This window comes from Curtobacterium sp. MCSS17_007 (assembly GCF_003234175.2).
In the GTDB taxonomy this organism is placed as follows: Bacteria; Actinomycetota; Actinomycetes; order Actinomycetales; family Microbacteriaceae; genus Curtobacterium.
Genome location: NZ_CP126257.1, coordinates 111,799 through 334,120, shown reverse-complemented (window position 1 = coordinate 334,120; position 222,322 = coordinate 111,799). Strand labels below are relative to the sequence as shown.

The 222,322-nt window shown below is 72.2% G+C and carries 225 protein-coding genes, 4 tRNA genes and 1 pseudogene (2 of these 230 running past the window's edge); 101 read left to right on the top strand and 129 right to left on the bottom strand.

What is annotated here, in order from left to right; genetic code table 11:
- The 11 genes from DEJ22_RS01710 to DEJ22_RS01660 form a co-directional block, all read right to left on the bottom strand.
- On the bottom strand, window positions 1-317 hold the beginning of the coding sequence (locus DEJ22_RS01710; protein WP_111226855.1) for a bifunctional copper resistance protein CopD/cytochrome c oxidase assembly protein. It extends 1,648 nt beyond the left edge of the window; only the first 317 of its 1,965 coding nucleotides appear in the window; its start codon is at window positions 315-317; the stop codon falls past the left edge of the window.
- A 191-nt stretch (window positions 318-508) separates the two neighbouring features.
- Window positions 509-796, bottom strand: coding sequence for an HU family DNA-binding protein (locus DEJ22_RS01705; protein WP_111226856.1), 288 nt, complete (start codon window positions 794-796; stop codon window positions 509-511).
- A gap of 293 nt (window positions 797-1,089) precedes the next feature.
- Window positions 1,090-1,395 carry a 30S ribosomal protein S14 gene (rpsN, locus tag DEJ22_RS01700; RefSeq protein WP_022903745.1) on the bottom strand — a complete coding sequence of 102 codons (306 nt, stop codon included), beginning with the start codon at window positions 1,393-1,395 and terminating at the stop codon, window positions 1,090-1,092.
- Window positions 1,396-1,397: 2 nt separating this feature from the next.
- Entirely contained in the window at window positions 1,398-1,568 is a 171-nt protein-coding gene (gene rpmG, locus DEJ22_RS01695; protein WP_022908193.1) for a 50S ribosomal protein L33, read from the bottom strand.
- Entirely contained in the window at window positions 1,568-1,804 is a 237-nt protein-coding gene (rpmB, locus tag DEJ22_RS01690) for a 50S ribosomal protein L28 (RefSeq protein WP_022903747.1), read from the bottom strand. The genes rpmG and rpmB overlap by 1 nt, the downstream gene beginning before the upstream one ends.
- A gap of 459 nt (window positions 1,805-2,263) precedes the next feature.
- The gene (locus DEJ22_RS01685) at window positions 2,264-2,959 is read right to left on the bottom strand and encodes an alpha/beta fold hydrolase (protein ID WP_111226857.1); all 696 of its coding nucleotides are present in this window, start codon (window positions 2,957-2,959) and stop codon (window positions 2,264-2,266) included.
- A gap of 10 nt (window positions 2,960-2,969) precedes the next feature.
- Window positions 2,970-3,383 carry a Fur family transcriptional regulator gene (locus tag DEJ22_RS01680; RefSeq protein ID WP_111226858.1) on the bottom strand — a complete coding sequence of 138 codons (414 nt, stop codon included), beginning with the start codon at window positions 3,381-3,383 and terminating at the stop codon, window positions 2,970-2,972.
- The gene (locus DEJ22_RS01675) at window positions 3,380-4,324 is read right to left on the bottom strand and encodes a metal ABC transporter permease (RefSeq protein ID WP_111226859.1); all 945 of its coding nucleotides are present in this window, start codon (window positions 4,322-4,324) and stop codon (window positions 3,380-3,382) included. The genes DEJ22_RS01680 and DEJ22_RS01675 overlap by 4 nt, the downstream gene beginning before the upstream one ends.
- Window positions 4,324-5,214, bottom strand: a complete 891-nt coding sequence (locus DEJ22_RS01670) for a metal ABC transporter ATP-binding protein (protein WP_111226860.1) — start codon at window positions 5,212-5,214, stop codon at window positions 4,324-4,326. Before DEJ22_RS01670 ends, DEJ22_RS01675 begins: the two co-directional genes overlap by 1 nt.
- A complete protein-coding gene (locus tag DEJ22_RS01665; protein WP_111226861.1) occupies window positions 5,211-6,128 on the bottom strand; it encodes a metal ABC transporter solute-binding protein, Zn/Mn family in 918 nt (305 codons plus the stop codon). Before DEJ22_RS01665 ends, DEJ22_RS01670 begins: the two co-directional genes overlap by 4 nt.
- Before the next feature lie 102 nt (window positions 6,129-6,230).
- Window positions 6,231-7,499, bottom strand: coding sequence for a PTS transporter subunit EIIC (locus tag DEJ22_RS01660; RefSeq protein WP_111226862.1), 1,269 nt, complete (start codon window positions 7,497-7,499; stop codon window positions 6,231-6,233).
- Between the two features lie 123 nt (window positions 7,500-7,622).
- Here DEJ22_RS01660 and DEJ22_RS01655 point away from each other — a divergent pair, with 123 nt between their 5' ends.
- A complete protein-coding gene (locus DEJ22_RS01655; protein ID WP_258379608.1) occupies window positions 7,623-7,913 on the top strand; it encodes a PTS sugar transporter subunit IIB in 291 nt (96 codons plus the stop codon).
- Window positions 7,910-8,362, top strand: a complete 453-nt coding sequence (locus DEJ22_RS01650; protein WP_111226863.1) for a PTS sugar transporter subunit IIA — start codon at window positions 7,910-7,912, stop codon at window positions 8,360-8,362. Before DEJ22_RS01655 ends, DEJ22_RS01650 begins: the two co-directional genes overlap by 4 nt.
- A 120-nt stretch (window positions 8,363-8,482) precedes the next feature.
- Here the strand turns inward: DEJ22_RS01650 and DEJ22_RS01645 are convergent, their stop codons facing one another.
- Window positions 8,483-9,217, bottom strand: a complete 735-nt coding sequence (locus tag DEJ22_RS01645; protein ID WP_111226864.1) for a GntR family transcriptional regulator — start codon at window positions 9,215-9,217, stop codon at window positions 8,483-8,485.
- Between the two features lie 117 nt (window positions 9,218-9,334).
- Here DEJ22_RS01645 and DEJ22_RS01640 point away from each other — a divergent pair, with 117 nt between their 5' ends.
- From DEJ22_RS01640 to DEJ22_RS01625, 4 genes are all read left to right on the top strand, one after another.
- A complete protein-coding gene (locus DEJ22_RS01640; RefSeq protein WP_111226865.1) occupies window positions 9,335-9,970 on the top strand; it encodes a response regulator in 636 nt (211 codons plus the stop codon).
- A complete protein-coding gene (locus tag DEJ22_RS01635) occupies window positions 9,963-11,168 on the top strand; it encodes a sensor histidine kinase (RefSeq protein ID WP_111226866.1) in 1,206 nt (401 codons plus the stop codon). The genes DEJ22_RS01640 and DEJ22_RS01635 overlap by 8 nt, the downstream gene beginning before the upstream one ends.
- Window positions 11,169-11,258: 90 nt before the next feature.
- Window positions 11,259-13,295: a bifunctional lysylphosphatidylglycerol flippase/synthetase MprF gene (locus DEJ22_RS01630; protein WP_111226867.1), complete on the top strand. Its 2,037-nt coding sequence runs from the start codon at window positions 11,259-11,261 to the stop codon at window positions 13,293-13,295.
- Window positions 13,292-14,572 carry an alpha/beta hydrolase gene (locus tag DEJ22_RS01625; RefSeq protein ID WP_146241737.1) on the top strand — a complete coding sequence of 427 codons (1,281 nt, stop codon included), beginning with the start codon at window positions 13,292-13,294 and terminating at the stop codon, window positions 14,570-14,572. The genes DEJ22_RS01630 and DEJ22_RS01625 overlap by 4 nt, the downstream gene beginning before the upstream one ends.
- Before the next feature lie 11 nt (window positions 14,573-14,583).
- Here DEJ22_RS01625 and DEJ22_RS01620 read toward each other — a convergent pair whose 3' ends face one another.
- The 5 genes from DEJ22_RS01620 to DEJ22_RS01600 all read right to left on the bottom strand — a co-directional run bounded on the left by DEJ22_RS01620 (window position 14,584) and on the right by DEJ22_RS01600 (window position 20,197).
- The gene (locus tag DEJ22_RS01620; RefSeq protein WP_111226869.1) at window positions 14,584-15,156 is read right to left on the bottom strand and encodes a GNAT family N-acetyltransferase; all 573 of its coding nucleotides are present in this window, start codon (window positions 15,154-15,156) and stop codon (window positions 14,584-14,586) included.
- 119 nt (window positions 15,157-15,275) lie between these two features.
- Window positions 15,276-16,880, bottom strand: a complete 1,605-nt coding sequence (locus DEJ22_RS01615) for a dihydrolipoamide acetyltransferase family protein (RefSeq protein ID WP_181430744.1) — start codon at window positions 16,878-16,880, stop codon at window positions 15,276-15,278.
- 31 nt (window positions 16,881-16,911) lie between these two features.
- On the bottom strand, window positions 16,912-17,871 hold the full coding sequence (locus DEJ22_RS01610; protein WP_111226966.1) for an alpha-ketoacid dehydrogenase subunit beta: 960 nt from the start codon (window positions 17,869-17,871) through the stop codon (window positions 16,912-16,914).
- Between the two features lie 89 nt (window positions 17,872-17,960).
- Complete coding sequence (locus DEJ22_RS01605; protein ID WP_111226871.1) at window positions 17,961-19,094, bottom strand: thiamine pyrophosphate-dependent enzyme; 1,134 nt, start codon at window positions 19,092-19,094, stop codon at window positions 17,961-17,963.
- 23 nt (window positions 19,095-19,117) lie between these two features.
- Complete coding sequence (locus DEJ22_RS01600) at window positions 19,118-20,197, bottom strand: histidinol-phosphate transaminase (RefSeq protein WP_111226967.1); 1,080 nt, start codon at window positions 20,195-20,197, stop codon at window positions 19,118-19,120.
- 50 nt (window positions 20,198-20,247) lie between these two features.
- Between DEJ22_RS01600 and DEJ22_RS01595 the strand changes: the two genes are divergently transcribed.
- The 3 genes from DEJ22_RS01595 to purB all read left to right on the top strand — a co-directional run bounded on the left by DEJ22_RS01595 (window position 20,248) and on the right by purB (window position 22,657).
- Window positions 20,248-20,646 (top strand): phage holin family protein, encoded by a 399-nt coding sequence (locus DEJ22_RS01595; protein ID WP_111226872.1) that lies wholly within the window; start codon window positions 20,248-20,250, stop codon window positions 20,644-20,646.
- A 116-nt stretch (window positions 20,647-20,762) separates the two neighbouring features.
- On the top strand, window positions 20,763-21,275 hold the full coding sequence (locus tag DEJ22_RS01590; RefSeq protein ID WP_111226873.1) for a low molecular weight protein-tyrosine-phosphatase: 513 nt from the start codon (window positions 20,763-20,765) through the stop codon (window positions 21,273-21,275).
- Entirely contained in the window at window positions 21,272-22,657 is a 1,386-nt protein-coding gene (purB, locus tag DEJ22_RS01585) for an adenylosuccinate lyase (protein ID WP_111226874.1), read from the top strand. The genes DEJ22_RS01590 and purB overlap by 4 nt, the downstream gene beginning before the upstream one ends.
- A 139-nt stretch (window positions 22,658-22,796) precedes the next feature.
- Here purB and DEJ22_RS01580 read toward each other — a convergent pair whose 3' ends face one another.
- Window positions 22,797-23,711, bottom strand: coding sequence for a LysR family transcriptional regulator (locus DEJ22_RS01580; RefSeq protein WP_111226875.1), 915 nt, complete (start codon window positions 23,709-23,711; stop codon window positions 22,797-22,799).
- A 71-nt stretch (window positions 23,712-23,782) separates the two neighbouring features.
- Here DEJ22_RS01580 and DEJ22_RS01575 point away from each other — a divergent pair, with 71 nt between their 5' ends.
- On the top strand, window positions 23,783-24,769 hold the full coding sequence (locus tag DEJ22_RS01575; protein ID WP_111226968.1) for an EamA family transporter: 987 nt from the start codon (window positions 23,783-23,785) through the stop codon (window positions 24,767-24,769).
- A gap of 94 nt (window positions 24,770-24,863) precedes the next feature.
- On the opposite strand, the pseudogene DEJ22_RS01570 reads toward DEJ22_RS01575, so the two are convergent.
- Window positions 24,864-26,126 (bottom strand): annotated as a pseudogene (locus tag DEJ22_RS01570) (DUF1731 domain-containing protein); the annotation flags it as partial.
- Between the two features lie 130 nt (window positions 26,127-26,256).
- Here DEJ22_RS01570 and DEJ22_RS01565 point away from each other — a divergent pair.
- Window positions 26,257-27,183 carry a cation diffusion facilitator family transporter gene (locus tag DEJ22_RS01565; RefSeq protein ID WP_111226877.1) on the top strand — a complete coding sequence of 309 codons (927 nt, stop codon included), beginning with the start codon at window positions 26,257-26,259 and terminating at the stop codon, window positions 27,181-27,183.
- 35 nt (window positions 27,184-27,218) lie between these two features.
- Here DEJ22_RS01565 and DEJ22_RS01560 read toward each other — a convergent pair whose 3' ends face one another.
- A complete protein-coding gene (locus tag DEJ22_RS01560; RefSeq protein WP_111226878.1) occupies window positions 27,219-27,890 on the bottom strand; it encodes a hypothetical protein in 672 nt (223 codons plus the stop codon).
- Between the two features lie 117 nt (window positions 27,891-28,007).
- Complete coding sequence (locus DEJ22_RS01555) at window positions 28,008-29,294, bottom strand: MFS transporter (RefSeq protein WP_111226969.1); 1,287 nt, start codon at window positions 29,292-29,294, stop codon at window positions 28,008-28,010.
- A gap of 81 nt (window positions 29,295-29,375) precedes the next feature.
- On the opposite strand from DEJ22_RS01555, the gene DEJ22_RS01550 reads away from it, so the two are divergent.
- Complete coding sequence (locus DEJ22_RS01550; protein WP_111226879.1) at window positions 29,376-30,254, top strand: LysR family transcriptional regulator; 879 nt, start codon at window positions 29,376-29,378, stop codon at window positions 30,252-30,254.
- 399 nt (window positions 30,255-30,653) lie between these two features.
- Here the strand turns inward: DEJ22_RS01550 and DEJ22_RS01545 are convergent, their stop codons facing one another.
- The 4 genes from DEJ22_RS01545 to DEJ22_RS01530 form a co-directional block, all read right to left on the bottom strand.
- On the bottom strand, window positions 30,654-30,920 hold the full coding sequence (locus tag DEJ22_RS01545; RefSeq protein ID WP_111226880.1) for a hypothetical protein: 267 nt from the start codon (window positions 30,918-30,920) through the stop codon (window positions 30,654-30,656).
- Complete coding sequence (locus DEJ22_RS01540) at window positions 30,917-31,558, bottom strand: DUF308 domain-containing protein (protein WP_284174758.1); 642 nt, start codon at window positions 31,556-31,558, stop codon at window positions 30,917-30,919. Before DEJ22_RS01540 ends, DEJ22_RS01545 begins: the two co-directional genes overlap by 4 nt.
- 138 nt (window positions 31,559-31,696) lie before the next feature.
- Window positions 31,697-33,640 carry a lectin-like domain-containing protein gene (locus tag DEJ22_RS01535; RefSeq protein WP_111226882.1) on the bottom strand — a complete coding sequence of 648 codons (1,944 nt, stop codon included), beginning with the start codon at window positions 33,638-33,640 and terminating at the stop codon, window positions 31,697-31,699.
- Between the two features lie 98 nt (window positions 33,641-33,738).
- Window positions 33,739-35,382: a glycoside hydrolase family 13 protein gene (locus tag DEJ22_RS01530; RefSeq protein ID WP_111226883.1), complete on the bottom strand. Its 1,644-nt coding sequence runs from the start codon at window positions 35,380-35,382 to the stop codon at window positions 33,739-33,741.
- Between the two features lie 134 nt (window positions 35,383-35,516).
- Here DEJ22_RS01530 and DEJ22_RS01525 point away from each other — a divergent pair, with 134 nt between their 5' ends.
- From DEJ22_RS01525 to DEJ22_RS01505, 5 genes are all read left to right on the top strand, one after another.
- The gene (locus DEJ22_RS01525; RefSeq protein ID WP_111226884.1) at window positions 35,517-36,074 is read left to right on the top strand and encodes an NADPH-dependent FMN reductase; all 558 of its coding nucleotides are present in this window, start codon (window positions 35,517-35,519) and stop codon (window positions 36,072-36,074) included.
- 156 nt (window positions 36,075-36,230) lie between these two features.
- A complete protein-coding gene (locus tag DEJ22_RS01520) occupies window positions 36,231-36,743 on the top strand; it encodes a MarR family winged helix-turn-helix transcriptional regulator (protein ID WP_111226885.1) in 513 nt (170 codons plus the stop codon).
- Window positions 36,744-36,864: 121 nt separating this feature from the next.
- Window positions 36,865-37,371 carry a Dps family protein gene (locus tag DEJ22_RS01515; protein WP_111226886.1) on the top strand — a complete coding sequence of 169 codons (507 nt, stop codon included), beginning with the start codon at window positions 36,865-36,867 and terminating at the stop codon, window positions 37,369-37,371.
- Window positions 37,372-37,380: 9 nt separating this feature from the next.
- Window positions 37,381-38,181, top strand: a complete 801-nt coding sequence (locus DEJ22_RS01510) for an SDR family NAD(P)-dependent oxidoreductase (protein ID WP_111226887.1) — start codon at window positions 37,381-37,383, stop codon at window positions 38,179-38,181.
- A 7-nt stretch (window positions 38,182-38,188) separates the two neighbouring features.
- Complete coding sequence (locus DEJ22_RS01505) at window positions 38,189-39,382, top strand: NAD(P)/FAD-dependent oxidoreductase (protein WP_111226888.1); 1,194 nt, start codon at window positions 38,189-38,191, stop codon at window positions 39,380-39,382.
- A 100-nt stretch (window positions 39,383-39,482) separates the two neighbouring features.
- On the opposite strand, the gene DEJ22_RS01500 is transcribed toward DEJ22_RS01505, so the two are convergent.
- From DEJ22_RS01500 to DEJ22_RS01485, 4 genes are all read right to left on the bottom strand, one after another.
- The gene (locus DEJ22_RS01500) at window positions 39,483-40,571 is read right to left on the bottom strand and encodes an alpha/beta fold hydrolase (RefSeq protein WP_111226889.1); all 1,089 of its coding nucleotides are present in this window, start codon (window positions 40,569-40,571) and stop codon (window positions 39,483-39,485) included.
- Between the two features lie 43 nt (window positions 40,572-40,614).
- Complete coding sequence (locus DEJ22_RS01495; protein WP_111226890.1) at window positions 40,615-41,490, bottom strand: SMP-30/gluconolactonase/LRE family protein; 876 nt, start codon at window positions 41,488-41,490, stop codon at window positions 40,615-40,617.
- 265 nt (window positions 41,491-41,755) lie between these two features.
- Window positions 41,756-42,589, bottom strand: a complete 834-nt coding sequence (locus DEJ22_RS01490; protein WP_181430746.1) for a DUF1206 domain-containing protein — start codon at window positions 42,587-42,589, stop codon at window positions 41,756-41,758.
- A gap of 115 nt (window positions 42,590-42,704) precedes the next feature.
- The gene (locus DEJ22_RS01485) at window positions 42,705-43,871 is read right to left on the bottom strand and encodes an RtcB family protein (RefSeq protein ID WP_111226892.1); all 1,167 of its coding nucleotides are present in this window, start codon (window positions 43,869-43,871) and stop codon (window positions 42,705-42,707) included.
- 542 nt (window positions 43,872-44,413) lie between these two features.
- Here DEJ22_RS01485 and DEJ22_RS01480 point away from each other — a divergent pair.
- The gene (locus DEJ22_RS01480; RefSeq protein WP_111226893.1) at window positions 44,414-46,231 is read left to right on the top strand and encodes a glycoside hydrolase family 15 protein; all 1,818 of its coding nucleotides are present in this window, start codon (window positions 44,414-44,416) and stop codon (window positions 46,229-46,231) included.
- Between the two features lie 199 nt (window positions 46,232-46,430).
- Here DEJ22_RS01480 and DEJ22_RS01475 read toward each other — a convergent pair whose 3' ends face one another.
- The 3 genes from DEJ22_RS01475 to DEJ22_RS01465 form a co-directional block, all read right to left on the bottom strand.
- The gene (locus tag DEJ22_RS01475) at window positions 46,431-46,643 is read right to left on the bottom strand and encodes a hypothetical protein (RefSeq protein WP_146241739.1); all 213 of its coding nucleotides are present in this window, start codon (window positions 46,641-46,643) and stop codon (window positions 46,431-46,433) included.
- 65 nt (window positions 46,644-46,708) lie between these two features.
- A complete protein-coding gene (locus DEJ22_RS01470) occupies window positions 46,709-47,164 on the bottom strand; it encodes a hypothetical protein (protein ID WP_111226895.1) in 456 nt (151 codons plus the stop codon).
- 248 nt (window positions 47,165-47,412) lie between these two features.
- The gene (locus tag DEJ22_RS01465) at window positions 47,413-48,474 is read right to left on the bottom strand and encodes a sodium:calcium antiporter (protein WP_111226896.1); all 1,062 of its coding nucleotides are present in this window, start codon (window positions 48,472-48,474) and stop codon (window positions 47,413-47,415) included.
- Window positions 48,475-48,611: 137 nt separating this feature from the next.
- Between DEJ22_RS01465 and DEJ22_RS01460 the strand changes: the two genes are divergently transcribed.
- Window positions 48,612-49,214, top strand: coding sequence for a DnaJ family domain-containing protein (locus DEJ22_RS01460; protein ID WP_111226897.1), 603 nt, complete (start codon window positions 48,612-48,614; stop codon window positions 49,212-49,214).
- Between the two features lie 139 nt (window positions 49,215-49,353).
- Here DEJ22_RS01460 and DEJ22_RS01455 read toward each other — a convergent pair whose 3' ends face one another.
- Window positions 49,354-50,037, bottom strand: a complete 684-nt coding sequence (locus DEJ22_RS01455) for an ABC transporter substrate-binding protein (RefSeq protein ID WP_111228560.1) — start codon at window positions 50,035-50,037, stop codon at window positions 49,354-49,356.
- 205 nt (window positions 50,038-50,242) lie between these two features.
- Between DEJ22_RS01455 and DEJ22_RS01450 the strand changes: the two genes are divergently transcribed.
- From DEJ22_RS01450 to DEJ22_RS01425, 6 genes are all read left to right on the top strand, one after another.
- Complete coding sequence (locus DEJ22_RS01450; protein ID WP_111228509.1) at window positions 50,243-52,714, top strand: phosphoketolase family protein; 2,472 nt, start codon at window positions 50,243-50,245, stop codon at window positions 52,712-52,714.
- Window positions 52,715-52,816: 102 nt separating this feature from the next.
- Window positions 52,817-53,161, top strand: coding sequence for a hypothetical protein (locus tag DEJ22_RS01445; RefSeq protein WP_111228508.1), 345 nt, complete (start codon window positions 52,817-52,819; stop codon window positions 53,159-53,161).
- A complete protein-coding gene (locus tag DEJ22_RS01440) occupies window positions 53,148-53,363 on the top strand; it encodes a hypothetical protein (RefSeq protein WP_111228507.1) in 216 nt (71 codons plus the stop codon). The genes DEJ22_RS01445 and DEJ22_RS01440 overlap by 14 nt, the downstream gene beginning before the upstream one ends.
- Window positions 53,364-53,380: 17 nt before the next feature.
- Window positions 53,381-54,064 (top strand): fumarylacetoacetate hydrolase family protein, encoded by a 684-nt coding sequence (locus tag DEJ22_RS01435; RefSeq protein WP_111228506.1) that lies wholly within the window; start codon window positions 53,381-53,383, stop codon window positions 54,062-54,064.
- Between the two features lie 240 nt (window positions 54,065-54,304).
- Window positions 54,305-55,288, top strand: coding sequence for a sugar phosphate isomerase/epimerase family protein (locus DEJ22_RS01430; RefSeq protein ID WP_181430995.1), 984 nt, complete (start codon window positions 54,305-54,307; stop codon window positions 55,286-55,288).
- 10 nt (window positions 55,289-55,298) lie between these two features.
- Complete coding sequence (locus DEJ22_RS01425) at window positions 55,299-55,472, top strand: hypothetical protein (RefSeq protein ID WP_181430994.1); 174 nt, start codon at window positions 55,299-55,301, stop codon at window positions 55,470-55,472.
- A 156-nt stretch (window positions 55,473-55,628) separates the two neighbouring features.
- On the opposite strand, the gene DEJ22_RS01420 is transcribed toward DEJ22_RS01425, so the two are convergent.
- The 4 genes from DEJ22_RS01420 to DEJ22_RS01405 form a co-directional block, all read right to left on the bottom strand.
- Window positions 55,629-55,823, bottom strand: a complete 195-nt coding sequence (locus DEJ22_RS01420) for a hypothetical protein (RefSeq protein ID WP_111228504.1) — start codon at window positions 55,821-55,823, stop codon at window positions 55,629-55,631.
- A gap of 136 nt (window positions 55,824-55,959) precedes the next feature.
- Window positions 55,960-58,506 carry an ATP-dependent DNA ligase gene (locus DEJ22_RS01415; protein ID WP_111228503.1) on the bottom strand — a complete coding sequence of 849 codons (2,547 nt, stop codon included), beginning with the start codon at window positions 58,504-58,506 and terminating at the stop codon, window positions 55,960-55,962.
- Window positions 58,503-59,393, bottom strand: coding sequence for an SDR family oxidoreductase (locus tag DEJ22_RS01410; RefSeq protein ID WP_111228502.1), 891 nt, complete (start codon window positions 59,391-59,393; stop codon window positions 58,503-58,505). Before DEJ22_RS01410 ends, DEJ22_RS01415 begins: the two co-directional genes overlap by 4 nt.
- A gap of 130 nt (window positions 59,394-59,523) precedes the next feature.
- Window positions 59,524-60,075, bottom strand: a complete 552-nt coding sequence (locus tag DEJ22_RS01405; RefSeq protein WP_111228501.1) for a hypothetical protein — start codon at window positions 60,073-60,075, stop codon at window positions 59,524-59,526.
- A gap of 105 nt (window positions 60,076-60,180) precedes the next feature.
- On the opposite strand from DEJ22_RS01405, the gene ku reads away from it, so the two are divergent.
- Complete coding sequence (gene ku, locus DEJ22_RS01400) at window positions 60,181-61,191, top strand: non-homologous end joining protein Ku (protein WP_111228500.1); 1,011 nt, start codon at window positions 60,181-60,183, stop codon at window positions 61,189-61,191.
- Between the two features lie 15 nt (window positions 61,192-61,206).
- Here ku and DEJ22_RS01395 read toward each other — a convergent pair whose 3' ends face one another.
- Window positions 61,207-61,689 (bottom strand): MarR family winged helix-turn-helix transcriptional regulator, encoded by a 483-nt coding sequence (locus tag DEJ22_RS01395; RefSeq protein ID WP_111228499.1) that lies wholly within the window; start codon window positions 61,687-61,689, stop codon window positions 61,207-61,209.
- A 113-nt stretch (window positions 61,690-61,802) separates the two neighbouring features.
- Here DEJ22_RS01395 and DEJ22_RS01390 point away from each other — a divergent pair, with 113 nt between their 5' ends.
- A complete protein-coding gene (locus DEJ22_RS01390; protein WP_111228498.1) occupies window positions 61,803-62,405 on the top strand; it encodes a hypothetical protein in 603 nt (200 codons plus the stop codon).
- A 22-nt stretch (window positions 62,406-62,427) separates the two neighbouring features.
- A complete protein-coding gene (locus DEJ22_RS01385) occupies window positions 62,428-63,417 on the top strand; it encodes a signal peptidase I (protein ID WP_111228497.1) in 990 nt (329 codons plus the stop codon).
- A gap of 55 nt (window positions 63,418-63,472) precedes the next feature.
- Here DEJ22_RS01385 and DEJ22_RS01380 read toward each other — a convergent pair whose 3' ends face one another.
- Window positions 63,473-63,958, bottom strand: a complete 486-nt coding sequence (locus DEJ22_RS01380; protein WP_111228496.1) for a hypothetical protein — start codon at window positions 63,956-63,958, stop codon at window positions 63,473-63,475.
- An 83-nt stretch (window positions 63,959-64,041) separates the two neighbouring features.
- Window positions 64,042-64,560, bottom strand: coding sequence for a DUF6328 family protein (locus tag DEJ22_RS01375; RefSeq protein WP_111228495.1), 519 nt, complete (start codon window positions 64,558-64,560; stop codon window positions 64,042-64,044).
- A 57-nt stretch (window positions 64,561-64,617) separates the two neighbouring features.
- Between DEJ22_RS01375 and DEJ22_RS01370 the strand changes: the two genes are divergently transcribed.
- Window positions 64,618-65,232: a putative antibiotic biosynthesis monooxygenase gene (locus DEJ22_RS01370; protein ID WP_111228494.1), complete on the top strand. Its 615-nt coding sequence runs from the start codon at window positions 64,618-64,620 to the stop codon at window positions 65,230-65,232.
- Here the strand turns inward: DEJ22_RS01370 and DEJ22_RS01365 are convergent.
- The 4 genes from DEJ22_RS01365 to uriH are packed head-to-tail and all read right to left on the bottom strand — an operon-like array spanning window position 65,229 to window position 69,499.
- Window positions 65,229-66,170: a Ppx/GppA family phosphatase gene (locus DEJ22_RS01365; protein WP_111228493.1), complete on the bottom strand. Its 942-nt coding sequence runs from the start codon at window positions 66,168-66,170 to the stop codon at window positions 65,229-65,231. The genes DEJ22_RS01370 and DEJ22_RS01365 overlap by 4 nt on opposite strands.
- Before the next feature lie 31 nt (window positions 66,171-66,201).
- Window positions 66,202-67,059 (bottom strand): ribokinase, encoded by an 858-nt coding sequence (locus tag DEJ22_RS01360; protein WP_111228492.1) that lies wholly within the window; start codon window positions 67,057-67,059, stop codon window positions 66,202-66,204.
- Entirely contained in the window at window positions 67,056-68,465 is a 1,410-nt protein-coding gene (uriT, locus tag DEJ22_RS01355; protein ID WP_111228491.1) for a uridine transporter UriT, read from the bottom strand. Before uriT ends, DEJ22_RS01360 begins: the two co-directional genes overlap by 4 nt.
- Window positions 68,466-68,470: 5 nt before the next feature.
- A complete protein-coding gene (gene uriH, locus DEJ22_RS01350; RefSeq protein ID WP_111228490.1) occupies window positions 68,471-69,499 on the bottom strand; it encodes a uridine-preferring nucleoside hydrolase UriH in 1,029 nt (342 codons plus the stop codon).
- A gap of 231 nt (window positions 69,500-69,730) precedes the next feature.
- On the opposite strand from uriH, the gene DEJ22_RS01345 reads away from it, so the two are divergent.
- Window positions 69,731-70,738: a LacI family DNA-binding transcriptional regulator gene (locus DEJ22_RS01345; RefSeq protein ID WP_258379749.1), complete on the top strand. Its 1,008-nt coding sequence runs from the start codon at window positions 69,731-69,733 to the stop codon at window positions 70,736-70,738.
- 296 nt (window positions 70,739-71,034) lie between these two features.
- On the opposite strand, the gene DEJ22_RS01340 is transcribed toward DEJ22_RS01345, so the two are convergent.
- From DEJ22_RS01340 to DEJ22_RS01300, 9 genes are all read right to left on the bottom strand, one after another.
- Window positions 71,035-72,750 (bottom strand): MDR family MFS transporter, encoded by a 1,716-nt coding sequence (locus tag DEJ22_RS01340; RefSeq protein WP_111228489.1) that lies wholly within the window; start codon window positions 72,748-72,750, stop codon window positions 71,035-71,037.
- The gene (locus DEJ22_RS01335; RefSeq protein WP_258379748.1) at window positions 72,747-73,370 is read right to left on the bottom strand and encodes a TetR/AcrR family transcriptional regulator; all 624 of its coding nucleotides are present in this window, start codon (window positions 73,368-73,370) and stop codon (window positions 72,747-72,749) included. Before DEJ22_RS01335 ends, DEJ22_RS01340 begins: the two co-directional genes overlap by 4 nt.
- Window positions 73,371-73,417: 47 nt before the next feature.
- The gene (locus tag DEJ22_RS01330) at window positions 73,418-73,900 is read right to left on the bottom strand and encodes a GNAT family N-acetyltransferase (RefSeq protein ID WP_258379747.1); all 483 of its coding nucleotides are present in this window, start codon (window positions 73,898-73,900) and stop codon (window positions 73,418-73,420) included.
- A gap of 89 nt (window positions 73,901-73,989) precedes the next feature.
- Window positions 73,990-74,670, bottom strand: coding sequence for an HAD family hydrolase (locus tag DEJ22_RS01325; protein ID WP_111228487.1), 681 nt, complete (start codon window positions 74,668-74,670; stop codon window positions 73,990-73,992).
- Window positions 74,671-74,705: 35 nt separating this feature from the next.
- Window positions 74,706-75,347: an MBL fold metallo-hydrolase gene (locus DEJ22_RS01320; protein ID WP_111228486.1), complete on the bottom strand. Its 642-nt coding sequence runs from the start codon at window positions 75,345-75,347 to the stop codon at window positions 74,706-74,708.
- Between the two features lie 28 nt (window positions 75,348-75,375).
- Entirely contained in the window at window positions 75,376-75,801 is a 426-nt protein-coding gene (locus DEJ22_RS01315; RefSeq protein WP_111228485.1) for a MarR family winged helix-turn-helix transcriptional regulator, read from the bottom strand.
- Between the two features lie 83 nt (window positions 75,802-75,884).
- Window positions 75,885-76,490: a DUF3618 domain-containing protein gene (locus DEJ22_RS01310; RefSeq protein WP_111228484.1), complete on the bottom strand. Its 606-nt coding sequence runs from the start codon at window positions 76,488-76,490 to the stop codon at window positions 75,885-75,887.
- Window positions 76,487-76,930, bottom strand: coding sequence for a phage holin family protein (locus DEJ22_RS01305; RefSeq protein WP_111228483.1), 444 nt, complete (start codon window positions 76,928-76,930; stop codon window positions 76,487-76,489). The genes DEJ22_RS01310 and DEJ22_RS01305 overlap by 4 nt, the downstream gene beginning before the upstream one ends.
- On the bottom strand, window positions 76,927-77,787 hold the full coding sequence (locus DEJ22_RS01300; protein ID WP_111228482.1) for a hypothetical protein: 861 nt from the start codon (window positions 77,785-77,787) through the stop codon (window positions 76,927-76,929). Before DEJ22_RS01300 ends, DEJ22_RS01305 begins: the two co-directional genes overlap by 4 nt.
- Window positions 77,788-77,955: 168 nt before the next feature.
- Between DEJ22_RS01300 and DEJ22_RS01295 the strand changes: the two genes are divergently transcribed.
- Window positions 77,956-78,756, top strand: a complete 801-nt coding sequence (locus DEJ22_RS01295) for a glycosyltransferase family 2 protein (protein WP_111228510.1) — start codon at window positions 77,956-77,958, stop codon at window positions 78,754-78,756.
- Window positions 78,757-78,835: 79 nt separating this feature from the next.
- Window positions 78,836-79,510 (top strand): hypothetical protein, encoded by a 675-nt coding sequence (locus DEJ22_RS01290; protein ID WP_111228481.1) that lies wholly within the window; start codon window positions 78,836-78,838, stop codon window positions 79,508-79,510.
- An 18-nt stretch (window positions 79,511-79,528) separates the two neighbouring features.
- Here the strand turns inward: DEJ22_RS01290 and DEJ22_RS01285 are convergent, their stop codons facing one another.
- A complete protein-coding gene (locus DEJ22_RS01285) occupies window positions 79,529-80,137 on the bottom strand; it encodes a helix-turn-helix domain-containing protein (protein ID WP_111228480.1) in 609 nt (202 codons plus the stop codon).
- A gap of 66 nt (window positions 80,138-80,203) precedes the next feature.
- On the opposite strand from DEJ22_RS01285, the gene DEJ22_RS01280 reads away from it, so the two are divergent.
- Window positions 80,204-81,193 (top strand): NAD(P)/FAD-dependent oxidoreductase, encoded by a 990-nt coding sequence (locus DEJ22_RS01280; protein ID WP_111228479.1) that lies wholly within the window; start codon window positions 80,204-80,206, stop codon window positions 81,191-81,193.
- Here the strand turns inward: DEJ22_RS01280 and DEJ22_RS01275 are convergent.
- The 4 genes from DEJ22_RS01275 to DEJ22_RS01260 all read right to left on the bottom strand — a co-directional run bounded on the left by DEJ22_RS01275 (window position 81,178) and on the right by DEJ22_RS01260 (window position 84,823).
- Complete coding sequence (locus DEJ22_RS01275; RefSeq protein ID WP_111228478.1) at window positions 81,178-81,846, bottom strand: pentapeptide repeat-containing protein; 669 nt, start codon at window positions 81,844-81,846, stop codon at window positions 81,178-81,180. The genes DEJ22_RS01280 and DEJ22_RS01275 overlap by 16 nt on opposite strands.
- 4 nt (window positions 81,847-81,850) lie before the next feature.
- Window positions 81,851-82,300, bottom strand: a complete 450-nt coding sequence (locus DEJ22_RS01270; protein WP_111228477.1) for a DUF6314 family protein — start codon at window positions 82,298-82,300, stop codon at window positions 81,851-81,853.
- A gap of 224 nt (window positions 82,301-82,524) precedes the next feature.
- On the bottom strand, window positions 82,525-83,583 hold the full coding sequence (locus DEJ22_RS01265) for an NAD-dependent epimerase/dehydratase family protein (RefSeq protein WP_111228476.1): 1,059 nt from the start codon (window positions 83,581-83,583) through the stop codon (window positions 82,525-82,527).
- 49 nt (window positions 83,584-83,632) lie between these two features.
- Window positions 83,633-84,823 (bottom strand): zinc-dependent alcohol dehydrogenase, encoded by a 1,191-nt coding sequence (locus DEJ22_RS01260; protein ID WP_111228475.1) that lies wholly within the window; start codon window positions 84,821-84,823, stop codon window positions 83,633-83,635.
- Between the two features lie 551 nt (window positions 84,824-85,374).
- On the opposite strand from DEJ22_RS01260, the gene DEJ22_RS01255 reads away from it, so the two are divergent.
- A complete protein-coding gene (locus DEJ22_RS01255; protein WP_181430993.1) occupies window positions 85,375-85,989 on the top strand; it encodes a polysaccharide deacetylase family protein in 615 nt (204 codons plus the stop codon).
- A 149-nt stretch (window positions 85,990-86,138) separates the two neighbouring features.
- On the opposite strand, the gene DEJ22_RS01250 is transcribed toward DEJ22_RS01255, so the two are convergent.
- The 3 genes from DEJ22_RS01250 to DEJ22_RS01240 all read right to left on the bottom strand — a co-directional run bounded on the left by DEJ22_RS01250 (window position 86,139) and on the right by DEJ22_RS01240 (window position 88,885).
- Window positions 86,139-86,696, bottom strand: a complete 558-nt coding sequence (locus DEJ22_RS01250) for a TetR/AcrR family transcriptional regulator (protein WP_258379707.1) — start codon at window positions 86,694-86,696, stop codon at window positions 86,139-86,141.
- Window positions 86,686-88,185: an MFS transporter gene (locus tag DEJ22_RS01245; protein WP_111228034.1), complete on the bottom strand. Its 1,500-nt coding sequence runs from the start codon at window positions 88,183-88,185 to the stop codon at window positions 86,686-86,688. Before DEJ22_RS01245 ends, DEJ22_RS01250 begins: the two co-directional genes overlap by 11 nt.
- A gap of 76 nt (window positions 88,186-88,261) precedes the next feature.
- Window positions 88,262-88,885, bottom strand: a complete 624-nt coding sequence (locus DEJ22_RS01240) for a DNA alkylation repair protein (RefSeq protein WP_111228033.1) — start codon at window positions 88,883-88,885, stop codon at window positions 88,262-88,264.
- A gap of 230 nt (window positions 88,886-89,115) precedes the next feature.
- On the opposite strand from DEJ22_RS01240, the gene DEJ22_RS01235 reads away from it, so the two are divergent.
- Genes DEJ22_RS01235 through DEJ22_RS01210 form a run of 6 tightly spaced genes read left to right on the top strand, consistent with a single transcriptional unit; the run spans window position 89,116 to window position 96,893 of the window.
- Complete coding sequence (locus DEJ22_RS01235) at window positions 89,116-90,774, top strand: ABC transporter substrate-binding protein (protein ID WP_111228032.1); 1,659 nt, start codon at window positions 89,116-89,118, stop codon at window positions 90,772-90,774.
- Window positions 90,771-91,724: an ABC transporter permease gene (locus DEJ22_RS01230; RefSeq protein WP_111228031.1), complete on the top strand. Its 954-nt coding sequence runs from the start codon at window positions 90,771-90,773 to the stop codon at window positions 91,722-91,724. The genes DEJ22_RS01235 and DEJ22_RS01230 overlap by 4 nt, the downstream gene beginning before the upstream one ends.
- On the top strand, window positions 91,721-92,596 hold the full coding sequence (locus DEJ22_RS01225; RefSeq protein WP_058727517.1) for an ABC transporter permease: 876 nt from the start codon (window positions 91,721-91,723) through the stop codon (window positions 92,594-92,596). Before DEJ22_RS01230 ends, DEJ22_RS01225 begins: the two co-directional genes overlap by 4 nt.
- A gap of 2 nt (window positions 92,597-92,598) precedes the next feature.
- Window positions 92,599-94,503, top strand: a complete 1,905-nt coding sequence (locus DEJ22_RS01220; RefSeq protein ID WP_111228030.1) for a gamma-glutamyltransferase family protein — start codon at window positions 92,599-92,601, stop codon at window positions 94,501-94,503.
- Window positions 94,487-96,145, top strand: coding sequence for an ABC transporter ATP-binding protein (locus tag DEJ22_RS01215; protein ID WP_111228029.1), 1,659 nt, complete (start codon window positions 94,487-94,489; stop codon window positions 96,143-96,145). Before DEJ22_RS01220 ends, DEJ22_RS01215 begins: the two co-directional genes overlap by 17 nt.
- A gap of 46 nt (window positions 96,146-96,191) precedes the next feature.
- Window positions 96,192-96,893, top strand: coding sequence for a GntR family transcriptional regulator (locus tag DEJ22_RS01210; protein WP_258379706.1), 702 nt, complete (start codon window positions 96,192-96,194; stop codon window positions 96,891-96,893).
- A 116-nt stretch (window positions 96,894-97,009) separates the two neighbouring features.
- Here the strand turns inward: DEJ22_RS01210 and DEJ22_RS01205 are convergent, their stop codons facing one another.
- The gene (locus DEJ22_RS01205; RefSeq protein WP_111228028.1) at window positions 97,010-98,053 is read right to left on the bottom strand and encodes an NAD(P)-dependent alcohol dehydrogenase; all 1,044 of its coding nucleotides are present in this window, start codon (window positions 98,051-98,053) and stop codon (window positions 97,010-97,012) included.
- Between the two features lie 197 nt (window positions 98,054-98,250).
- On the opposite strand from DEJ22_RS01205, the gene DEJ22_RS01200 reads away from it, so the two are divergent.
- From DEJ22_RS01200 to DEJ22_RS01190, 3 genes are all read left to right on the top strand, one after another.
- A complete protein-coding gene (locus DEJ22_RS01200; protein ID WP_111228027.1) occupies window positions 98,251-98,691 on the top strand; it encodes an OsmC family peroxiredoxin in 441 nt (146 codons plus the stop codon).
- Window positions 98,692-98,769: 78 nt separating this feature from the next.
- Window positions 98,770-99,024, top strand: a complete 255-nt coding sequence (locus DEJ22_RS01195; protein WP_111228026.1) for a hypothetical protein — start codon at window positions 98,770-98,772, stop codon at window positions 99,022-99,024.
- Between the two features lie 53 nt (window positions 99,025-99,077).
- Window positions 99,078-100,586 carry a threonine/serine exporter family protein gene (locus DEJ22_RS01190; RefSeq protein WP_111228025.1) on the top strand — a complete coding sequence of 503 codons (1,509 nt, stop codon included), beginning with the start codon at window positions 99,078-99,080 and terminating at the stop codon, window positions 100,584-100,586.
- 168 nt (window positions 100,587-100,754) lie between these two features.
- Here the strand turns inward: DEJ22_RS01190 and DEJ22_RS01185 are convergent, their stop codons facing one another.
- Together DEJ22_RS01185 and DEJ22_RS01180 are read right to left on the bottom strand one after the other, a co-directional pair.
- Entirely contained in the window at window positions 100,755-100,949 is a 195-nt protein-coding gene (locus tag DEJ22_RS01185; protein ID WP_111228024.1) for a DUF2795 domain-containing protein, read from the bottom strand.
- Window positions 100,950-101,025: 76 nt separating this feature from the next.
- Complete coding sequence (locus DEJ22_RS01180; protein WP_111228023.1) at window positions 101,026-101,706, bottom strand: TetR/AcrR family transcriptional regulator; 681 nt, start codon at window positions 101,704-101,706, stop codon at window positions 101,026-101,028.
- A gap of 149 nt (window positions 101,707-101,855) precedes the next feature.
- Here DEJ22_RS01180 and DEJ22_RS01175 point away from each other — a divergent pair, with 149 nt between their 5' ends.
- Window positions 101,856-102,173 carry a hypothetical protein gene (locus tag DEJ22_RS01175; protein ID WP_146241798.1) on the top strand — a complete coding sequence of 106 codons (318 nt, stop codon included), beginning with the start codon at window positions 101,856-101,858 and terminating at the stop codon, window positions 102,171-102,173.
- A 68-nt stretch (window positions 102,174-102,241) separates the two neighbouring features.
- Here DEJ22_RS01175 and DEJ22_RS01170 read toward each other — a convergent pair whose 3' ends face one another.
- The gene (locus DEJ22_RS01170) at window positions 102,242-103,183 is read right to left on the bottom strand and encodes an SDR family oxidoreductase (protein ID WP_111228057.1); all 942 of its coding nucleotides are present in this window, start codon (window positions 103,181-103,183) and stop codon (window positions 102,242-102,244) included.
- 158 nt (window positions 103,184-103,341) lie between these two features.
- Between DEJ22_RS01170 and DEJ22_RS01165 the strand changes: the two genes are divergently transcribed.
- Complete coding sequence (locus DEJ22_RS01165; RefSeq protein ID WP_111228021.1) at window positions 103,342-104,172, top strand: hypothetical protein; 831 nt, start codon at window positions 103,342-103,344, stop codon at window positions 104,170-104,172.
- 28 nt (window positions 104,173-104,200) lie between these two features.
- Here the strand turns inward: DEJ22_RS01165 and DEJ22_RS01160 are convergent, their stop codons facing one another.
- The 4 genes from DEJ22_RS01160 to DEJ22_RS01145 form a co-directional block, all read right to left on the bottom strand.
- Window positions 104,201-104,983: an endonuclease/exonuclease/phosphatase family protein gene (locus tag DEJ22_RS01160; protein WP_111228020.1), complete on the bottom strand. Its 783-nt coding sequence runs from the start codon at window positions 104,981-104,983 to the stop codon at window positions 104,201-104,203.
- Between the two features lie 101 nt (window positions 104,984-105,084).
- Window positions 105,085-106,581, bottom strand: a complete 1,497-nt coding sequence (locus DEJ22_RS01155; RefSeq protein WP_111228019.1) for an LCP family protein — start codon at window positions 106,579-106,581, stop codon at window positions 105,085-105,087.
- Window positions 106,582-106,742: 161 nt separating this feature from the next.
- Complete coding sequence (locus tag DEJ22_RS01150) at window positions 106,743-107,393, bottom strand: GntR family transcriptional regulator (RefSeq protein WP_111228018.1); 651 nt, start codon at window positions 107,391-107,393, stop codon at window positions 106,743-106,745.
- A gap of 12 nt (window positions 107,394-107,405) precedes the next feature.
- Window positions 107,406-109,586 carry an MMPL family transporter gene (locus DEJ22_RS01145; RefSeq protein WP_111228017.1) on the bottom strand — a complete coding sequence of 727 codons (2,181 nt, stop codon included), beginning with the start codon at window positions 109,584-109,586 and terminating at the stop codon, window positions 107,406-107,408.
- Between the two features lie 83 nt (window positions 109,587-109,669).
- Here DEJ22_RS01145 and DEJ22_RS01140 point away from each other — a divergent pair, with 83 nt between their 5' ends.
- Window positions 109,670-110,068, top strand: coding sequence for a MarR family winged helix-turn-helix transcriptional regulator (locus tag DEJ22_RS01140; protein ID WP_111228016.1), 399 nt, complete (start codon window positions 109,670-109,672; stop codon window positions 110,066-110,068).
- A gap of 68 nt (window positions 110,069-110,136) precedes the next feature.
- The gene (locus DEJ22_RS01135) at window positions 110,137-111,195 is read left to right on the top strand and encodes an LCP family protein (protein WP_111228015.1); all 1,059 of its coding nucleotides are present in this window, start codon (window positions 110,137-110,139) and stop codon (window positions 111,193-111,195) included.
- 107 nt (window positions 111,196-111,302) lie between these two features.
- Here DEJ22_RS01135 and DEJ22_RS01130 read toward each other — a convergent pair whose 3' ends face one another.
- The 4 genes from DEJ22_RS01130 to DEJ22_RS01115 form a co-directional block, all read right to left on the bottom strand.
- Entirely contained in the window at window positions 111,303-111,980 is a 678-nt protein-coding gene (locus tag DEJ22_RS01130; RefSeq protein ID WP_111228056.1) for a LysM peptidoglycan-binding domain-containing protein, read from the bottom strand.
- A 347-nt stretch (window positions 111,981-112,327) separates the two neighbouring features.
- The gene (rlmC, locus tag DEJ22_RS01125) at window positions 112,328-113,479 is read right to left on the bottom strand and encodes a 23S rRNA (uracil(747)-C(5))-methyltransferase RlmC (RefSeq protein ID WP_111228014.1); all 1,152 of its coding nucleotides are present in this window, start codon (window positions 113,477-113,479) and stop codon (window positions 112,328-112,330) included.
- Window positions 113,480-113,486: 7 nt separating this feature from the next.
- Entirely contained in the window at window positions 113,487-114,362 is an 876-nt protein-coding gene (locus DEJ22_RS01120) for an SMP-30/gluconolactonase/LRE family protein (protein ID WP_349775153.1), read from the bottom strand.
- 36 nt (window positions 114,363-114,398) lie between these two features.
- Window positions 114,399-115,019, bottom strand: a complete 621-nt coding sequence (locus tag DEJ22_RS01115) for a DedA family protein (RefSeq protein ID WP_111228013.1) — start codon at window positions 115,017-115,019, stop codon at window positions 114,399-114,401.
- A 224-nt stretch (window positions 115,020-115,243) separates the two neighbouring features.
- Here DEJ22_RS01115 and DEJ22_RS01110 point away from each other — a divergent pair, with 224 nt between their 5' ends.
- Genes DEJ22_RS01110 through mnhG form a run of 6 tightly spaced genes read left to right on the top strand, consistent with a single transcriptional unit; the run spans window position 115,244 to window position 121,582 of the window.
- Window positions 115,244-118,171 (top strand): Na+/H+ antiporter subunit A, encoded by a 2,928-nt coding sequence (locus tag DEJ22_RS01110; protein WP_111228012.1) that lies wholly within the window; start codon window positions 115,244-115,246, stop codon window positions 118,169-118,171.
- Window positions 118,168-118,626, top strand: coding sequence for a Na(+)/H(+) antiporter subunit C (locus tag DEJ22_RS01105; RefSeq protein WP_111228011.1), 459 nt, complete (start codon window positions 118,168-118,170; stop codon window positions 118,624-118,626). Before DEJ22_RS01110 ends, DEJ22_RS01105 begins: the two co-directional genes overlap by 4 nt.
- Window positions 118,623-120,317, top strand: coding sequence for a Na+/H+ antiporter subunit D (locus DEJ22_RS01100; protein ID WP_111228010.1), 1,695 nt, complete (start codon window positions 118,623-118,625; stop codon window positions 120,315-120,317). The genes DEJ22_RS01105 and DEJ22_RS01100 overlap by 4 nt, the downstream gene beginning before the upstream one ends.
- Window positions 120,310-120,891, top strand: a complete 582-nt coding sequence (locus DEJ22_RS01095; RefSeq protein WP_111228009.1) for a Na+/H+ antiporter subunit E — start codon at window positions 120,310-120,312, stop codon at window positions 120,889-120,891. The genes DEJ22_RS01100 and DEJ22_RS01095 overlap by 8 nt, the downstream gene beginning before the upstream one ends.
- Window positions 120,888-121,229 (top strand): MrpF/PhaF family protein, encoded by a 342-nt coding sequence (locus DEJ22_RS01090; RefSeq protein ID WP_258379705.1) that lies wholly within the window; start codon window positions 120,888-120,890, stop codon window positions 121,227-121,229. Before DEJ22_RS01095 ends, DEJ22_RS01090 begins: the two co-directional genes overlap by 4 nt.
- A complete protein-coding gene (gene mnhG, locus DEJ22_RS01085) occupies window positions 121,226-121,582 on the top strand; it encodes a monovalent cation/H(+) antiporter subunit G (RefSeq protein ID WP_111228008.1) in 357 nt (118 codons plus the stop codon). The genes DEJ22_RS01090 and mnhG overlap by 4 nt, the downstream gene beginning before the upstream one ends.
- Before the next feature lie 30 nt (window positions 121,583-121,612).
- Here the strand turns inward: mnhG and DEJ22_RS01080 are convergent, their stop codons facing one another.
- Window positions 121,613-122,650: an NAD-dependent epimerase/dehydratase family protein gene (locus tag DEJ22_RS01080; RefSeq protein ID WP_111228007.1), complete on the bottom strand. Its 1,038-nt coding sequence runs from the start codon at window positions 122,648-122,650 to the stop codon at window positions 121,613-121,615.
- 43 nt (window positions 122,651-122,693) lie between these two features.
- Window positions 122,694-123,932, bottom strand: a complete 1,239-nt coding sequence (locus DEJ22_RS01075; protein WP_111228006.1) for an MFS transporter — start codon at window positions 123,930-123,932, stop codon at window positions 122,694-122,696.
- Window positions 123,933-124,108: 176 nt separating this feature from the next.
- Between DEJ22_RS01075 and soxR the strand changes: the two genes are divergently transcribed.
- Window positions 124,109-124,660, top strand: a complete 552-nt coding sequence (gene soxR, locus DEJ22_RS01070; protein WP_258379704.1) for a redox-sensitive transcriptional activator SoxR — start codon at window positions 124,109-124,111, stop codon at window positions 124,658-124,660.
- Between the two features lie 3 nt (window positions 124,661-124,663).
- On the opposite strand, the gene DEJ22_RS01065 is transcribed toward soxR, so the two are convergent.
- Complete coding sequence (locus DEJ22_RS01065) at window positions 124,664-125,380, bottom strand: phosphatase PAP2 family protein (protein WP_181430957.1); 717 nt, start codon at window positions 125,378-125,380, stop codon at window positions 124,664-124,666.
- Window positions 125,381-125,496: 116 nt separating this feature from the next.
- Here DEJ22_RS01065 and DEJ22_RS01060 point away from each other — a divergent pair, with 116 nt between their 5' ends.
- A complete protein-coding gene (locus DEJ22_RS01060; protein ID WP_111228052.1) occupies window positions 125,497-125,994 on the top strand; it encodes a MarR family winged helix-turn-helix transcriptional regulator in 498 nt (165 codons plus the stop codon).
- A gap of 4 nt (window positions 125,995-125,998) precedes the next feature.
- Here the strand turns inward: DEJ22_RS01060 and DEJ22_RS01055 are convergent, their stop codons facing one another.
- Entirely contained in the window at window positions 125,999-126,307 is a 309-nt protein-coding gene (locus DEJ22_RS01055) for a Dabb family protein (protein ID WP_146241796.1), read from the bottom strand.
- Window positions 126,308-126,428: 121 nt separating this feature from the next.
- Here DEJ22_RS01055 and DEJ22_RS01050 point away from each other — a divergent pair, with 121 nt between their 5' ends.
- The gene (locus DEJ22_RS01050) at window positions 126,429-126,785 is read left to right on the top strand and encodes a VOC family protein (protein WP_111228003.1); all 357 of its coding nucleotides are present in this window, start codon (window positions 126,429-126,431) and stop codon (window positions 126,783-126,785) included.
- Between the two features lie 126 nt (window positions 126,786-126,911).
- On the opposite strand, the gene DEJ22_RS01045 is transcribed toward DEJ22_RS01050, so the two are convergent.
- Both DEJ22_RS01045 and DEJ22_RS01040 read right to left on the bottom strand, forming a co-directional pair.
- The gene (locus tag DEJ22_RS01045; RefSeq protein WP_111228002.1) at window positions 126,912-127,799 is read right to left on the bottom strand and encodes an SDR family oxidoreductase; all 888 of its coding nucleotides are present in this window, start codon (window positions 127,797-127,799) and stop codon (window positions 126,912-126,914) included.
- Window positions 127,800-127,991: 192 nt separating this feature from the next.
- Entirely contained in the window at window positions 127,992-128,723 is a 732-nt protein-coding gene (locus DEJ22_RS01040) for a S1 family peptidase (RefSeq protein WP_111228001.1), read from the bottom strand.
- A gap of 234 nt (window positions 128,724-128,957) precedes the next feature.
- Here DEJ22_RS01040 and DEJ22_RS01035 point away from each other — a divergent pair, with 234 nt between their 5' ends.
- A complete protein-coding gene (locus tag DEJ22_RS01035; RefSeq protein WP_111228000.1) occupies window positions 128,958-129,713 on the top strand; it encodes a copper homeostasis protein CutC in 756 nt (251 codons plus the stop codon).
- A gap of 30 nt (window positions 129,714-129,743) precedes the next feature.
- Here the strand turns inward: DEJ22_RS01035 and DEJ22_RS01030 are convergent, their stop codons facing one another.
- Window positions 129,744-130,403, bottom strand: coding sequence for a metal ABC transporter ATP-binding protein (locus tag DEJ22_RS01030; protein ID WP_258379703.1), 660 nt, complete (start codon window positions 130,401-130,403; stop codon window positions 129,744-129,746).
- Between the two features lie 50 nt (window positions 130,404-130,453).
- On the opposite strand from DEJ22_RS01030, the gene aztB reads away from it, so the two are divergent.
- The 5 genes from aztB to DEJ22_RS01005 all read left to right on the top strand — a co-directional run bounded on the left by aztB (window position 130,454) and on the right by DEJ22_RS01005 (window position 135,816).
- Complete coding sequence (gene aztB, locus DEJ22_RS01025) at window positions 130,454-131,368, top strand: zinc ABC transporter permease AztB (protein WP_111227999.1); 915 nt, start codon at window positions 130,454-130,456, stop codon at window positions 131,366-131,368.
- Window positions 131,365-132,555: an ABC transporter gene (locus DEJ22_RS01020; protein WP_111227998.1), complete on the top strand. Its 1,191-nt coding sequence runs from the start codon at window positions 131,365-131,367 to the stop codon at window positions 132,553-132,555. The genes aztB and DEJ22_RS01020 overlap by 4 nt, the downstream gene beginning before the upstream one ends.
- Window positions 132,555-133,454, top strand: a complete 900-nt coding sequence (locus DEJ22_RS01015; protein ID WP_111227997.1) for a metal ABC transporter substrate-binding protein — start codon at window positions 132,555-132,557, stop codon at window positions 133,452-133,454. The genes DEJ22_RS01020 and DEJ22_RS01015 overlap by 1 nt, the downstream gene beginning before the upstream one ends.
- Before the next feature lie 29 nt (window positions 133,455-133,483).
- Window positions 133,484-134,668 (top strand): hypothetical protein, encoded by a 1,185-nt coding sequence (locus tag DEJ22_RS01010; protein ID WP_111228050.1) that lies wholly within the window; start codon window positions 133,484-133,486, stop codon window positions 134,666-134,668.
- A 131-nt stretch (window positions 134,669-134,799) separates the two neighbouring features.
- The gene (locus DEJ22_RS01005) at window positions 134,800-135,816 is read left to right on the top strand and encodes an alpha/beta fold hydrolase (RefSeq protein WP_220033797.1); all 1,017 of its coding nucleotides are present in this window, start codon (window positions 134,800-134,802) and stop codon (window positions 135,814-135,816) included.
- Window positions 135,817-135,847: 31 nt separating this feature from the next.
- On the opposite strand, the gene DEJ22_RS01000 is transcribed toward DEJ22_RS01005, so the two are convergent.
- Complete coding sequence (locus DEJ22_RS01000) at window positions 135,848-136,462, bottom strand: GNAT family N-acetyltransferase (protein WP_111227995.1); 615 nt, start codon at window positions 136,460-136,462, stop codon at window positions 135,848-135,850.
- Between the two features lie 79 nt (window positions 136,463-136,541).
- Here DEJ22_RS01000 and DEJ22_RS00995 point away from each other — a divergent pair, with 79 nt between their 5' ends.
- A complete protein-coding gene (locus tag DEJ22_RS00995; protein WP_181430956.1) occupies window positions 136,542-137,150 on the top strand; it encodes a TetR/AcrR family transcriptional regulator in 609 nt (202 codons plus the stop codon).
- 67 nt (window positions 137,151-137,217) lie between these two features.
- Here the strand turns inward: DEJ22_RS00995 and DEJ22_RS00990 are convergent, their stop codons facing one another.
- Window positions 137,218-137,478, bottom strand: coding sequence for a hypothetical protein (locus tag DEJ22_RS00990; RefSeq protein ID WP_111227993.1), 261 nt, complete (start codon window positions 137,476-137,478; stop codon window positions 137,218-137,220).
- 231 nt (window positions 137,479-137,709) lie between these two features.
- Here DEJ22_RS00990 and msrA point away from each other — a divergent pair, with 231 nt between their 5' ends.
- From msrA to DEJ22_RS00955, 7 genes are all read left to right on the top strand, one after another.
- Complete coding sequence (gene msrA, locus DEJ22_RS00985; RefSeq protein ID WP_111227992.1) at window positions 137,710-138,231, top strand: peptide-methionine (S)-S-oxide reductase MsrA; 522 nt, start codon at window positions 137,710-137,712, stop codon at window positions 138,229-138,231.
- A gap of 146 nt (window positions 138,232-138,377) precedes the next feature.
- Window positions 138,378-139,109: an OBAP family protein gene (locus DEJ22_RS00980; protein WP_258379702.1), complete on the top strand. Its 732-nt coding sequence runs from the start codon at window positions 138,378-138,380 to the stop codon at window positions 139,107-139,109.
- A gap of 56 nt (window positions 139,110-139,165) precedes the next feature.
- A complete protein-coding gene (glgX, locus tag DEJ22_RS00975; protein ID WP_111227991.1) occupies window positions 139,166-141,184 on the top strand; it encodes a glycogen debranching protein GlgX in 2,019 nt (672 codons plus the stop codon).
- 120 nt (window positions 141,185-141,304) lie between these two features.
- Window positions 141,305-142,015: a GntR family transcriptional regulator gene (locus DEJ22_RS00970; protein WP_220033795.1), complete on the top strand. Its 711-nt coding sequence runs from the start codon at window positions 141,305-141,307 to the stop codon at window positions 142,013-142,015.
- Complete coding sequence (locus DEJ22_RS00965; RefSeq protein WP_111227989.1) at window positions 142,012-143,028, top strand: ADP-ribosylglycohydrolase family protein; 1,017 nt, start codon at window positions 142,012-142,014, stop codon at window positions 143,026-143,028. The genes DEJ22_RS00970 and DEJ22_RS00965 overlap by 4 nt, the downstream gene beginning before the upstream one ends.
- Before the next feature lie 90 nt (window positions 143,029-143,118).
- Window positions 143,119-144,603 (top strand): purine-cytosine permease family protein, encoded by a 1,485-nt coding sequence (locus DEJ22_RS00960; protein ID WP_111227988.1) that lies wholly within the window; start codon window positions 143,119-143,121, stop codon window positions 144,601-144,603.
- Window positions 144,600-145,523 (top strand): PfkB family carbohydrate kinase, encoded by a 924-nt coding sequence (locus DEJ22_RS00955; RefSeq protein WP_111227987.1) that lies wholly within the window; start codon window positions 144,600-144,602, stop codon window positions 145,521-145,523. Before DEJ22_RS00960 ends, DEJ22_RS00955 begins: the two co-directional genes overlap by 4 nt.
- A 26-nt stretch (window positions 145,524-145,549) precedes the next feature.
- Here the strand turns inward: DEJ22_RS00955 and DEJ22_RS00950 are convergent, their stop codons facing one another.
- The gene (locus tag DEJ22_RS00950) at window positions 145,550-146,455 is read right to left on the bottom strand and encodes a carbohydrate kinase family protein (protein ID WP_111227986.1); all 906 of its coding nucleotides are present in this window, start codon (window positions 146,453-146,455) and stop codon (window positions 145,550-145,552) included.
- Between the two features lie 129 nt (window positions 146,456-146,584).
- On the opposite strand from DEJ22_RS00950, the gene DEJ22_RS00945 reads away from it, so the two are divergent.
- Window positions 146,585-147,094, top strand: a complete 510-nt coding sequence (locus DEJ22_RS00945) for a BLUF domain-containing protein (RefSeq protein WP_258379701.1) — start codon at window positions 146,585-146,587, stop codon at window positions 147,092-147,094.
- On the opposite strand, the gene DEJ22_RS00940 is transcribed toward DEJ22_RS00945, so the two are convergent.
- Together DEJ22_RS00940 and DEJ22_RS00935 are read right to left on the bottom strand one after the other, a co-directional pair.
- Complete coding sequence (locus DEJ22_RS00940) at window positions 147,013-149,745, bottom strand: helix-turn-helix transcriptional regulator (protein WP_181430955.1); 2,733 nt, start codon at window positions 149,743-149,745, stop codon at window positions 147,013-147,015. The genes DEJ22_RS00945 and DEJ22_RS00940 overlap by 82 nt on opposite strands.
- On the bottom strand, window positions 149,685-150,665 hold the full coding sequence (locus tag DEJ22_RS00935) for a helix-turn-helix transcriptional regulator (RefSeq protein ID WP_111227984.1): 981 nt from the start codon (window positions 150,663-150,665) through the stop codon (window positions 149,685-149,687). The genes DEJ22_RS00940 and DEJ22_RS00935 overlap by 61 nt, the downstream gene beginning before the upstream one ends.
- A 346-nt stretch (window positions 150,666-151,011) precedes the next feature.
- On the opposite strand from DEJ22_RS00935, the gene DEJ22_RS00930 reads away from it, so the two are divergent.
- The 4 genes from DEJ22_RS00930 (at window position 151,012) to DEJ22_RS00915 (ending at window position 154,188) form a co-directional block, all read left to right on the top strand.
- Window positions 151,012-151,740, top strand: coding sequence for an alpha/beta hydrolase (locus tag DEJ22_RS00930; RefSeq protein WP_111227983.1), 729 nt, complete (start codon window positions 151,012-151,014; stop codon window positions 151,738-151,740).
- On the top strand, window positions 151,737-152,702 hold the full coding sequence (locus tag DEJ22_RS00925; RefSeq protein ID WP_111227982.1) for an alpha/beta hydrolase: 966 nt from the start codon (window positions 151,737-151,739) through the stop codon (window positions 152,700-152,702). Before DEJ22_RS00930 ends, DEJ22_RS00925 begins: the two co-directional genes overlap by 4 nt.
- Before the next feature lie 68 nt (window positions 152,703-152,770).
- Window positions 152,771-153,490 carry an alpha/beta fold hydrolase gene (locus DEJ22_RS00920; RefSeq protein ID WP_111227981.1) on the top strand — a complete coding sequence of 240 codons (720 nt, stop codon included), beginning with the start codon at window positions 152,771-152,773 and terminating at the stop codon, window positions 153,488-153,490.
- Window positions 153,491-153,492: 2 nt separating this feature from the next.
- Window positions 153,493-154,188: a hypothetical protein gene (locus DEJ22_RS00915; RefSeq protein ID WP_111227980.1), complete on the top strand. Its 696-nt coding sequence runs from the start codon at window positions 153,493-153,495 to the stop codon at window positions 154,186-154,188.
- Window positions 154,189-154,225: 37 nt separating this feature from the next.
- On the opposite strand, the gene DEJ22_RS00910 is transcribed toward DEJ22_RS00915, so the two are convergent.
- The 6 genes from DEJ22_RS00910 to DEJ22_RS00885 form a co-directional block, all read right to left on the bottom strand.
- Window positions 154,226-154,447 (bottom strand): LacI family DNA-binding transcriptional regulator, encoded by a 222-nt coding sequence (locus DEJ22_RS00910; protein WP_111227979.1) that lies wholly within the window; start codon window positions 154,445-154,447, stop codon window positions 154,226-154,228.
- A gap of 72 nt (window positions 154,448-154,519) precedes the next feature.
- Window positions 154,520-156,250: a carbohydrate-binding protein gene (locus tag DEJ22_RS00905; RefSeq protein ID WP_111228048.1), complete on the bottom strand. Its 1,731-nt coding sequence runs from the start codon at window positions 156,248-156,250 to the stop codon at window positions 154,520-154,522.
- Window positions 156,251-156,394: 144 nt separating this feature from the next.
- Complete coding sequence (locus DEJ22_RS00900) at window positions 156,395-158,320, bottom strand: glycoside hydrolase family 127 protein (RefSeq protein WP_111227978.1); 1,926 nt, start codon at window positions 158,318-158,320, stop codon at window positions 156,395-156,397.
- 33 nt (window positions 158,321-158,353) lie between these two features.
- Window positions 158,354-159,115, bottom strand: coding sequence for a carbohydrate ABC transporter permease (locus DEJ22_RS00895; RefSeq protein WP_111228047.1), 762 nt, complete (start codon window positions 159,113-159,115; stop codon window positions 158,354-158,356).
- 133 nt (window positions 159,116-159,248) lie between these two features.
- Window positions 159,249-160,220 carry a carbohydrate ABC transporter permease gene (locus tag DEJ22_RS00890; RefSeq protein ID WP_111227977.1) on the bottom strand — a complete coding sequence of 324 codons (972 nt, stop codon included), beginning with the start codon at window positions 160,218-160,220 and terminating at the stop codon, window positions 159,249-159,251.
- A gap of 62 nt (window positions 160,221-160,282) precedes the next feature.
- Window positions 160,283-161,533, bottom strand: a complete 1,251-nt coding sequence (locus tag DEJ22_RS00885) for a sugar ABC transporter substrate-binding protein (protein ID WP_111228046.1) — start codon at window positions 161,531-161,533, stop codon at window positions 160,283-160,285.
- A gap of 184 nt (window positions 161,534-161,717) precedes the next feature.
- On the opposite strand from DEJ22_RS00885, the gene DEJ22_RS00880 reads away from it, so the two are divergent.
- A complete protein-coding gene (locus DEJ22_RS00880; protein WP_111227976.1) occupies window positions 161,718-162,767 on the top strand; it encodes a LacI family DNA-binding transcriptional regulator in 1,050 nt (349 codons plus the stop codon).
- 83 nt (window positions 162,768-162,850) lie between these two features.
- Window positions 162,851-163,894, top strand: a complete 1,044-nt coding sequence (locus tag DEJ22_RS00875; RefSeq protein ID WP_111227975.1) for a hypothetical protein — start codon at window positions 162,851-162,853, stop codon at window positions 163,892-163,894.
- A 102-nt stretch (window positions 163,895-163,996) separates the two neighbouring features.
- Here the strand turns inward: DEJ22_RS00875 and DEJ22_RS00870 are convergent, their stop codons facing one another.
- Window positions 163,997-165,112, bottom strand: coding sequence for an N-acetylglucosamine-6-phosphate deacetylase (locus DEJ22_RS00870; protein ID WP_111227974.1), 1,116 nt, complete (start codon window positions 165,110-165,112; stop codon window positions 163,997-163,999).
- Window positions 165,109-166,065 carry an ROK family protein gene (locus tag DEJ22_RS00865; protein ID WP_181430954.1) on the bottom strand — a complete coding sequence of 319 codons (957 nt, stop codon included), beginning with the start codon at window positions 166,063-166,065 and terminating at the stop codon, window positions 165,109-165,111. Before DEJ22_RS00865 ends, DEJ22_RS00870 begins: the two co-directional genes overlap by 4 nt.
- A 131-nt stretch (window positions 166,066-166,196) precedes the next feature.
- On the opposite strand from DEJ22_RS00865, the gene DEJ22_RS00860 reads away from it, so the two are divergent.
- The 5 genes from DEJ22_RS00860 (at window position 166,197) to DEJ22_RS00840 (ending at window position 171,705) form a co-directional block, all read left to right on the top strand.
- Window positions 166,197-166,985, top strand: coding sequence for a DeoR/GlpR family DNA-binding transcription regulator (locus DEJ22_RS00860; RefSeq protein WP_111227972.1), 789 nt, complete (start codon window positions 166,197-166,199; stop codon window positions 166,983-166,985).
- A gap of 195 nt (window positions 166,986-167,180) precedes the next feature.
- A complete protein-coding gene (locus DEJ22_RS00855; RefSeq protein WP_111227971.1) occupies window positions 167,181-168,422 on the top strand; it encodes a Gfo/Idh/MocA family protein in 1,242 nt (413 codons plus the stop codon).
- Window positions 168,419-169,732: an ABC transporter substrate-binding protein gene (locus DEJ22_RS00850; protein WP_111227970.1), complete on the top strand. Its 1,314-nt coding sequence runs from the start codon at window positions 168,419-168,421 to the stop codon at window positions 169,730-169,732. The genes DEJ22_RS00855 and DEJ22_RS00850 overlap by 4 nt, the downstream gene beginning before the upstream one ends.
- A gap of 114 nt (window positions 169,733-169,846) precedes the next feature.
- Complete coding sequence (locus DEJ22_RS00845; protein WP_258379700.1) at window positions 169,847-170,800, top strand: carbohydrate ABC transporter permease; 954 nt, start codon at window positions 169,847-169,849, stop codon at window positions 170,798-170,800.
- Window positions 170,797-171,705 carry a carbohydrate ABC transporter permease gene (locus DEJ22_RS00840; protein ID WP_258379699.1) on the top strand — a complete coding sequence of 303 codons (909 nt, stop codon included), beginning with the start codon at window positions 170,797-170,799 and terminating at the stop codon, window positions 171,703-171,705. The genes DEJ22_RS00845 and DEJ22_RS00840 overlap by 4 nt, the downstream gene beginning before the upstream one ends.
- Window positions 171,706-171,889: 184 nt before the next feature.
- On the opposite strand, the gene DEJ22_RS00835 is transcribed toward DEJ22_RS00840, so the two are convergent.
- The 5 genes from DEJ22_RS00835 to DEJ22_RS00815 form a co-directional block, all read right to left on the bottom strand.
- Window positions 171,890-172,792 (bottom strand): carbohydrate ABC transporter permease, encoded by a 903-nt coding sequence (locus DEJ22_RS00835; RefSeq protein WP_111227969.1) that lies wholly within the window; start codon window positions 172,790-172,792, stop codon window positions 171,890-171,892.
- Window positions 172,789-173,739, bottom strand: coding sequence for a carbohydrate ABC transporter permease (locus tag DEJ22_RS00830; protein WP_258379698.1), 951 nt, complete (start codon window positions 173,737-173,739; stop codon window positions 172,789-172,791). Before DEJ22_RS00830 ends, DEJ22_RS00835 begins: the two co-directional genes overlap by 4 nt.
- A gap of 9 nt (window positions 173,740-173,748) precedes the next feature.
- Window positions 173,749-175,092: an extracellular solute-binding protein gene (locus tag DEJ22_RS00825; RefSeq protein WP_258379697.1), complete on the bottom strand. Its 1,344-nt coding sequence runs from the start codon at window positions 175,090-175,092 to the stop codon at window positions 173,749-173,751.
- Between the two features lie 47 nt (window positions 175,093-175,139).
- Window positions 175,140-176,501, bottom strand: coding sequence for an alpha-galactosidase (melA, locus tag DEJ22_RS00820; protein ID WP_111227968.1), 1,362 nt, complete (start codon window positions 176,499-176,501; stop codon window positions 175,140-175,142).
- A 180-nt stretch (window positions 176,502-176,681) separates the two neighbouring features.
- Window positions 176,682-177,470 carry a DeoR/GlpR family DNA-binding transcription regulator gene (locus DEJ22_RS00815; RefSeq protein WP_111227967.1) on the bottom strand — a complete coding sequence of 263 codons (789 nt, stop codon included), beginning with the start codon at window positions 177,468-177,470 and terminating at the stop codon, window positions 176,682-176,684.
- Between the two features lie 158 nt (window positions 177,471-177,628).
- On the opposite strand from DEJ22_RS00815, the gene DEJ22_RS00810 reads away from it, so the two are divergent.
- From DEJ22_RS00810 to DEJ22_RS00790, 5 genes are read left to right on the top strand one after another with little or no spacing between them, the layout of a single operon-like run.
- Window positions 177,629-178,960, top strand: coding sequence for a D-tagatose-bisphosphate aldolase, class II, non-catalytic subunit (locus tag DEJ22_RS00810; protein WP_111227966.1), 1,332 nt, complete (start codon window positions 177,629-177,631; stop codon window positions 178,958-178,960).
- Window positions 178,957-180,090 carry an SIS domain-containing protein gene (locus DEJ22_RS00805; RefSeq protein WP_111227965.1) on the top strand — a complete coding sequence of 378 codons (1,134 nt, stop codon included), beginning with the start codon at window positions 178,957-178,959 and terminating at the stop codon, window positions 180,088-180,090. The genes DEJ22_RS00810 and DEJ22_RS00805 overlap by 4 nt, the downstream gene beginning before the upstream one ends.
- On the top strand, window positions 180,087-181,070 hold the full coding sequence (locus tag DEJ22_RS00800) for an N-acetylglucosamine kinase (RefSeq protein ID WP_111227964.1): 984 nt from the start codon (window positions 180,087-180,089) through the stop codon (window positions 181,068-181,070). Before DEJ22_RS00805 ends, DEJ22_RS00800 begins: the two co-directional genes overlap by 4 nt.
- Window positions 181,067-182,017 (top strand): DMT family transporter, encoded by a 951-nt coding sequence (locus DEJ22_RS00795; RefSeq protein ID WP_111227963.1) that lies wholly within the window; start codon window positions 181,067-181,069, stop codon window positions 182,015-182,017. The genes DEJ22_RS00800 and DEJ22_RS00795 overlap by 4 nt, the downstream gene beginning before the upstream one ends.
- A gap of 13 nt (window positions 182,018-182,030) precedes the next feature.
- Entirely contained in the window at window positions 182,031-183,536 is a 1,506-nt protein-coding gene (locus tag DEJ22_RS00790) for a glycoside hydrolase family 36 protein (RefSeq protein WP_111228041.1), read from the top strand.
- Window positions 183,537-183,650: 114 nt separating this feature from the next.
- Here DEJ22_RS00790 and DEJ22_RS00785 read toward each other — a convergent pair whose 3' ends face one another.
- On the bottom strand, window positions 183,651-184,592 hold the full coding sequence (locus tag DEJ22_RS00785) for an NADP-dependent oxidoreductase (RefSeq protein WP_111228040.1): 942 nt from the start codon (window positions 184,590-184,592) through the stop codon (window positions 183,651-183,653).
- A 169-nt stretch (window positions 184,593-184,761) separates the two neighbouring features.
- Between DEJ22_RS00785 and DEJ22_RS00780 the strand changes: the two genes are divergently transcribed.
- Window positions 184,762-185,094 (top strand): MarR family transcriptional regulator, encoded by a 333-nt coding sequence (locus tag DEJ22_RS00780; protein WP_258379696.1) that lies wholly within the window; start codon window positions 184,762-184,764, stop codon window positions 185,092-185,094.
- A gap of 84 nt (window positions 185,095-185,178) precedes the next feature.
- Here the strand turns inward: DEJ22_RS00780 and DEJ22_RS00775 are convergent, their stop codons facing one another.
- Window positions 185,179-185,484 (bottom strand): hypothetical protein, encoded by a 306-nt coding sequence (locus tag DEJ22_RS00775; protein ID WP_111227961.1) that lies wholly within the window; start codon window positions 185,482-185,484, stop codon window positions 185,179-185,181.
- A gap of 402 nt (window positions 185,485-185,886) precedes the next feature.
- Here DEJ22_RS00775 and DEJ22_RS00770 point away from each other — a divergent pair, with 402 nt between their 5' ends.
- Window positions 185,887-186,627: an MmyB family transcriptional regulator gene (locus DEJ22_RS00770; protein WP_258379695.1), complete on the top strand. Its 741-nt coding sequence runs from the start codon at window positions 185,887-185,889 to the stop codon at window positions 186,625-186,627.
- A 54-nt stretch (window positions 186,628-186,681) separates the two neighbouring features.
- On the opposite strand, the gene DEJ22_RS00765 is transcribed toward DEJ22_RS00770, so the two are convergent.
- Window positions 186,682-187,008 (bottom strand): acyltransferase family protein, encoded by a 327-nt coding sequence (locus DEJ22_RS00765; protein ID WP_258379694.1) that lies wholly within the window; start codon window positions 187,006-187,008, stop codon window positions 186,682-186,684.
- Here DEJ22_RS00765 and DEJ22_RS15805 point away from each other — a divergent pair.
- Window positions 187,001-187,408 (top strand): alpha-amylase family glycosyl hydrolase, encoded by a 408-nt coding sequence (locus tag DEJ22_RS15805; RefSeq protein ID WP_111228039.1) that lies wholly within the window; start codon window positions 187,001-187,003, stop codon window positions 187,406-187,408. The two genes, DEJ22_RS00765 and DEJ22_RS15805, sit on opposite strands and share 8 nt — an antisense overlap.
- Before the next feature lie 142 nt (window positions 187,409-187,550).
- On the opposite strand, the gene DEJ22_RS00760 is transcribed toward DEJ22_RS15805, so the two are convergent.
- Together DEJ22_RS00760 and DEJ22_RS00755 are read right to left on the bottom strand one after the other, a co-directional pair.
- Window positions 187,551-188,402: a M15 family metallopeptidase gene (locus tag DEJ22_RS00760; protein ID WP_284174743.1), complete on the bottom strand. Its 852-nt coding sequence runs from the start codon at window positions 188,400-188,402 to the stop codon at window positions 187,551-187,553.
- Window positions 188,403-188,908: 506 nt separating this feature from the next.
- A tRNA-Ser gene (locus tag DEJ22_RS00755) sits at window positions 188,909-188,998 on the bottom strand.
- Window positions 188,999-189,138: 140 nt separating this feature from the next.
- On the opposite strand from DEJ22_RS00755, the gene DEJ22_RS00750 reads away from it, so the two are divergent.
- Window positions 189,139-190,158, top strand: a complete 1,020-nt coding sequence (locus DEJ22_RS00750) for an SGNH/GDSL hydrolase family protein (protein ID WP_111227959.1) — start codon at window positions 189,139-189,141, stop codon at window positions 190,156-190,158.
- 9 nt (window positions 190,159-190,167) lie between these two features.
- Window positions 190,168-191,529 carry a DNA repair protein RadA gene (gene radA, locus DEJ22_RS00745; RefSeq protein WP_111227958.1) on the top strand — a complete coding sequence of 454 codons (1,362 nt, stop codon included), beginning with the start codon at window positions 190,168-190,170 and terminating at the stop codon, window positions 191,527-191,529.
- Between the two features lie 152 nt (window positions 191,530-191,681).
- On the opposite strand, the gene DEJ22_RS00740 is transcribed toward radA, so the two are convergent.
- Window positions 191,682-192,065: an SseB family protein gene (locus DEJ22_RS00740; protein WP_146241793.1), complete on the bottom strand. Its 384-nt coding sequence runs from the start codon at window positions 192,063-192,065 to the stop codon at window positions 191,682-191,684.
- Window positions 192,066-192,070: 5 nt separating this feature from the next.
- Complete coding sequence (locus DEJ22_RS00735; protein WP_111227956.1) at window positions 192,071-193,180, bottom strand: VanZ family protein; 1,110 nt, start codon at window positions 193,178-193,180, stop codon at window positions 192,071-192,073.
- A gap of 310 nt (window positions 193,181-193,490) precedes the next feature.
- On the opposite strand from DEJ22_RS00735, the gene cspE reads away from it, so the two are divergent.
- Window positions 193,491-193,697 carry a transcription antiterminator/RNA stability regulator CspE gene (gene cspE, locus DEJ22_RS00730; protein ID WP_022904520.1) on the top strand — a complete coding sequence of 69 codons (207 nt, stop codon included), beginning with the start codon at window positions 193,491-193,493 and terminating at the stop codon, window positions 193,695-193,697.
- A gap of 267 nt (window positions 193,698-193,964) precedes the next feature.
- On the opposite strand, the gene DEJ22_RS00725 is transcribed toward cspE, so the two are convergent.
- The 3 genes from DEJ22_RS00725 to DEJ22_RS00715 all read right to left on the bottom strand — a co-directional run bounded on the left by DEJ22_RS00725 (window position 193,965) and on the right by DEJ22_RS00715 (window position 195,501).
- The gene (locus DEJ22_RS00725) at window positions 193,965-194,129 is read right to left on the bottom strand and encodes a hypothetical protein (protein ID WP_181430952.1); all 165 of its coding nucleotides are present in this window, start codon (window positions 194,127-194,129) and stop codon (window positions 193,965-193,967) included.
- A gap of 75 nt (window positions 194,130-194,204) precedes the next feature.
- The gene (locus tag DEJ22_RS00720) at window positions 194,205-194,894 is read right to left on the bottom strand and encodes a hypothetical protein (RefSeq protein ID WP_146241792.1); all 690 of its coding nucleotides are present in this window, start codon (window positions 194,892-194,894) and stop codon (window positions 194,205-194,207) included.
- Between the two features lie 64 nt (window positions 194,895-194,958).
- Entirely contained in the window at window positions 194,959-195,501 is a 543-nt protein-coding gene (locus DEJ22_RS00715) for an amino-acid N-acetyltransferase (RefSeq protein ID WP_111227953.1), read from the bottom strand.
- A gap of 133 nt (window positions 195,502-195,634) precedes the next feature.
- On the opposite strand from DEJ22_RS00715, the gene DEJ22_RS00710 reads away from it, so the two are divergent.
- Entirely contained in the window at window positions 195,635-196,087 is a 453-nt protein-coding gene (locus DEJ22_RS00710; RefSeq protein ID WP_111227952.1) for an SRPBCC family protein, read from the top strand.
- Between the two features lie 104 nt (window positions 196,088-196,191).
- Window positions 196,192-196,998, top strand: a complete 807-nt coding sequence (locus tag DEJ22_RS00705; protein ID WP_146241791.1) for a hypothetical protein — start codon at window positions 196,192-196,194, stop codon at window positions 196,996-196,998.
- Window positions 196,999-197,257: 259 nt separating this feature from the next.
- Here DEJ22_RS00705 and DEJ22_RS00700 read toward each other — a convergent pair whose 3' ends face one another.
- Complete coding sequence (locus DEJ22_RS00700; RefSeq protein WP_111227950.1) at window positions 197,258-199,774, bottom strand: ATP-dependent Clp protease ATP-binding subunit; 2,517 nt, start codon at window positions 199,772-199,774, stop codon at window positions 197,258-197,260.
- A gap of 177 nt (window positions 199,775-199,951) precedes the next feature.
- On the opposite strand from DEJ22_RS00700, the gene DEJ22_RS00695 reads away from it, so the two are divergent.
- Complete coding sequence (locus DEJ22_RS00695) at window positions 199,952-200,884, top strand: NAD(+)/NADH kinase (protein WP_111227949.1); 933 nt, start codon at window positions 199,952-199,954, stop codon at window positions 200,882-200,884.
- Here the strand turns inward: DEJ22_RS00695 and DEJ22_RS00690 are convergent.
- The 16 genes from DEJ22_RS00690 to tilS form a co-directional block, all read right to left on the bottom strand.
- A complete protein-coding gene (locus DEJ22_RS00690; protein ID WP_111227948.1) occupies window positions 200,835-201,662 on the bottom strand; it encodes a tyrosine-protein phosphatase in 828 nt (275 codons plus the stop codon). The genes DEJ22_RS00695 and DEJ22_RS00690 overlap by 50 nt on opposite strands.
- Window positions 201,663-201,824: 162 nt before the next feature.
- Window positions 201,825-202,895: a sigma-70 family RNA polymerase sigma factor gene (locus DEJ22_RS00685; protein WP_111227947.1), complete on the bottom strand. Its 1,071-nt coding sequence runs from the start codon at window positions 202,893-202,895 to the stop codon at window positions 201,825-201,827.
- 347 nt (window positions 202,896-203,242) lie between these two features.
- Complete coding sequence (locus tag DEJ22_RS00680; RefSeq protein WP_258375509.1) at window positions 203,243-203,374, bottom strand: hypothetical protein; 132 nt, start codon at window positions 203,372-203,374, stop codon at window positions 203,243-203,245.
- Window positions 203,375-203,463: 89 nt separating this feature from the next.
- Window positions 203,464-203,607: a hypothetical protein gene (locus DEJ22_RS00675; RefSeq protein WP_181430951.1), complete on the bottom strand. Its 144-nt coding sequence runs from the start codon at window positions 203,605-203,607 to the stop codon at window positions 203,464-203,466.
- A 54-nt stretch (window positions 203,608-203,661) separates the two neighbouring features.
- Window positions 203,662-203,865 (bottom strand): hypothetical protein, encoded by a 204-nt coding sequence (locus DEJ22_RS00670; protein ID WP_258379693.1) that lies wholly within the window; start codon window positions 203,863-203,865, stop codon window positions 203,662-203,664.
- A 116-nt stretch (window positions 203,866-203,981) separates the two neighbouring features.
- A complete protein-coding gene (gene lysS / locus DEJ22_RS00665; protein WP_111227945.1) occupies window positions 203,982-205,517 on the bottom strand; it encodes a lysine--tRNA ligase in 1,536 nt (511 codons plus the stop codon).
- Window positions 205,518-205,598: 81 nt separating this feature from the next.
- A complete protein-coding gene (locus DEJ22_RS00660; protein WP_258379692.1) occupies window positions 205,599-206,291 on the bottom strand; it encodes a Rossmann-like and DUF2520 domain-containing protein in 693 nt (230 codons plus the stop codon).
- On the bottom strand, window positions 206,288-208,051 hold the full coding sequence (locus DEJ22_RS00655; RefSeq protein ID WP_111227944.1) for a PH domain-containing protein: 1,764 nt from the start codon (window positions 208,049-208,051) through the stop codon (window positions 206,288-206,290). The genes DEJ22_RS00660 and DEJ22_RS00655 overlap by 4 nt, the downstream gene beginning before the upstream one ends.
- Before the next feature lie 8 nt (window positions 208,052-208,059).
- Complete coding sequence (locus tag DEJ22_RS00650; protein ID WP_111227943.1) at window positions 208,060-208,581, bottom strand: PH domain-containing protein; 522 nt, start codon at window positions 208,579-208,581, stop codon at window positions 208,060-208,062.
- Window positions 208,582-208,603: 22 nt separating this feature from the next.
- On the bottom strand, window positions 208,604-209,092 hold the full coding sequence (locus tag DEJ22_RS00645; RefSeq protein WP_111227942.1) for a DUF3180 domain-containing protein: 489 nt from the start codon (window positions 209,090-209,092) through the stop codon (window positions 208,604-208,606).
- Window positions 209,089-209,712 carry a 2-amino-4-hydroxy-6-hydroxymethyldihydropteridine diphosphokinase gene (gene folK / locus DEJ22_RS00640; protein ID WP_111227941.1) on the bottom strand — a complete coding sequence of 208 codons (624 nt, stop codon included), beginning with the start codon at window positions 209,710-209,712 and terminating at the stop codon, window positions 209,089-209,091. The genes DEJ22_RS00645 and folK overlap by 4 nt, the downstream gene beginning before the upstream one ends.
- Window positions 209,709-210,098, bottom strand: coding sequence for a dihydroneopterin aldolase (gene folB / locus DEJ22_RS00635; protein WP_111227940.1), 390 nt, complete (start codon window positions 210,096-210,098; stop codon window positions 209,709-209,711). Before folB ends, folK begins: the two co-directional genes overlap by 4 nt.
- Entirely contained in the window at window positions 210,095-211,111 is a 1,017-nt protein-coding gene (folP, locus tag DEJ22_RS00630; protein ID WP_220033793.1) for a dihydropteroate synthase, read from the bottom strand. The genes folB and folP overlap by 4 nt, the downstream gene beginning before the upstream one ends.
- A 6-nt stretch (window positions 211,112-211,117) precedes the next feature.
- The gene (ftsH, locus tag DEJ22_RS00625) at window positions 211,118-213,106 is read right to left on the bottom strand and encodes an ATP-dependent zinc metalloprotease FtsH (RefSeq protein ID WP_111227939.1); all 1,989 of its coding nucleotides are present in this window, start codon (window positions 213,104-213,106) and stop codon (window positions 211,118-211,120) included.
- A 165-nt stretch (window positions 213,107-213,271) separates the two neighbouring features.
- Window positions 213,272-213,823: a hypoxanthine phosphoribosyltransferase gene (hpt, locus tag DEJ22_RS00620; protein ID WP_031272831.1), complete on the bottom strand. Its 552-nt coding sequence runs from the start codon at window positions 213,821-213,823 to the stop codon at window positions 213,272-213,274.
- Window positions 213,824-213,832: 9 nt separating this feature from the next.
- On the bottom strand, window positions 213,833-214,852 hold the full coding sequence (gene tilS / locus DEJ22_RS00615) for a tRNA lysidine(34) synthetase TilS (protein WP_111227938.1): 1,020 nt from the start codon (window positions 214,850-214,852) through the stop codon (window positions 213,833-213,835).
- Window positions 214,853-214,903: 51 nt separating this feature from the next.
- Here tilS and DEJ22_RS00610 point away from each other — a divergent pair, with 51 nt between their 5' ends.
- Window positions 214,904-215,395 (top strand): inorganic diphosphatase, encoded by a 492-nt coding sequence (locus DEJ22_RS00610; RefSeq protein WP_111227937.1) that lies wholly within the window; start codon window positions 214,904-214,906, stop codon window positions 215,393-215,395.
- Window positions 215,396-215,523: 128 nt separating this feature from the next.
- On the opposite strand, the gene DEJ22_RS00605 is transcribed toward DEJ22_RS00610, so the two are convergent.
- On the bottom strand, window positions 215,524-216,999 hold the full coding sequence (locus DEJ22_RS00605) for a C40 family peptidase (protein ID WP_111227936.1): 1,476 nt from the start codon (window positions 216,997-216,999) through the stop codon (window positions 215,524-215,526).
- 33 nt (window positions 217,000-217,032) lie between these two features.
- Window positions 217,033-218,295: a M23 family metallopeptidase gene (locus DEJ22_RS00600; RefSeq protein ID WP_146241790.1), complete on the bottom strand. Its 1,263-nt coding sequence runs from the start codon at window positions 218,293-218,295 to the stop codon at window positions 217,033-217,035.
- Window positions 218,296-218,550: 255 nt separating this feature from the next.
- On the opposite strand from DEJ22_RS00600, the gene DEJ22_RS00595 reads away from it, so the two are divergent.
- From DEJ22_RS00595 to DEJ22_RS00585, 3 genes are all read left to right on the top strand, one after another.
- Window positions 218,551-218,623: transfer RNA gene (locus tag DEJ22_RS00595), tRNA-Glu, on the top strand.
- A gap of 50 nt (window positions 218,624-218,673) precedes the next feature.
- Window positions 218,674-218,750: transfer RNA gene (locus DEJ22_RS00590), tRNA-Asp, on the top strand.
- 1 nt (window position 218,751) lies between these two features.
- Window positions 218,752-218,824, top strand: a tRNA-Phe gene (locus tag DEJ22_RS00585).
- A gap of 164 nt (window positions 218,825-218,988) precedes the next feature.
- Here DEJ22_RS00585 and DEJ22_RS00580 read toward each other — a convergent pair.
- The gene (locus tag DEJ22_RS00580; RefSeq protein ID WP_111227934.1) at window positions 218,989-219,999 is read right to left on the bottom strand and encodes an aldo/keto reductase family protein; all 1,011 of its coding nucleotides are present in this window, start codon (window positions 219,997-219,999) and stop codon (window positions 218,989-218,991) included.
- Between the two features lie 124 nt (window positions 220,000-220,123).
- On the opposite strand from DEJ22_RS00580, the gene DEJ22_RS00575 reads away from it, so the two are divergent.
- A complete protein-coding gene (locus DEJ22_RS00575) occupies window positions 220,124-221,119 on the top strand; it encodes an SDR family oxidoreductase (RefSeq protein ID WP_111228036.1) in 996 nt (331 codons plus the stop codon).
- 164 nt (window positions 221,120-221,283) lie between these two features.
- Here the strand turns inward: DEJ22_RS00575 and rocD are convergent, their stop codons facing one another.
- Window positions 221,284-222,322 carry the 3' portion of an ornithine--oxo-acid transaminase gene (gene rocD / locus DEJ22_RS00570; protein ID WP_111227933.1) on the bottom strand. The gene runs 215 nt beyond the window's last position, so 1,039 of the gene's 1,254 nt are visible here — the last part of the coding sequence; the start codon falls outside the window, past its right edge — the gene reads right to left on this strand; the stop codon is at window positions 221,284-221,286.

The following is a 222,322-nucleotide window of genomic DNA, read 5'->3' as shown; positions in this document are numbered from 1 at the left end:
AGGAACGTGCAGAACGTGGTGACCGCGGCCGCGACGGTCCAGACACCGGCGGCGCCCGCGGCGACGTCGATCGCGCGGTTCCACTCGGGGCGGCTGCGGGACAGCCCGACGACGGTGAGCGCCAGGCCCCCGATGGTGGCGGCCGCCGACAGGTCGACGACGAGCCGTGCGATCGGCAGGCCGAACCGCACGACGGCACCCGGGTCCGCGATGAGCGCACGCTCCGCCCCGCCGCCGATCACGAGGGCGACGAGGAGGGAGACGAACCCGACGAGCAGCAGCACGGCGGGGCCGGCGATGCGCGCGATCCGGTCCACCCGACAAGCCTAGGCGCTGCCCGCGGCGGCAGGGCACGCGGGTGGGGTGCCTGTGGGCGGCGAGCCGCGCCTCCCGGCTGTGCAGGACGACCCGACCCGCGGAGCCGACGGCGACGACGACGGCGGCGACGACGCCCGGGAACGACGGAAGGGACGGCAGGAGCCGTCCCTTCCGGTGGTGCTGAGCGGTCCTACTTGACGGCAGCCTTGAGCTTCGAGCCGGCGCTGACCTTGACCGAGTCGCTCGCGGCGATCTCGATGGCGTCACCCGTCTGCGGGTTGCGGCCGGTGCGCGCGGCGCGGTGGGTCTTCTCGAAGGCGATCCAGCCCGGGATCGTGACCTTGGTGCCCTCGGCGACCGACGACGAGACGACGCTGAACAGCGCGTCGACGACGCCGTTGACGGTGGCCTGGCTCTGGCCGGACTCCTGCGCGACGGCAGCGACGAGCTCGGTGCGGTTCAGTGACTTGTCAGCCATGGATGTCCTCCTCGGACTTCTTGCAGTGTCGGTGGGACGTCCGGGACGCCCGCCCGCCCGGAGCGGGGTGCCCTGGACGTGGTGGCCCCACGGACGAGCACGCCCGGCGGAACCGTCAGCGAACCTACCAGCCGGACGGGGTGTCGAGGACCGACTCGCCCGGATTTCCGGGGTTGTGGAGGGTCCAGAGGGGCCGGAGTGACCCGTGTGACGAGCGTGTACCCCGCACGAGCCGGGAAACGACGGACGCCCCGTCCCTCGGCAGGGAACGGGGCGTCCGGTGGTGCTGGTGCCTACCAGGAGCTCTTCGTGATGCCCGGCAGCTCGCCACGGTGGGCCATGTCGCGGAAGCGGACACGGCTGATGCCGTACTCACCGAGGTGGCCACGGGGGCGACCGTCGATGGCGTCGCGGTTGCGGTAGCGGACCGGCGACGCGTCGCGCGGCAGCTTCTGCAGGCCGACGCGGGCGGCCTCACGCGACTCGTCGGTGCCGTTCGGGTCCACGAGGGCCTTCTTCAGCTCGAGGCGACGCTCGGCGTAGCGCGCGATGACCTCGGCGCGCTGGTTGTTCTTCGCGATCTTGCTCTTCTTCGCCATGCTTAGCGCTCCTCACGGAAGTCGACGTGCTTGCGGATCACCGGGTCGTACTTCTTGAGCACGAGGCGGTCCGGGTTGTTGCGACGGTTCTTCTTGGTCACGTAGGTGAACCCGGTGCCCGCCGTGGAGCGGAGCTTGATGATCGGACGGACGTCCTGACCCTTCTTGGCCATCAGATCTTCTCCCCACGGGCGAGGAGATCCTTGACGACGGACTCGATGCCGCGTGCGTCGATCACCTTGATGCCCTTAGCGCTGAGCGTGAGCGTGACGTTACGACGAAGCGAGGGCACGTAGTACGTCTTCTTCTGCACGTTCGGGTCGAAGCGGCGCTTCGTCCGGCGGTGCGAGTGCGAGATGTTGTGTCCGAAGCCGGGGGTGGCTCCGGTCACCTGGCACACTGCTGCCATGGTTTCCTCCTGAGGTACCGTGCGACCGGACGGCCGCACCCAAGGTCACTTGCCTGGCACGCACGCGCTGTGCCACCGGGGTGACCGAGCGAGGGGGTTGTGCGCGCCGCCCAGGCCCGCTGACCCTGTCGAAGGACCGTCGGACACCGCGCGACCGCGGCGTTCGCGACGGTCGGAGGGCTTGGAACAACTGGGTCTGCCACGCGGACGCGGCGGACCAGGGGTCAACGTTACGGGACGGCCGCGCGTGTCGCAAGCCGGGCCTCCCGTCCGGGCGGCCCGGAGGCGGCGCGACGCGGCGAGCGGGCACGATCTGTCTCGCTCGAGACCCCCGCCCGACGCATCGCACCCACGCCACGAAGAGCAGGCGGCGTGCCCTGCCCGCTCGACGACGCGCGCCGGAGACGACCGCCGGGGCCGACCAGGCCCGGGGCCCGTGCGCCGCTGGCGCCCCGCGCCCTACGGCCCCTCGGTCGGCTTCGGCGCGAGCGCCTGCACCACGAGCGCACCGAGCTCACGCGGCGCGGTGAACATCGGCCAGTGCCCGGTCTCGAGTCCGACGATCGTCAGGTCCTCCACCGCGACGAGCTCGGTCGTCCACGCGTGGTGCTCCGCGACCATCGCCGCGAGTTCCTCGGCGGGGATCTCGCACGACACCACGGTCGCGGGGATCGCGTGTCGAGCGGGGTCGGCGTAGTGGAACGGATCGGTCGGCACGGCAGCGGGCTCCGGGACCGCCCGCTCCTCGAACGCCCGCCGCGGCTCCGGGGTCATGCCGCGCACGGTCGCCGGCTCCCAGACGTCCCACGACGGCAGCGGTACGACACCGTCGACGACGGGCAGCTCGTCGTTGACGACGGCGCCCTCCGGACCCGGGAATGTGTCCACGTACAGCAGGTGCGCGACGAGCGCGGGCCGCTGGTCCGCGGCCATGAGCACCATCGGTCCGGCGCCGGAGTGCCCCGCGAGGGCCACGGGTTCGGCGTCCGACGCGACCTCGTCGAGGACCGCCACGATGCCGGCGACCTGCTCGTCGAGCGTGTCACCGGTCCGCGTGATCGCCTGGACGGAGTGCCCCGCCTCCTGCAGCACGGGCGTCACCTCGTCCCACGCGCTCGCGTCGAGCCAGAAGCCGGGCACCAGGATGACGTGCATGCGCGGCAGGTTACTCGCCGGAGCGCGCCGCAGTGCAGACCGCGCACTCGCCGAAGATGTCGACGACGTGGCTGGCGTTCGTGAAGCCGTTCGCGGCGGCGACCTCCTGCGCCCACCGTTCGACGGGGTCCGCCTCGATCTCGACCGTGCGGCCGCAGTTGCGGCAGATCAGGTGGTGGTGGTGCGCGTCGGTCGTGCACGCGCGGTACAGAGACTCGCCGTCCTGCTGCAGGGAGTCCGCGTCACCCTCGGTCGCCAGGTCGGCGAGCGCCCGGTACACCGTGGCCAGCCCGATCGTCGAGCCCCCGTCGCGCAGGTGCTGGTGGAGCGCCTGCGCGCTGACGAACCCCTCGGTGCCGGAGAGCGCGCTGCGCACGGCCTCACGCTGCCAGGTGTTCCGCTTCGGCTTCTGCACGGCGTTCATGCGGTGACTCCCTCCTTGCGGGCCGCGTCCGTCGACGCGTCCGTCCCGGTCTGGAGGCGCGGCTCGCCCCCGCCGGTCTGCTCGCGGTCCGCGATCCGGTCGCGTCCGCGCCTGTCCCTGCGCCCGCCGACGATCCGGCAGGCGACCCAGATCACGAACGAGATCGTCGTGACGTAGGGGCTGATCGGCAGACCGCCGCCGATGGCGAGCAGGATGCCACCGACGACCGACACGACCGCGAACACGGTCGACAGCACCGGCACGACGACCGGGTGCGACGTCAGCCGGAGTGCGGCGGCCGCGGGGGTGACGAGCAGCGAGAGCACCAGCAGCGCGCCGACGATCTGCACGGACACCGCGGTGGCGAGCCCGAGTGCGAGCATGAACACGATGGCGAGCGTCCGCACCGGGACCCCGGCAGCGGCGGCGACGTCGGGGTCGACGGACGAGAACATCAGCGGGCGCCAGATCACCAGGAGCGTCACGACGACGATCGCGGAGACGACGACGAGCGACGTCAGCTGCGGGTTGTCGACCGAGACGATCTGCCCGGTGAGCAGCCCGAACTTGTTCGCCGCCCGGCCCTTGTACAGCGCCAGGCACAGGATGCCGAGCCCGAGACCGAACGGCATGAGCACGGCGATGATCGAGTTGCGGTCGCGGGCACGGGAGCCGAGCAGCCCGATGAGCAGCGCCGCGACGATCGACCCGACGAGCGACCCGGTGACGACGTTCACGCCGAACAGCAGGGCGGCACTGGCCCCGGCGAACGAGAGTTCCGAGATGCCGTGCACCGCGAAGGGCATGTTCCGAGCGACGACGAACGGGCCGACGAGCCCGCCGACGATGCCGAGCACGGCGCCGGCCCAGATCGAGTTCTGCACGAGCACGAGGAGCTCGCCGTAGTCCTGGAACGAGAAGACGGTCGACAGGAGGTCCATCAGATCCGTCCTTCGTCCGGTGTGGTGGCGTGCGGGTCCGGGTCGCAGTGGTGGTGCGCACCGGTCTGGTCGTGGGCCTCGTTCGCACCGACGATGACGATCCGGCCCATGGTGCGGACGACGTCGACGGGCGTGCCGTACAGGTCGGTCAGCACGTCGGCGCGCAGGACATCGTCGGGGGCGCCGATGCGGAACCGGCCGCCGGCGATGTAGAGGACCCGGTCGACGACGTCGAGGATCGGGTTCACGTCGTGGGTGACGAACAGCACGGCGGCGTCCTGCTGCCGACGCTGCCGGTCGATGAGCTCGGTGACGCCGCGCTGGTGGCGGAGGTCGAGCGAGATGAGGGGCTCGTCGCACAGCAGCAGTGCCGGGTCGGCGGCGATGGCCTGCCCGACGCGGGTGCGCTGTTGCTCGCCGCCGGACAGCTCGGCGACGGGTGCGTCGGCGAAGGCGGTCGCACCGACCTCGTCGAGGATCCGGTCGATCCGCGCACGCTCGGCCCGACTCGCGGGCACGATCCCCCAGCGCGACCCGGTGACACCCTGCGCGATCATGTCCCGCGCGCGGAGGGGCGTGCCGGACTCCACCAGGCGCTGCTGCGGGATGTACCCGATCCTCCGGTGGCCACGGCGGACGGGCTGGCCGAGGAACGACATCGTGCCGCTCGTCAGGCGCTGCTGCCCGAGCACGGTGCGCAGGAGCGAGGTCTTGCCGGCGCCGTTCGGTCCGAGCACGGCGACGAACTCGCCCGGTGCCAGGTCGAGGTCGAGGTGCGACCAGAGCGACCGGGCGCCGTAGGACAGCGCGGCGTCGCGGAGTGCGAGCACGGCGGAACCGCCACGGCCGGTGGCCGCAGCGGTTCGCGAGTGGGTCTGGACCGCGGTCACTTCGTGAGCGCCTCCTGGATCGCGTCGATGTTCGCCTGCTGCCACGAGACGTAATCCTCCCCCTTCGGGAGCGTCTCCGTGACACCGACCACCGGGATGCCGGCCTGGTCAGCGGCCTTCTCGACCTGCTCGGTCTCCGGGCTGGACGTCTGCTCGTTCACCGCGAGCAGCTTCACCTGCTTCTCGCTGAAGAGCTTGAGGGTGTCGTTGAGCGCGGCCGGCGGGACGTCGTCGCCCTCCTCGATGGCCTCGGCGAAGGCCTCGGGCGTGACGTTGTCGAGCCCCATCGCGTCGAACAGGTACCCGGGCACCGGCTCGGTGTACGAGACCTTCTCGCCGTCGACCTCCGCCTTGGCCGCGGCGGTCTGCGACTCGAGGTCGTCGAGCTTCGCCGTGAGGGCCTTCGCGTTGCGTTCGAAGGTGTCGGCCTGCGACGAGTCGAGCTCCGTCAGGCGCTGCTCGACGTCGGCCACGAGCTTCACCATGGTCGGGTAGTCGTAGAACACGTGCTCGTTGAACTCCGGGTCACCGCCCTCGTCGAGGCCGGAGAGCTCCACCACGTTGATCGTGTCGGCCTTCGTGTCCGACGCCTTCGCCAGCGTGGTCATGAAGTCGTCGTACCCGCCGCCGTTCTCGATGAGCAGGTCGGCCCTCGACACCGCGAGCTGGGTCTTCGCGCTCGACTCGAACGAGTGCGGGTCCTGCGACGGGTCCTCGAGGATGCTCGTGACCTCGACGTCGTCGCCACCGACGGTCTTCGCGATCGAGCCGTAGACGTTCGTCGAGGCGACCACCCGCACCGTGCCGTCGTCGCTCCCCCCGGCTCCGGGCGACGAGGACGTGGCGCACCCGCTCAGCACGAGGGCGGCGGCGCCGGCGACGAGCGGCAGGGCGAGGAGGCGTCGGTTCTGCATGGAGAGGACGCTATGCCTAAGTGATAACGATTGTCAAAACCGTCGCGAGGCGGACGGGAGGCGCGGGACCCGCTGGCACCGCGCCTCCCGTCCACAGGACCGTCAGGGCTTCGTGGCCGCGGCGATCGTGTTCTCGGCGATCGTGTCGTCCTCGCGACCCGGTGTGCGCAGGTTCCACTTCTTGATCACGAACGAGAACAGGAAGTAGTAGACGACCGCGTACCCCAGACCGATGGGGATGAGCCAGAGCCCGCCCTCGGACTTGCCGAGGTTGAGCACGAAGTCGATCGCACCGGCCGAGAACGAGAAACCGTCCCGGATGCCGAGCGCGTTCACCAGTGCGAGCGACGTACCCGTGAGCACCGCGTGGATGACGTAGAGCGGGAACGCCACGAACATGAACGAGTACTCGAGCGGTTCGGTGATGCCCGTGACGAACGAGGTGAGCGCGGCGGAGAGCATGATGCCACCGACGAGCTTGCGGTTCTGCGGCTTGGCGTTGCGCCAGATCGCGAGCGCGCCGGCGGGCAGCGCGAACATCATGATCGGGAAGAAGCCGGTCTGGAAGATGCCCGCCGTCGGGTCGCCGGCGAGGAAGCGCGGGATGTCGCCGTGCACCGCCTCACCCGCCGCGTTCGTGAAGCTGCCGAGCTGGAACCACGGGAAGAAGTTGAGCAGCTGGTGCAGGCCGACCGGGATGAGCATGCGGTTCGCGAACCCGAAGATGCCACCACCGATGACGGCGTTGTCCGACACGGCCTGCCCGGCGGCGGTCAGCGCGATGTCGAAGTAGCGGTACACGAAGGACATGAGCACGGCGATGACGAGGCCTGCGGCCGCCGTGATGATCGGGACGAGGCGACGACCCGAGAAGAAGCCGAGGAAGTCGGGCATCTTCGTGCGGTGGAACCGCTGCCAGAGGTTCGCCGCGACGAGACCCATCACGATGCCGCCGAGGACGCCGTAGTTGATCATCTTCTGCTCGCCGTTCGCGTCCTCGACGCCCGCCAGGACGATCGGCGACATGACCTTCCAGACCTCGTACATGACCATGTAGCCGACGACCGCGGCGAGCGCCGTCGTGCCGTCCGACTTCTTCGCCCAGCCGATCGCGATGCCGACCGCGAAGAGCAGCGGCAGCCACGAGAAGATCGCGTTGCCCGCGGCGCCGATGACCGAGGCGCCCTGCTCGAACCCGGGGATCGCGCCGAGCATGTCGGTCTGGCCGAGACGGTTCAGGATGCCCGCGGCCGGCATGACGGCGATGGGCAGTAGCAGACTGCGACCGAGCCGCTGCGCGTTGGCGAAGAGCTTCGACTGCTTCTTCGGGGTCTTCTTCTCCGGCACGTCCGTTGCAGCAGCGGTGCTCATCGGCGTTCCTCTCGTCGTCGGGTGGAGCTCGGGGGGGAGTTGAGTCGTGCGTGCGGCGCAGGTAACCTCGGCGGTACCGCCGGTCCGGTCCTGTCCGGTCATGACCAGTTCCGTAGTCTGAACCTGCGACCTGATGCGTGTCAACCCGGTGCGAAAACCCGTAACGAGGAGGAAACGATGGCCGACATCAAGGCAGCCGACATCATCGCCGCGCTGGGTGGCGCCGACAACATCGACGAGGTCGAGGGCTGCATCACGCGCCTCCGCGTCGAGGTGGAGGACGGCGACCTCGTGGACAAGGCCGCGCTGCAGGCCGCGGGTGCACAGGCCGTCGTCGGGGGCGGTACCGGGTGGCAGGTCATCGTCGGGCCGATCGCCGACAACCTCGCGCAGGACATCCAGGACGAACTGTGACCGCGGTCCGGACCCCGTTCGCGGGCCCGGTCGTCGGACTCGCCGACGTGCCGGACCCGGTGTTCGCCGGGCAGCTCGTCGGCGCCGGGGTCGCGGTCGACCCCACCGGTGTCGAGGGGCCGGTCACCGCGGTGGCCCCGGTCGACGGCACCATCGTGAAGCTGCACCCGCACGCGTTCGCGCTCCAGGGCTCGGCGGGGACGGACGTCCTGGTGCACGTCGGCATCGACACCGTGAAGCTGCAGGGCGAGGGCTTCGAGCTGCTCGCGGCCGAGGGCGACACCGTGCACGCGGGCGACCCCGTCGTGCGGTTCACCCCGTCGGTGATCCAGGCAGCCGGCTACTCGCCCGTGTGCCCGGTGGTCGTGCTCGGCTCGGCGCCGGACTCGGTCGAGCAGGGCACCGTCGGCTCCACCGTGCGCGAGGGCGGGACCCTCTTCACCGTGTGACCCCGGCAGGGACCACCTGCCGGGGTCCGGTGCCCGGAGTGCTCGACGAGAGCGACAGGGCTCCCCGGAGATCCCGGCGGGCGCTGTCGCTCTCGCGCACCGCTCCGCCGGCCTCGCGCGCTACGCCACGACGCGGTTCGCCGTGACCTCCATCTGCACCCGGTAGCGGTCCGACCGGTACCACGAGCGGGCGTGCTCGACCGGCCGGTCCCCCGAGTACGACACCCGGTCGAACTCGAGCAGCGGCGCCCCGGTCCGTGTCCCGAGCAGGGTCGCCACGTCGTCGGCAGCGGGCGTGGCCGCGACGGTCTGCTGTGCGCGGTCGATGGGCGTGCCGTACTCGTTCGCCGCCAGGGAGTACACCGAGCCCGACAGGTCCCGCTCCAGCAGTCCGGGGAACGCCGACGCCGACAGCCAGGCGTCGTCGATCGACACCGGCGCCCCGTCGGCCATCCGCAGCCGCTTGAGGTGGTGCGCCGTGTCACCGTCACCGAGCCGCAGGGCCGCGACGGTGTCGGCCGGCGGGACCCGCTCCTCGCGCACCAGGACCACCGTCGTCGGGACGTGCCCGAGCGCCCGCATCTCCTCGGTGAACGAGGCCAGGTGCAGCGTGGACTGCACGGGCCGGTGCGCCACGAAGGTGCCCTTGCCGCGGACGCGCTCCAGGTACCCCTCGTTCACCAGCTGACCCAGTGCCTCGCGCACCGTGATCCGCGAGACGCCGTACTCGGCGATGAGCTGCCGCTCCGAGGGGATCGCCGCACCGGGCGCGAGCCGCGTGGTCGCGAGCTCGAGCAGGATCCGCCGCAACTGCTGGTGCTTCGGTTCGGCACCCTCGGTGATGCGGCTCGTCATGCGTCCTCGTGCTCCGTTGCTTCCCTGTCGTGCTGGTCCGCCTGCTGGTACTGGGCGGACATGACCAGTCGTCCTCACAGTAGCCAAGCCGATGCGAGAAGCCAATGCCGTGACAAGATGACGCCCGTGACCTCGGTGGTGATCGTGGACGACGAGACGCTCGTCCGGTACGGGTTCGAACTCATCCTCGGCGCAGCGGCGGACATCGACGTCGTCGCAACGAGCGGTGACGTCGACGCCGTCGAGACCGTGCGCCGACACGCCCCCGACGTGGTCCTGCTCGACGTGCGCATGCCGCGGGTGAACGGGCTCGAGGTGCTCGCCGCACTCCGCGAGCTGCCGGAGCCGCCCGCCGTGGCGATGCTCACCACGTTCGACACCGACACCCAGGTCGTCGCGCGTGCGATGGAGTCCGGTGCGTCCGGGTTCCTCCTCAAGGACACCGACCCCGAGTCGCTCGCCGAGTACGTGCGTGCCCTCGCCCGCGGCGGGATCGTCCTGGCACCGGGCCTCGACCGCACCCGTCTGTTCGCCCGCCGTTGCCCGACGCCTGCACCGAGCCTGTCCGACCGGGAGCACGCCGTCGTGCGACTCGTCGCCGAGGGCGCGAGCAACCCCGAGATCGGCCAACGCCTCGGGGTCAGCACGGGCACCGTCAAGGAGGACGTCCGGGCCCTGCTCTCCACCTTCGGCGTCACCACCCGCGTCCAGCTCGCGCTGCGCGCGGCGGAGGCCGGGCTGCTCGATGGCTGACCGCGTCGCCGTCGGTCGCGTCCGTGACCGGCTCGCGCGGACGGACGGGAGGCTCGACGCACTCGTCCACGCCGGCCTGCGCTGGGCACGGGCCCACCCCGCACCGCGATGGCTGGTCGACGTGCTCTTCCTCGCGGCCGCGGTGGTCGACGCGGTGCTCGACATCGCGGGGGCGACCACCACCGAGATCACGGTCTCGGTCATCGCCGCACTCGCGCTCGTGCTCCGGCGCCGCCTGCCCGTGCTCACCTTCGCGCTCACCATGCCCGGCCTGTTCATCGGCTCCGGTGTGGTGGCGGCGAGCATCGCCCTCTTCACCCTCGGCGAGCGCACCGACCGGCGTTGGCTCATGCTCCTCGCCGCGGTCGTCCAGTTCGTGGGCTTCAGCGGCTTCGTCGTCGGGCCACCGCAGCAGCTCGACGAGATCGTCGTGTCGATCGTCTACGCGGCGATCTTCGCGCTCGGGCCGCTCGCGATGGGGCTGCTCGTCCGGACCCGGGCGGACCTGGTCGACCGGATCGCCGAGCTCGGGGCGTCACGGGCCGAGGAACGCCGGCGCGCAGCCGAGGTCGCGCTCTCCCGCGAGCGCGCACTGCTCGCCCGTGAGATGCACGACGTCGTGTCGCACCAGGTGACCCTCATCGCGGTGCAGGCCGGCGGCGTGCAGATGGCCGGTCGGGACGAGCGCGAGCGGGCGTTCGCCCGGACCATCCGGCAGCTGTGCGTGGTGACCCTGCAGGAGCTGCGCGAGATGGTGCAGGTGCTCCGGGCGTCCGGCGGCACCGACCGCGAGATGGCCCCGCAGCCCGTGCTCGCCGACCTGCCCCGGCTCGTCGCGGCGAGCGGTCTCGAGACCGCGGTCGCCGTCGACCTGCCGGACACCCTGCCCCTCCCCGTGCAGCGCGCGGTCTACCGGTTCGTGCAGGAGGGCCTGACGAACGTCCGCAAGCACGCACCGGGGGCGGCCGTCCGGGTGAGCGGTCGGCTGCACGGCGACCAGGTGCTCGTCGACCTGGTGAACGGGCCGGCTCGGGCGGACCGGCTCGAGCTGCCGGGCTCGGGGCTCGGGCTGATCGGCCTCGGGGAGCGGGCGTCGCTCCTCGGCGGCCGGTTGGAGTCGGGTCCGCAGCCCGGCGACGGGTTCGCACTGCACCTCCGCCTGCCGGTCGAGCACGTGCCCGCTCCGACCGGGGGCTGACGATCGGAGGAGACCGGGTGGCCGATCGGCCACCCGGATCCACCCCGCAGCCCGATGCGGCGGCACGCCCGTCTGCGCTGTGATGACACCGTGGCACCCGCATCCCTCCTCGCACACCTCCGTCGCGCACCGGTCTCCGTGGCCACCGCCGTCGCCGCCGTCGTGCTCGTGATCACCGCCCGCATCGCCCACGCCGAACCGGACTTCCCGCACCACCCACCGGTCGCCCTGCTCGCCACGGGCGCCGTGGTGCTCGCGGTCGTGCTCGCCGAGCGGGCCCTCGGGTCGCTCCGCACGCTGGTCGTCGGCATCGGCGCACCGGTGCTCGCCGTGCTCGTCACCCTGCTCACGGTGACGGTCGGCCAGGCGGCCGGAGAGGCCCATGCCGAGGCGGCCGCCGGCGAACCGCTCTTCGCGCCGTCGATCGTCGCGACGGCGCTGCTGGGAGCCGCGTCCGCCGCGATGCCCGCCCAGCGACGACACCGGGTCCGTGCCGTGCTCTGGACGGTCGTGCTCACGCTCGTGCTCTTCGCGGGCCACGGCTCCGACCTCGCCCGCGCCCTGGCGACCCTGTTCGGGACCGCCGCCGGCGCGTTCGTCGTGCACCGTGCCTCCCGTCCGGCGGCCACGACGACGGAGGCGACGCCGACCCCGACACGCAACCCGCGCACCCTCGTCGTCGGCGTGCTCGCGGCGCTCGGCGCCGGCACCCTCGTCACGCTCGTCGTCCCGGAGCCGGACGGGGTGCTGTCCCCGTTCGCCGACGCGATGAGCGACCGCGCGACGTTCGTCGTCGGCGTGCTCCTGCTCGGTTCGGCCTGGCTCGTGCACCGGGGCCGTCGCGCCGGGGTCCTGCTCGCGGCCGGGGTCCTCGTGACCCTCACGGCCGTGCTGTCCGACGTCTTCCTCATCGAGCCGCTGTCCGACGGGGCGGTGCAGTGGCACGGCCTCGGCGTGGACGCCGTCGAGTGGCAGGTCACCCTGCTCGGCGCGTGGCTCGTGCCCGCGGCCGTGCTGCTCGCGGTCGTCCTCCTGCGCGACCGCCTGGTGCGCGGCCGGTTCCGGGCGGCGCCGTCGTGCAGCGAGGACTACCGCGGCATGCTCCGCCGTGGTGACGCCGGCTCGCTCGGCCACATGGGCACGTGGCAGGGCAACGCGACCTGGACCGACCCGGAGGGCCGTGGCGCCGTGGCGTACCGCGTGTGCGCTGACGTGGCCCTGACCGTCTCCGACCCGGCCTGTGCCGCCGCGGACCGGGCCGCCGTCCTCGCCGCCTTCACGACGTTCTGCGAGCGCAACGGCTGGGTACCGGCGTTCACGAGCGTCCACGAGCCGGTGCGCGAGATCCTCGTGGCGCAGGGCTGGACGGCGCTGCCCGTCGGCGTCGAGTCGGTGCTCGACGTGACGACCTTCGACCTGCGCGGGAAGAAGCGCCAGGACCTCCGGACGGCCTCGAACCGGGCCGACCGTGAGGGGGTCCGTGACGAGTGGACGACCTTCGACGCCCTCGACCCCGCCCAGCGCGCGCAGGTCGAGACCGTGTGCGCACGCTGGGCCGCCGACCGTCGACTGCCGGAGATGGGCTTCACGCTCGGCGGCCTGCGCGAGCTGGACGACCCGTCCGTGCGGTTGATGCTCGCGGTCACCGCCGACGGGCACGTCGACGCCGTCACGAGCTGGCTGCCCGTGTACGAGCACGGGGCACTCGTCGGGTACACGCTCGACGTGATGCGACGCGCGGACGACGGCATGCCCGGAGTGATGGAGTTCCTCATCGCCCGGACCGCCCTGCGCGCCCGCGAGGCCGGGCTCACCACGATCAGCCTGTCGGGCACCCCGCTCGCCGTGCACGACGACGCCGGGCCCCTGGTCGCCCGGGGATCGCGCCTGCTCGCGCGGGTCCTCGAGCCGGCGTACGGCTTCCGGTCGCTGCAGCGGTTCAAGGAGAAGTTCGGCGCCCGTCACGAGCCCCTCTGGCTCCTCGTGCCGAGCGCCCTGCTGGCGCCCCGCGTGGGGCGGGCCCTGGCCGGGGCCTACGTGCCGGGCCTGCGTCCGCGGCACCTGTGGGCCCTGCGGCAGGCGCACACCTCGGCGGCGGCCCGGGCCGACGCCGGTGCGCGCGCGTGAGTCCGACGGAGTGGTTGCTGGCGACCCAGCTGCAGGCACCGTCGAAGCTCGTCCCCGCCGACACGGCGTTCGTCGTGCTCGCGCTCGTCGTCCTGCTGCCGGCGGTCCGGCAGTGGCGCTCCCCCACCGCCTGGCGACGGGTCGTCACGCGCGCCGCCATCGCCGGCGCTGCCGCGCTCGTCCTCCTGGCCGTGTGCTGGTTCCTGACGCACGTCGTCGACCTGTTCGGTGTCGCCCTGAGCCCCGTCACGCAGATGTGGACCGCGTTCGCCGCGGCCGGTCTCGCCCTCGCCGTCACGGGGCTGGTGCAGGGCGGGCGCTGGCGGCGGACGGTCGCCGTCCTGCTCGTCCCCGCGACCCTGGTGGTGCCCGCGCTCGGCGTCAACGTCGAGTTCGGCAAGTACCCGACCCTCGGCACGGTCGTGCAGTCGGACCCGTTCCCCGCGCTCGACCTCGACGCCGTCCCGTCGGCCACGATGCCGTCCGCGGGGGTCGTCCGCACGGTCGAGATCCCCGGACGCCGCTCGCACTTCGACGCCCGGCCGGCCGTGGTCTGGCTCCCGCCCGCCGCCCTGGTGCGGGACCCGCGGCCGCTGCCCGTCGTCATCGCGTTCTCCGGGCAGCCTGGCGCTCCCGGCGACCTGTTCACCGCCGGACGCCTGGCGGAGCCGTTGGACGCCTACGCCGCCGCACACGAGGGGCGGGCGCCGATCGTCGTCTCGGTGGACCAGCTCTCGGCCCCCGGGCGCAACCCCATGTGCGTCGACTCGGCACTCGGCAACGTCGCCACCTACGTCACGCGCGACGTCCCGGACTGGCTCACCACGCACCTGCCCGTCACGACCGACCACCGGGCGTGGGGCCTGACCGGCTTCTCGCAGGGGGCGACCTGCGCGATGCAGTTCGTGACCGGTCACCCCGACGAGTTCGGGGCGGCACTGGCGGTGTCGAGCGAGCTGCAGCCGATCGACCAGGGGCCACAGCACAGCGCCGACCAGGCGTTCGGTGGCTCGACCGCACGGTGGCGGGCCGCGGCGCCGATCGCGCAGATGCGGGCGAACGGGCTCGGCGGACACGCGCTGTGGCTGACGGCTGGGTCGGCCGACCGGGAGTTCAGCGAGAACGCACGGAAGCTCGGTGCGGCCGCGCGGAAGGCCGGGGCCCGGGTCGAGGTCGGGTCCGCACCGGGGAGCGGTCACGACTGGAACACGGTGCAGTGGTCGTTCCGGTCGTACGTCGGGCCGCTCGCGGACGCGCTGTCCGCGGCTGATCGCTGACGGCCGCCGGCTCAGGCGTTGCGGACGAGCCAGGCGAACTGGTCGTCCGTGAGCTCCCGGTCCGTCCAGACCTGCCCGAGCACGCCCTGCGGCGCAGCGACGGATGCCGGCCCCTGCCAGACGAGTGAGAGCCCGGCCTTCCGCAGCACCGCAGCCGAAGCCGGGTTGTTCGTCACCACCCGACCGGTGACCGGAGCGCAGGGGTCCGTGCGACGGGCCTCGGCCACGGCCACGGCGGCGAGCTCGCTCGCGTACCCCTGACCCCATGCCGCCGGATCGAGCCGGTACCCGAGGTTCCAGACCCCCACTGCGGTCATGTCGACACCGCCGACGCCGACGAACGAGCCGTCGGTCGTGCGGAGCGTCCACGACCCGAGACCGTACCGGGCGCGGCCGCCGATCTTCCGCTGCACCAGGTCGACCGTCGTCGCGCGGTCCGTGTGGCGACCGGAGGGCAGGTGCCCCCACGTCCGCGCGTCCGAGAACACCGCGTGCACGTCGTCGATGTCGGCGGGAGTGAGCGGTGTCAGCACCAGGCGATCCGTCCGGATCTCCTGCTGTGGGGTCAGGAGCTGGTGGGCCATGGTCCGATCATCACCCGGACCCCCGACAAGTGGGTGAACACCACGCGACGTCCGCGTGATCCGGCCCCGGACTGCGGCTTCCCGCAGCCCGGGGCCGGACCAGGACGGACGCCAGCGGGTCAGTCGAGCAGGAGCGCCGGCTCCTCGAGCACCGAGGCGATGTCGTGCACGAAGCGCGACGCGACGTCGCCGTCGACAACCCGGTGGTCGAAGGACGCGCCGATCGTGGTCACCATGCGCGAGCGGACCTCGCCGTCGACGACCCACGGCTTCGGCTTGATGGTGCCCATCGCGACGATCGCGACCTCGCCCGGGTTGAGGATCGGGGTCCCGGTGTCCATACCGAACACACCGATGTTCGTGATCGTCACGGTGCCGTCGGCCATCTGCTGCGGCGTGGTCTTGCCGTCACGGGCCGTCAGGGTCAGGTCCTCGAGCGCCTTGGCGAGCTCGAACAGCGACATGTCCTGGGCGTCCTTGATGTTCGGCACGATGAGCCCGCGCGGGGTCGCCGCGGCGATGCCGAGGTTCACGAAGTGGTGGACGATGATCTCCTGGTCGGTCCAGGTCGAGTTCACCGACCGGTTCCGACGGACGGCCCAGATGACGGCCTTCGCGAAGACGAGCAGCGGCGAGACCTTGACGCCGGCGAACGTCGGCGACGACTTCAGGCGCTTGACGAACTCCATCGTGCGGGTCGCGTCGACGTCGACGAACAGGGACACGTGCGGCGCCGTGAACTTCGAGGTGGTCATCGCCTTCGCGATGGCCTTCCGCACGCCCTTGACCGGGATGGTCTCGCGGCGGACGTCGCCCCACTCGGGCGTCTCGATGTTGCGGAAGACGCTGGCCTGCTTCGCGTGCCGGATCACGTCGTCGCGGGTGACCTCGCCCGCGAGGCCCGTCGGCACGACCTCGGTCAGGTCAACGTCGAGGTCCTTCGCGAGCTTGCGGATCGGCGGCTTCGCCAGGACCGTGCCCGTCGAGACGACCTTGCGCGGGCGGGTGCCCTGCGCTGCGACGGCCTGCGAGATGCTGTCCTCGCCCGGGTCGGCTGCGGCCTCGGCGGCGGCGACGGCGTCCGCACTGGAGGCACGGCTCGCCTCGGCCGCGAGCGCTGCGGCCCGGCGGGCGCCCGGCTTCCGGCGGGACGGCGATGTCGTTGCCGAACCGTACCCGACCAGGACGGCGCCGGACGACTCGTCGGAGCCGACGACCGTCGCGTGGTCGGCGACCGGCTGCGCCGGTGCCGCGTGCCGCGGCTGTGCCGCGGGCGCTGCTGCTGCGGGAGCCGCGGCGGCTGCCGGGGCCGGCGGGGTCTGCTGCGTCGGGGTCTGCTGCACAGGTGCCGGAGGGGTCTGCGCGACGGGAGCCGGGGCGGCGGCCGCGGCAGGCGGGGTGACGGCGGCGTCGGGCGAGGCCGGGGCGCTGTCGGCGACGGCGGACGGGCCTCCCGGCTGGGCGGACGTCGACGCGACCTGCACGTCGGAGTCGACCCGGATGATCGGCTTGCCGACCTCGACGGTGTCGCCCTCGGAGACGAGCAGCCCCGTGACGGTGCCGGCGAACGGCGACGGCAACTCGACGAGCGACTTCGCGGTCTCGATCTCGACCAGGACCTGGTCGACGGTGACCTCGTCCCCGATCGCGACGCGCCACTGCACGATCTCGGCCTCGGTCAGGCCTTCGCCCACGTCGGGCAGGGGGAATTCGGCGGCGGGCACTGCGGCTCCTTCGAACGTTCGGTCGGCTCGGTCAGTATGCGAGGGCGCGGTCGACGGCCTCGAGGACACGGTCCGCATCCGGCAGGTGGAGGTGTTCGAGCTTCGACACCGGGAACGGGACGTCGAACCCGGAGACCCTGATGGGCGGTGCCTGCATCGTGTAGAAGCACTGCTCGGCGACGGTCGCGGCGATCTCGCTGCCGACGCTGACGAAGCCGGACGCCTCCTGTGCGATGACGACGCGGCCGGTCTTCCGCACCGAGGCCAGGAGTGGCTCCCAGTCGATCGGGGAGATCGAGCGGAGGTCGATGACCTCGCAGCTGGTGCCCTCGGCCTCGGCGATGTCCGCCGCCTGCATGAGGGTGGCGACCATCGCACCGTGACCGACGAGGGTGACCTCGGTGCCGGTGCGGGCGACGCGCGTGGTGTGCATCGGCACGTGGCCGCCGACGAAGTCGACCTCGCCCTTCGGCCAGTAGCGCGACTTCGGCTCGAGGAACACGACCGGGTCCTTCGACGCGATCGCCTCCTGGATCATCCAGTACGCGTCGTTCGGGGTGCTCGGGCTGACCACGCGCAGGCCCGGGGTGTGCGCGAAGTACGCCTCCGGGGACTCCTGGTGGTGCTCCACGGCGCCGATGTGACCGCCGTAGGGGATGCGGATGACGACCGGCAGCGACATGTGCGCCGGCAGACGGTTCTGCATCTTCGCGAGCTGCGAGGTGATCTGGTCGAAGCCCGGCCAGACGAAGCCGTCGAACTGGATCTCGACGACCGGACGGTAGCCACGCAGGGCGAGGCCGATCGCGGTGCCGATGATGCCGGACTCCGCGAGGGGGGTGTCGCGGACGCGCTCGGCGCCGAAGCGCTCCTGCAGCCCCTCGGTGATGCGGAAGACACCGCCGAGGCGGCCGATGTCCTCGCCCATCAGCAGGACCTTGTCGTCCGCGGCCATGGCGGCGGCGAGACCGGCGTTGAGCGCCTTGGCCATCGGCAGGGTCTGCACGGGCTCGCTGGGGACCTCGCCCGCACCGGGGTGGGCGCGGAGCGTGTAGTCGAAGAGCTGCTCGGTCGTGCTCATCAGTGGGAGCCCCCTTCGTACCCGGCCTCGTACTGCTCGAGCCAGGCCTTCTGCGCGGTGGTGACCGGGTGCGGCTCGCGGTACACGTTGTCGAACATGACGTCGACCGACGGCGGGGTCAGGGCGACCGTGCGGCGACGGACGTCGGCGGCGATGTCCTCGCCCTCCTCGTCGAAGCGCGCGAGCTGCTCGTCGGAGACGCCACGGCTGCGCAGGTACGCGGCCGAGCGGGAGATCGGGTCGCGCTCGACCCACGAGGCGAGCTCGTCGTCGAGGCGGTAGCGGGTCGGGTCGTCGGAGCTCGTGTGCGCGCCGATGCGGTAGGTCTCCGCCTCCACGAAGGCCGGCCCCTGACCGGAGCGGGCGTGGTCGGTCGCCACGAGGGACGCCGTGTACGACGCCAGCACGTCGTTGCCGTCGATGCGGACGCTCGGGATGCCGAAGCCACGCGGGCGGTCGACGAGCGGGGTCGGCGACTGCGTGGCCACGGGGACCGAGATCGCCCAGTGGTTGTTCTGCAGGAAGAAGACGACGGGAGCCTTCGTCGACGCGGCGAACACGTACGCCTCGTTCACGTCGCCCTGGCTCGTCGCGCCGTCGCCGAAGTAGACGATGGTGCAGGCGTCACGGTCGGGATCGCCGGTGCCGACGTCGCCGTCGAGCTGCTGACCGAGCGCGTAGCCCGTCGCGTGCAGCGTCTGCGAACCGATCACGAGGGTCGAGATGTGCGTGTTGCCGCGCTCGTCCGGGTCCCAGCCGCCGTGCGTCTGGCCGCGGTACATCGCGATGATCTCCATCGGCTCGACACCGCGGTGCATCGTGACGGCGTGCTCGCGGTACGACGGGAAGACGTGGTCCTGTGCACGGAGGGCGAAGACGGAACCGACCTGCGCTGCCTCCTGCCCGTGGCTCGGGACCCAGAGGCCGAGCTGACCGGTGCGCTGGAGGTTGTGGCCCGCGTGGTCGAACCGACGCGTGAGCACCATGCGGCGGTGCATCGCCAGCAGGGTCTCGTCCGGGATCGCCCGCGCGACGGCGGCGTACTCGGCGTTCTCGTCGGTCTCCACGAACCGGCCCTCGGGGTCGAGGATCCGGACGGTGGCCGTCGCGGGGGCCGCGGCGTGGAATGACATGTCGGTCAGCGTAACGCCAGGGCCTACCGGGCCGCCTGGAGGTCCCCCACAAGCGACCCCGCCGTTTCGAGGAGCGTTTCCACAGCCTCGTGCTCCCCGATCGACACCCGGATGCCCTCGTTCCCGAAGGCCCGGACGATGATGCCGGCGGCCTCGAACCGCTCGGCGGCGTGCGCCGTCAGCTCCCGCGTCGGCAGCCACACGAAGTTGCCCTGGGCGTCCGGGACGTCCCAGCCCTGGCCACGCAGCGCGGTGACGATGCGGTCACGGCTGGCCGCGAGCTCGGCGACGCGTTCGAGCAGCTCGGTCTCGCGCTCGAGGCTCGCGAGCGCCGCGGCCTGACCCTGTGCGGTCACGGACAGGGGGATCGCGCAGGCACGGACGGCGTCGAGCACGTACGCCGGACCGAACGCGTAGCCGACGCGCAGGCCCGCGAGTCCGTACGCCTTGGAGAACGTGCGGAGGACGACGAGGTTCGGGTACCGCTCGAGCAGCGGGGTGCCCCGGACCGCGGTGGGCTCGGTGACGAACTCGGCGTAGGCCTCGTCGAGCACCACGAGCACGGTCGACGGCACCCGGGCCATGAACGCCTCGAACTCGGCGCCCGTGACGACGGGACCCGTGGGGTTGTTCGGCGTGCAGACGATCACCATGCGGGTGCGCTCGGTGACCGCGTCGGCCATTGCGTCGAGGTCGTGCCCGCCGTCGGGACGGTTCGGCACCTGCACGCTGGCGGCACCCGCGACCGTGACGACGCCCGGGTAGGCCTCGAACGAGCGCCACGCGTAGACGATCTCGTCACCGGGACCGCTCGTCGCCTTCGCCAGCTCGTGCAGGATCGCGACGCTGCCCGGTGCGACGTGGACCTCGTCCACCGTCAGACCCGCGCGGTCCGCGAGCACGGCGCGGACGGCCAGGGCGGTGGCGTCCGGGTAGCGGTTGTAGGCGGTCTGCGCCTGCACGGCCTCGACCACGCCGGGCAGCGGCGGGAAGGGGTTCTCGTTGCTCGACAGCTTGAACGCGTCGGGTGCGGCCTGACGACCCTGCTTGTACGCGGGGAGGACGGCCACCTCGGGCCGGATGTGCACGCGCTCGTCAGTCACCCGCACAGGCTACCGGGACCCGTCCGGGGTGCGACGGGCATCATGAGGACATGCGATTCCTCGTCCGCCTCGTCGTCAACGCCGTCGCGCTCTGGCTCACCACGCTCATCGTGAGCGGCGTCACCGTCACCCCGTTCGGTGACGGCGACACCACCGCCGTCGTGCTCACGTTCCTGCTCGTGGCGTTCGTGTTCGGGCTCGTGAACGCGGTCATCGGCACGATCATCCGGATCGTCGCGTTCCCGCTCTACGTCCTGACGCTCGGTCTCATCTCGCTGATCGTCAACGCCGTGCTGCTGCTCATCGTCGCCGGCATCTCGGACACGATCGGCTTCGGGCTGCAGGTCGAGTCCTTCGGCTGGGGCATCGTCGGAGCGTTCGTGCTCGCCGTGTTCTCGTGGCTGATCGGGCTGTTCGTGCGCCCGGTGCTGAACCGCCAGCGTCCGTGAGCGCGGGCGGCACCGGGCCGACCGCATGCGCGACGCGCGCCGACGACGGTGGCCGTGCCGTGCCTCCTGGACGGACCGCCGTCGCGGACGTCACGTCCGTGCGCCATGATGTGCACATGAGCCCGGACGCCGACGCCCCGTTCCGCGTCTCGTTCGTCTGCAGCGGCAACATCTGCCGCTCCCCCATGGCCGGCATCGTCTTCGCACAGATCGCCGCCGACGCCGGGATGTCCGACCGCTTCGTCGTCGAGTCCGCCGGCACCGGCGACTGGCACGTGGGCGAGCCAGCGGACGAGCGCACGATCGCGGCGCTGGCGGCGCGCGGATACGATGGCAGCAGGCATCGCGCCCGTCAGTTCGACCCGGACCGGTTCCCGGACCTCGACCTGGTGGTCGCACTCGACCGCTCCCACGAACGCGTCCTGCGGTCGTGGGCACCGACGATGGACGACGCCGCCAAGGTGACGCTCCTGCTGCGGTACGACGACGCCTGGCCCCAGCAGACCGACGTACCGGACCCGTACTACGCGGACCGGCACGAGTTCGACCGAGTGCTCTCGACCGTCGAGCGGGCCTGCCGGGCGCTCTTCCGCCAACTCGAACCGGCAGTCCGTCAGGGAGCCCCATGACCCCCCTTCCCCCGCAGCCGATCAGCCCGCTCGACGGGCGCTACTACCCGATCGTGCACACGGTGGGCGAGCACCTCTCCGAGGCCGGCCTCAACCGCGCGCGCATCGTGGTCGAGGTCGAGTGGCTCATCTTCCTGACCGACCGCGCCATGTTCACCACGTCGCCGCTCAGCGTCGACGACAAGGCCGCGCTCCGCCGGGTCGTCGAGACCTTCGGCCAGGAGCAGATCGCCGAGCTCGCCGAGATCGAGGCGACGACGCGGCACGACGTCAAGGCCGTCGAGTACTTCGTCCGTCGGCGGCTCTCCGAGCTCGGGCTCGACGCGATCGCCGAGCTGACGCACTTCGCGTGCACGAGCGAGGACGTCAACAACCTGTCGTACGCGCTCACCGTCCGCGACACGGTCGACCGCGTGTGGCTGCCCGCCTACCGTGCCGTCCTCGCGACGCTGCGCACCATGGCCGAGGAGCTCCGCGCCGTGCCGATGCTGTCGCACACGCACGGCCAGCCCGCGACGCCGACCACGCTCGGCAAGGAGCTCGCGGTCGTCGTCTACCGCCTCGAGCGGGTCCTGGCGCAGATCGAGCACGGTGAGTACCTCGGCAAGTTCTCGGGTGCGACCGGCACCTTCTCGGCACACCTCGCCGCCGACCCCGAGGCCGACTGGCCCGCGCTGTCCAAGGAGTTCGTGGAGGGCCTCGGCCTGACCTGGAACCCCCTCACGACGCAGATCGAGTCGCACGACTGGCAGGCCGAGCTGTACGACCGCGTGCGCCACGCGAACCGGATCCTGCACAACCTGGCGACGGACGTGTGGACCTACATCTCCATGGGGTACTTCACGCAGATCCCGGTGGCGGGCGCCACGGGGTCGTCGACGATGCCGCACAAGATCAACCCCATCCGGTTCGAGAACGCCGAGGCGAACCTCGAGATCTCGTCGGCGTTGTTCTCGACGCTGTCCGAGACCCTCGTCACGAGCCGCCTGCAGCGCGACCTGACGGACTCGACCACGCAGCGGAACATCGGTGTCGCGTTCGGGCACTCGCTGCTCGCGCTCGACAACCTGCGGCGCGGGCTCGGCGAGATCGCCGTGAACGAGGCCCGTCTCGCCGAGGACCTCGACCACAACTGGGAGGTGCTCGGCGAAGCGGTCCAGACCGTGATCCGCGCGGAGGTCACCGCCGGCCAGTCCGACATCGAGGACCCCTACGCGATGCTCAAGGAGCTCACGCGCGGCAAGCGCATCGGCCAGGACGAGCTCGTCGCGTTCGTGAACGGCCTCGACATCTCGTCGGGCGCCAAGGCGCGCCTGACGAACCTGACGCCGGCCACCTACACGGGCCTGGCGGACGAGCTGGTCGACCACCTGGACGTCTAGCGCTCCGCAGGACGCAACGGAGGCGGTTCCCCGCAGCGGTACGACGCTGCGGGGAACCGCCTCCGTCGCGTTCCGAGATCGCGCGCGCGGGCAGGCCGGACGGGAGGCACGGTGCGGCCCCGCCGCGCGCCGTACCGCCTCAGGTGGTGACGGCCGTCGCCTCGGCGACCAGTGCCTCCAGGACGGTGCGGACCGCGGGGCGGACGGCCCGGTCGGGACGCGTCAGCGCCTCGATCCGGCGGCCGGCCCGCACGTCGGCCAGGGTCGCCAGCCGGTAGCGACCGGGCGCGCGTGTGCCCGAGGTGTACCGGGGCACGAGGGCGATGCCGTGCCCGGCGGCGACCAGGTTCTCGATCACCGGCAGGTGGATCGTGCGGAACGCGACCGACGGCGGGGTGTCCGACGCGGCCGCCATGGCGGTGAGCACGCGGTCGATCGGGTAGTCCTCGGGCACGCCGATCCAGGTCTCGTCGACGACGTCCTCGATGCGGACGCGGTCGAGGCCGGCGAGCGGGTGGTCGAGCGGCAGCGCGACGTCGAGCGGTTCGCGGAGCAGCGGGACGCTCTCGACCGCGGCGCGGTCCGCGCGCCGCGAGCCGTCCGGGCGGTGGCCGATGACGACGTCGTGGTCGGCGGTCAACGGGGCGAACTCGCCCTCGCTGACGTCGACGTCGGAGAGCTCGAGCACGATGCCCGGGTGCGCGCGCATACGGGTGAGGAGGCCCGGCAACAGCAGCTCGGCCGCCGACGGGAACACCGCGAGGTCGACCGTGCCGCTGACCCCCGCGAGGTGTTCGGCCCACGCCGACTCGACGGTCGCCAGCGCGGTCGCCACACCGGTCGCCATGTCGGCGAGCGCGCGACCGTGCGGAGTGAGGCGGACGCCGCGCCCCACCCGTTCGACCAGCGGGACGCCTGCCTGACGCTGCAGCGTGCGGAGCTGCTGCGAGACCGCGCTCGGCGTCCGGCGGGTGGCGGCGGCGACCGCGGTGACGCTCCCCCGTTCCGCGAGCTCGCGGAGGACCGGGAGCAGGGCGATGTCGAAGCCGACCATGCAGGGACCCTACAACGTCGCTGTCAGATCGTTCGCTGGTGCTACTGCTTCGTGTGCGGGACGATCGGGAGGTGCTCTTCCGCGACCGCATCCTCGCCCTCGTGGTCGCCGTGGCGTGGGGGCTGAACTTCCCCGCCACCGCGATCGCGCTCGACCACTGGCCGCCGTTCCTGCTGGCGGCGGTGCGGTTCACGCTCCTCGCGGTCCCGACGGTCCTGTTCGTCCCGCGACCGAAGGTCCGCTTCGGCTGGATCCTGCTCGTCGGCGCGACGCTCGGCGTGCTGCAGTTCGCGTTCCTCTACCTCGGCATGGCCGCCGGGATGCCCACGGGCCTGGCATCGCTGGTGATCCAGGCGTCGGCGCCGTTCACGGTCGTCCTGGCCGGGGTGCTCCTGCGGGAGAAGCTCACCGCCCGGCAGGTCGTCGGGGTCTCCGTCGCCGTCGCCGCCCTCGGCGTCATCGCGGTGCACCGCGCGCAGACAGCGGCGCTGCTGCCGGTCGTGCTCGTGCTGTGCGGCGCCCTGGGCTGGGCGCTCGGCAACGTGGCGACGCGCCGGACCGGTCCGGTCAACCCGCTGCACCTGACGCTGTGGTGGGCGGTCGTGCCGCCCGTCCCGATGTTCGCGCTGTCGCTGCTCGTCGAGGGGCCGGCGCGGGTCGGCCAGGCGTTCGGCACGGCGTTCACGGCGTCGGCGCTGCCCGCCGACCTCGGGCTGCTGTACATCGTGGTCGCGGGGAGCCTGGTCGGGTACGGCATCTGGTCCCGGCTCCTGGGGAAGTACCCGTCGAGCACGGTCGCACCGTTCTCGATGCTCGTCCCGGTGATCGGGGTGCTCGCGTCGTGGGCGGCGTTCGGCGAGGTCCCGGACCTGGTCGAGGTCGTGGCCGGCGCCGTGGTCGTGGCCGCCGTCCTGTGGTCGTCGCGGACGGGCAGGACCGCGCCCTCACTCCCGGTGGCGCCGGTGACGCCGGTGACGCTCGCGCCCGAGGACACCGAGGACACCGAGGCGCCGCCGGTCCGTCGGGACGCCGCCGGTTCCGGGGCCGTCTCGGTGTGACCGGGCCGTCTCGCGTGGACGCCGGCGTCTCGGCCCGCACCCCACGAGCCGGAGCGGGATCCGGAGCCGGAGCGGGAGCCGGAGACGGGGCCGATCAGCCCCGGTGCTGCCGACGGTCCGCGATGATGTCGGCGAGCGCGCCGCGCAGGTCGCGGTACCGGAACTCGTAGCCCGCCTCGACCAGCCGGGTCGGCACGACCCAGCGGCTCTTCAGCACGAGCTCGGTCTCGGTGCGGATCACGAACGCGCCGATCTCGAGCATCCACCGCCAGGTCGGCAGGCCGAAGCGCCGCCCGACGGCGTCGCGGATGGTCGCCATCACCGTGCGGTTGTCCGAGGGCGTCGGGCTCGACACGTTCACCGGACCGTCGATGTCCTCGTGGTCGCGCACGAAGCGGATCACCCCGAGGACGTCGGCGATGTGCACCCAGCTGAACCGCTGCCGCCCGCGGGTGTGCCGGTCGTGGTGGTACGTCCCCGCGCGGAGCCGCGCACGCGTCGGGAACCACGGCCCGTCGTACTGCGGTCCGCCGAGCCCGGCCCGCGCGAGCCGGAGGAGCGGGACGAGGGCGCTGCCGTCGCCGAACACGATGGCCATGCGGAGCGCCACACGGCGGGTCTGCGGCAGGTCCGCCGCGAACAGGGCGTGCTCCCATGCCTTCGCGACCGAGACGGAGAAGCCCTCGCCGAGCTCGCCCGTCGCCTCGTCCTGCGGGCGGTCGTCGGCGTGCCGGTAGATCGTCGCCGTCGAGGCGTTCACCCACAGCGGCGGCGGGTGTTCCGCGGTCCGGATCGCCTCCGCGAGTTCGAGCGTCGTGTCCACGCGCGAGCGCATGATCTCCGCCCGGTTCCGGCGGCCGTACCGGCAGTTCACGCTCTTGCCCGCCATGTTCACGACGAGCGCGGCACCGTCGACGAGTTCGCGGATGCGCAGGGTGTTCCCCCACACCGCGTCGCCGGTCCGACCGACCGTGACGACCTCGTACCCCTCGTCGCGGAACGCGTCCTGCAGGTACCGCCCCACGAATCCGCTCGCCCCCGCGAGCACGACACGACCCAGCGGCGCGCCCGTGGTCGCGCCGGTGGTCTGGTCCACGGTCTCGTCGCTCATCGTCTCCCCCGTCGCGGTGTCGGGCTCGATCCGGTAGCGGAAGGAGCCCTCGTACCGGTACAGCGTGCCGAGCACCGGTGCCGAGCGCCGCAGGGACACGCGCTGCACGCCGGCATCGTCATCGAATCGTTCCACGAGCGTCACGCGCGGGGCGACCACGGCCGGGAGGCTCCACGCCCGTCCCAGCACGCGGACCGTGACGCGGGTGGAGACCAGGCGCAGGGCGCCCGCGTCCGGTCCGTGCGCGTCGACCTCCGTCCGGGACCGGGCGCTGACGGCCGCGCGAGCACGTCCGTCGGCGTCGTCAGCTCGGACGGCGACCGGGTGACGCTGCCGATCCTGGCACGTCGTCGGTGCCGTTCCCTACCATCGAGGCATGGGACACGACCACGGCGCAGGGCACGGGCACTCGCACGCCGGCGCCTCCGAGCGCGCGCTGCTCGTCGCGTTCTGCATCTCGGCGGGCATCCTGCTGGCCGAGGTGGTCGGGGCGGTCGTCACGGGGTCGCTCGCGCTGCTCGTCGACGCCGGGCACATGGTGGTCGACACCGGGGGGCTCGGCATCGGGCTGGTCGCCACCCGGCTGGCTCGGCGGACGCCGACGGCACAGCGGACGTGGGGCTACCAGCGCGCCGAGGTGCTCGGCGCCACGGCGCAGGCGGCGATCCTGCTCGCCGTGGGCGTCTTCGTCGTCGTCTCGGCGGTGCAGCGCCTGTTCGTGCCCGCAGAGGTCCACGCCGGCCCGCTGCTCGTCTTCGGCGTCGTCGGACTCGTCGGCAACCTGGTCGCGTACGCGGTGCTCGCCCGGGCCTCCGGAGAGGGCTTCACGTCGCGGGCGGCACGGCTCGAGGTGCTCAACGACACCCTCGGTTCCGTCGCGGTCATCGCCGCGGCCGTCGTGCTCGCGCTGACCGGGTGGGAGCGGGCCGACTCGATCGCCGCGATCCTCATCGGGCTGCTCATCCTGCCGCGGGCCGTCCGGCTGCTCCGCGAGACCGCGAACGTGCTGCTCGAGTCCACGCCGCCCGGGCTCGACCTCGACGACGTGCGCGCGCACATCCTCGAGCTCGACCACGTGATCGAGGTGCACGACCTGCACGCGACGCTCGTCGCCACCGGGGTGCCGAACCTGACGGCGCACGTCGTCGTCGACGACCACTGCTTCTCGACCGCGCACGCTCCACGGATCCTCGACGCGCTGCAGCAGTGCGTCGCGGAGCACTTCGACGTGCCCGTCGAGCACTCGACCTTCCAGCTCGAACCGGTCTCGCACCGGCGGCACGAGCACGAGGTGCACGCGTAGGAGCGCGCCGGGCTGCCCGTGGCCGGGCGAGTGGCTCAGCAGCCGCCGTCGTCGGTGGGGAACGCCGTGATGACGCGGTCGGTGGTCGCCGAGACGATGACGCGCACGAACGGCTCGGCGTCCGGCCGGGACCCGTCGTCGAACCGCACCGGCGCCGCGAAGCAGACCTTGCCGTCCCCGGCGTCCTCCGGGTAGCCGTCGGCGGGGTGCTCGAGCACGGTCCGCACGGCGGTGAGCATGGCGTCGTCCCAGTCGCGGGAGCCGTGGCCCGACACGACGTCGCGCCAGTCGGCGGTGTGCCGGACGCGGATGTGCTCGTAGCCCTGCCCCGAGGTGCCGCACTGCAGGACGACCCGACCGAGCGCCGCGGTGTCGTAGCTCGCGATCACGGACCGGCTGTCACGGCCGCAACGATCGAGCACGTCGGAGCCGGGCAGGTCCGGGCCCGTCCGGGTGATCGTCACCGTGGGGCCGGGCGCGGAACCGTCGGTGGCGGTCCCGTCGGCGCTTGACCCGTCGGCAGCTGACCCGTCGGCAGCTGGCCCGTCGGCGGCGGTCGCGCTCGGCGCGACGGAGACGGAGCCACCGCCGATGACCGGGTCCTCACCGCTGCGCTGGGCCGTGAGCGCGAAGCCGCCGGCAACGAGTCCGGCGGCGATCACGGCGGCGACGGCGGTGACGACCGGACGTCGGCGCTGCTGGGGCATCGTCCCAGTATGCCGGTCCGCCCGGGGCCAGCCGGACGCCCGCGGCCGGCCGCCCACCCCGGGGCCGGTGGCGCCGGGGTGCGGGGCGGGGGTCCGGTCCGCCGCGAAGCTCCGGGGCTACTCCGCGCGAGCCGCCAACCGCGTGCCCGCGACGAGCGCCAGCACGACCACGAAGACCACGTAGCCGAGCAACACCGGGAGCGTCGGGACGACCAGCAGCGCGGCCCCGACCGCCACGACGGGCACGGTCAGCCCGGCGTAGGCGATGAGGAAGGTCGCCGCGAGGACCCCGCCACGGCGCTCGGGTCCGACGAGGGAGCCGGCACGGGCGATCGACGCCCGGAACAGCAGCCCGACGCCGGCGCCCGCGACGACCCCGCCGCCGATGAAGCCCGCGACCTGCAGGAACACGGCCGCGACCGCGAGCACGACCAGGCCACCCACGAGCAGGACCAGCCCGAGCCGGATCTGGCGCCGCTGCGAGAGCCGCGCGAACACGATCTGCGAGAGGGCGCTCGCGGCGAAGACCCCGAACGTCGTCGCTCCCGCGGCGAGGCGGTCGGTGACGTGGAAGGTCGTGCCGAGGAAGCTGGGGGCCACCGAGGTGAAGAGCCCCTGCACCGCCAGGGCCGCGAACGCCGCGGTGCCCGCCGCCCAGAAGACGCCGGCCTGCCCCTCGGGCGCCGCCATCCGCTGCGGCCGGTAGGGCACCGGCTCCTCGGGACGGTCGACCGTCTCGGGCGCGGCGAGGACGACCACGAACGCGACCGCCAGGGCGACGACGAAGACGACGTAGGGCACGACGAGCGGCTGCCCGACGTACTCCGCGAGCGCGCCCCCGACCAGGGCGCCGAGCGACAGACCGCCGAGGTTCACCGCTCCCGCCGCGACACTCGCTCCCTGGGCAGACGCGGACGAGCCGGTCGCCCGGACGCGGAGCTCGCCGAGGTGGGCGGTCGCGGTCGCGGTGAGCAGACCGACACCGAGCCCCGTCACCAGACGGGCCACGACGAGTCCGGCGACGTCGTTCCACAGCAGGAAGAGCACCGCCGCGAGGAGCTCGAGGGCGATCGACACCAGGATCAGCGGGCGTCGGCCGTGCACGTCGCTGAGGTGACCGGCCAGGAACAGCGCGGCGACGACACCCACGCCGTACGCGGCGAAGACGACCGTGGTGGTGAAGGTCGGGAAGCCGTCGCGGGCCTGGTAGACGACGTAGAGGGGCGCCGGGACGGTCGCGAAGGCCATCACCGCCAGGAACGCGAACGCCACGGCCCAGAAGCCGAACCCGTGCCGGCGGCGGGAGTGGACGCGGCGGCCGCGCGGGGCCGGGACCTGGTCGGAGGACGCTGCACGTGCAGGGGCGACACCCACGGTGGGGGTGGAGGTGGTGGTCGAGGACATGCTCCGATGGTGCTCGCCGGAGCGCATCGAGTCCAACGGATGCTCTTGATGTGCGTCATCGATCGGACCGATACTCAGGGGGTGGAGACCCGCCTGCTCGAACAGTTCGTCGCCGTCGCGTCCGAGGGCAGCGTCACCCGTGCCGCAGAACGCCTCTGGGCCGCGCAGTCGACGGTCTCCGCCGGGATCGCGTCACTCGAACGTTCGCTCGGCGTCCGCCTCTTCGACCGCACCGGGCGGCGCCTCGTGCTGACCACCGCCGGCGAGGACCTGCTCCCCCACGCTCGCACCGTGCTCGACGCCCTCGACCGCATGCGTGACCTGGCGACGGTGGACGACGCCGACCTGCGCGGTCGGGTGCGCCTCGGCATCTTCACGAGCATGGACATCGTGGACCTGACCGGAGTCCTCCGGCGCTTCCGGCACCGCCACCCGCTCGTGGCGGTGGAGCTCATGACCTCGCCGACCGGCACCACGGGACTCGTGCAGGACCTCGTCGCGGGACGGCTGGACCTCGCGTACACGGGCCTGCCGTCGGTGCCCTCCGGCATCGTGGTCGAACCACTGCGCGAGATGCCCTTCCGGGTCTTCACCGCGGCGGACCACCCGCTGGCGGGACGCCGTTCGGTGTCACTGGCCGAGCTCGCTGCGGAACCCTTCGTCGACACCGCGCACGGGTTCGGCAACCGCCTGATCCTCGACGCCGCGTTCGAGCGACGCGGTCTCCGTCGCCGTGTCGTCGCGGAGATGAACGACATGCCCGCGGTGATCCGGTTCGCCTCGGCCGGACTCGGCGTCGGTGTCGTCCCGGACTCGGGCGTCCGGTACGACGGAGCCGTGCTGGAGCTCGAGGACGAGGTCGAGCCGCTGCGCATCGGACTCGCGATGCGGTCGGACACCGAGCCGAACCGTGCGACGCGCACGCTGGCCCGGGACGTCGTGGCTGCTCGGGTGGGATGAGGCCTGCGGGCGGCCGCGTGGGAGGCATCCCACCGGCGGACGGGAGGCGCGGGTCCGGTCCGCCCCACGCCTCCCGGCCGTCAGTCCCCCCCAGATCTCCCCGACGACGGCGTCGAGCAGGCCGTTGGTCGGGAAGTCACCCTGGCTGATCTCGACCCAGGTGCCACCACGGACGTACCGGGTCCGCGCCTGCGCGGCACCGGTCTCGGCGTCGGTCGACGTCGCTCGACACACACGGGCCGGACCCTCGACCGAGCACTCGGGGTCCCAGCCGGTGAAGAAGCTCGTCGCTCCTGCGGTGAGCTGCTCGTCGTCCGCGGTACCGACGGTGAGCGCCAGGCCGGGTACCGGCCCGTCGCTGCCGCCCCAGAGGCAGTACAGCTCGGTGACCCCGAGGCGTCAGTGGAAGTCGTCGCCGTCCGTCTGCTCGCCGGGAGCCTTGTGCCCGCCGAGCATGTCGTTGTCGTCCTGGTCGCTCGACGCGGCCAGCTGGAGCATGGCGAGGACCACCACGACCACGATGAACGCGACGCCGAGGAAGACCAGCGCGAGCTCGAACTCGCGTGTCGAGAAGAGCACGACCGCTCCGGTGAACACCGCGATGACCGCCGAGATCACGAGGAGTTCGGCGGGGCGCAGGCGGTCGCGACGGCTGGGGGAGGTCATGCGTGTGGTGCTCCGTCCGGGGCAGCGGCCGGTGCAGCCGTGCCCCACTTGTGCGAGAGTCCGGCGATCACGTGGAAGACCGCCGCGATGGCGAGGTAGGCGCCGAGCAGGCCGACGAGGACGACTGCGGCGTCCAGGGTGCCGGTCACCTGCTCGACACCGCCGAGCTGCTGGGAGTAGTCGGGCGGTGTCAGCAGGAAGGCGACCGCGAGCAGCAGGGTGAGCCCGCCGATCGTCGTCCAGTCGCGGGCGAAGGGCGATCGCCCTCGTGCCCTGAGCCCCTGTGCGAGTTCGAGGGCTCCGGTCAGCACCGCCCAACCGACGACCACCGTGATGAACGCCGCGAGCCCGACGCTGTTCGTCGCGAGCGCTGCGACACCGGCGACGAGGGAGACGACCGCCTGTACGAGTGTCGTCGGACGCGACCGCTCGTCGAACGGCATCCGACGGAGCGCGGCCCAGCCGAGCACGACGGCGTCGACGATCACGAACCCGCCGAAGAGCAGCAGGCCGTAGCCAGCGGCGTGGTTGGACGAGAAGGTGATGACGAGGGCCACGACCGCGGCTGGGACGGCCCGGAGGACGGGGATCGACCAGTACCGCGCGCGCTGGCCGGCGTCGTCCACGGAGTCGGACACGAGACCTCTTTCGGGCATGCGGATCGTGGTCCGAGTCTACCGCCGGCACCCCGGGCATCGGACCGGAGACGGTGCCGGCGGCGACCACGCCGTCGCCGGTCGGGGCTCGGGTGGCCCACGACCGGCGGCGCGTCGCCGTCAGCCGGCGTCGTCGGGCGTCCGGCGGCGCCGTGTCACCCACCACCCGCCGACCCCGAGTCCGACCGCGGCACCCGCGACGGCGGTGAGCAGCCCCAGCCCCTCGGCGCCGGTGTAGGCGAGGGCTCCGCGCCGGATCCCCCCGCTGCCCGTCCGTCCGCCACCGGCAGTCGTCGGAGCGGCCGGCGACGGTGAGGTGCTCGCGGAGGCGGCCGGTGTCGGAGCGCTCCCGCCGCCGTCTCCGTCGCTGTCGTCGTCGCCGTTCCCGTCACCGGGCACGGTGACACCGATCGACACCTCCGGTGACGGGTCACCACCGTCGGGGTCGGTGGGGGACGTCGCGGTCGCCACGTTGACGACGTCGGAGCCGTCGCCCGTGTAGTCGGGGTCGAGCACCGCGCGGATGCGGAAGGAGCGTGTCTGACCCACGGCCAGGTCGCCGTCGGACCGGCACGTGACGTGCTGCCCGTCGGCCGTGCAGTCGTCCTCCGACCCAGCGAAGCGCATCGCCGACGGCAGGTCGTCGACCACGCCCACCTCGTGCGCGGTGTCCGGTCCCCGGTTCTCCGCCGTCACCCGGTACTCGACCTCGTCACCTGGTGCCACGTCGACGGACGGGGAGACCGACTTCTCGGTCACCAGCTGTGCCTCGGGGGCGGGCACCGCCTCGATCGGTCTGGTCACGACGGACCGGTTGTCGGACTCGTCGACGTCGGCCAGGGACGCCGGAGGGGCGATGCTCGCGGTGCTCTCGAGCGATCCCGAGGCGTCGTCCGCGACGGTGCCCGTCACGGCGACCGTCGCCGAGCCACCCCACACCAGGTCGAGCGCGTCGTCCACGTCGCCCGTGCCGGTGGTCGCGCCACAGGCGGATCCGGCGGTCGCGGTGCAGGTCCACGTCACGTCACGCAGGCCGTCCGGCACGTCGACGTGCAGCGCACTGGGGTCCGAACGGTTCGGCCCGGCATCGGAGGCGGTCACGGTGTAGGTGAAGGGCTGTCCTGGCCGGCCGGACGCCGGGAGGTCCTGCGAGACACCGAGGTCGACCGGCTCGGAGACGCGGAGGTCGTCGACCTCGTGGACGTCGGCGAAGCTGCCGGTCGCGGCGGAGAACCCCAGCCGGAGCGTGTCCGGCAACGGTGCCTGCGACGGGTGGTGGAGCGGTACCCGGTCGAAGACGGTCCGCTGCGCGCCGTCGGACTCGAGCCGGACCGTCATGAACAGCTCGCCGCTCGCCCCGGGCACGAGGCTGACCCGGACCCGCCGCGTCTCGGGGCCCTGCGTGAGGGTACCGCCCGGCGCGGGGACACCGTCGACGTACCGGTAGCCCGTCGTCCCGTCGCCCGATCCGCGGACCACGATCGAGTCCGGCCGGCGCCCGACCCCCGACCCGTTGATGTCCTGCGAGAAGTTGCCGTAGTGGTCGACCGCCACGGCCGCGAAGCCGCCCGGCACGCCCGGGAGGTCGCACGGCTCCCCACCGCCCTGGGTCACGCTCGACCGACAGGCGTACCCGAGCGCCGCGCCGTAGGCACCGACACCCTGTGGTGCGCGGCCGTCCGCCAGGAAGAGGAGCAGCCCGTCAGCACCCTGGTCCTCGCTGGTGTTGTACATGGCGTAGGAGAACTCGATGTCGAGCCCGAGGTCCGACCGGAACGTGTCGTCCGTCGACCACGCACCGGCCTGGTCGGCGGTCTCGTCGGTCAGTCGCAGTCGCCCGTCGACGACCTGCGCGTCACCGCTCAGGGTGCCGCCGGCCGCGGAGTCGAACCGGTTGACGTACGGGAAGGCGAGGTCGTCCGCCGAGGAGCTCGACGGCAGGAGCGCAGGCGCTGCGAGGACGGCCAGCGCCACGAGTCCGCTCGTGATCGCACCGCGTGAGGGTCGGCGTCGTCGGGGGCGTCCGTCGCGGTGGACGGCTGTCGGGATCGAGGTGTCTGTCATGCCCCGATCGTCGCGAGCGGGACCACCTCGTCAGCGGGTCCTCGATCCTTCTGGGGAGGAGCTTGCCGAGTAGAGGGGTTGTGCAGGAACGGCCGCGGTCACGCGAGCCAGACGGTGGTCTCCCCGGGCAGCGTGCCGCCCTCGGCGTCGAGCGGCCCCGAAGCCAGCACCACCGTCCCCTCGGGCATCGGTACCGGCGTCGTGCCGAAGTTCATGACCGCACGCCATCCGTCGTGCCGCGCGAACGCCACGACGTCGTCGCCCGCGTCGAGCCACGTCAGCTCCTCACCGCGCTGGAGTCGCCGACGCGCGGCCGTCGCCTGCCGGTACAGCGCGAGGGTCGAGTCCGGGTCGTCCTGCTCGGCCTCGACGGACGAGACGCCGAAGTCGTCGGGCTGCGGCAGGAACGGGGCCACGTCCCCGAAACCGAACGACGGTCCGGTCCGGGTCCACGGGATCGGCACGCGGCACCCGTCGCGACCCTTGACGGTGTGCCCCGTGCGGGTCCACTTCGGGTCCTGCAGCAGGTCGTGCGGGATCGCCGGCGCCTCGTGCAGGCCGAGCTCCTCCCCCTGGTAGAGGTACGACGACCCCGGCAGCGCGAGGACCAGCATGGTGGCCGCCCGCGCGCGCCGCTCGCCACGCGCGCGGTCGAGCGCGGGCTCGGTGCCGTCGGTCATCAGCCAGGCGTCCGTGTCGGTGCCGCCCGGCAGGCCGTACCGGGTGGCGTGGCGGACGACGTCGTGGTTCGACAGGACCCAGGTGGACGACGCACCGGACTCCTCGGACATCGCGAGGTTCCGCTCGATGATCGTCCGGAAGGAGCCGGCGTCGAACGGCGACTCGAGCAGGTCGAAGTTGAACGCCTGTCCGAGCTCGGTGGGCCGTGCGTAGAGCACCCGCCGCGGTGCCGGTGCCCAGGCCTCGGCGATCGCGGCGCGAGGCGGGTCGTACTCGTCGAGCACGGTCCGCCACGAGGCGAAGACCTCGTGCACCTCGTCGCGGTCGTACAGCGGGTCGGAGCCGTCGAGCGGCAGTGCCTTCTCGTTCGAGGGACGGTACGGCGTCGACAGGTCCTTGGCGAGCCCGTGCGCCACGTCCACCCGGAACCCGTCCACACCGCGGTCCGACCAGAACCGCAGGATGTCCTCGAAGTCCGCACGGACCTCGGGGTTCGACCAGTCCAGGTCGGGCTGCTCGGGCGCGAACAGGTGCAGGTACCACTGCCCGTCCGGCACCCGTGTCCAGGCGCTCCCGCCGAAGTTCGACACCCAGTCGCTCGGGGGCAGCTCGCCGGACTCCCCTGCCCCGTCACGGAAGACGTACCGGGCGCGCTCGGGCGAACCGGGGGCTGCGGCGAGCGCCTGCCGGAACCACTCGTGCTGGTCCGAGGTGTGGTTCGGCACCACGTCGACGATGACCTTCACGTCGTGCTCGTGGGCGGTGCGGACGAACGCGTCGAGGTCGTCGAGCGAGCCGAGACGGGGGTCGACGTCCCGGTAGTCGGCCACGTCGTACCCGCCGTCGGCCAACGGGGACGGGTAGAAGGGCGACAGCCAGACGGCGTCGACACCGAGCGCCGCCAGGTACGGCACGCGACTGGTGATGCCGGCGACGTCGCCGAGGCCGTCCGCGTCGGTGTCCGCGAAGCTCCGTGGGTACACCTGGTAGACGACGGCCTGGCGCCACCAGTCCGGGTCGGTCGTGCGCGGGCTGCTGGCGGGCGTCCGAGGGGTGCTCACCCCGTCAACCTACCCACGCCCTCCGGCGACGGGAACAGGTCGGGTCCACCCCGGGAATAGCGTGTCCAGGTCGCGCCTTGGTTGTCGCTGACACCATTCCGTGACCGCACGGTCACCGAACGAAGGGATCCACCATGACGAACGTCCTCGTGCTCGTCGGCAGCCTGCGCGCCGGCTCGATCAACCGGAAGCTCGCGGAGGCCGCCGAGCAGCACGCCCCGGAGGGCATCTCCCTCACGACCTTCGACGGGATCGTCGACCTGCCCTTCTACAACGAGGACATCGACGGCGACACCCCGCCTGCCGCCGCCGTCGCCTTCCGTGACGCCGTCGCCGCCGCGGACGCCGTGCTCCTCGTCACGCCCGAGTACAACGGCACGATCCCGGCCGTGCTGAAGAACGCGCTCGACTGGGGCTCCCGTCCGTTCGGCGCCTCGCCGCTGTCCGGCAAGCCGCTCGCGGTGATCGGTTCGGCGTTCGGCCAGTACGGCGGCGTCTGGGCGCACGACGACGCCCGCAAGGCCGCCGGCATCGCCGGCGCGAAGGTGCTCGAGGACGTCAAGGTCGCCATCCCGCAGTCGGTCGTCCGGTTCGCCGAGACCCACCCGCGCGAGGACGCCGAGGTCGTCGAGCTCGTGCAGGGCGCGCTCGGCGCCCTGGCCGACGCGGCGGACGAGCGCGTCGCGGCGTGAGCCGACCGGTCACCGTCAAGTGACCAGGAGACGGTGTGGAGGCGCGGTGCCGGTCGGTTCCGCGCCTCCCGTCTGTCCGATGCGCACGCATCGACTTGTCCACAGCGCGCGGATCCGCTAGATGAGCGAGTTACCAGACGGGTTACCCTGAACGGCATGTCGACGCAGGAGATCACGGAGGCGTCGGGGTACTGGTTCCCCGACGACGACGCCACCCAGCGCGGTGTCGCCGTGCTGAACGCCCTGCGCCGCTACCGGGCCGCCGAGACGGCGATGCGCCGGCGTACCCGCGACTCCATGGGGATGGGAGAGACCGACCTGCTCGCGGTCCGCTACCTCCTGCAGGCCCAACGCGCCGGACGGATCGTGAAGCCGAAGGACCTGTCCGCGTACCTCAAGATCTCGTCGGCGTCGACGACGATCCTCATCGATCGACTCGTGCGCTCGAACCACGTCCGGCGTGACCCGCACCCGACCGACCGGCGGGCGCTCGTGATCACGCCCACCACCGAGACCGACGACGAGGTCCGTGCCACGCTCGGCGTGATGCACCGGCGGATGATGGCGATCGCCGAAGGACTGTCCGCGTCCGATGCCCGCGTCGTGGCGTCGTTCCTCGAGCGGATGCGTGACGCCGTCGACCAGGTGGACCCTGCGCCCGAGCACTGAGGGACGGCGCCGTGCCGGCGTCCGACAGCCCACGGGGGACGCCCGGGTGCACGTGCTCTGGGAACGAGCGCCGCGCGACCGCGTAGACCAGAAGGGTCACCGACCGCGAAAGGAGCCGATCATGCACGCATCGGACAAGCTCGCCGCCAACCTCCAGGCCGTCCTGGTGGACCTCATCGACCTGCACCTGCAGGGCAAGCAGGCGCACTGGAACATCCTCGGCCACAACTTCCGCGACCTGCACCTGCAGCTCGACGAGATCGTCGACGCGGCGCGTGAGTTCGCCGACGACATGGCGGAGCGCATGCGCGCCCTCTACGCGATCCCGGACGGCCGCTCCGCCACGGTCGCTGCCGGCACGCACCTCGACGCCTTCCCCGACGGCGAGATCGACACGCACGACGCGATCGACCTGATCACGCTGCGCCTCTACCAGACCACCGGCACGATGCGCGACGTGCACGACGAGGTCGACGACGAGGACCCGACGACCGCCGACCTGCTCCACGGCTTCATCGAGCGCCTCGAGCAGCTCGCCTGGATGGTCTCGGCCGAGAACCGCGAGCCGCGGACGCCGCTCGCCGCTGCCACGACCCCGGCCGTCGCCGAGGCGTCCGAGCACGAGTAGGGACGACACGTGGACCTCGGCATCACCGGCAAGGTCGCGCTCGTCTTCGGTGGCGACTCCGGCATCGGCTGGAACACGGCGCGCATCCTCCTGGCGGAGGGTGCGACCGTGGTCGTCACCGACATCGACCAGGGACGGCTCGACACCAGCGCCGACCAGCTCGAGGCACCGCACGGCAAGCTGTTCGCCTTCGCCGCCGACGTGACGAAGGCGGACAGCCTCGCCGCGCTGCACGAACGCGTGCGCGACGCGGTCGGCGAGATCGACATCCTGGTGCAGTCCTCGGGCGTGACCGGCGCCCAGGGCATGTTCCACGAGATCGACGAGCAGGGCTGGCTCGACACCATCGACGTCGACCTGATGGGCCCGGTGCGCATCACGCGCGAGTTCATCGGCGACCTGCGGAAGGGCGGCTGGGGCCGCATCGTGTACCTCGTCTCCGAGGACGCGTCGCAGCCGTACGACGACGAACTCCCCTACTGCGCCGCGAAGGCCGGGGTGCTCTCGTTCGCCAAGGGGCTGTCGCGCTCCTACGCGTCCGAGGGCCTGCTCGTCAACACCGTCAGCCCCGCGTTCATCCACACGCCCATGACCGACGCGATGATGGACAAGCGCGCGAAGCAGCTCGGCACCTCGTTCGACGAGGCCGTCTCGAGCTTCCTCGACGAGGAGCGTCCGTACATGGAGCTCGGCCGCCGCGGTGAGCCCGAGGAGGTCGCGAACGTCGTGGCCTTCCTCTGCTCCGACCTGGCGAGCTTCGTCAACGGTTCGAACTACCGGGTCGACTCCGGCTCGGTCGCCACGATCTAGGAGGACCATGACCGACTTCCGCTACCTGATCGTCGGCGGCGGGATGGTCGCCGACGCCGCCGCCCGCGGGATCCGCGAGATCGACGCCGACGGCTCCATCGGCATCATCAGCGACGACGTCGACCGGCCGTACGCACGGCCCGCCCTGTCGAAGAAGCTCTGGACCGACCCGGAGTTCAGCTGGGACGACAAGGTCGACCTGCACACCGAAGAGACCGGTGCGACCTTCGTGCTCGGGACCGCGGTGACGTCGATCGACCGCGGAGCGAAGACCGTCACGACCGCGGACGGGCAGAGCCACGGCTACGAGCGCCTGCTCCTGGCCACCGGCGGCAAGCCGCGCAGCCTGCCCGGGCTGGCACCCTCGGCGCGCGTGCTCGACTACCGCAGCGCGGACGACTACCGGCGCCTGCGGGAGCTCACGGACGCCGGGGCACACGTCGCCGTCGTCGGCGGCAGCTACATCGGCACCGAGATCGCCGCGGGCGTGGTGCAGAACGGCGCGCGCGTCACGCTGATCACCCCGGACGAGGTCCTCGGCGGCCACATGTTCCCGGACGACCTCGCCCGGGCGTTCCAGCAGCGGTTCGTCGACCACGGCGTCGAGGTGCTCGCCGGACGCCGTGTGGAGCAGGGCACGGAGACCGACGACGGTGTCTCCCTGACGCTGGACGACGGCTCGGTGGTCGAGGCCGACGCGGTCGTCGCCGGACTCGGCATCGAACCGCAGACGCAGCTCGCCGCGGACGCCGGCCTCACCGTGCACGACGGGATCGTGGTGTCGTCGACGCTCCTCACGGACGACGACTCGGTGTTCGCCGCGGGCGACGTCGCGGAGTACCCCGACCGGATCCTCGGCACGCGCCGCGTCGAGCACGTCGACAACGCGCAGCAGCAGGGGCGGCAGGCCGGACGCAACCTCGCGGACGCGGACGAGACCTACGACCACACGCCGATGTTCTACTCCAACGTCTTCGACACGGGGTACGAGGCGGTCGGGCAGGTCTCGACCGAGCTGCACACCGTCGAGGACTGGCAGGAGCCGCTGACGACCGGCGTCGTGTACCACCTGGACGACGACGACACCGTGCGCGGCGTGCTGCTCTGGAACGTGTCGGGGAAGACCGACGAGGCGCGGAAGGTCCTCGCCGAGGCGCACGCCCTGACACGCGACATGCTGCCGGGCCGCATCACGCCGTGACGCGCGGTTCCTGACGCCGACGGCCTGGAGGCGCGGCCCGACCTGACGGGGTCGGGTCGCGCCTCCAGCCCGTTGCGTCGGGCCGGAGCCTGCCCTGTCGTCAGCGCTGGTCGCGGACCTCCGGCGCGACCTCGTCGACCACCTCGGCGCGATCGGTCGGGTCCACCGGGATCCCGTCGCCGTCGGCCATCGCGACCGCGTGCGCCGACTTCGCCCGCTCCAGCTGGTCGTCGTCGCCCTTCGCCATGCCGGAGAGCTCGATGAAGCGCGACTTCAGGACCAGCCAGGCGTCCGCCGGACCGAGCCGGGCCAGGTCGGACGAGGTCGTGTCGTCGCGCACCCGCTGCAGCGAGCCGACGCCGCGGTCGGTGATGCGCCCGTCGACGTGCGCCACCGCGAGCCGGGCGACCGCATCCGCTTGGGCGTGCATCACCGAGTGCGCGCCGTCGACGACCTCGCGGAGCACCGCGTGCGGGAAGACCCGCGCCAGCGAACGCACCCAGTCGCGGGGCACCATCGCGTCGTGCTCGCCGCGGACGATGAGGGTGCGCGCCTGCACCTCGGCGGCACGGTCCTCGATCGGGAACGCGATCATGCGCGGCAGCACCTTGCGGAACCAGTGCCAACCGCACAGGGCGTACGCGGTGACGGCGTGCCAGCGCACCGCGGCGGGCTCGTGCAGGGCCGACCGCAGGAAGCGCAGGGCCGAGGTGCGGATGTTCCTGGCGCGACTGTCGACGACCGGGCTGATGAGCACGAGGTGGCGGATGTGCGGGTTCCTCGCGGCGACCTCCGTGACGACCTGGGTGCCCATCGAGTGCCCGACGAGCACCGGGTCCTCGAGCCGGAGCTCGCGGATGACCTGCTCGACCGCGTCGGCGTACCGCTCGATCGACACCGCCCCGCGGAAGCGCGGGACCCCGGCGAAGCCCGGCAGGTCGAGGGCGTGCACGGGCCCGTTCTCGTTGAGGTGGGGGGCGAGCCGCTCGTAGTAGGTGGCGGCGATGCCGAGCCCGGCGACGAGCACGAACGCACGGTCGCCGGGGTGACCGATCGAACTCACCCGGACGTAGGTGCCGTCGACCGCGATCCGGTCGACCTCGACCTGGACGTCGGCGTCCTCGGCCTCCGCGAGCTCGGCGGCGGGGTCCGGGGCGTCCTGCGGTGTCCGGTCGTCCTGTTCGTGCACGGGGCCTCCTGGGGTCGGCGACCGCCCCACGATACCCGCCCGGTCAGCCGCCGAAGGTCGAGGCGGGGACGCCGTGCACGCGGGTCTGCACAGCGAGGACCGCGCCGGAGTGCGGGTACTGCTCGAGCTGCTCCTCGGTGCTGTTCTCGCGCGCCGTGCCGATGAACAGGGTCGACATGTCGGGTCCGCCGAACGCCACCGAGGTCACGTTCGGCGCCGGCACCTCGACGGTCTCGAGGTGTGCTCCCGATGCGTCCCACCGCTCGACGCGCCCGCTGCCGTAGACCGCCGTCCAGAAGCAGCCCTCGTCGTCGCAGACCAGCCCGTCGTGCGCGGCCCCGCTGACGAACGGTTCGAGGTCGCCGAGCTCCCCGTCCGGCCCGTAGGACCCGCGGTAGATCGTCGACGTGCTCGTGTCCGTGACGTACATGACGCTGCCGTCGGCGGACCACTCGATGCCGTTCGTCACGCCGAAACCGCCACGGAGCACCCGGACCGATCCGTCGGGCTCGACGGAGTACAGCGCTCCCGCCGGGTCCTGGTCGGACAGGTCCATGCTGCCGACGAGGAACCGGCCGAACGGGTCGCACTTGCCCTCGTTGAAGCGCATCTCGGCGGTCGCGTGGTGCACCCGCACCAGCTCGCGCTCGACCACGCCGAGCTCGTCGGTCAGCACGACGGAGTCACCGAGGGCCGCGACGAAGCCGCCGGTCGCGCGCGGCTGGAAGCTCGCGAGGGGCGGGGGCAGCGCGACGCTCGACTCGACCGTCCCGTCGGCGCGCGCGGTGGTGAGCAGCCCGAGGGTGATGTCGGTCCAGCGGAGACGCTCGGTGGTCGGGTCCCAGACGATGCTCTCGACGAGCACCGCCTGCTCGTCGCAGAAGACGGTCACGGGCCCGGTCACGGCGTCGGTGGTCATGCGTCCCCGTCTACCGGGGGCGGCGTGCACGACCTGCCAGCGACCCGGTGTGCCTGTACGCCGAACGCGGGGGCCGGCGTCCGGTCGCGACGCTGGCGTGTCGTCGAGACACCGCGGTCGCGTCGAGACACCGCGGTCGCGTCGAGACACCGCTGTCTCGTCGAGACACCGTCGGACCCGGCGGTGTCTCGACGGCCGCGGGGCGTCCGGCGCTGACGCCGGCGTCTGGCGGCCGTCCGCACCGACCGACGCCGGCGTCGAGGTGTCAGAGGCGCGCGAACCGGGCGCGGAAGAAGCTCCACACGCCGTAGGCCAGGAAGGCGACCCCGATGGCGACGAGCAGCACCGACCCGGCCGGGAGCTCCCGCACCGCGTCGAACGCCCCGTCCAGCCCGGTCGCCTGGTCCGGGTCGCTCCGGAAGCCCGCGACCGCGATGAGCACGCCGACGACGACCACCGACAGGCCCTTGCCGACGTACCCGACGACGGCGAGCGCCGTCACCGGACGGTCGAGGGACCGGGGCGGTCGGACGATGTGCTTCCGGAAGGACCGACGGCACCCGATCACGACGAGCCCGACACCGACCGCGATCGCGACCGCCGCCGCGGCGAGCAGCAGGAACACGCCACCGGGTGTCGCGAGGGCCTGCGCCGCGGCGCTCCGGGTGGACCCGCTCGAGCTCTTCCCCGCTCCGAGCGCGAACGATCCCGCCGAGTACGACACGACGCCGTAGACGATCGCCTTGCCGACGTCCTTCGCCCGGGCGCCCCACCCCCGGGCGTCGTCCGAGCGACCGCCGACGACGGCCTCGACGACGAGGCGCAGAGCCAACGCCGCGGTGCCGACCGCGACGACCCAGAGCAGGGCGATCCCACCGGGGACCGCGGCGAGCTGCTGCAGGGCGCCGGACTGGTCGGTCTCCCGACCTCCGGACGCGTTGCCGAGACCGAGGAGCACGACGAGGTACCCGATCAGCAGGTGCACGATGCCGCTGCCGACGTACCCGGCCCTGGCGGTCAGCTCGAACCACCTGCTGTCGGCGACCCGCTTCGCCTGTCGGCCGGTCTCGCGTGCTGCTCGTTCCGCATGGTCGCTCACCCCTTCGAGCGTGCCCGACGCACCGACCGCTGTCCGCAGCGGTGCGCACCGCGTGTCGGGACGAGCGCCGGACGGGAGGCGCATGGCGGCGTCGCCACGTGCCTCCCGTCCGGTTTCAGTCGCCCTTGACGTTGACGACTTGGCGGAGCGTGTGCCGGATCGTCACCAGGTCGGCGGCGTCCGCCATCACCTGATCGATCGGCTTGTACGCTCCGGGGATCTCGTCGAGGAACGCGTCGGTGTCGCGGTACTCGATCCCCGCCATCGCCTCGCGCAGCTGCTCGTGCGTGAAGGTCCGGCGCGCCGCCGACCGCGAGAAGAGCCGGCCGGCTCCGTGCGGCGACGACTCGAGCGACGGCTTGTTGCCGAGCCCCTCGACGACGTACGACGCTGTGCCCATCGAACCCGGAACGAGACCGAGCTGCCCCGCCTTCGCCTGGATCGCGCCCTTGCGGGACACCCACACGCTCTTCCCCCAGTGCGTCTCGCGCTGCGTGAAGTTGTGGTGGCAGTTGATCCGCTCCTGCTCGTCCACCGGCCGGCCGAGCACCTCGGACAGCTGCCGGACGACCCGGTCCATCATCTCCTCGCGGTTGAGGAGCGCGAAGTGCTGCGCCCACCGCAGCTCGGCGATGTACCGGTCGAACTCCGGCGTGCCCTCGACGAGGTAGGCCAGGTCGGGATCCGGCAGCTCGATCCACCAGCGCTGCATCATCCGCTTGGCGACCCTGATGTGCCGCTGGGCGATCTTGTTGCCGACGCCCCGCGAGCCGGAGTGCAGGAACAGCCAGACCCGGTCCTGCTCGTCGAGCGAGACCTCGATGAAGTGGTTGCCCGAACCGAGCGTGCCGAGCTGGTTCCGCCAGCCGCCGTGGGCTCCGGCGGGGTCGAAGCCGGCCGCCTCAGCCATCGCCTCGAGCTCGGCGATCCGCGGCTCGGCGGTGGCGACGATCTTGCGGTTCGACGCCCCCGCGGACAGCGGGATCGCCCGCTCGATCTGCTCGCGCAGCGGCTGCAGGTCGGCGGGCAGGTCCGAGGCCGTGAACTGCGTGCGGACCGCGATCATGCCGCAGCCGATGTCCACACCGACGGCCGCAGGCATGATCGCGCCGAGGGTCGGGATCACGGAGCCGACGGTGGCCCCGAGACCGAGGTGTGCGTCGGGCATCAGCGCGAGGTGCGGGAACACGAAGGGCATGCGCGCCGTCGTGCGGGCCTGCTGCTCGGTGTTCTCCTCGAGCATCGAGGCCCAGCTGAGCAATCGGTCGTTGATCTTCTTCATGGTGTTCGTCCTTCGTCGAGACGGTCGTCGGCGGCCGGGCGGCCGTCGTGGTGACGGCCGGGCGGCCGTCGTGGTGACGGTCCGGGGCGGACGGGTCCTGCGCCTCCGGCTCGGTGCAGTGCACCTGTGGAGGAACGACGGGAGGGACGCCCCGGGCCGGGTGGGCACGGGACGTCGGGGGACGGCGCGTGCCTACGCGGGTTCGCGGAGGGAGTCGTTCGCGTACTGCACGGCGGGCAGCACGACGAGCTGCTCGAGCTGGTGCTCGAGACGGCTGCTGTGCTGCTGGGCGCGCATCGCGGTCCTTCCGTGATCGCCCGGGGCGGGCGGCCCTGCCGGGTCGGCAGGAGGACCGACAGTAGTGCGACACGCCCGGACGGCACAAGTCACCCGGGCGTGTCGCGGCCCTGCGCAGGTTCCTCGGTGCGGCTCCGCGGGTGTCGGCGGGCTCGGTCCTGCACCGACAGGAGGCTCGGCACACGTCTCCACAGCGGGGTACGCCCGGCTGATGGCAGCACCCGCCGACCGGGCAGTGTGGAGGCATGACCGAACGGACCCGCGACACCCCCGACGCGAACGACAACGAGGAACGCACCGACGGCTACGTGCCCCTCCGTTCCTACGGAGCGATCGGCGACGGTCGGACGGTCGCGCTCATCGCGCGGGACGGCCGGATCGACTGGCTGCCGATCCCCTCGATGGACTCCCCGCCGGTCTTCGCGAGCATCCTCGATGCCGAGCACGGTGGACACATCGCCCTCCGCCCCACGGGGGACGCGACCGTCGAACGCGAGTACCTGCCGGGCACGAACGTGCTCGTCACGACGTGGACGACCGACAGCGGGTCCTGCACCGTCACCGACGCGATGGTCACGGGCGTCGCGGGCCGGCTCCCCTGGGCCGAGATCGGCCGTTGCGTGCAGGGCGTGCGCGGCACCGTCGAGATGGAGTGGGCGGTCGTCCCGGGCACCCTGCTGAACACGGCCGAGCCGAAGCGGCTGGACACCGGCAACGGCACGGTGATCGGCATCGACGGCGTCACCATCGGGATCGTCCAGCACGGCTTCGAGCCGGTGCACGACGACGGCCCGCGCTTCTCGGGGCGGTTCTCGACGAGCGAGGGATCCAAGTCGATCCTGACGATCGTCGGCACCGAGAACGAGCCGATCTTCCTGCCCGAGCCCGAGTTGACACTCGACGCGGTGGACCGGACGATCGCGAACTGGTCGACCTGGTCCGAGGAGTTCTCCTACGACGGCCCGTGGGCCGAGGCGGTCCAGCGGAGCGCCCTCGCACTGAAACTGCTCATCTACGCTCCCACCGGCGCGATCGCGGCGGCTCCGACGACGAGCCTGCCGGAGGACCGCACGGGCGGCAAGAACTGGGACTACCGGTTCGCCTGGGTCCGCGACCTGGCGTACACGGTGCACGCGCTCACCCGGTTCGGCCTGCGCGAGGAGACGCACGCCGCGGTCTCGTGGGTCATGCGCACGATCGCCGAGCACGACGAGACCATGCCGATCTTCTACGAGCTCGACGGCTCGAAGACCGACGGGGTGGAGGAGCGGGACGTGCCGGGCTGGCGCGGCATCGGGCCGGTGACGATCGGCAACCGCGCGGGCGACCAACTGCAGCTCGGGGTCTGGGGCGACGTCTTCGAGATCCTCCGCCAGTACGTGAAGGCGGGCAACGTGCTCGACCGCCAGACCGCGAGCGTGCTCGAACGTCTGGCCGACGACGCCTGCCACCGGTGGGAAGAAGCTGACTCGGGGATGTGGGAGCTGCAGGAGACGCAGCACTACGTGACGAGCAAGATCGGCTGTTGGCAGGCGCTCGATGCGGCAGTCGAGCTGCACGACGCCGGGATGATCGACGGGCCGCGCGAGAAGTGGATCGAGAACCGCGAGCTCATCGAGCAGTGGGTCTCCGAGCACGGCTGGGACGAGGAACGCGGGCACTACGTCATGTACCCGGGGTCGGACGCGCTGGACACCTCGATCCTCATCCACGCGATGTCGTCGTTCGACCGCGGGCCGCGCATGGCGTCGACGATCCGCGCGATCGAGGAGCAGCTGCAGCGCGGCCCCCTCGTCTACCGGTACTCCGGCATGGAGCAGGAGGAGTCACCGTTCGTCGCGTGCTCGTTCTGGCTCGCGGCGGCGATGGCGTGCACCGGGCGCGTGGACGACGCCCGCACCCTGATGGACGAGATGGTCGCCCAGGCGAACGACGTGGGCCTGTTCAGCGAGATGCTGAGTGCTGACGACGGCGCCTTCATGGGCAACATCCCGCAGGGGCTGTCGCACCTGGCGCTCATCCAGGCGGCGCTGACGATCGAGGAGGTCGCCGCGGAGGCGTGACCCGTGGGCTCCGTGCACCTGCGAGGGCGCGGTCGTGCGCGCATCGCGGGAGTGGGGCTCCACCCACACGGGGTGGTTCTCCGCCACCTTCCGTGCCCGGTACGGCGGGCACCCCGAGCAGACGCTCCGTCGAGGACGAGACCGCTCGGGGCGTCGGCTGTGAGCACGGCGGTCGCCGTCCACACAGCCGGACGCGGGATCAGACGCTGTGCACGTACTGGTAGCCGTTCCGGGCCATGGGACGGTGCAGCCGGACGCGGGTCGCCGTCCAGATCTCCCCGCGGTACTGCAACGAAGCAGGTGCGGTGCCCCGGACGGTGAGGCTGACGTCCTCGTGGCCGGGGTCCTGCAGCACGAGGGTGCGCAGCACCCCTGCTGGGTCCGGTGTGACGTGGGTGGCGGGATCGGTCACGGTGTTCCGCTCACCCTGCAGCGGGCTGGTGTGCAGGCCGGGCCGGTCCGACGTGCGGTGCCGGTTCACACCGCACGGAGTTGCTCGTCGGGGACGAACCGGATGCGCTCTGCGGCGCGGGTGACGTCCCGCGCCCGAGCGAGCTGCGCATCCTGAGCCAGCTGCGCGTCGTCGCGGGAACGCTGCGCCTTCAGGAGGGCGTCGCTGCTGATCTGGTGCACGAGGTTCGCGAGAGCGGTCGCGAGCCCGCGCTCCAGCTGGTCGAGGTTGGTGTGTCCGATGACGAGGCGACGGTCGTGGACGGTCAGCGTGACCTCGGGGTACCCGGAGCGTTCCAGCGCCCTGTGGCTCGTCGATGCCTCCAGTGCAGCGACCTCGTGGGGGTCCGGTCGCCGGTTGAAGACGGCCGGGACGTCGTAGAAGTGCTCCGCGTGCTGCGTGCCGAGGGCGGTCGGGAGACCCGATGCGACCACACTCGTGAGCGCGAGGTGCTGGTCGGCGGTGGTGGGTTGGCCGGTCATGGTTGGCTGCTTCCGTCGGCGGTGATGACCGCCGTGCCGCCTGCAGCGCTGCCGACGTCACGGTCGGGACCGCCTGCTCGCAGCATGACCCCCTCGGTTGCGGATCGGCTGCATGCTGTCCACATCCGCACGACCAGCACCGCACGCGGGACGACGAGCAGTCGGCGGAGCGACGAGCAGTCGGCGGAGCGACCCACGGCGATGCTGCAGTACCCACCGGATTGCTCCCGGTGGGCCGCCGCTGCAGCTCAGCCGAGGGTGATCGCGACGAGTCCGGCGACGCCGACCAGGTAGAGCACGACCACGACGAACGAGTCGACGCCCATCCCGACGATCCGCCGCTTCGGCCGGAACACCAGGCCGACCGCGTAGACCAACGTCAGCAGCGCGGCCAACGCCGTCAGGTAGACATCGCTCGCGTTCGCCTGCGGCAGCACCGCCTTGCCCGACAGCACCGTCGCGACCAGGAACAGCACCGGCAGGAAGGCGTTGCCGCCGAAGATGTCCGACACCGCCAGGTTGTCGTCGCCCTGGCGGACCGCCTGGATTCCGGTGGAGATCTCCGGCAGGCTCGTGGCGAGGGCCAGCACCGTCGCACCGAAGAGCACCCCCGACAGCCCGATCTGCTCCGACGCCGCATCGCCCGCTCGCTCCAGCACCACGCCGGCCACGAGTGTCGCCAGGGCCGACACCGTGAATACGACGGCCGCCTTCCTCGTGCTCATCCGGGGCGGGTCCTGCTTGCGGGTCCGGTGACCCGAGGTGTGCGGCGACGCGTCCGGCGCGCGCCCGTCCTCGTGCCAGGGCAGGCCCTTGCCGGCACGCTGCACGAGCAGGAGTCCGACGACCCAGATGACCGCGATGAGCACCACGTCGGGCGTGAGCCGCGCGACCACGAGGTCCGGCGGCAGCTGGCTCCCCGCGACGACGACGGCGAGCACCGCGACGACGACGATCGCCTCGAGCACCAGGGCGAGCGACGCCGCTCGGAAGGTGAGCGGCCGAACCCCCTTGCCCCGCTTGCCGAAGGCGTCGAGGATCGCGATCACGACCGTCTGCAGGGCGATGCCGCCGAGGATGTTGCCCGCGGCGACCTCGATGTTGCCGGACAGACCAGCACTCACGGTGATGGCGATCTCGGGCAGGTTCGTCGCGACGGCGAGCACGATGAGGCCCCCGAGGGCGCTGCCGAGGTGCAGACGGTCGTCGAGGACGTCGGTGGTCTTGGAGAGCTGGATGCCCGCGACCCAGATCACCGCGGCGCCGGCCACGAAGATCAGGACGAGCGCCCACAGCGGTAGCGATGCCATGCACTCGACCGTGGCCCGAGGAGCCCGGGGACGCTCCGAGGCGTGCGTCGAACGGCTCGGACGACCTCGCCGGCACGCGCCTCGCACCCCTGGTGGCTGAGCACGTCGTCGGCGGTCAGGCGCATGATGGACGGGCGATGAACGACGTCGACGCACGTATGGACCGGCTGCGACGAGCTGCCCGGTACCGGTACCAGCAGCTGGTGGACAGCGAGGTCGAGCGCGGCTCCCTCGACCCGGACGAGGTCCGCGAGGAACGACGCCTGCTCCGATTGCAGGACGTCGAGCGCCACGCACGTGCCCGGATCGAGGAGGCCGAGCGCTGCGGGGTGTTCGAGGGCAACCCGTACCACGGCAAGCCGCTGCCGGGGAACGACGGTCGACACGACCCGGACTGGTGGATCAAGGCGAAGATCGAGCGCGAGGACATCCGCGGCATCGCCCCGCCCGCCCTGGCGCTCCGGACAGAGGACGCCGAGCTCGACGACCACCTCGACGCGCTCACCACCGAGGACGACGTCCGCGCGGTCCTCGTCGACTTCAACGCCCGGGTGAAGGAGGCCCGGCGGCAGTTGCTCGGCGGACCACCGGTCGTCACGCCGATGCGCGACGTCGACGCCGAGGTCGGTCGGTGGCACGACCGGCGCGGTGCCCGACGCGCGGCGGACGAGCGTGCCGCGGCCGAGCGTGCCGCTGCGGAACGGGCGGAGCGGCCTCGTCGGTGGTGGCGTCGACGCTGACCCGGCGCTCGGTCGTCGGCGGTGCGGACGACCGCGCAGGGGCGTGCCTGCAGGCTGTCCGGACACGGCGGAAGGCGCCGTCCCCGTGGTGAGGGGGCGGCGCCTTCGCGTCGTGGTGCGGTGGAGTGCCGCGGGGGTGTTACTTGATCTGGGCGGTGATGGTGGCGGTGCCGACGAGCATGCCGCGCTTGACGGCGTCCGTGCTGAAGGTCTTGTTCAGCAGGTCGGCTGCGTCCTGGCTGATGTGGACGGTGGTGCCGGTCAGGACCGCGTTGTCACCCTCGAGCTGGAGCGGCTTGAGCGTGCCACCCCAGAGCTCGAACAGGTACGCGTTCGACGCGGCGACCTCACCGTTGACCAGGACGTCACCGTAGAGCTTGGACGAGCCCGGGTTCACGACGAAGTTCTCCAGCGTCACCGTGGTGTCACCGGCCTTCAGGGTCAGACCCGAGTCGTCGTGGTTCAGCAGGCCCTGCACGTAGGGGCGGTAGTCGCCGTCCGGGCTCCAGTACGTCACCGAGCCAGCGGTGATCGGGAACGACACCGAACCGTCCTCGAGCTTGGCGTTGCCGGACACACCCGGGGTCAGACCCAGGGAGGTCAGGGCGTCGGTGAAGCCCTTGTCGAGCGCGACGGCGGTGTTGCCACCCTTGACCTCGGGGACCGAAGCGACCGGGGCGGGGATCTTCGACTCCGACGACGACGACACCGTCTGCACGTTCGGGGTCGCAGCGTTCGCGGAGCTGATGCCGAACGCGGCGCCACCCAGGACGAGGGCGCCGGTGGTGGCGAGGGTGATCGAGGTCTTCATGGACTTGCGCATGATGGGTTCCTTCCGTTGTCGCGCTCGGCGCGATTCCCTGTGTGCGCGCCGAACACACCCCGTACAGGGGTGGAGAACCAGCTACCTGCGGCTGGTGAGCGCTCCGGGTGTTTCCCGGTTGATGCAAGGGATTCGACACCCTCGCCCGATCGGTTTGGAAGATGTTCCTGGGGAACTGCTGGCCCCTCCTCCGTAGCGTGGGGGCATGGCCCCCGCACACATCCCGAGCACCGACCGGATCCGGGCGATCGACGCCTGGTGGCGCGCCGCGAACTACCTGACGGTCGGGCAGATCTACCTCCTCGACAACCCGCTGCTCACCCGCCCCATCGACCCGGACGACGTCAAGCCGCGCCTGCTCGGGCACTGGGGCACCTCCCCGGCGCTCAACCTCGTCTACGCGCACTGCAACGCGCTCATCGCCGAGACCGACCGCGACCTCCTCTACGTCTGCGGCCCCGGCCACGGTGGGCCCGCGATGAACGCGAACGCCTGGCTCGAGGGGACCTGGGGCGAGCTGTACCCGGAGATCACGCCGGACCCCGAGGGCCTGCGGAAGTTCTTCCGGCAGTTCTCGTTCCCCGGCGGCATCCCGTCGCACGCGGCCCCGGAGACACCCGGCTCGATCAACGAGGGCGGCGAACTCGGATACTCCCTGGCGCACGCGTACGGCGCGGCGCTCGACAACCCGGACCTGGTCGTGGCGTGCGTGGTCGGTGACGGCGAGGCCGAGACCGGCCCCCTGTCCGGCTCCTGGCAGGCGCACACCTTCCTCGACCCGGTGTCCGACGGTGCCGTGCTGCCGATCCTCAACCTGAACGGGTGGAAGATCGCGAACCCGACCGTCCTCGCGCGCATCCCCGACGAGGACCTCACCGCGTACTTCCGCGGCCTCGGCTACGACCCGATCGTCGTCGACTCCGCACGCGTCGACCACGATCCCTTCGCGGTGCACGCGTTGTTCGACGGCGCACTCCGCCGCGCACTCGCCGCGATCGACGACATCCAGGCCGCTGCACGTGCGCAGGCACAGCGAGCCGCAGCGGGACAGCCGGCAGGCGCAGCCGACCTGCGTCCTCGCTGGCCCATGATCGTGCTCCGTACCCCGAAGGGCTGGACCGGCCCGCAGGAGGTCGACGGCGAGCGCGTCGAGGGCACCTTCCGCGCCCACCAGGTCCCGCTGCCGGCCGTGCGCGAGGACGCCGGACACCGTGAGCAGCTCGAGGAGTGGATGCGCTCCTACCGTCCGGACGAGCTCTTCGACGCCGACGGGCAGCCGACCGGGATCCTCACGACGATCCGTCCGCAGGGCGAGCACCGCATGAGCGCGACGCCCCACGCCAACGGTGGACGGATCCGGACCGCGCTCGACCGGCCCCCGCTCGAGCCGTACGCCGTGCCCGTCGGCGAGGACGCCAGCGCGACCGCGACGCTCGGCCCCTGGCTCGCCGAGCTGACCTCGCGGAACGCCGAGAGCTTCCGCCTGTTCGGCCCCGACGAGACGATCTCGAACAAGCTCGACGCCGTCTTCGACGTCACCTCGCGCGTGTGGCGTGCCCGCCGCGGCCCCGGCGACGAGCACCTCGGTGCCCGCGGGCGGGTGATCGAGGTGCTGTCCGAGCACCTGCTCGAGGGTCTGCTCGAGGGCTACGTGCTGACCGGCCGCCACGGCCTCCTCAACACGTACGAGGCGTTCGCCCACATCATCGACTCGATGGTCGGCCAGTACGCCAAGTGGCTGGAGTCCTCCACCGACATCGACTGGCGGGCCCCGGTGTCGAACCTGTCGATCCTGCTGTCGTCGCACGTGTGGCGGCAGGACCACAACGGGTTCTCGCACCAGGACCCCGGGTTCCTCGACGTCGTCGCGTCGAAGCAGCAGGACCTCGTCCGCATCAAGCTCCCGGCCGACGCGAACACCCTGCTCGCCGTCGCCGCCCACGCGTTCGAGACGACCGACCGCATCGAGGTCATCGTCGCGGGCAAGCACCCCGAACCCGTGTTCCTGTCGATCGAGGACGCCGTCGCACACGCCGCAGCGGGCCTCGGCGTGTGGGACTGGGCCGGTACCGAGCAGACGGTGGGCCGCGCCGACGTCCTGCTCGCGAGCGCCGGCGACGTGCCGACGGTCGAGGCGATCGCGGCGGCGGACATCATCCGGAAGCACGCGCCCGAGGTCGGCGTCCGCTTCGTCAACGTGGTCGACCTGCTGTCGCTCGGCGACCCACGCAAGCACGAGCACCCCGTCAGCGACGAACGCTACGACGAGGTCTTCCTGCCCGGGACGCCGACCGTCTTCGCGTTCCACGGGTACCCGTCGCTCGTGCACCAGCTGACGTACCGGCGCCACGGGCACGACGACCTGCACGTGCACGGCTTCCTCGAGCAGGGCACCACCACCTCGCCGTTCGACATGCTCATGCGGAACGACATGGACCGCTTCGCGCTGGCGCACGACGCGCTGTCGCGGGTCGACGCCTCGGCACACGCAGACCTGCTCACCAAGCTCACCGAGGCGCGGGAAGCCGCGCGGACGTTCGCCTACACCCGGGGCGAGGACCACCCGTCGCTGTCCGGGTGGGAGTTCCAGGGCTGGCCGCAGGACGAGCCGACCGACGGCGGCACCGGGGGCGACCCGGGTGCCGGTGAGACCGAAGGGGCGGCACCCGGGAACTGACGCCCGCCCCGTCCCTCCTGCACAGCCGGGAGGCACGGCTCCCCCTCCACAGGACCGGTCACGCCCGCCGCGTGGCCGGTCCTGTGCTGTCACGCTCGGGGCATGGACGTCGGGTTGGTGAGCGCGGTGGTCGCGCTGGTCGGGGCCGCGGTGGCGGCCGCGAGCGTCGTCGTGACCCTGATCGAGGGGCGGAGGACGCGGCGAAACACAGAGTTCTCGGTGCACCGGGACCTCTGGTGGCAGCGTTGGACGTGGGTGGTGGAGCGGGCGCTCTCACGAGACCCGGACGACCACGATGCGGCGGCGCTCATGACGTACGCGCTGACGACCCGCTCGTGGGTCACCCCGGACGACGAATGGGTCCTGACGGAACTCGAGCAGGCGGAACGACGGCGCCTCAGAGAACGCGGACCGACGAAGGAGGACGAACCAGATGATCACCGATGAGCCCGACGACCTGTTCAAGCGGCGGCTCGCCAGGGTCGAGCGCGCTGTCGAGAACCTGCTCGCGGACCCGCACTACGGCCCGCTCGTGGAGCCGGAGGGGCGGCTGGAGTTGCTCGAGGACCTCCGCCAGGAGTGGCGGGAGCGTCAGGAGCGCGCCCGTCGCCGAGCCTCGGAGCACGAGACGGCGAGCACCGAGGGCTGACGTGCCAGGCTGGGCACGTGCAGGACCTCGTCATCCCCGCCCCGGACCGACCGACCCTCCCGACGTCGGTCGGCGGCCGGTTCCCCGTGCGGCGCGTCTACTGCGTCGGCCGGAACTACGCCGCGCACGCCCGCGAGATGGGCCACGATCCGGACCGCGAGCCGCCGTTCTTCTTCACGAAGCCGTCGAGTGCGCTGGTCACCGATGCCGCCGACACCGCGTACCCGCCCGGCACCGACCAGCTCGAGCACGAGGTCGAACTCGTCGTCGCGCTCGGACGGAGCGGGCACGACCTGTCGGTGACGGATGCCCTCGGCCTGGTCTGGGGGTACGGGGTCGGGCTCGACCTCACCCGGCGCGACCTGCAGGCCGAGGCCAAGCGGCTGGGCCGACCGTGGGACCTGGCGAAGGGGTTCGACGCGTCGGCGCCGATCGGGACGCTGGTGCCGGCAGCAGGGGTCGACCCGACGTCCGGCGCCGTGGAGCTCCGGGTGGACGGCGACCTGCGGCAGTCCGGTGACCTCGCGGACCAGATCTGGTCGGTCGCGGAGACGATCGCCGAGCTCTCCCGGTGGGTCGCCCTCGCCCCGGGCGACCTGCTGCTCACGGGGACGCCGGACGGCGTCGGTCCCCTGCAGCGCGGCGACGTGCTCGACGGGTCGATCGCCGGCGTCGGGACGGTGCACACCCGCATCGTCTGACGTGCCACGCGCACCCGCGCGGTCCACGACGACCACGCGCGCAGCGCGGTCCACGGCGACCACGCGCGCCGGAGCACACACCCCGGGGAGCACGCGCCCGCTGGGAGCACGCGCAGACCGCAGGCGTAGACCCGTCGGTGACGTCGGGGGAGCATCGACGCCAGATCACCGCGACACGACGGAGCCGCTCGACGACGAGTGCGCCGGGGGCCACTCGTGTCGGGACCGAGGAGGTGCGCCGTGCAGGAACACGACCTGCTCGCGACGTCCTGGACCTGGGCGGGCGACGAGCCGATCGCGGAACGGGTCGGGGCCGTCGCGGACGCCGGGTTCGCCGGGCTGTCGTTGTCGCTCGACGACCTCCACGAGGTGCGGGCGACCTCCGGCTTCGCGGCGCTGCGTCGCGCGCTCGACCGCGCGGGGATCGTCTGGGTCCAGCTCGGGCCGCTCGACCGCTGGTGGTCGCACGACGGCCGCTCGACGGATGACGAGGCCGACCGCGGCGTGGTGCTCGAGGCCGCCGCGACCCTCGGTGCATGGCAGGTCGTCGTCCGCGCCGACGCACGGGTGTTCCCCGTCTCAGCGGCGGCGTTGACCACCGACTGGGTGGACCTCGCGACGCGGGCGGAGCAGGTCGGTGCACAGCTCGTGCTCGAACCCGAACCCTGGTCGAACCTGCCGACGGTCGAGCGCGCGTCGCGGTTCGTCAGCGCTGCGGGCCACCCGAACGGCGGGCTCCTGCTCGACGCGATGCACGCTCTCCGCGGCGGCTCGACCCTCGCCTCGATCGCCCACGGTGTCGCCCCCGGTGTCCTCGCCGCGGTCGAGCTCAGCGACGGCCTGCTCCACACGCCGTCGGGGCTCACCCTCGCCGAGGAGTCCCGCACCGCACGGCACCTGCCGGGCTCCGGCGCGTGGGACCTGCCCGGTCTCGTCGGCGTGCTCCGGGGACTGGGCTTCGACGAGCCGTGGGGCGTCGAGGTCCGCACGGCGGCGCACCGGGCGATGCCCCTCGCCGACGCGCTCCGCACCGCCGCGGCCGCCACCCGGGCGGTGCTCGACGCAGCGGACGCCGTCGACGAGCCGGCTGCCCCCGCCATGCCGACCACGCCTGCCCCGGCGTCCGCGGTCGACTTCGAGCCCGGTGACACCGCACACCGACCACCGACGACACCGCCGGCACGGGACCGGCGCCGCGACGCGGGCACAGGCGCACCGGCGTAGCGTCGGTCGCATGACGGATCACGCAGCTGACGACGACCTCCTCCGGCGTTCGCAGGAGTCCATCGACGAGGCCAAGGCCGCCGCGGCCGAGGTCGACCTGCCCGAGCAGGAGGAGCTCATCGACGAGGACCTGCCGGCCGCCGACCACGGGGCACCCGCGGACGGACCCGCTCCGGCTGCCTGACGACCGACCCGGACCCCCGTGGACGGGGACCGACAGACGTGGCGGACCGCCCGGGAGCAGCGCTCCCGGGCGGTCTGTCACGTCACGCGGGATCCGTCGTCGCGGGACGCAGTCGCCGCGGGGCTCAGTCGTCGAGGGAAGCAGTCGCCGCGGGGCTCAGTCGTCGAGGTCGTCCGGCACCTGGTCGCCGAGGAAGTCCGCGTACGTCACCTCGTCCTGGCCAGCGACGACGCCCACGCCGCTGGGCGCGCTGCTCTCCGTGCCGGTGCCCGCACCGGCAACGACGTCGTCCCCTGCGATCGACGCCCGCTCGTCCGCCGTGTAGGGCGGCAGGTAGTTCCCTGGGACCATGTCGGACCCCTTCCCGTCGCGGCGACCGTAACAGCGCAGCGACCCTGGCGACACCGCTCGCACCCGATCGTCCCCCGCGGCGCCGGGGAACGGGGGACGGAAGTTCGCGACCGGCGGACACCATGCGCGTGCATCGTCAGGATTCGCGGACGACGTCCTCCGGGTCCTTGTCAGGCCGCCAGCCCCGCCACGAGGGCTGCCGGAGCCGCCCGTCGGTGGTCCACTCGGCGAACTCGACCTCGCCGACCCGTTCCGGTGCGACCCAGTGCGCGTCGCGGGCATCCGGGCGCGGCACGTCGACGAACGGTGTGGTCTCCTGTTCCAGCGCGCCGAGCACGCTGGCGATCTCGTCGAGGTCACGGTCGCGGAACCCGGTCCCGACCTTGCCGACGTACTCGAGCCCGTCGGGCCCGGGCACCCCGAGGAGCAGGGACCCGATGCCCCCGGCCCTCCGACCGTTGCCCGGCTTCCACCCGCCGACCACGACCTCCTGTGCCGCGTGGTGCTTGATCTTCAGCCATGCCTCGGAACGCCGTCCCTCGGCGTAGCGCGACGACCGCTTCTTCGCGACGACCCCCTCGAGCCGCCGCGCCTTCGACTCCGCCACCGCGCGGTCGAGGTCGCCGTCGACGGCCGGTGGCACGTCCACGGCACCACCGGGATCGACGACTGTCGTGAGCGCCTGACGCCTCGCCGTGTACCCGAGCCGCGTGAGGTCGTGTCCGTCGGCCTCGAGCACGTCGAAGAGGAGCAACCGCACCGGGGTCCGTGCTCGTGCGGCCTCGACCTCGCGCGACTTCGTCAGGCCCATCCGGTCCTGGAGCAGCTGGAACGACGGTCGTCCCCGGTCGTCCAGTGCCACGATCTCGCCGTCGTACACGCCGTCGACCCCGGCCCGCTCGCCGAGCTCCTGGAGCTCCGGGTACTGCGCCGTCAGGTCGTTGTCGTTCCGGCTCCGCAGTGTCACCCGTCCGTCGCGGACTGCCGCCAGGGCCCGGATGCCGTCCCACTTCATCTCGAACGCCCAGTCCGCCGGGTCGAGCCGCTGGGTGCCGGTCGCGAGCGTCGCCTGCATCGTGCGGCGATCGACGGGAGCTGTGTCCGACGTGGCCGCGGCTTCGATCCGCCGCTTCGAGTCGCGGTCTCCGGAGGACGGCCCGGCGGACGGCCCTGCGGACGACCGGGAGGCGCGACCCGCCCCGGTCCCGTCACCCCCGTCCGCCAGCCGGTCTGGCTGCTCCTTGGTGCGGTGGATCAGCCAGTTCTTCTCGTCGCCCTCGCGCCCCTTCCCGCGCCCACGCGTGTGCAGCAGCGCGAGTCGACGGACACCGTTGGCCCGACCGTGCAGCGTGACGATGACCTCTTCGCCGTCCCGCCACTTCTCGAGCTCGTACGTGCCGTCGTCCCAGATCGTCACGGTGCCGCCGCCGTACTCGGCCTTGGGGATCGTCCCCTCGAACGACCCGTACTCGAGCGGGTGGTCCTCGGTCTGCACCGCGAGGTGGTTCTTCCCCGGATCCGTCGGTTCGCCCTTCGGCAGCGCCCAGCTGACGAGCACACCCTCGTGCTCCAAACGGAAGTCGTAGTGGTCGCGGGTGGCGTGGTGCTCCTGGATCACGAAGGTCGGCGTGCCGTCACGCCGCACCGTCGGGGCGTCCGCGGGGACGGGCTCCGGCGTCCGCGACGCGTCGCGCTTCGCACGGTAGGCCGCGAGGCGGTCGCGGCCCGGTTGCTCCGCCGCGTTCACGCGCTGGGTCCGGTCGCTGTCCCAGTGACCGTGGTCGCCCCGGCCCACGGCCAACGAGGCGGAGGCGACCGGGTGCAGGAGGTCGCCGTGCGCCTCCAGGCGGTCCAGCACCTCGTCCAGGGTGAGCTGCGCGAGGCCGCGGTCCCCGAGCTCGTCCCACGTGCGGGGTGCGGCGACCGTCGGCCGGTCACGGCCGCGGAGCGAGTACGGCGCGATCGTCGTCTTGTTGCCGTTGTTCTGCGACCAGTCGACGAACACCTTGCCCCGACGCTCGGCCCGGCTCATCGACGACAGGACCAGGTCCGGCAGGTCCTGCTCCAGCGCCTTCGCGAGCTCGTGCGCGACGTCGCTGACCTGCGCCGTCGTGGCGCGGCCGTCGAGGGCTGCGTACAGGTGGATGCCCTTCGACCCGGAGGTCACCGGGTACGGGTCGAGCCCCATGCCGTGCAGGAGCTCCCTGGCGGCGAGCGCCACCTCGACGCACTCCGGCAGCCCGACGCCCTCGCCCGGGTCGAGGTCGAGCACGAGCCGGTCGGGGTGCTGCTGCGCCCCGCGCGGGCCGAAGCGCCACTGCGGCACGTGCAGCTCGAGCGCCGCCTGCTGCGCCATCCACACCAGGGTGGGCACGTCGTCGACGATGGGGTACTCGGTGTCGTGCTCCTTGTGCGCGATCGTGTGGTGGCGGACCCATTCGGGCGCCGAATCGGGCAGGTTCTTCTCGAAGAAGACCTTGCCCTCGACGCCGTTCGCCCAGCGCTTCCGGGTCACCGGTCGGTCCTTGACGTGCGGGATCATCCACGGCGCGACCCGCTCGTAGTAGGCGATGACCTGACCCTTGGTCGTCCCGGTGGCGGGGTAGAGCACCTTGTCGGTGTTCGTCAGGGCGATCCGATGGTCACCGACCGTGACGGTCGTCTTCCGGGCGACGGGGCTCACAGCGCGACCCCGGTCGCTCCCGCCACGGTCAGGGTGCTGCCGGACGTGTAGGACGACTCCGGGCCGGCCAGGTACACGTACGCGCTGCCGAGCTCGACCGGTTGCGCCGGTCTGCCGAACGGGGTGTCCTGCCCGTAGGCGGCGATCTCGTCCCCGGGGTAGCTGATCGGCTGCAACGGCGTCCAGACCGGCCCCGGCACCACGGTGTTCGCACGGATGCCCTTCGCCGCGAGCTGCCGGGCGAGCCCGTTCGTGTAGGTGATGATGGCGGACTTCGTCGCCGCGTAGTCGATCATCCGGTCCTGTGGCTGGTACGCGGACACCGAGCTGGTGGTGACGATCGCGCTGCCCGGAGCCATGTGCGGAACGGCGGCGCGGACGAGCCAGAACAACGAGTACAGGTTGACCTTCAGGGTGCGGTCGAAGTCCTCGGTCGACTGCTGGGTGACGTCCTCGTGCACCTGCTGGTGTCCGGCGACCAGGACGAGGGCGTCGAGTCCGCCGAGTTCGCTGACCGCGTCACGCACGAGCGTCTCGCAGAAGCGTTCGTCGGTCAGGTCGCCCGGCAGCAGGACGGCTCTGCGCCCGAGGTCACCGACGACGTCGCGGACGTGCTCGAGGTCCTCGCGTTCCTCGGGCAGGGCGTTCAGTGCGACGTCTGCGCCCTCCTTCGCCATCGCGACGGCGGCAGCGCGACCGATCCCCGAGTCGGCCCCGGTCACGAGCACCCGGTAGCCGGGCATCCGTCCCGTGCCGAGGTAGGTCGTCTCGCCGTGGTCCGGCGCAGGGTCCATCGCGCTGGCCAGCCCCGACCCCTGCTGGGTCTGCGGCGGGAACGGCGGCCGGGCGTACTGCGAACGCGGATCCTGCTTGTCGAGCTGGCTCATGGCCCCATGCTGCTCGCCGAGGTGCGCGGGCGGCTCAGGAGCGGTAGCTCCGTGGACAGGAGGTCCCGACGATCCCACTGTGCAGGAGCGCACGACCGACGGTCCGTCCGAGCGAGGAGCGCAGCGGTCGTCAGACCCCGTCGCGGACGGGCGCGGCGAGCAACTGCTCAGCTCCGCGCCGGTCGACGCGGCCCTGCAGCAGGGTGCCGACCCCCAGTGCAGCCCAGACCACCGCGACGCCCCAGTCGCCGATCGTCCCCGTCGCCGCGAGGATCGCCCACAGGGCGGCCAACCCGACGAACGACCATCCGCTGTTCCGGCGCTGCCGTGCATCCGCCACCCACCGCTGCACGCGAGGGCGCCAGACGGCGTCCGGGACCTCGGAGGGCACGCGCCCCTCGTCCACCCACCTCCGGGTCGCCACGAGCGCGGCCCGACCGCCCTTCCGCGACCAGGACCAGACCTGCACTCCGGGGAGCACGACCGCGAGCGCGAGACCGAGCACGACGATCGCGACCCACGGGACCGGACCCGGTCGCAGCACGAAGTACAGCGTCGGCGCGACAGCTCCAGCGACCGCCAGCGCGACGAGCTGCCACCAGCCCACCGCGTCGATCCGGTCGTCGTCAGGCGCCCACTCCCCGCTCGTCCGATCCGTCGTCGTCCCCGCTTCCCCCGTCATGGACCGCAGGCTACGCCCTCCGCCGCAGAGCGCACCTGCCGACCCGACCTGCCGATCCACCCAGAACTGAGGGCCCGTCCGCGGCGGCGCGGGCATCATGTGCCCATGAGGTCGATCTGGAAGGGCTCCATCGCGTTCGGGCTCGTCAACGTGCCGATCAAGGTCTACGCGGCGACCGAGACCCACGACGTGTCCCTGCACCAGGTCCACGACGAGGACAAGGGCCGCATCCGCTACAAGCGCGTGTGCGAGTTCGGCCACGAGGTCGAGTACGCCGACATCCAGCGGGCCTACGACGACGGTGACAAGACGGTCGTCCTCACCGCCGACGACTTCAAGCAGCTGCCCGAGGAGCAGTCGCACGAGATCGAGGTCCTCGAGTTCGTGCCCGTCGAGCAGGTCGACCCGATGATGTTCGAGAAGTCGTACTACCTCGAACCGGACTCCCGGTCCCCCAAGGCGTACGTGCTGCTCCGCGAGACGCTCGCGAAGACCGACCGTCTCGCGATCGTGCAGTTCACGCTGCGGCAGAAGACCCGCCTCGGGGTGCTCCGCGTCAACGACGACGTCATCCTGCTGCAGGGACTCCTGTGGGGCGACGAGGTGCGGGCCGCCGACTTCAAGTCGCTCGACGCCTCGGTGAAGGTCAGCGCGAACGAGCTGAAGATGTCGTCGTCGCTCGTCGAGAGCATGTCCACCGACTTCGACCCGGACCGCTACACCGACTCGTACCAGGAGGAGCTGCAGCAGCTCATCGACGCGAAGCTCGAGGCCGGTGACGACGTCGACACGTCGGACACCTTCGGCGAGCGCTCCGACGACGACGAGGACGGCGAGGGCGGTGACGTCATCGACCTGATGGCCGCCCTGCGGGCGTCCGTCGACAAGAACCGGTCGTCGCGGTCCGGCTCGTCGTCACGGTCGGGAGGCTCGGGGTCGCGTCCGGCGTCCGGCTCCCGGTCGTCGTCGGGGTCCGCTGGTACGGACGACGACGGGGACGCGACGGCGGAGAAGGCCCCCGCGGAGAAGGCCCGGGCGAAGAAGGCCCCCGCGAAGAAGGCCCCCGCGAAGAAGGCCCCGGCGAAGAAGACCTCCGCGAAGAAGCAGGCCAGCTGACCTGCTGGCAGCGGGTCAGTCCGACCCGTCGACCTCGTCGGCGATCGGCTCCCGGAACGCCTCCGCCATGCGCTCCGTGAACGTGATGAACACCTCGACGCTCTCCCGCGGCAGGGACCGCTGGAGCGCTCGCCGGTAGGCCGACCTGAGGGCGCCGACCACCGCGAACCCGTCGACGGTGAGCTCGATCCGCACGCTCCGTCGGTCGTCCGGGTTCCGGACCCGGTCGAGGAACCCCCGTCGGGCCAACCGGTCGAGGAGCGCCGTGACGGCACCGGTGCCCATCTCCAGGTACCCGCCGAGCTCCTTCGGGGTCCGGTCCTCGTCCGTCGCGCCGAGGAACTGCAGCGCGCGCAGGTCCACCGCGTTGAGGTCGTTCAGCACCGCCAGGTGCTGGATCAGGTGGGAGTGCTCCACCTGTGCCGCGTAGAACGCCGCCACCGCGTCATCGAGCGAGCGGTCGTCGTCTCCGAGGTTCCCCGTGGGCAGTCCAGGCACGAGGACACTCTAGACGGATTCCGTTTTGCACGATTGTTGACACACTCATAATTCGAGGCGTATGGTCCTGGCTAGCTCGAATTTCGAGCGAACTCGAACCGATTGGACCCGCCTTGCGTCTCCCGACCCGCGCCCTCTCCCGTATCGCCACCCTCGCCGTGATCCCGGCCGCACTCGTCGCCGGCGGCGTCGCGGTGTCGACCGCGTCCTACTCGGCCTTCTCCGCGACGTCCTCCGACGACGCCAACAACTGGTCCATGGGTTCGGTCTCGCTGAGCAACGACGCCGCGAACGGAGCGCTGTTCTCCGCATCGAACCTCAAGCCCGGCTCGACCGGGACGAACTGCATCGCGGTCACGTCGAGCGGATCGCTGCCGAGCGCGGTGAAGCTCTACGCCACCAACGTGCAGCAGACGAAGTCGCTCGGCTCGTACGTGACGCTGCGGGTGACGCAGGGCACCGGCGGCGGGTACGGCACCTGCACCGGTTTCACCGCGGCCGCGGGCGCGGACGGCACCCTCTACGACGGCTCGCTCGCGACCTTCGCCACCACCCGTACGAACTACGCCACGGGTGTCGGCACCTGGAAGCCCACCGGCGACAAGGCCGAGACGCGGACGTACCAGATCGCCTACACCGTCTCGCCGGACGCCCCGGCGTCCTTGATGGGTGCCAGCGCGAGCCTCGGCTTCACCTGGGAAGCACAGAACTCCTAGACCCGGTCAGGAGGAGTCGACCGTGCGTTCGACGTCGTGGATCCGGTTCACGGTGGTGCTTGCCGCCCGCGGGGTGGTCGCAACGGTGTTCGGCATGCTCTTCTGGGCAGCCGCTCCGATGCTCATCGGCTGGCACAGCACCACCGTGATGACCGGCTCCATGGAGCCCTCCTTGCACGTCGGCGACGTCGTGGTCAGCAAGCCCGTCGACCCGCGCGACCTGCACCGGGGACAGGTGCTGCTGTTCGACGACCCGGACCACGCAGGTGTCCTGCGCCTGCACCGGTTCGACGCGCTCCACGGCGACGGCACGCTGACCACGAAGGGCGACGCGAACCCGCACGCCGACTCCACCCCGATCACCCGCTCCGCCGTCGAGGGCGTCGGCTACCTGCGGGTGCCCCTCGTCGGCACGCCGATCACCTGGGCAGCCGCGGGTGACACCGCCTCCCTGACGGGGCTCGGCGCAGCGGTCCTCGCCGTCACGCTCCTCGCCGTCACCCCTGCGGTCTCCGGGAGCCACCCGTCGACGGCACCGGCAATCCGTCGTGCGCGCCACCGCGCCCGCCGACGTCGCCCGCGCGTCTCCACCGCCGTGGCCGTCACCGCCGTGTGCGTGGCAGGAGCACTGGCACTCCCCGCTCCGGCAGCAGCGGCCGCGTTCACCGCGACGACCCCGTCGGCCACGAGCACCCTCGCGACCGCGACGGCGTTGCCGGTCTCCGCGCTGACCTGCGCGACGAACAGCGACGGAACGGTGTCGATCGGGTGGGGGTACGCCGGTACCGCACCCGAACGCTTCACGGTCCTCGTCGACGGGCAGGAGGTCGCACAGCGCCCCGCGGACGCCCGGAGCACCACGGTGGGCTCGTGGGACCTCTTCACCTGGCGGACCTCGACGGTCAGCATCCGCACCGACCTCACGAGCACCTGGACCGCCACGTCGACCGAGTCGGTGCGGGTGGTCACCGTGCGCTTCCTCGGGTTCGGTCGCACGAGCTGCGCTCCCTGACGAGCACCCGCTGACGCCCGCCACAGCCCGTCGGCGGAGCCGGAGGGGTCCGGCCCTACCCGTCCGACGAGGCCCCGGCGCTCCCGACCGCGAGCGCCCGCACGCGTGCGAAGGCGTCGCGGTGGCGGCCGCGCAGCACGGCCCACCCCTCGGTGGTGTCGATCGACCCCGGGTCCGCCACGGACACCGCGAAGCCGTGCTGCGCCCGCGGCACGGACTCCCCCGGCAGGCGCAGCTCCTGCGTGAAGGCACCGGTGTCGGGCGCGAAGACGAGCGTGTGCGCCGCGACGTCCCGGTCCCAGTCGGCCGAGGGCCACGACATGAACGAGACGTGGCGCGGCGGGTCGAGCGGGGTCGTCGCCGAGACCCAGCACCCGTGGTGGTCCTCACCGGGCGACAGGATCGTGTACGTCCCGCCCTCCCGGTACACCAGGAGGGCTTCGCGGAACGGCTTCGCCCGGTACATCGCGGTGTAGGACAGTGCCTGCGCGTGGACCGGACGGCCGAGGGTCAGGGTGACGGAGGGTCCTGTGGTCGACACGTGCTCGTCCTTCCCGTGGTGGTCTTCCGCGCCATCGTGGACCGGCTTCCTCCGGTCGCGGTGGGGGCCGACCGAGGACTCACTCAGCCCCGGGGGCGGTCCCGGGTGTCGCGCGAGCTCCGCCGGAGCGCGAGCGGGATCGAGACCCACAGCGCCGCCGTCCCGATGAACACCACGGCACCGCCGACGACGCCGCCGACGTCCCCGATGACCACGTCGAACACGAACAGGACCGTGCCGGAGAACAGCAGGGCACTCGCGGCCAGGGCGGCGATGAGCAGCACGTTCCCGGCCCGGACCAGGTCGTGCTTCTGCCGCTGCCGGAACACCAGCCGGTGGGCGGAGACGGCCGACAGCGCGACGACCGTGATCACGACCGCGAGGACCACCAGCACGAGGTAGACGACCTCCTCGCCCGCAGTGAGCATCGTGAAGCGCTGCTGGAACGGGAGCGTCAGCAGGAACCCGGCCAGGATCTGCGTCCCGGTCTGCACGATCCGGAGCTCCTGCTGGATGTCCGACCAGTTCCGGTCCCACCGCTCGGTCGGGGTCTCGTGCCGACCGCGCTCGGTGTCCTGTGGTGCACCGCTGACGTCGCTCATGTGCTGAACCTACTGCGCCGTCACGAGCCGGAAACACGACTCCGCGAGACTGTCCGCATGACTCCACAAGAGCCAGGGAGCCTGCAGTCGTCATCCGTGACCGCAGGCCCGCCCGTCACCGTGTCCATCACCCGCCTGGTCGAGCCCGACCGCATCCCCGACGCCACCGCCTGGGTGCAGTCCGGCGTCAACCTGGCGAACCGCTACCCGGGGTTCCTCGGCTCCGGGTGGGTCCGCTCCCACGCCACCAGTCGCGAGTGGCACATGCTCTACCGGTTCGCCGACCACGAGCAGCTCGCCACGTGGGAGAACTCCGACGACCGGCTCCGCTGGCTCGACCAGGGGCGCGACCTCGTGGTGGAGTCCCGCGTCGAGAAGCGCACCGGCATCGAGGGCTGGTTCGACGCCCCGCAGGACGCCCCCGCGTCGAGTGCCCCGCCCCGCTGGAAGCAGGCGGTGAGCATCTGGCTCGGGTTCTTCCCCGTGAACCTCGTGTTCACGTACCTGGTCGGCTGGCTCGTCCCGGCGTTCGGACACCTGCCCGTGCTGCCCCGCGTGCTGATCACGACGCTCGTGCTCACGCCGATCATGACCTTCTGGGTCCTGCCCTTCGTGACGACGCTGATCCGCCCGTGGCTGCTCGCTCCCCCGCGGGCCGCCCGGCAGCGCTAGGGGGTTCCGAGCACCGACAGCTGGTCGAGCCGTTCCAGGATCACGCCCTCCCGCAGGGCCCACGGGCAGATCTCCAGCGCCGGCAGGTCGAAGATGTCCAGGCACGCCTCGGCGACCAGCGCGCCGGGCACCACCTGGTGGGCGCGGCTCGACGAGACGCCGGGCAGCGCCGAGAGCTCGTCGACGGACTTCGTCAGCAGCGACGGCAGCAGCCGTCGCAGCTCGGCACCGTCGAGGGACCGCGGGACGAGCGGCCCGGCCGCCGACGGCGCCGCCCCGCAGATGCGGGCGATCGACCGGAAGGTCTTCGAGGTCGCCACGGCACGGTCGGGCCTGCCCGCACGGAGCAGCAGGCCGGCGTCGCGGGCGATCGCGACGCGGATCTCGTGCCGGATCCGCCGCACGTCGTCCTCGCTCGGGGTCCCGTCGGCGAAGTAGGTGCGGGCGAGACGGGCGGCGCCGATCGGCATCGACCACGCGACGTCCGGCGCTTCGTCCGCCCCGCCGGCGATCTCGAGCGAGCCACCGCCGATGTCGAACACCGCGAGCCGCCCGGCCGACCACCCGAACCACCGGCGGACGGCCAGGAAGGTCAGACGCGCCTCGTCCTCGCCGGACAGCACGGCGAGCTCGACGCCGGTGCGCTCCTCGACGTGCGCGAGCACCGCGTCCGAGTTGACGGCGTCACGGACGGCCGAGGTCGCGAAACCGAGCATGTCCTCGCACCCGCGCTCCTCGGCGACGCGGACGGCGTCGGCCACGAAGGTCGTGAGGGCGTCGACACCCGCGGGCGTCACCGCGCCCGAGTCGTCGAGGTGCTCGGCGAGCCGCAGCGGCTGCTTGAACGACGACGCCGGCAGCGGGGCAGCCCCGCCGTGGGCGTCCACCACGAGCAGGTGGCCGGTGTTGGACCCGATGTCGAGGACTCCCACGCGCATGCCACAACGCTAGCGGCCGGGAGGCGCGGGGCTAGGCCCGCAGGAACGACTCCAGCTCCGACGTGGTCGGGTACGAGGCCTGCGCGCCCGGCTTCGTCGCGGCGTACGCACCGACCCCGACGGCGAAGCGCGCAGCGTCCACCAGGGAGTCCCCGGCGTCGAGCCGGAGGGCCACAGCCCCCATGAAGGCGTCACCGCAGCCGGTGGTGTCGACGGGCTCGACCCGCACGGCGTCGACGTCGACCGGGTCGGCGTCCCCGTCGTGCACCGTGCACCCCGCGCCGCCACGGGTCACGATCGAGCGGGCGACCCCGTGGTCCCCGAGCTCGGCGGCCTCGTGCTCGTTCACCAGCAGCACGTCGGTCAGGTCGAGGAGTTCCTGCGGCACGCTCCCGAACGGCGACAGGTTCGTGAGCACCGTTGCTCCGGCAGCACGGCCGGCCCGCGCGGCGGCGAGCACGACGTCGATCGAGACCTCGAGGCAGAGCCCGAGCACGCCGGCACCGTCGAAGGCCCGGGCGGGCAGGTCCTCCGGCGTGAGGGTCGCGTTCGCACCGCCCGAGATCACGATGGTGTTCTCGCCCGCGGCGTCGACCGTGATGACGGCCGTCCCGGTGGCGACCCCCTGCCGGACCGCGACGTGCGTCGTGTCGGCGCCGGCCGATGCGACGGACTCGCGCAGCAGTGCACCGTTCCCGTCGTCGCCCACCGCACCGATCATGCGCACGGTGCCCCCGAGCCTCCCGGCTGCCACCGCCTGGTTGGCGGACTTGCCGCCGGGCAGGATCGCGAGGTCCGACCCGTGCAGGGTCTCCCCGGGCTTCGGGAAGCGCTCCGTGCGGACCACCAGGTCCGCGTTGAGGCTGCCCACGACGACGATGCCGCTCATGCGGTGGCTCCTGTCTCGGCCGAGGCCGGGCGCGGGATGAGGAAGGAGGTGGCGAGGGCCGCGCAGGTGATCACGGCACCGAGCAGCATCCCACCGGAGTAGCCGGCGGTGCCTGCGGACCCGCCGGTGCCGAGTGCGGTCTGGAGCGCCGGCAGCACCGCGAAGCTGATGCCCGCGCCGAGGTTGAACGCGCCCGCGTTGAGGCCCGGCAGGAAGCCGGGGTTCGAGTCCGGCGAGAGCACGATGCCGAGCCCGTTCAGCACGATGTTCGCGATGCCCGCGTAGGTGATGCCGATGAGCACGGTGGCGGCGACGAGCACGGGCAGCGAGTGGACGCCGACGAACGCCATGACGAGCGTCGCGACGATGCTGCCGACCAGGCCGACGCGGAGCACGGCGCGGTAGCCGAGCGTCGGCGCGAGGCGTCCGGAGAACGGCCCGACGACCCACCCGACGAGCGCGTAGGGCACGAGGAACGCGAGCGAGGCGACGTCCGGCTCCATCCCGAAGCCGACCTCGTCGTTCTGGGCCAGGCTCGTGACCAGGCCGTTCACGACGGCGAAGACCCCCGTCATGGTGAGCAGGGTCGTGACGAGCAGCGCCCAGGTCCCGCGGCGCTTGAGGTACCGGGTCTCGACGAGCGGCTCGCGGACCCGCGACTCGATCGCCCAGAACACCCCGAACGTGACGACCGCCAGGACGATCGCGACGACGACGAGTGCCCAGTCGGCCGCGGCGAGCTTGCCGGCCTCGTTGAACGCGGTGAGCAGCGCGCCGACGCTGACGACCAGCGGGAGCACGCCCCACCAGTCCATGCGCGTGCCGGCGGAGGGTCGGGACTCGACGCCCCAGCGGGCGACCATGAGCGCGGCGACGGCCGTGACGACGACGATCACCCAGAAGATGCCGCGGAACCCGAAGTGCGTCGCGATCCAGCCGCCGGCCAGGGCGTCCACCCCGGCGATGCCGCCGTTCACCGCGGTGAGCAGGCCGAGTGCGGCGCCGTAGCGCTTCGGGTCGGCGATCTCGTTGCGCAGGATGAGCAGGCCGATGGGCACGACCGGGCCGGTGACGCCCTGGATCATCCGGCCGACGAACAGCATCGGCACGTTCACGGCGAGGGCAGCGACGGCGCTGCCGACGAGCATCACGAGGAGCATGCCGAGCAGGACGCGCTTGCGGCCCACGATGTCGGACAGCCGGGGCAGGAACAGCGAGAACAGGGCCGCGATCGTGAAGAACAGCGTCTGCGAGAGCCCGATCGTCGCGTCGTCGGTGCGGAGTTCGTCCGCCATCGTCGCGAGTGCGGGGCTGAGCATGCTCGCGTTCAGCTGGAACGCGACGCACGCAGCGAGCAGGGCGGCGGTGAGGGCAGCGGTCGACTTCGTCGTCGAGGTGGTGGTCACGGCGCTCAGGCCTCCGGGGTGACGGTCGTGTCGGCGGACTCGACGGCCTGCGCTGCGGCACGCGGGGACCAGCCCGTGTCGGGCGTCTCGCCGATGCGCTCGAGGGCGTCGACGACGAGGTCCCAGAAGCGCTCGTGGTCGAGCTCCATCGCGGCACTCGTGCGGCAGTCCTCCGGCGCAGGGCCACGGAGGTCGGCGACGGTCATGCCCAGCGTGTGGGTGCCGGTCGTCTCGATCGCGATCGGCATCCTGACCGCGCGGACGATGGTCGGGTCGATGACGTACGCGACGGCGCACGGGTCGTGCACGGGCGGGGCGTCGAAGCCCTGGGCGTCCTCGTACGCCTTGCCGAAGAAGTCGAGCAGTTCCCCGACGAACGCGGCCGGACCGGTGCCGACGGCGGCGATGCGCGCGGCGACCTCGGGGGTCGCGAGGGCCTGGTGGGTGAGGTCGAGGCCGACCATGACGACGTCCCACCCGGCGCGGAAGACGACGTCGGCCGCCTCGGGGTCGATGACGATGTTGAACTCGGCGACCGGGCTCCAGTTGCCGACGTGCACGCCGCCGCCCATGAGGACGACCTGCTTCACGCGCTCGACGATGCGCGGCTCCTTGCGGACGGCGAGGGCGATGTTCGTCAGACCGGCGGTCGGCACGATCGTCACGGTGCCGGGCTCGTGCGCCATGACCGTGTCGATGATGAGGTCGACGGCGTGGCGCTCGTCGAGACCGAAGGACGGCTCGGGGAGCATCGGCCCGTCCAGGCCGCTCTCGCCGTGGATCTCCGGGGCGACCTCGATCTCGCGCAGCAGCGGCCGGTCGGCGCCCGCGGCGAAGGGCACCCCGGTGATCCCGGCGATGCGTGCGACCGCGAGGGCGTTGCGGGTGACCTTCGGCAGGGTCTGGTTGCCGACGACGGTCGTCACCGCCAGGAGCTCGATCGTCGGGTTGCCGTGCGCCAGCAGGATGGCGACGGCGTCGTCGTGGCCGGGGTCGCAGTCGAGGATGATCTTCTGCGTCGTTGCATCGGGCACCTTGGGCGCTCCACTTCGTCGGGGATCGGCGTCGGCGGGCCGCTCGCAGCCCGCCGTGTCCGGCAGTGCCGGACGGAGGTATGTGCTCGACGCGGTGGGGTCCGCGCTGTGGAGGAACCAACTCCAGTGCGGCGCGTCAAGCGTTTGACATCAGAACACGTCAAACGCTTGACGTCAACTCCGAGCGGTCCTCAGCCGAACCGGTGCGCGCTCGGTCGCTAGGCTCGACGGGTGCCATCCCCAGCCGCTCACGGCCGTCGCGTGACCGCCGCGATGGTGGCCGAGCGTGCGGGGACGAGCATCGCCACGGTCTCCCTCGTCGTGAACGGGAAGGACCGTGGGCGGGTGTCCCCGCCGATCGCCGACCGGGTGCGCGAGGCCGTCGACGCCCTCGGCTACGTCGTCGACCACGCGGCGAGCTCCCTGGCGCGCGGGACCGGCGACCTCGTCGTGCTCATCGCCCCCGACCTGTCGAACCCGTTCTTCGCCGAGGTGATCCGCGGCGTGCGGGACACCCTCGGCGACCGGTTCCAGCTCGTGCTCTCCGTGACGGAGCGCGGCGCGCAGCCCACGACCGCAGACCTCCGGCGCTTCGAGCGCCTGCGGCCGGCGGGGATCCTGGTCGACGCCCCGGCCGCGGGCGAGTCGATGGACGCGAGCGTGCCGGTCGTGCTGCTCGACGCACCCGACGCGGCCGCGGGCACGACCGCCGTCGACTACGACCTCGCTCCGGGCATCGACGCACTCGTCGCCCACCTGCGGGATCGCGGGCACGGACGCGTCGCCTACCTCGACGGCACCGCACGGGTCGCCACGTTCGGCATCCGCCACCGGATGTTCGACGAGGCCTGTGCCGCAGCGGGCATCACCGTCTCGGAGCTCGGCGCCCGCGCGGACCTGACGGTCGACGCGGCGGCGCTGGCGACCGAGCACGCGATCGAGGCGTGGCACGAGGACGGCGTCACCGCGGTCGTCGCGGCAGCGGACACCCTCGCGTACGGCGTGCTGCGGGTCGCGGGCGCGATGGGACTCCGGGTGCCGGAGGACCTGGCGGTCGCGGGCTTCGACGACCTGCCGTCGTCGTCGGTCACGGCGCCGGCACTGACGAGCGTCGCACTGCCGGGAGCCGAGCTCGGGCGCACCGCCGCCCAGCGCCTCCTGGCGACGATCGACGGCACCGCGGTGGAGCCCGTGGAGCTGCCGGCGCGGCTGGTCACCCGGGCGAGCACCGGCGGCTGAAGCGAGCGCTTGCGGGCGGCACGCCGCCGGCGGCGCGATCACTCCGCGAAAGCGACAGTGCGGCCCCTCCCGGCGCCTGCGCACTGTCGCTTCCGCACACCACTCGCGCACCACTCGCTCCGCGTCAGCCGGCGCCGCGGGACGCCGGTGTCTCGACGAGACGCCGCTGAGACGGCGAGACGCCCCCGTTCCCGGGGGCGTCTCGCCGTCTCGGGGCGTCTCGCTCAACGCAGGGCGTCTCGCCAGCTCAGGGCGTCTCGCACCGTCGCCGGCGTCCCGGCGCGCAGCGCAGCCGCTCAGGCGGAGGTGTCCCGCCTCGCCGACGCCTCGGCCTCGACCGTCTCGCCCGCGGCGGTCGGCGACGCCGGAGTCGCGCCACGGTCGCCTCGGTCAGCTCGCTGCGCACGCTCGAGCTCGTCGGCCTCGGCACCGCCGACCGCCTCGCCACGAGCGACCATGCCGGCCACGTCGGCCAGCTGCATCTGCGGCAGGAAGAGCGCGAGCACCAGGGCCGCCGCGATGAAGGGCAGCAGGTACCAGAACACCGGCGCGAGGGAGTCGGCGTACGCGTTGACGATGCCGTCCTGCAGTGCTTCCGGGAGCTTCGCGAGCGCGCTCGGGTCGATGCTCGCGCTGCTCGAGGCAGCCTGGGAGGCCGGGACGCCCGCGTCGGTGAAGACCCCGGTGAGCGAGTCGGTCAGGCGCGAGGTGAAGAGCGCGCCGAACACGGCGACACCGAGCGAGGCCCCGACCTCGCGGAAGTAGTTGTTCGTCGAGGTGGCGGTGCCGACCTCCTGCGGGGGCACGGCGTTCTGCGCCACGAGGACGACGACCTGCATGATGAGGCCGAGCCCGGCGCCGAAGACGAACAGGTAGACGCAGATCAGCCAGATCGGGGTGCTCGCGGCGAGCGTGGTCATGCCGAGCATCGCCAGGCCGACCACGATCGTGCCGACGACCGGGAACATCCGGTACTTCCCCGTCTTCGTGATCGCGATACCAGACGCGATCGACGTGCCCATGAGGCCCGCCATCATCGGGAGCATGAGCAGCCCGGACACCGCGGCCGAGGTGCCCGAGGACATCTGGAGGAAGGTCGGGACGAACGCGATCGCCGCGAACATGCCGATGCCGAGCACGAAGCCGATGCCCGTCGCGAGGACGAACGTGCGGTTGCGGAAGAACGACAGCGGGATGATCGGGTCCTGCGCCCGCGACTCGACGAACACGAAGAGCGCGGCCGCGACGAGGAACCCGGCGCCCCATGCCCAGGTCTCGAGGGCACCCCAGCCGTGCTGCCGGTTGCCGCCGAACTCGGTGAAGAAGACCAGGCACGCCGTCGTCGCCGAGAGCAGGGCGACGCCGAGCACGTCGATCCGCTTCGTGGCCTTCTTGCTCGGCAGCGTCAGTGCGAACCAGGCCACCGCGAAGGCCGCGATGCCGACCGGGATGTTGATCCAGAACGCCCAGTTCCAGGTCATGTGGTCGACGAAGAAGCCGCCGAGGAGCGGGCCGCCGACGGCCGACAGCCCGAAGATCGCACCGAGCGGGCCGAGGTACTTGCCGCGTTCGGACGCCGGGACGATGTCGGCGATGATCGCCTGCGACAGGATCATGAGCCCGCCGCCGCCGAGGCCCTGGAGCGCGCGGAACACCACGAACTGCCAGAAGTCGGTGGACAGCGCACAGCCGAGCGACGCGAGCGTGAACAGGGCGATCGCGACGAGGAACAGCGTCCGGCGGCCGATGACGTCGCCGAACTTGCCGTAGATCGGCATGACGATCGTCGATGCGAGCAGGTAGCCGGTGGTGATCCACGCCTGGTGCGCGACGCCGCCGAGCTCGCCGACGATGGTCGGCATGGCGGTCGAGACGATGGTCTGGTCGAGGCTCGACAGCAGCATCCCCGCGATCAGGGCGGAGAAGATGATCCAGATGCGGCGCTGCGTCAGGAGCAGCGGCCCGTCGGATCCGGGTCGGGCACGCCTCGTGCCCTGCGTGGTGGCGCTCATGCCGTGTGGTCCTGTCCGGTGGTGGTGATGGCCGCCCTGAGCTGGCGGAGGTTCTCGGTGAGCAGGGCGACGAACGTCGGCCCGGTCGTCTCGTCGAACGCGTCGTCGAAGAACTCGCCGGCGGTGACCTTGAGCAGGCCCGCCGCGGCCTCGGTGACGAGCTGCGCGCGACGGTCGTCCGGGTCGGTCCAGCCGAAGCGCTCCCGCACGGCCTGACCGACGGCGGCCAGCTGCACGTCGACGGCGGCGAGGAACTTCGCCACCATCGCCGGCTCGCGCTCGAACACCCGGCGGACGAGTGCCTCGTCGGCACGGTCGACGCCGGCGACGTGCACCTGCTCGATCGCCAGCGCGACCACGGACCCGAGCGGGTCGAGGTCGTCCGGTACGAGCGCGCCCGACGCGTAGGCGCCGAGCATCTCCTCGGTCGCGCCCTGCTCGATGCCGAGCACGGCGTCGTCCTTCGACGCGAAGTGGTTGAAGAACGTCCGGCGGGAGACGCCGACGGTCTCGCAGAGCTGCTCGATCGTGAACCCGTGCAGGCCGTGCTCGATCGTCGCCCGCCGTGCCTCGACGACCATGCGTCGTCGGAGCGCGCGGGTGCGTTCGGTGGTGCTCACCGAGCAAGAATTGCACTCTGCTGCTGAGAGTGCAACAGGAGGACCGGTTACAGCGCCTTCGCGAAGCAGAACGACCACGGCATGGTCGCCGCGTACGGCTCGTACACGTCGATCTGCTGCCACCCGGTCTTGCGGTAGAGCGCGACGGCCTCGGGCTGCTTGTCACCGGTCTGCAGGATGACCCGTGCGGCACCGGCCTCACGCGCGACCTGTTCCCCCTCGGACAGCAGCGCCGTGGCGGCCCCCTTGCCGCGGGCGGCGGCGAGGACGATGAGGCGCTTCAGCTCGACCTCGTCACCGAGGCGCCGGACGGCGATGTGCCCCAGGGCCGTGCCGTCCTCGTCGATCGCGAGCAGCGAGGTGATCACGGTCGCCGGGTCGACCGTCAGGACGCGGTCCCGCTCGGCCGTGACCGCCGGGTCCTCGCCAGCGTGCCCGTCGCCGTAGCGCTCGTGCATCTCGTCGTCCATGGTGGCGCGGAGGGCCACACCGCGGGGGTCCTCCCAGGCAACGCGCTCGATCGTGATCACGATCATCCATCCTGGCACGACCGCACGACCGCGCGGCCGCGCGGCCGCGGCCACGAGACAGCACGGCCGCGGCCGCGTCACCGCAGCGCTCAGGCCAGCGCGGCGATCGGCCCCTCGCCGGCCCGGAACGCCGCGAGCGCGCCAGCGGCGTCGTCGTACACCGCCGCGGCACCCGCACCCCGGAGCTCGTCGCCGCCGATCCCGCCGGTCATCACCCCGACGCACGGCAGCCCGACCTTGCCCGACGACTCCACGTCCCACATCGCGTCGCCGATCATCACGGCCCGGTCCGCCGCGACGCCGACCTTCTCGAGGGCGACCTCGACGATGGCGGGCGACGGCTTGGCCTGCTCGACGTCCTCGCCGCTCGTGACCGCGGTGATCCACGGCTCGGCATCGAGGAGCTCCAGCAGCCGGTCGAGCTCGTTCTGCGGGGCGCTCGTCGCCAGCACGACTGCGTGCCCGGCGCCCGCCACCGCCTCGAGCAGCTCGCGCGCCCCGGGCAGCAGCCGCAGCTGCGGCATGTGCTCGGAGTAGAACGCAGTGTGGTACTGCTTCGTGGTGTCGCGGACCTCGTCGGAGGCGTCGGGGAGGAGCTCCTCGAGCAGACGACCGGAGTCCATCCCGATCGCCCGGTGGACGCGCCACGCGTCGACGGACTCGCCGGCGGCACGGAACGCTCGCCACCACGCGTCGACGTGCGCGTAGTTCGAGTCGGCGAGGGTGCCGTCGATGTCGAAGAGGACAGCGGTCGAGGGAGCGTCAGCCATCCGTCCAGCGTGCTCCCCCGATCGCGTGCGTCGGTTCAGACCGTGACGGACTGCCCCACCGGCAGGATCGACACCGGCACCCCGCCGAGACCGTCCGTACCGAGCATCTGCACGTTCGACTGCTGCCCGACCTCGCTGAGGAGCAGCTCGTGGATCTGCACGGCACGCTCCGGGGCGACGGCGCGGACGTAGTCGACCCCCTCGCCCGTCTTCGCCCAGGGACCGCTCGTCGGCACGAGCAGCAGCCGAACGGGCACGCCGGGGACGAGGTACGCGTCGCCCGGGTGGAACACCGCGTCGTCGACGAGGTAGCCGACGTTCGCGATGGTCGGCAGGTCGCGGTGGATGACCGCGTGCTCCTCGCCGAAGACGCGGACGGGGACGGGTCCGACGGAGAACGTGTCACCGGCGGACACCGCGACCACGCGACCGTCGTGCTCGCCGAGCTGGTCGACGACGGCCTGCGGCGCGCGGACGACCAGGTCGGGGTTCGCGTCGAGCCCGGCACGGACGGCGTCGGCGTCGAGGTGGTCGGGGTGCTCGTGCGTGACGAGGACGGCGGTGGCCGTGCGGACCAGGTCGGCGGACTCGGGCGTGAAGACCCCCGGGTCGATGACCAGGGTCGTGCCGTCCTGTTCGAGGACGACCGTGGCGTGGTTGTACTTCGTCAGCTCCATGCTGACAACTGTACAACAGTGTTGTAGATCAGCCCGCGAGACGGGCGAGCCGTTCGAGGACGTCCGGCAGCCGCCGCAGGAGCGCACGCTCGTCGTCGTCGAGCTCCTCGCGGATCGCGGTCGCCAGCCAGTCGGCGCGCGCGTCCATGTCCCGCTGCAGCACCGCCTGCCCGGCCGTCGTGATCCCGATGACCGCGACCCGACGGTCGGCCTCGGAGGTCGTCCGCTCGACGTACCCGAGGTCCGCGAGCTCACCGACCGTGCGGGACTGCCCCTGGTGCTTCACCCCGCGACGACGTGCGAGGTCCGCGATGGTCATCGGGCCCTCACGGTGGAGGAACCCGAGCGTCGCGGTGTGGGTGGCCGGCAGTGCGTCCGCCTCGCGACGCGCTGCGCGCACCAGGCGTCCGACGGCCTGCCGGAGGTCCGCGGCCAGCTCGTCGATCGGGTCCATCCCCCGACGCTACCGTGGCACACGACGGACGGGAGGCGCGGTGCCCAGCCGGCACCGCGCCTCCCGTCCGTCAGGTGGTGACGTCAGCTGCTGCGCACGTCGTCCGCAGCGCTCTTCGCGTGGTCCTGCACGTCGGACGCGGCGCCCTGCGCCTCGTCCTTGACGGTCTGCGCGGCGTCCTGCGCGGTCCCCTTGAGGTCCTGCGCGTGCTCCTTCGCCACGTCGCCCAGCTGCGAGCCGACGTCCTTCGCCTGGGACTTCACGTCCTCGACGAGGGGCGCCGCCTTGTCCTTGAGCTCCCCGGCGAGCTCCTCCTCCTTGTCGGAGGTGGGGATGAGCGACGAGGCGAGCCACCCGGCACCGAAGGCGATGAGGCCCACGGCGAGCGGGTTGCCCTTCGCCTTCTGGACGCCCTTGTGCGCGACGTCCTTCGCCTGGTCGGTCGCTCCCGACGCCGAACCCGAGACGCTCGAGCGGGCCGAGTCGGCGGCACCCATGACGGAGTCACGGGCACTGCCCGCAGCACCCATCACGGACTCGCGTGCGTTCTGGAACCGCGTCTTGACCTTGTCGGTCTGGCGGTGGGCGATCGACGACGGGTTGACCTTGTCGGCCAGGGCGTCGACGTCGGAACCGAGGGTCCCGCGGGTGCGCTCGATGTCGGCGCGGATCTCGTCTGGGGTGCTCATGGCTTCCTCCCGGTGTTGGGCTTGAGTGCTTCTGGGACTTCCTTCACGGTCTCGACCGTCTGCGGGGCGCCCTGGATCTCCTTGATCTCCTTGCGCCCGCGGACGGCGAGGATCGCGGCGACGATCCCGTAGACGACCGCGATCACGACGGCGGACCAGGCGTTGCCGATGAGGTAGCCGAGGCCCCACCACGCGGCGATCGACAGGAACAGCAGGGCGAACAGTGCCGTCAGGCCGGCGCCGCCGAACATGCCGCCCGCCTTGCCCGCCTTCTTCGCGGACTCGGTCAGCTCGGCCTTGGCGAGCGCGACCTCCTGGCGGAACAGGCTCGACAGGTCCCGCGAGACGTCGGAGAGCAGCTCACCGAGCGGGGTCGTGGCGGCGCGTTCCTCGGGCGTCGGCTCACCCAGCGGCGTCGCGCCGGGAACCGAGTGGCTCATACGCCGCTCCCGGTCCCCGTCGACGGGCCGTCGGCTTCCTTCTCGTGCTTGATCTCGGTCGCGAGCGCCTTGGTCAGGCGTCCGGCGAGGATCCCGGCACCCGCGGCGAGCGCGATGAAGGTGCCGGGCTTGCGGGCGGCGAAGGACTTGACCTCGTCGAGGAGCGAACCCGGGTCGCGGTTCTCGAGGTACCCGGCGGCGGACCCGGCGCGCTGCGACAGGTCGCGGACGACCTTCGCGGCGAGGCCCTGCTCGTCGTCCTTGTCGGCCATGCGGCTGAGCTGCTCGCCGAGGGTGCGGAGACCACCGGCGGCGCGCTCCTGCTGGCCGGCGGCCTGCTCCTTGAGCGTGTCGCTGGCCTGCGAGTAGAGCTGCTTGGCGTGCTCGGTCGCCTCGGAGGCGACGTTCGACGCCTGCTCCTTGGCGGTGCCGGCGACGTTCGCGGCCTTGTCCTTCGCGTCGCCGGCGACGTCCTGCGCGGCGCCCTTGGCGGCGTCGGCCTTGCCACCGCCGTCACCGGTGCTGCTGCCGCCGGCGCTGCCGGCGGTCGGGACGTACCCGGCGGAGGTGCTCGTGGTCGTGTCGGTCAGCGGGGCCGAGGCGCCGGCGGCCGAGGGGGTCGCGGGCAGCTGCTCGTCGGCCGGCAGTGCGTCGAGCGGCTCGACGTCGTCGAACCCCTCGGGGCGCAGCACGTCGTCGAACGCGCGGTCGTCGGCGGAGTCCTCGTGGCGCGCGGCCGGCACGCCGCTGGCGAAGGACGGCACGGTCACGCCCGGGTGCACCTCGTGTCCCTCGGCAGCCGCGGTGCGGTCGTGGATGGGCGTCCCGGAGTCGTTCCCGGGTGGGTTCGTGGTCATGGTCGGCCTTCCGGTTCGGTCACGACGGGTACGGCACCCGTCGCGTTGGAGACGACCGTGCGCGACGGTGGCTGCGCTGCGTCCCAGGAACGCCGTCGTGCGCGGTCCGTCGGTCCACGGAGCGCGGGCCGACCGTCCGCCCAGCGCGGCTCCGGCAGGATCGGCAGCGTGCCGAAGGTCTCCGTCGTCGTCCCCGTGCTCGACGACGCCGAGCACCTGGCGAGGTGCCTCGACGCACTGGCGGCGCAGACGCACCCGGTCGCCGAGGTGGTCGTCGTCGACAACGGCAGCAGGGACGGCAGCGCCGACGTCGCCCGGGCCTCGGGCGCGGTCGTGCTGCACGAACCGGTGCGCGGCATCGCCCGGGCCTCGGCGCGCGGGTACGACCACGCCTCAGGGGACGTCATCGCACGGCTCGACGCCGACACCGTCCCACCGCCCGGTTGGGTCGCCGAGGCGGTGCGCCTGCTCGGGACGCCGGGCGTCGTGGCGGTCACCGGCCCGGGCCGTCCGAGCGAGGGCGGCCGGGTCCTGCGCCGCGTGTGGGACGGGCTCTACATGGGGCCGTACTTCGTGCTCGTGTGGTCGGCGCTCGGCCGCCCGCCGCTGTTCGGGTCGGCGACGGCGATGTGGCGGGACACCTGGACGGCGGTCCGCGACCGGGTGCACCGCGACGACCCCGAGGTGCACGACGACGTCGACCTGTCGATGCAGCTCGATCCCGCCTGGCGCGTCCTGGTCGACCGCGCACTCACCGTCGAGGTGTCCGCGCGTCCGTTGTCCGGTGCGGCGTCCGTCGCCCAGCGGACCCGGCGCGCCTTCCACACCTTCCGGGTCAACGGTCGACGGGCGAACCCGGTGCGGCGGTGGGCACGGCGTGCGCGCGTGGCGCTCGGGGCGCGGACAGGCGCCACGTCCGCGCCGGCCGCGACGACCCGGACGCCGCCGCCCTGGGCGCGCCGCCGCTGAGCGGTCGTACCGCATCCGGGACTACGATCGACGGTGCGTGTGCGGGCCGGACGCCCGATCACACGCACGAGGGGGGACCATGCGGCCAGCCCGCACCACGACACTGCTCACGACGATCGGACTCGGCGTGAGCCTCGCGCTCACACTGTCCGGCTGCACCGGTGACGACCGTGTCGACGCGGTCCCGACCGCGAGCACGACCGCACCCTCGGCGGGACCGACGGCGACCGGGAGCGCGACGCCGGAACGGTCCCCCGGTGCCGACGCGACGAGCACGTCGACGCCGGGGCCGGACACCACGCCGGTCTCCGCGACGGGCACCGTGCCGGCGACCTGCGAGGACGTGGTGACGCCGGGTGCATTCGGGTACATCGACGAGGTGGCTCTGAACGACCCCGCCGCCGTCGGCGACCTCGAGGTCCCCCGCACCGCCCTGACACCGGCACTGCAGTCCGGCGGCCAGCGGCTGTACTGCGTCTGGCGCGATCCGCAGGCGGACGTCACGAACCTCACCATCCAGATCGAGACCGTCGACCCGGACCGCGCGCTGGCGGCCCTCCGGGGGCTGTCCGGCTTCGACTGCTCGTCCGTCGACGACGGGTACCGGTGCCAGAAGGTCAGCCAGAACCCGCAGTACCCGGTCACCGACGGGGACACCTACTTCACCCGCGGCGGCATCGGCATCCGGATCACCCAGTCGAACGTGCCGACGGAGGGACTGCTCGACGACGTCGTCGGGAACGTGTTCGGCTGACCCTCGCCCGGCCTCGGCTCAGCCGGTCGGTCGTGACCGCACGTGCGCCCGCTCGCCCTGCGGCCCGTACAGGCAGAGCACCTCGGTGACCTCGTCCGTCGTGTTGCCGACCCAGTGCGGGGTGTGCGTGTCGAACTCGACGACCTCGCCCGGCCCGAGGTCGAAGTCCCGGTCGCCGAGCAGCAGGCGCAGTCGCCCGGACAGCACGTAGAGCCACTCGTAGCCCTCGTGCGTCTTGAGACTGCGGTCGCTGTTCGCCGGCATCGGCGGGATGAGCTGCTTGAACGAGCGCACACCCCCGGTGCGCTTCGTCAGCGGGATCACCACCCGGCCGCCGTGCCGCTCGGGCTTGAGGTGGACGCGCGGGTCGCCCGTCTGGGGTGCGCCGACGAGGTCGTCGAGCGGCACCTGGTACGCCCGGGCGAGGGGCAGCAGCAGCTCGAGTGTCGGTCGACGCTGCCCGGACTCGAGGCGCGAGAGGGTCGACACCGAGATGCCGGTCTCGGCGGCGAGCGCCGCGAGCGTGACCTGCCGTCGCTCCCGAAGTGACCGCAGCCGTGGGCCGACCGCGTCGACGACCTGCGCCGTCGTCGGTGGGGTGATCCGTTCCTCCCGGCCGTGCACCATGCGGCCATGTTGCCACATCAGCAAGCTTCGTTGCCGCGGATGCTGCATCCTGGCCATGATGCGGTCATGCGTGATCACTACGACGTCATCGTCATCGGCGGCTCGGCCGCCGGCCTGTCCGCCGCGCTCATCCTCGGGCGGTCGCGGCGCTCCGTCCTCGTCGTCGACGCGGGCGAGCCCCGGAACGCGCCCGCCGAGGGCGCCCACAACTACCTCGGGCGCGAGGGCGTCGCCCCCGCGGAGCTCACCCGCATCGGCCGCGACGAGGTCGCCGCGTACGGCGTCGAGGTCACGGCCGGGAGGGTCGTGGCCACGTCCGTCACCGAGGGCACCGGTGCCGACCCGGTCGGCTTCTCGGTCACCCTCGACTCCGGTGCGGTCGTCACGTCGCGACGGTTGGTCGTCGCCTCCGGCACCGTCGACGTGCTGCCGGACGTGCCGGGACTCGCCGAGCAGTGGGGGCGCGGTGTCGTGCACTGCCCGTTCTGCCACGGGTGGGAGGTCCGTGACGGCCGCATCGGTGTCCTCGTCACGACGCCGAACGGGGCGCACCACGCACAGATGTTCCGTGCGCTGAGCGATCGGGTGACCGCCTTCGTCACCGACCCAGCGTTGGTCGACGACACCGTGATCGCCGGTTTCCGGTCCCGTGGCATCGAGGCCGTCGATGGTCCCGTGACCCGGGTGCTCTCGTCGGACGGCGTCCTGACCGGCGTCGAGCTCGGCTCGGGGCAGGTCGTCCCGCTCGACGCGCTGGCGGCCGCGAGCACGGTGGAGCCGCGCGTCGGGTTCCTCGAGGGGCTCGGGCTGCGGGCGGAGGACGTCGTCGTGAACGGGTTCCGGTTCGGCGGTGGGCTCACCGTCGACGCGGTCGGGCAGACGGGCGTCCGCGGGGTGTACGCCGCCGGCAACGTGACGTCGCCGATGGCCACCGTCATCGCGTCGGCGGCGGCGGGGGCGCAGGCCGGCGCCGCGGTGCACGGGGACCTCGTGCAGGCCGACATCGCGGCGGCGCTGGCCGCCGCGGCCGAGCCCGCCGGTCAGTCCACGCGGTAGCCCGCCTGTGCTGCCAGGAGCGGCGCGAGGGCGAAGAGCTGGTCGGCGCCGATCGTCGCCCCGCGGAACCCCTCGAGCCGCTCCACCCGGTCCAGGTCGGCGGTGCGCAGGTCCACGTGCTCGATGCGGGTGTTCGTGCCCTCGGCGGAACGGATCCGGGTGCCGTCGAACGCGATCCGGAGCAGCCGGGCGTCGGCGATGTCGAGCTCGTCGACCACGCAGTCGCGGAACACCACGTCGGTGAGCGTCGACCCGCGCAGGTCGAGGAACCCGAGCTTCATGCCGACGAACTCGACGCCGTTCAGCGTCGCGTCGTACAGCTCGGCGGAGCCGACCCGGCCGCCCGCGATCCTGACCTCGCGCCAGGCGCTGCTCGACGCGCGGAGCACCGGGGCGTCGAGCGCCTCGACGACCGAGCCGCGGATGCGCAGCCCGCGCAGGTCGGCACCGTCCGCCCGCAGCGTGTCGACGACACACTCCTCGAGCTCGAGATCGGGCAGCCGTTCGCCGGCGACGTCGAACACGTCGATGCGCTTGCCCTCGATCCGATCGCCGGTCAGGACGTCGCCGGGCGCTGGCGTCCAGTCGTCGAGGTCCCGCGGGTCGATCGGGGAGATGCGTGGGGCGGCGGTACCGGTCGAGGAGCGTGCCATGCGCTCAGTCTGCCGCGGTGGACCGACGCTCCAGCACGCTGTCGAGCCGGTAGTCCTTCGCCGGTCCACGTGCCTGCCATCGGACGGTCCAGCGCTCGGCGTCCCCGTCGAGCACGCCCGTGTAGTCGTCGGGCGCGCAGGCGTGCTCGACCGTGGTGCCCCACACCCAGTCGTGGAAGACCCGGCCGTCGGCGAAGCGCACCGTCCAGCGGTCGCCCGGGGCGCGGCGGACGAGCAGCGTCCGCGAGACCGGGGTCTCGCGGTCGCCGAGCGACATCGTGCCGGCCTCGTCCCAGCGGACCTCGTCCGGGGCCGTCAGCGTCAGGGTCGTCGTCCCGGTGACGGTGCCGGACGCTCCGGCGAGCCGGTCGTCGACGCGGCGGTGGAGCGTCCAGTCCCCGAGCAGGTCGGTCGGCAGCAGCGGGCTCGGCAGCGATGGGTCCGTCGGCAGCACGGGCCCAGGCTACGCGCGGAGCGCCTCGGCCCGGGCGGTACGGCGCTCGTCGTCGGAGATGACACCGCCCTGCGCTGGATCGTAGCGCGCCCGTTCCTTCCCAGGACACCCGCGATGGCGGGCGGTTCCGGGCGTACCTGGTCGAAGAGTTCCACCAGGTACGCCCGATTCCACCAGGTACGCCCGATCCCGCCAGGCGCGCCACGGGCCGGGCCCAGAGCCCGTCAGCCGCGCAGAGGCCCCGACGCCTCGATGTTCGCCCCGTCCGCGAACCCGCCGACGAGCTCGCGCAGCGCCTCCTCCGCCGTGTGCTGCGGCACCCACCCGAGCTCGCTCCGCGCCCGGTCCGTCCGCATGATCGGCACGCCGGCCGCGATGTCGACCCACCCGGCGTCGGTCGGCTGGAGTCGGAGCCGCCACGTGGTCGTGACGATCCCGCGGATCAGCCGGAGCGGCACCCGCACCGCCCCGAGCATGCCGAACGCCCGCGCGATCCGCGGCGGGGAGAGCACCGGCGTCGCCGCGATGTTGAACGCCCCCGCCGCCCGTCGGTCGATCGCCCGCCAGAACGCGTCGGCGAGGTCGTCGGCGTGCACCGCCTGGAACACGAACGGCAACGGCAACGGCAGGACCGCCCACCGGATCCACCGCACGATCGACATCGGCACCAGGTGCCCGAGGAACAACCCCCGGAGCTCGGCCGCGACCCCGCGCTGGAACACCAGTCCGGGCCGGAGCCGGGTCACGACGACCTCGGGGTGGTCCCGCTCGAAGGCGTCCATCGCCCGCTCGTTCTCGGCCTTGTGGACCGAGTACGTGGCGGTCGGGATGCCGGTCGCGGGGAAGGACTCGTCGACCGGGGTCCGCTTCCCGTCCACGTCGACGCCCCGGTACGCCCCGACCGACGACGACACCACGACCTGCCCGACACCGGCGCGGGCGACCGCGGCGAGCACGTTCGCAGTGCCCGTCACGTTCGTCCGGTGCTGCGCGGGGATGTCGTGCGTCGGTTGGAGTGCCCACGCCAGGTGCACCACGGCGTCGGCGCCCTGGAAGACCGCGGCCAGTTCATCGACGGCGCTCGGTCCGCCGATGTCGACCGCGTGCCACACGGCGACGTCGTACGGCGCGACACGCGCGTCCGGCACCCGGCGGGCGACGCCGACGACCTGCAGGCCGTCCTCGTCGCCCGCGCGGCCGTCACCGGTCAGCCGGGCGGCCGCGAGCCGCCGCAGCACCGCGGTGCCGACGTTGCCGGTGGCCCCGACCACGACGACGCGCATCAGTGGGACCGCCCCGGGCGGCCGGCCGCGAGCCGCGACGGGCCGACCATCAGGCCGCGGCCATGGACGGGTCGAGCACGACCTTGATGCAGCCGTCCTCCTTCTTCTGGAAGACCGAGTACATGTGCGGGGCGTCCTCGAGCGACACGCGGTGCGTGGTCAGGTCGAGCGTGCCGAGCGGGTCCGAGGGGTCGGACACGAGCGGCATGAGGTCGTCGACCCAGCGACGGACGTTGCACTGTCCCTCGCGGATCGTGATCTGCTTGTCGAACAGGGTCATCATCGGCATCGGGTCGGCCATGCCGCCGTAGACGCCGGACAGCGAGACCGTGCCGCCGCGGCGGACGAGGTCGATCGCCGCGTGCACCGCCGCGAGCCGGTCGACGCCCGCGGTCTCGATGGCCTTCTGCGCGAGCTTGTCGGGCAGCAGGCCGGCCGCACGCTGGGCGAACCCGGCGACCGGGTTGCCGTGCGCCTCCATGCCGACCGCGTCCACGACGCCGTCCGGACCGCGCCCGTCGGTCAGGTCGACGAGCTTCGCGACCATGTCGTCGTCGAGGTCGAACACCTCGATGCCGTGCTTCGCGCCGAGGTCGCGGCGGACCTGCTCGGGGTCGACGGCGAGCACCCGGTAGCCGAGGTGCTTGCCGATCCGGGCCGCGAACTGTCCGACCGGGCCGAGACCGAGCACCGCGAGCGTGCCGCCCTCGGGCACCTCGGCGTACTGCACGGCCTGCCACGCGGTCGGGATGATGTCGCTCATGAACAGCCACTGGTCGTCGGCGCCGGTGTCCGGCACCTTGATCGGCCCGTAGTCGGCGTGCGGCACGCGCAGGTACTCGGCCTGTCCGCCGGGGACCTGGCCGTACATCTTCGTGTACCCGAAGAGCGAGGCGCCGGTGCCGTACTCCTTCACCTGGGTCGTCTCGCACTGCGACTGGAAGCCGTGCTGGCACATCCAGCAGTGCCCGCAGGAGATGTTGAACGGCACGACCACGCGGTCGCCGACCTTGAGGTTCGTGACGGCGGAGCCGACCTCCTCGACGATGCCCATGGGCTCGTGGCCGAGGACGTCGCCCTTGTCGATGTACGGACCGAGCACCCGGTACAGGTGCAGGTCGGAGCCGCAGATCGCCGTGGAGGTGATCCGCACGATCGCGTCCGTCGGCTCCTGGATGGTCGGGTCTGGGACGGTCTCGACGGACACCTTCTCGGTGCCCTGCCAGGTGAGTGCGCGCACGTCGCGTTCCTCTCGTCGTCGCTTCGGGCCGGCCGGGAGGCACGGCTCACGTGCCCCCTTCGCTACGCGCCCGCCCCGTGGTGCGTTCCCAGCCCCGTCCCCCGCGCGCGCTGCAGGCGGCGGTGGGGCGCGCCTCCCGTCCGCACCGGATCCGCGCGAAGGAAGCCGATCCGCGCGAAGGAGGCTGATCCGCGCGAAGGAGGCCGCTTCTTCCTGCTTCCGACGCGCAGAACGGTTTCCTACTGCACGCGTGATGGGCCGGAAGGATGGCCGATCGGCCAGCCGGAGGTCCGTCCGAGCACCGATGCGCCGGGGCCGGCACAGCCGCCAGGCTCGGAGCGATGGACCACAGCACCACGCGCAGGGCGCTCCTCGTCGGCGCCACCGGCTCCCTGGCAGCCGGGCTGCTCGCAGCCTGCACGCCCGGCGCCGACGCACCCCGGGTATCCGCGACCCCGACCGTGACGTCGACTCCGACACGCAGCCCGACACCGACACCGACACCGACACCTAGCCCGACACCGACGCGACCCGCGCTGGCGAAGGCGCCCGTGCCACACGGCACCGTGACGGGACTGCCTGCGGGCACGCCGGGGATCGCGTGGACCGTGGACGACGGGGCGTCACCGGAGGTCGTCGAGGTCTACGCCCGCTTCGCCGCCGAGACCGGCACGCGCCTGACGTTCTTCGTGAACGGGAACCGACCGTCCTGGACCGAGCACGCCGACCTGCTCCGGCCCCTCGTCGAGTCCGGGCAGGTGCAGCTCGGCAACCACACGTGGGACCACCCCGCGCTCACGAAGCTCGGTGACCAGGCGATCCAGGACGAGCTCACCCGGAACCACGAGTTCATCGAACGGACGTTCGGCGTCGACGCCCGCCCGTACTTCCGGCCACCGTTCGGGTACCACGACGCCCGGGTCGACCGTGCCGCGGCCGCCGTCGGCTACACCACGCCGATGCTCTGGTACGGGACGCTCGCGGACTCGGGCGACATCTCCTCGGACCAGATCGTCGGCTTCGCGGAGCAGTGGTTCCAGCCGGCGCACGTCGTGATCGGCCACGCGAACTTCCCCGGCACGATCGGGGCGCTCCCCCGCCTGCACGCCCTGCTGGAACAGCGCGGCCTGGCGACGTACACCCTCGACGACGTGTTCTCGCGCTGACGTCCCGGCCGCCCTGCCGGGTCCCGCCGGTTCCGCCGGGTCCGCAAGACACGACGTCGGCGGCTGCTCGCAGCGCTGCACCGCTGCGAGCCGTCGCCACGGTTGCGTCTTGCGGGGGGGGGCGGGGGCGGGGCGGGGCAGAGGCGGGGTCAGGCGGGCTCAGCCAGGGCGAGGAGTGCGTCCCGCGCGACCGCGAGCTCGCGGGCATCGAGGTAGGGCGGGACGGACGATGCGGCGGCGAGCCCCTCGGCGGCGTGCCGCACGACGAGCGAGCGGCCCTCGGGCAGTCCGTCCCGGGCGAACAGGGTCCGCCAGTGCTCGGCGTCCGCCGCCACCACCGGCTCCATCCCCGGCACCGACATCAGGCCCGACCACAGCGTGTTCGGCGAGAACACCGCCATCGCCCGTTCGCTCCCACCGCAGAGCGTCCGCACGTAGGCGCGGAGCACCTTGCCGGGGCGGTTCTCGGCGAGGTCGACGTGCCGCATCACCTCGTCGACGAAGGTCTGCAGGCCGTGCTCGGCGACCGCCACGAGCAGGGCGTCCTTCGACGGGAAGTGGTGCAGCAGGCCGCTCTTCGAGACACCTGCGGCCTCGGCCACCTCGGCGACGCTCACCCGGGTGCCGCGCTCGCCGAGCAGCCGCTCCGCCGCCTCGAGCACGGCCGCCCGGGTGCGCTCGCGGTCGCGGGTGCCGTCAGTGCTCACGGGGACCATCCTGCCGGTTCGGGATCACCCGCAGCGCCACCACCGCCGCGACCGCGAGCAGGACGGCCGCGCAGACCGATGCGAGCTGCATGCCGCCGGTGAAGGCCTCCTGCGCGTGGGCGAACGCCGGCGACGACGGGTCGAGCACCTGCGCGGCGCTGGCGAGCGACTCCCGCACACGGTCCGGGGCGTCGGCGTCCAGGCGGGCCCGGTAGAACGCGGTCTGGAGCGACCCGAGCACCGCGATGCCCATGGCGACGCCGAGCTCGTACCCGGTCTCGGAGATCGCGCTGGCGGCACCGGCGCGCTCCCGCGGCGCCGCGGCGACGACCGCGTCGGTCGCCAGGGTCATCGACACCCCGACGCCGAGGCCGACCACGGCCAGCGCGAGCGCGATGCCGACGTACGTGGGCAGCCCCTCGGCGACGGCGAGCCCCGCCATGCCGACGGCGGCCACGCCGAGCCCGAGGCCGATCGACCGTCCGGGCCCGACTCGTCGCGACAGCACTCCGATGACGGCGATGACCGCGATCGACGCCACCGTCGCCGGCAGTTCCGCTGCCCCGGCGAGCAGCGGGGAGAACCCGCGGACGAGCTGCAGGTACTGCGAGAAGAAGAACAGCAGGCCGGTCAGGGCGAACACCGACAGCGAGTTCGCCACGACGGCCCCGGTGAACGCGGGGATCCGGAACAGCTGCAGGTCGATCAGGGGCGTGGTGAGCCGTCGCTGCCGCCGGACGAACCACCAGCCTGCGCCGACGCCGACGACCGCCGCCACCGGTACCGTCCAGTCGGCGCCGTGTCCGACCAGGTGCTTCACGGCGTACACGACCGGCACGATCGCGACGACGGAGAGCGCCGCCGACAGCAGGTCGATCGGCGTCCGGGCGCCGCCCTTCGACTCCGGCAGCAGGACCGCACCGGCGACGACGATCACGACGATGACGGGGATGTTGATGAGGAAGACCGAGCCCCACCAGAAGTGCTCGAGCAGTGCCCCACCCACGAGCGGTCCTGCGGCCGCGCCGCCCGTCGCGCCGGCGGACCACACGGCGATCGCCCGCGTGCGCTGCCGGGGGTCGCGGAAGATCGTCCGCACGAGCGAGAGCGTCGAGGGCATGAGCGTCGCACCGGCGATGCCGAGCAGCGCTCGAGCGGCGATGAGGACCTCGGGTCCCTGGGCGAAGGCGGCGCCGGCCGAGGCGATCCCGAACGCGACCGAGCCGATGAGCAGCAGGCGCTTCCGGCCGATCCGGTCGGCGACGTTGCCCATGGTGACGAGCAGCCCCGCGAGCGCGAACGAGTAGACGTCCCCGATCCAGAGCACCTGCGTCGCGGTCGGGTCCAGGTCGGCGGTGAGCGCGGGCACGGCGAGGGCGAGCACGGTGCCGTCGATCGCGAGCAGCACGACGGCCAGGGTCAGGACGCCGAGGGACGCCCACTCACGGGCGGTCGCGCGGTGGGTCGGGGTGGCGGCGGTCTGCGTCATGCCCCGACCCTAACCGACCATCCGGTCGGTCGTACCGACTGCCCAGTCAGCATGCAGGACCGGGGGCGGGGCACGGCTACGCGCGCAGGCGGTCCCGCTCGGCCGGCGGCAGGTGCTCGGTCGCGGTCGCGCGCGCCGCCGGCGACAGGAAGCGGCCGTTCCGCTCGAGGAACGCGACGAGCGCCGACTCCGACGCTCGTTTCCCCGTCTCGCGCAGCACCCAGCCGAGGGCCGACTGCACGGTCTCGCTCCGCTCCCGCACCAGGCGCCCGGCGATCGCGAGCGGCACCTCGGCGTCGCCCTGCTTCGCGAACGCCAGGGTCGCGACGAGCGCGATCCGCCGGACCATCGCCACGTCGGACTTGGCGAGCGCGAACAGCGGCCCGGTGGCGGCACCGACGAGCGGGGCGCCGACGAGTTCCTCGGCCGCGACGTCCACCAGGACCGCGTCCTCGAACCGCTCGGCCTTCGCCGCCGCGAGGTACTCGTCGGTCAGCTCCGGGTCGGGGTGTGCGCGCATCGCCTGCACGAGGAGCACCACGGCGACCAGCCGCGCGCCCGCGTCCTCGCTCCACAGCAGCGCCGAGCGCTCTCCCTCGTCGAGGTCGGCGGACTGCCGGGCGACGCGCCGGGCACCCGCGACGTCGCCCGGGGTCCTGGCGAACGCGGCGAGGACCGACTCGGCGTCGTGGCGCTGCATCCGCCCAGCCTAGGCGCGGGCAGAGCGGGGCCCAGCGGAACAGCGACGCCCGGACCGGGCGCGACCCGGGGCAGGGGCGTCAGACGAGCGCCGTCGACCGGTCGAACTGTTACACACCGGAAACACACTGTGTACAAACGAGCGCTGCCAGTCGTGATTGTATGCAATCACCGCACTCCTGAGCGCGACTCCACAAGGGTCGCCACGCACACCGCAGCTCCAGGAACACGATGCCCACCACCTCCGCTCGACGCCGCCGGACACTCCTCGCCGTGCCCGCCGTCGCCCTGGCCGCCTCGCTCGCACTCACCGCGTGCGTCCCGGTCCAACGCTCGAAGGCCGGCGGCGCCACCGCCGGCACCGTCACCACCCTCGCGATCGGCGACCAGCGGGTCCGCGAGGGCGGTGACCTCGTCATGGCGCTCTCCGCCGAACCGGACCGGCTCGACCCCACCACCTCGTCGTCGCTGTACACCCGGTACGTCATGGAGACGATGTGCCAGAAGCTCTTCGACATCGACGCCGAGGGCACGGTCGTCCCGATGCTCGCGACCGAACTGCCGACGGTGACGGACGACGGCAAGACCGTCACCTTCCCCGTGCACACCGGGTACCGCTTCGCCGACGGCACCCCGTTCGACGCGGACGCCGTCGTGACGACGCTCGAGCGGAACCTGACGAAGGACGACTCGAGCCGGAAGAGTGAGATGGGTCCGGTCTCGAGCATCGACGCGGTCGACGACCACACCGTCCGCATCCGCTACTCGACCCCGTTCGCCCCGATCACCGCGGCACTCGCCGACCGTGCGGGCATGGTCATGTCGCCGACCGCACTGGCGCAGGAGGGCGACGGGTTCGGCGACCACCCGGTCTGCATCGGCCCGTACAAGTTCGTCGAGCGCGTCCCGCAGACCTCGATCACCGTCGAGCGCGACCCGATGTACCACGACCCGGCGAGCGCGCACTTCGACCGGATCACCTACCGGATCATCACCGACGCCAGCATCCGCGCCCAGAACCTCAAGTCCGGGGACGTCCAGGTCGCCGACACGATCTCGACGCAGGACGTCGACGACCTCATGGAGCGGAAGGACCTGAGCGTCCTGCGCACCGGCTCGCTCGGCTACCAGGGCATCACGATCAACCTCGCCAACCAGGACGGCGTCGGCACCGATCCGAAACCCCTCGACACGCCACTCGCCACCCAGCGGAAGGTCCGCCAGGCCCTGTCCATGTCGATCAACCGCGCCGAACTCGTGCAGAGCGTGTTCCGCGGCTGGGCGGACGTCGCGTGCTCCCCGATCCCGGACACGAGTGCGTTCGCCACCGACGCGAGCAAGGCCTGCCCGGAGTACGACCCCGAGCGCGCGAAGGCACTCCTCGAGGAAGCGGGCGTCGAGCAGCCCTTCCCGGTCGAGATGGAGGTGACGAACACCCCCGACACCGTCCGGTTCGCCCAAGCGCTGCAGGCCCAGGCCCGCGCGGGCGGCTTCGCGATCACGATCACCCCGGTCGAGTACACGACCCTGCTCGACGACCAGACCCGCGGTGACTTCCAGGCGCTGCAGCTCGGCTGGTCGGGCCGGGTCGACCCGCACGGCAACATCGGCTCGTTCCTCGGCACCGGCGGCGGCAACAACTACCCCGGGTACAGCGACCCCGAGGTCGACGACCTGATCAGTCGGGCGGCGCAGGCCACCGACCAGCAGGAGCGTGCCGACCTGTACGGGCAGCTCGTCACGAAGGTGCAGCAGGACGACCCGATCATCTACCTCTACCGGACCCGCAGCATCACCGGCGTCAGCACCGACGTGGCCGGGGTGTCCACCTACGCCGACGGCGTGGTCCGACTCAGCCAGGCGGCGTTCGTGGAAGGCGGCGACAAGTGATCCGGTACGTCCTGACCCGGCTCTGGCAGGCGGCGCTCACGCTCGTCCTGGCCTCGATCGTGGTGTTCTTCGGGGTCCGGCAGCTGCCGGGCGACCCGGCCCTGGCCCTGGCGGGCGAGGAGGCGAGCCCCGAGCGGCTCGCGGCCGTCCGCGCCGACCTCGGGCTCGACGACTCCCTGCTCGTGCAGTACTGGCGCTTCGTGGCGAACGCGCTGCAGGGCGACCTCGGACAATCGACCCGCACCGGTACGCCGGTCACGGAGCTGCTCGGGTCGACGCTCCCCGTCACGCTCTGGCTCGCGCTCTACGCGATCGTCGTCGCGGTCGTCGTGGGGGTCGCCCTCGGCACGCTGGCCGAGCGCTACCGCGGGCAGTGGCCCGAGTGGATGGCGAACGCAGCGGCCCTCGTCGGGCTGAGCGTGCCGAACTTCTGGCTGGGCATCCTGGCGATCGTCTGGCTCGCCGCTGGTCTCGGGTGGTTCCCGGCATCGGGCTACGTCCCGGTGACACGCGATCCGCTCGGCGCGCTGCACCACCTGACGCTGCCGGCGCTCATCCTCGGCACCTCGTTGGCAGCCGTCATCATGCGGCAGACCCGCGCGTCGATGATCGAGACGATGAAGACCGACTTCGTCCGGACCGCCCGGGCGAAGGGGCTCAGCCGTCCGCGGGTGCTGTTCCGGTACGGCCTGCGCAACTCGATGATCGTCGTCGTCACGATCGTCGGCCTGCAACTCGGCGGTCTCATCTCGGGCGCGGTCGTCACGGAGCGCATCTTCGCCCTGCCCGGCTTCGGCAAGCTCACGCTCGACGCCGTGTTCACCCGCGACTACCCGGTCATTCAGGCCGTGGTGCTCGTGATCACCCTGGGCTACGTCCTCATCAACTTCGCCGTGGACGTCCTGTACTCCGTCATCAACCCGAAGATCCGCGTCGGAGGCGTCGCATGACCACCATCACCGCTCCCTTCGACCTGGGCTCGAGCCGCGGTCGCATCTGGAAGCAGGTCCGGACGAACCGACTCGGCATGACGGGCGGCATCATGCTCGCCGTCGTCGTGCTGGCCGGTGTCGCCGCACCGCTCGTCGCACCGCACGACCCGACCGCGACGCACTTCGACCTGCCGTTCCAGGTGCCCTTCACGGTCGGCTTCGGGTTCGGCACCGACGACCTCGGCCGCGACATCCTGTCCCGGACGCTCTACGGCATCCAGGTCTCGCTCGTCGTCGGCGTGCTGTCGGTGCTGCTCGCGGTCGTCGTCGGCACCCCGCTCGGGCTCCTCGCCGGGTACTGGCGCTGGCTGGACGCGATCATCTCGCGGCTCACCGACGTCGCCCTGGCCTTCCCGTTCCTCATCATCGCGGTGGGGCTCGCGGCGATCAGCGGTCCGAGCCTGACGAACGCCGTGATCGCGATCGGTATCTCGCACGTGCCGGCGATGATCCGGATCGTCCGCGGCGAGACCCTGCGGATCACGAGCGCCGACTTCGTGACGAGCGCGAAGACGCTGGACGCCGGCGGCGCACGCATCATCGCGCAGCACGTCCTGCCGAACTGCGTCTCGGCGATCATCGTGCAGGCCACCGTGATCATGCCGGTCGCGGTGATCGGCGAGGCGCTGCTGTCCTTCCTCGGCCTCGGCATCCAGCCGCCCACCCCGAGCCTCGGCATCATGCTCTCGGACGCGCAGCAGTACCTCGGCCAGGCGCCGTGGGCCGCCGTCGTGCCGGGTGTCGCGATCGCCGTGATCTGCCTCGGCTTCAACCTGTTCGGCGACGCCCTGCGCGACGCCCTCGACCCCACCGCCTCGGACCGGAAGTGACCATGAGCACCAACCCCGCCTTCACCACGCCCCCGGCGGAGACCACCCGACCGGACCTGCAGGGCACCTTCGGCATGGCCGCGTCGACGCACTGGATCGCGACCGCGACGGCGCAGTCGGTCCTGGAGCGCGGCGGCAACGCCTTCGACGCCGCCGTCGCCGGTGCCTTCGTCCTGCACGTCGTCGAGCCGCACCTGAACGGGCCCGGCGGTGACGTGACGGCCGTCTTCGCGACGGCGTCCGACACGGCCCCGACGGTCCTGGTGGGCCAGGGGCCGGCCCCGGCGGGCGCGACGCCGGAGCACTTCCGATCCGAAGGCCTCGACCTGGTCCCGGGAGCGGGTGCCCTGGCGGCCGCCGTGCCCGGCGCCGTCGACGCGTGGCTGCTGCTCCTCGCCGAGCACGGCACGTGGGAGCTCGCCGACGTGCTCGCCCCCGCGATCGGCTACGCCCGCGACGGTCACCCGGTCGCACCGCGGGTGGTCGCCACCATCGCGACGGTGCAGGACCTGTTCCGCGACCACTGGCCGACCTCCGCCGAGCGGTGGCTGCCGGGAGGCTCGGTGCCGGTCGCCGGGACGATGGTGCGCAACGAGGCCTACGCCTCGGTCCTGGAACGGCTCGTGCAGGCCGGGTCCGGTGTCACGCCGGGCGACGACACCGCCGACGCGCGCGTCGCGCGCATCGAGGCGGCCCGCACCGAGTGGGCCGAGGGCTCCGTCGCGCAGGCGATCGACGCGTTCGTCCGCACCCCGCACCGGCATGCGTCGGGGACCGACCACGCCGGCGTGATCCGGGCGTCGGACCTCGCCGCGTTCCGTGCGTCGACCGAGCCCGCGACGACCGCCGAGTTCCGCGGGCACACGATCGCGAAGACCGGACCGTGGGGCCAGGGTCCGGCGCTCCTGCAGACCCTCCGCCTGCTCGAGCCGCTGGACGACGAGCGGCTCGACCCGTCGACCGTCCTCGGCGCACACACGATCGCCGAGGCGCAGAAGCTCGCCCTCGCCGATCGCGAGGCGTACTACGGCGACGGCGACGTCCCGATGGCCGAGCTGCTCTCGGACGCCTACTCCGACGAGCGCCGTGCCCTGATCGGTGACCGCGCGTCGCACGAGCTCCGCCCGGGCACGGTCTCGGTGCCGGCCGGTGCGCTGCCGCCGCTCCGCGTGACCTACACGCCGGGCGGCGAGCCGATCGCCGGCGTCGGCGAGCCGACCGTGCCGGGTGCCCGGGGCAACGCGGTGGCCGTACCGGCCGAGGACGCACCCGTGCACGAGGACCGCGGCGAGCCGATCGTTATGGCGACCGGCGAGACCCGCGGCGACACCTGCCACATCGACGTCGTCGACCGCTGGGGCAACATCGTCAGCGCGACCCCGTCCGGCGGGTGGCTGCAGTCGTCGCCGACGATCCCGGAGCTCGGGTTCTGCCTCGGCACCCGCATGCAGATGACCTGGCTCGAGGAGGGCACGGCGTCCACGCTGACCCCCGGCGCCCGGCCCCGCACGACGCTCACACCGACGCTCGTGCTCCGGGACGGCGAGCCCGTCGTCGCGATGGGCAGCCCGGGCGGCGACCAGCAGGACCAGTGGCAGCTGCTGTTCCTGCTCCGCACGATCGTCGGCGGGTGGAGCCCGCAGCAGGCGATCGACGCCCCCGCGCTGCACACGACGTCGTTCCCGGGGTCGTTCTGGCCCCGCACCTGGACCCCCGGCGGCCTCGTCGTCGAGGACCGCCTGGGCGACGACGTCATCGCCGGGCTCGAGGAGCTCGGCCACGTCGTCACCCGCGCCGGCGACTGGTCGCTCGGCCGCCTGTCGTGCGTGACGCGCGACCCCGACACCGGCGTCCTGGGCGCCGCCGCCAACCCGCGAGGAGCACAGGGCTATGCCGCAGGACGCTGAGAACGTGACGACGACCACCGGGGCCGCACCGCGCCTCCCGTCCGGAGCCGACACCCTGCTCTCCGTCCGCGACCTGCGGGTCGCGTTCGGCGACCGCGAGGTCCTGCACGGCGTCGACCTCGACGTCCGCCGCGGCGAGCGCGTCGCGATCGTCGGCCAGTCCGGCTCGGGCAAGTCGACGCTCATCGCGGCCCTGCTCCGGCTCCTGCCGGGCGCCGGGCACATCACCGGCGGCGAGATCCGTCTGGGCGACGACGACATCGCCCACGCTGACGAGGCGCTCATGCGACGCGTCCGGGGCGGACGGATCGGGCTCGTCCCGCAGGACCCGTCGACGAACCTCAACCCGTCGATGCGGGTCGGCGCGCAGATCGCCGACGCACTGCGGGCCGGCGGTCTGCGGGGACGCTCCGCGATCCGGCAGCAGGTCGTGGCGCTCATGACCGAGGCCGGCATCCCCGAGGCCGCACGCCGGGCGGACCAGTTCCCGCACGAGTTCTCCGGCGGCATGCGGCAGCGCATCCTCATCGCCGTGGCGCTCGCGCGTCAGCCCGAGCTGCTCATCGCCGACGAGCCGACCAGCGCCCTCGACGTGACGGTGCAGCGGCAGATCCTCGACCACCTGCAGACGCTGGTCGACCAGCACGGCACGACGCTGCTCTTCGTGACGCACGACCTCGGCGTCGCGGCGGACCGGACCGACCGTGTCGTCGTGATGCTCGACGGCGACATCGTGGAGCAGGGTGCCCCCGAGGCGATCCTCCGCGACCCGCAGCACGAGTACACGAAGCGGCTCATCGCGGCGGCGCCGGCGCTGTCCGGGGTGGCGCCGGAGCCCGTGTCCCCCGGTGAGCCGATCCTCGTCGTGTCCGACCTGGTCAAGGAGTACAAGCTGCGCGGCCGTGGTGCGGGCACCCTCAGGGCCGCCGACGGGGTGTCGTTCGCCGTCCGTCGGGGCACGACCACCGCGGTGGTCGGCGAGTCCGGCTCCGGCAAGACGACCGTGGCCCGCATCGTGCTCGGGCTCGAGACGCCGACGTCGGGCACCGCCCTGGTGGACGGGAAGTCCATCGGGACCGCCCGTGGCGCCGAGCGGCGGGAGATCCGACGCCGGGTGCAGCCGGTGTTCCAGGACCCGTACGGGTCGCTCGACCCGACCTCCACCATCGAGCGGATCATCGACGAGCCCCTGCGGGTCTTCGGGATCGGCGACCGGGCCTCGCGGACCGAGCGGGTGTGCACGCTCCTCGACCAGGTCGCACTGCCCCGCGAGGTCGCGCAGCTCCGGCCGAACGAGCTGTCCGGCGGGCAGCGGCAGCGCGTCGCGATCGCCCGCGCGCTGGCGCTCGAGCCGGAGTTGATCATCCTCGACGAGGCGGTCTCGGCGCTCGACGTGCTCGTGCAGGAGCAGATCCTGGCGCTGCTCGAGGAACTGCAGGACCGGCTCGGCCTGAGCTACCTGTTCATCACGCACGACCTCGGGGTGGTCCGACGGATCGCCGACGACGTCGTGGTGATGCGCCGCGGCGAGGTCGTCGAGCGGGGCAGCGTCGCGGCGGTGTTCGACGATCCGCAGGAGCAGTACACGAGGGACCTGCTCGACGCGATCCCGGGGCGCTCGCTCGCCGAGGCGGCTGCGTGACGCGTTCCCGGGCCGCCGAACGGCACCGTGTGGCACGATCGGCACCGTGCTGAACGGGACGAGCGTCATCGACGCCATCCGCCACGACATCGTGACGGGGGCGCTGCAGCCCGGCACCCGGGTGACCGAGGCGTTCCTCGCGGAGCGGCACGGAGTGTCCCGGGTGCCGGTCCGCGAGGCGCTCCGCGGGCTCGAGGGCGAGGGCTTCGTCGTGTCGCGTCCCAACGTCGGCTCCCGCATCGCCGACATCCCGTTCGACGAGGCCGACGACCTGTTCGCCGTCCGCGAGTCGCTCGAGACCGCCACCGCCCGCCGCGCCGCCACCCGGGCGCGCACGCTGTTCGCCGCCGATGCCCCGCCCGAGGACTGGTGGCGGGTGCGCCGCGAGCTCGGGGTCGTCCTCGACGAGGGGGACGCGGCCGTCGAGCGGGACGAGCTCGACCTGCTCGTCGACCTGAACGAGCGCTTCCACCTGCTCGTCGCCGAGCTCTCCGGCAGCACGACCCTCGCGACCCTGCTCCGCCAGCTGTCCCGCAAGATCGAGTGGCTCTACGCCCTCGACACCTCGTCGCGCGGCAAGCGGCTGTGGCCGGACCACCGGCGCATCCTCGCGGCGATCGACGCGGGTGACGTGGACCAGGCCGCCGAGCGGATGGCGTGGCACGTGCGGGAGAGCCGCATCGGGTACGCGGCTCGGTCCTCCCCGGAGCAGGCACACGCCCTGCGCGACGCCGGCCCCGCCGTCTGAGCACGCGGCCCCGCCCGCGCCCCTGCCCCCGCTCGCGGCCGCGGCCGCGCGACGATGGAGCAGAAGACGCCGAGTGCGACCACACGACCCGACGTCTCCTGCTCCACCGAACTGCGCTAGAGCGTCGGCACGACCACCGCGCGGCCGGACAGCTCCCCGGCCTCGAGCTTCCGGTAGGCCTCGAGGGCGTCACGCAGCGCGAACCGCTCGACGTCCGGCTCGATCTGGCCCGCCCGGTACATCGCGACCACCTCGTGCAGGTCCTCGATCGTGCCCCAGTACGTGTTCGTGATCGTCGACTCGTACGGTGTCGAGAAGAAGTTCCACTCGACCGTGCCCCCGGCGATCCCGACGACCGTGAGTCGCCCGCCGATCGCCATCGAGGCCTTCGCCGTCGCGATCGTCGGCGTCGCACCCACGAAGTCGAACGCCGCATCGACGCCCTTCCCGCCGGTGAGCTCACGGATCGCTGCGGCCTGGTCGGGCCCGGCCGGCACGGTCACGGCGCCGTGAGCCGCGGCGCGGTCCATGGCGTCCTGCTTGGTGTCGGTCGCGATGACCGTGGCGCCGGTGAGAGCGGTGAGGATCTGCACGGCGATCTGCCCGAGACCGCCGAGTCCGACCACGAGCGCGTACTTCCCGCCGCCAGCCAGGTTCGGCATCGCGGCCTTGATCGCGTGGTACGGCGTGAGGCCGGCGTCGCTGAGCGGTGCGGCGGCGATCGGGTCGGCGTCCCCGAGGGGCACGAGGTTGCGGGCCGGCACGGTCACGTACTCGGCCATCCCGCCGTCCCGCCCGAGGCCGATCCCGGCGTACGGGTTCGTCGCCGCGTGCTCGCAGTAGGTGTCCTGACCCTTGGAGCAGTACGAGCAGTGCCCGCAGCCCACCGGCCCGTACACGAGGTAGGCGTCTCCCTCGGTGAAGCCGGTGACGCCGTCACCGACGGCCTCGACCCAGCCGGAGTTCTCGTGCCCGAGCACGAACCCCGGGGCCTGCGCACCCGGCTGCCCCTCCTGGAACTCGCGGTAGACGGCGACGTCGGAGTGGCACGCCCCGGCACCGGCGACCTTGAGCAACACCTCCCCCGGGCCCGGGACGGGCTTCTCGACCTCGGTCAGGACGGGGAACGTCTGGTACTGCTCGAACACGACGGCGTGCATGGGTGTCCTCCTTCGACACACGCAGACTACGCCTGTCGTTCAGCGCGACAGGTGTCGCCTCGATGACCGGACGCCGCGGGTGGGCCGTCACACTCCGACCACCTGCGTCTTCCCCGAGAGCCGGTTGCGAGAACGAGCGTTCTCCGATTGACTGGCATCGGCCCTGAACGGGGTCTCCCCCAACGAAAGGAGCGGACATGCCCACGCGCACCGCACGCACCGCCTGGCACGGCGGCCTCAACGACGGTTCCGGCCAGGTCGAGCTGTCGAGCTCGAAGGTCGGCACGTACGACGTCTCCTTCCCGAAGCGCGCCGCGGACGAGGCCGGTGGCACCACCAGCCCCGAGGAGCTCATCGCCGCGGCCCACTCGGCCTGCTACGCGATGCAGTTCTCCGCGATCCTCGGCGAGGCCGGCGGCACGGTCGAGGCCCTCGACGTCAAGGCCGACGTCTCGCTCGGCCCGGACAGCGCCGGCGGTTTCAAGCTCACCGGCATCACCCTCACCGTCAACGGCGAGGTCTCCGGCATCGACGAGGCCGCCTTCCTGAAGGCCGCCGACGAGGCCAAGGCGACCTGCCCGGTCTCCAAGGCGCTCACCGGCGTCGACATCGAGCTGCAGGCGACCTTCGAGCAGTAGTCGTCACCGATCGACGGACGGGAGGCGCGGTGCCAGCTGGCACCGCGCCTCCCGTCCGTCCGTCGGTACCGTGGGCGCATGCGCCGCCTCTTCCGCCCCCGGACCCACTCCGCCCTGTGGCTCGGCATCCTGGTGGCGGTCGTCGGCGTCGTCCTCGTCATCGCCGCACCGCCGTCATCGTCCGGCTGGTTCGTGACCGCACCGGAGTCCGACTTCTCGTACGTGGCCGGCGTCCACCCGTGGCAGCTCGTCGTCGGACCGGCACTCGTCCTCGTGGGCGCGGTCGTGGCGGCCTTCGCGGCCGGACGGCTCAGCGCACAGCGCGGACGCTGAACGCGTCCAGCCGACGTCCGGACTCGGGCGCGAGCGGCTGGCACCATTGACGGATGGCCGAGCAGTTCCTCCCCGGCGTGCCACGGCCCGGGCGACCGCCCCGGCCGCGCGTCCGCAACCTCGCACAGCACGACATCCGCGACGCCCGCGCCCGGCTCCGCGGCACCATCTACGAGGACGTCACGCCCGACACCCGTTCCCGCGAGCAGTACTCGCCCGTGCAGATCGTCGACTTCTGCCTCGACCTGGCCGAGGTGATGCTCGCGTCCGGTGCTGACACCCGCAGTGTCGAGACCGCCGTCGTCGCGGTGTCCACGAAGTGGAACCTCGCTCCCCTCGACCTCGACTTCTCCGGCAGCTCGGTCACCATCCAGTACGCCCCGGCAGACCACCCACCGCTCGTGAAGGTCCGCACGGTCCAGTCCGACGGCTCCGACCTCGACCGACTCGCGCGGGCGAACCAGATCGTCGACGACCTGGTGCACGGCGAACGCGACATGACGAGCGCGGTGAGCGCCCTGGTCGCCGTGCTGCGACTGCCCACCCGCTGGCCGACCTGGCTCGCCGACGTCGGGCTCTCGGTGCTCGGCACGTCGATCGCGATGCAGGCCGGCGGCGGATGGCGCGCCGGCGTCGGGGCGTTCGTGCTCATGCTCGGGATCATCGTGTCCGGGCGTTGGCTCACCGGCCGGGGCTTCCCGCAGTTCTTCGTGTCCGGCGCACAGGCCGCGGTCGCCTCGGCGATCGGCACCCTCGCCATCTGGGGTGAGGTCCTCACAGCGACGGGTGCCGCCACGATGGTCGCCGCGCTCGTCGTGCTGCTGCTGCCACACGTGTCGCTCGTGACCTGGGCGCAGGACGCGATCTCCGGCTTCCGGGCGATGGCCGTGGCGCGGGCGTTCTACATCCTGCTCGTGATCGCCGCGATCGTCGTGGGGGTCCCCGCGGGCATCGCGGCGCTGCAGTGGCTCCGGATCGAGGTCGACCCGTCCGGGATCGTCCTGCAACCGCTGCCGCTCTGGGCGTCCCTGTCGCTGACGGTCGTGTCCGCGGCGGCGAACTGCTTCGTGCAGCAGGCCAGTGCCCGGGTGATCCCGGTGGCGGTGGTGTTCTCGGTCGCCGCCGGGGCGTTCCTCTGGGAGCTCCGGCACCTCGGCATGCCGCTCCTCGGGGCGACGTTCATCGCCTCGGTGCTGCTCGGCGTGCTCTCCACGATCGCTGCGGCACGGATGCGCACGGCCGTGGCGGCCATCGCGGTGCCCGCGTTCTGCGGCGCCCTGCTGCCCGGTGTCGCGGTGTCGGACGCGTTGCTGCACTTCATGTCAGGGTCGTCCGGGGCCGCGCTCGACTTCGTGGCGGCGGTCTCGGTGGCGCTCGGCATCGGCGCGGGGCTCGTGCTCGGCGGGCTCGTGGCGACCCCGGGCGCGCGGCGGGCCCTTCGTCGCGCGCGGCGGGTCACCGTGCACTCGGTCCACAACGACACGACCGCGATCCCCGTGCTGCGCGACACCGGGTACGACCCCGGCAACGGCTCCGTGCCGCGGGGGCACCGCCCGCGCTGACGGCCCGCTGAGCCCGGGACGCCGGTGCTCGCGCGGTCTGCCGCGTGCTCACGCCGGTCTGTTCCGCGAAAGCGACAGTGCAGGCCCGACCGTCGGGCGTGCACTGTCGCTTTCGCGGAACCCTCGCGGGGCTGCCGCGCGCCGCGGGGCTGCCGCGAGCCGCGGGGCTCAGCCCTTGTCGGAGACGGCCTTCGTCACCGCGGTGGGCGCGTCGTAGTCGCCGCCCGGGATCGCCTTGAGCGCGTCGAGGACGTCACCGGGGGCGCCCTCCTTCTCGGCGGTCGCGACGATGTCCTCCTTCGAGGCGGGGTAGTCGATGCCGCTGAGGTACTTCTGGACCTGGATCGGGTTCGGTGCTGCCATGTCGGCTCCTTCCGTCGGAGACTCCACGACTACGCCGGTGCCCCTGCGTACCGGAACGGTGAGTGCGCCTTGCGGCTCAGATCTCCCAGCTGCCGCCGTCGCTCCACGTCGAGAAGCGCTGAGCAGCGTGCGGCTCGTACCGTTCCATCCAGCCGCGCTCGAGTCGGGCGACCGCACGGTCGAACGCCGGCACCAGGTCGAGGTCCGCGCGCAGCATCGCCTGGAGCTGCAGCCCCTCGTACAGCGCGATGAGCTGCTCCGCACCACGGCGCGGGTCCATCGTGTGCGGTGCGCGCCCCACGGCGATGTCGTGCTCGAGCCCGCGCTTGATCTGCGAGTAGAAGAGCTGGTAGCGCGACCGCAGGTAGGTGGCCATCGGGTGCGCCGGGTTGCCCGCGACGGAGAGCAGTGCGACGAGCAACCGCATGAGGGCCGGGTCCTCGGCGTTCGAGGCGACGATCGCGCGGAGCAGCTCGACGGTGGAGCCGTCCCCGACCTCGCGCGTGACCTCGTCCATCCGGGCGCCGTTCCACCGGTCCAGGGCCGCGAGCACCAGGCCGTCCCACGAGGGGAAGTGCTGTCGCAGCTCCTCGGTCGTGATGCCCATGCGCTCGGCGACGAGTCCGACGTGCGCCTCGTGGAAGGGCACGTCGCGGAGCAGGTCGACCGTGGCGCCGACGATCGTGATCCGCAGGTGCAGTGTGGCGGCCGCGGCGGCTGCCGCCTGCGTGTCCGCGCTGGTGTGTTCGAGCATCATGCCCTCCGTCGTGCGGCGGACGTCCTGTCCGCTCCTCCATCCAAGCGCAGTGGCGGGGGGACACAGCATCCCCGGTACGGGTGTCGGCATGTCGGGGGACAAGCGTCGTCCCGCAGCGGCGTCCCGGGCAGGCGTGCGACCATGCCGCCATGACTCCCGAGGACCCCATCGCGCAGGGACTCGCCACCATGGCGTCGGCGGGCTTCGAGTTCGGCGGTGACGACGAGCAGGTCGCGCACGACGTGCGGACCATGTGGCAGCAGCTCGGTTCACCGGCGGGCGCGTTCGACGCGGCGGCCCGGGCGATCGCGCGACTACCGCAGCGACCGGAGGTCCCGATCGCGGACCAGGCGCGCCGCCGGGCCTTCGAACGAGCGATCGGCATCAACCCGGTCGAGGTCGAGCTCACCGCGGCGATGTCCGCACGGGAGCTGCTGGAGCGGATGGCGCGGTCGGTCGCCTGCTGACGCGACCGTCGGACGGACGGGAGGCGCGGTGCCAGCCGGCACCGCGCCTCCCGTCCGCATCGTTGCGACTACGGCGTCGGCATGCCGCCGTCGACGTGGAGCGTCTCGCCGACCACGTAGGACGACTCCCCGCTCGCGAGGAACACGAACGCCGGCGCGAGCTCGGCGGGCTGGCCCCAGCGACCCAGGTAGGTCTGCTCGCCCGCGGACGGCAGCGCCTCCGGCGGCTGCCCGCCGGCCGGCTGCAGCGGCGTCCAGATCGGGCCGGGGGCGACGGCGTTGACGCGGATGCCCTTCGGTGCGAGCTGCGCCGCGAGGCCCTTCGCCATGTTGTTCACGGTGGCCTTCGTGGCGGCGTAGTGCACGAGGTGCGGCGACGGCGCGTACGCCTGGATCGACGTGGTGTTGATGATCGTCGAACCGGGCTGCATGTGCGGGACGGCCGCCTTGGTGATGCGGAAGGTCGCGTAGGCGTTCGTCTTGAAGGTCTCGTCGAACTCCTCGTCCGAGATCTTCGTGATGTCGTCGACGTTCTGCTGCTTGCCGGCGTTGTTCACCAGGATGTCGATCCCGCCGAGGCCGTCGACGGCCTTCTGGACGAGCTCCTCGCAGAACGCCAGGTCCTTGATGTCACCGGGGATCGCGACGGCTGTGCGCCCCGCTGCCTCGATGAGGCCGACGATGCGGTCGGCGTCCTCCTGCTCCTCGGGGAGGTAGACGATCGCGACGTCGGCGCCCTCCCGGGCGTAGGCGATCGCGACCGCTGCGCCGATGCCCGAGTCGCCACCGGTCACGAGTGCCTTGCGGCCCTGCAGACGACCGGAGCCGCGGTAGGTGTCCTCGCCGTGGTCGGCGGGGACGTTCTGCGCCATCTCCTCGTCGGTGCCGGCACCCTCGAGGTACTGCTCGTCCGGCTTCTTGTCGGCGTACATCTTCGTGGGGTCCTGCATCGAGTACTGGTCCAGCCCCGACTGACCGGGCCCCGTCTGGTCGTTCTGCTGCTCCGTCATGGCCTGGACGGTACGCACCCGCACAGGGTCGTCCGTCCAGCCAGGCGTCCCCCGCAACGGATCCGTGACACATCCCCAAGATCACGAACACGTGACGAGCGGGCTGCGATTCGGTAACACCTGTCGTCCTGTGCGGAGTCAGGTCGTACGGTCGACTGGTGTCCCCTCGTACTGCGCTCGCGCTCGGCGCCGCCGTGCTCGCCTTCACGGCAGCCACGGTCGGAGCGGACGCGACCGTTTCCGGAGGCGTGACGCCGGCTGCCGCCGCTGAGGACCGCAGCGACGTCGCGGTGACCGACGCGGCCAGCGCGCAGGTCACGAGCCGTGCGCTCCGACGTGTGGACACCATCGAGCTCGGCGCCGAGGGACTCGTGTTCCGCGATGACGACGACGCCGTGGCCGACGTGTCGATGCGCGACGCCCGCTCCACCGTCGACCTGCTCAACCGGCTCCTCGGGACGCCCTCCCGGACGCAGACCGCGGTCGGCGACGGCGGCGCGTGCTTCCCGTCCGGCACCACCTACACCTGGGGCGGCGCCGTCCGGGTCGCGGCCCTGCGCACACCGACCTCCGTCGGCAACGCGGTGGAGATTCGCGTGTTGAAGGACTCCGTCCGGTCCAGGACGGGCGATCGGGTCGAACTCACCGGCCCCGACGGCGTCCAGGTCGGCGACGACGTCGAGGACGAGCTGCGCGCGGCACCGGATGCGGACAAGGTCGCCTTCGGCTCCGGTGACGCCCGCGCCTGGCAGCTGCTGCTCCAGCCGGGGTGGGACCCTGCCGACACCACGTCCGGGCGCACGTCCGACAGCACGGCCGCCCCGACGGAGCCGCGCACCGAGCGGGGCACCCCGGGTTCGCGGCCGACCGACGCGGCCGCCGCGGACGAAGACGAGCAGGGCACCAACGGCGTCTCCGCCTTGACGAACGGTACCGAGGTCACCGTCATCGGCTCGCCCATGCCGGTGCACACCCGCCGGTCCTGCTGACCGGCACCCTCCTGCAGCGCGAGGGCCGCTAGACCCGGAGCGAGGCCACCACCGGGAAGTGGTCACTGGCGGCCCAGGTCTCCGGCCCGTCGTGGTCGATCACCACTCGCTCGACCGCGACCCCGCCACGGGTGAGCACCCAGTCGATGCGCTCCCCCGATGCGACGGGGGCCTGCCAGTCGTTGTACGACGCCGTGCGGTCCTCGGGATCCCCCGCCACCGTCCACGCGTCCTCGTACCCGGCTTCCGTGAACACCTGCGAGGCCGGACCCCGACCCCAGGGCTCGTTGCAGTCGCCGGCGAAGACCACCGGGCCGTCGACGGCGCTGAGCCGCTCGATCACCAGGGCCGCACTCCGACGCCGGACGTCGTCGCCGTGCTCGTTCGCCTCGTGGTCGAAGTGCGTGGTCAGGAGCGTGAAGGCTCCGCCGTCGGCGTCGATGAACCTGGCGTGGTTCGCCACCCGCGGGTACAGGCTGCCCCACGTGTTGGACACGGGCTCGTCGGGGGTGTCCGACAACCAGAACGTCCCGACGTCGACGGGCCGGAGCCGGTCGCGCCGGAAGAACACCGCGGCGTGTTCGCCCGCCGTGCCGCCCTCACGCCCCTGCCCGACGTCACCGTGGTCCGGCAGGCCGGCGCGGAGCGCGTCCATCTGGTGGTCGAAGGCCTCCTGCACGCAGAGCACGTCGGGGTCGTGGCGCCGGATGACCTCGAGCACGAGCGGGAGCCGCGCTGGCCAGTCGTGACGCGGGTCCGGGTTCTTCACGTTGTAGGTCATCAGGGTGATCGGACGGGCGACGTGGCTCACTGCTCGAACCTACCGATCGCGTCCGCCCGGTCCCCCAGGGACCGCCGGAGGGCGAGTACCCCGTCTCGTGCCCGGGACCCGGCCGTCCTGGCGGGCGTGCGTCAGTTGATGCAGACGCCTTCCTTGCCGTAGCTCTTGACGTCGGTGCTGCTCGGCTCCGGTTCGGACGAGCGCGACTCCGACTGCTCCGGCTGCGCGGGCTCCGACGGCCCACTGTCCGTCGGGGCGTCGGGCGACGGCGGCGCGCTCACGGTCTTGCCGTCGGACCCGAGCACGAGGGTGACACCGGTCACGGCGGACGAGCGGACGGCGACCGCACCGGGCACCGTCTCGGCCACGGCCTTCGCCTGCGACTCCTGGCCGGCCGGGTACTGCACCTGCGTGGTCTTCGTCGTCTCCGACGACCCCGGCGCACCGGCCTGGAAACCGCGGGCGGTGAGGTTCGCGGTCGCGGTGGCGGCGGCACCGGTGACACCGCTGCCGTTGAGCACGGTGACGCTCGTCGCCGCCGGATCCGCAGCCGTCGCCTTCGTGTACTCCTCGGGTTCGCCGACCAGGCCCTGCACGAAGGCGGGGAGCCCGACGGTGTCGACCTCGACGATGGACAGCGGCCCCGAGTTCGTCCTGATGGTCGGGGTGCCGAGGGTCGGGATGGTGGCCGACTGGATGTTGCCGGGGCGCAGGTTCCGCATCTGCGCCCCGAGTGACACCAGGTCGGTGTCCGTCTGGATCGATCCGCCCACGGCGCTGAGGATCGCGTTCATCTTGATCGGGTTGAGCAACGTGCCCGCGGAGAGGACCTTGCGGGCCTCCTGCGACAGGAAGTACTGCTGGCGTGCGTTGCGGTCGAGGTCCCCGTTGGGCAGGCCGTGACGCTGACGCACGAACGAGAGCGCCTGCTTGGCGTCGAGCTCCGAGGTGCCCGCGGGCAGGTCGACACCCGAGTACGGGTCCTTGACCGCGTTGTTGAGGCAGACCTCGACCGGTCCGAGCTCCTTGACCACCTGGTAGAAGCCGAGCAGCGAGACCCGGACGTAGTGGTCGATCGTCAGGCCGCTGAGTTCCTGGATCGTCTGGATGAGCAGCTTCGCACCGCCGGTGTCGCCACCGCCGTTGAGGGTGCCGTAGTAGAACGCGCTGTTGAGCTTGCCCTTGCCGACACCGGGGATGTCGACGTACGAGTCGCGCGGGAACGAGATCATCGTCGCCTGGCTGCCGTCGGCGTTGATGTGCAGGACGATCATCGTGTCGGTGTTCGTCGCACCGCCGTCGTCCTCGGTGCTCAGCTCCGCCATCTCCTCGGGCGTCGCGTTGTCCGGGCGGTGGTCGTCACCGACGAGCAGGATGTTCTGCGCCTGGCCGTCGACGTCGTCGTCGTCGTCGTTCGACCGCGGTGCGATCGCGTCGATCTTCGTGACGTTGTTGGTGAGGCTGGTGAAGGCGAACGCGGCGTACCCGCCGGTCAGGGCAAGGCCCATGGCCAGCACGCCCGCGATGGCGGGCAGGACCACGCCCGCCCCCCGCTTCTGGCGCCCGTGGCGCGGCGGCACGGAACCGCGGCGGGCACGGCGCGTCGTCTGCTCGGGATCGATGCTCACCCGGAAACCATAACGGCAGAGCGCAGAACGGACAGGGAAACCGCTGTGCGTCCGCCGTCGAGGCTGTACGCGCGGGACGGGCCGGTCGCGAGACGGGTCGGTCGCGGGTCGGGTCGGTCGCGGGTCGGTTCGGTCGCGGGTCGGCTCGGTCGCCGGTCGGTTCAGTCGCGGGTCGGCAGGAGGTGGATCGCCTCCATCGCGAGCTCCGCGGCGATCGGGTCCTCGTCGAGCACGGCGGCCCGCAGCCTGTCGATCTCCGGCCGGACCACCTCGGCCGGCACCAGCTCGGCCAGCTCGGGGACGCGCAGCTTGAACGCCAGGCCGTCGGTCGTCGCCCGGCACAGCTTCGCCAGCGCGGCGTTGCCGCAGGCGTCCGCCCACATCGAGTAGATGTCGGAGCCCTCGCGTGCCACCTCGTCCTGGTGGTCGGCGTCGATCCGGGCGGCGACGTCGTCGAGGGTCGCGACCACCTTCCTGCGCTCAGCAGCGGTGAACCGCGGGACGGCGAGCCGGACGACGCCACCGTAGATGACCCCGAGGGTGCGGTACGCGTCGAGCAGCTCGTCGCTGCTCGGGGCGGCGACCCGTGTGTAGCGGTTCGGCGCCATCTCGATGAGTCCCGCGCGGGCGAGCTCGGCCAGTGCCTCACGGATCGGCGTCCGGGAGACCCCGAGCCACGCGATGAGGTCGTCGTCGTTCAGCCGCTCGCCCGGTTCGAGCGTGCCGTCCATGATCGCGTCGCGGATCTTGTCCTGCACGGTGTCACGGAGCAGCTTGCGCTCGGCGGCGGGCTGCGTGGAGGGAACTGGCATGCCACCAGCGTGTCACATGTGACGGGATGCACGCGAGAGGCGCGACGGCCACCAGGCGCGGCGTCCGAGGTCGATCACGAGCGCCGGGACGAGCAGTGACCGGACCACGACGGTGTCGAGCAGCACGCCGAACGCGACGACGAAGGCGATCTGGGCGAGGAACAGGATCGGGATCACCCCGAGGGCCGCGAAGGTCGCCGCCAGGACGATCCCTGCCGAGGTGATCACCCCACCGGTCGCGGCGAGCCCGCGGAGGACGCCCTCGCGCGGGCCGTGCCGCAGCGCCTCCTCGCGCACCCGTGTCATGAGGAAGATGTTGTAGTCCACCCCGAGCGCGACCAGGAAGACGAACGCGTACAGCGGGACCGACGGGTCCGCGCCGGGGAAGTGGAACAGGTGGTCGAACACCAGCGCGCCGACGCCGAGCGCGGCCGCGAAGGACACGATCACGCTGCCGATGAGCACGAGCGGCGCCACGACGCTCCGGAGCAGCAGCACGAGGATCACCAGGATGACCGCGAGCACCACGGGGATGATGACCGAGCGGTCCCGGATCCCGGTGTCGTTCGTGTCGAGTGCCGTCGCCGTCACACCACCGACGACCGCTTCCGGATCCACCCGCTCGACCGCGGCGCGCAGGTCGCGGACGGTCTGCTCCGCGGCGGCGGAGTCGGCGGGGTCGGCCAGGGTGACCTCGAGCAGGACGTCACCCCGCGAGACGGTCGGCTCGGCGGCGGCAGCCGGTGCGCCACCGCCACCGGGCACGGCGTTGCCCGACGCGGCGTCACCACCGCCGGAACCGCCGTCGGTCCCACCACCCACGGGAACGGTGCCCGAGGGGGAGTCCTCCGCCGCGGCGACCACGCCGTCGACGCCCGGGACCGACCGGACCGCTTCCACCAGTCCGTCCAGGTCACGCTCGGCGCCGATGACCTGCGCTGGGCTGCCGGACCCGCCGGGGAAGTGGTCCGCGAGGACGTCCTGCCCGTCCCGCGCCTGCGATGCCCCGATGACGAGGTCGCTCTGCGGGACCCCGTCCGCGCGGAGACCGACCAGACCGCCGCCCATGGCCAGGAGCGCGACGGTGCACACGACCCACACCGTCCGGGACCGGCGCGCCACCAGCCGCCCGACACGTGCCCACAGCCCGGACGCGTCGGGCCCGGTGGCCGCGCGGTGCCCGCTGCCGTACGCGGGGCGCAGGGGCCAGAACGCAGCGCGCCGGAAGGCCAGGAGCAGCGCCGGGAGCAGTGTGAGGGCGGCGAGCAGGCTGAACGCGATGCCGATCGCCGCGACCGGGCCGAGTGCCTTGTTCGAGTTCAGGTCGGACAGCAGGAGGCAGAGCACGCCGACGATGACGGTCCCGCCCGAGGCCACGATCGGCTCGAACGCTCCGCGCAGCGCCGACCGCGTGGCGTCCCACCCCGAACGGTGGTCGCGCAGCGCCTCGCGGAACCGTGCCGTGTAGAGGAGCGCGTAGTCGGTCGCCGCGCCGATGACCAGGATCGACAGGATGCCCTGCACCTGCCCGTTCACGGTGACCACGCCCGCCTTCGCCAGCTCGTACACGACGAGGATCGACGCGCACAGGGCGAAGGTCGCGGTGCCGAGCACGAGGAACGGCAGCAGGGGCGAGCGGTACACGACGACGAGGATGACGAACACCGCGGCGAGCGCGACGCCGAGGAGCAGGCCGTCGATGCCGGCGAACGCCTCGGTCAGGTCCGCGGTGAAGCCCGCCGGACCGGTGACGTACGCGGCGAGCCCGGACGGCACGGCGTCGTCCACCGTCGACCGGATCGCTGCGACGGCGTCGCCCGTCTCCGCGTCCTCGGTGAGCGTCGCGACGATCTCGGCCGCGTCGCCGTCCTCGCTCGGGATGACGGGGCTGACACCCTGCACGTCGTCGCGGTCGGCGAGGGCGGTCGCGATGCGGCGGGCGTCGGCGAGGTCGTCGTCGGTCAGGCCCCCGTCGCGTTCGAGCACGACGATCGCCGGCGCCCCCGAGGCCTGGCGGAAGTCGGACGCGCGCTCCTGCACCTCGGTGGCGTCCGCGGAGGCGGGCAGGAACGAGGTCTGGTCGTTCGTCGCGACCTCGGAGATCTTGCCGAACACGGGTCCGCCGACGCTGGCGACGACGAGCCAGACGACGATGACGAGGGCGGGCAGGACGATGCGCAGGAACCGGGACACGTCGGTGAGCGTACACCGATGATCAGCATGCTGACTATCTCGGCGAGGAGGGAGGCCTCCACGGCCGCCCGTAGGATCCCACCATGCACGAACCCGCCGAGCAGTGGCCGCTCGGACGCCTGCTCTCCGCCGCCGCCCGGGCCGTCGAACGCGAGTGGGACGAGCGACTCCGGGCGATCGGCCTGACGCACGCCGCGCTCATCGCGATCGACATCCTGCTCCGGACCGGACCGACGGGCGCGGACACCCTCGCCCGGACGGCACACGTACAGCCCCAGACGATGTCACGCACGCTCGAGCGCGCCGAGCGCGACGGACTGGTGGAGCGCACGGCCCACCCGGAGGACCGCCGTCGCCGCGTGGTGACGGTCACCGACGCAGGGCGACGGGCGTGGGAGACCGCCCGGCACATCGAGCGCGAGGTCCTCCCCGAGGACGACGAGCTCCGGAGGCGACTGACAGCAGTCCTCCACGGGCGCTGATACTGGAATACCACATGCGGTAGACTCCCGAGGTCGGCGCAGGGCCGACCCGACCCGAAGGAGTCCCCGTGTCCGAGCGTCGCGCCGCCCGAGCCGCGGCAGCAGCAGCGGCCGAGAACCAGCAGGCCGAACGTCGCCGTGACCCCCGGGAGAAGCGCCCGCTCCTCGTCGCCCTGGCGGCGGCCCTCACCGCCCTGGTCGCCAGCGCGACCGTGATCGCCGTCGTCGTCGCGGTGTTCGTCGGCGGACTGGCACGGAGCTTCGACAGCGGTACCGACGTCATCGCCGACGCGTTCCCGGCCGGGGACCGCCCGGCCGCATCCGGGTCGGCGGAGAACATCCTGCTCGTGGGCTCGGACTCCCGCGCCGGGAGCGACCTCGTCGACGACCACACCGCGGGCGGCCGCTCGGACACCCTCGTGCTCGCGCACGTCCCGGCCGACCGTCGACACGTCTACCTCGTGTCGATCCTCCGCGACTCGTGGGTCGAGGTGCCGGGGCACGGCACCGCGAAGATCAACGCCGCGTACGCGTGGGGCGGCATCCCCCTCACCGTGCAGACCGTCGAGCGGCTCCTCGACGTGCGCATCGACCACGTCGCGGAGATCGACCTCGCCGGGTTCGCCGACATGACCGACGCACTCGGCGGGGTGACGGTGCAGTCGACCGAGGACTTCACCTCTCGCGGGCACCACTTCAGCCGGGGCCCGAACCACCTCGACGGCGAGCAGGCACTGGCGTTCGTACGCGAGCGGTACTCCTTCGCGGACGCCGACCACACCCGGGTGCGCAACCAGCAGGCGTTCCTGCGCGGGGTCTTCGAGCAGGCCCTCTCGCGCGGCACACTGACCGACCCGGGGCGCCTGCAGGAGTTCGTGGCCGCGACGAGTCGACACCTGGCGGTCGACCCCGGCCTGGACGCCGCGGCCATCGCCCGTCTCGGCTGGTCGTTGCGCGACCTCCGACCCGACGACCTCGTCACGGCCACGATGCCGACCGCGGGCGGGGGGACGTCGCCCGACGGGCAGTCCGTCGTCCTCCTCGACGAGCGCGACCGGCAGTCCCTGTCCCAAGCGCTCCGGTCCGACGACCTCCAGCACTGGGTCGAGGCGCGCCCACGCCCCTGAACTCCCGGGGCCACGGAACCCATGCGCCGAGGTGCCCCGGCACCGTGCGGACGCACGAGACCCCCGCGGCGCGTGCCACGGGGGTCTCGTGTCGATCGGGAGCTCGATCAGGCGGGGAGCTGGAGCTCCTGGCCGGCGTAGATCAGGTTCGCGTCGTCGATGGTCGACGTGTTCGCGGCCCACAGCTTCATGTAGCCACCGTCGATGTTCAGCTTCGTCGCGATCGTGTCGAGCGTGTCGCCCGACTGGATCGTGTACGTCTTGCCGCTCGTGGCGACCGCCGCGGGCTTGCTCGGCCCGGCCGGCGTGCTGACCTTCGGCGCTGCCGGGGTCGTCGCCTTCGGCGCAGCCTGCTGCGGGGCCGCCTGCTTCGGCGCGGCCGGAGCAGCCTGCTGCGGAGCGGCGGGGGCCGGCGCGGCCGCCTGCGGCGCGGCACCGGCGGTCCCGCTCAGCCCGAGCTTCGCGGAGCAGGCGGGCCATGCACCCCAGCCCTGCGAGGCGAGGACGCGCTCGGCGACGGCGATCTGGGCTTCGCGGCTGGCGGCGGCGGGGTTGCCCGAGCCACCGTGGGCCTGCCAGGTGCCGAGGTTGAACTGCAGGCCGCCGTAGTAGCCGTTGCCGGTGTTGATGGCCCAGTTGCCGCCGGACTCGCACTGCGCGAGGGCGTCCCAGGTCGAGCCGGACGCTGCGTTCGCGGGCGCCGCCGCGAGGCCGACACCGGTCGCGGCGATGCCGGCGAAGGCCAGGCCACCGACGAGGGTGCGGGTACGGGAAAGCTTCTTCATGGTTGATCGCTCCACCGGGACCACGGACCGGGAGCCGGTCGCCACTGCCCGTCCCGACCGATCGCGGTCACGTTGTGGGGTGCTCCGCCGGGGGCAGTGGACTCGTGCCGGCGTCGCCTGGTCGGCAACCATAGGAAATTCGTGACTGTTATCAAACCGAGACAATGGTTCTGCCCCTCTGATGGTATGTCCCCCATCAGTGATCCTGTACGCGCCGATCGGCGCGAGCACGGCGATGCGTCTGTACCCGGGTACGTGTCCTTGGCAATTCCCTGGCAATGCCGCTCACGGGAGGCGCGGGGCGGGCTGCTCGACAGCCTCCCGTCCGTCCCCTGGTCGCCTCCTGATCAGTGCCTGGACAGCAGCGTCACGACCTCGAGGTGCCCGGTCTGCGGGAACATGTCGAGCAGCCGCGCGCGCCGGAGGCGGAGTGACGGCATGCGCGCGAGGTCCTTCGCGAGGGTGACCGGGTTGCAGCTGGAGTAGACGACGTGCTCGATCGGCGAGTCCTCGAGCCACGTCGCGAGCGCCTCGCCGATGCCCCGACGCGGCGGGTTCACGAGCACGAGCTCCGGCAACGCCCCGGGGCGGGTGCGGAGCGCGTGCTCCGTCGCGTCGTCCGCGGCGAACCGGAGGTCGGACAGCCCGGCCTCACGCGCGGACTGCTTCGCGGACCGGATGGCCTCGCGGCTCGTCTCGATCCCGGTGACGGCGCGGCCGGGGCGGGCGGCGTGCAGGGCGAACCCGCCGACGCCGCAGTACAGGTCCCACATCGACGCGGGCGCGACCTCGTCGATCCACGTCGACGCCTGGTCGTAGAGCTGGGCGGCGACGGCGGTGTTCGTCTGGAAGAAGCTCTGCGGGCGCAGGTGCATCGTGACCCGGCCGAAGCGCATCGGCAGGGTCTCCTGCTCGGTGAGCACGACCTCGCGGTCCCCCTCGGTGACGGCCTTGTGCTCGGGCAGGAGGTTCGCGGTCACGACGACGACCTCGGGCAGCACGCGACGCAGGGCACCGAGGTGCTCCCGCAACCGGGGCAGCTGCCCCTCGGAACGCAGGACGAACCGCACCATGAGCTCGCCGTCGGGCGACTCGGTGACGAGCACGAACTTCAGCTCGCCCCGGCGGTTCGCGACGTCGTACGGGATGAGCCCGGTGTCGGCGACGAAGTCCGCCAGCACCGGGAGCGCGCGCTGGATGCCCGGCGTGCAGATGCCGCAGTGCCGGAGGTCGACGCCGCGCTGCCGGTGATCGAGTATGCCGACGGTCGGCCGCTGCACCGTCCCACCGACGACCATCTTCGCCTTGTTCCGGTACCCGGACTCGGGGCTGGTGATCGCGGGCAGCCACTCGACCGCTCCGGGGCCGCCCACCGCCTCGACCGCGTCGTGCAGGAGCTCGCGGGTGCGGATCTCCTTGTCGAGCACCTGGTCGGCGTAGGGCTGACCCATGAGCGTGCAGGAACGGCACACCCCGCGGTCGAAGTAGTCGCACTGCATGGCCGGGTCAGGATACGGCAGCGGCGTCCCGCGTCGTGGTCGCGATGCGGTGGACCGAGGTCGTCGCGGTGACGAACAGGGTGGTCCCGTCGTCGCCGCCGAAGCAGAGGTTCGCGACGACCTCGGGCACGGGGACGTCGCCGATGCGCGTGCCGTCGGGCGCGAAGACCGTCACCCCGCGGTGCGTCGAGGACCAGACGTCGCCGTGCTCGTCGACGCGGATGCCGTCCGGCACGCCCTCACCCGGTCCGAGGCGTGCGAACACCCGACCGTTCTTCACGCGGCCCCCGTCGACGTCGTACATGCGGATCACCGGCTCCGCCGTCGAGGAGCTCGCCACGTAGAGCACCCGCTCGTCGGGCGAGAAGGCGAGACCGTTCGGTTCGTCCACGTCGAGGACGACGGGGCGCAGGTCCTCGCCGTCCGGACCGCACCGGAACACCCAGTGGTCGCCGTACTCCCGCACACCCGGATGCCCCTCGCGCGGCTGCGTGATGCCGTAGGCCGGGTCGGTGAACCAGACGGAGCCGTCCCGTGTGACCACGACGTCGTTCGGCGAGTTCAACCGGCCGCCCGCCCAGCCGTCGACGACCGTGGTGACGACGCCGCCCCGGTCCCGCTCGACCCGGCGCCGGCCGTGCGAGCACTGCACGACGGACCCGTCGCGGTCCAGCGTGCGGCCGTTCGTGAACTCGACGCCCGACGCGTAGACGGTCGTCACACCGGTCTCCTGGTGCCACTCGAGGATCCGGTCGCCCGGGATGTCCGACCACCGGAGCGATCGCGTCGCCGGGATCCAGCACGGCCCCTCGGCCCACGTGCTGCCCGTGGCGATGCGCTCGAGCGCGGCCGGATCAGGGACGAGGTCGGTGATGCTCGGCACGGGTGCTCCTTCGAACGGTGTGCCCACGCTACGGCGTCAGGCCGCCGCGGTCGCCTCGCTCCGCCGCCGCACGGCCTTCTCGACCGCGGAGATCGCCAGTCCGAGCAGGATCGACGCCACGACCGCGAGCGTCGTCACGAGGAAGGGCTGGTCACGGCTCCAGCTCCCGGTGGCCGCGGCGATGCCGACGCAGTACGCCGCCCAGACGACGTCGGCGACGAGGCAGGTGACGAGGAAGCGTCGGAGGTCGAGGCCGCTGTCCGCACCGACCAGGTTGGTGGTGAGCCGCCCCATCGGGATGAAGCGGCCGAGGACGGCGATGCGCCCGGGGGCCTTCCGGTACCGGGCGTCGATCGACTCCCGCGCCTTCCTCACCTTCGGCCGGCTGAACCACGACCGCGAGCCGAGGTCGACCGTCCGCGCCAGGTGCCAGAGCGCCACGTCGCCGAGCACCATGCCGATCGTCGCCGCGACCACGAGGACCAGCACCGGCAGGAACCCGCCGTCACCGCCCACCAGGAGCGTGCCGATCGCCACGACGAGCGCCTGGCTCGGCAGGAACACCGCGACGCTGCCGACAGCCAGCACGAGGCCGACCACGAGGAAGGCCCACGGCGTGCCGACGAGCTGGAGCACCATCTCCTGCGCTGCGTCCACGGGTCACCTCCACCGGCGCGGGGCGGCACGCCGATCTCGATCATCCCAGGTCGGCGGCCCGCCCGTGCCCCGCGGACGCGCCCCGCCACCGCGGAGCAGAGTGGAGGGAGTCTGGCCTGCGAACGGGGCACCTGTCCGGCCGCTCAGGTACTTGCCATCTCGCATTCCGTAGTCTGTGAGGGCCCAGTGAGCCGGACTGCAGCCCGACCCCGAGGAGGTGCCCGATGGTCTCCGTCCTCGTCGCGTTCGCGATCGTCGCCCTGATCGTCCCCGCCCTGACGCCCCTGATGGGCCGGCGGGTCTTCTTCCTGGCCGCACTCGTCCCTGGAGCAGCCGCGGTGCTGACGATCGTGCAGACGGACGCCGCCCTGCACGGCGGGGTGACGAGCCGGTGGCAGTGGATCCCGCAGCTCGACCTCGCCGTCTCGCTGCGGATGGACGCCCTGTCGTGGGTGCTCGCCCTCGTGGTGTCCGTCGTCGGGGCACTCGTGCTCGTCTACTGCGCGTCGTACTTCGAGCCGGACGAGCCCGGTCTCGGTCGGTTCGCCGGTGTGCTCACCGCCTTCGCCGGGTCGATGTACGGACTGGTCGTCGCGGACGACGTCATCGTGCTCTTCGTCCTGTGGGAGGCCACGACGGTCTTCTCCTACCTGCTCATCGGGCAGGACGCGGCGAAGCGGGCCAGCCGTGCCGCGGCGATGCAGGCGCTCGTCGTCACGACCGCCGGCGGCCTGGCGATGCTCGCCGGGCTCGTCGCGCTCTCGGTCACCGCGGGCACCACGAGCCTGTCGGGCATCATCGCGCGGGCCCCCGAGCTGGTGGACCGACCGGGTCCGCTCGTCCCGGTCGCGGTCGTCCTGGTCCTGCTCGGCGCGCTGACGAAGTCCGCGATCGTCCCCTTCCACTTCTGGCTCCCCGCAGCGATGGCGGCGCCGACCCCGGTCAGCGCCTACCTGCACGCGGCTGCGATGGTGAAGGCGGGCATCTACCTCGTCGCCCGCCTCGCCCCGGCGTTCGCGCTCATGACCGGCTGGCGCGAGACGATCACGGTGCTCGGCGTGCTCGGCATGCTCATCGGCGGGTACCGCGCGCTCCGGCAGACCGACGTCAAGCTGCTGCTCGCCTACGGCACCGTCGCCCAGCTCGGCTTCCTCGTGCTCGCCGCCGGGTGGGGCGCCCCGGCCGTCGCACTCGGCGGCGTGGCCCTCCTCGTGGCGCACGCCACCTTCAAGTCGACGCTCTTCCTGGTCGTCGGAGCGATCGACCACGCCACCGGCACCCGCGACCTCCGACAGCTGAGCGGACTCGGGCGGCGGATGCCCTGGCTCGTCGTCGTGAGCGTCCTCGCCCTGGCGTCGATGGCGGGGATCCCCCCGACCATCGGGTTCGTCGCGAAGGAGGCCGTGCTCACCGGCTTCGTCGAGGAGCTCCACGGGCCGCAGGCGGGATGGGCGTGGGTCGCGCTCGTGGGTGTCACCGTCGGCTCGCTGCTGACCGTGGCCTACTCGCTCCGATTCCTCTGGGGCGCCTTCGCCCGGAAGCCCGGCGTGCGGGACACCGAGGCGCACGGGCTGCACGGCCTCGGCGTCGTGCCGTCGGTGCTCGCGGTCACCGGCCTCGCGCTGGGCGTGCTCACCCCGGTCGTCGCGCACGGCATCGAGCCCGCTGCGACCGCGGCGGCGCTGCCCGAGGGCGAGGTGCCGCACCTGGCGCTCTGGCACGGACTCGAGCCGGCGCTCGGGCTGTCGGCGATCACCCTCGTCGGCGGTGTCGCCCTGTTCCTGCTGCGCCGTCCGGTCGAGGCCCTGCAGCACCGGCTCGCCGGCTCACCGAGCGCGTCCGGCACCTACCGGAAGACCATGCGCGGCCTCGACCGCCTGGCGACCGGGCTGACCGCCGGGGTGCAGCGCGGTTCGCTCCCCTACTACCTGACCGTCATCCTCTCGGTGTTCGTCGCCGGGGCGATCGCGAACCTCGTGCTCGGCGGTCCGTGGCAGTTCCGCGTGCGGTTCGCCGACTCGTGGGGCCAGGTACCCGTGGTCGTCGTGATGGCCGTCGCCGCGGTCGCCGTGCTCACCGCGAAGACCCGGTTCGCCGCAGCGGTGCTCGTCGGGGTCACCGGGTACGGCATGTCCGTGCTCTTCGTCCTGCACGGCGCCGTCGACCTCGCGCTCACCCAGCTCGTCGTCGAGACGGTCACCCTCATCGCCTTCGTCCTCGTGCTCCGCCGGCTCCCACCGCGCATCGCAACGGCCAACCCGTCACGCTTCCGGGTCGTGCGGGCGCTCTTCGCCGGGCTCGCGGGTGCCACGATGGCGATCGTGGTCGTGGTCGCCGCGTCGGCCCGGAACAGCGCGCCGATCTGGCCGGACATCCCGGCCCTGACGAAGTCCTTCGGGCACGGGCTCAACGTCGTGAACGTGGCGCTCGTCGACCTGCGCGGCTGGGACACCCTCGGCGAACTCACGGTCGTCGTCGCCGCCGCCACGGGCGTCGCGAGCCTCATCTTCGTCAACTCCCGCGAGGACACGCTCCCCCGCCTCCGCGACCTGCCGGCGAGCGTCGCGGGCGACAAGCACCGGCCCGACGGCGAGCCGCGGGCCTGGCTGCCGACGAGCGCGTCGATCCCCACCGGCCGTTCGGCCCTGCTCGACGTGGTCGTCCGACTGCTCTTCCACGGGCTGATCGTCCTGTCGCTCTACCTGCTGTTCGCCGGGCACAACGCTGCGGGCGGCGGGTTCGCGGGCGGTCTGGTCGCGGGCATCGCGCTCGCGGCCCGCTACCTGGCCGGCGGCCCGGCCGAACTCGGCGCCGCAGCTCCCGTCCGTGCCGGACGCCTGCTCGGACTCGGCGTCGCGACCGCTGCCACCACCGCGATCGTGCCGCTCTTCTTCGGCAAGGAGGCGCTGTACTCCGAGTTCTTCGAGGCGACGGTCCCCGTCCTCGGGCACGTCGAGTTCGTCACCGCGACGTTCTTCGACGTCGGCGTCTACCTGGTGGTGGTCGGGCTCGTGCTCGACGTGCTCAGGAGCCTCGGTGCCGAGGTGGACCGGCAGCGCCTCGAGGACAGCCGCGCCCGGGTGCAGGACACCACCGAGGACGACCCGCACGACAACGCCGCCGCATCGACCCCGGAAGGGAGTGCCGTATGACCATCACCCTGGTCCTCGTCATCGCGATGGCGGTCCTGTTCTCGTGCGGTGTCTACCTGCTGCTCGAACGATCGCTCACCCGCATGCTGCTCGGCTTCCTGCTGCTCGGGAACGCGCTCAACCTGCTCCTGCTCATCATGTCCGGCGCCGCGGGCGACCCGCCGATCGGTGGGTCCGCCGAGGGCATCACCGACCCGCTGCCGCAGGCCTTCGCCCTGACCGCGATCGTGATCACCTTCGCCGTGAGCGCCTTCCTGCTCGCGCTCATCCACCGGTCGTGGAAGCTGTCCCGCGCCGACGAGGTCGAGGTCGACGAAGCCGACGCCGCGATCGGCCGCGACCGCGAGGACGACGACGACGCGGACCCCGAGGCCGACTTCGACCCGAAGGCCCCGGAGGACGCCGACGATCCCCACGAGCGCGCCCCGCGGCCGGACCAGGAGGCAACCCGATGACCTGGCTCGTCCCCCTGCTCGTCCTCGTCCCGCTGCTCGGAGCCGCCGTCGCGCTCGGACTGCTGCGACACCAGGAGTTGCAGCGCGCGATCACCGTGGCGGTCCTCGCGATCGCCGTCGTCGTGGCCGGCACCCTCATGGTGCTCGTCGACCAGCACGGCACGTTCGTGGTCCAGGTCGGCGGCTGGCAGGCCCCGTACGGCATCTCGCTCGTGGTCGACCGGCTGAGCGCCCTGCTCCTGACCGTGAGCGCGAGCGTGCTCCTGCTCGTCCTGCTCTTCTCGATCGGCCAGGGGCTGGCCGCCGACGACGAGGACGCCCCGGTCACGATCTTCTACCCGACCTACCTGGTGCTCGCGGCCGGCGTGCTCGACGCCTTCATGGCCGGCGACCTCTTCAACCTCTACGTCGCGTTCGAGATGCTGCTCGTGGCGAGCTACGTGCTCATCACCCTCGGTGGCAGCGAGCAGCGCGTCCGCGCCGGCACGACGTACATCATCACGAGCCTCATCGCGTCGGCGCTCTTCCTCGCGTCGATCGGGCTCGTCTACGGCGCGACCGGCACCGTCAACATCGCGCAGATCTCCGAGCGCGTGGCCGGGCTGCCCGAACACGTGCAGCTGCTCCTGCACACCATGCTGCTCATCGCGTTCGGCATCAAGGCGGCCGTCTTCCCCCTGGCGTTCTGGCTGCCCGACTCGTACCCGACCGCCCCCGCGCCCGTCACCGCGGTCTTCGCGGGCCTGCTCACGAAGGTCGGCATCTACGCGATCATCCGCCTCGAGACGATCATCTTCCCCCGGCCGCAGCTCAACACGATCCTGCTCGTCGTGGCGGTGCTCACGATGATCGTCGGGGTGCTCGGCGCGGTGTCGCAGACGGACGTGAAGCGACTGCTGTCCTTCACGCTCATCAGCCACATCGGCTTCATGGTGATGGGCGTCGGGCTCGGGTCCGTCGTCGGCACCGCCGCCGCGGTCTTCTACACGGTGCACCACATCGTCGTGCAGACCACCCTCTTCCTGGTCTCGGGCGTGATGGAACGGGTCGGCGGGACCACCTCGACCCGATCGCTCGGTGGGCTGCTGAAGGCGGCGCCGCTGCTGGCCGCGCTCTACCTGGTGCCGGCCTTCAACCTGGGCGGGATCCCGCCGTTCTCCGGCTTCATCGGCAAGCTCGGCCTGTTCCGCGCCGCGGCGATCGACGGGTCACCGATGGCGTGGGGGACCGTCGGTGCCGGGGTGGTCACGAGCCTCCTGACCCTGTACGCGCTGATGCGCGTCTGGGACGCGGCCTTCTGGCGGCCGCGTCCGGCTGCCGAGGCAGCCGCACCGCACGCCACCACCGCGGAGCCGCACGCGGACCTGCGGTCGCCGGAACCGGCGCCCCTGACCGTGTCCGAGGAGACGGGCGAGGCCTACCACCCGGGAGGCTCCACCACCGTGACCGACGAGGCGCACGCGAGCAGCGCCTCCCGTCCGGCCACCGGCTCGACCGCCACGGTCGGCGAGGCGCCGGAGCGTCCGCGGCTGCCCCGGATGCTCGTCGCCGTCACGACCGTCGCGGTGCTCGGATCGGTCGCCCTGACCGTCGTCGCCGGACCGCTCTACGGCTACGCGACCCGCGCCGCGGAGTCGCTGGAGTCGCCCGACCGCTACGTGCAGGCCGTCCTGGGAGGCACCGTTGAGTGACACCCGCCGCATCTCGAACGCCCGCCGGATAGCCCTCGCATGGCGGTACGACGTCCCGCTGGCCGTCGGCCTGACCGTGCTGTGGGCACTCCTGTGGGGGTCGTGGACCCCGCTCACCCTGCTCTGCGGCGTGGTCGTCGCGCTCCTGGTGACGCAGCTCCTGCCGCTGCCGCCGGTCCCCCTGTCCAAGCGGCTGTCGGTGCCGCGACTGCTGTGGTTCCTGGTGGTGTGGGCGGGGCTCGTGGTCGCTGCCTCGTTCCGGGTGGCGTGGGTCGCCGTGCGGCCCCGTGGCGTCCGGCGCAGCTCGATCGTGCTCGTGCAGATGCACACCACGTCCGAGATGACCTTCACCCTCGCCACCCTGGCGATCTCCCTCGTTCCCGGTTCCTACGTGGCGGACGTCGACCTGCCGCGCCGCCGGCTGCTGCTGCACGTGCTCGACACCGAGCGCATCGAGCAGGTCGAGGACGCCGCCCGCGAGGCGCACCGCATCGAGGCGCTCGTCATCCGAGCCGTCGGCTCGGCACAGGACGTCTCTGAGCTGTCCGAGCCGCTGCCGGAGGTGGTCCGGTGAGCGCCGCGGTGGTCGTGATGGCGATCGGGATCGTGCTCGTCCTCGCGTTGCTCGGGACCACGCTCGCCCTCGCCGTCGGTCGGATCGTGCGGGGCCCGACGATCCTCGACCGCATGATCGGCTCCGACATGGTGCTGACCACGGCCCTCGTCGTGATCGCGGCCGCGATGGTCGTCCGGCAGGACCTGACCGGGGTGCCCGTGCTCGTGGTGATCGCGGCGACGAGCGTGTTCGCGACGATCGCGGTCGCCCGGATCGTCACCCCGTCGTCCGACCCGTCGGACGAGGGCCGTGACGCCACGACCCCGGAGCACGCCGTCGAGGAGGAACGTTCGTGATCGAGATCCTCGAGTCCTTCGTCGAGGGCGCCGGCGTCCGCGCGTGGATCGCCCTGGCGCTGCTCCTGGTCAGTGCCGCGCTGTCGCTCGGCGCGGCGATCGGGATCGTGCGCTTCCCCGACCCGCTCGTCCGCCTGCACGCCATGGCGAAGCCGCAGGTGCTCGGCCTGGCGCTCGCACTCGCGGCACTGGTCGTGGCGGTGTGGACGTGGACCGCGTTCTGGGTCGCCGTGCCGATCCTGGTGTTCCAGCTGTTCCTGGTGCCGGTCTCGACGCACATGATCGCGCGGGCGGGGCTGCGGTCGAACGACTACCGGCACGAGGACCTGCTGGTGGACGACACGGAGGACTGAGCGCCGCGCGGGCGCGGTCTCGGCCGGGGCTCAGCGCCGCCGGGCCGCCGACACGAGCGCGTCGTGCTCGACGTCGGTCAGGCCGGCGCCGTGCGGGTGCTCCGGTCGTCCGGCCTCCCAGCGCAGGGTGTCCGCGAGCGTCTCGGCGAGCGGACGGAGCGTGAGTCCGGTGGCACGCGCCCTGGCGTTCGACCGGTCGGACAGGCCCTGCCAGTCCGCGTCCGGCAGCCAGAGCGGGAGCGACCGGGGTCCGGACCACGGGGCGACGTCGTGCTCGGCGAGCCACGCGTCCGACACCGGTACCGTCGGGACGCCGTCCTGCGCGGTGTGCTCCGCGGTCGTGGCCCGCAGGGCGACCGCGCGTGCCGTCGCGAGGAGCGCTCCGAGCGGCACCGCCTCCCCCGTCACGTTCACCGGTCCGCTGGCCGCGGCCGCGTCCCGTGCGGTGGCCTGCCGGAGGAGCCACGCGGCGAGGTCTCGGACGTCGACGACGGAGGTCGGGTGCGTCGACGGCGACCCGTCGTCCGCCGCGGGGACGAGCACCGCGCCACCGGTCTCCGCCGCGCGGGCGAAGCGCCACGGCCAGTGGCCGCTGCGACCGGTGTGGTCGCCCGGACCGCCGATCAACCCGGCGCGGGCGAGTACGGCACGCTCCGGCCCGACGGCGTCGAGGACCGCGTGCTCGCAGGCGACCTTCGCGGCGCCGTACTCGGCCGGGTCGTCGGACGGCGCGAGCACGGGGGCGTCCTCCGCTGCCTGGCGTCCGGCGTGCGACGCGTAGACGCTCACCGTCGACACGAGGAGGAAGCGGTCGGTCGCCCGTCCGAGGTCACGGGCGGCACGCCGGACGTGCTCCGGCGTCCGCGAGACGTCGAGGACCGCGTCCCAGTGCTCGGCGGCGACGTCGGTGAGTGCTCCCTCGTCGTCACGGTCGACGACGAGTGAGCGGGCGCCGTCGGGGACGCCGGACCCGCGCGCGGCGCAGACGACGTCGTGGCCGGCGGCGAGCGCCTGCTGCACGAACGTCCGACCGAGCCAGGCGGTACCGCCGAGGACGAGGATGCGCATGCCGACCAGCCTGCACCGTCCCGTCGTCGCGAGACCGGTCGGCTCAGACGGACGCGGCCGCCTGCGCGGTGCCGCGGCGAGCCAACAGCAGGTCGGCCACGGCCGCGACGACCACCAGCGCCGCGGCGAACGCCGGGAACAGCATCGCCGTGTCGGCGCCGGCACGCTCGGCGACCTCGCCGACGACGGCGGACGCGATCGACTGCCCGACGATGACCGCCGAGCCGAGGATCGTCATGGTCGTCGCCGAGCGGCCGACCGGCGAGCGGTCCGACCCGAGGCTGTACTGCGCGACCAGGGTCGGGCCGATGCCGATGCCCATCACGCCGAGCACGAGCGCGACCGCCACGACCGAGTCCGCCCGGCTGAAGGCGAGCGCGCCGCCGAGCAGCACGACACCGAACACGAGCCACCGCCAGGCGACCCCGAAGCGCTGCGGGAACGCGGCCGACCCGAGGGCGAGGGCCGCGGAGCCGATCCCCATCACGCCGTAGAGGAGGCCGGCCTGGGACGGCTCGCCGTGCTGCTCCATGAAGGCCGTCAACGAGGTCAGCGTCGACCCGAAGAACAGGCCGATGCCGAGGATGCCCGCGACCACGACGAGCAGGCGCGGGCGGAGGAGCTGTCGGGCCGGCGCACGGGTCTCCTGCGCGGGACCGCCGACGACGAGCGCACCGGTCGGGTGCAGGGCGAACGCGGTGACGAACACGAAGGTCAGCGCGGACGCACCGGCGACGGCGACCCACGGGGCGATCGCACTGGCGAGCAGGCCGACCAGGAACGGACCGACGATGAAGACGGTCTCGTCGGCGGCGGACTCGTACGCCATGGTCCCGCTGAACACCTTGTCGCGTCGGGCCGGCGACATGCGCTGTCGGACGATCGCGACGAGTCGCGTGCGGGACATCGGCGCGACCTGCGGTGCCGTGGCACCGATGCAGAACGACATCGCGAGGACCGCGAGGTCGGGTGCGGTGCTCGCGACGACGAGTGGCAGGACACCGAGCAGCACGGCGTTCGCGAGCCCGACGGGGACGAGCACGGCGCGCTGGCCGAACCGGTCGGCGGCGGCACCCACGAGGGGCCCGAACAGCGCCGACCCGATGCCGACGAACGCGGAGTTGATGCCGCCGAGGGCGACGGAGTCACGGGAGGCGACGACGAGCGTCAGGACGCCGACGACCATCATCGCGAAGGGGAGACGGGCGACGAACGCGATCGGGAAGTACCAGCGACCGGCGAGGGAGACGAGGGACGCGTCGGAGCGTCGTGGTTGGAGCATGGGGGTGTGCCTTCTGGGGCCCGGCCTGATCGGGCAGCGGGCCCATCGGGTGCCGCCGTTGTCCGTCGGGTGCCGACGGCCGGTAGTTACACACTGCTTGATATGTTGCCCGCCAGTGTAGCAGGGGTGGCCGGACGGCACACGGGAGCACCCGGCCCGGCCGTAGGATCTCGACCATGGTCCAGATCGAGCCAGCGGCGGTCGAACCCGTGGCGGTCGATCCCGCGGAGGCCGAACCGACGCAGACCGACCCTCGGCCGAGGCCGACCGACCTGCTCTCCATCGGCGAGGTCGTCCGGCGCACGGGCGTCGCCGCGTCGGCCCTGCACTTCTGGGAACGCAAGGGCCTGATCCACCCCGATCGCACGACGGGCGGCACCCGGTTGTACCCGCGGCACGTCGAGCGTCGGATCGCCATCATCCAGGTCGCCAAGCGGCTCGGCATCCCGCTCGCCGAGGTCGCCGAGCAGTTCGCCGCACTGCCCGCCGACCGCATGCCGTCGCTGCGTGACTGGGAACGCCTCAACGAGCGGTGGCGAGCGCGGCTCCGGGCCCGTCAGCTCGAGCTCGAACGGCTCCAGCAGGAGATGACGCAGTGCATCGGCTGCGGCTGCGTGTCGCTGGGCGCGTGCCTGGTGGTCAACCCCGGCGACGCGATGGGCGCGGACGGCCACGGTGCGCGTCGGCTGCTCCCCATCGAGGACGACCCCGCGGGACCCGACGGCTGACGGTCAGCGCCGGACCGGGACGGCCGCGCCGCCCGGCCGCAGGAACGGGATGCGGTGCATGATCCAGTCCACCCAGACCACCCGTGCCGCCGGGGCGACGGCGAGGGCCCAGAGGATCGACGCCGCGGCGTCCGTCGGGTAGTGCACGGCGTCGACGGAGACCGCGAGGAAGACGACCACGATCGCCACCACCCCGGCGGCACGCGCGGTCCGGTGCCACCGGGTCTCGCGGACGACCCAGACGAGCGCGATGACGAACGCCGTGATGTAGACCGTGTGCCCACTGGGGTAGCCGGGGTCCGGCTGCACGGGGAACGGGTGCGGCAGCAGGGCGACGTCCGGGCGAGCACGGTGGACGATCTCCTTGACGACCGCGGAGGGCAGCCAGGTGATCGCGATGGTCATCCCGAAGGCCAGCGCCGGTCGGACGTCGCGCGCCCGCCACCAGATCACCCCCGCGACGACGAACGTGATCGCGATCGCCGGGACCGGGCTGATGACGTGGTACACCGCGGTGGCGACGGCCCCGACCACGCCCACGTGCAGGGTGTTGAACGCCTTCGCGAGCCCGATGTCGACGGAGCCGAGGAAGAAGCCGATCACGGTTAGCACGAGGACGGTCCCCACGGCGACGGCGACGGTCGCCAGCGGGTACGGGTTCGGCTCGAGGATGCCGACGACGTCGGCCCTCCTGCGGCGGCGCTCGGGATCGGTGCTCATCCGTCCATCGTCGCAGGGCCGCATCCGGCTGCCCGGGGCGTCGACCCGCCCGGAGATGGGAGAGCACACAGGCCCGACGTCCGGTGCTTCGACTTCGCAGTACCTAGCATGGGGTGGTGACCGACACCGCACCGCCCCTCGACCCCGCCCAGCTCGGCGCGTACTTCTCGCTCATCGAGGTCAGCAGCCTGCTCCGGCACACCGTCGAGCAGCAGCTCAAGGACGCCGGCGGCCTGAGCTACGTGCAGTTCCAGCTGCTCGCGACCCTCGGGGACGCCCCGGAGGACGGCCTGCGCATGACCGACCTCGCCGACGGGATCGTCCACAGCAGGAGTGGCCTGACGTACCAGGTGGGGCTGCTCGAGCGGGACGGCCTGGTCCGGCGGTCGCCGTCGGTCGACGACGAGCGCAGCACGACCGTCTCCCTGACCGACGCCGGGCGTGAGGTGCTCGGCGCCGTCTTCCCCGGCCACGTCGAGGTGCTCCGGCAGCTCTTCCTCGAACCGCTCTCGCCGGACGACGTCGCATCGCTCGCGGACGTGCTCGGTCGGGTGCGCGACCACATGCGCACGATCCCGCCGCGGTCGGCGCGGCCCCGACGGAAGCGCGACTGAGTCGTCAGTCCTCGACGTCGAAGACGACCACCCGGCTGCTGCCCGCGCCGATGTGCTCGGCCACCGGCCGGTGCTCCGGGTGCGGCAGGTAGGCGGCGAGTGCGTCGCGGTCGCGGAAGCGCACCGTGAGCATCCAGTCGAAGCCGCCCTCGAGCCCCTCGGTGCTGATGCTCGGCCCCGAGTGCACGGACTCCACCCCGTCGATGCGGGGCAGGTGCTCGCGGCAGAGTTCGTCCGTCCGCCCGACGTGTTCGCCGGCCTGCTCCCCGTCCCACTGCACCAGCACCACGTGCGTCACACCTGCCATGGACATGCTCCCGTCGTCGTCGCCCACACTGGCACCGGCGCGCTGGGACACCACACCGCCTGTGTCCGCACCCAACCACGCGACCTACGGTCGGCCGGGTACGAGACGGCACGACGAGAGGAACACCATGGCAAGCGGAGTGGCAGCGGTCTGGGTACCGGTCGGTGACATGCAGCGCGCGGTCGCGTTCTACCGCGACGCGCTCGGCCTCGAGGTCGCGAGCGAGTCCGACGACTGGAGCGAGATCGACGCGAACGGGCTGCGCATCGGGCTGAACGGGCGCGAGTCGGCGAGTGCGTCGAGCGGCGGCGGCGCGGTCGTGTCGTTCCAGCCGGACGGCGACATCGAGGACGAGGTGGCCGACCTGCGGTCGAAGGGCGTCGAGTTCGCCGGCGGGATCAGCGAGCACCCGTGGGGCAAGATCGTCCCCTTCCAGGACAGCGAGGGCAACGACCTGCAGCTGTACTCGCCGCCGCAGGGCTGACGGCCGGACGGACGGGAGGCGCGTGGCGGACCCGCCACGCGCCTCCCTCGCAGGCTCGGTCGGCGCGCCCCGCACAACGCTTCGCGTCGCCGCTGAGCGGGGCGCGCCCGTCCGTCGTCGGCCGGTCTAGAAGGCGGGCGTGCCGCCGGCGATCGTGATCGTCGAGCCGGACTGGTAGCTCGACTCCGGGCTGACCAGGTGCACGTACGCGGCACCGAGCTCGGCGGGCTGACCGGGACGGCCGAACGGCGACTGCTCGCCGAAGTGCGACACCGTCTCGGCATCGTCGGAGCCGGGCTGCAGGGGCGTCCACACCGGCCCCGGAGCGACCGAGTTCACGCGGATGCCCTTCGGGGCGAGCTGCTGGGCGACGGCCTCGGTGAAGGTCTTCACGGCGCTCTTCGAGATCGCGTAGTCGATCTTGTCGGGCGACGGGGTGGCGGCCTGGATCGAGCCGGTCGTGACGATCGTCGACCCGGGCTCGAGGTGCGGCACGGCCGCCTGGGTCAGCCAGAACAGCGAGTAGATGTTCGTCTTGAACGTCGAGTCGAAGTGCTCGGTGGTCAGCGAGAGGATGTCGTCGTTGCTGTCCATGCGGCCGGCGACCATGACGAGGGTGTCGAGTCCGCCGAGCTCGTCGACGGCCTTCTGCACGAGGTCCCTGCAGTACTGCTCGTCCGAGATGTCGCCGGGGACGAGGACCGCCTTGCGCCCCTCGGACTCCAGCAGGTCGCGGACCTGCTCGGCGTCCTCCTGCTCGTCGGGCAGGTACGAGAGGACGAGGTCGGCACCCTCGCGGGAGAGCGCGATCGCTGCTGCGCGGCCGATGCCCGAGTCCGCGCCCGTGACGATGCCGCGGAAGCCCGTCAGGCGATCCTTGCCGACGTAGCTCTGCTCGCCGTGGTCGGGTTCCGGGTCCATCTTGTACGCGGCACCGGGCAGCGACTGCTCCTGCTCCGGGAACGGCGGCTTCGGGTAGAGGGAGTTCGGGTCGCGCTTCTCGTACTGGCTCATGGGGCCATGCTGCTCGTGGCCCGCTCCGTGTCGGCCCAGTGGGTGCTGTCACCCGGACGCGGCACGGGAGGGACGGGAGGCACGGTGTCGGCCCGCACCTGGGCTCACGCCGGCCGGTTCCCGGCAGCCGCGCCAGCGGCTGCCGGGCCGTGCCCGGTGGGGAGCCTCCCGCCCGTCACCGGATCACGACGGTCAGACGCCCGCCGTCGAGCGGATCCACGAGGACGACTGCGACAGCAGCGCGTAGTTCGACCCGGCGGTGGTGTTCGCACCCGGGTCCGCGCTGTCCCCGGTGGAGCAGACGGCCACGACCTTGCCGTTGACGAGCAGCGGGCCGCCCGAGTCGCCGTGGTTCGACGCACCGGTGACCCCGGTCACGTGCTGCGCCCGGCCGTTGTAGGCGTCGCGCGTGGACCCGGTCAGCGACACCGTCGCCTGGTAGAGCCCGTCCGACTGCTGCGCGTTCGCACGGAGCCCGTAGCCCTGGATGACGCCGGTGCCGCTCGACTTCGCGGTCGCGGCGAGGTCGAGGGGCGCGTACGTCGAGAGCGTGTACGTGCTGCGCAGGTGCACGAGCGCGATGTCACCGGCCGGGGCGGCGGTCACGCGGTCGACGGCGACCGGGGTGCCGCGGTTCGTGGTGGAGTTCGAGTGGTAGACGTTCATCGCGCCGATGCCGTCGATGCAGTGGCGCGCGGTGAGCACCCACGAGGCGTTGATCTGCTCGCCGGTGCAGTTGCTGACGTAGCCGGACGGGATCGTGCCGCCCGACGCCTCGAGCTGGACCGCCCAGGTCGTGGTGGGTGCCTTCTCGCCGCCGACGACCTCGGTGCCGGCGGGCAGCGCAGAGGCGGGAGCGGCGGCGAACACGCCGCCGGCGACGACGGCCACGGCGGCGAACGCCGCTGCGAGGGTGTGCTTCATGTTGACTCCTCGTTCTTCGATCCTGCTCCGTTGCAGGATGCAACCAGGAGGCCATCCTGACCCCCGGTCGGGGGCCCCACCAGTCCGCACTTCCACCGACAGCACGGACACCGGGGCCCCACCGTCGGCACGACGACGGCAGGACGACGGCGGTTAGCATCGGGAGTCCGGCCGCGCGGCGTCCCCGCGGTGGCACGACGTCGACGACGCCCGCGAACCCCAGGAGCCTGCCGCGTGACCCCTGCACCACCCACCCCCGTCGCGCTCGAGATCGCGGTCACCTCCGCTGCCGGTGCACGCGTCGCCCGGGACGCGGACGCCGACCGCGTCGAGCTCTGCGTCGGCCTCGAGCTCGGCGGCTTGACGCCCTCGCAGGCCCTGGTCGAGACGACCCACGAGACGGGCATCCCCGCGCACGCGCTGGTGCGGTGCCGCCCCGGTGACTTCGTCTACGACGCCGACGAGCTCGCCCTCATGGAACGCGAGGTCCGCGCGGTCCTGCGGTCCGGCGCGGCGGGGGTCGTGGTCGGCGCGCTGGGCCCGGACCGGTCGCTCGACGAGGACGCGCTCCGCCGCTTCGTGGACGCCGCGCGCTCGGTCTCCGCGCGGGCCGAGGTCACGCTGCACCGCGCCGTCGACCACGCGGTGGACCCGGTCGCGACGGCCGCCCGGCTCGCCGATCTCGGCGTCACCCGGGTGCTGACCTCGGGCGGGGCCTCGAGCGCCTCGGCGGGCGCGAGCACGATCGCCCGCATGGTCGACGCCGCCGGACCGGTGCAGGTGATGGCCGGGGCGGGTGTCCGGCCGGGCGACGTCGCCGCACTGGTCGCGACCGGGGTCGCCGCGGTGCACCTGTCGGCGAAGCGACCGGTCGCCGCGGGGAACCACGGCGGCGTGCCGATGGGCAGCGGCGACGACGGTTCCGCGCACACCGTCACGGACGGGGCCGTGGTGGCGGCCGCGCGGGCAGCACTCGACGCCGCGGCCTGATCCGCGTGGGCGCGCCCGCCGGACCCCACCTCAGTCGAGTGCCACCACCCGGTCGGCGGCGGCGATCACCGCCGGGTCGTGCGCCGCGTGCACGACGACGACGCCCGCGGCGGCCTCGTCGGCGAGCGCCGCGGTGACGAGCGCCGCGGACGCCTCGTCGACCCCGGCCGTGGGTTCGTCCACGAGCAGCACCGGGGCGCGTTGCGCCAGGCCGAGCGCGACCAGGGTGCGCTGCCGCTGTCCGCCCGACAGCTCGTCGAGCGGGCGGTCGGCGAGGTCGGTGATGCCCATCCGGTCGAGTTGCACGTCGACGATCCCGCGATCGGCGCGCCCGAGGGGACGCCACCAGGCCCGGTCCCGCCACCGCCCCATGGTCACGGTCGAGCGCACGGTGAGCGGCAGCGCGGTGGGCGGGACGGCCTGCGTCACGTACGCGACACCCTCGGACGGGAGGCCCGTCACCTGCCCGCCGACGACGACCACCACCCCGGCGAGCGCGTCGAGCAGCGTCGACTTGCCGGAGCCGTTGGCCCCGGTCAGCGCGGTGACGGCCCCGGCGGGGAACGTCGCGTCGAGTCCGTCGAGCACGGTCCGGTCACCACGGCGGACGACGAGTCCGCGGACGTGCAGACCGGGGGTCGCTGGTGCGGAGCTCCCGGTGGTGGGGGTCACGGCGGCTGCGGAGGACACCTGAGCACGCTATCAGTATCGATAGTCGTTTTCATGTAGCGTCTCGGACCGTGACCTGGCTGACCGACCCGTTCTCCGTCGACTTCATGCTGCGCGCCCTCACCGGCGGCGCACTGGCGGCGGTCCTCTGCGCGGTCGTCGGCACGTGGGTACTCGTCCGCGGGATGGCCTTCCTCGGCGAGGCCCTGGCGCACGGGATGCTCCCCGGCGTCGCGGTCGCCACCCTGACGGGGATCCCCGCGGTGCTCGGTGCCGCCGTGAGCGCCGGCGTGATGGTGCTCGGCGTCGGGGCGCTGCGACGGCGCGCCCGGCTGTCGTACGACACCTCGATCGGCCTGCTGTTCGTCGGGATGCTCGCGCTCGGGGTCATCATCGTGTCGTCCTCGCGGTCCTTCGCCACCGACGTGACGGCGATCCTGTTCGGCGACGTGCTCGCCGTCACCCGCGCGGACCTCGGCGGGCTCGCCGTCGCCGTCGCCGTCGCACTCGTGCTCGCCGTCGCGTTCCACCGGCCCTTCACCGCGGCGGCGTTCGACGTGCGCAAGGCCGCGACGCTCGGGCTCCGCCCCCGGCTGGCCGAGGTCGTCCTCGTCGGGCTCGTCACGCTCGCCGTCGTCGCGTCGTACCGGGCGGTCGGCACGCTCCTGGTCGTCGGGCTCCTGCTCGCACCGGCCGCCGCCGCACGGGCGTGGACCCGGCAGGTCGGCTCGACGATGCTCCTCGCCGCTGTGGTCGGCACCTCCGCGGTCGCCGTGGGCCTGCTCGTCTCCTGGCACGCCGGGACCGCCGCCGGCGCGAGCATCGCCGCGGTCGCCGTCGCCGCCGTCCCCGTCTCGCGGGGGCTCGCCGCCCTCGTGCCGCGCCGCATCCGTGAGCCGCGTCCGGTCCGCATCCCGGCCCAGCCACGAGCACAAGCACAAGCACCAGCACCAGCACCAGCACCAGCACCACGAGAGGGAGCATGAACGAGCCCACCACCCGGCGCGCCCCCGCGCGCCTCCTGACCACCGCGGCGATCGCCGCCGGCCTCGCGATCGGCCTGACCGCCTGCTCGACCGGCGGGTCCTCGGGACCGGCGGCCGACGACCCGACCGCCACCGCGAAGCCGCACGGCTACGTCGAGGGGGCGAGCGAGGCCCAGGAGCCGCAGGTACGCCTCCTGGCCGTGTCCGCCACCGGCGCGACCGCGGTCCACGACCTGCTCGGCGGCGAGACCACCGAGCTCGACCGCATCGACGCGCCGGAGCACTCCGCGACCGACGGACGGTTCCTCGTGACGAGCACCGGCGAGCGCACGACCATCGTCGACGGCGGCGCGTGGACGGTCGACCACGGCGACCACACGCACTACTACGCGGCCGAGCCGCGGGTCGTCGGCACCGTCAGGGGCGGCGGCCCCGTCGAGGTGCACTCCTCGGAGACCACGACGACCATCACCTGGCCGGACCGCGGCGAGGCCGTCGCGCTGGACCGGGCGGCGCTCGGGCAGGGTGACGTCGAGGAGACCGCACGGGTCGACGCGACCGTCCTGCTGCCGTTCGGCGAACAGCTCGTCGCCGGCACCACCGACGGCGTCCGCGTGCTCGACGCCGACGGTGCACCCGCCGGCGCCCAGCAGGCGTGCGCCGACCCGGCCGGCGGCATCGTCACGCGGGCCGGCGCGGTGGTCGGCTGCGCGGACGGCGCCGTGGTCGTCGACGCGGACGGCGGTGCCGCGACCGTCGCCCTCCCCGCCGGAGCCGATCGACCGACCGCGTTCTCCGCCCGGTCGGGTCGGCCGACCGTCGCCGGGCTCGCCGGTGACCGCGGCGCCTGGCTGCTCGACAGCCGCGAGCGCTCGTGGCGTCTGGTCGAGACCGAACGGCCGCTGCGTGCCGTGACGGCGGTCGACGACGAGGACGAGCACCTCGTCGCCGTGGACGACCGGGGCCGGGTCGTCGTGGTGACGGCGTCCACCGGCGCCGTGGCCACGACCGACCCCCTCGTCGACCCGGACGGACGGCCGCTCCTGCAGCTCGACGCCCAGCGCGCGTACGTGACCGACGCGAGCGGCGCGCGCGTGCACGAGGTGGACTTCGCGGACGGCGCCCGCGTCGCCCGGTCGATCGACCTGCCCGCAGCACCGGTCGCCTTCGCCGAGGTGGGGCTCTGATGCGCCGCGCACGGATCGCCGCCGCCCTCGCGCTCACCGTCGGGGTCGTCGCCGCCACCGCGGGGTGCTCGTCGGCGGGCTCCGACCGACCGCTCGTCGCCGTGACGACGAACATCCTCGGCGACGTCGTGACCGAGGTGGTCGGGGACGCTGCGGACGTCATGGTGCTCATGCCGCCGGGAGCGGACCCGCACTCGTTCGAGGTGTCGGCGCAGGAGGCAGCCCGGCTCCGGGCCGCCGACCTGGTCGTCGAGAACGGGCTCGGGCTCGAGGAGGGCGTCGCCCGGCACGTCGAGGCCGCGGCGTCCGACGGGGTCCCGGTGTTCACGGCCGGCGACCACGTCGAGGCGCTCGAGTGGACGACCGAGGACGACAGTGGACCGGACCCGCACCTGTGGACCGACCCCGCGCGCATGGTCGACGTCGTCGAGGCGCTCGACGGCGCACTCCGCGACGCCGGCGTCGAGCCGAGCGGCACGGACGCGTACCTCGACGAACTGGCCGCGCTCGACACTGCCATGTCCGACGCGTTCGAGGGGATCCCGGAGGACCGACGGGCCCTCGTGACGAACCACCACGTGTTCGGGTACCTGGCGGACCGGTACGGCTTCCGGGTCGTCGGTGCCGTCATCCCGAGCGGGACCACCCTGGCGTCGCCGAGCGCGGCGGACCTGCGCGACCTCGCGTCGGCGATCGACGAGGCCGGCGTCCCGACGATCTTCGCCGACCTGTCGCAACCCGCGCGCCTGGCCGAGGTGCTGGCCGACGAGGTCGACGTGCACGTGGAGATCCGCTCGCTCGCCACCGAGTCGCTCACCGAGGACGGCGACGCGTCGACCTACCTCGGGATGATGCGGTCGAACACGTCGGCGATCGTCGACGGCCTGTCGATTTCTTGATGAGAATGAGAATCAGTACAGTGAACGGCATGACAACTCTGCGCACCACGCTCGCGCCCGCAGCCCTGCTCGGCGCCGCAGCCCTGGTCCTCACCGGCTGCTCGACCACCCCGGCCGACGCGGAGGCCGAGGGCAGCCGCACCACGAAGGCCGCGGCGGCCGACGGCGACCGGATCGTCCTCACCTACGACGGCGGCCTGCTGACCCTCGACCAGGACCTGCAGGTCGTCGCCGACGACGCGATCGACGGCTTCACCCGCGTGAACCCGGCCGGCGACGGCCGCCACGTGCTGGTCACCGTGCCCGAGGGCTTCCAGGTCCTCGACACCGCCGCCGACCCGGCCCTGACCGACGCGGTCTTCCCGGCCGACACCGGCGGTCACGCGGTCGTGCACGGCGACACGACCGCGCTCTTCGCCGACGGCAGCGGCGACGTCACCGTCTTCGAGCACGACGACCTCGACGGCGCGACGCTCCCCGAGGTCGAGACCACGGAGTCCGAGGCCGCCCACCACGGCGTCGCGATCGTGCTCGAGGACGGCACGCTCCTCACCACGATCGGCACCGAGGAGTCCCGCTCCGGCGTCCGCGCCCTCGACGAGAGCGGCAAGGAGCTCACCCGCTCCGAGGACTGCCCGAGCGTGCACGGCGAGGGCGCGGTGCAGGACGAGGTCGCCGTCTTCGGCTGCACGGACGGCGCCCTGGTCTACCAGGACGGCGCGTTCACGAAGATCGACGCCCCGACCGAGTACGGCCGCACGGGCAACCTGTTCACCACCGAGACGAGCTCGATCGCGGTCGGCGACTACAACGACGACCCGGACAGCGAGGGCTACCTGCTCGACCAGGTCGCCCTGATCGACGCCGCGTCCGGCGAGTACCGCGTGACCGACATGCCGGAGGGCGTCGGCTTCACCTTCCGCGACATCGCCCGCGGCCCGGACGACGAGGCCGTGATCCTCGGCTCCGACGGCGCCCTGCACACGTTCGACGTCGAGACCGGCGAGCCCATCGAGACGTTCGACGTCATCGACGCCTGGGAGGGTCCGGCCGAGTGGCAGGACGCCCACCCCGCACTCAAGGTCGTCGGTGACGTCGCGTACGTGACCGACCCCGCGGAGCGGAAGCTCCACGCGGTGGACCTCACGACCGGGAAGGTCGTCGCCTCGAGCGACGAGCTGCCGGGCGTCCCCAACGAGATCGCGGTCGCCTGACCGTCGACAGCACCACCTGACGGACGGGAGGCGCGGTACCAGCCGGTACCGCGCCTCCCGTCCGTCGCGTGGTCGGCTCGCTGCGCAACCCCGCTCAGCCGTTCTAGCACGCTCGTACTACCATGGCACTCGTGAGCACAGTCGTACCCAGAAGACCACGTCGGCGTCGAGTCGCCCTGGCGGTGGCCGCCGCCCTCCTCTGCCTCGTCCCGCTCCTCGGTGCCGGCTACGAGCACCTCAGTGCGGCAGCCGGCCGTGCGTCCCACCCGGCGCCGGGCCGGATGGTCGACGTGGGCGGCCACCTGCTCCACGTGGTGCAGCGTGGCACCGGCGGGCCGACGGTCGTCCTCGAAGCCGGGAGCGGCGAGGCGGCATCGGGATGGGAGGCGGTCACGGACCGGCTCGCTCCGACGACGACCGTGGTGGCGTACGACCGCGCCGGCATCGCACGCAGCGAGCCCTCGCCCCGACCGCGGACGGCCCGAGCGGTGGTCGACGACCTCCGCACGGCGCTCCGCACGATCGGCGCACCGCAGCCCTACGTCCTGGTCGGACACAGCCTCGGCGGGCTCTACGTCCGCGAGTACGCGCGTGAGCACCCCGGAGAGGTCGCCGGTCTCGTGCTGGTCGACGCCCGCCCCGAGGACGATGCCCGGCGCACCGCGCACCTGCTGCCCGACGGCGCCGGAGCGGGGACGATCCCGCCGTGGGTCGGACGCTCCCTCCACGCCGTCGGCGCCCTGCGCATCGGAGGAGGAGCCCTGCTGGACGGGATGGTGCCGCCGGCAGGCCGTCGCGAGTTCCTCGACGTCACCGCGTCGCCCACCTACTTCGCGACGAAGCAGGCCGAGGCGGACCACATCGCACCGACGGAACGAGCGCTCCGCGGCCAGGACCTCGGGAGCCTCCCCGTCCGGGTGATCGCCCGTGGCGTGCCCCAGGACTACGCCGCCGCCGGGATCGACACCGCGACGGGACGACGCCTCGAGGAGATCTGGCAGGACGGGCAGCGCCGCATGCTGCACCTGTCGTCCGACAGCACCCTCGTGGTGGCCGGCGGCAGCGGCCACATGGTCCCCACCGAGCGGCCCGACGTGGTCGCGGACGTGGTCCGGGCGCTGGTCAGGGAGCTCCGGGCCGGAGCGTGAGCGGGGCCGCGAGCGACGTCGCCCGCCCCGGTCACACGACGGCGGGTCGCCACATCGAGATCGGCGCAGCGTCGCCCACCCCCGTGATCGGAGCGCCGTCGCCGAACCCGTGCCGCCGGTAGAGCCGCCGGTTGTGCGGCGTGGACGACTCCAGGTACGCGTCCTGCCGCCGGCGGTCGACCCGGTCGAGGGCGTGCTCGAGCAGGAGTCCCCCGACACCCCGACCACGTGCGGCCGCAGCGACCCCGATCTCCGCCAGGTACCAGTGCGGGGCCGCGGGGCGCGCGCGGTCCATGCGACGCAGGTGTCGGACGGCACGCAGCGCACCGCCGACGCCGAGCACCCGGAGGAACGCCGGGACCTGTGCGACGAAGGACTCGACGGCACCGGCGTGCGGACGAGGGGCCTCCCAGAGCGCGGCACCGACGATCCGCTGCCCGTCGAGCGCGACGTCGAGGGCGCGTGACGTGGCGGGGACCGATCTGATGAGCGCGGTGAACAGGTCGCCGAGCACGGCGATGCGGTCCTCGCCGGGGCGGGGCGGGCGGAACTCGAGCAGGACCGGGTCCTCGGCGAAGGCCTCGGCCAGCACGGCCGCGGCGGCGGCGACCTCGGACTCGGACGCAGGGCGGACGGTGATCGTCATCGGGGCTCCTCACGAATCTGGCCATGTGGCCGAATCCAGCATGCCGAGGAGTCCTGGGGCCACGCCGTACGCTGCCTGTGTGATCGAGGAGCAGCGCCCGCGTGGGTACCGGAGCCGCGCCGACCGTCGTGACGAGCTCCTCGACGCCGCCGCACTGGTCGTCCGCGACTCCGGGCTGCCGGGCCTGACGACGCGGGCGGTCGCCGACCGGGCCGGGGTCGCCCACGGCGTGGTGCACTACGTGTTCGGTGCCCGGCGGAACCTCGTCGTCGCGCTGCTCGAGCGGCAGGCGCGTGACGTCCTGCCCCGGGTGCTCGCCGCCGCCGACGCGCATGGCGACCTGCTCGGCGCGCTCGACGCGGGGATCGGCGCCTGGCTCGACCTGGTGCGGCAGGAGCCCGAGCGGTTCCGGCTGCTCGAGGCGGTGAGCGGGACCGCCCTCGACGGCGACGACGCACTCGCATCGGCGGAACGCACGCTCTGGCACGACGGGATCGCGTCCGGGATCAGCCGGTGGTCCGTGCGGCACGGGGTCGAGCTCGCGGAGCCGACCGCGGTGGTGGCGGACGCCGTGCTCGCCCTGGTCGACGGTCTCGGCCGGGCGGCCTGGAGCGACCCCGACGGCCATGCGACCGAGCGTGCCCGCCGGCTGCTCGTCCGCGGACTGGCAGCCACGCTCGTGCCCTGACCCCGGCGAGCGGGCCGTCGGGGCGCACCGGGCACAGGACCGGACCAGGACGGCACCGCGACCGCGCTCAGAGCCAGGTGCGCGCGACCACCCAGCCGTCCCCGTCGGGCACGATGTCGACGACGACCGCGTCGCCCTCGTTGCTCACCTGGAAGCGCCACCCCACCGTGCGCTCGGGCGCGTGGGTCATCGCCGACGGCAGGAACTCCGCCGTCGCCGTCAGCCGCGTCGGGGTGTCGCTCACCCGCCAGCGACGGTCACGCCACACCATCCGGTCCGGCACGCCGCGCTCCCACCACACCGTGGCGACCTCGTGCGTCAACATCATCTCGACCTCCCGATTCGAACGTGTGTTCGAATGGTAGACCACCACCAGGACACCGGCGAGGGTCGCCGGCGTGGCGGCGGTCCGCGGACACCGACCGAGCCGGAGCCGTCATCGGACAGCAGTCATCCGGGTGGACGCGGCACGATGGGGACCCGGGAACACCTGCGCCCGAGCGCCGGTTGCACCCGGTGATGCCGCAGCCAGCGGTACGACGACCCCCAGGAGGCCACCATGACCACGACCGAGACCGCCATCCTCGCCGGCGGGTGTTTCTGGGGAGCGCAGCAGCTCCTCCGTCGCCGTCCGGGTGTCATCAGCACGCGCGTCGGCTACTCCGGCGGTGACACCCCGGACGCCACGTACCGGAACCACGGCGACCACGCCGAGTCCGTCGAGATCGTCTTCGACCCGGCGCAGATCTCGTACCGCGACCTGCTCGAGTTCTTCTTCCAGATCCACGACCCGTCCACGAAGGACCGGCAGGGCAACGACGTCGGCCGCAGCTACCGCTCGGCGATCTTCTTCACGGACGACGAGCAGCGCCAGGTCGCGCTCGACACCATCGCCGACGTCGACGCCTCGGGCATCTGGCCGGGCAAGGTCGTCACCGAGGTCGAGCCCGCGGGTGACTTCTGGGAGGCCGAGGAGGAGCACCAGGACTACCTCGAGAAGTACCCCGCCGGGTACACCTGCCACTTCGTGCGCCCGGGCTGGAAGCTCCCGCACCGCGACGAGGCCACCGCGAACGCGTGATCGCGGCGGTCGCGTGACGACGTGACCACACGACGAACGGGAGGCTCCCCACCGGTCCGGTGGGGAGCCTCCCGTTCGTCACGTCCTGGGTCGACGACCAGGGCGACGGGGGCAGCGTCGGACCCCACGACGCGAGGAGGCCCACCGTGGCGATCACACCCGGCGTACCGGACCGGAAGGCCGGCACCACCCCACCCGGCGAGGGCAGGGGCTTCGAGCTGGCGCTCCTCGACCGCGGTGCCGCCGTGCTCCAGCAGCACGCGCCGCTGAAGGGCTTCGACGTGTACGTCGTCGGCTTCCACTGCGTCAAGGGCGAACCCGACCTGCAGATGGAGGCGCACCACTACTGCAAGGTCGTCAACGGCGAGATGCTGCAGTGCGTGCTGTTCGACGGCAACACGGCCGACGCGAACCTCATCGGCATCGAGTACATCGTGTCCGAACGACTCTTCGCCTCGTTGCCCGAGGACGAGCAGCCGTCGTGGCACCCGCACAACCACGAGGTGTTCTCCGGCGAGCTCGTGGCGCCGGGCCTGCCGGTCGCCGTCGAGACCGAGCTCATGGGGCACCTCGTGAACTCGTACGGCAAGACCTGGCACACCTGGCACAGCACGCCGATGGGCCCGCACCCGGCCGAACCGCTGCCCACGGGCGACCCGATGCTCATGTGGTCGTTCAACCGCGAGGGCGAGGTGGACAGCGCCCTGCAGCAGGACCGGAACCGGGTGATGGGCACGGACCCCGAGCCGCGGAAGGCCTCGCGGGCGCGGTACCTCGACCGCGCACACCCGCAGCGCGGCGTGCGGACGATGCGCGACGCCTTCACCGGCACGACCCCGACGCCGGGCGTCGTCGACGCGGAGGACGGACAACCGTGACGCCCGGGGTACGCCGCCGACGCCGGAGCACAGACACCGACCACTAGAAGGGCATCATGACCACTTCCTCCCGCACCCCGCTCGGCGTCACGCTCGTCGAGGGCGGCGCCAACGTCGCGCTCTTCTCCAGCACCGCCGAACGTGTGGAGTTCTGCCGCTTCGACGAGGACGGCACCGAACACCGCACCGAGCTCCGCAACCGCACCGGCTACACCTTCCACGACGTGGTGCCCGACGTGACCGTCGGCACCCGCTACGGCTTCCGCGTGCACGGCGCGTGGGACCCGGCGAACGGCCTCCGCCACAACGCCGCCAAGCTCCTCCTCGACCCCTACGCCACCGCCGTCGACGGCTCGTACGAGTGGGGCCAGGCACTGTTCGGCCACGACATGGAGGACCCCGACCAGATCGACGAGACCGACTCGGCGAGCGCCATGCCGAAGTCCGTCGTCGCCGACCGCGCGTTCGACTGGGAGGGCGACACCCTCCTGCGCACCCCGTACCGCGACACCGTCGTCTACGAGGTGCACGTCAAGGGCTTCACGAAGCAGCACCCCGACGTGCCCGAGGAGATCCGCGGCACGTACGCGGGCCTGGCGCACCCGGCGGCGATCAAGCACCTGACCGACCTCGGCGTCACCGCCGTCGAGCTGCTGCCGACGCACCAGTTCGTGCAGGACTCGACGCTCGCCGACAAGGGCCTGCGCAACTACTGGGGCTACAACAGCATCGGCTTCTTCGCACCGCACGACGAGTACTCGTCCTCGGGCACGGCCGGCCAGCAGGTCACCGAGTTCAAGGAGATGGTCAAGGCCCTGCACGCCGCGGGGCTCGAGGTCATCATGGACGTCGTCTACAACCACACCGCCGAGGGCAACCACATGGGCCCGACCCTGTCCTTCAAGGGCATCGACAACCAGGCGTACTACCGCCTGGTCGAGGGTGACGAGGCGAACTACTTCGACACGACGGGCACGGGCAACTCGCTCAACGTGTCGCACCCGTCGGCCCTCGGGCTGATCACGGACTCGCTCCGCTACTGGGTCGAGGAGATGCACGTCGACGGCTTCCGCTTCGACCTCGCGACGACCCTGACCCGTCAGGACGGCGAGGCCGAGAAGCACTCCGCGTTCCTCGACATCATCCACCAGGACCCGGTGCTCCGCGAGGTGAAGATGATCGCCGAGCCGTGGGACACCGCCGGCTACCAGGTCGGTGGGTTCCCGGCCGACTGGTCGGAGTGGAACGGCAAGTACCGCGACGACCTGCGCGCGTTCTGGCGCGGCGACGAGGGCACGCTCGGCGACGCCGTCCAGCGCACGCTCGGCTCCCCCGACGTGTACGAGGGCTCCCGCCGCTCGCCGCTCTGCTCGGTGAACTTCGTCACCGCGCACGACGGCTTCACGCTCGCCGACCTGACGATGTACGCCGAGAAGCACAACGAGGCCAACGGTGAGGACAACAACGACGGCGAGAGCAACAACACGTCGTTCAACGGCGGGATCGAGGGCCCGACCGACGACGGCGCGGTGAACGACTACCGCGACCGCCAGCGTCGGAACTTCCTCGGCACGCTCATGCTGTCGGCGGGCATCCCGATGATGCTGGGCGGCGACGAGATCGCACGCTCGCAGGGCGGCAACAACAACGCGTACTGCCAGGACGACGAGATCTCGTGGTTCGACTGGCAGGCGGCCGACCAGGACCTGCTGGCGTTCACGACGGCGGCGATCGCGTTCCGCAAGGCGCACGAGGCGCTCCGCCCGGAGTGGTACCGCACCGCGCCGGAGCACTCCGACTCGACCGTGCAGGTGCTCCGCGCCGATGCGCAGGGGTTCGAGGAGGGCGACTGGGCCGACAGCGGCAACCGCGCGGTGATCCTCGTGCTGCAGCGCGGGGACGACACCGTCGCGGCGCTGCTGAACGCATCGGACACCACCGTCGAGTTCACGCTGCCGGAGAAGCCGGGCGGCGGCAGCTGGTCGCTCGGTCTGTCGAGCGACCCCGACCAGGCCGTCGAGGGTGACGCGACGACGCTGCTCGTGCGCGACGCGTCCTTCACGGCGCTGGTCTAGCGGGGACGGTCCGCAGGACAGGTCGGACGGGAGGGGCGGTGCCAGCCGGCTCCGCCCCTCCCGTCCGTCACGAGTGAGCCAGATTCATTGGACAGGACTTGTACATGTACACTCATGTCCATGCCCGTCTCATCGAAGCGACGCCTCGTCGCCGACGCCCTCCGCGACGCGATCGCGACGGGCCGGTACCGCGCCGGCGAGCGCCTGCCCGGTGAGCACGACCTCGCCGCGCGCTTCGCGGTGAGCCGCGGCACCGTCCGCGCCGCCCTCGCCGACCTGGCCGACGACGAGTACATCTCGACCCACGGGGGCGCCGGGTCGGTCGTCACGTTCGACGGCGCCGCCCTCGACCCGCGCGGTGGCTGGGCGCGGTCGATCGCCGCCTCGGGCACCGAGGTGACCACCCGCATCCTGCGACTCGCCCGTGTGGACGACCCGCGCCTCCAGGCCGAGGTGGACGCGGCTGGCGCGGCGTTCGTCGTGGTCGACCGACTGCGGACCGTCGTCGGTGGACGGCCCGTGTCGCTCGAACGCAGCACCCTGCCCGCCGTCAGCCGTCTTGCCGCCGCACCGACCGACGGCCTGGTCGACGACTCGCTCACGGCGACCATCGCCGAGGCCGGCCTCGTGCCGGCGACCGCCGAGCAGTGGGTGGACGTCGTGCCCCTCGACGTCGAGGACGCCCGACTGCTCGACCGCCCCGAGGGGACCCCGTTCCTGCGGAGCCGACGCGACTCGCGCACCGCGCAGGGCGCCTTCGTCGAACGCGTCGACAGCCTCCTCGACCCCGACCGCTTCCGCCTGCACATGCGCTTCGGAACCGCACGATGACGACCCGACAGGACACCGTGAACGACCAGCCCCACGCCCTCGCCGCCCTGACGGGTCTGGCGATCGGCGACGCCCTCGGCATGCCGACCCAGTCGATGTCCCTCGCGCAGATCCGCGCCGACCACGGCACGATCACGGGGTTCGTCGACGCCGGACCGCACCAGCGGATCGCCGCCGGCATGCCTGCGGGCACGATCACCGACGACACCGAGCAGGCGGTGATGGTCGCCGGGCTGCTGCTCGAGGGCGACGGACGGCTCGACCCCACCCGCTTCGCCGAGGCGCTCATCGCCTGGGAACGCGGCATGGAGGCGAAGGGCTCGCTCGACCTGCTCGGCCCGAGCACGAAGACGGCCGTGCAGCGGATCCTCGACGGCGTCCCGGCGTCCGAGGCCGGGTCGACGGGCACGACCAACGGCGCCGCGATGCGGATCGCCCCGGTCGGCATCGCCGTGCCGTCCGGGGACCTCGTGCGCCTGGTCGACGCCGTGCAGGACGCGTCGCGCGTCACCCACGACACCGGGATCGGCATCGCCGGGGCGAGTGCCGTCGCAGCGGCCGTGAGCGCGGGCATCGACGGCGCCGGACGCACCGAGGCGCTCGACGCCGCGGTCGCAGCCGCCACGATCGGCGCGGCGCGCGGCAACTGGGTCGCCGGTGCCGACATCGCGGCGCGGACCACCTGGGCGCGCGGCTTCCTGCCGGGCGTGCCCGCCGACGACCGGGTCGACGCCGTGTCGCAGCTCGTCGGCACGAGCGTCGCCAGCCAGGAGTCCGTCGTCGCAGCGCTCGCCCTCGTCGCGCTCGACCTCGACCCGTGGGAGACGGTCTGCACGGCCGCGTCGATCGGCGGCGACACGGACACGATCGCCGCGATGGCCGGTGCCGTGCTCGGCGCCGTGCACGGGCCGGACGCCTGGCCCGCCGACGCCGTCACCGCCGTGACGACCGTGAACCGCCTCGAACTCGGCCCGCTGGTCGACGGACTGCTCGCGCTCCGTCACCGGGCCTGACCCGACGCCGGACGGCGGCGGTCCCCCCTCCGCCGCCGTCCGGTCACCCCCTCCCCCGCAGCACCCTTCCGATGACGTAAGAGGACCCCCATGGCCCAGGACACCACCACACGCTCCGGCGGCACGCTCTCCAGCGGCACGCTGACGAGCGTCGAACAGCGCGGCATCGAGCCAGTGCCCCACGACGAGCGGAACGGCGCACCCGGTGCACTGTTCTGGGTCTGGTTCGCCGCGAACATCTCGATCCTCGGGCTCCCGCTCGGCGCGACCCTCGTGGCGTTCCAGGGCCTGACGATCTGGCAGGCGCTCGTCGTCGCGGTCATCGGCGCCGCCGGCTCGTTCGCGGTCGTCGGCGTGATCTCCATCGCCGGACGACGCGGCGGCGCCCCCGGACTGACCCTGAGCCGCGCGGTGTTCGGCGTCCGCGGCAACATCGGGCCGACCGCGGTGTCGCTGCTGTCCCGCCTGGGTTGGGAGACCGTGAACACCACGACCGCGGCCTTCGTGCTGCTGTCGCTCTTCACGATCCTCTTCGGCACCGACGGCGACGCGAAGGCGAACCCGGCGCTGACGATCGTCGCCATCCTCGTGTTCGTCGTCGCCACCGTGCTCATCTCCGGGCTCGGTCACGCGTTCATCGTCGCCGTGCAGAAGTGGGCGACGTGGGTGTTCGGCGCGCTCAACGTGTTCGTCGCCGTCTTCCTGGTGCTCCGCGTCGACTGGGACGTCGTCGGGTCGCAGCCCACGGGCCCGGCCGCCGCGATGGTCATCGGCATCGGCACCATCGCCGCGGGCACCGGCATCGGCTGGGCGACCGCCGGCGCGGACATCGCCCGGTACACGCGCACCTCGGTGAAGGCGGGCGCACTGATCAGCGCGAGCGCCGCAGGCGCGGGCATCCCGCTCGTGGTCCTGGTCGGTCTCGGTGCCCTCGTCTCCGCCGGTGACCCCACCCTCGCGCAGGCCGGTGACCCGGTGGCGGCGATCCGCGACCTGCTGCCGAGCTGGATGGCGATCCCGTACCTGGTCGCGGCGTTCGGCGGGCTGCTGCTGTCGAACCACCTGTCGGTGTACTCGGCGAGCCTCACGACGCTCACCCTCGGCATCAAGGTCCCCCGGGTGTGGGCGGTCGCCGTCGACGTGGTCGTCACGACGCTCGGCGCGATGTACTTCATGCTCGTCGCCGACGGCTTCTACGCGCCCTTCATCACGTTCATCTCGGTGCTCGCGGTGCCGATCACCGCCTGGCTCGGGGTGTTCATCGCCGACATGGCGAAGCGACGCTGGTACGACCCGGCCGCCCTGCTCGACCTGCGCGCCGGCGGTCGCTACTGGTACCGCGGCGGCGTCGCCTGGGGCGCCCTCGCCGCCTGGGTCGTCGCGATCGTCGTGGGCTTCCTCTTCACCTCGGTGCAGGTCGGCGACGCGGACCCCGTGTTCGTCGGGGCGCTCTCGGACAGCTGGATCGGGGCGAACGGTCTCGGGTGGATCGTGACGTTCGTCGTCGCCGCACTCGTGTACCTGCTCACCGGGGGCGCACGCGGCCAGGTGCGCGCACCCGAGGAGCGCGCGTGAGCCGCCTCGTCTCCGTCGGCAACGTCATCGTCGACATCGTCATGCGCGTGGACGCGATCCCGGAATCCGGCGGTGACGTCATCGCGTCGGCGTCGGACATCACCGCGGGCGGCGGGCTCAACACGATGGTCGCCGCCGTCCGCGACGGCCTGCAGGTGGCGTTCGCCGGGCAGTACGGCACCGGGCCGTTCGGCGACGTCGTCCGCCGCGCACTGGCCGCGTCCGGCGTCGAGGTGCTGCAACCCGGGCGCGATGACGTCGACAGCGGGTACTGCGTCGCGCTCGTCGACGCCTCGACCGAGCGGACGTTCGTCACGAGCGTCGGCGCCGAGGGCCGCCTCGGTCCCGCGGACCTCGACCGCGTCGCACTCCGGCCGGACGACACGGTCGTCGTCTCCGGCTACGGCCTCGCCCACGCCGTGAACGGCCCGGCGATCGCCGACTGGCTGACGACGGTGCCGGACACCGTGCGGGTCGTCCTCGACCCGTCACCGTTGGTCGACACGCTGCCCCCTGCGGTGCTCGGCTCCGTCAGCGCCCGTGCTGACGTGGTCAGCGCCAACGGCCGGGAGGCGCGGCTCATGGCACCGACGGCCGCGGGACTCCCCGAGGCGGTCGCCACGATCGCCGCGTCCGCCCGCGGAACCGCCCTGGTCCGCGACGGCGCAGCGGGCTGCTGGGTCGCTGAGCCGGGGCGCGCCCCGGTGCTGGTGCCCGGGTTCGCGGTCGACGCGGTGGACTCGAACGGGGCGGGCGACGCCCACGGCGGGGTGCTCGTCGCAGCCCTGTCCCGCGGGGCGTCCCTGGTCGACGCGGTGCGACGGGCGAACGCCGCCGCCGCGCTCGCGGTGACGCGGCACGGACCGGCGACGGCACCGACCGCCGCCGAGACCGACGCGTTCCTCGCCGCGCACGCCTGACGCCGGGCCGCTCCGCGCGGAGCGGGTCAGGCGCCCAGGACCCCGGCGGCGTCGGCCGGCAGCTCCGCACGCGTGGGCGGGTCGGCGCCCGGCCGCGACACCGTGACCGCCGCGCAGGCCAGCGCGAGCGACGCCAGCCGCCCGAGCTCGTCGGCGTCGAGGTCGGTCGGGGCAGTCCCGCGGGCGAGCACGCCCGCGAGCAGACCGGCCATGAACGAGTCGCCCGCGCCGATCGTGTCCGCGACGTCGACGCGCGGCGCCGGGGACGTGGTCCGCGCACGGGCCGAGGCCACCGCGCAGCCGGAGCCGCCGAGCGTCACCGCGGCGAGCGCCGCCCCGTGCGCCAGCAGCCCGTCGAGCACCTGGTCGACGTCGCGGTCCGGCCAGAGCCACGCGGCGTCCTCGTCGCTGAGCTTGACGACGTCGGCCTCGGCGAACAGCGGCTCGAGCGTCGCGAGCACGGCATCGCGGTCGGGCGTGATCGACGGACGGACGTTCGGGTCGAGGGAGACGAGGGCGCCCGCCGGGCGGGTGCGGAGCGCCTCGAGCACGGTCCGTGCGCCCGGCTCGAGCACGGCACCGATGGAGCCGACGTGCACGAGCGGCGCGCCGGCCGGCACCCGCACCGGGTCGAGGCGCCAGTCCAGGTCGAACTCGTAGTCCGCACCACCGTCCGCGCCGATGGTGGCCACCGCGGTGGAGGTGCGCTCGATCGCGGTCGCGTCCACCTCGACGTCGCTCGCACCGACGTGCGCGCGGATCGACGCGCCGCGGTCGTCGTCGCCGAGCGCGCACACGAGCCGTGCGGTCCGGCCGAGGCGGGCGAGGCCGACGGCGACGTTCATCGGGCTCCCGCCCGGGTGCTCGACGCGCCCCTCGGGACGGTCGACCACGTCGACCAGGGCTTCTCCGATGACGATGACGGGGTCCATGGCACCAGCCTCCCAGAGCCGACGGCCGTGCGACGTCGGCCTGTCCGCTCGTCCCCCGGGTGGTCTGCGGACGCACGGCCGCGGCGGAGTTGACTGACGGACCCGGCACGCCCCCACCAAGGAGACCCGATGCTGTCACTCATCTACTCGAGCGTCGCCACCCGACCGCTCGGCGACGACGACCTGGCCGCGCTGCTCGCGCAGAGCCGCCGACTCAACGCGGCGAACGACATCACCGGCGTCCTGCTCTTCCGGAACGGCTACTTCCTGCAGCTGCTCGAGGGGCCGGACCAGGCGGTCCGCTCGAAGATGGACACGATCAAGCACGACGACCGGCACACCAAGGTCACGGTGCTGACCGAGGAGCTCATCGAGGAGCGACAGTTCCCGGAGTGGACGATGGGGTACCCGGCCGCGCACACCGACGTCGAACAGGCCCCGGGCTACCGGAGCACTTCGACGACCTCGACGCCGCCGACGGCACGCAGATCAGCTCCCTGCCGGCCCTCCGCGAGCTCATCCGGTGGTTCCGTCCCTCGCCCCGCTGACGCCCGGGGTCAGGCCGTGCCGGGCTCATCGGGCGCGGGGTCGAGGACCGCAGCGAGCTGCGCCCGACCACCGATGCCGAGCTTCCGGTAGGCCGAGTACAGGTGGGCCCCGACCGTCCGGGGTGACAGGAAGAGCTGCTGGGCGATCGCACGGTTGGTCAGCCCGGTGTTCGCGAGCGTGCAGATCCGCAGCTCCTGCGGCGTGAGCACGGTCGTCCGCGACGGCGGAGCGTCCGGCAGGCGCTCACCGGCCGCACGCAGCACCTCGCGCGTCCGTCGTGCCCACGCCGGCGCGGGCAGGCGTTCGAACAGCGCGAGTGCGTCGTGCAGGACGGTCCGGGCCTCCGTGGTCAGGCCCACCCGACGCAGGTGGTCGCCGGCGTGCAGGAGCGCCCGCGCCTGCACGTAGGGCATGGGGAGCGGTCGGTCCCGGAGCCCCTGCACGGCCTGCTCCGGGTCGGCCTCGAGCGCCAGGGCGGTCTCCGTGTAGCCGAGCGCCGACACGAGGATCGGACCGTGCCACGTCTCGTGCAGCCCGGCCAACCGCTCGGCGTGCAGCTCGACCAGGTCGCGGGCGTCGGTGGCGACGGCGGCGTCGACGTAGTCCTGCGTCGTGAGGACCGCGAAGTTCGGGTTGTACGCGTCGCCGTCGGCGTCGAGGAGCGGGCGCAGGGCATCCCGGGCGTCGCGGGGTCGCCCGTCGAGCAGGGCTGCCGCCGCGCTCGCGCCCTGCAGGTTCGCCCGCATCACGCTGGACTGCAGCACGTGCGCGCCCGTCGCGGACCCGGCCGTGATCGCGTCGCGGTCCGGCGTCGCTCCGTCGATGCCGTCGAACCAGGCGACGCACGCCCGCGCCGCCGTCGCGTAGCCGGCGTCGCCGAGGTCGCGGCCGAGCACGACGGCCTCCTCGGCCAGGGTCCGTGCCCGGTCCAGCCGACCGGCCTGGAAGTTGCTCATGGACGCACCGAGCAGCGCCTGGGGCAGGACGCGGATGTCACCGCTCGCGCGCAGACCCGCCACGGCGACCTCGAGCCGCTCCCGCGCCTCCACGAACTCGCCGGCGATGTTCAGGGCGTAGCCCAGCCACCACGCCTGCTCCGGGTCGTCCGGGTCGACCGGTCCGCGTGCGAGCACGCGCTGGACGACCTCGTCGCCCCGTACCAGTGGCTCGGTGACCGCGGCGAGCAGGATGCCCCGCGGGTCGTCGTCCGGCAGCGCCAGCGCGTGCACGGCCTCGAGCATCGGGGTCCCCGGCACCGCCACCCGGTTGTGGTCCCACGCGATGGACGCCAGGTGCAGCAACGCGCCGGTCGCGAGGTCGACGGCGCCGTGCTCCTCCAGTGCCCGGACGGCGGCGAGGGCCGGGGACAGGTCACCACGGGCGAGTGCCGTCCGACCGGTCGGGAGCGTCTCGCGGACCCAGGCGGCACGGGCGGCCAGTACCGGGTCGGTCGTCTCCGTCGCGGCGCGCTGGACGAGCAGCGCGGCGTCGGCGGTCCGGCCCGCGAGCCCCGCGTGGTCCGCGGCGTCGAGGAGGCGCTCGGCGCGGAGCGGTCCGGGGTCCGTGAGCTCCGCAGCACGTTCCGACGCCCGGGCAGCGGCCACCGGATCACCGGTCGCGAGCGCCGACCCGGCGTGCGCGGCGAGCTCGGCGGCGAGCTCGGCATCCGGACCGGTCGCCAGCTCGGACCGCCACCACAGCGTCCGCACCGGGTCGGACGCGTGCTCCTGCACGAGGGCGCGGAGGACGGCCGCCCGCTCGGACGGTCGGCTGATGTTCGTGACGGCGGTCTGCACGAGCGGGTGCCGGAACCGCAGCCCGCTCCGGTCCGACCAGACGAGCAGGGACGCGCCGACCGCCCGGTCGATCCACGACGGGTCGGGGTAGCGGCCGAGGGCCCGGTCGACGAAGCGTCCCGCGTCCTCGGCCGTGGCGGTCCCGCCCAGGGCGATGGCGAGCACCGCGAGTCGGGTCGGTTGGTCCAGGTCGGCGAACCGCTCCGCGAACGCCGTCTCGAGGCGTCGGGTGACCGCGCCGTCCTCCGCCCGGTCCGGACTCCTGCCGGTGAGTTCCACGAGGGCGAGGGGGTTGCCCTGCGCGAGTTCGTGGAGTGCTCGCCGGGCCGCGCCGAGGGGTGGCCGTGGGAGCGCGTCGAGGAGCGCGTCGGCGTCCGCGGCCGACAGCGGGCCGAGGTGCATCCGTTCGAGGCCCGCGTCGTCGTCGGTGGGCCGCTCGCGCGTGGTCATGAGGACCACGACGGGGTCCTGCCCGATGCGCCGGGCGAGCATCCGGAGCGCCCACCGCGACTCGGGGTCGATCCAGTGCACGTCCTCGACGACGAGCAGGAGCGGGGTGACGGCGGCCGCGTCGGACACGACCGTGAGCGCCGCGAGTCCGGCGAGCAGCGGCGACGGCTGCTCGCCCTCCGCCGACCGGAAGGCGACCGCGAGCGCGGTGCGCTGCGGCGGCGGCAGGACGTCGATGCCGGCACGGAGCGGGTGGAGCAGGAGCTGCAGCGCCGCGTACTGCTCGCCGGACTCCGCCGTCGAGCCCGCGGTGCGCAGGACCCGGACGCCGCGACCCCGCGCGTACTCGGCCACGGCGTCGACGAGGGTGGTCTTGCCGACCCCGGCGTCGCCGTCCACGACGACGGCCGACCCCTCGGCTCCGATCCGGTCGATCAGGGAACCGAGACGCGCGAGCTCTCCGTCCCGCCCGACCACGCCGGCACGCTCCTCCACGCGTCGAGTATGGCATCCTCCCGCAGCCGCACCTCGACCTGGTGGCGGGCACGGAGGTACTCGACGGCGGCCGCGGCGGCACTGCCGGGAGGGCCCGAGAACGACGACAGGAAGTGCTCCCCGCCGGACACCTCGAGGGTCTGCCACCGGAAGGTGACGGGCCCGAAGGGCTCGACCTCGACCGGCGCCCAGCCCTCGCGCAGCGGCCGCGCCTCGTGGTCCGCCCACACCCGGTGGAAGGTGTGCGACCGCGACGACAGGGTCTGCACGAGCTCGTCGAGCCGCGGCTCGCCCGGCTCCGCGTGGAACCGCAGCGCCGCCGTCATGTCCGCGACGGTCCGGTCCCAGGCGGCACGGTGCCGTTCGTCCGTCGCACGGTCGGCTCGACGGACCACCTCCTCGAGCACGTTCGCCCCGGGTTCGCACCCGGCGGGCAGCAGCAGCCGCCCCAGGTCGTTGACGGCGACCAGGTCGTGGTGCCGGTCGACCACCCAGGCCGGGATGGTCGACCACGAGGAGAGCATCGAGGTCAGGTCGACCGCCGGGCGCCGGGCCCCGCCCGGGTCACTGCCCGGGTCACTGCCCGGGCCACCGTCCGACCCCGGCGCGGGCGACACGGCCGTGCGCGACCGTGGGCCCACCTGTCCGGCGAGGCGGAAGAGGTGCTCACGGCCGTCGGCGTCGAGTCCGAACGTGCGCGCGAGCGACGCCAGGACCTGCGCCGAGGGACGACGGTCCTTGCCCTGCTCCAGCCGGAGGTAGTAGTCGGCGCTGATCCCCGCGAGCTCGGCGACCTCCTGTCGGCGCAGACCCCGGACCCGGCGGCCGCGTCCGGTCTCGAAGCCGTGGTCCTGCGGCCGGAGCCGGTCGCGGCGAGCGCGGAGGTAGGCCCCGAGGTCGGTCGTCACCACGTCGTCCACTGCGTCCCCCTTCCCGTCTCGACGGTAGGGTCGGCGGCCCCGCCGCCGCCACCCGTCGACGACCTAATCCGGCGGGCCGACCTACCTAGGTCGGTGCGACCGGGGGCCGGAGCTGACCCCCGTGGGGCCACCGTCGCGCCCTCCCGCAGCGGCGGTCGGCGCCCGTGGTTCCGCAGGATCCGCCGGTGACCGGACCGGCGCCTCCCGTCCGGAGACCCCGCGGAACGCGCTCGCACGTGAACAGACGCTCGTCGAGCTGACCGGGACGGGGCCACGACAGGCGCCGTCGGCCCTCCCTAGCGTGTGGCCGTCCCACCTCCACCATCCGATCCAGAGAGGACCGACGATGCCAGCACCCACCATCGTGCTCGTCCACGGAGCGTTCGCCGACTCGGCGAGCTTCGCTCCGGTCACCCGCGCACTGCTCGACCAGGGGCACCGCGTCATCGTGCCCGCCGTGCCGAACCGCAGTCTGCTCGGGGACTCCGCCTACGTCCGCTCGATCGTCGAGGGGGTCGACGGCCCGGTCGTGCTCGTCGGCCACTCGTACGGCGGTGCGGTCATCACCGTCGCCGGCGCAGCCGAGAACGTCGTCGGACTCGTGTACCTCGCCGGGTACGCGCTCGACGAGGGCGAGAGCCTCGGCGCCCTGCAGGGCGGCTTCCCGGACTCCGACCTCGCCGCGAACCTCGTCTACACACCGTTCCCGGTGCCGGGCGGCGAGGACGGCACCGACGTGTCCGTCGCCGTCGACGCGTTCCCGGACGTCTTCGCCGCCGGCGTCGACCGGAGGACGACCGAGGTGCTCGCCGTCTCGCAGCGTCCGCTGGCCGCCCTGGCCTTCGGTGAGCAGGCACCCGTCGCCGCGTGGAGGACCACGCCGGCGTGGGGCATCGTCTCCGCCGCCGACCGCACGATCAACCCCGACGTGGAGCGGTTCGGGTACCAGCGCGGCGGCTTCCGCGCCGTCGTCGAGCTGGACGCCCCGCACCTCGTCATGCTCTCCCACCCCCAGGACGTCGTCGCGTTCATCACCGACGCCGTCACCGAACTCGACCGGAAGGACCAGTCGTGACCACCGCCAACCCCAGGGGCATCGCCCTCGAACCCGCCGCCCAGGCCTTCGCCGAGGCGACCGCGAACCCGCCGTTCCTCTACCAGCTCAGCCCGGAGGACGGCCGCGCCGCCGTCGACGGCGTGCAGGACTCGGAGATCTGGAAGCCCGAGGTCGACGAGGAGTGGGTCACCGTCGAGGGCGGCCCCACCGGCTCCGTCCGCGCCCGCATCGTCAAGCCGAAGGGCACCACCGGGGTCCTGCCCGTGGTGCTCTACACGCACGGTGCCGGTTGGGTCTTCGGCGACGCCCACACCCACGACCGCCTGGTCCGCGACCTCGCGGTGGGCACCGGTGCAGCCGTCGTCTTCCCCGAGTACGACCGCGCCCCGGAGCACCGCTACCCGGTGCAGAACGAGCAGTCGTACGCGGTCGCGCAGTGGGTCGTCCAGCACGGTGCCGAGCACGACCTCGACGGCAGCACGGTGGCGATCGCCGGCGACTCCGTCGGCGGCAACATGGCCATCGCGCTGAACCTCATGGCGGCCGAGCGCGGGGACGTGTCCTTCCGCGGGGCGGTCCTGTTCTACCCGGTGACCGACGCATCCTTCGACACCCCGTCCTACGAGGAGTTCGCCGAGGGGTACTTCCTGGCCCGCGACGGCATGCGCTGGTTCTGGGACCAGTACACGACGAGCGAGGAGGACCGGGCGCAGATCACCGCATCCCCGCTCCGCGCGACCGAGGAACAGCTCGCCGCCTTCCCGCCGACCCTCGTGATCACGGGCGAGGCCGACGTGCTCCGTGACGAGGGCGAGGCCTTCGCCGCGAAGCTCCGTCGCGCCGGCGTCGAGGTCACCGCCGTCCGCTACGGCGGCATCATCCACGACTTCGTGATGGTGAACAGCATGCACGACACCCCGCAGGCCAAGGCCGCGGTCGCCCAGGCGGTCGCGCACCTGTCCGCAGCCCTGCAGCACTGAACGAAGGGGGTGCGACCGGTCACCCGCCGGTCGCACCCCCGCCGACCACCCGACACCGAGAGGCCCCCATGCCCACCACCACGCCCACCGCCGTCCTGGTCCACGGCGCGTTCGCCGACTCCTCGAGCTGGGACGCGGTCGCCGCGCAGCTCACCGCGCAGGACGTCGACGTCGTCGCGTTCGCGAACCCCCTGCGCAGCGTCCGGGCCGACGCCCGTGCCCTGCAGGACCTCGTCCGCTCCCTGGACCGCCCGGTCGTCCTCGTCGGCCACTCGTACGGCGGCATGGTCGCGACCGAGGCCGCAGCCGACCTCGACGCCGTCACCGCCCTCGTCTTCGTCGGTGCCTTCGTCCCCGCACCCGGCGAGAGCGCCGGCGACCTCGCCGGCCGGTTGCCGGGGAGCACCCTCGGCGAGACCCTCCTGCCGACGCCACTGACCGACGGGGGTGTCGAGTTCCGCATCGACCCGACGCGTTTCCGCCACCAGTTCGCGCACGACGTGAGCGAGCCCGTGGCAGCCGCCATGGCGATCGCGCAGCGCCCCGTGACCGAAGCCGCCCTCGGGGAGCCGCTCGGAGCCTCCCGTGCGGCCTGGGCGTCCCTGCCCGCGTGGAGCGTCTTCGGGGAGGACGACCGCAACATCCCGGTCGCCGCCCACCGCTGGATGGCGGAGCGCGCCGGCTTCGTCGACGCGACGGAACTGGCGGGCGCATCGCACGCCATCGCCGTCTCGCAGCCGGACGCCGTCGCCGCCGCGGTGCTCGCCGCGGTCCGGCATGCCTCCTGACCGTGGAGCCCGCAGAGGACCTGCCCGACGCGCGCGACTCCGCTGCGCTGTTGCCGGACCGACCGAGCGCGTTCCTCAGCGCACTGCTGACGGAGCAGTTCATCCTCGAGTCAGCGCGGAACGCGACGGTGTCGGAGTCCGGGACCCGCGCGTCGATCTACCTGACGACGCTGTCGAGCAGCCTGGTCGCGTTCGGCTTCCTCGCGGACACCCCGTTCGCCGTCGTGTTCCTCGCCGCGGTCCTGCCGATGGTGTTCCTGCTCGGGGTGTTCACGTACGTGCGGCTGGTCGAGACGTCCCTCGAGGACGTCGCGGCCCTCGCCGCCCTGCAGCAGATCCGTCGGTACTACCGCACGATCCTGCCGGGAGGCGCGCGGTACTTCCCGATGCCGACCCGCGGGCACGCGCCCAACGAGATGCTCGACATCGGCGGCACCGCGTCGTGGCGGCGGGTGTTCTCGACCCTGTCCTCGGCGATCGGGGCCGTGAACTCGGTCGTCGCCGGCGCCGGGGTCGTGGCGCTGCTCGTCCACGTCACGACGGCGTCGCTCGCGGTGACCGGGGGCGTCGTCGTGGTGGTGGTGCTCCTGGTGCTGCACGGGCTGTTCCAGGAGCGGCGGTACGCGCAGCTGCCGGCGATCGTGCGGGCGGCACGGGCCGCGGATGCCGGGTCGGCCGAGGACGCCGACGCCCTCTGACGCGGGACCGGCCGGCCCGGGCCGGCCCTCGCACCCGTCAGACCGTCGCGTGCGGGGGCTTGGGCAGTCGTCCCAGCCGCTCGGCCTCGGCGTTCCGCTCGTACCCGAGGTACGCGATCACCGCGAGCACCCGGTGTCTCGTGGTGTCGCGGACGGTCCCGGGGGCGTTGAGCACCCGCGACACCGTCTGGTGCGAGACCCCGGCGACGCGCGCCACGTCGTAGATCGTCGGCCGACCCTGCCCGTCACCGAGCCTCATCGCTCCTCCTCGTGCGTGGTGCCGCGGGTGGCGCAGGCCGGCGGTGCGCCCGATCGCACCGCCGGCCCGTCCTCACTGCAGCGTGATCGCGTCGAGCTCCGCGTACCCGGTCGTCGCGGGCGCGTTCGGTGCGCCCTTCGCGAGCCGGATCACGTTCGGCCCCGCCGAGAGTTGCAGCGTCGTCTGCACCGACCCCGTCGGGTTGCCCCACGCCCCGGTGGCCGGGTAGGACACGGTGCGGTACGCCGAGCCGTTGGACGCGAGTGCCTGCGTCGAGGTCCCCGCACCGCCGTTGGCGTACTTGATCGTCATCGTGTAGCTCCGCGACTCCGGAACGGTGACCAGGAAGTCGACGAAGCTGTCGGAGCGGGCGTCACCCGCGCCGTCGATGCGTCCGACGTAGCCGCCGTTCGACGCGGTGCCCGAGGTCAGGCGTTGTGCGTTCACCACGGTGGCGTTCTCGGCCTCGTAGGTCTGCTGCCAGCTCGTCGTCGGTCCCGCGGCGGGGGTGATGACGGCCTGGTAGGCGCCTTGGTAGTCGGACGACGACGACACCGGCACGGTCACCGAGCCGTTCGTCACCGGCAGGGTCTGCGTCGACAGGGTCTCGGGGGCGGCGACGTTCGTCTGCCGACCGCTCCCCGGGGTGTGCTGCAGCGTGACGCGCACCGAGCTCCCGAAGCCGCTCAGACCGTCGACCCGGACCGCGGTGGCACCGGCCTGGCCGCCGAACACGGCGTTCACGACCTTGCGGGTCGGGTCGAGCGAGGCGATGCCGTCGAGGTAGTTCGACGCCTGCACGGGGAGCATCCGGCCCGCCATGTCGCCGTACCACTGGTACATCCAGTAGCTCGCGGTCGGCTTCCCCTGGTACAGCAGGCCGTTCAGGGTGCCGGACTCGTACCAGTACGCCCGCTCGGCGTCGCGGACCCCGGCGCGCTCGAACTGTGCCACGTAGTGGAGTGCGGCGCTCGGCACGTCGACCTGGTCGGGGGCGGCGTACTCGTTGATCGAGATCGGCCGCGGCGAGATCCCGAGCGACCGCTCGATCGCCCGGTAGTCGGCGACGTCGGTGGTGATGCGCTTCCACCCGTTCTCGCCGGCGTCGAGCTCGTGCCAGCTCGCGACGTCCGGCACGGCGCCGTTCGCCTTCGCGTTCTGCATGAAGGCGAGCATGCGGTCGTGGTCGTAGACGCTGTCGCTCGGGCCGACGATCGGCGTGACGGTGTCGAGTGCCCGGACCCGCTTGAACGTCTTCACCCAGCCGTCGTTGAACGCCCCGGCCTTCGCGGTGTCCCAGGTCCAGTCGGGCTCGTTCCAGAGCTCCCACCCGTTGATGTTCGTGGTGCCGGTCGCGGCGAGCCGCGCCTTCACCATCGTGTCGACCTTGCTGTTCCAGTCGTCCCAGCTCACCCACTTGTAGGGGAAGTCCGGGTAGATGTCGGGCATGCGGATGGTGGTCTGCGCGCCGGCCCTGGTCGCGGAGTCGGCGACCTTCAGCGCGTCGCCCGTCGGCGTGGTGGCACCGTTGCCGAGCTGCTGCACGCCGGGGGCGGGCTGGGTCAGCTGGTTGAGGTGCAGCGGCGGCAGGGTGGCGGGGTCGGGCGTCGTGTTCGAGGCGAGCGCGTACAGCCCGCCGGAGGCGACGTGCGTGACGGGTCCGAGGGACCCGGACGCGTCGATGACGAGGGTGTTGGTGGCGGCGTGCGCCGGCGCCGCGGTCGCGAGGACCGCAGCGATCACGGCTGCTCCGGCCAGGGCGGGGACCGCCCGGCGTGATCGGCGTGCGAGGACGTGGTGCATGATGCTCCCTTGCATCTCGTCGGCCGTCTCGGGTTCCGGCCTGCGACCGTCCATCGGTCGCATCGGTGTGGTCGGGAGGCACGGCTCGCCTCCCGGCCACGGGTGCGGTCGGGAGGCACGGCTCGCCTCCCGACCGCGGCTCACCTACCCGACGGGCAGGAAGACCCGCATGGTCGAGGGGCCGCGGTTGCCCCAGGACGCGTAGGGGACGAGGCGCACGGTCCGGCTCTCGCCGGTCGGCTGCGCCGCGTGGTCCCGGTCCACCGCGCCGGCACCGTCCCGGTAGGGCAGGGACGTGGGTTCCGGCACCGCGTGCACCCGCACCGCGATGCGCACGTCGTCCGACCCACCGTCGACGGGTTCGGCGTCGGCCGGCACCGTGACGTCGCGGACGTCGGCACCGAGGTCGGTCGACTCGAGGGCGTACACGAGCGGTCCGCGCTCCACGGCGACGGTGCCGCGCACGGCGTCGATGCGGGCGTCCGGCACGGTGACCCGCGCGCGGACCGGCACGTCGAGGACGACGCGGTCCCCGACGGTGAAGGACCTCGTGACGGTCACGGTGTCGCCGTCGACGGGGGTCTGCTCCCCCTCGACGGCGAGCGTCGCGCCGGACGCCCAGGACGGCACCCGCAGGCGGAGGGCGACCGGGCCGCCGGAGTCGGCGGTCGCGACGACCTCGACCCGGCCGGCGTGCGGCCAGTCCGACCGCACCGAGAACGCCGCACGGGCGCCGCCGCCCACCGCCGTGTCGACCTCGTAGTCGCCGTACTGGTGCAGCTGCAGGCCGTCGTCGCTCACCGTCGCGAACACCGACTGCACGCTGGCGAGCGTGCGGGACAGGTTCGTCGGGCAGCACGACACCTCGAACCAGGGTGCCCGCAGGCTCGACAGGGCACGCCGGACCACCTCGTCCTCGGGCGGCACCGTGCCCTCGACGCGCTGGTGCATCGTGTTGGCGTAGAAGAACGCCCGACCGTCCTCGCGCGGCGCGACCATCACGGCGTTGTACAGCGTCCGCTCGATCAGGTCGGCGTACTTCGACTCCCCCGTCTCGAGCAGCAGTCGCCACGACAGCATGTTCGAGGCGATCGCGGCGCAGGTCTCGCCGTACTCGCGGTCCGGCGGGAGCTCGAAGTCGGCGCCGAACGCCTCGTCCTGGTGGTGGGCGCCCATCGCCCCGGTCAGGTACGTGCGCTTCGCCACGGTGTTCGCCCACTGGGTCTCGACCGCGCGCAGCAGGTCGCGGTCGCCGGTCTCGACGGCGACGTCCACCGCACCGGCGGCCAGGTAGAGCGCGCGCACGGCGTGGCCGCGGAGCACGTCGGCGTCCCGCACCGGGACGTCGTCCTGGAAGTACTCCTGGCCGTACTCGATCGGCGCGAGCAGCCCGTGTCCGCGGCGCTCGACGAAGGTCCGCGCCAGGTCGACGTACCGGTGGTCGCCGGTCGCCCGGCCGAGTTCCACGAGGGCCGGTTCGATCTCCGGGTGGCCGCACACCGCCTCCCGTCCGCCCGCGCCGAACACCTCGACCAGGTGGTCGGCGACGCGGACCGCCACGTCGACGAGCCGTCCACCGCCGGCGGTGCGCAGCCGCGCCACCGCGGCCTGCAGCAGGTGCCCCATCGAGTAGAGCTCGTGGCCCCACTCCATGTCGGACCACCGGGGTCGCTGCCACGGCCGGCCGAAGCTGGTGTGCAGGTAGCCGTCGGCGTCCTGTGCCCCGGCGACCCGCTCGACCAGCCGGTCGTAGCGCTCGGCGAGGTCGTCGTCTGGCTGCGCGCCGAGTTGCCAGGCCATCGCCTCGAGCAGCTTGTAGACCTCGGAGTCGACGAACTCGATGCCGGCGTGGTCGAACGGCTCCCCGGTGGCGGCGGCGTCGAAGTTGCCGGTCCAGCCGATGCGCTCCATCCAGGTCTCGCAGTGGCGGATCACGGTGTCCGCGTTCCGCTGCTGCCAGTCGTCCCAGTAGCCGCCGGTCAGGCGCAGGTCCCCGAGCGGCAGGGGGCGGAGCGCGCCCGTGGACGGCACGACCGGGCCGGCTGCGACGGTGGTGTGGGTGATGGTCACGATGTCCTCCTGGGACGTGGGGGTACGGGTGCGTCAGTCCTTCACGGCGCCGGCGGTGACACCGGCGGCGACGTAGCGCTGGGCGAGGACGAGGAGCACCGCTGCGGGGATCGACGCGACCACGGCGGTGGCCATGATCGAGTTCCACTCCTGGTTGTTGTTGCCGATGTAGGCGTAGATGCCGAGGGTGATGGGCTTCGCGTCACCGCCGCCGTCGAGGGTGTTGGCGAACAGGAAGTCCGACCACGCCCACAGGAAGCTGAAGAGCGAGACCGTCACCACCGAGTTGCGGCTGACGGGCATGACGACCGAGGTGAAGGTGCGCCAGGTGCTCGCGCCGTCGATGCGGGCGGCGTTGAGCAGCTCGTCGGGGATCCCCCGCATGAAGGCGGTGAAGATGAGCACCCCGAACGGCACCGCGATGGTCGAGTCGGCGAGGACGAGCCCCCAGACGGTGTCGAGGATCCCGAGCTGCACGTAGATCGTGTAGAAGCCCATCGCCATGATGATCGCGGGGATCATCTGCGCGATGAGGAGCACGAAGCTCATCGCGCCGCCGCCGCGCGGGTGCAGCTTGGCGAGCGAGTAGGCGGCCGGGGCGGACAGCGCGAGCGTCAGCACGACGGTGCCGAGGCCGACGACCAGGCTCGTGCCGAGGAACGGCAGCTGCTGCCCGAGCACCGTGGTGTACCCGTGCAGGGTGCCGTCGATCGGGATCAGGTTCGGCGGGCTCTTCCGCATGTCCTGGTCGCGGGTGAGCGAGACGTTCACCATCCAGTAGACGGGGAACAGCATCACGGCGGTGAAGACGACGCCGAGCGCGGTCCGCCACCAGCGCTTCGCCGCGGGCGGAGTCCCGGTGTCGCGCTGCCGCGAGTCGCGGGCGGTGCGGGTGGTGACGGCTCGGGTGACGGTCGTGGTGGCCACCTCACACCTCCAGTCGGCGCTGCACGCGCGCGTAGATCAGGCCGACGACCAGGGCGATGACGATGAGCACGTTGCCCACGGTGGCGGCGGAGCTGAAGTCGGGCAGGAGCGATCCGAAGCCCAGTTGGTAGGACCAGATGGCGAGCGTGGTGGACGAGCCCGAGGGGCCGCCCTTCGTCATGATCCAGATGATGTCGAACACCTTGAGGGTGTAGACGAAGCCGAGCAGCAGGGTGATCGCGGTGACGGGTCGCAGCAGCGGGAAGGTCACGCGCCAGAAGCGCTGCCAGCCGTTCGCGCCGTCGAGCGCCGCCGCCTCGTACAGCTCCCCCGGGATGCCCTGCAGGCCGGAGTACATGATCACGAGGTTGAACGGGATGCCGATCCAGATGTTCGCGACGAGGACGGCGAAGAGCGACCAGTCGGGCGAGGTCAGCCAGTTGATCTGCCCGATGCCGACCGCCTCGAGGAACGCGTTCACGATGCCCGAGTCGCTGTTCATCATCCACGACCAGGTGCTCGCGGAGACGAGCAGCGGCAGCAGCCACGGCACGAGGAACAGTGCGCGCAGCAGCCCCGACAGCGGGAAGTTGTGGTGGAAGAACACCGCCAGGGCCAGCCCGAGGGCGAACTGCACGACGATCGACACGAGTACGAAGACCGTGGTGTGCCAGATCGCCGGGCCGAAGGTCGCGCTCGAGAACACGTCGACGAAGTTCTGCAGGCCGACGAAGGGGGCGTTGCCGGAGACGAAGGACGCCACCGTGTAGTGCTTGAGGCTCAGCTCGATGTTCTTCCAGAGCGGGTACGCGTAGAAGAGCACGAGGTACAGGGCCACCGGGGCGAGGAACGCCCAGGCCGTGAGCTGCGCTCTCCGCTGCGCGTGGGCGCGGCGGGCCCGGGCCGAGGGGGCGGTGCCCTCGGCCCGGTTACGCGCAGCCGACGGTCGCAGTGACGTCGTGTCGGTCGTCATGGTCGTGTCGGCTTCCGTTCGGTGGTGCGGGTGGTGTCCGTACTGGGTGCTGCTGCTGACGGCTACTTCTGCAGCTTCGCGTCGACGGCCTGCTGGGCGGCCTGCAGCGCGTCGGAGGGCGACGCCGACCCGGACTCGGCCTTCTGCACGGCCGTCCAGAGCTGCTCGGAGATCACCGGGTACTGCACGCCGAGGTTGTCGCCGGTGCGGGCGCGGGCGGCGCCGACGGCCTCGACCCAGGTCTTCAGGTCGGCGTTGCCGGACAGCTGCTGCTGCTGGAGGTCCTTCGACGCGGCGATGTAGTTGAGCGTGTTGTCGGTCTTCACGACGTCGTCACCCGACGACAGGCACTCGACGATCTTCTTGGTCGTGGCGTAGCGGGCGTCGTCCTTCTGCACGGGGATCGTGAAGAACTCGCCACCGGTCGGCACCGGAGCGGCGCCGCCGTCCTTCGCCGGGATGGTGATGACGCCCGCGCCCATCTCCTTCGCGGCGTCCTTCTGCCAGGTGCCGTTCTCGCCGAAGGCGAAGTCGCCCGACTGGAACTCCTGCCAGCTGGTCGTCTGGGTGTTCTGGATGACCGAGTTCGGCGCGTAGCCCTCGTCGATCCAGCCCTTCCAGAGCTGCAGCGCCTCCTCCGCCTTGGCGGAGTCCAACTTGGTGAGGTCGGCGTCCGCGCCCCAGAACCACGGCAGGAACTGGAACGAGCCCTCTTCGGTGTTGATGCCCGAGAAGGTGATGCCCTTCTTCCCCGCCGCCTTCACCTTCGCGAGTGCCGCCGTCAGCGAGTCCCAGTCCTTCACGGACGCGGGGTCGACGCCGGCCGCCTCGAGCACCTTGGGGTTGTAGTAGAGCGCCAGGGTGTTCGCGCCGATCGGCACGCCGTAGGTCTTGCCGTCGATGACACCGGCGCCGAGGATGTTCTCCGCGATGTCGCCCGTCTGCAGGCCGTTCGTGCCGGTGTCGGTGATGATGCCGGCCTGCGCCAGGGTCGAGACGACCGGGTTGTCGACGAGCAGGACGTCCGGCGACTTGCCCTGCTGCCCGGCGAGCAGCGCCTTGTTCGTCAGGTCCGAGGTGTCGTAGCCGGTGCGCTTCACCGTGACCCCGGCGTCCTTGCCGCACTGGGTGACGAGCCCGCCCCACGCGGACGAGGCGTCGTACTGGGGGTACGGGTCCCAGAACGTGTAGGTGCCCTTCGCGGCGTCGGACGAGCCGGCGCCGGACGACTGGGCAGAACAGCCGGTGAGACCGGCGACGACGCTGGCTGCTGCCACCAGCGCGCCGATGCGGACAACAGTCTTGGTGCGCATGATCACGGGTTCCTCTCTGAATGCGACGTGATCGCCGTTCGGGTCCGGCCGCGTCCGTCCCGTCGAGCGCACCCCACGGGGAGGAACTCTTCGTCGAGCAGGACCGAAACCGGTTTCGGGAGCAATGTACGAGGACGCTTGCCGCCGTGTCAAGAACTTTCGTAAACTGGTTTCGGAGGGGCCGATGGACGACGAGGATCACCGCACCGGCACGACGGTCGAGACCGTGACGCTGGCCGACGTCGCCCGCGCCGCCGGGGTGTCCGTCGCGACCGCGTCGAAGGCGCTGAACGGTCGCGCGCACGTGAGCGCCCGCTCGCGCGAGGCCGTGCTCGCCGCCGCCGCCGCCCTCTCCTTCACGCCGAACCCCTTCGCCCGCGCGTTGAACCGTGCGTCGACGAACACCATCGGCATGCTCACGAGCGACCTCGACAACCGGTTCGTGCTGCCGATCCTGCTCGGGGCCGAGGACGCCTTCGGCGCCGGCTCGCTCAGCGTCCTGCTCGCCGACGCCCGCGACAGCGCGATGCGCGAGCAACTCCAGCTGCAGTCCCTGCTCACCCGGCGGGTCGACGGCGTGCTCATCGTGGGTCGGACCACGAACCCGCGGCCCCCGCTCCAGGCGAAGCCCGACGTCCCCGTCGTCTACGTGTACGCCCCCTCGACCGACGAACAGGACCTGTCCTTCGAGCCGGACAACGAGCTCGCCGGACGGATCGCCGTCGACCACCTGGTGGACACCGGTCGGAAGCGCATCGCGATCGTCAACGGCGAGGACACCTACGCCGCAGCACGGGATCGTCTCCGAGGCGCTGCTGCGGCGCTCGACGCCCACGGGCTCGAGCTCGTCGGGAGCCCCGGGCTCGTGTTCGGCCAGTGGAACGAGACGTGGGGGCGACAGGCGGCCGAGCGGCTGCTCGAGCGCCACCCGGACCTCGACGCGATCGTCGCCGGCAGCGACCACATCGCACGCGGGGTCATGGACGCCGTCCGGGAGTCCGGGCGGCGGATCCCCGAGGACGTCGCGGTCGTCGGGTTCGACAACTGGGACATCCTGGTGGAGGGTGCTCGCCCGCAGCTCACCAGCATCGACATGGACCTGCAGCAGCTCGGTCGCTTGGCCGCCGGCGCACTCGTCGACACGATCGAGGGGAAGGTACAGCGGGGGCGGGTTCGGAACCCGGTGTCCCTGGTGGTGCGGGGATCGACCGTGGCGGGGACCGGCGGCGCCTGACGCGCACCCGCCCCGCCGCGACCGACTCGGGGCGTGGGAGGATCGGCTCGTCGGACAGGGGGTCCGACGAACGGGGGCACGGGGTGCACGACACGACGAACCAGCAGTCCGGATCGCTGCCCTGGGCGCACGTGCTCGGTGCGACGGCGATCGGCCTGGGCGCCGCGCAGCTCGCGCGGGCGGCCACCCTCCTCACGCTCTTCACCGGAGTGCCCGGCCTCGTGGCACTGCTCGGCCTCGCGCTCGTGACGTGCGCAGCACTCGGCGGTCTCGCGGCCCTCACCACACGGCGTCGCCGGGCGGCGTGGCTCGGCGTGACGGCCCTCGTCCTCGTCCCCGCGGTCTTCGTCGTGGAGCTGCTGCCCGCGGCGCTCGCGGGCCCCGGGCCGACGATCCCGCTCCTCGCCTTCGCGCCGACGCCGTACCTGGTCGGCGCGGTCGGCGCGGCGGTCCCGGCGATGCTCGTGCACCGCGGGGTCGTCCGGAGGCTCGGCATCGCCGCGAGCACGGCCGCCGCGGTCGCGATCGTCGCACTGGTCGTCACGGTCGGCGTACGGCTCCACGAGGGCGACGCGCAACGGGACCAGCAGGCCATCGCGCGGGCGCAGGACGCCGTCGGCGCAGACTTCCGGCCCGTGACGATCTCGCCGGACGGGTACGGCTCCGTGTACGAGGCGAACATCGAGAAGCGGCTGCCGGGCTTCCTGCAGGTGTTCTCGTCGCCGGCCGAGAAGGCACACGCTCCCGGCGACACGTCTGGGTCGGACCTCACGGTCGTCACGCTGGCCGCTGCGACCGCACCGTGCGGCCGGCCGATCGAGGGTGTCGCCCCCGGCGGCGGTCCCGAGCCGGAGACGTCCTGCGACGAGGACGACGGGGTCGTCCGGCGGACGAGCGAGCACGGTCACGAGGTCGCCGCGGTGGTGGGCGACACGCTCGTCGCGGTCAGCGCCCTGCCGGGGGTCGACGACAGCGTGCTCGAGGCGGCCGTGCGCTACGCGCGACCGATCGACGACGAGGCGTACCGACACGTGCTGCTCGGCGACGGCGGCGAGTACACCGACGAGCTCGACGGCAACCGGTGCCCGGTCGTGGGTGCGGCGCGCGCCCCGGCGGCGCGCCGCTGATCCGGACGGGAGGCACGGGGCGGGCCCGCACCGCGCCTCCCGTCCGGCGACGCCGGCTCCGGCTCCGCGGCACGGATCGCCCGAGCAGGCTGCCGCCCTCGGTCAGGCGGTCGGACCGAGCGGCAGCGGGTCGACGCGCCCGTCGCGACCGGCGACCACGAGGTCGGCGGTCGCCCCGACGCTGAGCGGCGGACGCAGACCGATCACCGACGCCGCACGCACGGAGGACGCGCGGACGGCGGGCGGCAGTCGGTCCGGGCGGCCGTCGACGAATCGTGCCACGGCGTCCGCGACCGTGATCGTGCTCCCCGCCAGTGACGACCCGTCCGCGAGCCGGGCGACCCCGTCCGAGACCACGACCTCCGAGCCGGCGATCCGGTAGCGGCCGTCGGCGCAGCCGGTCGCCGCCATGGCGTCCGAGACGAGCACGAGCCGATCACCGGCGGCCGCGTACACCAGGTCGACGGTCACCGGGTCGAGGTGGTGACCGTCCACGATGCACTCCACGGTGATCCGCTCGTCGGTCAGTGCGACACCGACCGGGCCGGGCGCACGGTGGTGCAGCGGCGGCATCCCGTTGAACAGGTGCGTGACGAGGGTCGCGCCGGCGTCCACCGCAGCGCGCACCTGGTCGGCGTCGGCGTCGGTGTGGCCGACCGCGACCACGACGCCCGACGCGACCAGGCGCCGAACCGCGTCGAGCGCGCCGGGGAGCTCGGGCGCGAGGGTGACGATCCGGAGCGCTGCACCGCCGGCGTCCACGAACAGGTCGACCTCGTCGGAGGTCGGCGGGTGCAGCAGCCCGGCAGCGTGCGCACCCCGCCGGGCGGGAGCGAGCCAGGGACCCTCGAGGTGCAGCCCGGCGAGCGTGCCGTCGTCGACGAGCGGCCGCAGGCGGTGCAGGGCCGCGACCGTGTCCGGGACCGTGCCCGTCGCGATCGACGCCACCAGGTGGGTGGTCCCCCGCGCGACGTGGTGGGCGGCGGCCGCTCGGGCCTCGGCGACCGAGCACGAGGCGAAGTCGTGGCCGAGTGCGCCGTGCGCGTGCAGATCGACGAAGGCCGGGAGGACGGTGCCCGGCGCTTCGACCACACGGTCGTGCGCGGGGGCTGCACCGGTGCCGACCGCGGCGACCCGGCCGCCGTCGACGGCGAGCCACGCGTCCCCCAGGTCGACCTCGGCGGTGACGATCCGTGGAGCCCGGACGAGGACGGTCACGCGGTCACCGTCACGGACACCGTCTCGCGCGCCGTCGCGTCGGCGCGTGCCTGACGGGCGAGCAGCACCGCGCCGATGGCACCGGCAGCGTCGCCGTGTCGCGCGCCCACCAGCTCGGGGAGCCTGACCCCGGTGAGCCGGTCGGCCACCGCGGCGCGCAACGGGTCGAAGAGGAGCGGCCCGGACCGGGCGAGGCCGCCGCCGACGACCACCGTGTGGCAGCCGGCCACGGCGGTCAGCCACGACAGGGTGTCGGCGAGCACCTCGACGCAGTCGTCCCACACTCGTCGCGCCTCCGGGTCCCCCGCCACGACGCGGAGCATGGCGTCGTGGGCGCTCGGTGCACCGCTGCGTCGTGCCACGGCTCCGGCCGAGGCGACCTCCTCGACCCGGAGGCCCGCGTGGGCACCGTTCCGGATCCGGACCTGCCCGATCTCCCCTGCCCAGCCACCGCCCGGGACCAGCCGGCCGTCGACCACCAGGGCGCTGGCGAGACCGGTACCGACGGGGACGAAGGCGACCGTGCCGTGTCCGAGCGCGGCGGCGGGGTCGGCGGCGTCGACCTCGGCGAGCGCTCCGGCCCGCACGTCGTGGCCGAAGGCGAGCGGGACGGCGTCGATCCCGGCGGCACGCAGGGCGTCCGCGACCCGGGCCCGGACCGGCACGTCGCGCCAGCCGAGGTTCACGGCGAGCACCGAACGGCCCGCGTCCTCGTCGACGACCCCGGGGACGACCAGCCCGATCGCCCCGAGGCCGGTCCCGAGCTGCCGCGCGACCGTCCCGGCCCGCTGCCCGAGCGTCGCGACGAGTCCGGCCAACGCGGCGGCCTGCGGGTCGTCCCGGGGCGTGGGGACGCGCTGCTCCTCGAGCACCTGCCCGTCGTCGGCGACCAGGCGCACCTTGATGCTCGTGCCCCCGACGTCGATCCCCAGGACTGCGCCGTCAGCGGTCATCGCGGGCCCTCCGATCACGCCGACCAGCACTGATCGGACCCGGACAGCCTGCCGACCGATCATGATCGGTGCAAACAACGCGCATCATTTCCGCTCACATCAGACCGGAAGCTCGCCCGTAGGATGACGCCATGACCCCGCAGCAGAGGCTCAACGCGCTCCTCGAGCTCGTGAGCGATCGCGGGAACGTCTCCATCGCCGAGATCGGTGAGGCCCTCGGGATCTCCGCAGCGACCGCACGGCGCGACCTCGCGACCCTGGCCGACCAGCGGCTCGTCACGCGGACGCACGGTGGAGCCGCTGCGCTCGGGGCCGGGTACGAGCTGCCGCTGCAGTACAAGATCGCCCGCCAGGCCGAGGCGAAGACCACCATCGCCCGGGCGACCGCCGCGCTCGTCTCGCCGGGTGACACGGTCGGCCTGAACGGCGGGACGACGACGACCGAGGTCGCCCGGGAACTCGGCAAGAGCGAGCGCTTCATCCGTTCCGACGGCGAGTGGGGCATCACCATCGTCACGAACGCGCTGAACATCGGCTACGAGCTGTCCGTCCGCGCCAACGTCAAGATCGTCGTGACGGGCGGTGTGGCCCGGCGGCAGTCGTACGAGCTCATCGGCCCGACGGTCCGGGACACGCTCGACGGCTTCGCCCTCGACGTCGTCGTGCTCGGTGTCGACGGCCTGACCGGCCAGTACGGCGCGACGACGATGCACGAGGGCGAGGCCGAGGTCAGCCGGCAGTTCGCGTCGGTCGGCCGCCGGGTCGTGGTGGTCGCCGACTCGACGAAGATCGAGCGCGCCACCTTCGCGCGCATCTGCCCGCTCGAGCGCATCGACGTGCTCGTCACGGACCAGCCGGTACCGGCCCCGTTCGCCGCGGAACTGGCGTCCGCCGGCGTCGAGCTCGTCGTCGCGAACTGACCCGACCGAGCGGGCCCGCGCGGCCGCCCGGACGCGTGCGCAGCTGTCTGCGACCTCGTCGCACTCGTCGCCCGCCGCACGTTGCCGACATGTAACAACGTCGGACGCACGCTTCCGTGATCGAGCCATGCGTGCTTATTGTGCACTCATGATCGATTTGGCATCATTGCCGTCACAATCACGCAAGGGAGCGAGATGACCACCACGAGCACACGCCTGCTCCGGGTCGGCGTCGTCGGCATCGGACAGCGCTCGGCCATCGCTGACCACGTGGCCGCCGCGGGCCTGGACGCCGACGGGGTGGACGCCCGGATCACGGCCGCCGTCGACACCACACCCGCCGGACGCGACCGGGCCGCCGCGCACTGGCCAGGGGCCGAGGTGGTGGCCGACCACCGAACCCTGATCGGCACGGACGGCGATCCGAACCTGGTGGACGCGGCGATCGTCACCACCCCGGACTGGACCCACGCCCAGATCGCGATCGACCTGCTCCGCGCCGGCATCGCCGTCTACCTCGAGAAGCCCCTGGCGATCACCGTCGAGGACGCCGACGCCGTCCTGAACACCGCCGCCGAGACCGGCACACCGCTGTACGTCGGCCACAACTTCCGCCACGCAGCCGTCGTCCGCCTCATGCGCGAGGTGATCGCCCGCGGGGAGATCGGCGAGGTCAAGGCCGTCTGGGTCCGCCACTTCGTCGGCAACGGCGGCGACTACTACTTCAAGGACTGGCACGCCGACCGCAGCCGCGTGAACTCGCTCCTGCTGCAGAAGGCGAGCCACGACCTCGACGTCGTGCACGCCCTCGCCGGCGCGTACACCAGCCGTGTCGTCGGGATGGGGTCGCTCTCGGTCTACGGCGACGTCACCGACCGGCGCGACCGCAGTGACGAGCTCATGACCGACTGGTTCTCGTTCGACAACTGGCCGCCCGCCGAGCAGACCGGCCTCAACCCGGTCGTCGACGTCGAGGACGTCTCGATGGTGATGATGACGCTCGAGAACGGCGTGCAGGCCAGCTACGAGCAGTGCCACTTCACGCCCGACTACTGGCGGAACTACACCGTGATCGGCACCCACGGCCGACTCGAGAACGTCGGGGACACCGGCGGCGGTGTCGTCAAGGTGTGGAACCAGCGCCGCAACTGGGACGTCGCCGGTGACGTGGAGTACCCGATCGACGGCGTCGAGGACGGCCACGCCGACGCCGACCTCCTCACCATGACCGAGTTCCTGCGCTCCGTCGCCCTCGGTGAGCCGACGACCCTGTCCCCGATCGCGGCACGTGCCGCGGTCGCCGCGGGAGCGCTCGCCACGCGTTCCCTGCGGGGCGGCTCCGTCCCGCTCGACGTGCCGCCCCTCCCCGAAGCCACCATCCGTCACTTCACGGCCACAGCCGGCCACGACGACCCCTCCGGAAGGAACACCCGATGACCCTCCCCTCCCCCCGTCACGGCCGCGGTCGCCGCCGTGTCCTGCTCGGCCTCGCTGCCGCGGTCAGCGCCGTCACACTCCTCGCGGGGTGCAGCAGCGCGTCCTCCGCCGGCTCCGACTCCGGGACGGGCACGGTCGCGAAGGACACGAAGGCCGACCTGACCTACGCCGTCTGGGACCAGAACCAGGCCGACGCGATCAAGGCGAACATCAAGGGCTTCAACGAGGAGTACCCGGACATCCGGGTCAACGTGGACGTGACGCCCTTCGCCAACTACTTCACGAAGCTGCAGACGCAGGGTTCCAGCAACACCCTCCCCGACCTGTTCTGGATGAACGGCCCGAACTTCCAGCTCTACGCGGCCAACGGCAAGCTCGCGCCGATCACCGGCGCGGTCGAGTCGGGCGCGATCGACCCGTCGAAGTACTCGAAGGCGCTCGACGACCTGTACACCTACGACGGCACGCAGTACGGCGTGCCGAAGGACTTCGACACCATCGGCGTCTGGGTGAACAAGGCGCTGTTCGAGAAGGCCGGCGTGCCGCTGCCGTCGAAGGACTGGACCTGGCAGGACTTCCAGGACACCGCAGCCGAACTGTCGCAGAAGCTGCAGGGCGACGGTGCGTACGGCGCCGCCGGTGGTATGGACGGACAGACCACCTACTACGACACGATCTTCCAGGCCGGCGGCTCCGTCGTCGACGACGGGAAGTCGGAGTACGACACGAAGGCCGCCCAGGACGGCATCCGGTTCTGGACCGACCTGATCGACTCCGGCGCCTCGCCGACGATCAAGCAGCTGACCGACACCACGGCGGACCAGTGGTTCACCTCCGGCAAGCTCGCGATGTACCAGGGCGGCAGCTGGTTCCGGTCGGCCCTCATCGGCACCGACATGGAGCAGGACGTCGTCGTCTACCCGCTGCCGAAGGGCAAGGAGCAGGCAACCGTGATCCACGGTGTCTCGAACGTCGTCGCGGCCGGGTCGAAGAACAAGGCGGCCGCCCAGGCGTTGCAGGCGTACCTGGCGAGCGGGCCGGCCCAGCAGCAGCAGGGCGACATGGGTGCGGTCATCCCGGCCTACGAGGGCACGCAGGACGCCTTCACGAAGACCATGCCCGACGCCGACCTGCAGGTCTTCCTCGACGCGGTCGACTACGCGAAGCCGTTGCCGGTGTCGAAGAACACCGCCGCGTGGAACACCCTCGAGACGAACCTGCTGCCGAGCGCCTTCGACGGGTCGCGACCCGTCGACCAGGTGACCGCACAGCTGGCGAAGGAGATGGACGCCGCGCTCGCCAAGGAGTGACCGTCGCGCCGATCGGCCGGGTCCGCCCGGCCGATCGGCGCTGTCCGTCCCACCGGACACCCGCACCCGCACCCGCACCCCTCGATCCGCCCGCCCCGGCGTAGGAGCGACCCGATGACCACCACCACCCGGCAGACGAGGGCGACCCGCCCGCCGTCCCGACCCCACCACGACGAGCGGCCCAGGCCGACCCGTGCCCACCGCACGGACGGCATCTGGCCGTGGCTGTTCGTGCTCCCGCTGCTGATCGGCGTCGGCACGTTCTTCATCTGGCCGATCCTGCAGACCTTCTGGTACTCGTTCACGAGCTGGGGCGTCTTCGGCGGCGCCACCTTCACCGGACTCGCGAACTATGCTCGCCTGCTGACCGACCCGCAGCTGTACCAGTCGCTCGTCAACACGATCGTCTACACGGTGATCGTCCTGCTCGGCATCCCGATCGCGGTCTGGCTCGCCAGTCTGCTCAACACCCCGGGCCTGCGGTTCGCGCAGTTCTACCGCGTGCTCTTCTTCCTGCCCTACGTGGCCATGCCCGCCGCGATCGCCCTGGTCTGGCGGATCATGTTCAACGGCGACTTCGGCATCGTGAACTGGTTCCTCGGCCGCTTCGGCATCGACGGCCCGTACTGGATCTCGACCCCGGGCTTCGCGCTCGTCGCGGTGTCCCTCGTCGGCCTGTGGTCCTCGCTCGGGTTCTCGATGATCATCCTCGGCGCCGGACTCAAGGACATCCCGCCCGAGCTCTACGAGGCCGCCGAGCTCGACGGCGCGAGCCGCTGGCGCCAGTTCCGCTCGCTCACCGTGCCGCTGCTGACGCCGAGCATCTTCTTCGTGCTCGTGGTCACCACGATCTCGAGCTTCCAGCTGTTCGACCTGCTCTACGCCATCCTCGGCTCCACCAACCCGGTCATCCCGGAGACGATGTCCCTCGTCTTCTACTTCTACAACGCCGGGTTCATCGACAACGACAAGGGCTTCGCGGCTGCGATCGCGATGGTGATCTTCGTGCTCATCGGCATCATCACCGTCGTGCAGTTCCGGGTCCAGCGGAAGTGGGTCCAGTCATGACCGGCATCATCGACGCACGCGGCAGCAAGGTCGCGGCGGCCACGAGGGCGGCGGGCCGCACCCGCGTGCAGACCACGGCGCGGCCCGGCCGCCGGGGCGGCAGCCACTGGTGGATCCACGTGGTGCTCGGCATCGGCGGGTTCGTCATGGCGTTCCCGTTCCTGTGGCAGATCGTCATGGCGCTGTCCACGAACGCGCAGGTCACCTCGCCGACGCCCACCTTCTGGCCGAGCGAGCTGCAGTGGGGCAACTTCGCCCGGGTCTTCGAGCGGCTCCCCTTCCTCGACCAGCTCGCGACCTCGATCTGGGTGACCCTGATCCGCACCCTGGCGCAGATCGTGCTGTGCACGCTCGCCGGCTACGCGTTCGCCCGCATGCGGTTCCGTGGACGCGCGATCATCCTCGGCATCGTGCTGTCGATCCTGCTGGTGCCGTCGCAGGTCTACCTGATCTCGCAGTACCAGATCGTGCAGGGCCTCGGGTGGCTCGACACCCTGGCCGGCATCGTCGCGCCCGGCCTGTTCAGCGCCTTCGGCACGTTCCTGATGCGGACGGCGTTCCTCAACATGCCCGCCGAGCTCGAGGAGGCGGCGCGCATGGACGGCGCGAACCCGTTCCAGACCTTCTGGCGGATCATGCTGCCGCTCGCGCGTCCGTCCATCAGCGTGCTCGCGATCACGACGGTGCTGTGGTCGTGGAACGAGCTGCTCTGGCCGCTGGTGGTCTCCACCCGCGCCGAGGACATGCCGCTCGCCGCCGGGCTCGCGACGCTCTCCAGCGACCGCACGATCGACTACCCCCTGCTCATGGCGGCGAGCCTGATGGCGATGGCGCCGGTACTGGTCCTGTTCATCGTGCTGCAGCGGCGGGTGATCGACGGGCTCGCGTCCTCCGGCCTGAAGTGAGCGGTGGCCGACACGGCCACCGGACGACAGCGCCCCTCGGGATCCGAGGGGCGCTTCGTCGTACCGGTGGGACTCCCGGACGGGAGGCACGGTGCCGGGCCGCCCCGCGCCTCCGGACCGACCGCACGCACGACGGGAGGCACGGTGCCCGTGAGCACCGTGCCTCCCGTCCGCTGCGTCCCGCTCAGCCCTTCAAGCCGGCCGAGGCCATGGTCGCAACGAACTGCTTCTGCGCGACCAGGAAGAGCAGGATCAGCGGCAGCGTCGCGACCACGTTGCCGGCCATCAGCAGCGACCAGTCGGTCCGGCGCGCCCCCTGGAAGTTCGTCAGGCCGAGCTGCAGCGTGAAGGAGTCCGCGTCGTTGATCGCGACGAGCGGCCAGACCAGGTCGTTCCAGGACCCGAGCAGGGTGAAGATCGCGAGCGTCGCGAGCGCCGGTCGGGCGAGCGGCAGGACGATCCGGAAGAACACCTGCAGGCGGGTGCAGCCGTCGATCTGGCCGGCCTCCTCGAGCTCGGCGGGCAGGGACAGGAAGAACTGCCGCATCAGGAAGATGCCGAACGCCGACGCGAGCCACGGGACGATCGCCGCACCGAGGCTGTCCACGAGGTGCAGCCGGGCGAACATCACGTACGTGGGGATCATGAGGAGTTGCGACGGGATCATGATCGTCGCGAGGATCGCCAGGAACCCGAACGTCCGCCCCGGGAACCGCAGCCGCGCGAACCCGTAGCCGGCCAGCGAGCACAGGACGAGGTGCGAGACGATCGCCGACGCCGACACGATGACCGTGTTGAGGAGCCAGTGCAGGATGTCCGACTCGGCGAACAGGCGGGTGTAGCCCGACAGGGTGAACTGCGTCGGCAGGAACGACGGCGGGAACTTGTTGATCTCCGACGCCGGTTCGAGCGAGGTCAGGAACATCTCGACGAACGGCAACAGGAACAGGAGCGCCACCGGGGCGAGCAGGAGGTGCCAGGGGCTGAACGGCAGGCGGCGTCGACGACGGGACGCGGTCGGCGCTGAGGGAGCCGCGACGGCGCCCGGCCGGTTCGGGGTCTCGAGTACTCGGGTCTCCACGGTCATCGTGCCGCCTTCCTTCCGGCTCGGCGCTGCACGACCGTGACGATCACGGTCGCGGTGAGGGTGACGAAGAACATGCCGTAGGCGATGGCGGACCCGTACCCGAACTGCAGGTTCTGGAAGGCCGTCTTCCACAGGTAGTAGACGATCGTCTGGGTGGCGTCGAGGGGTCCACCGCGGGTGGTCGCGTAGACGAGGTCGAAGAGCTGCACGGCCTGCAGGGTCTGGTAGATGCCGACGAACGCGGTGACGGGAGCGAGCTGCGGCCAGACCACGCGCCAGAACGTCTGCCAGGTGTTCGCGCCGTCGATCCGCGCTGCCTCGAGCACGTCGCCGGGGACGTCCTGCAGCGCCGCGAGGTAGATGACGGTCGTGAAGGCCGCCTGCCCCCACAGGGACATGATGACGATCACGACCATCGCCTCGGAGCGGTCCTCGAGCCAGCCCTGCGGCGGGACGTGCAGCACGCGCAGGACGCTGTTCACGATGCCGAACTGTGGGCTGAAGAGGTACGTGGTCAGGATGCCGGTCGCCGCGGCGGACGCCACGAACGGCACGAAGATCGCCGTGCGGTACAGCCCGATGAACCGGATGCGCCGGTTCAGCGCGACGGCCAGGGCGAGGCCGAGCAGCAGGGACGCGGGGACGAACAGGACCGTGTAGAGCAGGGTGTGCACGGCGGCCGCGAGCGCACTCGCGTCGGTGGTCAGGTCCTGGTAGTTCTCGACGCCGGCGAAGGACGGCGGGCTGAAGCCGTCCCAGCGCTGGAACGACAGCACGAGCGCCCAGACGCCGGGGAAGACCGTGAGGCCGAGCACGATCGCCAAGGCCGGGGCGACGAAGCCCCAGCCGGCGACCCCTTCACGGGCTGCGGCGGACCGGCGTCGGCGCACGGGACGCGGCGGCTCGGTGTCGGTGGTCGGACGGGTGCGGGGTGCGGGAGTGGTCACGGGGGCCTCCTAGCCCTGACGGAGTGCCTTGTCGGCGGCGACGGTCGCCTGCCGGAGTGCCTCGGCCGGCTCGCCCTCGCCCTGCAGCACGCGGGCGACCGCGTCGCCGAACGCCTCCGACAGGCCGTTGTAGCCGGGCAGGGTCGGACGGACCTGCTCCGCGTTCGCCGAGTTCGCCTGGATGACGTCGAGCCCGGGCAGTGCGTCGACCTGCTCGCGGAAGGCCGGGCTGTCGGCCTCGCTCGACCGCAGCGGCAGGTTGCCGACCGCGACGTTGAACCGCTCGTCCTGCGCTGGCGAGGTCAGCCACTTCGTGAAGTCCTTCGCCCAGTACGCACGGTTCACGTCGTGGTTGTCGAACAGGGTCCACAGGTCGGGCCCGGACACCGTCTGATGGTCGCCGTCCGTCCCCGGGAGCCGCACCACCCCGTACGACGTGCCGGCGGTCTGCAGGGCGGAGAGCTCCCACGGGCCCGAGGTGATCATGCCGATGCGGTCGCTCTCGAACAGCTGCGCGAACTTCGTGTCCGTCTGGTCGAGGTAGACGCTCCGGTCCGTGACGGCCATCGACCGCATGAAGGTCAGCGCGTCGACGCCGGCCGTCGAGTCGAACGCCGCGTGCTCACCGTCCGCGGACAGGATCGAGCCGCCGTTCTGCCAGAGGTGGGGCCACATCTGCCACGTGGTCTCCTCGCTGCCGGACACCGAGTAGCCGTACCCGAAGGTCTGGCTGTCCCGGTCCGTCAGCGCCTTCGCCGCGCGGCGGAAGTCCGCCCAGTCCCAGTCCGCCGTCGGGTAGGGCTCGCCGGCGGCGTCGAAGACCGTCTTGTTGTAGAAGAGCGAGATGTTGTCGACGACCGCGGGGAAGCCGATCACCTTCCGCCCGGTCGGCTGCGCGGTCCCGCGGGCCGCCGGGGAGAACTCGTCCCAGTGGGTGTCGGGGTCCTCGGCCTCGGGGCGGAGGTCGAGCGTCCGCCCGGACCGTTCGAGCTGGCTCGCCCACGACCCGAAGGTGTACGAGATGTCCGGTGAGTCGTTGCCCGCGAACGAGGCCGCGAGCTTCTGGAGCAGCTCGTCGGTCGACGACGCCCCGGAGGACATGTCGATCGTCACGTTCGGGTGCGCGTCCTCGTACTCGTCGACGAGCCCCTGCAGGAGCTTCGCCGCCTGGTCGCTCTGCCCTGACCACATGGTGAGGTGGACCTGCGCGGTGGTGTCGAGCACGGTGGCGCCCTGCGGGGCGCAGCCGGTGAGGACCGTCGCGGCGACCGCGATCGCGACGGCGAGCGCCGCGCGTGCGGTGCTGGTGCGGCTGCTGGTGCGGGTCCTGGTGCGGGTCCTGGTGCGTGTCACTGCGGACTCCTTCGTCGTCAGTGGTGCGTCGTCGGCGGTCGGCCGGGTCAGATGCCGCGCGCGGGGACCGTCTCGCGGAGCGGCTCGGGCAACAGGTCGCCGTGGGCGACCACGAGGTCGTTGCACAGCTCCCAGATCTGCTCGGGCGTGAGCGTCGAGGACGCGTTCGGGTCCGTGAGCACCGCCTGCCGGATCGCGACGGGGTCACCGGTCCGCGCGGCGTGCACCGTGAGCTCGTTCACGGAGACGTACGACCGGTTCAGCGCGGCGGCCTGCACGGGGAGCGCCCCCATCGGGATCGGTGCGATGCCGCCGGCGCCGACCGTGGTCGGGACCTCGACGACGCAGCCCGCCGGCAGGTTGTCGATGAGCCCGGTGTTCGGCACGTTCGCGTGGATCTCGCGCTCGGTGCCGGTGACCAGCGAGTGGATGACCTGCGGCGCGTACTCCGACGCGCCCTCCTCGAGCTGCACGGGTCGCCCGGCCGCCAGGTCGCGCTCTGCCGCCTCGAACTCCGCGACGTTGTCCTCGGAGATGCCGATGTACTCGAGCGGGCGCAGGCGGAACCGGTCCACCTGCTCGGGCGAGCGGAGGAACCACGACAGGTACTCCGAGGAGTGCTCGCTCGTCTCGGTCGGGTAGAAGCCGATCCGCTTGTACATCTCGACGCGCACCCGGCGTTCGAGCTCCGGGTCCTGCCGGATGCGCTCGCGGAGCCGGGGGTAGAGGTCTTCTCCGTCGTGCGTCCACTCGAGCAGCCACGACTGGTGGTTGACGCCGGCCGCGCGGAACCGGGTCTGCTCGACGCCGAGGCCGACCAGCTCCGCGAGGTCGTGCGCCGTCCAGTAGACGCTGTGGCAGAGCCCGAGCGCGGTGATGTCCGGCGCGACGGTGTTCGCCCACCAGATGTTCATCGCCATCGGGTTCGTGTAGTTGAGCAGCACCGCGCCCGGGGCGACCTCGCGCATGTCCGCGGTGAGGTCGGTGAGGAACGGGAAGGTCCGGAGGGCGCGGAACACGCCGCCGACCCCCGTCGTGTCGCCGATCGTCTGGTGGAGGCCGTACCGCTCCGGGATCTCCAGGTCCGTCCGGGTCGCCGCGATCCCGCCGATCTGCACCATGTCGACGACGAAGTCCGCATCGGCGAGGGCGCGACGGCGGTCGGTGGTCGCCGTCACGCTGACCGGGCGCGCGAGGCGCTCGCTCACCTGGCGGGCGGTGGCCTCGGCGACGGCGAGGCGACGCTCGTCGACGTCGAACAGCCGGAGGTCCAGCTCCGGGAGGTCGTCGTAGCGGAGGAGGTCGGCGAGCAGCTGTCGGGTGAAGACGACGCTGCCGGCGCCGACGAACACGATGCGGGGAGCGCGCCCGGCGGCGAGTGCGACGGTGGGCCGCGAGGAGGGGAGCATGGCTCGTCCTGATCTCCGGGTGCCCCGCCTCGAGCTGATCTCTGGCGCCGTGGTGTCGGGCGGCTGTCCACCGCGGCCGACTGGGCTCCCCGGACGGGTTCACCGTAGGGGGAGCCCCGCACGAGCACCACGAGGCCCCCGGAAACGCGCATCGAGAGTGAGCGTTCAGGCGCACAGCGCTCAGGCGATGAGGACCTCGACCCCCGCTGCGGCGATCTGCTCGAGCGCCTCCCGCGGGGCGTGCTCGTCGGTCACCAGGACGGACACGTCGCCGATGTCGGCCATCCGCGCCATCGTCTGCCGTCCGACCTTCGACCCGTCGCACACCACGACCACCCGGTCGGCGTGCGTCACCATCACGCCGTTCGTGCGCGCCTCGGTGTCGTCGTGCGTGGTGACGCCACCCGCAGCGCTGATGCCGTCCGTGCCGAGGAACGCCGTCGTCACCTTGAAGGCGGAGAACGCCGCCTCGGCCAGGGGACCGACCGCCTCGAGCGAGGTGGCGCGGAGGGTCCCGCCGGTCAGGATCGTCTTCACCCGGGGGCTGCGCGAGACCTCGAGCGCGATGGTCACCGCGTTCGTGATGACGGTGAGTCCGTTCCGGTCGCCGAGCGCCCGCACGACCTCCTTCGTGGTGGTCCCCCCGCTGACCGCGACGGCCTGCCGTCCCGGGGGCAGGAGCCGCGCCGCGAGCCGACCGACCGCGCGCTTGGCGGCATCGGCCTCGGAGGCGCGCATCACGACGGGCAGCTCCGGGAGCGCACCGACGGCCTCGACCCGGCCGTAGCTGCGCAGGACGAGCCCGCGTGCCTCGAGCTCGCTGAGGTCGCGGCGCACCGTCGCCGCGGAGACACCGCAGGCACGGATCAGGTCGTCCGTGCTCGTCGACCCCTGCTCGCGCACCCGCTCGAGGATGTCCCGCATCCGGTCCCGCCGCTTCCGGCCGACGTCCGGGGTGTCGTTGTCCATGGAGCCATCATGCGCCAGAACGATCACTGCGAATGACCGGAGTGATCGTTACGGCAGCGGAACTGATCGGTCGTTGCCGACACTGAGACCGGACGCGGCGCCGGACGGTGCCGCGTCGGCAGCGCCGCCGACCGCGGCGCACGCACCAGGAGAACCACGTGAACCCCATCACTGCGCTCGTCGCTCGTCACCGTGCCGGATCCGGTGAGGGCATCTACTCGGTCTGCTCGGCGAACCCCTACGTGCTGCGGGCCTCGATGCGCCAGGCGCTCGAGGACGACGCTCCCCTGCTCGTCGAGGCGACCTCGAACCAGGTCGACCAGTTCGGCGGCTACACCGGCATGACCCCCGCGGACTTCCGTGCGGCGGTGCTCGACCTCGCCCGGGCCGAGGGCTTCCCGGCAGACCGGCTCGTCCTCGGCGGGGACCACCTCGGCCCGAACACGTGGCAGGACCGCCCGGCCGCCGACGCCATGCCGCTCGCCGTCGACCTCGTCCGCGCCTACGTCACCGCCGGCTACACGAAGATCCACCTCGACTGCAGCATGCCGCTGCAGGGCGAGACCGCTCCGCTGACCGACGACGTCGTCGCCGAGCGGGCCGCGGTGCTGCTCGCCGCCGCGGAGTCCGCCGCCGGGGACGCCGGGATCGACCGGGACGGCATCGTCTACGTGGTCGGCACCGAGGTCCCGACCCCCGGCGGGGCGAAGGAGACGCTCCACGACCTCGAACCGACCCCGGCGACCGCGGCCGTCGGGACGCTCGACGTGCACCGCGCCGCGTTCGAGCGGGCCGGACTCGCCGACGTGTGGCCGCGCGTCGTCGCCCTCGTCGTGCAGCCCGCGGTGGAGTTCGACCACCTGCAGGTCATCGACTACGTCCCCGAGGCCACGGCCGCCCTGCAGGAGGTCATCGAGGCGACGCCGGGTCTCGTGTACGAGGCGCACTCGACCGACTACCAGACGCCCGAGGCGCTCCGTGCCCTGGTCGACGACCACTGGGCGGTGCTCAAGGTCGGCCCCGGCCTGACCTTCGGGCTCCGCGAGGCGCTGTTCGCCCTCGACGCCCTCGAGTCGGAGCTCGTGCCCGACGGCACCGCGACCGACCTGCGCGGCGTCGTCGAGCGCCGGATGCTCGCGGAGCCGGGCCGGTGGGAGCGCTACTACGAGGGCGACGAGCACGAGCAGCGGATCGCCCGCACCTACAGCTACAGCGACCGCATGCGCTACTACTGGCCGGACCGGGAGATCACCGCCGCGACCGAGGCGCTCCTGCGCAGCCTCGACGAGGTCGGCATCCCGCTCCCGCTGCTGAGCCAGTACCTGCCCCTGCAGTACGAGCGGGTCCGCGAGGGCCTGCTGCCGAACCGCGCCGAGGACATCGTGCTCGACCGGGTCCGCGACGTCCTGCGCCCGTACGCCGCCGCCGTCGCCCCACGCGAGCGCGTCGCCGACGCGGTCGCCACCACCACCAGCAAGGAGTCCCTGTGACCACCTCCGCCCCCGTCCGCGCCGACGACACCGCGACCCACCGCGAGATCCTGCAGCAGCCCGACAGCTGGCAGCGCCTCGTCGCGTCGCTCGACGACCGCCGTGCCGAGCTCGACGCCTTCCTGCAGCCGCTGCTCGCCGACCCGGAGCTGCGCATCGTGCTCACCGGGGCCGGCACCTCGGCCTTCGTCGGGGACATCGCGAGCGTCGACCTGCGCCGCCACCTCGGCCGCCGCGTCGAGTCGATCGCCACGACCGACGTCGTCGCCGACCCGCACGGGTCGCTCGGCGACCCGGGCCGGGTGCTCCTGGTCTCCTTCGCCCGCTCGGGCAACAGCCCGGAGAGCGTCGCCGCGACCCGCGTCGTCGACGACGTCGCGCCCGGAACCCACCACCTGGTCGTCACGTGCGACCCCTCGGGCGCCCTCGCCCGCGAGCACCGGGCCGGAGACCGGTCGTTCGTCCTCGAGATGCCGCCGGAGACGAACGACACCGGCTTCGCGATGACGTCCAGCTTCTCGACGATGCTGCTGGCCGCGCTCCTGGCCTTCCGGCCGGAGCTCGTGGCCGGCACCGACGCACTGGTCGCGGCGGCGCGGACGATCGCCGGTCTGGAGGCACGGATCGCCTCGCTCGCGGAGGGCACCGAACGCGTCGTCTACCTGGGCAGCGGTGCGCTGCAGGGCCTGGCACGCGAGTCGGCACTGAAGCTGCTCGAGCTCACCGCCGGCGGGGTCGTCTCGTTCTTCGACACCCCGCTCGGGTTCCGGCACGGCCCGAAGGCCGTGGCGGATGCGCACACCCTGGTGGTCGTCTACGGCTCGGCGGACCCGTACACGGCGCGGTACGACGCGGACATCCTCCGCGAGCTGCGTGCGGACGGAGCCGTTCGGGTCGTCTCGGTCGGCGGCGACGCGGACGACGACCGCTCCTTCCCGCTCGACGACCTGGCTGGCCTCGACGACGCGCTGCGCAGTGTCGCCCTCGTCGGCTTCGCGCAGCTCCTGGCCCTCGCCACGTCGGTCGCGCACGGCTGCACGCCGGACAACCCGTTCCCGGGCGGCACGGTCAACCGCGTCGTCCAGGGCGTGACCATCCACGACCACCGCGAGGGAGTCGCGCGGCCATGACCGTCTTCCTCGGCATGGACGGCGGCGGCACCAAGACGGCGTTCCTGCTCACCGACGGCGAGGGAACCACGCTCGCCGAGTCGCGCCAGCCGTCCTGCTACTGGTTCGACGCCGGCACCGGACTCGTCGGCGACGTCGTCCGGGCGGGTGTCGAGGCGGTGACCGCGGCGGCCGGCATCACCCCGGCGGACATCACGTACGCGCACTTCGGCATCCCCGGACACGGGGAGTCCAGCCGCGACACCCCCGTGCTCGACGCCGTCCCCGCCGCGGTGCTCGGACACGACCGGTACTCCTGCGGCAACGACATGATCGGCGGCTGGGCCGGGTCCCTGGCCGGTCGGGACGGCGTGAACGTCATCGCCGGCACCGGCTCGATGGCCTACGGCGAGCGCGGCGGCAGCGTCCACCGCGTCGGCGGCTGGAGCGAGGTGTTCGGCGACGAGGGCTCCGCGTACTGGGTCGCCGTGCAGGGGCTCGCCGCCTTCTCGCGGATGGCGGACGGTCGGCTCCCCCGGGGGCCGCTGCACGCCCTCGTGCGCGAGCGCGTCGGGGTGACCGAGGACCTCGACCTGATCGGTGTCGTCATGGAGGAGTGGGGTGCGGACCGCGGCACGATCGCCGACCTGGCGAAGGTGGTCGTGGCGGCCGCCGAGGCCGGCGACGCGGCCGCTGCCGACGTGCTGCACCGTGCCGCGGCCGAACTCACGACCCTGGTCGTGACGACCGTCCGTGCGCTCGACTTCCCCGCCGACGAGACCGTCCCGGTGTCGTACTCAGGCGGGCTCTTCCGGGCGCCGCGGCTCCGCCGGGGGTTCGCCGCCGCCCTGCACGCCGAGGACCCGCACCTCGAGCTCGTCGGACCCCGCCACGACCCGACCGTCGGCAGCGTCCTGGTCGCGATGCGCCGGGCCGGAGCACCGATCCCCGAGCGGTTCGCAGCCGCGGGCGAGCCCGAGGTGACCGGGGTCCTGTCGTGAAGCGGAACAGCTGGATCCTCTACGCCGGCCTCCTGGTCCTGTTCTGGGGCGTCTGGGGTGCGTTCTCGGGAGCGCCGACCACGCTCTACGACTACCCGGACGAGATGGTCTACGTGATCTGGGCGCTCACCATGGTCGTCCCGACCGTGTTCGTGCTCCGCGGCCAGCGGTTCGACCGCCGCGGGGTGGCCGCGCGGTACGGGCTGCTCGTCGGCCTCACCGGTGCCGGTGGTCAGCTCCTGCTCTTCCAGGCGCTCACGCTCGGTCCCGCCTACCTGGTGTTCCCCATCGTCTCGGTCTCCCCCGCGGTGACGGTGCTCATGGCCGTCGGCCTGCTGCGCGAGCGGATCTCCCGGCTCGCGGTGCTCGGCCTCGCGGCCGTGCTCGTCGCGCTGGTGCTCTTCAGCGTCACCGGCGGATCGGGCGGCGGCCACGGGCCGTGGCTCGTCATCGCGATCGGCGTCTGCATCGCGTGGGGCGTCCAGGCCTTCTTCATGCGCAAGGCGGCCACGGTGGGGGTCAACGACGCGACCACCTTCACCTGGATGACGATCAGCGGACTCCTGCTGGTACCCGTCGCGATCCTGATGACGGGCGGTCTGCCACTCGACGCCCCGTGGCAGGCGAGCGCCCTCGCCGGCGGCACGCAGCTCCTCAACGCCGTCGGTGCGCTGTTCCTGGTGATGGCGCTGAGCCGGGGCAAGGCGTCCGTGGTCAGCCCGGTGACGAACGCCCTCGCACCCGTGCTGACGGTCATCGTGTCGCTGGTCGTCTACCAGACCCTGCCGTCGGTGGCCGGTGTGATCGCGATCGTGCTCGCGCTGGGCGGCTCGACGCTCATGGTCTACAGCGACGAGAAGCGCGGCGAGGCGCTCACCGACGCGGTCGAGGACCCTGCGGCAGCACGTCCGCGCGCGACGGCCGACCGCGGACCACAGCCCCGCTGACGAGGAGATGACCGTGCAGACCACCTTCGAGTTCGACGGCCTCCGGGTCCCCGCGAACGTCGCCGGTCCTCCCCGCAGGACCACGGACGGGTGGGTCGTCCCGGCGGGACCCGTCGCGCTGCTGCACCCGTTCGGTCCCACTGCCGAGTTCTACCGGCACGGCTGGAACTCGTGGAGCCCGAGCGGGTGGACGCGGCTCGACGGCGACACGATCGGGATCAAGGACCGCCCCGAACGCCTGCTGACCGCCGATGACGCTGCGAACGAGACCCCGCACGCGCACTCGGGCAGCGCGGTGGGCGCGGTGACCGGCCCGGACGGCGGCACGCTGCTGGTCGGGGCGCTCGGGCTCGGCACCCCGCGGGTCGGTGCGGACGGCAACGTCCTGTGGGCCAGGAGCGAGCACGACGACGCGGAGTGGTTCGTCACGTACGGCGCCGAGCAGGACGTCTTCGCCGCCTACACCGACCAGGTCGCCGAGCGGCTCGGTCGCCGGACCGCCCGTGCCGGCACGGTGTGGAGCAGCTGGTACTCCTACTACGAGGACATCACCGAAGAGCGGATCGCCCGTGCGGCGGCCGACCTCGAGGGGTACCCGGTCGACGTGTTCCAGATGGACGACGGGTGGGAGCCGGTCGTCGGCGACTGGACGGCGGGACCGGACTTCCCGAGCGGCATGGCCGCCACGGCGCGGACCATCGCGCGGCACGGTTTCCGCCCGGGGATCTGGCTCGCGCCGCTGATCGCGCTGCCCGGTTCGACGATCGCCACGGAGCGCCCCGACCTGCTGGTCGCCGGCGACGACGGCCGTCCGCTCGTCACCGGGCACAACTGGGGGTCCCACTACCACTCGCTCGACACGACGAACCCGGAGGTGCTCGACCACCTCCGCGGGGTGTTCGACCGGATCACCGCGGACGGCTACAGCTACCTGAAGCTCGACTTCATGTACGCCGGCGCCGTCGGCGGACACCGACACGTCGACCTGCCCCGCGAGCAGGTCTACCGGCGGGCAATCGAGCACGTCCGGGCCACCGTCGGCGACGACGTCTACCTGCTCGGGTGCGGCGTCCCGTTGATCCCCTCGGTCGGTGTGTTCGACGGCGCCCGCGTCGGCCCGGACGTCGCGCCGTTCTGGGACAACGCCGAGCGGGTGGGCGACCCGTCCGGCGAGGGCGCCCGCAACGCGCTGGTCTCCTCGGTCAACCGGGTGTGGATGCGGCGGCTGTACGAGGTGGACCCCGACTCGGTCTACTTCCGGAGCGAACGGAACCTGCTCGGGGCGGACGAGCGTCGAGCGCTGCAGGACACCGCGGCGGTGCTCGGGTTCCGGTCGACGTCCGACCCCGTCGACTGGCTCCGACCAGAGGAGCGGGCCGAGGCAGCCGACTGGCTCGGCGGGAGCGCGGTGGTCGAGCAGGTCGGCCGGTACGTCTTCCGTGTCGATGACCGATCGGTCGACCTCACCCCGTACGTCACCGGCGAGCGGGCGGTCGACGCGGCGTCGTTCATCGGCTGACCAGCCGTCAGGCGCTGCTGGCTGCGGCGTGCAGCGCCCGACCGGCGGCCGCCGTCGGGCCTCGTCAGGCGTCGTCGGGCCTCGTCAGGCGTCGTCGGGCCTCGTCTGGCCTCGTCAGGCCTCATCTCGGACGGCGACGACGACCTTCCCGGCGATCCGACCGGCCGCGCCCTCGGCGTGCAGTGCCGGGAGCTCCGCCAGCGGGACGCGCCGGGTGACCTCGACGGTCAGCTCGCCGGCGTCGACGAGGGCGACGAGCTCCGCCAGTCGCTCACGGTTCGGCAGGACGAAGACCGTCGCGGCGCGGACGCTCCGGGACGCGTCGTCCGGCGTCGCCATGAACGCCGTGGTGCTGACCACGGTGCCGCCGTCACGCACGGCGGCGACGAGCTCCCGGAAGCGCTCCGGCTCGACCGGCGCGAGGTTGAGCAGCACGTCGACCGGCTCGTTGAGCGCCGCCAGGACGTCGGTCGTGGTGTGGTCGACGACCTGCTGGGCGCCCGCGGCGCGCACCGCGTCGGCGCTCCGCGGGCTCGCGGTGGCGACCACCTGGACGCCGGCGCGGACGGCGAGCTGGACAGCGTACTTCCCGACCACGCCCCCGGCGCCGTTGATCAGCACGCGCTGGCCCGCCTCGAGGTGACCCTCGTCGAACAGTGCCTGCCACGCTGTCAGTGCCACGGACGGCAGGGCCGCCGCGTCGACGAGCGGGACGGTCGTCGGAGCGGTGACGAGTGCCTCCGCGGGTGTGACCACGTACTCGGCGGCGCCGCCGTCGCGCTCCATCGGCAGGAACCCGATCACTGCGTCGCCGACGCGTAGGCCTTCGACGCCCTCGCCCAGCGCGGCGACCGTGCCGAAGACGTCGTAACCGGGCACGTGCGGGAGCTGGACCGGGATCGGCAGGAAGCCACCGCGCATGCCGTTGTCCGCGGCGTTGTAGGCGGAGGCGGCGACCTGCACCAGGACTTCGCCCGCGGCCGGCTCGGGGCGCTCGACGTCCTCGATCCGCAGGACCTCCGGCCCGCCGACCTCGTGGAACCGGACTGCCTGCATCGTGTTCTCGTTCATGGTCTCCCCCTTCGTCGTTTGCTTCAAATTCGAAGCGATAATGCGACCATACACCTGCTTTGAATTCGAAGCAACAGGGAGGATCGGTCCATGACCCCTCCCCCCGTCGGCACTCACCGGGACGCAGCTCGGCGCCTACCTGTCGTTCACCGAGGTGGCGACCCTGCTGCGTCCAGCGGTCGAGCAGCAGCTCCGGGACGCCGACGAGCTCAGTTACGTGCAGTTCCAACTGCTGGCCCGGCTGGGCGATGCGCCGGACGGGCGGCTCCGGATGACCGACCTGGCGGACGGGGTCGTGTACAGCCGCAGCGGGCTGACCTACCAGGCGCAGGTGCTCGAACAGCGCGGACCCGTCACGCGGGGGCCGTCGCCCGACGACGATGCAGCGCAGCTCGCCGATGTCCTGGGGCGGATCAGCGGTCACCTGCGGCAGCACCCGCCGCGCTCGGCGGGACGGGGGCGGCGGAAGGGGGCCGCTTCCGCTTGAGCCCCTTCCGGTCGACGCCACCGCTGGAACGGCACGAGTCAATGCGGAGACCGGTGCGGATCCTGCCGCCCGCCTCGAACCGGATCAGGACGCCGCCCACTGGTTGAGCGGCCAGGACAGCACCAGCACCGTGACGATCGAGACGATCGCGACGAGTGGCAGCCACCAGAAGCTCAGGCCCTTCCTGCGACGGGCGAGTCCACCCCACAGCGGCAGCACGATGCTCGAACTCTCCGCGAGGACGAAGCTGACGTAGATCCCCTGTTGGACGGCCTGCGAACACGTCCCCGCTCCTCCGCAGGGCGTGTAGACCATCAGCGTGAACTGGTAGAGGAACCAGACGATGACCGCCGTGACGACCACCACGAGGTTCAGGAGACCGAAGGTCACGTCCTGCCACGGAGCGGCGGCCGTCTGGCCCCTTCGCGAGTTCACCGTCGACCCGTGTGCACACGGAAAGACTGTCGTCTGCCCGGGCGCCGCACCAGTCGGCCTTCTCGGGGACCCGCAGCGGATGACGAGCCGGGTTCGCGGCTGTGCCGGCGCCCTCTCACCAGAGGTCTTCCACCGCCGTCGAAGATCGCATCGGGACACCGGCTCCGCCGCCGGGCCAGAGGTAGATCCTGCACCACGGGAAGGAGAAGACGGCCGCCCCGTCGGGATCGGGGACGCTGATCCAGCGTGTACCCCGAAGGGGCCACATGAGAGCCCACAGACATCCCCGTCGGCCCGGTCTAGCGTGCTGGCGGGGCCTGCTGCAAGGGGGAGCAGGCAGGGAGATAGGTGAGAACGATGATGTTCAAGTACCGACGGCCGATGATCGCTCTGGCTGCAGCCGGAATCATCGCAGCCAGGATTGTGGGGGCAGGCGCAGCGCAGGCCACCGAAGCCAGCCCGACAGAGGAGACGGTCGAGCTGCACTTCACCGGCTTCGACGTCGCGCGAGCGGCGAAGAACGGGTACGACGTCCGCACCGACGCTTCAGGCTGGCAGTACGCAGTGCCCACCGGAACGCCGCTGGGTTCGACGGCGGGGGCCGGGTTCAAGTACTGGAACGCGCTCGGTCATTGCCTGGTGGCCGGCCACCTGGACTTCGACAGTCCCGAACGGACGAACGCCCGCCCGAACATGACGCGGATGCTGTTCCTCGACGCTCACACTCGGGAGCTCTACACCCGGTGGCAGGAGGAAGCGGTCCGTGCGGTGTCGTCGCTTCGGGTGCTCGGGGGGAAGAACCCGGAGGACGCCGAGCTGACTGCGCTCGTCGGCGAGCTGACGGTGAAGAGTCCCGATTTCGGGAAGCTGTGGGCGAAGCACCCGGTGGAGAACTGTGTCTCCGACGTGAAATCCTTCCGGCACCCGGAGGTCGGCGAGTTCGACCTGAACTTCGAAGTGCTCACACCACCCGACGACTCCGGTCACCGGGTGCTGATGTACACACCGGATGCGGGCTCCGCCGCGGCCGGGGCGCTCGAGCTCCTCGGCAGAGGTATCGAGGAACGGGTCACCAGCTTCATGCCCTCCACCAACTGACAAGACAGCAGAAGGCCCGACCGGTTTCCGGTCGGGCCTTCTGCGTACTGTGCCTCACATGGTGGGGGTCGCGGCGACCGGTTCGGGAACCGCTGCCACCTTCCGGCGTGGTCTGGCGAAGCGGTCCATCATCGGCTTCTTCACCAACGAGTAGAGCGCCCACCCGCCGAGGAGCGTCAGACCGAAGAACCCGACGATGTAGAGCAACGCCACCGGAGTGGTGAACGTGGCGTTGTGCATCATCTGCCGGACCCAGAAGATCACGACGCCTTGGCAGAGGCAGAACCCGAACGATGTGTCGCCGAGCCACTGCATCGGACGTGACTGCAGGAAGGTGCTCCGCCCCGCAGCGTCGCCGGCGGCGGCAGTTGCGATGAGCACCGCGATAGGTCGGCGACCTCGCTGGGTTGCGGAAGCGCCTCGACCACATCGTGGACCTTGCGTCGACGTCGCCTGCCTCTCCCCCGTCCACCGCTCCGCGCAGGCCGACGACGGCCACAACGTGTCCGACCACGAGGACATCGACCCGCGCTTCGGAACAATGGACGAGCTCGACGCCCTGCTCGCCAAGGTGTACCGCCGGGGGCATGCGGTTCGTCATGGCCTTCGTTCTCGACCACACCAGCGACCAGCGCCCGTGGTTCCCGCGGCACTCCGTTCCCGCACCTACCCGGAGCACGACTGGTACCACTGGCGCGACCCGGTCGACGGGCACGAGCCCGACGGGAGGCGCACAGCATCCGGCGGCTCGGCGTGGTCCTGGGCGGAGCCATCGAGTTAGCTCCACTGACGGACCCGATCGTCGCCGCGATCGCCGAGATGCCCGCCGGTGACCTGCCGGCCGCTCTGGCCCGCCCGACGGCAAGACCCCCACCAACATTCGCCGATCCTGGTGGGGGTCCTCGTCTCGACCGCGCGGCCGATTACTTCCCTTGGATACGCGCGATCAACTCGAGGCGGTTGTAGTTCGCGACGCGCGTCAGCACCTCGACGCTATCTCCTCCGGTGAACTCAATCGGCTCGCCGTACTGCTTCTTCAGGGCGGCGACGAGCGTGCCCAGGTTCGCGGAGACGCCGAAACGCGACTTCAACTCCGCGAGGAATGTGGCGTCGATCAGTTGCGAGGTGAACTCGCCGATGAGCCAGTAGCTGCCATTGCGTGTGATGAGCTTCATGTCAGTGAGGATCTCTTCCGGAATCGGTGTGGGTTCGGGTTCGGGCTGTGGGACGGGCACGTACGACTCGTCGTATTCGAAGTGCCAGGCTTCGGGCTTCCTGAAGGTGTCACCCCTCGGCTGCCAACCAAAGGCCGGACCAGTGGAGTTCATCCATGCTTTCTCGGGCGTGCCGTAGCTGTCGACGCGGCTGCCGAAGTCGATGGCGAGAGCCCATCCGTGGATGGACGTCCCAGGCACCGCCGCCTCAGGTCCGCCTGCCAGGTACTTGGCGTAAGCCACTTCTTGCCGCTCGTAGGAACGGTAGGCCTCCCCGATCACGAGCGGCTTCCCGAACGCTTCTTGGAACGCATTGTTCAGGGCTTGGTATGAAACGAGCGCATCTGACCGCAGATACTGATCGCCGTACCCGAGGTACGACACTCCTGCGAAGCTCATGGCTTCCGGGGGGATACGTCCGTTCGCGTACTCGCCCCATGCCCTGGACGCTGCGATGCGCGCTTCCTGCGGCGAGGAAGGTTCCGGCCGCAGGGGCATGAAGCCGTCTGCCGCGTACGCCCGGTCAGAGAGCGTGCCGACTGAGGCGCCGAGCGCCGCCACCGCAGCCAGGAGAAGCACGGATCGGCGGCTCGCTTCGCCTGGTGATGCCGCGGACCCACCTTCCTGAATGTCAAGAAATGGATTGGTCAACGTTCTCCCCTCGGTGAAGTCACGCCCCTCGCGCCTTCCCGAGCGGACTGACATTTCTACCGCCAGCTATGCCCTCCCCACTACGGGGGGGTGAGAGAGAACGACACGTCCGACCTGCGACGACACGAGGTCCGGTCGACGACGCAAGAAGCTATGGGACGAAGACGTCGACCGACCTGTACGCGGAGCAGCCGTGTGTTGATGCGGGTGGCTCGGACTCTCAGCACGGGCCCGGCGGGCGGGAGCGTTCACGAGGATCGCGGAACAGGGGTGCCGAGATCGGACGACCTCCGATCCTGCATGCGTTCAAGCAAGCGGCGTCTCCGCACGGGGCGCCCGGCGGAAGATCTGCACCAAAGATGCACCATAGCCGCTTCAGAAAACACGAAAACCCCCGCGTGAACGGGGGTTTTCTGTGGCGGTACCGGTGGGATTTGAACCCACGGTGGAGTTGCCCCCACACATGTTTTCGAGACATGCTCCTTAGGCCGCTCGGACACGGTACCGGGATCGAGTTTACACGATCCGGGAGGCGCTCCTGACCACCGCCCTCGGCTCCCCTCCACAGGCGGTGCTGTCCGCGCTCCTCTCCACCGACCAGGCACAACAGAGTCCCCGACGAGCCGGCCCGCGTACGGTCTCCGGCATGAAGACCCGCACCCTCGTCGCCCTGCTCACGTCCGTCATCGGCGGCCTCGCCGTGGTGGGTGGCGGCGCCTTCGGAGCTCGCGCGGGGATCCGGGGCCAACGCGCCGCGTCCCAGCGGGTGGTCGACATGCTCCCCGTGCACGCCGACTGGTGGCGGGAGCGCCTGCAGCACGAGGGGCAGCTCACCTACCTGGCGATCGGCGACTCAGCGGCACAGGGCGTCGGCGCGACCGCTCCGGGGCGCGGGTACGTCGGACTCCTCGCCCGCCGCATCCGGCACCGGTCCCGCATGTCCGTCCGCGTCGTGAACCTCAGCGTGTCCGGTGCGACGACCTGGGGTGCGAAGAAGGATCAACTCCCGAAGCTGCGCAACTACACGCCCGACGTCTGCACGGTGTCGATCGGGGCGAACGACATCGCCGACTTCCACCCGGACAAGTTCGAGCGGAACATCCGTGAGATCTACAGCGCGGTGCCGTCACACGCCATCGTCGCCGAGCTGCCGTGCATGTTCGTGCCGGACCGGGAGCGCAGGGTGGCGGTGGCGAACGAGATCGTGCACCGGATCGCCGACGAGCTCGGCCTGACGGTGGCGCCACTGCACGTCATCACGAAGCGGGTCGGCCTTCGTCGGACGTTCTTCAACAGCTACGGCGACCTGTTCCACCCGAACGACCGCGGCTACGAGATCTGGGCGAGTGCGTTCGAGCCCGCGGTGGACGCCCGGGTCGACTCCGTCGCGGCGATCCGGCACTACCTGTCAGCGCGTGAGGCCGAGGACCTCGGGCGCGAGGCCGGAGCGGTCGCGAGCGCCCGTGCCGAACAGGACACCGAGCACGCTGCCGAACTCGACCACGGCGAGCGCCCGGGTCGCGTGGAGCGCCTGCGACAGCGGATGACGGGCGGCATCCCGTTGCCGAACGAACGGGATCGTGCACGCGAGCACGACCGAGCCCGCGAACACGACCAGGACGATGAGCGTGAGCCGCGGTCCGGTGATGTCGGCGGAGCGGCCTAGCCTCGAGCCATGGCGCGCACCCAGTCCCTCTACCGCTGCACGGAGTGCGGGTGGACCAGCATCAAGTGGGTCGGCCGCTGCGGCGAGTGCCAGGCGTGGGGCACGGTCGAGGACACGACGGCTGCGGCAGCGAGCTCGCGCGGTACTGCGGCGGTCTCCGTCGCCGGTGGCCGGGTCGCCCGGCCGATCACCGAGGCCCGCGGCACCGCGGTCCAGCGGTGGAACACCGGGATCGGCGAGTTCGACCGTGTGCTCGGCGGTGGCATCGTGCCCGGAGCCGCCGTGCTCCTGTCCGGTGAGCCGGGCGTGGGCAAGTCGACCCTGCTGCTCGAGGTGGCCTCGCGTGCGGCGGCGACGGGCAAGCGTGTCCTCTACGTCAGCGCCGAGGAGTCCGTCGACCAGGTCCGGCTCCGCGCCGAGCGCACGAACGCCATGCACGACCAGCTCTACCTGGCGAGCGAGGTCGACCTCGGCGTCATCCTCGGTCAGATCGACCAGGTGCAGCCCGACCTGGTGATCGCCGACTCCGTGCAGACGATCTCCTCGAGCACGGTCGACGGCATCGCCGGTGGGACGTCACAGGTGCGCGAGGTCGCCTCAACCTTGATCCGGGTGGCGAAGGAGCGGTCGCTCCCGGTCCTCATCGTCGGACACGTCACGAAGGACGGCACGATAGCGGGCCCCCGACTGCTCGAGCACCTGGTCGACGTCGTGTGCCACTTCGAGGGCGACCGGCAGACAGCACTGCGCTTCGTCCGCGCCCTCAAGAACCGCTTCGGTCCGACCGACGAGGTCGGCTGCTTCGACATGGCCGGTGACGGCATCCACGAGGTCCCGGACCCCAGCGGCCTCTTCATGTCACGGAACGGCACCCCGGTGTCCGGTACGTGCGTGACGGTGGCGCTCGAGGGTCGCCGTGCACTCCCGGTCGAGGTGCAGGCGCTCGTCGTCCCGAGCTCGGCGCCGCAACCCCGTCGGGTCGTCAACGGCGTCGACTCGTCGCGCGTCGCGATGTTGCTCGCCGTGCTCGAACGACGTGCCGGGCTGAAGCTGTCCGACGCGGACGTCTACGTCTCGACGGTCGGCGGGATGAAGCTCACCGAGCCCGGTGCCGACCTCGCGATCGCACTGGCCCTCGCGAGTGCCGCGCGTGACCGTCCGTACCCGCACACCCTCGCGGCAGTCGGCGAGATCAGCCTCGCCGGCGAGATCCGTCCCGCGACCGGGGCGAAGCAGCGTGCCAACGAGGCCTCGCGGCTCGGGTTCACGACCGTCCTCGGCGCCGATGCCGAGCACCTGCGCGAGGCCCTGCGCGTCGCGTTCTCGCTCACGCAGTCCGTGCGGGAACGCGAGCTCGACCGAGCGTTCTGACGGGCACGAGCGCCAGTGCGGGCCACGCGCTGACCGGCACGAGCGCCCAGCGCGAGCCGCGCTCGGACGGGCACGAGCGCACAGCGCGAGCCGTACGACGGTGGTGACCCGCGCCTCCAGACCGACCGGTGCGACCGGCCTGACAGCAGCGCCTACGCGCGGAGCGCCGTCAGCAGGTCCGACGGGGTCGCCTGCATGGTGTGCGGACCCGCGATGTCGAAGAACACGCCCTCGAGCGAGTCGAGGTGCGCCGCGAGGAACTCCTCGAGCCGGGGACCGTCGTAGACCATGACCTGCCGGATCTTCTCATCCGGCACCATCGCCGTGTAGGCATCGGCCGACGAGAAGAGCAGCAGGATGCGCTTGTCCGAGCCCTCGCGGCCGAACACGCGGACCTGCATGTCCTTCTTGCCGGTGACGAGCCGGGGGACGATCACGATGTCGTTCCGCAGCGCGAACGCGACCGCGGCGACGTCCTGCTTCGCGAGGGCCTCCTCGAGCTGCTCGCTCCGGAAGCGCTGTTCCTTGTCTGCCATCACCCCTAGTCCACCAGATCTTCCTGCGCCGCACGACCAGGCACGACGGCGGGGGCGCGGTCATCCTCGACGCCGAGCCGGGCGACCGCGTTCGCGAAACCACGGCGGTCCCGCGTGACGACGAGTCCGACGACCGCGGCGACGGCCAGGACGAACGCCACGACCCCGGAGAACGGGAACGTGACCGCGCTGGCGAAGGACCACCCGCCGGAGCCGAGTGCCCAGCGGACGAGGCGTCGGCCCCCTGCGGGGCGGGGAACGGGGCGGATTCGCACGACGTGCTCGCCGAGCGTGCGTCCGGTGGCGAGGACGACGACCAGCTGCCCGACCGGGGCAACGAGCGCGCAGACGGACAGCAGGACGACGGCCAAGGGCGAGCGCTCGTCCACCCCGAGCAGGGCGAGCGTGACGACGGTGCCGGAGGTCAGGAGCCCCCCGGTGAACACGATCGTGAGCAGGTCCGCCAACATGCCGAACGCCCGGCGCAGGAACGTCACCGGGCGAGGGACAGCGGCATCCGTCCGACGGTCGGAACCGGCGAGCAGCGTGATCACCGGCGCGGCCATGGTGCCGAGCAGCGCGCCGGTGGTGTTCGCGAGCAGGTCGTCGACGTCGAACAGGCGGTAGGCGCACGGGTACAGGAACCAGTCACCGGTCAGCTGCGTGCACTCGATGAGCAGCGAGACCCCGAACCCGACCGCGGTGCCGAGCAGGAGGCCCGCGAACCACCGGTGTCGCAGGACCGCGTGGCGGACGAGCGCACCGAGCGGCATGAACAGGATGACGTTGAACACGACCTGCGCCGCAGCCGGGTTCGACAGGAGCGATCGGGGCCCCGAGACACCGCCCTCCTTCGCGATGTCCTGCAGGAACGTGAAGGGCACGAACTGCGGGGACGGTCCGGGGCAGAGGGTGGAGACGTCGTCGGGCAGGGGCAGCAGCGTGTACGTCACGAGGGCGAGGGAGTACACGAGTGTCGCGAAGGCCAGCAGACTCCGCCCGAACCCCAGGCTGCCGTGTCGGCGGTACTGCAGCGCCGCCCAGGGGACGAGTGCCGCGACGGCGAGGACCGTCCCGATGACGAACGCGACCACTCCCGGCAGCACCGTTCCCATACAGAAATACTACACACGGGTTCCGCTGGAGGCGGATTTCTCCGTCCCACCCCTTCCATTGCCGCCACATCACGGTAGGTTGGTCTCAACCGCTCCGGCGGGAGTCCATCGTTCTTCTGGTGCTCCGCACCTTCGAGCGCCATCGGTCACTGATCTTCCCAGGTCGCCTGGCCCCGAACCCGTCCCACCGGCCCATGCCCGCGGGACGCACTGATCCGAAGACAACCGTCGGGGGATCGGCGGCAGCAAGAGCCGTCTCGCAAGACAGGCAACGAACGTCGCCTGGCAAGAAAGTTAAGGAAACGCCATCATGGCAACTGGCACCGTCAAGTGGTTCAACAACGAAAAGGGCTTCGGCTTCATCGCTCCGGACGACGGCAGCGCTGACGTCTTCGCGCACTTCTCCGCGATCGCTGGCAACGGCTACAAGTCGCTCGAGGAGAACCAGAAGGTGGAGTTCGAGATCACCGAGGGCCGCAAGGGCCCGCAGGCCGAGAACATCTCGGTCATCGGCTGACCTCAGCCTCTCGGAACGGGCTCGTCGTCTTCGGACGGCGGGCCCGTTCTCTCGTTCCAGCAGCAGTCAGCCACGATCGACCAGCCAGCCACTCGGCGCACTTCGCTAGACGGCCTAGCGGAGTGCCGTACCGTGGTCACATGACTTCCTCGCGACCAGGGCCGGAAGACAGCGCAACGCCGTTCGACCTGCAGACCTTCCTCGACGACTTCATGACGGGGCTGGACCCGGAAGCGGCCGAGGAGCAGCCGTAGCGCCGCCGAGCCGCTACTCGGTGCGGACGCCGTCCGACCAGATGCTCGCGTCCTCGGACTCGAACAACCCGCGCTTCGCGCGCTTCCGCAGACCCCGCAGGGTCGCGATCTTCACCGGCTCGACGCCGGCCTCACGCTCGTAGGACGACTCCCGCTCGACGATCCCCTGACTCGACACAGTGTCAGGATGGCGCACTCGGGAGCGGCGGGACGAACCGGTGCGTGTCCCGGATGACGACGGGGCACCGAGGCGTCAGTTCAGCACGAACTGCGCCGACTCCTTCGACGCCAGGTCCCCCACCGCGACCTGCAGGTGGTAGCTCGCGCCCCCTCCGGTGACCGCCGGCCGCGACGAGTCGCACGTCGTCGCCGACGAGCGCGTCCGGTCCCATGCGATGGCGGGCGTGGTGAGCTCCTGCCCCGCCTTGATGGTGACGTCCTGGTTCGTCCCACCGGTCTGGCAGTCCTTCGACGACCAGTACTGCTCCTCGCCCGAGCTGATCGTCAGCACCTGCTGCGCCGACCCCAGGTCCATGTGGCAGTCGGCCGTACCGGTGTTCGTGATCGACATCGAGATCCGCGGGTCCTCGGTGGGACCGTAGGTGCGCTTGTCGACCACGGGGGTGAGCTCGATCTGGTCCTTCGAGCAGCTCGCGGCCTCGCCCGGTGCGGACGACGCCGACGGCGATGCGGACGGCGTCGACGTACCAACACCGGACGACGACGAGCCGGACGACGACCCCGAGGACGAGCCGTCCGACGACCCAGCGGAAGCAGACGCCGAGGCGCTCGGAGCGGACGCCGACGACGAGCCGCTCCCCCGCCCGACCACGATCAGCACGACCACCACGACGACGAGCAGCAGGACGCCGGCCACGAGCGCGCGACGGCGCCAGTAGACACCGGACGACTCGGGCCCCACGGGGTGACGGAACGACGACATGCGCACAGGGTAGGGCGAACCCGTCGCCCCGCAGCCACGCGACGCCGTAGCGCCACCGAAAGCGTCAGAGGATCTTCAGCATGCGGGTGTTGCCGAGCGTGTTCGGCTTCACCCGCGCGAGGTCGAGGAACTCCGCGACCCCTTCGTCCGACGACCGCACGAGTTCGGCGTAGACGTCGGGCGACACGACCTGCTCACCGATCTCCAGGTACCCGTGCTTCGCGAAGAACTCGACCTCGAAGGTCAGGCAGAAGATCCGGGCCACCCCGAGCGCGCGGGCGTCGTGCTCGAGCGCCTCGAGCATGCGGTGGCCGACGCGCTTGTGGATCCAGTCGGGGTCGAGCGCGAGCGTGCGGACCTCGGCGATGTCGTCCCAGAACACGGCGAGCGCGCCGCAGCCGATCGGCACACCGTCCGGCCCCTCGGCGATCCGGAACTGCTGGATCGAGCCGTACAGGGCGACGTTCTCCTTGCCGAGCAGGATGCGCCGGTCGACGTACGGGGCGATGAGCCGCTGGATGTGCGGCACGTCCGACGCGAGCGCCGGTCGCACCCGGATCCCGTGCTCGTCCCGCTCGTCGAACGCGTGCTTCCCGTGTCCCGTCATCCTCCCGAGCATAGAGCGCGAGGCCGACTCGTCCGGGCCGCGCAGGGGGACACCGGTCCTGGAACCCGTCCAGGTCAACGCGCCTACCGTTCGACGCGAACACGAACCAGTACGACGAAACGAAGGAGCGAGCATGCCCCAGATCATCGAGACCGTCGACGTCAACGTCCCGGTCCGCCAGGCCTACGACCAGTGGACCCGGTTCGAGGAGTTCCCCACGTTCCTCGACGAGGTCGAGAAGATCGTCCAGGTGGACGACAAGACCACCGACTGGACCGTCAAGGTCGCCGGTCAGGAGCGCGACTTCCGCGCCGTGATCACCGAGCAGCACCCGGACGAGCGCGTCGCGTGGACCGTCAAGGACGGCGAGGTCGAGCACGCAGGCGTCGTCACCTTCCACAAGCTCTCGGACACCGAGACCCGCGTCACCGCACAGATCGACTGGGAGCCGACCGGCCTCCTCGAGAAGCTCGGCTCCGCCGTCGGTGTCGGCGGCCACGCCGTGAAGAAGGACCTGCAGAACTACAAGGAGCGCGTCGAGAACGCACCGACCGAGCCGGGCTGGCGCGGCGACGTCCAGGCCTAGGACACTCCGCACGGACGGGAGGCGCGGTGCCAGCTGGCACCGCGCCTCCCGTCTGTCCACAAGCACCCGACGCACGCACACGTCACGCTGGCAGAGTGGGCGCCATGCAGCTCCTGCGCACCGCCGTCACCGGTACCGCGATCGCCTCCGCCGGGAGCGTCGCCCTCGGCGCCGCCGCAGCCCGGCGGCTCCTCCGTCCGGCACCCGCCACCCCGCCGGAGTCCGAGCTCGTGTACGCGACCGAGCAGGACGTCCCGGGCACCGAGCCGGACGGCATCGCCCGCACGCACGTCGTCCACGTGCACGGGCAGTCGATCGGTCCGCAGCAGGTCCTCCGCGGCCTGCGGGTCTGGCGGTCGCTCGGCGCCTCGAGCCAGGTCGTCGACACCACCGACCTGCCGCTCCGGTCCCTCGACCCCGCGGCCGTTGACCGCGTCGCCGCCGCCGCGCACGCCGCCAGGGCCCGCGGGGCCGAACGCGTCGTGCTGCAGGGCTGGTCCGCAGGTGCCCTCGCCGCCTCCGCCGCCGCGGCACGCACGCCGGTGGACGGCATCGTCGGCGTCGCACCGCTCCTCGACGTCCGGTCGGCCCTGCGCGGTGCGGTCACGTCGGCACGGTTCCCCGCCGCGGTCGCGATCGTCGCCGCCCGCATCGCGACGACCCCGGGGTTGAGCCGCCTGGCCGGGGTGCCGTACCCGCTCACGGTGACGCGCTGGCAGGACGACCGCACGCCCACGCTGCTGCTGCACTCGACCGCGGACGCACTCGTCGCAGAACCCGACCTCGCCGTGCGGCGCGCTCGCGGCGCCCGCGTGGTGACGTTCGACCACGCCCGGCACACGCTCGAGTGGAACGAGGACCCGGAGCGCTGGGAGTCCGGCGTCCGCGACTTCGCCGCCGCACTCGGCTGACGGCCCCGGAACGTGAAGTGGCCCCGGTCGGGGGGAGACCGGGGCCACTGACGTCCGACCCGTTGGGGGGAACCAGCCGGACGTCGCGCGCGAGGTGTTGGGGGGAACTCCTCGCAGGGACAACGCTACCCCCACCCGGGGGTCACGTCCGCCAACCGCCGGAACACGCGTGTCCTGGCCTGCGGCCCGCGCCCTGGGACAGCGCACGGGAGGCGCGGTGCCAGCTGGCACCGCGCCTCCCGTCCGTCTGGACTGGGTCCTAGGACTCGATCTCGCCCTGCGGGGTCTCCGCGGACTCGACCGCGGCCGCCCCGGCGAGGACCTCCTCGCGACCCGGCTGCCGCCCGGTCTCGAAGTCGAACTTGCCGTCGACGAAGTCGACCTTCACGTGGTCGCCGGCGTTGAGCTCACCCTGCAGGATGTGCTCGGACAGCTGGTCCTCGACCTCGTGCTGCATCGCGCGACGCAGCGGTCGGGCACCGAGTGCCGGATCGAAGCCGACCTTGATGAGCTGCTCCTTGGCGGCGAGCGTGAGCTCCACCGTCATGTCGCGGTCCAGCAGACGGTCGGACAGGCGCTTCACGAACAGGTCCACGATCTGCAGCAGCTCGGACTGCGAGAGCTGCGGGAACACGATCGTGTCGTCGACGCGGTTGAGGAACTCCGGCTTGAAGTGCTTCTTGAGCTCCTCGTTCACCTTCGAGCGCATGCGGTCGTAGCCGACGGCCGAGTCACCCTCGACCTGGAAGCCCACCGGGCCACCGGCGATGCCCTGCGAACCGAGGTTCGTGGTCATGATGATGACGGTGTTCTTGAAGTCGACCACGCGGCCCTGACCATCGGTCAGGCGACCCTCTTCGAGGACCTGCAGCAGCGAGTTGAAGATGTCCGGGTGGGCCTTCTCGATCTCGTCGAACAGGACCACGGAGAACGGCTTGCGGCGCACCTTCTCGGTGAGCTGGCCGCCCTCCTCGAACCCGACGAACCCGGGAGGGGCACCGAAGAGTCGCGAGACCGTGTGCTTCTCACCGAACTCCGACATGTCGAGGGAGATCAGCGCGCCCTCGTCGTCGAACAGGAACTCGGCGAGCGCCTTGGCGAGCTCGGTCTTCCCGACGCCCGTGGGGCCGGCGAAGATGAACGAGCCCGAGGGGCGGTTGGGGTCCTTCAGGCCGGCACGGGTGCGGCGGATGGTCTTCGAGAGGGCCGAGATGGCCTCTTCCTGACCGATGACGCGCTCGTGCAGGGCCTTCTCCATGAAGACGAGACGCGAGGTCTCCTCTTCGGTGAGCTTGAACACCGGGATGCCCGTGGCCTGCGCCAGGACCTCGGCGATGATGCCCTCGTCGACGGTGCCGGACGCGGCGACGTCACCCGCACGCCACTGCTTCTCGAGGCGGAGACGCTCGCCGAGGAGCTTCTTCTCCTCGTCGCGCAGGCTCGCGGCCTTCTCGAAGTCCTGCTCCTCGATCGCGGCTTCCTTCTGCCCGCGGACCGTCGAGATCTTCTCGTCGAACTCGCGGAGCTCCGGCGGCGCCGACAGGATCGACAGGCGCAGGCGTGCGCCGGCCTCGTCGATCAGGTCGATGGCCTTGTCCGGCAGGAAGCGGTCCTGCACGTAGCGGTCCGCCAGGTTCGCCGCGGCGACGATCGCACCGTCGGTGATGGACACCTTGTGGAACGCCTCGTACTTGTCGCGGAGGCCCTTGAGGATGTTGATCGCGTGCGGTAGCGACGGCTCGTTGACCTGCACCGGCTGGAAGCGACGCTCGAGTGCGGCGTCCTTCTCGAAGTGCTTGCGGTACTCGTCGAGCGTGGTCGCACCGACCGTCTGCAGCTCACCGCGGGCGAGGAGCGGCTTGAGGATCGACGCGGCGTCGATCGCGCCCTCGGCAGCACCGGCACCGACGAGCGTGTGGATCTCGTCGATGAAGACGATGATGTCGCCGCGGGTGCGGATCTCCTTCGTGACCTTCTTCAGGCGCTCCTCGAAGTCGCCGCGGTAGCGGGACCCGGCGATGAGCGACCCGAGGTCGAGCGAGTACAGCTGCTTGTCCTTCAGCGTCTCCGGGACGTCGCCCTTCACGATCGCCTGGGCGAGGCCCTCGACGACCGCGGTCTTGCCGACGCCCGGCTCACCGATCAGGACGGGGTTGTTCTTGGAGCGGCGGGAGAGGATCTGCATGACCCGCTCCATCTCCTTCTCGCGCCCGATGACCGGGTCGAGCTTGCCGTCGCGCGCCGCCTGGGTGAGGTTCCGACCGAACTGGTCGAGGACCTGCGAACCCTGCTGGGCGTTCTGCTGCTGCTCGCCGCCGACGGCGACCGCTTCCTTGCCCTGGTAGCCGGACAGGAGCTGGATGACCTGCTGACGGACGCGGTTGAGGTCCGCGCCGAGCTTGACGAGGACCTGGGCGGCGACGCCCTCGCCCTCGCGGATGAGACCGAGCAGGATGTGCTCGGTGCCGATGTAGTTGTGGCCGAGCTGCAGCGCCTCGCGCAGGGACAGCTCGAGCACCTTCTTGGCGCGCGGCGTGAACGGGATGTGCCCGGTCGGCTGCTGCTGGCCCTGCCCGATGATGTCCTGGACCTGCTCGCGGACGGCATCGAGCGAGATGCCGAGCGACTCCAGTGCCTTGGCGGCGACGCCCTCGCCCTCGTGGATGAGGCCGAGGAGGATGTGCTCGGTGCCGATGTAGTTGTGGTTGAGCATCTTCGCTTCTTCTTGAGCGAGGACGACAACACGACGGGCTCGGTCGGTGAATCTCTCGAACATGTGCTCTCCCTTGCCGGGCTCGTGGGAGCTCGGTGACGTACATCGAGACTAACCAGCGGACCCCCGCAGGGCTGCCCCTGTTCGCCGTGGGCGTGACCTCGTTGCGCACCGCGAGCACGGTGCTCGTGCAGGGGCCCGCTCGGGGGACGCCGCGGGTGCTCCGGGTACGCTGCGGGCATGGAGCAGCCCGTCGTCGGCCTCGTCGTCCACCCCACCAAGAACGTGCGGGAGTCCATCACGACCCTGCAGCGGTGGAACGCGTCGGGCGCCGGACGACTCGTGGCCCGACGGGCGGACGCCCAGCGCATCGGCGGGGACGTCGAGGTGATCGGCGACGACGACTTCACCGACCAGGTCGACCTCGTCGTCGCGCTCGGTGGCGACGGCACGATGCTCGGTGCGATGCGCCTCGTGGCGAAGCGCCCGGTGCCGGTGCTCGGGGTGAACTACGGCAACGTCGGGTTCCTCGTCGAGATCGAGCCGCCCGAGCTCGAGGCCGCGCTCGACCGCCTGTCCGCCGGCGAGTACCAGCTCGAACCGCACCACGCCCTCGAGGCACGGCTGTCGTGGGGCGGTGCCCGCACCGACTACCTCGCCTTCAACGACCTGACCATCGTGCGGCGGCCGGGTGCCGGGCAGGTGTCCGCCGACCTCAGCGTGAACGGGCTCGGCTACGGCTACTACCGCGCGGACGCCATCGTCGCCGCGACCCCCGCCGGTTCCACCGCCTACAACTACGCGGCCGGCGGGCCGGTGCTCTCCCCCGCGTTGTCCGGCTCGGTCGTGACGCCCGTCGCCCCGATGGCCGGCATCGACCGTGCCGTCGTGCTCGCCGCGCGGGAGCGCTACCGCTTCGACATCGCCGAGGGCACCAGGAGCGCGGCGCTCGAGGTCGACGGGCTCGTGGTCGGCGAGGTGGCGACCGGGGCCCAGATCGACATCCGGCTCCGCAAGGACGCGGGCAGCGTGGTGCGGCTCGACGCCGAGCGGCACGGGCGGACCGGTCGGGTGAAGCTCAGCCTGCTCGACCTGCCGGTGCGCCCGGACCAGCTCATCGAGCTCATCCCGCAGGACCTCCGTCAGAAGCTCGGCCGCGAGCTCGAGGACTAGCGCAGCACGCCGCTCGGTCGAGCATCCGGTGACGCAGCGCCCCCAGGTCGGCGTCCGCCAAGCCGGCCGAGCGCAGGTACGCCTCCGCGCCGCCGTGGGTCTCCTGCAGGTGCTGCAGCGCGCGCTCCATCGCCGCCCGCGGTGACCGCGTGGCGAGCTCGAGCACCCGGTCACCGTCGAGGTGCTCGCCCGAGCCGGCGAGCTGCGCGACGAGTTCCTGCGCCGCCTGCCCGAAGGAGTCCGGCAGGAACGTCTCGGTCGCGGCGTAGTGGTCGAGCACCGTGGCCGTCGGCACACCGAGCACGGTCAGCAGGAGCGCCACCACGACACCGGTGCGGTCCTTCCCCGCGGAGCAGTGCACCAGCACGCCCTCCGTACCGGCGTGCGCCACGACTCGGACCGCATCGGCGACGGCCGTCGGTTCGTCGTCGAGCAGGCGGCAGTAGAGCTCGTCGAGCGCCGGGACGTCGGTCATCGACGCGACCGCTCCCGCGAGCATCGGTACCGGGACGGCCGTGGCCCCGCTCCCGACGAGTGCGTCCGGAGCGGCGGACCGCTCCGCGTCGGTGCGCAGGTCGAGCACCGTGGTGACGCCGAGGCTACGCAGCCTCGCACGCCCGTCGTCGGTCAGTCCGCCGAGGGATCCCGATCGCAACAACCTCCCCCGGACGAATCGGCACCCGTCGGTCGTCGCGAGGCCTGCCGCGTCGCGGGCGTTGAACGAGCCGTCGAGGTCGACGGAGCGCTCGGCGGGATCGGGCTGTCGCAGTCGGATCATGCTGGAATGCTACACATCAGTGCGGGTGCGACCCTGGACAGCGAAGTGGCCCGCCCAGGCAGTGCCTGGACGGGCCGTCCCATCACCCCACCGGACCGCCTTCCCACAGGACGGCCCGGTTCCCCGAGCCGACGCTCACGCGCCGGCCGAAGCCTGCTGACCTCAGTCGGTCAGGTACAGCTGCATGTCCTGGCTCACGGCCTTCGCGAACAGGCGCAGCTTCGCACGCGACTCCACGCGGCTGACCGCCTGGCGAGTGGTGTGCACGATCTTCGAGATCTCGTCGAGCGTCATCGGCTTGTCGTCGTCCAGGCCGTAGCGCATGCGGATGACGTTGGCCTCGTCGCTCGGCAGCTCGGAGACGATGGAGCGGATGTCGCGGTGCAGGAGCGTCGTCTCGGTGAGCTCGTTCGGGCTCGCGGCGTCCTCGTCCTCGATGAAGTCGCCGAGCTCGCTGTCGTCCGAGTCGCCGACCACGGTGTGGATCGACACCGGCTCGTGCGAGCGGCCCTTGAGGTCGAGGAGCTCCTCGGTGCTCATGCTGAGCTCCGCGGCGACCTCGTCGGGCATCGGCGCACGGCCGAGGTCCACGGTCAGGTCACGCTCGGTGCGCGAGATCTTGTTGATGAGCTCGACGGTGTGCACCGGGATGCGGATCGTACGCGCCTTGTCGGCGAGACCACGCGAGATCGCCTGGCGGATCCACCAGGTGGCGTAGGTCGAGAACTTGTAGCCCTGCGTGAAGTCGAACTTCTCGACCGCGCGGACCAGGCCGAGGTTGCCCTCCTGGATGACGTCCATGAACGGCAGGCCGCGCTGCGAGTAGCGCTTCGCGATGCTCACGACGAGGCGGAGGTTCGAGGTGATCATGCGCTCCTTGGCGCGCTCACCGTCGCGGACGAGCCAGCGCAGCTCGCGCTGCAGCGTCTTGTCGATCCCGGGCTCGGTGTTGAGCTTCTCCTCGGCGAACAGCCCGACCTCGATGCGGCGGGCGATGTCCGCCTCCTCCTCCGCGGTCAGGAGCGAGAGCCGGCCGATGTGGCGCAGGTAGTCGCCGACCTGGTCGACGGATGCGCCCCGGACGCCGGCGAGCTGCTCGTCCGCCTCGACGTCGGTGTCGAGGGTGGTGGTCTCCACCGCGGCGTCCGCGGTCTTCGCGGCTGCTGCCTTCTTGCTGCGGCGCGCGGTGGTGCCAGTGGTCGTCGTCTTCGGTGCTGCGGTCGCGATCGTCATGGTGACTCTCCCTGCGGTTCGACGGTGATGGCCTCGTTGGGGGGTGCTGATGAGTAAAGCGGTCGCAAGGTGTACCCCACAAACCGATCGGATCGATTCCCAGGGAACGCCGTGCTTCACCATCGGAACTGTCCCCCGCGGGGTACAGGCCCACCGACAGCTTGCCCCCGCCTGATCCCCGAACACAAGGGGATGTCGCCGTGTTTCCGGTGTTTCGACCGTGTTTCGCCAGGGCTGTCACCCGTGTACCCCGGGCCGTTGCGCCTCGTGGACACGGAAAAGGGGTACGGCGTTCCGGATCGTCGTGATCCGGACTCCGTACCCCGAAGACCGTTGGGCGCGCGGTGTCACCAGGAGGGTTCGAGCCACCCGTCCCGTCGCTTGGAGGTCTCGAGGTCGGCGTCGCGGTCGAACTCGTCGTACTCGCTCTCGATGTCGCCGACGAGGCTGCGGCCGGTGAAGGCGTGCGTGATGGACATGCGGACGATGCTCACCCGCGCGGGCGACGTCCCGTCGACGACAGGGTGAACGGCCGGTGACCGACGACGGACGCGCAGACGTCGGACGCTCAGACGTCGATGTCGTCGTCGTCCTCGTCGGCCCACACCGCGTCGCGCGTCGCGTCGGGCAGGACGGAGTGGCCGAAGGCGTCCTCGGGGTCGAGGTCCGCCGGATCCGACGGGATCGGCGGCAGGCAGGGACGTGCGCTCACGACGTCACTGCACCACCCGACGGTGAACGGGTGGTGACGCGGTGCTGGCGAGGGCTACTCCGCCGAGGTCGGCGCGGGTGCCGGTCGCCCGTGCTCGCGCTCGTAGCGGGCGCGCTCCTCGGCCTCGACCTTCGCGTACGCCGCGCGCTCCGTGCGGTCCGCGCGCATGATCGCGCGCATCACGAACCAGAAGATCAGGCCGACGACGACCGTCGGCGTCACGGCGAAGATGATCCCGGTCACGACTCCCTCTGGCACCGGAGCATCGTACCTCGCCCCGATGGGCGCCATGCGCCCGGACCGGAGCCGGGACGCAACGGGAGGCGCGGTGCAAGCCGGCACCGCGCCTCCCGTCGGGTCGTCGGGTCGCGTCCCTACTTGACCAGCGGGAACAGGATCGTCTCGCGGATCCCGAGACCGGTGATCGCCATCAGCAGGCGGTCGACGCCCATGCCCATGCCGCCCGACGGCGGCATCGCGTGCTCGAGGGCCCGCAGGAACTCCTCGTCGACGCGCATCGCCTCGGGGTCGCCGCCGGCGGCGAGCTTCGCCTGCTCGACGAAGCGCTCGCGCTGCACGACGGGGTCGACGAGCTCGGAGTACGCCGTCGCGAGCTCGAACCCGCGGACGTACAGGTCCCACTTCTCGACCACGCCCGGGCGGGTGCGGTGCTCGCGGGTGAGCGGCGAGGTGTCGACCGGGAAGTTCATCACGAACGTCGGCGCGTGCAGCTGGTCGCCGTGGAAGTGCTCCCACAGCTCCTCGACGTACTTGCCGTGCGTGGCGTGCGCGACCTCGACGCCCTCGGCCTCGGCGAGCGCCACCAGCTCGGACAGCGGGGTCTCCGGGGTGATCTCGCGCCCCGCGGCTTCGGACAGCGAGCCGTACATGTCCATGCGGGCCCACTCGCCGCCGAGGTCGTACTCGGAGCCGTCGGCGAGCGTGACGACGAGGGAGCCGCCCGTCACGGCCTTCGCCGCGTTCTGCACGAGCTCCTGCGTCAGGTCGGCCATCTGCTCGTAGTTGCCGTAGGCCTGGTACGCCTCGACCATCGCGAACTCGGGCGAGTGCGACGAGTCGGCGCCCTCGTTCCGGAAGTTCCGGTTGATCTCGAAGACCCGGTCGATGCCACCGACGACGGCGCGCTTGAGGAAGAGCTCCGGCGCGATGCGCAGGTACAGGTCGGTGTCGAAGGCGTTCGAGTGCGTCACGAAGGGTCGGGCCGAGGCGCCGCCGTGCTGCGTCTGCAGCATCGGGGTCTCGACCTCGAGGTAGTCGTGGCCGGTGAAGGTCTGGCGGAGCGACGCCATGACGGCGGCACGGGCGCGGACGGTCTCGCGGGCCTGGTCGCGGACGATCAGGTCGAGGTACCGCTGGCGGACCCGGGTCTCCTCGTTCAGCTCGTTGTGCAGGTTCGGCAGCGGCAGGATCGCCTTCGCCGCGATCGCCCAGTCGTCGACCATGATGCTCAGCTCGCCACGACGCGAGGAGATGACGCGACCGTGCACGAACACGTGGTCGCCGAGGTCGACGAACTCCTTCCAGCGCGCGAGCGACTCGTCGCCGACCTCGGCGAGGGACACCATCGCCTGGATGCGGGACCCGTCGCCGGACTGCAGGGTCGCGAAGCAGAGCTTGCCGGTGTTGCGCGAGAACACGATGCGGCCCGCGAGCCCGACGACGTCCTGCGTCTCCTCACCTGTCTCGAGGTGGGCGTACTGCTCGCGCACCGACGCGATCGTGGTCGTGATCGGCAGCTCGGCCGGGTACGCCTCGATGCCGGCTTCCAGGAGCTTCGCCCGCTTGTCGAGCCGCACCTGCCGCTGTTCGCTGGTCTCGGCGGCGGCGAGCTCCGCTGCGGAGGGGCCGTCGCCCGAGGGCTCGGTGGCGGGTGCGGTCTCGTCGGTCATGCTGGTGCGGCTCCGATGGGGTCGTGGGGGATGCGTCGATGGTACCGGCCGCACCGCTCGCGCCCGGAACCGGAGGGACGGCTACAGGGCCGCCTGGCCGTCCGCCGCGGCGAGGGCGTTGTCGACCGCCGAGCGCACGAGGGCGCCGAGCACCCGCCCGGGGTGCTCCACGCCGATGCCGGAGAGCGTTCCGGCGGACTGGTCGACGATCGCGGTCGAGAACGACACCGCGGCGCGCACCGCGTCGGCGTACGCGGGCCGGTCCTGCTCGGTGACGACGAACGGCTCCGCGCCCATCTCGACGACGAGCGCCTGGGCGATCGGCAGCACCGGCGCCGGTGCGGTGACGGCGCAGTAGGCGTCACGCAGCCGGGCGAGGTCGACGCTCGTGCCGGTGAACGCCATCGCCGGGTGGATGGCGAGCGGGATCGCGCCGGCCGACATCGCCGGTCGGAGCACCTCGACGCCGTGGTCGGGGCTGGTGTGCACGACGAGCTGCCCCGGCTGCCAGATGCCGGCGTCCGCCAGGCCCTGCACGAGCGGCGCGAGCTGGTCGTCGGGCACGGCGAGCAGCACGAGTTCGCTCCGCTCGACCAGGTCCGGGGTCGCCAGGACGGGTGCGCCGGGGAGCATCGCCTCGGCGCGGTCGCGGCCGGCGTCGGACACGGCCGTCACACCCACGACCGCGTGCTCGGCGTTCGCGAGCGCGGCGCCGAGCACGGGTCCGACCCTGCCCGCGCCGACGATGCCGACGCCGAGTCGTCCCGCCCTCACCGCAGGGCTCCGGGTGGCGGCACGTCGGCCCAGCGGACGGGAGGCGCGGGGTGCGTCCCAGCGCCGGCCTGCCACGGGCCCGTGGCAGCCGTCACGGCCGTGGCACCGACCGCCTGCGGGTCCGACGCGTGCGTGGCGGGGGTGGGTCGGGCCTCCCGTTCGCGCCAGCGGTGGGAGGTGTCGACGGCGGCCGCCTCGACGGCACGGCGGGCGGTCTCCGACCACAGCCGCTGCGCGTCGAGGGCGTCGAGCGCCCCGACGCGGGCGGACACCGGGCCGGCGACCGTGTGGACGTGCACCGACGCGAGCCGGAGCGCGCGTTCGAGCGGTCCCTGCTCGACCTTGACGCTCTGCACGCGCGGCAGCGGGACGATCACGAGCGAGCGCCAGACGGCACCGAGCCGGAGCAGCACCGCGCCCGGCACGAAGCGGTAGCCGTTGCGGCGGAACGCGAACGGCCGGAGCCAGGCGCCGCGGCGGGGCGAGTGCACGAAGCCGCCGCGGTCACCGGTCGTGGTGAGGCTGTCGTCGACGACGTCGACCGCCTCGGACGACCCCTCGCGGAGTTGCTCGCGCGATGCCTCCGGACCGGCGACGGCCGCGCCGACGAGCCGCGGCAGGATGATGTCCAGGACCTCGCGGACGTCCTCGGCACGGCCGACGGGCAGCACGATCGACGAGACCTGTTGGTTGTTGGACGCCCCGTTGCCGGCGTTCGTCGCGCGGTTGATGCGGACGTCCCACCAGCCGAACGGCCGCCAGAGCAGCGGCTGCGCCACGCTCACGGCGTGGATGCGCCCCGGCGGCAGCGTCTCGTTCGAGGTGGACACGAGCCCGAAGCCGATGCGGATGCCGTCGCGGGTCTCGGCGATCGTGTACTGCAGCGAGCGCGAGAACTTCCGGACGGTGTAGCCGCCGGCACCGATGACCACCGGGAACAGGCCGATCAGGATGCCGTACTCGCCCGTGATCGCGATGCTGACGATCATCGCCACGATGACCACCACGAAGAACACCGTCGTTCCGGAGAGCAGCATCGACGCGATGAGCCGGCCCGGGTGCACCTTCACGATCCGGGTGGCGTGCACGGCGGCGGGGTCGAGCTCGGGCGAGAAGAGCTCGCCGACGCGGTCCTGCAGCACGCCGTTCGAGTCGCGGCGGGCCGTCTCCTCGTCGTCCTGGGCGCCCGAGGCGAGCACGAGGATGCGCTGCCGCAGGTCGTCCGCCGCCCGCGCGCCGAGGTACGCCAGCTGCACGTTGGCGTCGTTGCCGGCCTGGGCGATCTCGAGCTTCGCCGTGCCGAAGATCCGCGGCACCACGGGCCGCGAGATGTTGATGCCCTGGATCCGGTCGAGCCGGGCCTTGCGGTGGCTGCGGAACAGCACGCCCGAGCGGACCTCGACCACGTCGCCCGTGACGCGGAACTCGTGCATCCGCCACGAGACGTAGAACGACCCGATCAACACGGCCAGGAGCACGACGATCCCGAGCAGGACCCAGCCGACCGCACCGTGCTCCCACACGTAGCGGACGGGGTCGCCGTCCTCCTGCGGGGCCTGGCCCGGCACGAAGAACTCGAGGAGCTGGTCCCGCAGGTTGTTCAGCACGTAGCCGAGCACGACGATGAGGAAGATGCCGCCCTTGAGCAGCGGCGTCAGCGGGTGCAGGCGGTGCCACTCGCCGTCCGTCAGCGGAGCGGCTGCGGCGGCGTCACCCCGGCGCGGCGGTGCGGGCGGCGGTGGCCCGGGTCGGAACGTCACGATCGCCCCTAGAGCCCGGCGCGGCGGGACTCGGCGAGCTCGACGAGCCGGTCGCGCAGCTCGTCGGCGTCGGCAGCGGGGATGCCCGGGATCCGGACGTTCGTCGCGGCGGCGGCGGTGACGAACTTCAGCTCGCTCAGCCCGAGGGCCCGGTCGAGCGGTCCGCGGTTCACGTCGACGAGCTGCATGCGCCCGTACGGCACCGCGGTGAAGCGCTGCCACATGAGCCCGCGGCGCAGCACGAGGTCGTCGTCGCGCAGGGCGTAGCCGATGGCGCGGACACGACGGGGCGTCAGGACGGCGGTGACCAGTGCGACGAGGGCGACCACGATCGCGACGCAGGTCCAGACCGTGCCCGCGGGCCCGTCGAACCCGCCGAACAGCACCGCGAAGAGCACGCACCCGGCGGTCACGACGACCCCGACCACGATCGTGCTGACGAGCTCGGTCCAGACGAGCTTCGGCGACACCCGCGTCCACGTCGTCCCGGTCAGGCCGAGCCCCGGCTCGTCGAGTCGTTCGAGCGGCATCACGGCCTCCTGCGGTCGTCGGTCAGTTCGCGGCCGTCCCGCCCCTGGGCAGGTCGTCATCGTCGTCGCCCGGTGGCGGCGCCATGCACATGTGCTCGGCGACGAGCGCGCACACCACGAGCACGAGACCGCCCCCGACCGCGACGGCGTTCGGCAGGACCGAGCCTAGCGGCGGCAGGGCAGACCTGGTCAGGAGGTACACGAGGAGCCCCGCGGCGAAGGCACCGAACAGTGCACCGGCGATGCTCGAGGCCTTCGCGAGCACGACGACCCGCGTGGCGTAGAGCGGGTCGACGGGGTGCTGCCGGCCGGCACCGTCGCGGGCGTGCCGGCGGACGGGTCGGGCCATCGCGACGACGGCGACGCCGATCAGGGCGAGCGTCACGCCGAGGGGCGTGGAGAGCAGCAGGGTCGGCTCCTGGCGCGAGGCCAGCACGGCGTCGAGGGCGAACCCGGCGACGGCGGCGACGAGGGCGACGCTGACCAGGGTGGAGGCGCGGGTCGGCTTCACGCGGCGGGCTCCGCTCCGGCAGTGGGTGCGGGCGCGGCTGCGCTTGCGGCGTCGGGTGCGGGCGCGGCGTCGGGTGCGGTCCGGGTCGCGGGCGCGGGTGCGGTCCGGGACGCGGGCGCGAACAGCCGGGGCTCGTCGACGCGCTCGGTGTCGTCGCCGATCGACTCGAGCAGGTCGGCCACGCGTCCCACCCCGGGCAGCACGGCCTCCGGGTCGGCGTCGAGCCACGGCGCGAGCACGAACGCTCGCTCCCCCGCGCGCGGGTGCGGCACCGTCAGGGTGGCGGTGTCGGTCCGCAGGTCGTCGATCGCCACCACGTCGAGGTCGAGCGTGCGGTCGCCCCAGCGGACCTCGCGGGTGCGGCCGTGGTCGTCCTCGATCCGGTGCAGGGCGTCGAGGAGGTCCTGCGGCGCCAGGTCGGTGTCGACGACGACGACGCCGTTGCGGTACCGGGGCTTGCTGTCGTCGAGGCCGTCGAGGGTCAGGGCGACGGACTCGACCTCGTGGCTCGACGCCACCGGCCGGATGCCCGGCACGGCGACGATCGCCTGCGCAGCGGCCCGCAGGGTGCTCCCGCGGTCGCCGAGGTTCGCGCCGAGCGCGATGACCGCCCGGCTCACTCTTCTTCCTCGTGGGACACCGCACCACCGCGGGTGCGGCGGATCGTGATCGAGACGTCGGAGAACGGCACCGTGATCGGCGCCTGGGGCTTGTGCACCGTGACCTCGACCGCGAGCGCCGCCCGGTGGGTGAGCACCGCGGACGCGATGCGCTCGGCGAGGGTCTCGATGAGGTCGACCGGCCCGCCCTCGATCTCGGCCACGACCTGCTCGGCGACGACCCCGTAGTGCACGGTGTCGTCCAGGTCGTCGGACCCCGACGACACTCGGGCGTCGACCTCGACCGCGACGTCGACGACGAAGTCCTGGCCGTCGGCGCGCTCGTGGTCGAAGACGCCGTGGTGTCCGCGGGCGCGCACTCCGGTCAGTCGGATGGTGTCCTTCATGTTCGCGCTGCCCTCCAGGCATCCCAGACGTCGAGCACCGCGCGGGTCGGTGCGGGGTCGTGCACGCGGACGCCCCACGCCCCGCGTTCGGCGGCGAGCAGGCTGATCGCCGCGGTGGCGAGGTCGCGGTCGCGCGGCGGAGCACCGGCGGCGCTGCCGACCCCGTCGAGGAACCGCTTGCGCGAGGCGGCGACGAGCACCGGCAGCCCGATCGACGCGAAGCGTTCGTAGCCGGCCAGGATCTCCCAGTTCTGGGCGCCCTGCTTCGCGAAGCCGAGGCCCGGGTCGATCACGACCTGCTCCTCGCGCACGCCGAGCACGATGAGCTCGGCGACACGCAGTTCGACCTCGCGCCGGACCTCCTCGACCGCACGGGTGTACTCGGCGTTCCGGTACATCCGGTCGCTGTGCCCACGCCAGTGCACGACGACGAACCCGGTACCGGTGTCGCGGACGACGCGGACCATGTCGGGATCGGCCAGCCCGCCGGACACGTCGTTGACGATCACGGCACCGGCCTCGACCGCGCGTTCGGCGGTGGCGGCGTTCATGGTGTCGACGCTCACGGCGATGCCCTCGGACACGAGCTGGCGGACGACCGGCAGCACGCGCTCCTGCTCGACCTCGAGCGGCACCCGTTCGGCACCGGGACGGGTGGACTCCCCGCCGACGTCGACCAGGTCGGCCCCGGAGGCGACGAGGTCGCGCGCGTGGGCGATCGCCGCGTCGACCGCGAGGTGCAGACCGCCGTCACTGAACGAGTCCGGCGTGACGTTGAGGATGCCCATCACCCGGGTGCGGTCGGCGGTCTCGTCGCCGCCGACGGCGCGGCTCCCCCCGACGCCGGGGTCGCGCCGACGGCCGGTCACGATCTCCGGCACCGGTGCTGGTGCGCGGAGGTCGATCGCGACCGTCGGCGGTTCCGCGGCTGCGGCGCGGGCCCGCTGCTCAGCGGCGGCGGCCTGGCTCGCCTCGGCGAGCCGGCGTGCTCGTCTCGTCGGCAGGTCGGTCATGCCGGGCTAGGCGGGGGCGATACCCGGGTTGCCGAACGGACGACGACGGGGCTTCGACGACGACTCCGTGTCGCCCTGCTCCACCGCGGTCGACGCGGCCTTGCCCGGGAACGAGATGGCCGGCAGGTTCGACACCGGGCGGCGGTCGCTCGACAGCCACTGCGGGCGCTCCGGGAGCTTGCGGACGTCCTTGAAGATCTCGACGAGCTCCGGCGCGTCCAGCGTCTCCTTCTCGAGGAGCTCGCCGGCCAGGCGGTCGAGGATGTCGCGGTTGTCGTTGAGCACCTGGTAGGCCTCGTCGTGCGCCGCCTCGAGCAGGGCGCGGGTCTCGGCGTCGACGGTCTCGGCGATGTTCTCCGAGTAGTCGCGACCGCTGCCGCCGCCCATCTCGCGGCCGACGAACGGCTCGCTCGAGCCCGACCCGAGCTTGACGGAACCGACCGCACGGCTCATGCCGTACTCGGTCACCATCTTGCGTGCGGTCGAGGTGGCCTTCTCGATGTCGTTCGACGCACCCGTGGTCGGGTCGTGGAACACGATCTCCTCGGCGACTCGACCGCCCATGGCGTACGTGAGCTGGTCGAGCAGCTCGTTGCGCGTCACGGAGTACTTGTCCTCGAGCGGGAGCACCATCGTGTAGCCGAGGGCGCGACCGCGCGGCAGGATCGTGATCTTCGTCACCGGGTCGGTGTGGCGCATCGCGGCGGCGGCCAGGGCGTGACCACCCTCGTGGTACGCCGTGATGAGCTTCTCCTGGTCGGACATGATCCGGGTGCGGCGCTGCGGGCCGGCCATCACGCGGTCGACCGCTTCGTCCAGGGCGCGGTTGTCGATGAGCTGCGCGTTCGACCGGGCGGTGAGCAGCGCGGCCTCGTTGAGGACGTTCGCCAGGTCGGCACCGGTGAAGCCGGGGGTCTTCCGGGCGAGGAGCTCGAGGTCGACGCTCGCGGCGAGCGGCTTGCCCTTCGCGTGCACCTCGAGGATCTGCTTGCGGCCCTGCAGGCTCGGGGCGTCGACGCCGATCTGGCGGTCGAAGCGGCCCGGGCGCAGGAGGGCGGGGTCGAGCACGTCGGGGCGGTTCGTCGCCGCGATGAGGATGACGTTGGTCTTGCCGTCGAAGCCGTCCATCTCGACCAGGAGCTGGTTGAGCGTCTGCTCGCGCTCGTCGTTGCCGCCGCCGATGCCGGCACCACGGTGACGACCCACGGCGTCGATCTCGTCGATGAAGACGATCGCGGGGGCGTTCTGCTTGGCCTGCTCGAAGAGGTCACGGACACGGCTCGCGCCGACACCGACGAACATCTCGACGAAGTCCGAACCGGAGATCGAGTAGAAGGGCACGCCCGCCTCGCCGGCGACCGCACGGGCGAGCAGGGTCTTGCCGGTACCGGGAGGGCCGTACAGCAGCACGCCCTTCGGGATCTTGGCGCCGACGGCCTGGAACTTCGCGGGCTCCTGCAGGAACTCCTTGATCTCGTGGAGCTCCTCGATCGCCTCGTCGGAACCGGCGACGTCGGCGAAGGTGACCTGCGGGTTCTCCTTGTTGTTCATCTTCGCGCGCGACTTGCCGAACTGCATCACCTTCGAGCCGCCGCCCTGAGCACTCGACAGGAGGAACCAGAACAGGGCGCCGATGATGAGGAACGGCAGGATGATGCCGAGCAGCGACAAGAACCAGTTCCCCTGCTGCACCGTGTCGTTGTACCCGTCGGGCAGGTTGGCGTCGTTGACGGCCTTGATGACCTCTTCGCCGCGCGGCGTGGAGTAGTAGAACTGCTCCTTCGCGTTGCCGTCCTTGAGCGTGAGGTCGACGCGCTGCTCGGTCGAGTTGACGACCACGGACGACACCTTGCCGTCGGCGAGCTGCTCGAGACCCTTCTGGGTGTCGATCTGCTGCGTGCCGGACTGCGCGATGACGCTCCAGCCGATGAAGATGCCGACCAGCGCGATGAGCACGTAGAGGTACGGGCCGCGGAAGATGCGCTTGAAGTTCATGTGATCCGGGCGCGGAGGCCCGACACCTTTCTCTGCCGGAGTTGCGTGGAGGTCAGCATACGGCGGCGACTCTGTGGCGAGAATGGGTGTCCTCTGCGGGCGAACTCCACCCGGGCCAGGAGACCGCCGTGCGGGCCGGCCGGTCGCTCGGACGGCCCCGTCCGGTCAGGAGTAGACGTGCGGCGCGAGCACGCCGATGCCGCGCAGGTTCCGGTAGCGCTCGTCGAAGTCGAGGCCGTAGCCGACCACGAACGCGTCGGGGATCTCGAAGCCGGCGTACTTCACGTCGACCTCGACCTTGGCGGCCTCGGGCTTGCGGAGCAGGGCGACGATCTCGACGCTCGCGGCACCGCGCGACTCGAGGTTCTGCTTGAGCCACGACAGCGTCAGGCCGGAGTCGATGATGTCCTCGACGATGATGACGTCGCGGCCGTGCAGGTCGGTGTCGAGGTCCTTGAGGATCCGCACGACACCGGACGACTTCGTGCCGGAGCCGTACGACGACACCGCCATCCAGTCCATCCGCGCCTGCATCTTGAGGTGCCGCGAGAAGTCCGCCATGACCATGACGGCGCCCTTCAGCACGCCGACGAGCAGCGGGTCCTTCCCCGCGTAGTCACGGTCGACCACCGCGGCGAGTTCGGCGAGCTTCTCGTCGATCTGCTCGGGGGTGAAGAGCACTTCGGACAGGTCTGCCTGGACGTCGGAGAGTTCCACCAGAGCACTCTAACGGGCGGCGAACGCGATGCGCTCGCCCTCCCGCGACGCCCGGACCCCCGGCAGGTCGACCGGTCCCTGCCCGCGCCAGTCGGTCACGAGCCGGCAGACCTCGAGCGTCTGCGTGCGCGACAGCGTCACGCCGAACTCCCCCTCCACGGCCAGGCGGACGAGTCGCTGCCGGAGCGCCGGCGGGTTCGCCTGCAGCTCGGGCACGGACAGCGAGATGCCCGCCTCGGAGTGCTCGGCGAGGTCCTCCGCCATCTCCTCGGCGAAGTGGTCGAGCGCCGCAGCGTCCTCGCGGAGCTGTTCGGCGGTCCGGGCGAGTGCCTCGGGCACCCCGGCACCGAGCTCGCGCTCCAGCACGGGCATGAGCGCGGTCCGCACACGCACTCGGGCGTACGCGGGATCGTCGTTCTGCGGGTCGTCCCACGGCACGAGCCCCCCGGCGACCGAGGCCTGCCTGGTCGTGTGCCGGCGCACCCCGAGGAGCGGCCGCCCGTAGGCCGGACCGGCCGCGCGTCGCGCGAGCGGCGGCATGCCGGACAGCGCGTCCGGCCCGCTGCCGCGCAGCAGGCCGAGCAGCACCGTCTCGGCCTGGTCGTCGAGCGTGTGCCCGAACAGCACCAGGGGCGACCCCGTGTCGGCGGCGGCCCGCGCGATCGCGGTGTGCCGTGCCTCCCGTGCGGCACCCTCGGGACCGCCGTCCGAGCCGACGTCCACCCGGCGGACCGTCACCGGGTCGAGACCCAGCGACGCGGCCGTCCTGGAGGCGCGGCTCGCCACCGCGTCGCTGCCCGCCTGGAGTGCGTGGTCGACGACCACCGCACCGGCCCGCAGGTCCTGCTTCGGCGCCTCGAACGCGGTCGCCGCAGCGAGCGCGAGCGAATCGGCTCCCCCGCTGAGCGCGACCGTGACCAGGTCGCCGGGCTGCAGCAGCCCCTCGTCGCGCGCCTGCGCGAGGAGCGTCCGGACCGCCAGCCGGGTCGCGGCGACGGCCGGGTCCAACCGGGGACGCGGAGTGTTCACCCGGTAACGTTAGCCGCGCTTTCTTCCCGCACATGAGACCAGGAGCGCAACATGGCCGCGTACGACGTCGTCGTCGAGATCCCCAAGGGCAGCCGCAACAAGTACGAGGTCGACCACGAGACCGGTCGCGTGTACCTCGACCGCGTGCTGTTCACCTCGTTCGTCTACCCGACCGACTACGGGTACTTCGAGAACACGCTGGCCGACGACGGCGACCCCGTGGACGCGCTGCTGCTGCTCGAGTACCCGGTCTTCCCGGGCGTCGGCGTCAAGGTCCGCCCGGTCGGCGTCTTCAAGATGAGCGACGAGGCCGGCAACGACGCGAAGGTCCTCGTGGTCCCGGCGAAGGACCCGCGCTGGCAGCACATCCAGGACATCTCGGACGTCGACGAGCAGACCAAGGCCGAGATCGCGCACTTCTTCGAGCGCTACAAGGACCTCGAGCCGAACAAGTGGGTCAAGGCCGAGGGCTGGGGCGACGCCGCCGAGGCCGAGCGCATCGTGCAGGCCGGCCAGGCCGCGTACGTGCCGTCCGGTCACTGACGCTCGCACACAGGACGGCGCCCGCGCTCCCCTCGGGGAGTGCGGGCGCCGTCGTTCGTGCGGGGTCGGGGTCCCGGTCGCGGGTTGCGGGTCGCTCGTTGCGGGTCGCTCGTTGCGGGTCGCTCGGGCTAGACCGAGCCGCTCGGGCGGCCGACGTACGGCAGGAGCTGGTTCGGCAGCCAGATCCCGCGCTCGACGACGCCGACGCCGGGGCGCGCGGCCTCGACCATGGTGCCGTAGCTCGTGACGATGCTGTCGTGGTAGGCGCCGGAGACGCTGCCGTTCGTCGAGTAGAACAGGATGTCGCCAGGCTGCCGCTGCGACAGCGGGACGAGGCGCCCGACGGACTTGAAGTAGTTGTACTGCCAGACGACGTTGTGTCCGCCAGTGGCGATGCCCTGCGAGTTGTACGCCATCATCACCAGGCCGGAGCAATCCCAGGTGTTCGGACCCGCGCCGCCCAGCACGTACGCCTTGCCGAGCTGACCACGGGCGTAGGCGATGGCACCGGCGGCCTTCGACGGGCTCGAGACCGGCTTCGGGGCCGGCGCAGGCGCCGGTGCGGGGGCAGGCGCCGCTGCGGGGGCCGGCGCAGGAGCAGGGGCCGGAGCAGGCGCAGGCGCAGGCGCAGGGCGCGACGGTGTCGTGCTCGGCCGGGAGGGGCTCGTGTTCGGCTGCGTGGTGCTCGGGCGCGACGGGCTCGTGTTCGGCTGCGTGGTGCTCGGCTGGGTCGTGCTCGGCCGCGACGTGCTCGGCCGCGATGGTACGGACGGCGACGCGGGGTCGCTGCTGCCGCCGGATGCCGTGTCACGGGAGGCGGCAGCGGTCCGGGCCGCGAGCTGCTGCTCGGCCCGCTTCGCCTGCTGCTCGTTCCAGTACGCCGTCTCGGTCGCCGTGCTCGTGCCCTTGAGGAACGCCAACTGGTCGAGCACCTCGGCCTGCCTGTCCTGCTGCTGCTGGACGCGGGATCGGGCTGAGGCCGACGCCTCGTTCGCCTGGTCCAGGGTGCGCTCGGACTTCGCGGTCGCTGCGGCGAGGGCCTTCGTGGCCGCCGACTGCTGCGCGGCGATCGACTCGACGGTGTTCTGGTCGGTCTGCGCCTGGGCGAGCACCCGGGCCGACCGCGCGGACAGGTGCGAGACCGTGCCCACGCGGTAGAGCAGGTCCTTCGCGTCCGAGGCGTCGACGAGCATCGAGGTCGACAGGTCGCCCCCGCCCGTGCGGGACAGCTCCACGACGAGCCCGGCGACCTGTGCGGCCGACTCGTCCGCCTTCTGCTCGGCGCGCTTCGCCTGGGCGGTCAGGTCGTCGAGCGACGCCTGTGCCTCCTGCTGCTGCGACACCGCCATCGCGTAGTCCTGCGCCGCCTGGAGCTCGGAGACCTCGGCGCTGTCCGCGGCGTCCTGCAGCGTCTGCAGCCGGGCGCTCAGCTCGTCCACCGTCGCCTGGGCCTGCGCGGTGTCGGCCTTCGCCTGGCGCACGTCGTCCCAGCTCGGGGCGGACGGAGCTGCCTGGGCGGGACCGGCGACGACGACCGACAGGCCGATACCGAGGACGGCGACGACCGCGGTGCAGCCGGACAGGGTGCGGGAGGAGGGCTTCATGTCTCGCTCAGGGCCTCTCGACGGCGCTGTTGCTCAAACCGAGATCCCCCGCGCTGCCATGAAGGGGACCGGGTCGACGGCGGAACCGTTCACCCGGGTCTCGAAGTGGAGGTGGCACCCCGTCGACCAGCCGGTGGAGCCGATCTTCGCGATCTGCTGCCCGGCCTCGACGTGCTGCCCGACGGAGACGAGGATGCCGCCGTCGACGATGTGCCCGTAGGCGGTGGAGATGCCGCCGCCGTTGTCGAGCACGACCTCGTTGCCGTAGCCGCCACCGTTCGCCGCGAACGTGACCGTGCCGGAGTGGGCGGCGTAGATCGGTGCGTAGCAGGCGGGCGCGAGGTCGACCCCGGCGTGCAGTGCCCGGTAGTGCGTGTACGGGTCGACGCGGTAGCCGTAGGGGCTCGTCTGGTAGCCGCCCGAGGGACGCACCCAGCCGGAGGAGTTCGGGGCCCCACCGCCGGAGCCGCCCTGGCTCGTCGCTGCGGCCTTCGCGGCCGCGGCAGCGCGGGCCGCTTCCGCCGCCTTCGCTGCCGCGACCCCCTTGTCGTACTGGGCCTCGACGTCCTTCGCGTTCGTGGTGAGGAGCTCGAGCTGCGCCTCGAGCCGCGCCTTGTTGTCCGCCTGGGCGTCGACCGCTGACTGCGCGCGGTCGGCGGCGTCCTGAGCCGCCTGCATCTTCGCCTGGGCTGCGTCGGCGAGCGCGCCGAGGGCCTCCTTCGCCTGCTGGGCACGGTCGGCGAGGCCCTGGGCGACACCGCGGTCCTGTGAGGCCTGGGAGTAGATGCCGTCGGCCTGCTCGGTGAGCTTCGACATCGCGCCGAGCTCGTACAGCAGGTCACCCGAATCGGACGGGTGGGTGAGGATGTCGGTCGTCACGTCGTTCGCGCTCGCGCGGCCGAGCTGCGCGGCGAGCTGACCGGCCTGCGCCTCGGAGCGCTTCGCGGTGCGGTCCGCCTCGTCCGCCTGCTGCTGCAGCGTCTGCTGCTCGAGGGTCGCGGCGTCGTACTTCGTCTGCGCCGTCTGGTAGGCGGTGCCGGCTGCCTCGGACGCCTGCTGTGCGGCGGACGCCTTCGCGTCCAGGTCCTGCAGGAGCGCCGTGATCTCGGTGACCTTGGCCTGCTGGGCGTCTTTCGACGCCTTCGCCTGCTCCACGTCCGACCAGCTGGGGTAGCTCGCAGCCGACGCTGCGGACACCGGGCCGACCGCGGCGAGAGCGCCGGCGGAGAGCACGACGGCGACCGCGGCGGCGAGAACGCGGCGGCGGGGGCGGGGGCGGGCGGAAGCAGGCGACATGGTCTCGATCTCGTAACGGTGCGGCGAGGCTCGGACTCGCCACACTGTCAACAGACGCAACAGTAACAACACGGGTCACGGCGCGGACACCCCCGAGCGAGGGTCCAGGCCGCCCACGATGGTCGCAGCGGGCGCCTACTCAGGCCACTTCGAGCGAGTGCGACACGCCGGGGATGCACGTTCGGGGGCACTCGATTTGTGCATCGCGCAGAGCGTCCGTATGCTTGACTCCCGGTAGCGCACGGCGCAGCTTGCGGCCCTATCGTTTAGTGGCCTAGGACACCGCCCTTTCACGGCGGCAGCACGGGTTCGAATCCCGTTGGGGTCACTCCTCGTGAGTGAGCAAGCAGCTGTACGACACCGAACACAACACAATATGGCCCTGTAGCGCAGTTGGTTAGCGTGCCGCCCTGTCACGGCGGAGGTCGCGGGTTCAAGTCCCGTCAGGGTCGCCACGGCTGGATAGCTCAGTTGGTAGAGCGTTCGACTGAAAATCGAAAGGTCCACGGATCGATGCCGTGTCCAGCCACGGTGAAGAGCCCCTCACGAGAGTGAGGGGCTCTTTTGCGTTCCCGGTGGGCCGCGCTGGCTGGCGCGGCGCCGAACCACGTTTCCGACATCGAGCCAGCTCGTGCGGCTGGTTCGATGTCGGAATCGTGGTTCGACCCGTGGCCATGCAGCCGCGGTGGAGCGTCAGGCCTCGCGGGTCTTCGGGCTGCTGTCGTTCGTCTTCGCCGGGTCGCGCTCGACGACCGACCCGAGGGCGTCGTCGATGCGGGACATCAGCTCGGCAGGGATCTGCACCCCGGCCGCGCCGGCGTTGTCGTGCACCTGCTCCGGGCGCGAGGCGCCGATGATCGCCGACGCCACGTTCTCGTTCTGCAGCACCCACGCGACCGCGAGCTGCGCCATCGACAGGCTCAGCTCGTCGGCGATCGGCCCGAGCTCCTGCACCGCCGAGAGCACCTCGTCGTTCATGAAGCGCTCGATCATCTTCGCGCCGCCCTTGTCGTCGGTGGCACGCGAGCCCTCGGGCAGCGGCTGACCGGGCTGGTACTTGCCCGTCAGGACGCCCTGGGCGATCGGGGACCAGACGATCTGCGAGATGCCGAGCTCCTTCGACGCGGGGACGACCTCCTCCTCGATGACCCGCCAGAGCGCCGAGTACTGCGGCTGGTTCGAGATGAGCTGGAACCCGAGGTCCTTCGCGAGCTCGGCGCCGGCGCGGAGTTGGTCCGCCGTCCACTCCGAGACGCCGACGTACAGGACCTTGCCCTGCCGCACGACGTCGGCGAACGCCTGCATCGTCTCCTCGAGCGGGGTCTCGTGGTCGTAGCGGTGCGCCTGGTACAGGTCGACGTAGTCGGTCTGCAGCCGCTCGAGCGAGCCGTCGATCGACTCGAGGATGTGCTTCCGGCTCAGCCCGGTGTCGTTGTGCCCCTTCGGGCCGGTCGGACCGAACACCTTCGTGGCGATCTCGAGCGACTGGCGACGCTCCCCCTTCAGCGCTTCGCCGAAGACGGTCTCGGCACCGGTGTTCGCGTAGACGTCGGCGGTGTCGAACGTCGAGATGCCGACGTCGAGGGCGGCGCGGACGCAGGCGATCGCCGCGTCGTTCTCGACCTGGGAGGCGTGGGTGAGCCAGTTGCCGTAGGTGATCTCGGACACTTTGAGGCCCGAGTTGCCGAGGTAGCGGTACTCCATGTGCGTGTCACTCCTGTCGTGGAGCGCATCGGTGCGCCCCGACCCGTGACGGTACGCGGGCCGCGTGGGGCAGGATCGCAGGGGCGCGGTGCACAGCGGCACCGCCGGGAGCAAGGGAGCATCCATGTCGGGACCGAGCGTGCTGTTCATCGGCGGCAGCGGCATCATCAGCGCCGCGTGCGTCCGCGAAGCCGTCGAACAGGGGTTCGCCGTCACCGTGCTCAACCGGGGCACGACGGACAAGCGGCCGATCCCGGAGAGCGTGACGCGCCTCCAGGCCGACGTGTCGGATCGCACCGCGCTCGAGGCGGCGATCGGCGACCAGCAGTGGGACGTCGTCATCGACTTCGTGGCCTTCACGCCCGACCAGGTGCAGCGCGACATCGACGTGTTCACGGGTCGCACGAACCAGTACGTCTTCATCTCGTCGGCCTCGGCGTACCAGACGCCCGCGACGCACCTACCGATCACCGAGTCGACGCCGCTGAAGAACCCGTTCTGGCAGTACTCGCGGGACAAGATCGCGTGCGAGGACCTGCTCACGAAGGCGTACCGCGAGGACGACTTCCCGATGACGATCATCCGGCCGTCCCACACCTACGACGAGACCCTGGTGCCGTTCTCGGGCGGGTGGACGGTGCTCGGGCGCATGCGTGCGGGCAAGCCGATCGTGGTGTGCGGGGACGGCAGCTCGCTGTGGACGATCACGCACGCGCGGGACTTCGCGGTCGGCTTCGTGGGGCTGCTCGACCGTGCCGAAGCGATCGGCGAGGCCTTCCACATCACCGGCGACGAGGCACCGACGTGGGACCGCATCGCGCACGAGCTCGCGGCGGCCGCCGGGGTCGACGACCTGCAGATCGTGCACGTACCGTCGGACGCGATCGACGCGCTCGACGCTGACTGGGGCGCGAGCCTGCTCGGGGACAAGGCGAACACCTCGGTGTTCGACAACACGAAGGTGCAGACGCTCGTACCGGAGTTCGCGCAGACGACGTCGATCCGGCAGGGGGCGCGGGAGATCGTCGCGTGGTTCGACGCCGACCCGTCGCGCCAGGTCACGGACGAGCGGCTCGACGGGCTGATGGACCAGCTCGTGGAGCGGTGGCAGGTGCGCTGACGCTGGGCGCGCGTTCGTGGAGCAGGGATCGTCGGGTCGGCGACGCGGACCCGACGGTTCCTGTTCCACCGAGTGCGGTCCGGACGCGCGCGCCGCGTACGGCAGACGGACGGGAGGCGCGGCACCCGCTGGCACCGCGCCTCCCGTCCGGCAGGTGGTCGCGTCTACCGCGCGGCCAGCACCTCGCCGAGGGTCCCGATCGCCAGGCGCACCTCGTCGTCGGTGACGACGAGCGGCGGCGCGAAGCGGATCGTCGACCCGTGCGTGTCCTTCACGAGCACGCCGCGGCCGGCGAGGTCCTTCGCGATCTCCTTGCCGGTGCCGAGCGCGGGGTCGATGTCGATCCCCGCCCAGAGCCCGGCGACGCGGTGTGCGACGACGCCGTGCCCGACGAGCTCGTCGAGCAGCCCGCGGAGCAGCGGTTCACCGTCGAGTGCGCGCTGCTGGAACGTGCCCTCGCCGAGCATCGCGACGACCTCGGACCCGACGGCGGCTGCGAGCGGGTTGCCGCCGAACGTCGATCCGTGCTCGCCCGGACGCAGGACCCCGAGCACCTCGCGCGAGCCCACGACGGCCGACACCGGGACGATGCCACCGCCGAGCGCCTTGCCGAGCGTGATGAGGTCCGGCGTGACGTCGACGCGCTGCACGGCGAGGGTGTGCCCGGTGCGCCCGAGACCCGACTGGATCTCGTCGGCGACGAACAGCGCGCCGAACTCGTCGCAGACCGCGCGGACCGCCGGCAGGTAGTCCGAGGGCGGGATCACCACGCCGCCCTCGCCCTGGATCGGCTCGAGCAGCACGGCGACGACGGTCTCGTCCATCGCCTCCCGCAGGGCTGCGGCGTCACCGTACGGCACGGTGCGGAAGCCGGGCGTGTACGGCCCGAAGTCCTCGCGGGCCGAGGGGTCGTCGGAGAACGACACGATCGTCGTGGTGCGCCCGTGGAAGTTCCCGGACGCGACGACGATCGTGGCCTGGCCGGCCGGTACGCCCTTGACGCGGTAGCCCCAGGCGCGGGAGACCTTGATCGCGGACTCGACGGCCTCGGCGCCGGTGTTCATCGGCAGGACGAGGTCGGTGCCCGTCAGTTCGGCGAGTGCCGACGCGAAGGGTCCGAGCCGGTCGTTGACGAACGCGCGGCTCGTCAGGGTCACGCGGTCGAGCTGGGCCCGGGCGGCGTCGAGCAGCCGGGGGTTGCCG

Bases quoted from the DNA above. Each gene is read 5' to 3' on its own strand.
- DEJ22_RS01705 (WP_111226856.1), bottom strand. From the start codon at position 796: ATGGCTGACAAGTCACTGAACCGCACCGAGCTCGTCGCTGCCGTCGCG.
- rpsN (WP_022903745.1), bottom strand. From the start codon at position 1,395: ATGGCGAAGAAGAGCAAGATCGCGAAGAACAACCAGCGCGCCGAGGTC.
- rpmG (WP_022908193.1), bottom strand. From the start codon at position 1,568: ATGGCCAAGAAGGGTCAGGACGTCCGTCCGATCATCAAGCTCCGCTCC.
- rpmB (WP_022903747.1), bottom strand. From the start codon at position 1,804: ATGGCAGCAGTGTGCCAGGTGACCGGAGCCACCCCCGGCTTCGGACAC.
- DEJ22_RS01685 (WP_111226857.1), bottom strand. From the start codon at position 2,959: ATGCACGTCATCCTGGTGCCCGGCTTCTGGCTCGACGCGAGCGCGTGG.
- DEJ22_RS01680 (WP_111226858.1), bottom strand. From the start codon at position 3,383: ATGAACGCCGTGCAGAAGCCGAAGCGGAACACCTGGCAGCGTGAGGCC.
- DEJ22_RS01675 (WP_111226859.1), bottom strand. From the start codon at position 4,324: ATGGACCTCCTGTCGACCGTCTTCTCGTTCCAGGACTACGGCGAGCTC.
- DEJ22_RS01665 (WP_111226861.1), bottom strand. From the start codon at position 6,128: ATGCAGAACCGACGCCTCCTCGCCCTGCCGCTCGTCGCCGGCGCCGCC.
- DEJ22_RS01660 (WP_111226862.1), bottom strand. From the start codon at position 7,499: ATGAGCACCGCTGCTGCAACGGACGTGCCGGAGAAGAAGACCCCGAAG.
- DEJ22_RS01645 (WP_111226864.1), bottom strand. From the start codon at position 9,217: ATGACGAGCCGCATCACCGAGGGTGCCGAACCGAAGCACCAGCAGTTG.
- DEJ22_RS01640 (WP_111226865.1), top strand. From the start codon at position 9,335: ATGACGCCCGTGACCTCGGTGGTGATCGTGGACGACGAGACGCTCGTC.
- DEJ22_RS01635 (WP_111226866.1), top strand. From the start codon at position 9,963: ATGGCTGACCGCGTCGCCGTCGGTCGCGTCCGTGACCGGCTCGCGCGG.
- DEJ22_RS01620 (WP_111226869.1), bottom strand. From the start codon at position 15,156: ATGGCCCACCAGCTCCTGACCCCACAGCAGGAGATCCGGACGGATCGC.
- DEJ22_RS01610 (WP_111226966.1), bottom strand. From the start codon at position 17,871: ATGGCCAAGGCGCTCAACGCCGGTCTCGCCGCCGCCATGGCCGCGGAC.
- DEJ22_RS01605 (WP_111226871.1), bottom strand. From the start codon at position 19,094: ATGTCATTCCACGCCGCGGCCCCCGCGACGGCCACCGTCCGGATCCTC.
- DEJ22_RS01595 (WP_111226872.1), top strand. From the start codon at position 20,248: ATGCGATTCCTCGTCCGCCTCGTCGTCAACGCCGTCGCGCTCTGGCTC.
- DEJ22_RS01590 (WP_111226873.1), top strand. From the start codon at position 20,763: ATGAGCCCGGACGCCGACGCCCCGTTCCGCGTCTCGTTCGTCTGCAGC.
- purB (WP_111226874.1), top strand. From the start codon at position 21,272: ATGACCCCCCTTCCCCCGCAGCCGATCAGCCCGCTCGACGGGCGCTAC.
- DEJ22_RS01580 (WP_111226875.1), bottom strand. From the start codon at position 23,711: ATGGTCGGCTTCGACATCGCCCTGCTCCCGGTCCTCCGCGAGCTCGCG.
- DEJ22_RS01565 (WP_111226877.1), top strand. From the start codon at position 26,257: ATGGGACACGACCACGGCGCAGGGCACGGGCACTCGCACGCCGGCGCC.
- DEJ22_RS01560 (WP_111226878.1), bottom strand. From the start codon at position 27,890: ATGCCCCAGCAGCGCCGACGTCCGGTCGTCACCGCCGTCGCCGCCGTG.
- DEJ22_RS01555 (WP_111226969.1), bottom strand. From the start codon at position 29,294: ATGTCCTCGACCACCACCTCCACCCCCACCGTGGGTGTCGCCCCTGCA.
- DEJ22_RS01545 (WP_111226880.1), bottom strand. From the start codon at position 30,920: ATGACCTCCCCCAGCCGTCGCGACCGCCTGCGCCCCGCCGAACTCCTC.
- DEJ22_RS01535 (WP_111226882.1), bottom strand. From the start codon at position 33,640: ATGACAGACACCTCGATCCCGACAGCCGTCCACCGCGACGGACGCCCC.
- DEJ22_RS01525 (WP_111226884.1), top strand. From the start codon at position 35,517: ATGACGAACGTCCTCGTGCTCGTCGGCAGCCTGCGCGCCGGCTCGATC.
- DEJ22_RS01520 (WP_111226885.1), top strand. From the start codon at position 36,231: ATGTCGACGCAGGAGATCACGGAGGCGTCGGGGTACTGGTTCCCCGAC.
- DEJ22_RS01515 (WP_111226886.1), top strand. From the start codon at position 36,865: ATGCACGCATCGGACAAGCTCGCCGCCAACCTCCAGGCCGTCCTGGTG.
- DEJ22_RS01505 (WP_111226888.1), top strand. From the start codon at position 38,189: ATGACCGACTTCCGCTACCTGATCGTCGGCGGCGGGATGGTCGCCGAC.
- DEJ22_RS01495 (WP_111226890.1), bottom strand. From the start codon at position 41,490: ATGACCACCGACGCCGTGACCGGGCCCGTGACCGTCTTCTGCGACGAG.
- DEJ22_RS01485 (WP_111226892.1), bottom strand. From the start codon at position 43,871: ATGAAGAAGATCAACGACCGATTGCTCAGCTGGGCCTCGATGCTCGAG.
- DEJ22_RS01480 (WP_111226893.1), top strand. From the start codon at position 44,414: ATGACCGAACGGACCCGCGACACCCCCGACGCGAACGACAACGAGGAA.
- DEJ22_RS01470 (WP_111226895.1), bottom strand. From the start codon at position 47,164: ATGACCGGCCAACCCACCACCGCCGACCAGCACCTCGCGCTCACGAGT.
- DEJ22_RS01465 (WP_111226896.1), bottom strand. From the start codon at position 48,474: ATGGCATCGCTACCGCTGTGGGCGCTCGTCCTGATCTTCGTGGCCGGC.
- DEJ22_RS01460 (WP_111226897.1), top strand. From the start codon at position 48,612: ATGAACGACGTCGACGCACGTATGGACCGGCTGCGACGAGCTGCCCGG.
- DEJ22_RS01455 (WP_111228560.1), bottom strand. From the start codon at position 50,037: ATGCGCAAGTCCATGAAGACCTCGATCACCCTCGCCACCACCGGCGCC.
- DEJ22_RS01450 (WP_111228509.1), top strand. From the start codon at position 50,243: ATGGCCCCCGCACACATCCCGAGCACCGACCGGATCCGGGCGATCGAC.
- DEJ22_RS01445 (WP_111228508.1), top strand. From the start codon at position 52,817: ATGGACGTCGGGTTGGTGAGCGCGGTGGTCGCGCTGGTCGGGGCCGCG.
- DEJ22_RS01440 (WP_111228507.1), top strand. From the start codon at position 53,148: ATGATCACCGATGAGCCCGACGACCTGTTCAAGCGGCGGCTCGCCAGG.
- DEJ22_RS01425 (WP_181430994.1), top strand. From the start codon at position 55,299: ATGACGGATCACGCAGCTGACGACGACCTCCTCCGGCGTTCGCAGGAG.
- DEJ22_RS01420 (WP_111228504.1), bottom strand. From the start codon at position 55,823: ATGGTCCCAGGGAACTACCTGCCGCCCTACACGGCGGACGAGCGGGCG.
- DEJ22_RS01410 (WP_111228502.1), bottom strand. From the start codon at position 59,393: ATGAGCCAGCTCGACAAGCAGGATCCGCGTTCGCAGTACGCCCGGCCG.
- DEJ22_RS01405 (WP_111228501.1), bottom strand. From the start codon at position 60,075: ATGACGGGGGAAGCGGGGACGACGACGGATCGGACGAGCGGGGAGTGG.
- ku (WP_111228500.1), top strand. From the start codon at position 60,181: ATGAGGTCGATCTGGAAGGGCTCCATCGCGTTCGGGCTCGTCAACGTG.
- DEJ22_RS01375 (WP_111228495.1), bottom strand. From the start codon at position 64,560: ATGAGCGACGTCAGCGGTGCACCACAGGACACCGAGCGCGGTCGGCAC.
- DEJ22_RS01370 (WP_111228494.1), top strand. From the start codon at position 64,618: ATGACTCCACAAGAGCCAGGGAGCCTGCAGTCGTCATCCGTGACCGCA.
- DEJ22_RS01365 (WP_111228493.1), bottom strand. From the start codon at position 66,170: ATGCGCGTGGGAGTCCTCGACATCGGGTCCAACACCGGCCACCTGCTC.
- DEJ22_RS01360 (WP_111228492.1), bottom strand. From the start codon at position 67,059: ATGAGCGGCATCGTCGTCGTGGGCAGCCTCAACGCGGACCTGGTGGTC.
- DEJ22_RS01340 (WP_111228489.1), bottom strand. From the start codon at position 72,750: ATGAGCGCCACCACGCAGGGCACGAGGCGTGCCCGACCCGGATCCGAC.
- DEJ22_RS01325 (WP_111228487.1), bottom strand. From the start codon at position 74,670: ATGGCTGACGCTCCCTCGACCGCTGTCCTCTTCGACATCGACGGCACC.
- DEJ22_RS01320 (WP_111228486.1), bottom strand. From the start codon at position 75,347: ATGGAGCTGACGAAGTACAACCACGCCACGGTCGTCCTCGAACAGGAC.
- DEJ22_RS01315 (WP_111228485.1), bottom strand. From the start codon at position 75,801: ATGGACCCGATCGACGAGCTGGCCGCGGACCTCCGGCAGGCCGTCGGA.
- DEJ22_RS01310 (WP_111228484.1), bottom strand. From the start codon at position 76,490: ATGAGCACCCCAGACGAGATCCGCGCCGACATCGAGCGCACCCGCGGG.
- DEJ22_RS01305 (WP_111228483.1), bottom strand. From the start codon at position 76,930: ATGAGCCACTCGGTTCCCGGCGCGACGCCGCTGGGTGAGCCGACGCCC.
- DEJ22_RS01300 (WP_111228482.1), bottom strand. From the start codon at position 77,787: ATGACCACGAACCCACCCGGGAACGACTCCGGGACGCCCATCCACGAC.
- DEJ22_RS01290 (WP_111228481.1), top strand. From the start codon at position 78,836: ATGCGGCCAGCCCGCACCACGACACTGCTCACGACGATCGGACTCGGC.
- DEJ22_RS01285 (WP_111228480.1), bottom strand. From the start codon at position 80,137: ATGGTGCACGGCCGGGAGGAACGGATCACCCCACCGACGACGGCGCAG.
- DEJ22_RS01280 (WP_111228479.1), top strand. From the start codon at position 80,204: ATGCGTGATCACTACGACGTCATCGTCATCGGCGGCTCGGCCGCCGGC.
- DEJ22_RS01275 (WP_111228478.1), bottom strand. From the start codon at position 81,846: ATGGCACGCTCCTCGACCGGTACCGCCGCCCCACGCATCTCCCCGATC.
- DEJ22_RS01265 (WP_111228476.1), bottom strand. From the start codon at position 83,583: ATGCGCGTCGTCGTGGTCGGGGCCACCGGCAACGTCGGCACCGCGGTG.
- DEJ22_RS01245 (WP_111228034.1), bottom strand. From the start codon at position 88,185: ATGACGCAGACCGCCGCCACCCCGACCCACCGCGCGACCGCCCGTGAG.
- DEJ22_RS01240 (WP_111228033.1), bottom strand. From the start codon at position 88,885: ATGCAGCGCCACGACGCCGAGTCGGTCCTCGCCGCGTTCGCCAGGACC.
- DEJ22_RS01235 (WP_111228032.1), top strand. From the start codon at position 89,116: ATGCCCACCACCTCCGCTCGACGCCGCCGGACACTCCTCGCCGTGCCC.
- DEJ22_RS01225 (WP_058727517.1), top strand. From the start codon at position 91,721: ATGACCACCATCACCGCTCCCTTCGACCTGGGCTCGAGCCGCGGTCGC.
- DEJ22_RS01220 (WP_111228030.1), top strand. From the start codon at position 92,599: ATGAGCACCAACCCCGCCTTCACCACGCCCCCGGCGGAGACCACCCGA.
- DEJ22_RS01215 (WP_111228029.1), top strand. From the start codon at position 94,487: ATGCCGCAGGACGCTGAGAACGTGACGACGACCACCGGGGCCGCACCG.
- DEJ22_RS01205 (WP_111228028.1), bottom strand. From the start codon at position 98,053: ATGCACGCCGTCGTGTTCGAGCAGTACCAGACGTTCCCCGTCCTGACC.
- DEJ22_RS01200 (WP_111228027.1), top strand. From the start codon at position 98,251: ATGCCCACGCGCACCGCACGCACCGCCTGGCACGGCGGCCTCAACGAC.
- DEJ22_RS01195 (WP_111228026.1), top strand. From the start codon at position 98,770: ATGCGCCGCCTCTTCCGCCCCCGGACCCACTCCGCCCTGTGGCTCGGC.
- DEJ22_RS01190 (WP_111228025.1), top strand. From the start codon at position 99,078: ATGGCCGAGCAGTTCCTCCCCGGCGTGCCACGGCCCGGGCGACCGCCC.
- DEJ22_RS01185 (WP_111228024.1), bottom strand. From the start codon at position 100,949: ATGGCAGCACCGAACCCGATCCAGGTCCAGAAGTACCTCAGCGGCATC.
- DEJ22_RS01180 (WP_111228023.1), bottom strand. From the start codon at position 101,706: ATGATGCTCGAACACACCAGCGCGGACACGCAGGCGGCAGCCGCCGCG.
- DEJ22_RS01175 (WP_146241798.1), top strand. From the start codon at position 101,856: ATGACTCCCGAGGACCCCATCGCGCAGGGACTCGCCACCATGGCGTCG.
- DEJ22_RS01170 (WP_111228057.1), bottom strand. From the start codon at position 103,183: ATGACGGAGCAGCAGAACGACCAGACGGGGCCCGGTCAGTCGGGGCTG.
- DEJ22_RS01150 (WP_111228018.1), bottom strand. From the start codon at position 107,393: ATGCCAGTTCCCTCCACGCAGCCCGCCGCCGAGCGCAAGCTGCTCCGT.
- DEJ22_RS01140 (WP_111228016.1), top strand. From the start codon at position 109,670: ATGCACGAACCCGCCGAGCAGTGGCCGCTCGGACGCCTGCTCTCCGCC.
- DEJ22_RS01130 (WP_111228056.1), bottom strand. From the start codon at position 111,980: ATGAAGAAGCTTTCCCGTACCCGCACCCTCGTCGGTGGCCTGGCCTTC.
- rlmC (WP_111228014.1), bottom strand. From the start codon at position 113,479: ATGCAGTGCGACTACTTCGACCGCGGGGTGTGCCGTTCCTGCACGCTC.
- DEJ22_RS01110 (WP_111228012.1), top strand. From the start codon at position 115,244: ATGGTCTCCGTCCTCGTCGCGTTCGCGATCGTCGCCCTGATCGTCCCC.
- DEJ22_RS01105 (WP_111228011.1), top strand. From the start codon at position 118,168: ATGACCATCACCCTGGTCCTCGTCATCGCGATGGCGGTCCTGTTCTCG.
- DEJ22_RS01100 (WP_111228010.1), top strand. From the start codon at position 118,623: ATGACCTGGCTCGTCCCCCTGCTCGTCCTCGTCCCGCTGCTCGGAGCC.
- DEJ22_RS01080 (WP_111228007.1), bottom strand. From the start codon at position 122,650: ATGCGCATCCTCGTCCTCGGCGGTACCGCCTGGCTCGGTCGGACGTTC.
- DEJ22_RS01075 (WP_111228006.1), bottom strand. From the start codon at position 123,932: ATGCTCCAACCACGACGCTCCGACGCGTCCCTCGTCTCCCTCGCCGGT.
- soxR (WP_258379704.1), top strand. From the start codon at position 124,109: ATGGTCCAGATCGAGCCAGCGGCGGTCGAACCCGTGGCGGTCGATCCC.
- DEJ22_RS01065 (WP_181430957.1), bottom strand. From the start codon at position 125,380: ATGAGCACCGATCCCGAGCGCCGCCGCAGGAGGGCCGACGTCGTCGGC.
- DEJ22_RS01055 (WP_146241796.1), bottom strand. From the start codon at position 126,307: ATGTCCATGGCAGGTGTGACGCACGTGGTGCTGGTGCAGTGGGACGGG.
- DEJ22_RS01050 (WP_111228003.1), top strand. From the start codon at position 126,429: ATGGCAAGCGGAGTGGCAGCGGTCTGGGTACCGGTCGGTGACATGCAG.
- DEJ22_RS01045 (WP_111228002.1), bottom strand. From the start codon at position 127,799: ATGAGCCAGTACGAGAAGCGCGACCCGAACTCCCTCTACCCGAAGCCG.
- DEJ22_RS01040 (WP_111228001.1), bottom strand. From the start codon at position 128,723: ATGAAGCACACCCTCGCAGCGGCGTTCGCCGCCGTGGCCGTCGTCGCC.
- DEJ22_RS01020 (WP_111227998.1), top strand. From the start codon at position 131,365: ATGAACGAGCCCACCACCCGGCGCGCCCCCGCGCGCCTCCTGACCACC.
- DEJ22_RS01015 (WP_111227997.1), top strand. From the start codon at position 132,555: ATGCGCCGCGCACGGATCGCCGCCGCCCTCGCGCTCACCGTCGGGGTC.
- DEJ22_RS01010 (WP_111228050.1), top strand. From the start codon at position 133,484: ATGACAACTCTGCGCACCACGCTCGCGCCCGCAGCCCTGCTCGGCGCC.
- DEJ22_RS01000 (WP_111227995.1), bottom strand. From the start codon at position 136,462: ATGACGATCACCGTCCGCCCTGCGTCCGAGTCCGAGGTCGCCGCCGCC.
- DEJ22_RS00990 (WP_111227993.1), bottom strand. From the start codon at position 137,478: ATGATGTTGACGCACGAGGTCGCCACGGTGTGGTGGGAGCGCGGCGTG.
- msrA (WP_111227992.1), top strand. From the start codon at position 137,710: ATGACCACGACCGAGACCGCCATCCTCGCCGGCGGGTGTTTCTGGGGA.
- glgX (WP_111227991.1), top strand. From the start codon at position 139,166: ATGACCACTTCCTCCCGCACCCCGCTCGGCGTCACGCTCGTCGAGGGC.
- DEJ22_RS00970 (WP_220033795.1), top strand. From the start codon at position 141,305: ATGCCCGTCTCATCGAAGCGACGCCTCGTCGCCGACGCCCTCCGCGAC.
- DEJ22_RS00965 (WP_111227989.1), top strand. From the start codon at position 142,012: ATGACGACCCGACAGGACACCGTGAACGACCAGCCCCACGCCCTCGCC.
- DEJ22_RS00960 (WP_111227988.1), top strand. From the start codon at position 143,119: ATGGCCCAGGACACCACCACACGCTCCGGCGGCACGCTCTCCAGCGGC.
- DEJ22_RS00950 (WP_111227986.1), bottom strand. From the start codon at position 146,455: ATGGACCCCGTCATCGTCATCGGAGAAGCCCTGGTCGACGTGGTCGAC.
- DEJ22_RS00945 (WP_258379701.1), top strand. From the start codon at position 146,585: ATGCTGTCACTCATCTACTCGAGCGTCGCCACCCGACCGCTCGGCGAC.
- DEJ22_RS00930 (WP_111227983.1), top strand. From the start codon at position 151,012: ATGCCAGCACCCACCATCGTGCTCGTCCACGGAGCGTTCGCCGACTCG.
- DEJ22_RS00920 (WP_111227981.1), top strand. From the start codon at position 152,771: ATGCCCACCACCACGCCCACCGCCGTCCTGGTCCACGGCGCGTTCGCC.
- DEJ22_RS00910 (WP_111227979.1), bottom strand. From the start codon at position 154,447: ATGAGGCTCGGTGACGGGCAGGGTCGGCCGACGATCTACGACGTGGCG.
- DEJ22_RS00905 (WP_111228048.1), bottom strand. From the start codon at position 156,250: ATGCACCACGTCCTCGCACGCCGATCACGCCGGGCGGTCCCCGCCCTG.
- DEJ22_RS00895 (WP_111228047.1), bottom strand. From the start codon at position 159,115: ATGCTGTTCCCCGTCTACTGGATGGTGAACGTCTCGCTCACCCGCGAC.
- DEJ22_RS00890 (WP_111227977.1), bottom strand. From the start codon at position 160,220: ATGACGACCGACACGACGTCACTGCGACCGTCGGCTGCGCGTAACCGG.
- DEJ22_RS00885 (WP_111228046.1), bottom strand. From the start codon at position 161,533: ATGCGCACCAAGACTGTTGTCCGCATCGGCGCGCTGGTGGCAGCAGCC.
- DEJ22_RS00880 (WP_111227976.1), top strand. From the start codon at position 161,718: ATGGACGACGAGGATCACCGCACCGGCACGACGGTCGAGACCGTGACG.
- DEJ22_RS00865 (WP_181430954.1), bottom strand. From the start codon at position 166,065: ATGACCGCTGACGGCGCAGTCCTGGGGATCGACGTCGGGGGCACGAGC.
- DEJ22_RS00860 (WP_111227972.1), top strand. From the start codon at position 166,197: ATGACCCCGCAGCAGAGGCTCAACGCGCTCCTCGAGCTCGTGAGCGAT.
- DEJ22_RS00855 (WP_111227971.1), top strand. From the start codon at position 167,181: ATGACCACCACGAGCACACGCCTGCTCCGGGTCGGCGTCGTCGGCATC.
- DEJ22_RS00850 (WP_111227970.1), top strand. From the start codon at position 168,419: ATGACCCTCCCCTCCCCCCGTCACGGCCGCGGTCGCCGCCGTGTCCTG.
- DEJ22_RS00845 (WP_258379700.1), top strand. From the start codon at position 169,847: ATGACCACCACCACCCGGCAGACGAGGGCGACCCGCCCGCCGTCCCGA.
- DEJ22_RS00840 (WP_258379699.1), top strand. From the start codon at position 170,797: ATGACCGGCATCATCGACGCACGCGGCAGCAAGGTCGCGGCGGCCACG.
- DEJ22_RS00835 (WP_111227969.1), bottom strand. From the start codon at position 172,792: ATGACCGTGGAGACCCGAGTACTCGAGACCCCGAACCGGCCGGGCGCC.
- melA (WP_111227968.1), bottom strand. From the start codon at position 176,501: ATGCTCCCCTCCTCGCGGCCCACCGTCGCACTCGCCGCCGGGCGCGCT.
- DEJ22_RS00815 (WP_111227967.1), bottom strand. From the start codon at position 177,470: ATGGACAACGACACCCCGGACGTCGGCCGGAAGCGGCGGGACCGGATG.
- DEJ22_RS00800 (WP_111227964.1), top strand. From the start codon at position 180,087: ATGACCGTCTTCCTCGGCATGGACGGCGGCGGCACCAAGACGGCGTTC.
- DEJ22_RS00785 (WP_111228040.1), bottom strand. From the start codon at position 184,592: ATGCAGGCAGTCCGGTTCCACGAGGTCGGCGGGCCGGAGGTCCTGCGG.
- DEJ22_RS00770 (WP_258379695.1), top strand. From the start codon at position 185,887: ATGATGTTCAAGTACCGACGGCCGATGATCGCTCTGGCTGCAGCCGGA.
- DEJ22_RS15805 (WP_111228039.1), top strand. From the start codon at position 187,001: ATGAGCACCGCGATAGGTCGGCGACCTCGCTGGGTTGCGGAAGCGCCT.
- DEJ22_RS00750 (WP_111227959.1), top strand. From the start codon at position 189,139: ATGAAGACCCGCACCCTCGTCGCCCTGCTCACGTCCGTCATCGGCGGC.
- radA (WP_111227958.1), top strand. From the start codon at position 190,168: ATGGCGCGCACCCAGTCCCTCTACCGCTGCACGGAGTGCGGGTGGACC.
- DEJ22_RS00740 (WP_146241793.1), bottom strand. From the start codon at position 192,065: ATGGCAGACAAGGAACAGCGCTTCCGGAGCGAGCAGCTCGAGGAGGCC.
- DEJ22_RS00735 (WP_111227956.1), bottom strand. From the start codon at position 193,180: ATGGGAACGGTGCTGCCGGGAGTGGTCGCGTTCGTCATCGGGACGGTC.
- cspE (WP_022904520.1), top strand. From the start codon at position 193,491: ATGGCAACTGGCACCGTCAAGTGGTTCAACAACGAAAAGGGCTTCGGC.
- DEJ22_RS00720 (WP_146241792.1), bottom strand. From the start codon at position 194,894: ATGTCGTCGTTCCGTCACCCCGTGGGGCCCGAGTCGTCCGGTGTCTAC.
- DEJ22_RS00715 (WP_111227953.1), bottom strand. From the start codon at position 195,501: ATGACGGGACACGGGAAGCACGCGTTCGACGAGCGGGACGAGCACGGG.
- DEJ22_RS00710 (WP_111227952.1), top strand. From the start codon at position 195,635: ATGCCCCAGATCATCGAGACCGTCGACGTCAACGTCCCGGTCCGCCAG.
- DEJ22_RS00705 (WP_146241791.1), top strand. From the start codon at position 196,192: ATGCAGCTCCTGCGCACCGCCGTCACCGGTACCGCGATCGCCTCCGCC.
- DEJ22_RS00700 (WP_111227950.1), bottom strand. From the start codon at position 199,774: ATGTTCGAGAGATTCACCGACCGAGCCCGTCGTGTTGTCGTCCTCGCT.
- DEJ22_RS00695 (WP_111227949.1), top strand. From the start codon at position 199,952: ATGGAGCAGCCCGTCGTCGGCCTCGTCGTCCACCCCACCAAGAACGTG.
- DEJ22_RS00690 (WP_111227948.1), bottom strand. From the start codon at position 201,662: ATGATCCGACTGCGACAGCCCGATCCCGCCGAGCGCTCCGTCGACCTC.
- DEJ22_RS00685 (WP_111227947.1), bottom strand. From the start codon at position 202,895: ATGACGATCGCGACCGCAGCACCGAAGACGACGACCACTGGCACCACC.
- DEJ22_RS00680 (WP_258375509.1), bottom strand. From the start codon at position 203,374: ATGTCCATCACGCACGCCTTCACCGGCCGCAGCCTCGTCGGCGACATC.
- lysS (WP_111227945.1), bottom strand. From the start codon at position 205,517: ATGACCGACGAGACCGCACCCGCCACCGAGCCCTCGGGCGACGGCCCC.
- DEJ22_RS00650 (WP_111227943.1), bottom strand. From the start codon at position 208,581: ATGCCGCTCGAACGACTCGACGAGCCGGGGCTCGGCCTGACCGGGACG.
- folB (WP_111227940.1), bottom strand. From the start codon at position 210,098: ATGAAGGACACCATCCGACTGACCGGAGTGCGCGCCCGCGGACACCAC.
- folP (WP_220033793.1), bottom strand. From the start codon at position 211,111: ATGACCGACCTGCCGACGAGACGAGCACGCCGGCTCGCCGAGGCGAGC.
- ftsH (WP_111227939.1), bottom strand. From the start codon at position 213,106: ATGAACTTCAAGCGCATCTTCCGCGGCCCGTACCTCTACGTGCTCATC.
- DEJ22_RS00610 (WP_111227937.1), top strand. From the start codon at position 214,904: ATGGCCGCGTACGACGTCGTCGTCGAGATCCCCAAGGGCAGCCGCAAC.
- DEJ22_RS00605 (WP_111227936.1), bottom strand. From the start codon at position 216,999: ATGAAGCCCTCCTCCCGCACCCTGTCCGGCTGCACCGCGGTCGTCGCC.
- DEJ22_RS00600 (WP_146241790.1), bottom strand. From the start codon at position 218,295: ATGTCGCCTGCTTCCGCCCGCCCCCGCCCCCGCCGCCGCGTTCTCGCC.
- DEJ22_RS00580 (WP_111227934.1), bottom strand. From the start codon at position 219,999: ATGGAGTACCGCTACCTCGGCAACTCGGGCCTCAAAGTGTCCGAGATC.
- DEJ22_RS00575 (WP_111228036.1), top strand. From the start codon at position 220,124: ATGTCGGGACCGAGCGTGCTGTTCATCGGCGGCAGCGGCATCATCAGC.